At 32.5% G+C, this 193,195-nt stretch carries 183 protein-coding genes and 3 pseudogenes (1 of these 186 only partly in view); 74 read left to right on the forward strand and 112 right to left on the reverse strand.

Annotated features, from left to right (window positions below; translation table 11 throughout):
* From mnmA to C4S35_RS05515, 4 genes are all read left to right on the forward strand, one after another.
* Nucleotides 1–228 carry the final stretch of a tRNA 2-thiouridine(34) synthase MnmA gene (mnmA, locus tag C4S35_RS05500; RefSeq protein WP_103999218.1) on the forward strand. The gene continues 960 nt to the left of window position 1, outside the view, so only the last 228 of its 1,188 coding nucleotides appear in the window; its start codon lies beyond the left edge, outside the window; the stop codon is at nucleotides 226–228.
* A gap of 129 nt (nucleotides 229–357) precedes the next feature.
* The gene (locus C4S35_RS05505; protein WP_103999219.1) at nucleotides 358–1,968 is read left to right on the forward strand and encodes a S8 family serine peptidase; all 1,611 of its coding nucleotides are present in this window, start codon (nucleotides 358–360) and stop codon (nucleotides 1,966–1,968) included.
* Nucleotides 1,969–1,982: 14 nt separating this feature from the next.
* Complete coding sequence (locus tag C4S35_RS05510; protein ID WP_103999220.1) at nucleotides 1,983–2,927, forward strand: NAD(P)H-dependent flavin oxidoreductase; 945 nt, start codon at nucleotides 1,983–1,985, stop codon at nucleotides 2,925–2,927.
* A gap of 10 nt (nucleotides 2,928–2,937) precedes the next feature.
* The gene (locus C4S35_RS05515; protein ID WP_103999221.1) at nucleotides 2,938–3,348 is read left to right on the forward strand and encodes a hypothetical protein; all 411 of its coding nucleotides are present in this window, start codon (nucleotides 2,938–2,940) and stop codon (nucleotides 3,346–3,348) included.
* Nucleotides 3,349–3,425: 77 nt separating this feature from the next.
* On the opposite strand, the gene C4S35_RS05520 is transcribed toward C4S35_RS05515, so the two are convergent.
* Nucleotides 3,426–3,860, reverse strand: a complete 435-nt coding sequence (locus C4S35_RS05520) for a DUF4268 domain-containing protein (protein WP_103999222.1) — start codon at nucleotides 3,858–3,860, stop codon at nucleotides 3,426–3,428.
* 91 nt (nucleotides 3,861–3,951) lie between these two features.
* On the opposite strand from C4S35_RS05520, the gene C4S35_RS05525 reads away from it, so the two are divergent.
* Both C4S35_RS05525 and C4S35_RS05530 read left to right on the forward strand, forming a co-directional pair.
* Complete coding sequence (locus tag C4S35_RS05525) at nucleotides 3,952–4,596, forward strand: NUDIX hydrolase (protein WP_103999223.1); 645 nt, start codon at nucleotides 3,952–3,954, stop codon at nucleotides 4,594–4,596.
* Nucleotides 4,597–4,690: 94 nt separating this feature from the next.
* Nucleotides 4,691–5,500, forward strand: a complete 810-nt coding sequence (locus tag C4S35_RS05530) for a lysophospholipid acyltransferase family protein (RefSeq protein ID WP_103999224.1) — start codon at nucleotides 4,691–4,693, stop codon at nucleotides 5,498–5,500.
* A 29-nt stretch (nucleotides 5,501–5,529) separates the two neighbouring features.
* Here C4S35_RS05530 and C4S35_RS05535 read toward each other — a convergent pair whose 3' ends face one another.
* Nucleotides 5,530–6,141 carry a hypothetical protein gene (locus C4S35_RS05535; RefSeq protein WP_103999225.1) on the reverse strand — a complete coding sequence of 204 codons (612 nt, stop codon included), beginning with the start codon at nucleotides 6,139–6,141 and terminating at the stop codon, nucleotides 5,530–5,532.
* Nucleotides 6,138–6,641: an RNA polymerase sigma factor gene (locus C4S35_RS05540; RefSeq protein ID WP_103999226.1), complete on the reverse strand. Its 504-nt coding sequence runs from the start codon at nucleotides 6,639–6,641 to the stop codon at nucleotides 6,138–6,140. The genes C4S35_RS05535 and C4S35_RS05540 overlap by 4 nt, the downstream gene beginning before the upstream one ends.
* Before the next feature lie 285 nt (nucleotides 6,642–6,926).
* Here C4S35_RS05540 and C4S35_RS05545 point away from each other — a divergent pair, with 285 nt between their 5' ends.
* Complete coding sequence (locus C4S35_RS05545; protein ID WP_103999227.1) at nucleotides 6,927–8,231, forward strand: NAD(P)/FAD-dependent oxidoreductase; 1,305 nt, start codon at nucleotides 6,927–6,929, stop codon at nucleotides 8,229–8,231.
* A gap of 238 nt (nucleotides 8,232–8,469) precedes the next feature.
* Nucleotides 8,470–9,690 (forward strand): 3-oxoacyl-[acyl-carrier-protein] synthase III C-terminal domain-containing protein, encoded by a 1,221-nt coding sequence (locus C4S35_RS05550; protein WP_103999228.1) that lies wholly within the window; start codon nucleotides 8,470–8,472, stop codon nucleotides 9,688–9,690.
* Between the two features lie 82 nt (nucleotides 9,691–9,772).
* On the opposite strand, the gene C4S35_RS05555 is transcribed toward C4S35_RS05550, so the two are convergent.
* The 3 genes from C4S35_RS05555 to C4S35_RS05565 all read right to left on the reverse strand — a co-directional run bounded on the left by C4S35_RS05555 (nucleotide 9,773) and on the right by C4S35_RS05565 (nucleotide 12,761).
* Nucleotides 9,773–10,834 (reverse strand): DUF3810 domain-containing protein, encoded by a 1,062-nt coding sequence (locus tag C4S35_RS05555; protein ID WP_103999229.1) that lies wholly within the window; start codon nucleotides 10,832–10,834, stop codon nucleotides 9,773–9,775.
* Nucleotides 10,835–10,980: 146 nt separating this feature from the next.
* Nucleotides 10,981–12,174 carry a hypothetical protein gene (locus C4S35_RS05560; RefSeq protein WP_103999230.1) on the reverse strand — a complete coding sequence of 398 codons (1,194 nt, stop codon included), beginning with the start codon at nucleotides 12,172–12,174 and terminating at the stop codon, nucleotides 10,981–10,983.
* Nucleotides 12,174–12,761: a ferric reductase-like transmembrane domain-containing protein gene (locus C4S35_RS05565; protein ID WP_103999231.1), complete on the reverse strand. Its 588-nt coding sequence runs from the start codon at nucleotides 12,759–12,761 to the stop codon at nucleotides 12,174–12,176. The genes C4S35_RS05560 and C4S35_RS05565 overlap by 1 nt, the downstream gene beginning before the upstream one ends.
* Nucleotides 12,762–13,351: 590 nt before the next feature.
* Here C4S35_RS05565 and C4S35_RS05575 point away from each other — a divergent pair.
* Nucleotides 13,352–14,812, forward strand: coding sequence for an aminoacyl-histidine dipeptidase (locus tag C4S35_RS05575; RefSeq protein WP_103999233.1), 1,461 nt, complete (start codon nucleotides 13,352–13,354; stop codon nucleotides 14,810–14,812).
* A gap of 245 nt (nucleotides 14,813–15,057) precedes the next feature.
* Here the strand turns inward: C4S35_RS05575 and C4S35_RS15960 are convergent, their stop codons facing one another.
* From C4S35_RS15960 to C4S35_RS05600, 4 genes are all read right to left on the reverse strand, one after another.
* Entirely contained in the window at nucleotides 15,058–15,306 is a 249-nt protein-coding gene (locus C4S35_RS15960; protein WP_279627774.1) for a DHCW motif cupin fold protein, read from the reverse strand.
* A 216-nt stretch (nucleotides 15,307–15,522) separates the two neighbouring features.
* A complete protein-coding gene (locus tag C4S35_RS05590) occupies nucleotides 15,523–16,290 on the reverse strand; it encodes a carboxypeptidase-like regulatory domain-containing protein (protein WP_103999234.1) in 768 nt (255 codons plus the stop codon).
* Nucleotides 16,291–16,377: 87 nt separating this feature from the next.
* Nucleotides 16,378–18,357 (reverse strand): DEAD/DEAH box helicase, encoded by a 1,980-nt coding sequence (locus C4S35_RS05595; protein WP_103999235.1) that lies wholly within the window; start codon nucleotides 18,355–18,357, stop codon nucleotides 16,378–16,380.
* Between the two features lie 203 nt (nucleotides 18,358–18,560).
* The gene (locus C4S35_RS05600) at nucleotides 18,561–19,139 is read right to left on the reverse strand and encodes a non-canonical purine NTP diphosphatase (RefSeq protein WP_103999236.1); all 579 of its coding nucleotides are present in this window, start codon (nucleotides 19,137–19,139) and stop codon (nucleotides 18,561–18,563) included.
* Nucleotides 19,140–22,241: 3,102 nt separating this feature from the next.
* On the opposite strand from C4S35_RS05600, the gene C4S35_RS05610 reads away from it, so the two are divergent.
* Complete coding sequence (locus C4S35_RS05610) at nucleotides 22,242–24,620, forward strand: hybrid sensor histidine kinase/response regulator (RefSeq protein ID WP_244175200.1); 2,379 nt, start codon at nucleotides 22,242–22,244, stop codon at nucleotides 24,618–24,620.
* Nucleotides 24,621–24,666: 46 nt separating this feature from the next.
* Here C4S35_RS05610 and C4S35_RS15965 read toward each other — a convergent pair whose 3' ends face one another.
* From C4S35_RS15965 to C4S35_RS05630, 4 genes are all read right to left on the reverse strand, one after another.
* Nucleotides 24,667–25,122 carry a hypothetical protein gene (locus C4S35_RS15965; RefSeq protein WP_103999239.1) on the reverse strand — a complete coding sequence of 152 codons (456 nt, stop codon included), beginning with the start codon at nucleotides 25,120–25,122 and terminating at the stop codon, nucleotides 24,667–24,669.
* A gap of 110 nt (nucleotides 25,123–25,232) precedes the next feature.
* Nucleotides 25,233–26,018 (reverse strand): NYN domain-containing protein, encoded by a 786-nt coding sequence (locus C4S35_RS05620; protein ID WP_103999240.1) that lies wholly within the window; start codon nucleotides 26,016–26,018, stop codon nucleotides 25,233–25,235.
* 63 nt (nucleotides 26,019–26,081) lie between these two features.
* A complete protein-coding gene (locus tag C4S35_RS05625) occupies nucleotides 26,082–26,642 on the reverse strand; it encodes a GDYXXLXY domain-containing protein (RefSeq protein ID WP_103999241.1) in 561 nt (186 codons plus the stop codon).
* Nucleotides 26,632–27,915, reverse strand: coding sequence for a DUF2157 domain-containing protein (locus C4S35_RS05630; protein WP_103999242.1), 1,284 nt, complete (start codon nucleotides 27,913–27,915; stop codon nucleotides 26,632–26,634). Before C4S35_RS05630 ends, C4S35_RS05625 begins: the two co-directional genes overlap by 11 nt.
* Nucleotides 27,916–28,182: 267 nt before the next feature.
* Here C4S35_RS05630 and capB point away from each other — a divergent pair, with 267 nt between their 5' ends.
* Nucleotides 28,183–29,445: a cysteate-C-fatty acyltransferase gene (capB, locus tag C4S35_RS05635; protein ID WP_103999243.1), complete on the forward strand. Its 1,263-nt coding sequence runs from the start codon at nucleotides 28,183–28,185 to the stop codon at nucleotides 29,443–29,445.
* Nucleotides 29,446–29,560: 115 nt separating this feature from the next.
* Nucleotides 29,561–30,040, forward strand: coding sequence for a hypothetical protein (locus C4S35_RS05640; protein ID WP_103999244.1), 480 nt, complete (start codon nucleotides 29,561–29,563; stop codon nucleotides 30,038–30,040).
* A 121-nt stretch (nucleotides 30,041–30,161) separates the two neighbouring features.
* On the opposite strand, the gene C4S35_RS05645 is transcribed toward C4S35_RS05640, so the two are convergent.
* On the reverse strand, nucleotides 30,162–31,280 hold the full coding sequence (locus C4S35_RS05645) for a GTP cyclohydrolase (RefSeq protein ID WP_103999245.1): 1,119 nt from the start codon (nucleotides 31,278–31,280) through the stop codon (nucleotides 30,162–30,164).
* A 9-nt stretch (nucleotides 31,281–31,289) separates the two neighbouring features.
* Nucleotides 31,290–32,255: a transporter gene (locus tag C4S35_RS05650; RefSeq protein ID WP_103999246.1), complete on the reverse strand. Its 966-nt coding sequence runs from the start codon at nucleotides 32,253–32,255 to the stop codon at nucleotides 31,290–31,292.
* Nucleotides 32,256–32,390: 135 nt separating this feature from the next.
* Here C4S35_RS05650 and C4S35_RS05655 point away from each other — a divergent pair, with 135 nt between their 5' ends.
* The 8 genes from C4S35_RS05655 to C4S35_RS05685 all read left to right on the forward strand — a co-directional run bounded on the left by C4S35_RS05655 (nucleotide 32,391) and on the right by C4S35_RS05685 (nucleotide 39,570).
* The gene (locus C4S35_RS05655) at nucleotides 32,391–32,672 is read left to right on the forward strand and encodes a DUF4834 family protein (RefSeq protein WP_103999393.1); all 282 of its coding nucleotides are present in this window, start codon (nucleotides 32,391–32,393) and stop codon (nucleotides 32,670–32,672) included.
* A 93-nt stretch (nucleotides 32,673–32,765) separates the two neighbouring features.
* The gene (locus C4S35_RS05660; RefSeq protein WP_103999247.1) at nucleotides 32,766–35,180 is read left to right on the forward strand and encodes a YfhO family protein; all 2,415 of its coding nucleotides are present in this window, start codon (nucleotides 32,766–32,768) and stop codon (nucleotides 35,178–35,180) included.
* 54 nt (nucleotides 35,181–35,234) lie between these two features.
* Nucleotides 35,235–35,399 carry a hypothetical protein gene (locus C4S35_RS15725; RefSeq protein ID WP_167386512.1) on the forward strand — a complete coding sequence of 55 codons (165 nt, stop codon included), beginning with the start codon at nucleotides 35,235–35,237 and terminating at the stop codon, nucleotides 35,397–35,399.
* Between the two features lie 31 nt (nucleotides 35,400–35,430).
* Complete coding sequence (locus tag C4S35_RS16165) at nucleotides 35,431–35,565, forward strand: hypothetical protein (RefSeq protein ID WP_279627770.1); 135 nt, start codon at nucleotides 35,431–35,433, stop codon at nucleotides 35,563–35,565.
* Nucleotides 35,566–35,589: 24 nt separating this feature from the next.
* Entirely contained in the window at nucleotides 35,590–35,877 is a 288-nt protein-coding gene (locus C4S35_RS05665) for a hypothetical protein (RefSeq protein WP_103999248.1), read from the forward strand.
* Between the two features lie 240 nt (nucleotides 35,878–36,117).
* Entirely contained in the window at nucleotides 36,118–37,401 is a 1,284-nt protein-coding gene (locus C4S35_RS05675; RefSeq protein WP_103999250.1) for a glycosyltransferase family 4 protein, read from the forward strand.
* Nucleotides 37,402–37,451: 50 nt separating this feature from the next.
* Complete coding sequence (locus C4S35_RS05680) at nucleotides 37,452–38,921, forward strand: lipopolysaccharide biosynthesis protein (RefSeq protein WP_103999251.1); 1,470 nt, start codon at nucleotides 37,452–37,454, stop codon at nucleotides 38,919–38,921.
* A gap of 349 nt (nucleotides 38,922–39,270) precedes the next feature.
* On the forward strand, nucleotides 39,271–39,570 hold the full coding sequence (locus C4S35_RS05685; RefSeq protein ID WP_103999252.1) for a hypothetical protein: 300 nt from the start codon (nucleotides 39,271–39,273) through the stop codon (nucleotides 39,568–39,570).
* 5 nt (nucleotides 39,571–39,575) lie between these two features.
* Here C4S35_RS05685 and uvrA read toward each other — a convergent pair whose 3' ends face one another.
* Complete coding sequence (uvrA, locus tag C4S35_RS05690; protein WP_103999394.1) at nucleotides 39,576–42,371, reverse strand: excinuclease ABC subunit UvrA; 2,796 nt, start codon at nucleotides 42,369–42,371, stop codon at nucleotides 39,576–39,578.
* A gap of 266 nt (nucleotides 42,372–42,637) precedes the next feature.
* Here uvrA and C4S35_RS16170 point away from each other — a divergent pair, with 266 nt between their 5' ends.
* The 4 genes from C4S35_RS16170 to C4S35_RS15730 all read left to right on the forward strand — a co-directional run bounded on the left by C4S35_RS16170 (nucleotide 42,638) and on the right by C4S35_RS15730 (nucleotide 44,378).
* On the forward strand, nucleotides 42,638–42,766 hold the full coding sequence (locus C4S35_RS16170) for a hypothetical protein (protein ID WP_279627771.1): 129 nt from the start codon (nucleotides 42,638–42,640) through the stop codon (nucleotides 42,764–42,766).
* A gap of 273 nt (nucleotides 42,767–43,039) precedes the next feature.
* The gene (locus C4S35_RS05700; protein WP_103999253.1) at nucleotides 43,040–43,234 is read left to right on the forward strand and encodes a LamG domain-containing protein; all 195 of its coding nucleotides are present in this window, start codon (nucleotides 43,040–43,042) and stop codon (nucleotides 43,232–43,234) included.
* Between the two features lie 364 nt (nucleotides 43,235–43,598).
* Complete coding sequence (locus C4S35_RS05705) at nucleotides 43,599–44,183, forward strand: RNA polymerase sigma factor (protein WP_103999254.1); 585 nt, start codon at nucleotides 43,599–43,601, stop codon at nucleotides 44,181–44,183.
* A gap of 51 nt (nucleotides 44,184–44,234) precedes the next feature.
* The gene (locus C4S35_RS15730; RefSeq protein ID WP_167386513.1) at nucleotides 44,235–44,378 is read left to right on the forward strand and encodes a hypothetical protein; all 144 of its coding nucleotides are present in this window, start codon (nucleotides 44,235–44,237) and stop codon (nucleotides 44,376–44,378) included.
* A 114-nt stretch (nucleotides 44,379–44,492) separates the two neighbouring features.
* Here the strand turns inward: C4S35_RS15730 and C4S35_RS05710 are convergent, their stop codons facing one another.
* Nucleotides 44,493–45,158, reverse strand: coding sequence for an endonuclease III domain-containing protein (locus tag C4S35_RS05710; RefSeq protein WP_103999255.1), 666 nt, complete (start codon nucleotides 45,156–45,158; stop codon nucleotides 44,493–44,495).
* Nucleotides 45,159–45,389: 231 nt separating this feature from the next.
* Between C4S35_RS05710 and bcp the strand changes: the two genes are divergently transcribed.
* Complete coding sequence (gene bcp / locus C4S35_RS05715) at nucleotides 45,390–45,842, forward strand: thioredoxin-dependent thiol peroxidase (RefSeq protein ID WP_103999256.1); 453 nt, start codon at nucleotides 45,390–45,392, stop codon at nucleotides 45,840–45,842.
* A 104-nt stretch (nucleotides 45,843–45,946) separates the two neighbouring features.
* Here the strand turns inward: bcp and C4S35_RS05720 are convergent, their stop codons facing one another.
* On the reverse strand, nucleotides 45,947–47,407 hold the full coding sequence (locus C4S35_RS05720; RefSeq protein WP_103999257.1) for a TonB-dependent receptor: 1,461 nt from the start codon (nucleotides 47,405–47,407) through the stop codon (nucleotides 45,947–45,949).
* A gap of 95 nt (nucleotides 47,408–47,502) precedes the next feature.
* Between C4S35_RS05720 and C4S35_RS05725 the strand changes: the two genes are divergently transcribed.
* Complete coding sequence (locus C4S35_RS05725) at nucleotides 47,503–48,267, forward strand: MBL fold metallo-hydrolase (protein ID WP_103999395.1); 765 nt, start codon at nucleotides 47,503–47,505, stop codon at nucleotides 48,265–48,267.
* Between the two features lie 11 nt (nucleotides 48,268–48,278).
* Nucleotides 48,279–48,779 carry a hypothetical protein gene (locus C4S35_RS05730; protein WP_103999258.1) on the forward strand — a complete coding sequence of 167 codons (501 nt, stop codon included), beginning with the start codon at nucleotides 48,279–48,281 and terminating at the stop codon, nucleotides 48,777–48,779.
* A 66-nt stretch (nucleotides 48,780–48,845) separates the two neighbouring features.
* Here the strand turns inward: C4S35_RS05730 and C4S35_RS05735 are convergent, their stop codons facing one another.
* From C4S35_RS05735 to C4S35_RS05750, 4 genes are read right to left on the reverse strand one after another with little or no spacing between them, the layout of a single operon-like run.
* Nucleotides 48,846–49,493, reverse strand: a complete 648-nt coding sequence (locus C4S35_RS05735; RefSeq protein ID WP_103999259.1) for an alpha/beta hydrolase — start codon at nucleotides 49,491–49,493, stop codon at nucleotides 48,846–48,848.
* A gap of 4 nt (nucleotides 49,494–49,497) precedes the next feature.
* Nucleotides 49,498–49,824, reverse strand: a complete 327-nt coding sequence (locus tag C4S35_RS05740; RefSeq protein ID WP_103999260.1) for a hypothetical protein — start codon at nucleotides 49,822–49,824, stop codon at nucleotides 49,498–49,500.
* Nucleotides 49,825–49,828: 4 nt separating this feature from the next.
* Nucleotides 49,829–51,082 (reverse strand): dihydroorotase, encoded by a 1,254-nt coding sequence (locus C4S35_RS05745; protein ID WP_103999261.1) that lies wholly within the window; start codon nucleotides 51,080–51,082, stop codon nucleotides 49,829–49,831.
* Nucleotides 51,083–51,112: 30 nt separating this feature from the next.
* Nucleotides 51,113–53,041, reverse strand: coding sequence for a vWA domain-containing protein (locus C4S35_RS05750; protein ID WP_103999262.1), 1,929 nt, complete (start codon nucleotides 53,039–53,041; stop codon nucleotides 51,113–51,115).
* Nucleotides 53,042–53,225: 184 nt separating this feature from the next.
* Between C4S35_RS05750 and C4S35_RS05755 the strand changes: the two genes are divergently transcribed.
* Nucleotides 53,226–54,338, forward strand: coding sequence for a lactonase family protein (locus tag C4S35_RS05755; RefSeq protein WP_103999263.1), 1,113 nt, complete (start codon nucleotides 53,226–53,228; stop codon nucleotides 54,336–54,338).
* A gap of 58 nt (nucleotides 54,339–54,396) precedes the next feature.
* Here C4S35_RS05755 and C4S35_RS05760 read toward each other — a convergent pair whose 3' ends face one another.
* From C4S35_RS05760 to C4S35_RS05815, 12 genes and pseudogenes are all read right to left on the reverse strand, one after another.
* Nucleotides 54,397–55,749 carry a DEAD/DEAH box helicase gene (locus C4S35_RS05760; RefSeq protein ID WP_103999264.1) on the reverse strand — a complete coding sequence of 451 codons (1,353 nt, stop codon included), beginning with the start codon at nucleotides 55,747–55,749 and terminating at the stop codon, nucleotides 54,397–54,399.
* A gap of 130 nt (nucleotides 55,750–55,879) precedes the next feature.
* On the reverse strand, nucleotides 55,880–57,145 hold the full coding sequence (locus C4S35_RS05765; RefSeq protein ID WP_103999265.1) for a YaiO family outer membrane beta-barrel protein: 1,266 nt from the start codon (nucleotides 57,143–57,145) through the stop codon (nucleotides 55,880–55,882).
* A gap of 72 nt (nucleotides 57,146–57,217) precedes the next feature.
* Nucleotides 57,218–58,330: a protein-tyrosine phosphatase family protein gene (locus tag C4S35_RS05770; protein ID WP_146059520.1), complete on the reverse strand. Its 1,113-nt coding sequence runs from the start codon at nucleotides 58,328–58,330 to the stop codon at nucleotides 57,218–57,220.
* Between the two features lie 170 nt (nucleotides 58,331–58,500).
* A complete protein-coding gene (locus C4S35_RS05775; protein ID WP_103999267.1) occupies nucleotides 58,501–58,839 on the reverse strand; it encodes a hypothetical protein in 339 nt (112 codons plus the stop codon).
* 233 nt (nucleotides 58,840–59,072) lie between these two features.
* Nucleotides 59,073–61,460 (reverse strand): LTA synthase family protein, encoded by a 2,388-nt coding sequence (locus C4S35_RS05780; RefSeq protein ID WP_103999268.1) that lies wholly within the window; start codon nucleotides 61,458–61,460, stop codon nucleotides 59,073–59,075.
* Between the two features lie 21 nt (nucleotides 61,461–61,481).
* Nucleotides 61,482–62,846 (reverse strand): glycosyltransferase family 2 protein, encoded by a 1,365-nt coding sequence (locus tag C4S35_RS05785; RefSeq protein ID WP_341865120.1) that lies wholly within the window; start codon nucleotides 62,844–62,846, stop codon nucleotides 61,482–61,484.
* Between the two features lie 61 nt (nucleotides 62,847–62,907).
* Nucleotides 62,908–63,915, reverse strand: coding sequence for a hypothetical protein (locus tag C4S35_RS05790; protein WP_244175201.1), 1,008 nt, complete (start codon nucleotides 63,913–63,915; stop codon nucleotides 62,908–62,910).
* 127 nt (nucleotides 63,916–64,042) lie between these two features.
* Complete coding sequence (locus C4S35_RS05795; protein ID WP_103999271.1) at nucleotides 64,043–64,402, reverse strand: response regulator transcription factor; 360 nt, start codon at nucleotides 64,400–64,402, stop codon at nucleotides 64,043–64,045.
* Between the two features lie 220 nt (nucleotides 64,403–64,622).
* Complete coding sequence (locus C4S35_RS05800; protein WP_146059521.1) at nucleotides 64,623–65,042, reverse strand: hypothetical protein; 420 nt, start codon at nucleotides 65,040–65,042, stop codon at nucleotides 64,623–64,625.
* Nucleotides 65,043–65,180: 138 nt separating this feature from the next.
* Nucleotides 65,181–65,450: pseudogene (locus C4S35_RS05805) on the reverse strand (DUF2400 family protein); the annotation flags it as partial.
* A gap of 18 nt (nucleotides 65,451–65,468) precedes the next feature.
* Nucleotides 65,469–65,762 (reverse strand): hypothetical protein, encoded by a 294-nt coding sequence (locus C4S35_RS05810; protein ID WP_103999273.1) that lies wholly within the window; start codon nucleotides 65,760–65,762, stop codon nucleotides 65,469–65,471.
* A 149-nt stretch (nucleotides 65,763–65,911) separates the two neighbouring features.
* On the reverse strand, nucleotides 65,912–67,195 hold the full coding sequence (locus C4S35_RS05815; protein ID WP_103999274.1) for a recombinase family protein: 1,284 nt from the start codon (nucleotides 67,193–67,195) through the stop codon (nucleotides 65,912–65,914).
* Between the two features lie 228 nt (nucleotides 67,196–67,423).
* Here C4S35_RS05815 and C4S35_RS05820 point away from each other — a divergent pair, with 228 nt between their 5' ends.
* A complete protein-coding gene (locus C4S35_RS05820; RefSeq protein ID WP_103999275.1) occupies nucleotides 67,424–68,092 on the forward strand; it encodes a hypothetical protein in 669 nt (222 codons plus the stop codon).
* Between the two features lie 318 nt (nucleotides 68,093–68,410).
* Here the strand turns inward: C4S35_RS05820 and C4S35_RS05825 are convergent, their stop codons facing one another.
* Nucleotides 68,411–68,986, reverse strand: a complete 576-nt coding sequence (locus C4S35_RS05825; RefSeq protein ID WP_103999276.1) for a hypothetical protein — start codon at nucleotides 68,984–68,986, stop codon at nucleotides 68,411–68,413.
* Between the two features lie 459 nt (nucleotides 68,987–69,445).
* Here C4S35_RS05825 and C4S35_RS05830 point away from each other — a divergent pair, with 459 nt between their 5' ends.
* Nucleotides 69,446–69,676 carry a hypothetical protein gene (locus C4S35_RS05830; RefSeq protein WP_103999277.1) on the forward strand — a complete coding sequence of 77 codons (231 nt, stop codon included), beginning with the start codon at nucleotides 69,446–69,448 and terminating at the stop codon, nucleotides 69,674–69,676.
* A 42-nt stretch (nucleotides 69,677–69,718) separates the two neighbouring features.
* On the opposite strand, the gene C4S35_RS05835 is transcribed toward C4S35_RS05830, so the two are convergent.
* Both C4S35_RS05835 and C4S35_RS05840 read right to left on the reverse strand, forming a co-directional pair.
* The gene (locus C4S35_RS05835; RefSeq protein WP_103999278.1) at nucleotides 69,719–70,117 is read right to left on the reverse strand and encodes a hypothetical protein; all 399 of its coding nucleotides are present in this window, start codon (nucleotides 70,115–70,117) and stop codon (nucleotides 69,719–69,721) included.
* 7 nt (nucleotides 70,118–70,124) lie between these two features.
* A complete protein-coding gene (locus C4S35_RS05840; protein ID WP_103999279.1) occupies nucleotides 70,125–71,357 on the reverse strand; it encodes a hypothetical protein in 1,233 nt (410 codons plus the stop codon).
* Nucleotides 71,358–72,149: 792 nt separating this feature from the next.
* Between C4S35_RS05840 and C4S35_RS05845 the strand changes: the two genes are divergently transcribed.
* The 12 genes from C4S35_RS05845 to brxL all read left to right on the forward strand — a co-directional run bounded on the left by C4S35_RS05845 (nucleotide 72,150) and on the right by brxL (nucleotide 91,769).
* The gene (locus C4S35_RS05845; RefSeq protein ID WP_103999280.1) at nucleotides 72,150–72,353 is read left to right on the forward strand and encodes a helix-turn-helix transcriptional regulator; all 204 of its coding nucleotides are present in this window, start codon (nucleotides 72,150–72,152) and stop codon (nucleotides 72,351–72,353) included.
* Nucleotides 72,354–72,968 carry a BrxA family protein gene (locus tag C4S35_RS05850; protein WP_103999281.1) on the forward strand — a complete coding sequence of 205 codons (615 nt, stop codon included), beginning with the start codon at nucleotides 72,354–72,356 and terminating at the stop codon, nucleotides 72,966–72,968. It abuts the gene before it with no gap.
* Nucleotides 72,968–73,576, forward strand: coding sequence for a BREX protein BrxB domain-containing protein (locus C4S35_RS05855; RefSeq protein WP_103999282.1), 609 nt, complete (start codon nucleotides 72,968–72,970; stop codon nucleotides 73,574–73,576). Before C4S35_RS05850 ends, C4S35_RS05855 begins: the two co-directional genes overlap by 1 nt.
* 3 nt (nucleotides 73,577–73,579) lie before the next feature.
* Nucleotides 73,580–77,092 carry a BREX system P-loop protein BrxC gene (gene brxC, locus C4S35_RS05860; protein WP_103999283.1) on the forward strand — a complete coding sequence of 1,171 codons (3,513 nt, stop codon included), beginning with the start codon at nucleotides 73,580–73,582 and terminating at the stop codon, nucleotides 77,090–77,092.
* Nucleotides 77,092–80,895 (forward strand): BREX-1 system adenine-specific DNA-methyltransferase PglX, encoded by a 3,804-nt coding sequence (gene pglX / locus C4S35_RS05865; protein WP_103999284.1) that lies wholly within the window; start codon nucleotides 77,092–77,094, stop codon nucleotides 80,893–80,895. Before brxC ends, pglX begins: the two co-directional genes overlap by 1 nt.
* Before the next feature lie 94 nt (nucleotides 80,896–80,989).
* Nucleotides 80,990–82,684: a DUF262 domain-containing protein gene (locus tag C4S35_RS05870; RefSeq protein ID WP_103999285.1), complete on the forward strand. Its 1,695-nt coding sequence runs from the start codon at nucleotides 80,990–80,992 to the stop codon at nucleotides 82,682–82,684.
* Between the two features lie 10 nt (nucleotides 82,685–82,694).
* Nucleotides 82,695–83,159 carry a hypothetical protein gene (locus C4S35_RS05875; RefSeq protein ID WP_103999286.1) on the forward strand — a complete coding sequence of 155 codons (465 nt, stop codon included), beginning with the start codon at nucleotides 82,695–82,697 and terminating at the stop codon, nucleotides 83,157–83,159.
* A gap of 20 nt (nucleotides 83,160–83,179) precedes the next feature.
* Nucleotides 83,180–84,037, forward strand: a complete 858-nt coding sequence (locus tag C4S35_RS05880; protein WP_103999287.1) for an SPL family radical SAM protein — start codon at nucleotides 83,180–83,182, stop codon at nucleotides 84,035–84,037.
* Between the two features lie 6 nt (nucleotides 84,038–84,043).
* The gene (locus C4S35_RS05885) at nucleotides 84,044–86,545 is read left to right on the forward strand and encodes a UvrD-helicase domain-containing protein (protein WP_103999288.1); all 2,502 of its coding nucleotides are present in this window, start codon (nucleotides 84,044–84,046) and stop codon (nucleotides 86,543–86,545) included.
* A gap of 102 nt (nucleotides 86,546–86,647) precedes the next feature.
* The gene (locus tag C4S35_RS05890) at nucleotides 86,648–86,995 is read left to right on the forward strand and encodes a helix-turn-helix domain-containing protein (protein ID WP_103999289.1); all 348 of its coding nucleotides are present in this window, start codon (nucleotides 86,648–86,650) and stop codon (nucleotides 86,993–86,995) included.
* 192 nt (nucleotides 86,996–87,187) lie between these two features.
* Nucleotides 87,188–89,737, forward strand: a complete 2,550-nt coding sequence (gene pglZ, locus C4S35_RS05895) for a BREX-1 system phosphatase PglZ type A (protein WP_103999290.1) — start codon at nucleotides 87,188–87,190, stop codon at nucleotides 89,735–89,737.
* 10 nt (nucleotides 89,738–89,747) lie between these two features.
* The gene (gene brxL / locus C4S35_RS05900) at nucleotides 89,748–91,769 is read left to right on the forward strand and encodes a BREX system Lon protease-like protein BrxL (protein ID WP_103999291.1); all 2,022 of its coding nucleotides are present in this window, start codon (nucleotides 89,748–89,750) and stop codon (nucleotides 91,767–91,769) included.
* A gap of 495 nt (nucleotides 91,770–92,264) precedes the next feature.
* Here the strand turns inward: brxL and C4S35_RS05905 are convergent, their stop codons facing one another.
* Nucleotides 92,265–93,482, reverse strand: a complete 1,218-nt coding sequence (locus tag C4S35_RS05905) for a site-specific integrase (RefSeq protein WP_103999292.1) — start codon at nucleotides 93,480–93,482, stop codon at nucleotides 92,265–92,267.
* A 1,052-nt stretch (nucleotides 93,483–94,534) separates the two neighbouring features.
* Nucleotides 94,535–95,158 carry a recombinase family protein gene (locus tag C4S35_RS05915; protein WP_103999294.1) on the reverse strand — a complete coding sequence of 208 codons (624 nt, stop codon included), beginning with the start codon at nucleotides 95,156–95,158 and terminating at the stop codon, nucleotides 94,535–94,537.
* A gap of 346 nt (nucleotides 95,159–95,504) precedes the next feature.
* Here C4S35_RS05915 and C4S35_RS05920 point away from each other — a divergent pair, with 346 nt between their 5' ends.
* The 4 genes from C4S35_RS05920 (at nucleotide 95,505) to C4S35_RS05935 (ending at nucleotide 102,174) form a co-directional block, all read left to right on the forward strand.
* On the forward strand, nucleotides 95,505–97,214 hold the full coding sequence (locus C4S35_RS05920) for a hypothetical protein (RefSeq protein ID WP_103999295.1): 1,710 nt from the start codon (nucleotides 95,505–95,507) through the stop codon (nucleotides 97,212–97,214).
* A 267-nt stretch (nucleotides 97,215–97,481) separates the two neighbouring features.
* A complete protein-coding gene (locus C4S35_RS05925; RefSeq protein ID WP_103999296.1) occupies nucleotides 97,482–98,216 on the forward strand; it encodes a hypothetical protein in 735 nt (244 codons plus the stop codon).
* A gap of 175 nt (nucleotides 98,217–98,391) precedes the next feature.
* The gene (locus tag C4S35_RS05930) at nucleotides 98,392–101,169 is read left to right on the forward strand and encodes a COR domain-containing protein (RefSeq protein ID WP_103999297.1); all 2,778 of its coding nucleotides are present in this window, start codon (nucleotides 98,392–98,394) and stop codon (nucleotides 101,167–101,169) included.
* A gap of 264 nt (nucleotides 101,170–101,433) precedes the next feature.
* On the forward strand, nucleotides 101,434–102,174 hold the full coding sequence (locus C4S35_RS05935; RefSeq protein WP_103999298.1) for a hypothetical protein: 741 nt from the start codon (nucleotides 101,434–101,436) through the stop codon (nucleotides 102,172–102,174).
* 350 nt (nucleotides 102,175–102,524) lie between these two features.
* On the opposite strand, the gene C4S35_RS05940 is transcribed toward C4S35_RS05935, so the two are convergent.
* From C4S35_RS05940 to C4S35_RS05950, 3 genes and pseudogenes are all read right to left on the reverse strand, one after another.
* Entirely contained in the window at nucleotides 102,525–103,298 is a 774-nt protein-coding gene (locus C4S35_RS05940) for a TIGR02757 family protein (RefSeq protein WP_103999299.1), read from the reverse strand.
* Nucleotides 103,299–103,376: 78 nt separating this feature from the next.
* Nucleotides 103,377–103,898: pseudogene (locus tag C4S35_RS05945) on the reverse strand (DUF2400 domain-containing protein); the annotation flags it as partial.
* A 59-nt stretch (nucleotides 103,899–103,957) separates the two neighbouring features.
* Nucleotides 103,958–104,620, reverse strand: a complete 663-nt coding sequence (locus C4S35_RS05950) for an ABC transporter ATP-binding protein (protein WP_103999301.1) — start codon at nucleotides 104,618–104,620, stop codon at nucleotides 103,958–103,960.
* A 198-nt stretch (nucleotides 104,621–104,818) separates the two neighbouring features.
* Between C4S35_RS05950 and msrA the strand changes: the two genes are divergently transcribed.
* On the forward strand, nucleotides 104,819–105,367 hold the full coding sequence (msrA, locus tag C4S35_RS05955; protein WP_103999302.1) for a peptide-methionine (S)-S-oxide reductase MsrA: 549 nt from the start codon (nucleotides 104,819–104,821) through the stop codon (nucleotides 105,365–105,367).
* A 47-nt stretch (nucleotides 105,368–105,414) separates the two neighbouring features.
* Complete coding sequence (locus tag C4S35_RS05960; protein WP_103999303.1) at nucleotides 105,415–105,711, forward strand: hypothetical protein; 297 nt, start codon at nucleotides 105,415–105,417, stop codon at nucleotides 105,709–105,711.
* 15 nt (nucleotides 105,712–105,726) lie between these two features.
* Here C4S35_RS05960 and C4S35_RS05965 read toward each other — a convergent pair whose 3' ends face one another.
* The 5 genes from C4S35_RS05965 to C4S35_RS05985 all read right to left on the reverse strand — a co-directional run bounded on the left by C4S35_RS05965 (nucleotide 105,727) and on the right by C4S35_RS05985 (nucleotide 109,920).
* Entirely contained in the window at nucleotides 105,727–106,029 is a 303-nt protein-coding gene (locus C4S35_RS05965; RefSeq protein ID WP_103999304.1) for a DUF6787 family protein, read from the reverse strand.
* Nucleotides 106,030–106,061: 32 nt separating this feature from the next.
* On the reverse strand, nucleotides 106,062–106,496 hold the full coding sequence (locus C4S35_RS05970; RefSeq protein ID WP_103999305.1) for a DUF6146 family protein: 435 nt from the start codon (nucleotides 106,494–106,496) through the stop codon (nucleotides 106,062–106,064).
* Between the two features lie 114 nt (nucleotides 106,497–106,610).
* On the reverse strand, nucleotides 106,611–107,561 hold the full coding sequence (locus C4S35_RS05975) for a D-2-hydroxyacid dehydrogenase (protein WP_103999306.1): 951 nt from the start codon (nucleotides 107,559–107,561) through the stop codon (nucleotides 106,611–106,613).
* 136 nt (nucleotides 107,562–107,697) lie between these two features.
* Nucleotides 107,698–108,768, reverse strand: coding sequence for a 3-phosphoserine/phosphohydroxythreonine transaminase (gene serC, locus C4S35_RS05980; RefSeq protein WP_103999307.1), 1,071 nt, complete (start codon nucleotides 108,766–108,768; stop codon nucleotides 107,698–107,700).
* 93 nt (nucleotides 108,769–108,861) lie between these two features.
* Nucleotides 108,862–109,920 carry an acyl-CoA reductase gene (locus tag C4S35_RS05985; protein WP_103999308.1) on the reverse strand — a complete coding sequence of 353 codons (1,059 nt, stop codon included), beginning with the start codon at nucleotides 109,918–109,920 and terminating at the stop codon, nucleotides 108,862–108,864.
* Between the two features lie 137 nt (nucleotides 109,921–110,057).
* Here C4S35_RS05985 and C4S35_RS05990 point away from each other — a divergent pair, with 137 nt between their 5' ends.
* Nucleotides 110,058–110,408, forward strand: coding sequence for a 4Fe-4S dicluster domain-containing protein (locus C4S35_RS05990; RefSeq protein ID WP_103999309.1), 351 nt, complete (start codon nucleotides 110,058–110,060; stop codon nucleotides 110,406–110,408).
* A gap of 83 nt (nucleotides 110,409–110,491) precedes the next feature.
* Here C4S35_RS05990 and C4S35_RS05995 read toward each other — a convergent pair whose 3' ends face one another.
* The 3 genes from C4S35_RS05995 to C4S35_RS06005 form a co-directional block, all read right to left on the reverse strand.
* Nucleotides 110,492–111,025, reverse strand: coding sequence for a hypothetical protein (locus tag C4S35_RS05995; protein ID WP_103999310.1), 534 nt, complete (start codon nucleotides 111,023–111,025; stop codon nucleotides 110,492–110,494).
* Nucleotides 111,026–111,136: 111 nt separating this feature from the next.
* Nucleotides 111,137–111,892: a class I SAM-dependent DNA methyltransferase gene (locus C4S35_RS06000; RefSeq protein WP_103999311.1), complete on the reverse strand. Its 756-nt coding sequence runs from the start codon at nucleotides 111,890–111,892 to the stop codon at nucleotides 111,137–111,139.
* Between the two features lie 92 nt (nucleotides 111,893–111,984).
* Nucleotides 111,985–114,621, reverse strand: coding sequence for a TonB-dependent receptor (locus C4S35_RS06005; protein WP_103999312.1), 2,637 nt, complete (start codon nucleotides 114,619–114,621; stop codon nucleotides 111,985–111,987).
* Nucleotides 114,622–114,845: 224 nt separating this feature from the next.
* Between C4S35_RS06005 and ychF the strand changes: the two genes are divergently transcribed.
* The 6 genes from ychF (at nucleotide 114,846) to C4S35_RS06040 (ending at nucleotide 122,481) form a co-directional block, all read left to right on the forward strand.
* Nucleotides 114,846–115,940 (forward strand): redox-regulated ATPase YchF, encoded by a 1,095-nt coding sequence (gene ychF, locus C4S35_RS06010; protein ID WP_103999313.1) that lies wholly within the window; start codon nucleotides 114,846–114,848, stop codon nucleotides 115,938–115,940.
* Nucleotides 115,941–116,251: 311 nt separating this feature from the next.
* Complete coding sequence (locus tag C4S35_RS06020; protein ID WP_103999315.1) at nucleotides 116,252–116,782, forward strand: NADPH-dependent FMN reductase; 531 nt, start codon at nucleotides 116,252–116,254, stop codon at nucleotides 116,780–116,782.
* Nucleotides 116,783–116,904: 122 nt separating this feature from the next.
* Complete coding sequence (locus tag C4S35_RS06025; protein WP_103999316.1) at nucleotides 116,905–118,767, forward strand: DNA topoisomerase IV subunit B; 1,863 nt, start codon at nucleotides 116,905–116,907, stop codon at nucleotides 118,765–118,767.
* A gap of 11 nt (nucleotides 118,768–118,778) precedes the next feature.
* Nucleotides 118,779–118,964 carry a hypothetical protein gene (locus tag C4S35_RS06030; RefSeq protein ID WP_103999317.1) on the forward strand — a complete coding sequence of 62 codons (186 nt, stop codon included), beginning with the start codon at nucleotides 118,779–118,781 and terminating at the stop codon, nucleotides 118,962–118,964.
* Nucleotides 118,965–119,014: 50 nt separating this feature from the next.
* A complete protein-coding gene (locus C4S35_RS06035; protein WP_103999318.1) occupies nucleotides 119,015–119,788 on the forward strand; it encodes a PDDEXK nuclease domain-containing protein in 774 nt (257 codons plus the stop codon).
* A complete protein-coding gene (locus C4S35_RS06040; protein ID WP_103999319.1) occupies nucleotides 119,788–122,481 on the forward strand; it encodes a DNA gyrase/topoisomerase IV subunit A in 2,694 nt (897 codons plus the stop codon). Before C4S35_RS06035 ends, C4S35_RS06040 begins: the two co-directional genes overlap by 1 nt.
* 42 nt (nucleotides 122,482–122,523) lie before the next feature.
* Here C4S35_RS06040 and C4S35_RS06045 read toward each other — a convergent pair whose 3' ends face one another.
* From C4S35_RS06045 to C4S35_RS06085, 9 genes are all read right to left on the reverse strand, one after another.
* A complete protein-coding gene (locus C4S35_RS06045; RefSeq protein ID WP_103999320.1) occupies nucleotides 122,524–123,297 on the reverse strand; it encodes a TerC family protein in 774 nt (257 codons plus the stop codon).
* A 40-nt stretch (nucleotides 123,298–123,337) separates the two neighbouring features.
* The gene (locus C4S35_RS06050) at nucleotides 123,338–123,712 is read right to left on the reverse strand and encodes a DNA topoisomerase IV (protein ID WP_103999321.1); all 375 of its coding nucleotides are present in this window, start codon (nucleotides 123,710–123,712) and stop codon (nucleotides 123,338–123,340) included.
* 93 nt (nucleotides 123,713–123,805) lie between these two features.
* Nucleotides 123,806–124,381 carry a DUF1572 domain-containing protein gene (locus tag C4S35_RS06055; RefSeq protein ID WP_103999322.1) on the reverse strand — a complete coding sequence of 192 codons (576 nt, stop codon included), beginning with the start codon at nucleotides 124,379–124,381 and terminating at the stop codon, nucleotides 123,806–123,808.
* A gap of 2 nt (nucleotides 124,382–124,383) precedes the next feature.
* Entirely contained in the window at nucleotides 124,384–124,956 is a 573-nt protein-coding gene (locus tag C4S35_RS06060; protein WP_103999323.1) for a pentapeptide repeat-containing protein, read from the reverse strand.
* Nucleotides 124,956–125,177, reverse strand: a complete 222-nt coding sequence (locus tag C4S35_RS06065) for a DUF6095 family protein (RefSeq protein WP_103999324.1) — start codon at nucleotides 125,175–125,177, stop codon at nucleotides 124,956–124,958. Before C4S35_RS06065 ends, C4S35_RS06060 begins: the two co-directional genes overlap by 1 nt.
* A gap of 4 nt (nucleotides 125,178–125,181) precedes the next feature.
* On the reverse strand, nucleotides 125,182–125,652 hold the full coding sequence (locus C4S35_RS06070; protein ID WP_103999325.1) for a hypothetical protein: 471 nt from the start codon (nucleotides 125,650–125,652) through the stop codon (nucleotides 125,182–125,184).
* A gap of 48 nt (nucleotides 125,653–125,700) precedes the next feature.
* On the reverse strand, nucleotides 125,701–126,516 hold the full coding sequence (murQ, locus tag C4S35_RS06075; protein WP_103999326.1) for an N-acetylmuramic acid 6-phosphate etherase: 816 nt from the start codon (nucleotides 126,514–126,516) through the stop codon (nucleotides 125,701–125,703).
* Nucleotides 126,517–126,678: 162 nt separating this feature from the next.
* Nucleotides 126,679–127,347 (reverse strand): ZIP family metal transporter, encoded by a 669-nt coding sequence (locus tag C4S35_RS06080; RefSeq protein WP_103999327.1) that lies wholly within the window; start codon nucleotides 127,345–127,347, stop codon nucleotides 126,679–126,681.
* Between the two features lie 109 nt (nucleotides 127,348–127,456).
* Nucleotides 127,457–128,221 (reverse strand): class I SAM-dependent methyltransferase, encoded by a 765-nt coding sequence (locus tag C4S35_RS06085; protein ID WP_103999328.1) that lies wholly within the window; start codon nucleotides 128,219–128,221, stop codon nucleotides 127,457–127,459.
* Between the two features lie 69 nt (nucleotides 128,222–128,290).
* Here C4S35_RS06085 and C4S35_RS06090 point away from each other — a divergent pair, with 69 nt between their 5' ends.
* Both C4S35_RS06090 and C4S35_RS06095 read left to right on the forward strand, forming a co-directional pair.
* The gene (locus C4S35_RS06090; protein ID WP_103999329.1) at nucleotides 128,291–129,502 is read left to right on the forward strand and encodes a THUMP domain-containing class I SAM-dependent RNA methyltransferase; all 1,212 of its coding nucleotides are present in this window, start codon (nucleotides 128,291–128,293) and stop codon (nucleotides 129,500–129,502) included.
* A gap of 48 nt (nucleotides 129,503–129,550) precedes the next feature.
* The gene (locus C4S35_RS06095) at nucleotides 129,551–129,787 is read left to right on the forward strand and encodes a hypothetical protein (protein ID WP_103999330.1); all 237 of its coding nucleotides are present in this window, start codon (nucleotides 129,551–129,553) and stop codon (nucleotides 129,785–129,787) included.
* A 94-nt stretch (nucleotides 129,788–129,881) separates the two neighbouring features.
* Here C4S35_RS06095 and C4S35_RS06100 read toward each other — a convergent pair whose 3' ends face one another.
* The 3 genes from C4S35_RS06100 to rlmD form a co-directional block, all read right to left on the reverse strand.
* The gene (locus C4S35_RS06100; protein ID WP_103999331.1) at nucleotides 129,882–130,733 is read right to left on the reverse strand and encodes a DUF6048 family protein; all 852 of its coding nucleotides are present in this window, start codon (nucleotides 130,731–130,733) and stop codon (nucleotides 129,882–129,884) included.
* Nucleotides 130,705–131,235 carry a DUF6452 family protein gene (locus C4S35_RS06105; protein WP_103999332.1) on the reverse strand — a complete coding sequence of 177 codons (531 nt, stop codon included), beginning with the start codon at nucleotides 131,233–131,235 and terminating at the stop codon, nucleotides 130,705–130,707. The genes C4S35_RS06100 and C4S35_RS06105 overlap by 29 nt, the downstream gene beginning before the upstream one ends.
* A 95-nt stretch (nucleotides 131,236–131,330) precedes the next feature.
* Nucleotides 131,331–132,743 (reverse strand): 23S rRNA (uracil(1939)-C(5))-methyltransferase RlmD, encoded by a 1,413-nt coding sequence (gene rlmD, locus C4S35_RS06110; RefSeq protein WP_103999333.1) that lies wholly within the window; start codon nucleotides 132,741–132,743, stop codon nucleotides 131,331–131,333.
* A gap of 534 nt (nucleotides 132,744–133,277) precedes the next feature.
* Between rlmD and C4S35_RS06115 the strand changes: the two genes are divergently transcribed.
* Nucleotides 133,278–133,499, forward strand: coding sequence for a hypothetical protein (locus tag C4S35_RS06115; RefSeq protein ID WP_103999334.1), 222 nt, complete (start codon nucleotides 133,278–133,280; stop codon nucleotides 133,497–133,499).
* Nucleotides 133,500–133,618: 119 nt separating this feature from the next.
* Here C4S35_RS06115 and C4S35_RS06120 read toward each other — a convergent pair whose 3' ends face one another.
* Entirely contained in the window at nucleotides 133,619–134,074 is a 456-nt protein-coding gene (locus C4S35_RS06120; RefSeq protein ID WP_103999335.1) for a hypothetical protein, read from the reverse strand.
* A 350-nt stretch (nucleotides 134,075–134,424) separates the two neighbouring features.
* Nucleotides 134,425–135,117: an SGNH/GDSL hydrolase family protein gene (locus tag C4S35_RS06125; RefSeq protein ID WP_103999336.1), complete on the reverse strand. Its 693-nt coding sequence runs from the start codon at nucleotides 135,115–135,117 to the stop codon at nucleotides 134,425–134,427.
* 236 nt (nucleotides 135,118–135,353) lie between these two features.
* Between C4S35_RS06125 and C4S35_RS06130 the strand changes: the two genes are divergently transcribed.
* Nucleotides 135,354–135,764 (forward strand): OsmC family protein, encoded by a 411-nt coding sequence (locus tag C4S35_RS06130; RefSeq protein WP_103999396.1) that lies wholly within the window; start codon nucleotides 135,354–135,356, stop codon nucleotides 135,762–135,764.
* A 73-nt stretch (nucleotides 135,765–135,837) separates the two neighbouring features.
* Here C4S35_RS06130 and cysM read toward each other — a convergent pair whose 3' ends face one another.
* Together cysM and epsC are read right to left on the reverse strand one after the other, a co-directional pair.
* Nucleotides 135,838–136,725 carry a cysteine synthase CysM gene (cysM, locus tag C4S35_RS06135; RefSeq protein WP_103999337.1) on the reverse strand — a complete coding sequence of 296 codons (888 nt, stop codon included), beginning with the start codon at nucleotides 136,723–136,725 and terminating at the stop codon, nucleotides 135,838–135,840.
* Between the two features lies 1 nt (nucleotide 136,726).
* A complete protein-coding gene (epsC, locus tag C4S35_RS06140; RefSeq protein ID WP_103999338.1) occupies nucleotides 136,727–137,518 on the reverse strand; it encodes a serine O-acetyltransferase EpsC in 792 nt (263 codons plus the stop codon).
* Between the two features lie 212 nt (nucleotides 137,519–137,730).
* Here epsC and C4S35_RS06145 point away from each other — a divergent pair, with 212 nt between their 5' ends.
* Nucleotides 137,731–138,432 (forward strand): DUF1003 domain-containing protein, encoded by a 702-nt coding sequence (locus tag C4S35_RS06145; RefSeq protein WP_103999339.1) that lies wholly within the window; start codon nucleotides 137,731–137,733, stop codon nucleotides 138,430–138,432.
* Nucleotides 138,433–138,462: 30 nt separating this feature from the next.
* On the opposite strand, the gene C4S35_RS06150 is transcribed toward C4S35_RS06145, so the two are convergent.
* Nucleotides 138,463–138,741 (reverse strand): DUF2752 domain-containing protein, encoded by a 279-nt coding sequence (locus C4S35_RS06150; RefSeq protein ID WP_103999340.1) that lies wholly within the window; start codon nucleotides 138,739–138,741, stop codon nucleotides 138,463–138,465.
* Between the two features lie 101 nt (nucleotides 138,742–138,842).
* On the opposite strand from C4S35_RS06150, the gene C4S35_RS06155 reads away from it, so the two are divergent.
* Both C4S35_RS06155 and C4S35_RS06160 read left to right on the forward strand, forming a co-directional pair.
* A complete protein-coding gene (locus C4S35_RS06155; RefSeq protein ID WP_103999341.1) occupies nucleotides 138,843–139,025 on the forward strand; it encodes a hypothetical protein in 183 nt (60 codons plus the stop codon).
* Nucleotides 139,018–139,569, forward strand: a complete 552-nt coding sequence (locus C4S35_RS06160) for a Smr/MutS family protein (RefSeq protein ID WP_103999342.1) — start codon at nucleotides 139,018–139,020, stop codon at nucleotides 139,567–139,569. The genes C4S35_RS06155 and C4S35_RS06160 overlap by 8 nt, the downstream gene beginning before the upstream one ends.
* A 137-nt stretch (nucleotides 139,570–139,706) precedes the next feature.
* Here C4S35_RS06160 and C4S35_RS06165 read toward each other — a convergent pair whose 3' ends face one another.
* Complete coding sequence (locus C4S35_RS06165; protein WP_146059522.1) at nucleotides 139,707–140,663, reverse strand: hypothetical protein; 957 nt, start codon at nucleotides 140,661–140,663, stop codon at nucleotides 139,707–139,709.
* Between the two features lie 193 nt (nucleotides 140,664–140,856).
* Here C4S35_RS06165 and C4S35_RS06170 point away from each other — a divergent pair, with 193 nt between their 5' ends.
* Both C4S35_RS06170 and C4S35_RS06175 read left to right on the forward strand, forming a co-directional pair.
* A complete protein-coding gene (locus tag C4S35_RS06170) occupies nucleotides 140,857–141,777 on the forward strand; it encodes an EamA family transporter (RefSeq protein WP_103999344.1) in 921 nt (306 codons plus the stop codon).
* A gap of 18 nt (nucleotides 141,778–141,795) precedes the next feature.
* Nucleotides 141,796–142,920, forward strand: a complete 1,125-nt coding sequence (locus tag C4S35_RS06175; RefSeq protein ID WP_103999345.1) for a cysteine desulfurase family protein — start codon at nucleotides 141,796–141,798, stop codon at nucleotides 142,918–142,920.
* Nucleotides 142,921–143,295: 375 nt separating this feature from the next.
* On the opposite strand, the gene C4S35_RS15590 is transcribed toward C4S35_RS06175, so the two are convergent.
* The 22 genes from C4S35_RS15590 to C4S35_RS06260 all read right to left on the reverse strand — a co-directional run bounded on the left by C4S35_RS15590 (nucleotide 143,296) and on the right by C4S35_RS06260 (nucleotide 163,346).
* Nucleotides 143,296–143,463, reverse strand: coding sequence for a hypothetical protein (locus C4S35_RS15590; protein WP_159916659.1), 168 nt, complete (start codon nucleotides 143,461–143,463; stop codon nucleotides 143,296–143,298).
* Between the two features lie 13 nt (nucleotides 143,464–143,476).
* Nucleotides 143,477–144,514: a glycoside hydrolase family 130 protein gene (locus C4S35_RS06180; RefSeq protein WP_103999346.1), complete on the reverse strand. Its 1,038-nt coding sequence runs from the start codon at nucleotides 144,512–144,514 to the stop codon at nucleotides 143,477–143,479.
* Between the two features lie 45 nt (nucleotides 144,515–144,559).
* Complete coding sequence (locus C4S35_RS06185) at nucleotides 144,560–145,537, reverse strand: MlaD family protein (protein ID WP_103999347.1); 978 nt, start codon at nucleotides 145,535–145,537, stop codon at nucleotides 144,560–144,562.
* Between the two features lie 8 nt (nucleotides 145,538–145,545).
* Nucleotides 145,546–146,298 carry an ABC transporter ATP-binding protein gene (locus tag C4S35_RS06190; RefSeq protein ID WP_103999348.1) on the reverse strand — a complete coding sequence of 251 codons (753 nt, stop codon included), beginning with the start codon at nucleotides 146,296–146,298 and terminating at the stop codon, nucleotides 145,546–145,548.
* Between the two features lie 6 nt (nucleotides 146,299–146,304).
* The gene (locus C4S35_RS06195) at nucleotides 146,305–147,087 is read right to left on the reverse strand and encodes an MlaE family ABC transporter permease (protein WP_103999349.1); all 783 of its coding nucleotides are present in this window, start codon (nucleotides 147,085–147,087) and stop codon (nucleotides 146,305–146,307) included.
* Nucleotides 147,088–147,514: 427 nt separating this feature from the next.
* On the reverse strand, nucleotides 147,515–147,622 hold the full coding sequence (locus C4S35_RS15485) for a cation transporting ATPase C-terminal domain-containing protein (RefSeq protein WP_146059523.1): 108 nt from the start codon (nucleotides 147,620–147,622) through the stop codon (nucleotides 147,515–147,517).
* A gap of 1 nt (nucleotide 147,623) precedes the next feature.
* Nucleotides 147,624–147,773, reverse strand: coding sequence for a cation-transporting P-type ATPase (locus C4S35_RS16320; protein WP_103999350.1), 150 nt, complete (start codon nucleotides 147,771–147,773; stop codon nucleotides 147,624–147,626).
* Nucleotides 147,774–147,936: 163 nt separating this feature from the next.
* Nucleotides 147,937–148,230, reverse strand: a complete 294-nt coding sequence (locus tag C4S35_RS06205) for a chaperone modulator CbpM (protein WP_103999351.1) — start codon at nucleotides 148,228–148,230, stop codon at nucleotides 147,937–147,939.
* On the reverse strand, nucleotides 148,227–149,141 hold the full coding sequence (locus C4S35_RS06210) for a DnaJ C-terminal domain-containing protein (RefSeq protein WP_103999352.1): 915 nt from the start codon (nucleotides 149,139–149,141) through the stop codon (nucleotides 148,227–148,229). The genes C4S35_RS06205 and C4S35_RS06210 overlap by 4 nt, the downstream gene beginning before the upstream one ends.
* A gap of 70 nt (nucleotides 149,142–149,211) precedes the next feature.
* Nucleotides 149,212–149,637, reverse strand: coding sequence for a universal stress protein (locus C4S35_RS06215; protein WP_103999353.1), 426 nt, complete (start codon nucleotides 149,635–149,637; stop codon nucleotides 149,212–149,214).
* Nucleotides 149,638–150,160: 523 nt separating this feature from the next.
* A complete protein-coding gene (locus tag C4S35_RS16325; protein WP_425269141.1) occupies nucleotides 150,161–150,247 on the reverse strand; it encodes a YceI family protein in 87 nt (28 codons plus the stop codon).
* A gap of 1,083 nt (nucleotides 150,248–151,330) precedes the next feature.
* Nucleotides 151,331–152,485, reverse strand: coding sequence for a phospholipase D-like domain-containing protein (locus tag C4S35_RS06220; protein ID WP_103999354.1), 1,155 nt, complete (start codon nucleotides 152,483–152,485; stop codon nucleotides 151,331–151,333).
* Nucleotides 152,486–152,867: 382 nt separating this feature from the next.
* A complete protein-coding gene (locus C4S35_RS06225) occupies nucleotides 152,868–153,128 on the reverse strand; it encodes a zinc ribbon domain-containing protein (RefSeq protein ID WP_103999355.1) in 261 nt (86 codons plus the stop codon).
* A gap of 156 nt (nucleotides 153,129–153,284) precedes the next feature.
* A complete protein-coding gene (locus C4S35_RS06230) occupies nucleotides 153,285–153,734 on the reverse strand; it encodes an OsmC family protein (protein ID WP_103999356.1) in 450 nt (149 codons plus the stop codon).
* A 36-nt stretch (nucleotides 153,735–153,770) separates the two neighbouring features.
* A complete protein-coding gene (locus tag C4S35_RS15825; RefSeq protein ID WP_208618871.1) occupies nucleotides 153,771–154,034 on the reverse strand; it encodes an SDR family oxidoreductase in 264 nt (87 codons plus the stop codon).
* Nucleotides 154,013–154,090, reverse strand: a complete 78-nt coding sequence (locus tag C4S35_RS16330) for a hypothetical protein (RefSeq protein WP_425269142.1) — start codon at nucleotides 154,088–154,090, stop codon at nucleotides 154,013–154,015. Before C4S35_RS16330 ends, C4S35_RS15825 begins: the two co-directional genes overlap by 22 nt.
* Before the next feature lie 242 nt (nucleotides 154,091–154,332).
* The gene (locus C4S35_RS15835) at nucleotides 154,333–154,524 is read right to left on the reverse strand and encodes an SDR family NAD(P)-dependent oxidoreductase (RefSeq protein ID WP_208618865.1); all 192 of its coding nucleotides are present in this window, start codon (nucleotides 154,522–154,524) and stop codon (nucleotides 154,333–154,335) included.
* A complete protein-coding gene (gene ppsA / locus C4S35_RS06240) occupies nucleotides 154,508–156,961 on the reverse strand; it encodes a phosphoenolpyruvate synthase (RefSeq protein ID WP_103999357.1) in 2,454 nt (817 codons plus the stop codon). The genes C4S35_RS15835 and ppsA overlap by 17 nt, the downstream gene beginning before the upstream one ends.
* 957 nt (nucleotides 156,962–157,918) lie before the next feature.
* Nucleotides 157,919–158,668: a shikimate dehydrogenase family protein gene (locus C4S35_RS06245; RefSeq protein WP_103999358.1), complete on the reverse strand. Its 750-nt coding sequence runs from the start codon at nucleotides 158,666–158,668 to the stop codon at nucleotides 157,919–157,921.
* A complete protein-coding gene (locus C4S35_RS06250; RefSeq protein WP_103999359.1) occupies nucleotides 158,668–160,065 on the reverse strand; it encodes a tetratricopeptide repeat protein in 1,398 nt (465 codons plus the stop codon). The genes C4S35_RS06245 and C4S35_RS06250 overlap by 1 nt, the downstream gene beginning before the upstream one ends.
* Before the next feature lie 339 nt (nucleotides 160,066–160,404).
* Complete coding sequence (locus C4S35_RS06255) at nucleotides 160,405–161,592, reverse strand: aspartate aminotransferase family protein (protein WP_103999360.1); 1,188 nt, start codon at nucleotides 161,590–161,592, stop codon at nucleotides 160,405–160,407.
* 131 nt (nucleotides 161,593–161,723) lie between these two features.
* Nucleotides 161,724–163,346, reverse strand: a complete 1,623-nt coding sequence (locus C4S35_RS06260) for an OstA-like protein (protein ID WP_103999361.1) — start codon at nucleotides 163,344–163,346, stop codon at nucleotides 161,724–161,726.
* A 287-nt stretch (nucleotides 163,347–163,633) separates the two neighbouring features.
* Between C4S35_RS06260 and C4S35_RS06265 the strand changes: the two genes are divergently transcribed.
* On the forward strand, nucleotides 163,634–165,505 hold the full coding sequence (locus tag C4S35_RS06265) for an alpha-amylase family glycosyl hydrolase (RefSeq protein WP_103999362.1): 1,872 nt from the start codon (nucleotides 163,634–163,636) through the stop codon (nucleotides 165,503–165,505).
* A gap of 98 nt (nucleotides 165,506–165,603) precedes the next feature.
* Here C4S35_RS06265 and C4S35_RS06270 read toward each other — a convergent pair whose 3' ends face one another.
* The 7 genes from C4S35_RS06270 to rsfS form a co-directional block, all read right to left on the reverse strand.
* Entirely contained in the window at nucleotides 165,604–166,374 is a 771-nt protein-coding gene (locus tag C4S35_RS06270) for a superoxide dismutase (RefSeq protein WP_103999363.1), read from the reverse strand.
* A gap of 6 nt (nucleotides 166,375–166,380) precedes the next feature.
* Nucleotides 166,381–166,650 (reverse strand): acyl-CoA-binding protein, encoded by a 270-nt coding sequence (locus C4S35_RS06275; RefSeq protein WP_103999364.1) that lies wholly within the window; start codon nucleotides 166,648–166,650, stop codon nucleotides 166,381–166,383.
* Nucleotides 166,650–167,303, reverse strand: coding sequence for a phosphatidylserine decarboxylase family protein (locus tag C4S35_RS06280; RefSeq protein ID WP_103999365.1), 654 nt, complete (start codon nucleotides 167,301–167,303; stop codon nucleotides 166,650–166,652). The genes C4S35_RS06275 and C4S35_RS06280 overlap by 1 nt, the downstream gene beginning before the upstream one ends.
* Nucleotides 167,293–168,183, reverse strand: coding sequence for a phosphatidate cytidylyltransferase (locus C4S35_RS06285; protein WP_103999366.1), 891 nt, complete (start codon nucleotides 168,181–168,183; stop codon nucleotides 167,293–167,295). Before C4S35_RS06285 ends, C4S35_RS06280 begins: the two co-directional genes overlap by 11 nt.
* 1 nt (nucleotide 168,184) lies before the next feature.
* Nucleotides 168,185–168,787 (reverse strand): LUD domain-containing protein, encoded by a 603-nt coding sequence (locus tag C4S35_RS06290; RefSeq protein WP_103999367.1) that lies wholly within the window; start codon nucleotides 168,785–168,787, stop codon nucleotides 168,185–168,187.
* Nucleotides 168,788–168,902: 115 nt separating this feature from the next.
* Nucleotides 168,903–170,828, reverse strand: coding sequence for an ATP-dependent zinc metalloprotease FtsH (gene ftsH / locus C4S35_RS06295; RefSeq protein WP_073207169.1), 1,926 nt, complete (start codon nucleotides 170,826–170,828; stop codon nucleotides 168,903–168,905).
* A gap of 14 nt (nucleotides 170,829–170,842) precedes the next feature.
* Entirely contained in the window at nucleotides 170,843–171,214 is a 372-nt protein-coding gene (gene rsfS / locus C4S35_RS06300) for a ribosome silencing factor (protein ID WP_103999368.1), read from the reverse strand.
* A 95-nt stretch (nucleotides 171,215–171,309) separates the two neighbouring features.
* Here rsfS and C4S35_RS06305 point away from each other — a divergent pair, with 95 nt between their 5' ends.
* Entirely contained in the window at nucleotides 171,310–172,038 is a 729-nt protein-coding gene (locus C4S35_RS06305) for a biotin--[acetyl-CoA-carboxylase] ligase (RefSeq protein ID WP_103999369.1), read from the forward strand.
* Nucleotides 172,039–172,103: 65 nt separating this feature from the next.
* Here C4S35_RS06305 and C4S35_RS06310 read toward each other — a convergent pair whose 3' ends face one another.
* Both C4S35_RS06310 and pyrE read right to left on the reverse strand, forming a co-directional pair.
* A complete protein-coding gene (locus C4S35_RS06310; protein ID WP_103999370.1) occupies nucleotides 172,104–172,496 on the reverse strand; it encodes an SRPBCC family protein in 393 nt (130 codons plus the stop codon).
* Between the two features lie 24 nt (nucleotides 172,497–172,520).
* The gene (pyrE, locus tag C4S35_RS06315; protein ID WP_103999371.1) at nucleotides 172,521–173,162 is read right to left on the reverse strand and encodes an orotate phosphoribosyltransferase; all 642 of its coding nucleotides are present in this window, start codon (nucleotides 173,160–173,162) and stop codon (nucleotides 172,521–172,523) included.
* Between the two features lie 7 nt (nucleotides 173,163–173,169).
* Between pyrE and C4S35_RS06320 the strand changes: the two genes are divergently transcribed.
* Both C4S35_RS06320 and C4S35_RS06325 read left to right on the forward strand, forming a co-directional pair.
* Complete coding sequence (locus tag C4S35_RS06320) at nucleotides 173,170–173,772, forward strand: NUDIX hydrolase (RefSeq protein ID WP_103999372.1); 603 nt, start codon at nucleotides 173,170–173,172, stop codon at nucleotides 173,770–173,772.
* Between the two features lie 251 nt (nucleotides 173,773–174,023).
* A complete protein-coding gene (locus C4S35_RS06325) occupies nucleotides 174,024–174,530 on the forward strand; it encodes a C40 family peptidase (RefSeq protein WP_159916665.1) in 507 nt (168 codons plus the stop codon).
* A gap of 322 nt (nucleotides 174,531–174,852) precedes the next feature.
* On the opposite strand, the gene C4S35_RS06330 is transcribed toward C4S35_RS06325, so the two are convergent.
* From C4S35_RS06330 to C4S35_RS06345, 4 genes are all read right to left on the reverse strand, one after another.
* Entirely contained in the window at nucleotides 174,853–175,914 is a 1,062-nt protein-coding gene (locus tag C4S35_RS06330) for an alkaline phosphatase D family protein (RefSeq protein WP_103999374.1), read from the reverse strand.
* A 90-nt stretch (nucleotides 175,915–176,004) separates the two neighbouring features.
* On the reverse strand, nucleotides 176,005–176,295 hold the full coding sequence (locus C4S35_RS06335) for a glyoxalase superfamily protein (RefSeq protein ID WP_208618866.1): 291 nt from the start codon (nucleotides 176,293–176,295) through the stop codon (nucleotides 176,005–176,007).
* Between the two features lie 60 nt (nucleotides 176,296–176,355).
* Nucleotides 176,356–177,147, reverse strand: coding sequence for a transglutaminase domain-containing protein (locus C4S35_RS06340; RefSeq protein ID WP_103999375.1), 792 nt, complete (start codon nucleotides 177,145–177,147; stop codon nucleotides 176,356–176,358).
* Between the two features lie 255 nt (nucleotides 177,148–177,402).
* Nucleotides 177,403–178,821 carry an amidohydrolase family protein gene (locus tag C4S35_RS06345; RefSeq protein ID WP_103999376.1) on the reverse strand — a complete coding sequence of 473 codons (1,419 nt, stop codon included), beginning with the start codon at nucleotides 178,819–178,821 and terminating at the stop codon, nucleotides 177,403–177,405.
* 371 nt (nucleotides 178,822–179,192) lie between these two features.
* Between C4S35_RS06345 and C4S35_RS06350 the strand changes: the two are divergent.
* Nucleotides 179,193–180,723 (forward strand): annotated as a pseudogene (locus tag C4S35_RS06350) (SulP family inorganic anion transporter).
* Nucleotides 180,724–180,842: 119 nt separating this feature from the next.
* Here the strand turns inward: C4S35_RS06350 and C4S35_RS06355 are convergent.
* The 3 genes from C4S35_RS06355 to C4S35_RS06365 form a co-directional block, all read right to left on the reverse strand.
* A complete protein-coding gene (locus C4S35_RS06355) occupies nucleotides 180,843–182,129 on the reverse strand; it encodes an NAD(P)/FAD-dependent oxidoreductase (RefSeq protein WP_341865121.1) in 1,287 nt (428 codons plus the stop codon).
* A gap of 372 nt (nucleotides 182,130–182,501) precedes the next feature.
* The gene (locus C4S35_RS06360) at nucleotides 182,502–183,758 is read right to left on the reverse strand and encodes an MFS transporter (RefSeq protein ID WP_103999378.1); all 1,257 of its coding nucleotides are present in this window, start codon (nucleotides 183,756–183,758) and stop codon (nucleotides 182,502–182,504) included.
* Nucleotides 183,759–183,763: 5 nt separating this feature from the next.
* The gene (locus tag C4S35_RS06365; RefSeq protein WP_103999379.1) at nucleotides 183,764–184,288 is read right to left on the reverse strand and encodes a GNAT family N-acetyltransferase; all 525 of its coding nucleotides are present in this window, start codon (nucleotides 184,286–184,288) and stop codon (nucleotides 183,764–183,766) included.
* Nucleotides 184,289–184,459: 171 nt separating this feature from the next.
* Between C4S35_RS06365 and yaaA the strand changes: the two genes are divergently transcribed.
* On the forward strand, nucleotides 184,460–185,218 hold the full coding sequence (yaaA, locus tag C4S35_RS06370) for a peroxide stress protein YaaA (protein ID WP_103999380.1): 759 nt from the start codon (nucleotides 184,460–184,462) through the stop codon (nucleotides 185,216–185,218).
* Nucleotides 185,219–185,288: 70 nt separating this feature from the next.
* Here yaaA and C4S35_RS06375 read toward each other — a convergent pair whose 3' ends face one another.
* From C4S35_RS06375 to C4S35_RS06390, 4 genes are read right to left on the reverse strand one after another with little or no spacing between them, the layout of a single operon-like run.
* Entirely contained in the window at nucleotides 185,289–186,869 is a 1,581-nt protein-coding gene (locus C4S35_RS06375; protein ID WP_103999381.1) for an MDR family MFS transporter, read from the reverse strand.
* Nucleotide 186,870: 1 nt separating this feature from the next.
* On the reverse strand, nucleotides 186,871–187,950 hold the full coding sequence (locus C4S35_RS06380; RefSeq protein ID WP_103999382.1) for an HlyD family secretion protein: 1,080 nt from the start codon (nucleotides 187,948–187,950) through the stop codon (nucleotides 186,871–186,873).
* 9 nt (nucleotides 187,951–187,959) lie between these two features.
* Nucleotides 187,960–189,285 (reverse strand): TolC family protein, encoded by a 1,326-nt coding sequence (locus C4S35_RS06385; protein ID WP_103999383.1) that lies wholly within the window; start codon nucleotides 189,283–189,285, stop codon nucleotides 187,960–187,962.
* Nucleotides 189,275–189,901: a TetR/AcrR family transcriptional regulator gene (locus tag C4S35_RS06390; protein WP_103999384.1), complete on the reverse strand. Its 627-nt coding sequence runs from the start codon at nucleotides 189,899–189,901 to the stop codon at nucleotides 189,275–189,277. The genes C4S35_RS06385 and C4S35_RS06390 overlap by 11 nt, the downstream gene beginning before the upstream one ends.
* 364 nt (nucleotides 189,902–190,265) lie before the next feature.
* Here C4S35_RS06390 and C4S35_RS06395 point away from each other — a divergent pair, with 364 nt between their 5' ends.
* The 3 genes from C4S35_RS06395 (at nucleotide 190,266) to C4S35_RS06405 (ending at nucleotide 192,270) form a co-directional block, all read left to right on the forward strand.
* Complete coding sequence (locus C4S35_RS06395) at nucleotides 190,266–190,844, forward strand: TetR/AcrR family transcriptional regulator (RefSeq protein WP_103999385.1); 579 nt, start codon at nucleotides 190,266–190,268, stop codon at nucleotides 190,842–190,844.
* A 54-nt stretch (nucleotides 190,845–190,898) separates the two neighbouring features.
* Nucleotides 190,899–191,531: an NAD(P)H-dependent oxidoreductase gene (locus C4S35_RS06400; protein ID WP_103999386.1), complete on the forward strand. Its 633-nt coding sequence runs from the start codon at nucleotides 190,899–190,901 to the stop codon at nucleotides 191,529–191,531.
* 196 nt (nucleotides 191,532–191,727) lie between these two features.
* A complete protein-coding gene (locus tag C4S35_RS06405) occupies nucleotides 191,728–192,270 on the forward strand; it encodes a DUF4494 domain-containing protein (protein WP_103999387.1) in 543 nt (180 codons plus the stop codon).
* Between the two features lie 143 nt (nucleotides 192,271–192,413).
* On the opposite strand, the gene C4S35_RS06410 is transcribed toward C4S35_RS06405, so the two are convergent.
* Entirely contained in the window at nucleotides 192,414–192,860 is a 447-nt protein-coding gene (locus C4S35_RS06410) for an endo-arabinase (protein WP_103999388.1), read from the reverse strand.
* Nucleotides 192,861–193,014: 154 nt separating this feature from the next.
* On the opposite strand from C4S35_RS06410, the gene C4S35_RS06415 reads away from it, so the two are divergent.
* Nucleotides 193,015–193,195 (forward strand): helix-turn-helix domain-containing protein (locus tag C4S35_RS06415; RefSeq protein WP_143071109.1); only part of this gene is annotated, 181 nt, incomplete at its 3' end.

Here is a 193,195-nt window from a genome sequence, read left to right on the forward strand (position 1 = left end):
AAATCGGAAGTACATTGGATTCGAAAGGATTTGGCTTTAGCCAATGGAGAAACAATGGATGTAATGGCAAGAATTCGTTACAGACAACCTTTGCAAAAAGCCACTTTGCATCAGTTTGAAAACGGAATGTATGTTTCGTTTGAAGAACCACAATCTGCGATAACTGAAGGACAGTTTGTAGCTTGGTATTTAGGCGATGAATTAGTTGGTTCCGGAGTTATTTCTTAGTTTAGTACTTTAGTTGTAAAAAGCAATAAATCATAGCTTTCTTAAATTAAAATCATAACATCGATTCCAAAATAATAGAGTGCGTTTAAAAGAAACAAAGTTTTTTTTTGGCACAATAACAAACTAAATATGAAAAAACTCTGTATATTTCTTTTATTATTTACAAGTGCAACTGTTTTTTCTCAAGTACAAGATGCTTGGGTTTACTTTAATGCAAAGCCTAATGCTCAGTTTTATATTGATACCCCATCGGAAATGCTTTCACAAAGAGCTTTGGATCGAAGAACTACTCAAAAGATAGTTATAGATTCTAAAGATATCCCTTTAGAGAAATCCTACGTTAATCAAGTTAAAACTGTTTCGGGAATTTCTGTTATGGCTAAATCAAAATGGCTGAACAGTATTCATGTGCGTGGTACACAAGCAGTAATAAATTCATTAAAAACATTTTCATTTGTCGATAAAATAGATTTTGCAGACAAATCGCTGAATATAGCTGGAAAAATTGCAAAGGTAAAAAAGATTAGGACCTCCGATAAGAGTAACAAAACTAAAATTGATTATGCCTATGGAACCTCGGCTAATCAAATTCAGATGTTGAATGGACAACAATTGCACCAGCAGAATTATACGGGTTCAGGTAAAATAATAGCAGTTTTAGATGCCGGTTTTCCGGGAGTAAATACCGTACAACCTTTTCAAAGATTAAGAGATAACAAAAAAATTTTAGGAGGATATAATTTTGTATTGAGAAACCCCGATTTTTACACCGGAGTTTCACACGGAACATCCGTTCTTTCAACCATGGGTGGTTATAAAGAAGGTTCATTAGTAGGAACAGCACCAGACGCTGCTTATTATTTATTTGTTACAGAAGATGATACTTCTGAAAATCCGGTTGAAGAATCACTTTGGGTAGAGGCTGCAGAAAAAGCAGATAGTTTGGGAGTTGATATTATAAATACCTCTTTAGGTTATTTTGATTACGATAATGCGGCTTATAGTCACAAGTATAGTGAAATGAATGGTGTAACTGCTTACATGTCCCGAGGAGCTGAAATTGCGTTTAGCAGAGGGATGATTATTGTAACGTCAGCGGGCAATTCTGGGAATTCAGCAAATCCATATATTGCAGTACCTGCTGATGCGGTTTCTGTAATTGCTGTTGGAGCTGTAAATTCTGCAAAATCATTGGCTTCATTTAGTTCAATAGGACCTTCAAGTGACAATCGAATAAAACCGGATGTTATGGCACAAGGACAATCGGATGTTTTGTCTGATGCATTAGGTAATATTGTGACAGCAAACGGGACTTCATTTTCCAGTCCAATTATGGCAGGAATGATCGCTTGTTTATGGCAGGCTTTTCCTCTAAAAACAAATAAGGAGATTAGAGATTTAATTATAAAATCTAGCGATCGATACACAACGCCTAACAATCAATATGGTTTTGGTATTCCAAATTTTAGTTTGGCATTGACACTTTCGGTAGACGCTTTCTCAAAAAATGACTTCATACTTTACCCAAATCCAGTTAGCGATTACATGTCGGTTTCTCTTCCAGAGGGCCATGATAAAGGATCATTTTTAATTTATAATGTTTTGGGTCAAATAATATCAGATGATCTTCTTACTAGCCAGACATCGAATATTTCTTTGAAATCACTTGACAAAGGAATCTATGTTTATAAATTAGAATCGGGTGTTTTTTCTAAAAAGGGAAAAATAATAAAGCAATAAATTAAAGTAAAATAATGAATAGAATTACAGAGCTCTTCAAAATTAGATATCCTATTATCCAAGCGGGAATGATTTGGAATAGTGGTTATAAATTAGCGAGCGCAGTAAGTAATGCCGGTGGTTTGGGTATAATAGGTGCAGGTTCTATGTATCCAGAAGTTTTACGCGAACATATTCAGAAATGCAAAAAAGCGACTCAAAAACCTTTTGGTGTTAATGTCCCAATGTTATACCCCAATGTCGAAGAAATAATGAAAATTATAGTCGATGAAGGTGTGAAGATTGTTTTTACATCGGCTGGAAACCCAAAAACATGGACTTCTTTTTTGAAAGAAAATGGCATAACAGTTGTACATGTTGTTAGTAGTTCTGTTTTTGCATTAAAAGCAGAAGCAGCAGGTGTTGATGCCGTAGTTGCTGAAGGATTTGAAGCTGGAGGACACAACGGAAGAGATGAAACGACAACTTTTACATTGATTCCAATGGTAAAAGAATATATCAAAATTCCTTTGATTGCTGCCGGAGGTATTGCAACGGGTCGCGGAATGTTAGCAGCAATGGTTTTAGGTGCTGACGGCGTTCAGGTTGGCAGTAGATTTGTGGCTTCGGAAGAATCTTCAGCACATGAAAATTTTAAGAAGACGATTATAAATGTTAAAGAAGGTGATACGCAATTGACTTTAAAAGAATTGGCTCCAGTTCGATTGATTAAAAATAAATTTTATCAGGATCTTCAGGAATTGTATGCGAAATGTCCAACAAAGGAAGAGTTGTCTCAGTTTTTGGGAAGAGCGAGGGCAAAAAGAGGTATGTTTGAAGGGGATTTAATCGAAGGAGAATTAGAAATAGGTCAAGTTGCGGGATTAATTCACGAAATAAAACCAGCGGCAGAAATACTTTTGGAAATAATGAATGATTTTGAAGATGCTAGAAAAGAGGTAACTAAATTCGACTTTTAATTAATACACAATGACTAAAACAAAATTATATATTATACTGTTTTTTTTGGGGTTAGGATTGCAACAGTCTTATAGTCAAAATTATAAATTTAAAACATCAGGCTTTAGTGTTTTAGAAAAAAATGAAAAAGGCAAGTGGGGAAAATGGTCTGATTTGGATTTGGTCAATATTTTAATATCATTAGACACTAATAAAGATAGAATTGTAATATATTCTCAAATCATCCAATTGTTTGAAATTATCGATTATCAGGCAACAGAAGAAAATGATACCGATATAGTTTATTCGTTTACTTGTAAAGATAATAATGGAGAGGATTGCACAGTTTCAATTATTACAAGAAAGAAGCAGGATAATAGGAAGCAACTTTATGTCAATTATGAGAACAGGATTATAGTTTATAATATTTTCAACATGTAATAATAAAAGAAGTCGCTACTAGTGACTTTTTTTATTAAATTACAGCGCTAAAAAAAATTAGTTTTTGATAGCAATAGTTAGTCAATATCCTTAATAAACTCATCGTATTCTTTGTAAAAAAGCTCTAAAGAATTCATTTTCTCATTGTAAAAGTCAAAGATTTCATCCCAATATTTTCGATTACTAACGCTTACTTCTAATTTTTCAATCCAAATTCGACTAATCGTTTTGCCGTTCTCAAGAATAAATTCTTTTTCAAAAACTAAATCTTTGATAAATTCTTCTTCAAGTATATTTTTCAGTGCTTCTATTTTCTCAAAATAAGCAATTCGTTTTTCGTCGCTTCGATGCTCAATATCAATTAAGACAAGTGCCTTTTTATTGTCAACATAAAATTTAAAAGAAAAATCTTTAATTTTTGTATCATAAAGCATCCATTTTCGGGGATATTTATCTGCGAATGTCACCCAGAATTCTCGCTTTAATTTTTGAGTTTCTTCTTTACTATACATTTTAATGGCTTTTAATATAGAAAATTAGCATTGCGTTATTTTCTAAACTATATTTATATTATCTTTTATGGTGCAAAAATAGACTTTGATTATGGATTTTCAAGAATTTTTAGAATATGTTCCTAAATTAATGACAGCGGAGCTTCCTGCTGAAATCTCGCATATCAAAATGGCACCATTGGAGAGAATTGAAAGTTTAAAAAATTTTGAAATTGGAATAAAAAAACCAAAAATTGCTGCCGTTATGATGTTGTTTTATCCCAAAAATGGAATAACGCATTTGGTGCTTATTGTCCGAAATTCTTATAAGGGCGTGCATTCTGCTCAAATTGCATTTCCAGGTGGTAAATATGAAGCACATGATGAAATTTTTGAAAATACTGCGCTGCGGGAAACCCATGAAGAAGTTGGAATTCATCCCAATAGTATGGAAATTATCAAGACTTTTACGCCCATGTATATTCCACCGAGTGATTTTATGGTTCATCCTTTTTTAGCTATTTGCAAGGAAGAAATTGTTTTTATTCCCGATACTAAGGAGGTTGCAAACATAATTGAATTGCCTCTAACAGTTTTTTTGAGTGATACAATTATTACTGATGCAAAGCTGAATACATCTTACGCAAATGATATAACTGTTCCAGCTTTTAAAATTGAAGAGCACATCGTCTGGGGAGCTACAGCCATGATGTTGAGCGAGTTGAAAGATGTTTTAAAAGATGTTTTAAATTCCTGATTTTGATTTTTTTGTAGAATTGAAATTGATACGGAAGTACAAAAATAAATTTCGTATTATTGCAGACCTAATTCATAGAAAAATATACAAATTTATGGGATTGTTTAAGAGAAATCCTTTTGGTCATATACTATTTATAAAGAAATTCTTAATTCGTGTTTTTGGAGTTATTACTCACAGACGTTATAGGGGATTTAATGAATTACAGATTGAAGGATCCGAGATAATACGAAATTTACCTGATGCGAATGTTCTTTTTATATCCAATCACCAAACCTATTTTGCCGACGTCGTTGCCATGTTTCATGTTTTTAATGCAAGTTTGAGCGGACGTGACGATACCATCAAAAATGTTTGTTACATGTGGCAGCCCAAAATGAATATTTATTACGTTGCGGCCAAAGAAACAATGCAGGCAGGTTTGTTACCAAGAATTATGGCTTATGCAGGGGCAATTTCTGTAGAACGAACTTGGCGAGCAAAAGGAGTTGATGTGCAAGAGAAGAAAAATATTAATCCGGATGATACCGAAAATATTAGAATAGCGCTAAAAGACGGTTGGGTAATAACTTTCCCTCAAGGAACCACTAAATCTTTTAAACCAGTTCGAAAAGGCACGGCTCATATTATCAAACAGCACAGACCCATTGTTGTCCCCATAGTTATTGATGGTTTTCGACGCTCTTTTGACAAAAAAGGATTGCGCATGAAAAAGAAAGGAATTTTGCAGTCGTTCATTATCAAGGAACCTTTAGATATTGATTATGATAATGATACCATCGATGAAATAGTTGAAAAAGTAGAATATGCCATCGAGCAACATGCGTCTTTCCTGAAAGTAATTCCTTGCGAAATTATAAGAGAACAAGAAGAGCTAAATAAATTCCGAAAATGGGAATATTAAAAAATAAAGAGGCCTAAAAGCCTCTTTTTTTATAAATCGATTTTCTTTAGTTCCGTATAGTTTTCTGTAAGTTTACTCAAGAATCTACCATATAATAATTTGTAAAACAGCCAGATTAAACCCATTATTAATAATGCCACAAAAAACAAAGTAATATAATTTACTTCCATAAGCTCTTTTGCATTTTTGGAATTACCAGAGTTGTATCCTTCATTAAACCCTTCTATTCCGCTCAAAGCTCCCGTAAAACCTCCAATAAAAATATTCCAATAAATATAGTAAGTTACAATTTTTCTGGTTTTCAGAATGTGTTTTATGAGTGTTCTTGAAGATTGAAGTACTGAAATTGTTTTGTAGTTTCTATAAAAACAATAGATAAATACGATAATTACCAAATAATTAAATTTTTCTAAAAAGTTGATAAACGGATGCAAACGCAAAAACTCATCATAGGTTTTATCATTCAGAGCAAATGCAATTCCATTTAATACAATAAATTCTAAGATGCTTACAATCAAAATCCACTTCACAATCGAAGATGATTTTTTATGTATCATTTTGTAAATCTCATTTTCCGAAACCTGTTCAAAAGAATCCGTGTTCTTTTGCCAATCTTTTTTCAATAAATCCAGCTCTTTCATATTCCTAATGGATTTAATATTTTTTTTAATTTCCCTTTTATTCTGTTCATTTTCACCCGGGCATTCACTTCACTAATCCCTAATGTTACGGCTATTTCCTGATAATCTTTATCTTCAAGATACATAAAAATCAATGCCTTTTCGATATCATTCAATTGATAAACCGCCTTGTACATTAGCTTAATCTGTTCTTCTTCTTCATAATTATACTCCACATCATTCAAGAAATGCTGACGTCCTTCAAACTCAATAGTTGCTATTGAGCGCTTACTTTTTCTATATAAAGTGATTGCCGTGTTCAACGCCACACGATAGGCCCAAGTAGAAAACTTGCTGTCTCCTCTAAATTTAGGGAACGCTTTCCACAACTGAATCGTGATTTCCTGAAACAAATCCTTGTGTGCATCATCACCATTAGTATACAACCTACAAATCTTGTGGATTATATTCTGATTTTCCTGCAACTGCTTAACAAAAGACTGTTCTAGATTGTCACTCATACATACATTAGTAACCTAAAGGTAGGTTTTGTTACAATATTAATAATTTTTAGGAGCAGAAACACTTCAATCCATAATTATTAATCGTCCCGCTGTACATTTCAATCTTTATTTTCTGAAAAAATCAGAAAAATAAAGGATTTCCATTTCCATCAGGGCTAATTTACACGAATATTTTTCTTAAAACCCTTTCAAAAAAAACAAAAATTTCGATACTTTTTGATGAAATTCAACATTAAAAAACATTGTATCTTTGAGTTTTAACAAATCAGAATTTTTTTAAACATGAATATTCCAAAGTCAGTAAATCCCAGAATAGTCATTATAGGTGGAGGTTTTGCTGGTATTGCATTGGCCAGAAAATTAAAAAATAAAAACGTGCAAGTCGTACTTTTAGATAAACACAACTACCATAATTTTCAACCTTTACTGTATCAAGTCGCCACTGGCGGTTTAGAGGCAGGTTCTATTGCTTACCCAATTAGGAAAGTCATTCAGGAATATAATGACTTCTACTTCCGACTCACTTCAGTTGAAGAAATAGATACTAAAAACCAAAAAGTCATTGCTGAAATTGGCGAATTAAGTTATGATTATCTGATTATTGCCACAGGATCTAAAACGAATTATTTTGGCAACAAAGAAATAGAACGCAACAGTATGGGGATGAAAACCATACCGCAGTCATTAAACATTCGCAGTCTTATTCTCGAAAATTTTGAACAAGCGGTTCTTACCACTGATGTAGCAGAGCGCAACAGCCTTATTAATTTTGTGCTTGTAGGTGGTGGGCCAACAGGAGTAGAGCTTGCCGGTGCTTTGGCCGAAATGAAAAAAGCCATTCTGCAAAAAGATTATCCCGATTTGGATATTGATAAAATGGAGATCAATCTCATTCAAAGCGGGGATAGAATTTTAAATACGATGAGTGAAAAATCTTCCATCGCAGCTGAAAAATTTCTGGATAATTTGGGCGTCAAAATATGGAAAAATGTTCGGGTAACTAATTATGATGGACGAACTATAATCACCAATTCTGATTTGACATTTGAAACCGCAACCGTAATTTGGACTGCTGGCGTTCAAGGAGCCTTAGTCGCAGGATTAGACGCCAAATCTTTGGTAGCAAGAGTAGAGCGTATTCGTGTCAATCAATATTGTCAAGTAGTAGGGTATGACAATATTTTTGCAGTAGGTGACATATCTGCCATGGTAACGGAAAGCTTTCCCGAAGGACATCCTATGATGGCTCAGCCTGCCATGCAGCAAGGTAAATTACTGGGTGAAAACATCATAAAATTAATTAGAAAACAGCCTATGGAAGCCTTCAAATACAACGACAAAGGTTCAATGGCTACGATAGGAAGAAATAAAGCCGTAGTTGATTTGCCCAAATACCATTTTAGTGGCGTTTTTGCCTGGTTCGTGTGGATGTTTGTGCATTTATTCTCCTTGATAGGATTCAAAAATAGAGCGGTAGTTTTCTTGAATTGGGTATACAACTACATTCGTTTTGACCGGGAGGGACGATTGATTATCCGACCGTTCAAAAAGAAAAGTTTTACTACGTTTACCAGTGATGAAGTGTAAAAAATCGGACTTATTATCGCTGTAATTGCATTCTTACATCGTTGATAATCAGCGTTTAACGGTGTGTGATATCATTCTTACAATATGTTGATTTACAATATTTTAACAAAACTATGTGATTTGTAAGTATCTGAAAATGAATTGTTTAGGTTATTTTGAATTTAATTTTTATTTAACTTGTTTTTATAAATAATGTTATGCATTAATTTTGTGGAATTCACACAAATTTTTAACGTTAATGAAAAGCATTATTATTTCTAATTTCAAGCCTATTTTGGTAGGGAAATTAATCGATCAACAAAAACTTAACCAATACACAAAGTTTTTATACAATCATTTTCAAACCAAGCCAAGCCTAGTTGGTTCGGGCGAAGAAGAAATTATTGAAGAATCAAATAGTTTTGAGATTATCTCAGACCAGGTTGATAAATATTCCGTTCCTGCTGAAAATATTAATAAAAGACAAATTTTAATTTTTGAAGAAGTAGAACATTTTATTGAAAATGAAATGGAGGAGACTTTACCTTCTGAATATCAATTTCCGGCTAGTTTAACATCCGGCAGAGGAGATATATTTGGGCCGAAAATTGGAATCCGTATGCAGTGGTTTAAAGAAAAAATGGGATATGTTTTTGATGAATTTTATTCAAAAACAAATACTGCTCCGGAAAACTTGGTTCATGTCACCTGTTCGGGATATTCCTCTCCAAGTGTTGCACAAGAAGCTGTAATAAATAGAAAATGGGAAACAACGCAGGTTACTCATTCTTACCAGATGGGATGTTATGGGGCTTTTCCTGCTATACGAACTGCCAGTCATTTGATAAGTGGTAGTAGAAATCATGGAAGAGTAGATGTGGTTCATACAGAGTTATTATCGGCACATTTAAATTTAACCGAATTCTCTGTTGCAAACACGATGATTTGCTCTCTTTTCGCAGATGGTTTTATTGGATATTCTTTATATGAAGAAGATACTTTCATGAATGATGATTCAATTGAAGATAAAAAAGGGCTTAGAATTTTAGCTTCTCATGAGGTTATTATTCCGGATTCATTAGATGATATGTCTTGGGAAATAGGAGAGTATAATTTTTTAATGACGCTTTCTAAAAGGGTTCCCGTTTTTATTCGTAAAAACATAAAATCCTTTTTGACGACCCTTTGTAGTAAAGTTGATATAGATCTTGAATCTGAGAAATCTAAAATGCATTTTGCAATCCATCCCGGAGGACCAAAAATTATTGATTATGTAGTGGAAGCAGTTGGAATTTCAAAAGATCAGGCACGTTGGTCTTATGAAATATTACGTCAACAAGGAAATATGTCTTCAGCTACTGTTCCTCATATCTTTAATGAAATTATTAATGATGACAACATTTTATCAGGAACTAAAATTGTAGCAATGGCATTTGGTCCGGGTCTTACAGCTACTGGATTATTGCTTGAGAAAATATAATTTTATAAAAAGTCAATTCTCTAAGGAGACGAGCGGTTTAAATACGATGAGTTATGAGTTTGGAAATGGAAACATTTAGAACTTATAACTCATTTTTTTTATAATAATTCACCATCAAATTCACAAACTTACTGTAACTGTCCATGCCGTCTTTTTGCTTATTTAATTTCAGGAAACTGTCATAAAAAGCATGAAAACCCGTTTCAATTGGTGTTTCATATTGTTTCCAGAAATGGTCACTTTCTTTGTAGTTTTTCAAAATTCCCGGATGAACAGTTTTTAGTAATTGTTTGAATATTTTTTTATCGCGAACTTGCCAATTGGCCAAACAATAGCGCAAAGCCATGCTATAACCTGAATATTTAAAGTACAAATTATCATTTTTTACAGATGCTAAAAAGCCAATAAAGTTGCATTCACTTTCGCTAGCATAACCCATTTGGTGCGCCATTTCATGATTAGTTGTCATTGGGAAACTATACATTGGTCCAAGATCATTTACTTGTGCCTCATTAGTAAACGGATTTAAATAGCCGCCAAATCCCATAAAAGTTAACGGCAGACTGAAGAGCGATTTTTTTGTACTTAAATTGGTAAATCTAAAATAAGGATATTTCGTTGACAGGTTTTGGTAACCATTTAAATTCATATTGAAAACCTGTTCTTGAGAATAAGGAAAAACTACTTTCAAACTGTCATTTTTTGTAATCTGACCTTGAATAGCGTTAGTTTTAGCGATTAATTTTTTGGTAAAAACTAATAAATCATTATTTGAATACTCTTTTTTAATATCCATTTTTTCAAAAAGCGGTTCGCGGTAATAGTTCATCGCCCAAAGTAAATGAAAGGAAAAATAGAATACGGATATAAAGCCCACTATAACAAGGATGTTGTTTTTCCATTCTGTCATCCAAGATTTCCTTTTTTTCCAAAGCCAAACCAATACAGATAAAATGGTAATAAAGTAAATGAAATCCCCCAATGAAAAAGGAATTTTTCCAAATACAACTCTCGAAAATATTGAAATAATTAAATAGATACCGTTACTGTAAAATTGTTCTACATATTCAGGGAAATAAGGAATGATTTGCAAAAAAAGTATTTGTGCAAGAAGAAACAAGGAAAGAAAATATTTTGGTTTCACTAGTTAGATTTTAGAATGTAAAGATAATTACAATATCAGCTAGCAAGGAAAAGAATTTAAACTTTGAATTTCTTTATTTAGTAAGAATGCTAAATAAAGTAATTCAAAGTTGTAAACTCTAAATTTTTAAGTTGTTATTTTTTTTTTTAAAATCGAATATAACGTGTTGAATTTAAGCGAATTGAAAATCTTAATTCATCAAATTTATTTTGGTATGTTGTTAAAATAGTTGCAGAACCATAAAGTAAATGATGTGCATACTCTATGTGAAAGTTTATTAATTTGTTTGTTGTCGGTAAATTATAATTAATGCCCATTTTTATCGCCTGTTCTGTTGTTTTTTCAGTAGGATTTTTTAAAACAACTAAATCATAACGTATGAAAGGGACTAAATCTCCTTCCTTTTTTTTATCAAATACTTGAAATTGTATTTGACCGTAACCACCCGTAACGTTTAATTTTTGGTCTGAATAATTGGAATAAATTGCTTCATATTCGATAGTATAAAAATGTTTTCCAATAGTATTAGTGTAGTCTAAATTATTTTCAACAGTTAATTTATTCCCTGTTGCCAAAGTGCTTCCTAAAAAAACATTGTTTATACCAGAAATAAGAGTAAAACTTTTATCTTTTATGTTTTGAGTGTTGTCTATCGCAAAACCAATATTTAACTTTTGATTGCTTTTATCGGTGGTTTGAATAATAGATTGGGTAATTTTAAATGTTATTGCATTCCAAAATTGAAAACTTGGATGGTCTTGATTCAGCGAACCTCTATTATCTTGCATTGATGCTTGTAAGAATGTTCTTTTTGATATTTGTGATTGAATTTGTAAGCCCCATTGTGTACCAAAACTATTTGTGCTTCCGTGCTGTTCGAGAATTAAACTTCGGTTTATTGTTGGCAGATTACCGGAGGATAAATTATCTTCTTTTGACAAAATAGTCGTGTTTTCACCAAATAATATTCGAAATTTATTGGGATCATTTGCATTTTGAAAAGTTATAAACAGATTTTCCCAAATTTTAAATCTTTTACTATCTTGAAAAAAGTTATTATCTGTAAAATCAACTTCATAGAATACAGTTGTACGGAATTTATTTCCATTTATTTTGAATGGATAACTAGGCAATTGAAATTCCATTCCTTGCCTTGCTCTTCTCCAAGCAGGAGTAAGGTTTGGAGAAAATAATCTTTCGGCAAATGCCCAAGTTGTCCATTGAAAATCATTTTTTTTATACTGTAAACCTGCATCAGGGTTATAACTAAAATGTTTTATACTGTCATTTTGTGCAATCGAATTAATTGTACAAAATAGAAATAGATATAAATATTTCATTACACATTTTTTATTTTCGTATGAAATTTATATCGAATATAACTTGCCATTATTAAAACAATTAGACAAAGTTCTGAAACTACTTTTTCGGCATCAAAAATATCAACTGGACGGTTTTTTAATAGAGGGTCCATTACTATTCCATGAACTACAAAAAGCGTAGCTGTGGCGTAAGATATTAGGTGTATGTTTTTCCAAGTTCCAAAACTCATCTTTTCTCTTATTACTTTTTGTGTGGTAACAATAACTATTAGTAATGCAAACATAGAAAGTGTTCCTAATGCTACAAACACTTTTTGAGTTGGGGCATTTATTGGAAAAAAAATATCGATTAATTTGAACTTTGTCGTTTTGTCAAACAATAAAAATAATGGGTGCAATAAGACTAAAAGTAATGCCACGTAAGCTGTCCAATTATGCAAATTATAAACATTAATTTGTTTGATTTGTTGCGGTAATGATTTCCAATATTTATGTTTTTTGTAAGTGGTACTAATCATCATTCCTAATAGGAAATTAAAAGTTAGCACTACTGTTGCTACCAATCCCATTGAAGCGGATAGGTCTAGAAAAGTTATATTTAGCATTATTATTTGATTTTTAAATTATATAAATAGAGCGTTTTGCTGCATAACATTATGCAACAAAATAATACTTAAATAATTATGTCAAATTAATAATGAGGCGTAAAGAATATAACGCCGTTGCGGTGGTTGATTGAATTTATTTTCAAAATTGTTTGTAATTGCTTTGGAAATAATTACAGGATAAAAGACGATTTTAGGTTGAAAATCAGATTTAAAAACAGCTACTTTTTTTTCAGTTTTAGTTTCGGATATATTTAGATTTAAAGTATTTTGATAAATATAAGAATGCGTTTCTTTTTCAAAATTTAGCTTTTCTTCATTGTCTGAAAATTCAAATACTGTGTTGAGATAACAGCAAGAAATTAGCGTGAAGAATAATATTTTAAAGTTAAAAACCATATCGTAAAAGTATAATTTTATTTTTTATTGAGTATAAATTATTATAATTGTTTTCAAAGTTTCGTTTAGCAGAAGGTTTATGTAAAACTTAAATTTTTGCGTTAATTCATTAAATTCGAGTTGACTTTTTTTAGTGCTGAATAGTTCCGTAACTTTGTACTTCTTAATTGTTAAACATCAAACAAAAATAAATGAGCCAAGAAATAAGAAATTTAGAACCCAAAGCACTTTGGAATAAGTTTGCTGATTTGAATGCGGTACCTCGTCCTTCTAAAAAAGAAGAACGTGTGATTGAGTTTATGAAAAACTACGGAAAGAGTCTGGGATTGGAAACTTTTGAAGATGAAATCCGTAATGTGATTATACGCAAACCGGCTACTCCAGGAATGGAAAATCGTAAAGCGATTGTGTTACAAGGACATTTGGATATGGTACACCAAAAAAATTCGGATACCGTTTTTGATTTTGATACACAAGGAATAGACATGTATGTGGATGGAGATTGGGTTCGTGCTAGAGGAACAACTCTAGGTGCTGATAACGGCCTTGGCGTTGCCACAATTATGGCGATTTTAGAAAGCAAAGACATTCCGCATCCTGCTATGGAAGCTTTGTTTACCATTGATGAAGAAACAGGAATGACTGGAGCTTTGAACTTAAAAGGAGGGATTCTGCAAGGTCAAATTCTTTTGAATTTAGATACAGAGGAAGATGATGAAATTGACATTGGTTGCGCAGGAGGAATTGATGTAACAGCCACAAGAAGTTATCACGAAGAGGAAGTTCCAGAAGGTTCAGTTGGTCATATTATTACCGTAAAAGGATTAAACGGAGGACATTCAGGAATGGATATCCATAAAGGGTTGGGTAATGCCAATAAAATAATGAACCGATTGTTGTTTGACGCTTTTGAAAACTTCGGTTTACAAGTGGTGGAAATCAATGGAGGAAGTTTACGTAACGCTATTCCAAGAGAAAGTGTTGCTAAAGTAATTATTTCCGAAATGTTTGATGAAGCTTATGTTTTTGATATGCAAGAAATCATCAATGACATCAAAAACGAATTTAAAACTACGGAGCCAAACTTAACTATCGAAATCGTGAAATGCGATTTACCAAAAAAAGTAATGGATTTAGGTGTTCAGGAAGGAATTATCAGAGCAATTTATGCAGCACACAACGGCGTGTATCGAATGAGTGCCGATATGGAAGATTTAGTTGAAACTTCTAATAATATTGCCAGAGTAATCATTAAAGATGGCGAAATTTCAATCGGATGTTTGACCCGTTCTTCTGTAGAGACGTCTAAATATGATTTGGCTAATTCTTTACGTTCCGCTTTTGAATTAGTAGGTTGTGAAGTAGAGCTTTCCGGTTCTTATCCGGGTTGGACTCCAAATGTAAATTCGGAGATTCTAGATGTGCTTGTTGCAATTTACGAAAAACAAAATAACAAGAAACCGAAAGTGGTGGCTTGTCACGCAGGATTAGAATGTGGAATTCTGGGAACTAATTATCCTAATATGGATATGATTTCTTTTGGGCCAACTATTCATGGAGCGCATTCTCCGGATGAAAGAGCGAGTATTTCCTCTTCTCAGAAATTTTGGAAATTTGTTTTGGAAATTTTAGCTAATATTCCAGTCAAATAATAGTGAATTTCGATAAAATGAAAAACCCTCGTTTTGTAATAAACGAGGGTTTTGTATAAGAATTAATCTCTTTTAGGAGTGTTTTTCTTGTCTCTTTTTTCTTCTTTCTTTTCTTTAGCCGTTTTTAAAGGCTCTTTTTTTGCAGTTTTCTTTGCGTCTTGACTTTTTGCCATGATATTTGATTTAAATTTTGGTTTTAATTTTGATGTAAGTAAATGTATATAATATTTTGATTTCTTTCAATATTATTTCAAAAAATCACCGTCTATAATTAATAATTGAACTTTATTTGTAGCTAAAGAGCGATGAGAACTTAGATCAGCTGAAACAACGTAAGTCATTCCTTTAGAAAGTTGAACATGTTCTTCATTCTCCATTTCGCTTATGAGTTCGCCCTCAAGACAATGTACAATATGTTCTTTTTGACACCAATAATCTGCCAAATAACCTTCAGAATAAATAACTTTTCGAATTTTAAGTCCTCCTAATCCAATCGTTTGTCAATAAGCAGTTCTTGTTTCTCCTTTATATTCTGTTTTCTCTATGTTATCCCAATTTATGGCTTGGAAAGGTATTTTAGACATAAATCTTGTTTTTTGATTAATTAAAATTTTGGCGAAAACTCAAATTTATTTTTAAATAAAAATCCCCAACTACTTTCGCAATTGAGGATTGAAATTATTTTTAGATTAAAAATGTAAACTGTTATATTATTTTTTCTTTAGAATTTTATATTCTTCATAACAGCCACTTATGGCATCCATGATTTGTAAATCATTTGCAGTTTGTATGAATGCTTCTGAATAATTGCAACGTTGCAAAATTTCGGCTAATTCGTTTTTATCTACGCCAAGAAGTACAGATATAGTTTCCCTGTCAAATTTAGATTCCAGTAGATTTCGAACCGTATCATCCTTCTTCATTTCTTTGAGCTTTTTGAGCTCTTTTGGATTTTTTCCAAAAAAATTATAAAGCATATCCGTAGGATTAAAGATAGAACCCAATACTCTACCAAAGGCATTTGGAGAATATTCGCCCGCTTCATAACCTTGCGTTAAGCCGGAAATACTATAACGGTAATTTTCTTTCGTTGGAATTAATTTTGAATCGACTTCCAGATATCCCGTTAAATTAAAGGGTCTGATGATTACTTCCTCTAGCGCGATGGCTTTTTCGGTAAGTTGAATTTTGGTGCTTTTATTTTTTATCCAATCGTTTGTAACTCGAACTCGTAAAGATTGGTATCCCAAAATAGTAAAATGTAAAGTATCATTTGGTTGAACATCGATTTCGAAATATCCTCTCGAATCGGTAGTTGCACCTCTTACTTTATTAATGTTGATGATATTTACATTGGGCAAAGGTTGTCTCGTATTGTTGTTGATAATAATACCATTAACCTTTTGAGAGGGCTGTATGTCTTGTGCGATAGCAGCTGAGGAAAGTACTAAAAAAAAGAAAACTACAAAATATTTCATAAACTCATTTAAAACTTTAAAAGTAATAAAGGGGATTGAATATTTTGTAGTTTCCTATTATAATTATAAGAAAATTAACAATGAATGTTAGTCTTTTCTTGGTCTTCTTGGTCTTGGTGTATCACCAAAGCCTTCAGAACGTCTTGGTGCTCTATCAGAACTATCTTCGTTTCTTGGTGCTCTGTCAGAAAAACCGCCCTCTCTTGGAGCTGAACTTCTTCCGCCAAAACCACCTTCTCTTGGAGCTGAACTTCTTCCGCCAAATCCACCTTCTCTTGGAGCTGAATTTCTATCGCTTCTGAAACTACCACCGCCAGAACCTTCTCTTCTTGGTGCAAAACTACCTTCTCTTCTTGGAGCTGAACTTCTTTCGCCACCAGAGCGACCTCCGCCAAAACCACCACCCGAACTTCTTCCGTTATGGTCACGTCTTCCGCCACCATCGTTTTTCGAAATTTCAACATTGATTCTACGTCCTTCTAATTGTACGTTGTTCAAAACTTCCATTACTTTATCAGTATGTTCCGGATCAGTATTAAAGAAAGAGAAACCTTCTTTTACATCTACTTTGAAAACGTCATCACGACCTAAGTCTAATGTTTCTTTCAAGTAATCTTTTAATGACATCCAATCAAAGTTATCTCTAGAACCGATGTTCACGAAATATCTTGTTGCTCCGCCATTGTTATTTTCTCTTGGAGCACCATCTCTATCATCACGCTCACGTCTTTCAGATCCTGAAGCTTGATTAGAAAGATCTCTAGTTTTCTTGTAGTAATTGATAAAACGGTTAAATTCAACCGATACCATTTTCTTGATTAATTCTTCTTTCGTTAAATCTTCAAGAACGCTGTTAATTGCAGGAAGATAGTTGTCAATTTCGTGATCAACTTCTACATCTTTAATTTTATTAGCTAGGTGTAACAATTGGATTTCGCAGATTTCAATTCCAGAAGGAATCGTTTTTTCTTCGAATTTTTGTTTGATGATTCTTTCGATAGAAGAAATTTTACGCAATTCACTTTTAGTAACAATTACAATAGATGTACCTAATTTACCAGCACGACCAGTACGACCAGAACGGTGATTGTAAGTTTCGATTTCATCAGGTAATTGGTAGTTTACTACGTGAGTAATGTTATCAACGTCAATTCCACGTGCAGCAACGTCAGTAGCTACAAGCATTTGAATTTGTCTTCCTCTAAAAGATTTCATTACACCATCACGTTGCGCTTGAGATAAATCTCCGTGCAATGCAGCAGCGCTGTATCCATCTTCAACCAATTTTTCAGCAACAGCTTGCGTATCTCTTTTGGTACGACAAAAAACTACAGAGAAAATGTCTGGGTTAGCATCCGCTAAACGTTTCAAAGCTTCGTAACGATCACGTGCATTTACAAGGTAAAATTCGTGAGAAACGGTAGCAGAACCTGAGTTTTTAGCTCCAACTGTAATTTCAATTGGGTCAGTCATGAATTGTTTTCCAATACGAGCTACTTCAGCAGGCATTGTTGCAGAGAATAACCATGTGTTTTTTTCGTCTGGCGTAGTAGAAAGGATGTTTACGATATCTTCGTAGAAACCCATATTCAACATTTCGTCAGCTTCGTCAAGAATACAATAGTTGATTTGAGAGATATTTACCAAACCTCTATTAATCATGTCTTGCATTCTTCCTGGAGTTGCCACAATAATCTGCGCGCCTCTCTTTATGTCTCTCGCTTGTTCTGTTATGCTAGCTCCACCGTAAACTGCTACCACATTAATACCTTTTTCGTATTTAGAGTAGTTTTTAATTTCGTTGGTAATCTGCAAACACAATTCGCGGGTTGGAGATAAAATTAATGCTTGTGTGTTTCTGTTGTTGGCATCAATTTTCTGAATAACTGGAAAACCAAAAGCTGCCGTTTTCCCTGTCCCTGTCTGAGCCAACGCAACCATATCTGTGTCTTTTTCCAATAATAGGGGAATCGCTTTCTCCTGTACTTCGGTCGGATTTTCAAATCCTAGATCTAAAATCGCCTTCAGTAACGATTCACTCAATCCTAATTGTTCAAATTTATTCATATGTATTTTTAAAATAGGGTGCAAAATTACTGTTAATAATCGATATAAACTAATGCTATTTTAAGATTTAATGATTTATTACCATTTGATTGTCAGAAAGTTATAATTTTTTTTCTGAATTTGGAGTTTTTGTTTAGACAATTCAGTACTGAATTATGGCTCAGGTTGTTGTAATCTTATATAATAATAGATTTAGTCCCTCTTTATTTATTTTCTTTTAAGAACTCGATCAATTGTCTTGTAGCCTTACCTCTATGACTAATTTTATTTTTTATATCCAAAGGCAATTGGGCAAAAGTTTCAGGATAACCTTCTGGCTTAAAGATGGGGTCATAACCAAAACCCTGATTGCCTATTTTTTCTGAAGCGATTTCGCCTCGGGCAATTCCGGTAAAATGATGTTGTTTTCCTTTTAAATTCAGCGTAATTACCGTTTTAAATTGTGCCGCTCTATTGTTTTTATCTGATAAACTCTGCAATAGTTTGTTCATATTATCATCGGCATTGCGCTGTTCTCCAGCATATCGTGCGGAGTAAACGCCAGGTTCTCCATTTAAAGAATCTACTTCAAGTCCAGTGTCATCCGCAAAGCAGTCATAACCATAGTTGCGGGTAACATAATTGGCTTTTTGAATAGCATTGCCTTCAATAGTATCTTCAGTTTCAGGTATGTCTTCAAAACAGCCAATACTCTCTAAACTCATAATAGTAATGGTTTCAGGAAGCATACTTTGTAATTCCAAGATTTTATTTTTATTATTAGAAGCGAAAACAAGTTGCATTTTTTTTGGTTTTAATTTTCAAATATACATTTTCTACACATGAAGGATAGAAATAGAGACGTTTTTTATTAGTTTGTCTTTACAGCAGGATTATTATTTGTAAGTATAAATGGTTCAAAATGATAATAAAAAGTGTAAAAAATTAATTTATTATATTGTAATTAAAGCGTTGATTTATATTAATTTATTTTGTTTTAATGGTGTCTTTGATTGTCCTTTTGATTGAATATTTGAATCGTATCACCAGTATATGGCGATATTACAGAAATAGTTGATTTTGCTGAACGGTAGAATTGTTAATGATGAATCGGATGCAACAATTAGAGGTTTATTATAGGCCTTCTTTTTTTATGATATCACATCAATCATTTTTTGAAAAATCAATGATCACTGATGTTGCTTCATATTCAGTTAAGGAGTTAATGAAGCGATTGATATCTTTTAATAATAAGGTTACGATGTTAATCATTAGTTAAATACTTGTATATGAGTTTTTTAATCTTAATTAGTCGTATATTTGAGTATGGTTTTGGTTTATTGTTGAATATATCCATCTGCAAAGAGAAGAGTATTTACTAGTTAGTGGCATCGAAAGATAAAAACTGATAGCAAGAAACCAAAGTCCATATTTGGAGGCCCTTTAAAAAGGCCTCCTTTTTTTTGGGATATTATGCAAAAACATAACTTTGTTTTAAATTTTATTAAAGTATTTTATAAATTTTTCACGCAACTAACATCCTTAAATCCACTATATTTTTAAATAAATAATTGTTTTTAAGGGCAGCGAAATTTTACGCGTTAATTATTAGTTAATTAATTGTTTATTAGTTATTTAGTTTTAATTAATTGTATCTTTAGGTATGGTTTTGGTTTATTGTTGAATATGTCCATCTGCAAAGAGAAGAGTATTTACTAGTTAGTGGCATCGAAAGATAAAAACTGATAGCAAGAAACCAAAGTCCATATTTGGAGGCCTTTTAAAAAGGCCTTCTTTTTTTTGGGATATTTTGCAAAAACATAACTTTGTTTAAAATTTTATTAAAGTATTTTATTAATTTTTAACACAACTAAAATCCTTAAATCCAGTGTATTTTTATATAAATAATTGTTTTTGAGTGCACCGAAATTTTACGCGTTAATTATTAGTTAATTAATTGTTTATTAGTTATTTAGTTTTAATTAATTGTATCTTTGAGTATGGTTTTGGTTTATTGTTGAATATGTCCATCTGCAAAGAGAAGAGTATTTAGTAGTTAGTGGCATCGAAAGATATAAACTGATAGCAAGAAACCAAAATCCATATTTGGAGGCCCTTTAAAAAGGCCTCCTTTTTTTATGGCTTATGCTAAATGTGGTTTAGTAAATGTTGTGGTTTTAAGAATTTTATATTTTTATAATTGAATCTAGTTAACGCAAAAGAGTTAATTTATGATTATAATATGTTTTATTTTAAATAATTGAAAATCAACTGGTTAATTAATAGTTAAAGTATTGTTTTTCATAAATTTAACTAATTCAAATTGTATCTTTGAGTGTGGTTTTGATTAATCACTTGGGTAAAATCATCTGCAAAGAGAAGCTTATTCAAATAGTCTTTTCATGCTGAACGGCATGAGTTGATAAATGGTAAATCAAAATCAACAATCGGAGGCCCTTTAAAAAGGCCTCCTTTTTTTATGGTTTGACAGTATTTAGATTAGTGAATATTATGATTTATTTTTGAATATTGTTTTATTTTAAGGAATGTGATCATCATCAAACGATTGATGATTTACTATTATATTTTTGTATTTAAAATATTGAAAATCATATAGTTAATAATTAGTTAAAGTATGTTACTACTATTGCTTAAAATAAAAATAACGGTATCTTTGAGTACGATTTCGCTTTGTTGTTGAATATGGCCATCTGCAAAGAGTAGCGTATTTGATAATTAGTTTTATCGAAAGATTTAAACTGATAATGACAAATCAAAATCTAAACTGGAGGTCTGTAAAAAGACCTCCTTTTTTTATGGCTATATAGCAAGAACAGTATTTTTAGTTTATTTTTTTAATACAATTTGTATAAATGTTTGCAATTTAAATACAATAAATTAATTGCGTTAATTATTGGTTAAATGCTGATTAACAGTTGATTATTTTAGAAACAAATAATACCTTTATGTGTGATTCTGATTGAATACTTGGGAATGTCAATCTTATTATGAGATTGATAACTCACAATAGACTATACCAGTAACGGTAAGAGTTAATATCGTTAATTCAGAATCACATAAGAGGTCTTTAAAAAGACCTCCTTTTTTTGTCCTCACTAAAAATTAATAGTTGAATTTTAATTCTTTTTTTAAAGAATATACTGAAGAAAAAAAATGGTATTGATGGATAAGAATAATAGTCTTTAATATCTCATTTATAATAAGTTAATAATTAATTTAAACCTTGATTTATATCTTTTTTAGTAAAAATAAATTGTATCTGTAAGTGTGGTGTTGATTTATTACTTGACTTTTTATCGTCACCAGAATATAATGACAATTTAATAATCAGCTATACGATATACTGGATGAGTTGATAATTGAAAATCAGCCAACAGTGGGAGGGCTCAAAGATCCTGCTTTTTGTTATTATATTTTCAATTTCAATGTACGGTTACACTTTTTAAATTACCTAATAAAAATAAATAGATAAATAAATGAGCAAATTTATTACTGCGAATAAAAATATCGATGTCAATATTAGCAAACCAGCCACTGCCAAAAGTTAATTTGCTGTATGTAAGTTTTTTATAAAAAAATCATTCTTAGACTTATCAGTCACAACAAAACTTTCCCTACGTATTTTATACTGCATAGGCAGAACAAATAATACGATTGTTAACACTAGCCTTACTTTAAAACAGAAAAAAACAATCATAGAAATAATCAAAGCTATAATTTCCAAAACGAGAAATTCTTGTCTCATGTTAAATTTTTTGCAATAAATTAATGATAATAATAAAGATTTATCTTTTTTTAACAGAAAATAATGACTTAATTTGACTAAAGCAAAAATCCAAGATACTATTTTTATCGTAAATACATAATACTAAAATTATATGCGCATGTATCAAAAATTATCGAATACCTCCCATACTTTTTTACTATTATTATTTGTTTTATTGTTTTCAACCAATAGTTTTTCACAATATGTTTTTAATAAAAATTCTCTTCCTGAAAAGTTATCACTCCATAATTTCACTACTGTTGCCGATGTAGGCCAGCAAAATTTAAATATTCAGCAGGTAATAGCACATTATGAGTCCTTAAATCCTACCAAACTTAAAACCGAAAATGATGATTTGGGTTTTACTGAAGACAATTTCTGGGCTAAAGTCGAACTTAATAACCCAACTGCTAATTCCTTAGAATATTACCTTGAGACTGCAAGACCAATAACTGATTTGGTTGAACTATATATTGTAGATGATTCGGGGAAAATTATCAAAAAGGTAAGCGGTGATACTATGCGGTATTCTGAGCGTAGTTTTGATAATAGAAAATCAATTTTTGAGTTAAAAATTCAGCCCAAATCCAATCTTAAATTGTTTTTACATTTAAAGAGCGATGGTGAAGTAATAAAAATTCCTTTGATGCTTTATTCATCGCAAAGTTTCATTAAAATGATTTCAAATGAGCAATTATTTTTTGGGATATTTTATGGTATTTTGTTAATCGCGGCAATTATTTATTTATTCTTCTTTTTTGCTTTAAATGAAAGGATATTTTTATACTATAGTTTATACGTTTTATTTGTCGGTTTGTTGCAGTTTGCCTTAGATGGTTTTTTTTATAAGTATGTCACACCAAATGCAGGATGGTTTTCTAATCATGGTGTATTATTTATTGCGATAATTGCTGTTTTTTTATCGGGGAAATACAGTGAAGTCTTTTTGAAAATTAAAACGAATAGCAATAAAATTTACTTTTTGTTTAAAGTAGCGTATGCATTATTGTTTTTTTTATTGTTTTGTGTGATTTTTATTCCTTCGCTGTTGTTGTTTTCTTATATTTTAGTCAATGTGCTTACACTCGTATTTTTGATCTTACTTGTCTATTCAATAATTTATCTTTATTACAAAAAAAAGCCTGTAGACTCCTTATTTACTGTTGGTATTTTATTTTTAATCATTGGTTTTGGCATATTTATTTTATATAATTTCGGGTTATTTCCTATTAACTTTTTTACTCAAAATAGTTCGAAATTAGGAACAGGCTCAGAAGTTATTTTCCTATCGCTTTCAATGTCTAATTTGATAAGAAACTTGAAAAATGAAAAAACCGAACTCAATCGTCTTGCTTTAGTTCGTTCTCAAGAAATGAATGACTTAAAATCTTATTTCTTATCTAATATTAGTCATGAATTGAGAACGCCACTAAATGCTATTATGAATTTGATTGATTCAATTTCTAAAGAAGTAAAAGACGATGCAATCAAAAAAAACTGCGAAATCATAAAATATTCCTCCCATAGTTTATTGAGTTCTGTTAATGATATTTTGGATTTTTCTAAAATAGAAAAACGTGAACTTAAACTCGAAGAGTCCCAATTTGAGCCTGTCAAAGTTTTGGAACATTTAAAAAATAATGCAATCAACAGAGCTAACGATAAAGGATTGGAATTTCAATTTTCAAAATCGGAAAATATACCAGATTGTATGATTGGAGATGTGACCAGATTAGTGCAAGTGGTTAATAATGTTTTGAGTAATGCCATTAAATTTACGTCGGAAGGGGTTATAAAATTTCATATTGATTCTGAAATGAAGCCAAATAATAGAGCTAGTTTAATATTCACTGTATCTGATTCAGGAGTGGGAATTCCTAAAGAAAAAATGGAAAGCATTTTTGATTCTTTTTCTCAAAATAATATTGATAATAAACGAAAATTTGGCGGACTGGGATTAGGGCTTTATATTGTCAAAACTTTAGTAGATATGCAAAACGGAACTGTTGAAATGGATAGTAAAGTCAATAAAGGTACAACATGCAAGATTACAATTGATTTTGATGTGGTGCTCCAAGAAGAAAAGGAAGTAGTTGTAATTGAGCCAACAGTTTACGATTTAGAAGGAAAAACTATTCTAGTGGTTGAGGATAATCCCATTAATCAAATGGTCATTAAAATGATTGTCAAAAAATGGTTGAATACCACGGTAGTTTATGCAAACAATGGTCAGGAAGGTTTAAATGCATTTAAGACAAATCAATTTGATATTGTGTTAATGGATCTTCAAATGCCAATTATGGACGGTTACGAAGCTACGATTGCAATTAGAAATGGGGAAGCAGGAATATTGAATGCTAACATTCCAATTATTGCGGTGACTGCTGATGTTATGGAAACTACAAAACAGCGGGTTAAGGAAATTGGCATGAATCAGTATTTATCCAAACCAATTAACAAAGAAACCTTATTTCAAATGATAAAAGATTTAGTTTAAACGTTCCCAGATACTAAACTCGTATTTGTGAAATATTTTTTTTTACTTACTGTTTTAATTGTCCAATTTTACTTAAAGTTTCTGTGAACTTGTTGGGTTTGTTAGTCCCAATCAGTAATTTCTTGTTGTTATTAAATTCAAGCTGAAGTCCTTTGTTGCCCGAAATGTTATAAGCTTTCCTTTTACCCAATAAACCAAATTTTAAACCCCAACCACCATATTCAGAAATTGCAGCGTATTGTCTGACGAATGATTTTGTAAGATTGTTCCAATTGTAATGCTTGAAAGTTATGTGAAACGGAAAAAAACGAATATAGATTCTGTCCCTTTTAATGATTGTATCAAGTCGAAAGTTAATAAACAAAAAAGTCAATAATAAGGTAAGGCCTGTTATTACTATGAGTACTGTTTCGCTTATTGGCTTTACGCCAAATTGCTGTCCATCAATAACTTGTTGGAAAGCACCAAAAAGGAATAATTCGTTAATTCCGAGTAAAATCATCCAAAGCCACCATTGTTTAAATCTTTGGCTTTCCGTAAATAAAATTTCTTGATCTATTTATTTTGGTTTATGTTTCTAATTCATCCTTTATTGACCTGCTACTATTACCGCTAACTGTAACGTAATCGAACATAAACATGCTTAATTCCTTTTTTATCGGATTCTCTTTCGTCGATTTCCAGGATATCAGTTAGCGATTTTAACATTGGTGTTAGTTTTGAAAAGCCATAATTTCTTGGGTCAAATTCAGGTTTTCTCTTTACGATCAGGTTTCCCACGTCTCCAAGAAATGCCCAGCCATCATCATCACAAATGTCTTCTATTGTGGTTTCGATAAGTTCAATTGTATGTAAATCTATTTTGTTTAATGATTTCTCAACAGGTTTTTCAACAGGTTTCTCAACGGGCTTTTTAGTGTCGGCCGAACGTTTTTTTGCTTTTTTCTTGATTGCGCCATCCAAAACTTCGATGTAAATAAATCTATCGCAGGCAACAATAAATGAATTTGGTGTTTTTTGTTCTCCAATTCCAATGACTTTCATTCCTGATTCTCTCAAACGAATGGCCAGCCTTGTAAAATCGGAATCACTGGAAACAATACAGAACCCATCTACTTTATCAGAATATAATAAATCCATGGCGTCAATAATCATCGCTGAATCCGACGAGTTTTTACCAACCGTGTAGCTGTATTGTTGAATAGGCGTGATGGCATGTTCCAATAAAACACTTTTCCAACCTCCGGCATTTGGTTTGGTCCAATCGGCATAAATACGTTTGGTGGTTGGCGTCCCAAATTTAGCGATTTCTTCCATCATTCCTTTTACATTACTGTATGGAACGTTATCAGCATCAATGAGGACGGCGAGTTTTAATTCAATTGTATCTTGTGACATTTTTAATATTGTTGAATTTTTCTACTTTAAACGTAGAAATAATTCTTTTAAATTGATATTTCTTTATTTTTTGTTTGCCAAATCTTTAATAGAAACTTCGTTGATTCGAACATCTTTGATGACGGCTTCTCCGTTTTTTATAGCAACTAAAGCATAAGTTTCATTCTTCTTTTTAATTGAAGATTCGCGATAAATTTTTTCGGCTTTTGACGCTATGTTCTCATTCATATAAAACCGATTAAAAGGCAAATTTATGGCTATTTTATCATTATTAAGGGAAAATCCAACCTTTAATTTAAGGTAGGAATCAGTATTTTCTGGTTTGCATTTAGAAATGGAAATGACTTTTGCAAAGCCATTTTTAGTTGTACTAATTGTTGCAAAAATAGTTTCTCCGTTAGTATATTTTTCAGCATTTTTTACCGTAATTTCACTTTCTTTGAAGAATAGTGTAATGTATTTTCCTCTAAAAGCATCATAAGGATCTATTGGAGCTGTTTGAAATTTGAATTCAATTCCGGTATTTATGATGTTTTCCTGATTGAATATCATTTGTAAAGGAACATACAATTGTGCCAAAACAACTAATGCAAATAATAGAAGTTTGTTTTTCTTATTTTTCATTTCTATTTCTTTTTTTGAACATTAGATAGTTAGTTAAGAAAAACCCTAAACCGATTGTAATAAATAAAATCCCTCTGATTACAAAACTCAAATCAGTATCAAAAAAGCGACAAGTTATAAGAATGGTAATGAGTAATAAACCAAAATTTAGTATTCCTAAATGGTTTAATTTATTTCCACGTTTAATTTCCGAAATTCCTATTGCTAATACGATTCCGTTTGCCATAATAGAAAATTCATAGCCAGGAATGAAAAAGAGAATATTGGTAAGGAAAGCAAGTTCCAAAATGGAAATCTTTTTAAAATTTGTTTTGCTGTTTTTCTTGTAAAATAATAAACCAGCGAAAAATGTCAGGAGTAAAACAATTATAAATTCTAAAGAAAAAAATGTTTCCGATAAAGAAGCCGTATTGTAAATGAATTTATCCCAAAACCATCTAAAACTGTAAAGCAACAAAAGATATAATATTCCTAATTTTCCAAAAATGAGAAAGCTGTTGTTTTTTAATTTTTGCTTTTCGAAGAATGGCGTTTGACCAATAAAATAGCATATGGTAAACAAACTCATATAGCTCAATGTCATTAAATTCTCGTTTTTATGAGCAATCGTACCTAAGCAAATAACTATTGACAAGGCTATAAACCAGTTGTAAAATAGGGTAAAATTGCTGTTAGCTTTGGTTTTCAAAAGTTTATAATAATGTGGAGCAATTCCTAAAAGTAGCAACCAATAGTAGTAAGATTGTAGACTTGGATAGGTAAAATAATTTGCATTACAACCGTAATAAGTAATTCCTGTAAGGTATAACAGGGAAACTACTGACGATTTTAGTAGATAAACCAATGGCAAGCACAAAAGCATCCAGATCATTAAAAACGAATTTAAATCTCCGGGAATGTTATAGACTTGAGCGATTAATGCTATACTAGACCCGACAGCAAAAAATAAAGTAACGGCAGAACTTTCTCGCCAAGTAGGACTTTCTGGTTTTTTTAATATGGAATACCCACAAAATAATTGGCCAATGAGGAGCGGAAGGAACGATAGTAACGTTTTGGTTAAGCGGGAAAGAGTATCCCAATTGTGTGCAAAAACAAGAATTATTCCAAGTCCAACAAGGATTGCTCCTACTATTGCAAAAACGGAAGAGAGTTTGTTTTGGTCTCCTTCCTGTTTTTCGTCGAAGTACTGCTGGATTTTTTTGGCGGTTTCCTCTGTAACTACATTGGCTTTGAGTAGTTTTTGCAGTTCGTTTGTAATTTTGTCAGACATAAACTATCTTTTGTATGTTTCAAATATACAAAGTTTATCATCGCAATCGTTTTTTAGCCCTGATCGAAACGGCATCCTTTTGTGCTGTCATTGCGAGGAACGAAGCAATCTTTTTAGACAGCACAAAAGATACAGTGCAGAGCAGGAAATAGCTCTTGATACTCATGAGAATAAACCCTGAAAAATAAATTCGCTTTCAATACCTTTATAAAATTTAAATAATTATTTTTGCAACTGCTTAAAATTAAAATTATTACTTGATATATTATGGTAAAAGATTTATTCGAAAGGATTCAAAACAATAAAGGACCATTAGGAAAATGGGCTTCACAAGCGGAAGGTTATTTTGTTTTTCCTAAATTAGAAGGTGAATTGGGTCCAAGAATGCAGTTTGGTGGAAAAGATATTTTGAACTGGAGTTTGAATGACTATTTAGGTCTTGCAAATCACCCGGAAGTGCGTCAGGCAGATACCGATGCGGCAATTCAATACGGAGCGGCTTACCCAATGGGAGCCCGAATGATGAGTGGGCAAACTAAATATCATGAACAATTAGAGAATGAATTGGCTGCTTTTGTAATAAAAGAATCAGCTTATTTATTGAATTTTGGTTACCAAGGAATGGTGTCTATTATTGATGCTTTGGTTACCAAAAATGATGTAATTGTATACGATGTTGATGCACATGCTTGTATTATTGATGGTGTTCGTTTGCACGTGGGGAAACGTTTTACATACCGTCATAACGATATTGAAAGCATGGAGAAAAACCTACAACGTGCTACAAAATTAGCGGATGAAAATGGTGGAGGAATACTTTTTATTACTGAAGGAGTTTTTGGAATGCGCGGGCAACAAGGAAAATTGAAAGAGATTGTTGCGATGAAGCAAAAATATAATTTCCGTTTGCTGGTAGATGATGCACATGGTTTTGGAACACTTGGAGAAACAGGAGCCGGAGCAGGCGAGGAGCAAGGTGTTCAGGATGATATTGATGTTTATTTTTCGACTTTTGCGAAATCAATGGCTAATATTGGTGCTTTTGTAGCTGCTGATAAAGACATTATCGATTACCTAAAATATAATATGCGTTCGCAAATGTTTGCCAAATCGTTACCAATGATTCAGACAATTGGTTCTTTGAAACGATTGGAATTGTTGCGTAATCACCCAGAATTGAAAGATAAACTTTGGGAGAATGTAAATGCGTTGCAAAACGGCTTGAAATCGAGAAATTTCAATATTGGAGATACTAACACATGTGTTACACCAGTTTACCTTGAAGGAAGTGTGCCGGAAGCAATGGTTATGGTGAATGATTTAAGAGAAAATTACGGTATTTTCTTATCAATTGTAATTTATCCTGTGATTCCAAAAGGAATTATTTTGTTGAGAATGATACCTACAACTTCACATACTTTATCTGATATTGATGAAACATTGGTTGCTTTTGAAGCGATTCGTGAGAAATTAGAAAATGGTACTTATAAAGAGATTGCAGCACGAACTACTGTTGATTTAGACGCGTAGTTCTCTGTTTAATTTTACATAGAAAATCCATCAGCTTTTGTTGATGGATTTTTTTTTGGATTGAATTCAATATGAATGCCGTATATTTATTAAATCAATTGGTAAATAAAAAAATATGAAAAAAGTAATTGTAGCAGGTTTCGTGTTTATGAGCGTTCTGGTTTCGTGTAAAAAAGAGAAAGAAAAACAAGTAGAAACGATACCGGATGCATCGGAAAAAATAGTTATTGAAGAAACAGTTTCCGATGAATGTTATAGTGGTAATGTTAAAAATGATACTATTTTAATGAATTTGACTATTAAAGGAAACGAAGTAACAAAAGGGAAATTGAGTTATAAATTCTATGAAAAAGATAAAAACGAAGGAACACTTGTTGGGGAAGTAAGAGGTGATACGCTTATTGCGGATTATACTTTTATGTCTGAGGGCGTTTCATCCGTGCGACAAGTTGCTTTCTTGAAAAAGGGAAATGCGTATGTTGAAGGTTATGGCGATGTTGTTGATGATAATAAAGGAAAAATAATGTTTAAAGATCCGAAACAATTAAAATTTGACGGAAAAACTGTATTATCAAAAGTGGATTGCAAACTGTAATTTTAAATATTTATTTACAAAATTATAAATTGATAAGCATTAAAAACTAAAAATCCATCTACCGAAGATGGATTTTTTTAGTATTATATTGAAACCAATTTCTATAAATGGGATTTGATAATTATAATTCTTTACGATAGGTGCATCTTCTTTTATGTACAACGGTATTAAAATGTTTCCATAAGTTATGAATAGCTAAATTGTCAGCCAATTCAGGAGTTCTGAAGCAATTTATAATCCCTTTTTCTCTGAAAGTTTCGTAATATTCCTTAAAAATAATTGCTGTTACTGCTTTGTTTTGATATTCTGGTAAAACACCAATAAGATAGAAGAGCACATCTTTACTTTGTTTTTTTGCTTTCAGCAAATGCAGGAATCCAAAAGGGAATAATTTTCCTTTCGTTTTTTGTAAAGCTTCCGAAAAAGAAGGCATCACTATACTAAAAGCAACAATATTATGGTCTTTATCTTCCACAAATTTGATGAATTCTGGATTAATGAAACTGATGTACTTTTTCTTGAAATATTCTTTTTCTGTATCTGAAATAGCTACAAAGGAAGACAAGGAAGCATACGATTTGTTGAATAAATCGAACATTTTATCTACATGAGGCATTACTTCTTTGGTGGTTTTAAAATTTAGCGGACTCAAGTGGTATCTTCTTTTTACCAATTCATTCGCTTTTTCAAAAAATTCCGGTTTTACATTTGAAAAAGGAAATTTACTTTCAATGTATTCTTTCTCTTTAAAGTAACCCAACTGTTCAAAATGAGTGGCATAATACGGATGATTGTACCACGTAATCATCGTTCCCATTTCGTCAAAACCTTCGGTAAGAACTCCAACTTTATCCAAGTTAGAAAATCCCATTGGACCTTCAACGTATTCTAAATTATTTTTTCGTCCTAATTCGTTTGCTTTTTCAAGTAATGCTTTGGTGACTTCAATATCATCTATAACATCAAACCAACCGAAACGCACTTTCTTTTTTTGTTGGTCATTTACTTCCTTCCAATTGATGATAGCAGCAATCCTTCCTACAATTTTGTTGTCTTTATAGGCGATGTAAAAATAGGCTTCGGCATTTTCGAAAGCAGGGTTTTTTGTTTTGTCAAAACTTTCGAGTTCATCTGCAATTAATGGAGGAACCCAGTTTTTATTATTTTTATATAAAGAAAAAGGGAATTTGATGAAATCCGTTAATTCACTTTTTGTTTTAGCTTCTTTTATTGTAATCATTGTAGAATTTTATAATGTATTTTCTATTTCGTCTTTTCGTTTTTTATTTTTTTTCTCTGCTTTTTTTACTGACTTAGATTTTTTGTTTCCTCCTTTATCAAGGTCCATTCTTACTTCTTGATAATTAGTATCATAGCGCCAAGAAAAACCAACACCTCCATAAAGTATAGAAGGTGTTTCTTTCAGGCTTGTACTTATAGATGCATCAATTTGCATGTCTTTATTCAACAAATAAGCGGCACCACCTCTAACGATCGCATCGCTGTAAAAATCGCTTTTGAATCCTTGATTTTCTATGAACCCAGACCATTTATCATTGAATCCTTTTGTTAAAGTTACTACATAACCATAGCTTGGATAGTCAGTTGTTACATAATCGGCAATAATATTGGTTACAAAAACCCATGTTCCATTTCCTAAATGATTTTGGGTAATCAACATGATTTTTGGAGAAATATTAGCATCTGGAGAAAAAGAGTATGGATTGTCAGCCATTGTAAAATTGGCGCCTGCAAAAACAGAAACTGCAGGAATTAATTGATGCCAATTGAACGATTGATTCGCTTTCCAGCTGTATACATTTACTTTTTTCTCATAATTTTTGAATGGATCATAAATCAAATATTTTGCTCCCAAAACAGTTTGCTTTAAAGCTGATTTTTTGACACTGCTTAAAGGTGTTGTGAATGTTTCATTTTGGTATTGTAAATCGGCGATTAATTCTAATTTTTCAAGAAAAAAGCCATATCGTAAAGTTAAATCCAGTCCTAAACCATTGGCATCATAATTTAATAAACTATGTTTTTCTTTTATGCCATATATGCCTGTTTCAACTTGAATTACTTTTTTCCCTACCGCAAAAGCGGACATCGTTTCACCTGGTCTATTTGAATTAATTTGGTCAGTATGTTGGCCATATTGAACAAACGGAATCATAAAAATAGCAGCGACAAATAAGATTTTGATTTTCATCATATTATTTTTTTGAAGTTAAAAGTAAAAACGCATTTCAAATGTACTATATTTTATCATTTATTTAAGAATGATATTTCACTTTTGTCCCGAAGGTTCGGGATGAATTTATTAATTTTGGAAAAAAATATTTTGATTATGCAAACAGCCTCTTTTACAGGATTTATAGAAACCATCTTTTACATAATAGCTTTCTATTATATTTTTAAATTTTTGGCAAAATTATTTTTGCCTCTGTTGGTTAAAAAAGTAGTGCAGAAAGCAGGAGAGAACTTTCAGAAACAGCAACAATACTCGCAAGACAACTCTTGGAACAAAACGAAAAGTAAGGATGAAGTCATTTACGACAATGCAAGTTCTAAAAATCCTCGCGAGACCAAAAAAGTAGGAGATTATGTGGATTATGAAGAAATTGATTAAGTTTGCACCAGATGGTTTACTTGGTTGACCAAAATCTGATTTTATTCGAGTTTTCCAAATCAAATGATAAACTTTAAACTCTAAACTTTTTTAATGAAAATTCTTAATAAGTTCTATCCGCACGCTCTAGCCATACTTGGTTTTGTACTCATTTCTCTTATTTATTTTTATCCTGTTTTACAAGGAAAGCAAATTTTTCAATCGGATATTGTTCAATATACCGGAATGGCCAAAGAGCAAAACGATTTTAGAGCCTCAGATCATATAGAACCCTATTGGACAAACGCTGCTTTCGGAGGAATGCCAACCTATCAATTAGGGGCGAAGTACCCGCACGATTATATTGGAATGATTGACGACGTATTGCGTTTTTTACCGCGTCCTGCTGATTATTTATTCCTTTACTTTCTTGGTTTTTACGGATTATTATTAGTGTTGAAGATTGATCCTTTGAAAGCCTTTTTTGGTGCTTTGGCTTTTGGTTTTTCTACTTATTTAATTGTAATCTTGGGCGTTGGTCATAATGCCAAAGCGCATGCGATTGCTTATATGCCACTTGTTATTGCTGGTTTTATACTGGTTTTTAGAAAAAAGTATGTTTTAGGGGGCCTAATTACAATGTTTGCTGTGGCATTAGAAGTTAATGCCAATCATTTTCAAATGACATATTATCTGCTAATTTTCTTATTGATACTTTCTGGTTATTTTATTTATCAGGATTTCAAAGAAAAACAGTACAAGTCGATGTTTTATTCTTTTGGAGTTTTAGTAGTTGCAGGAATTTTTGCCATTGGAGCCAATGCTACTAATTTATTGGCGACAACTGAATATGCCAATTTTAGCATACGCGGAAAAAGCGAATTGACTTTCAACCCTGACGGATCAAAAATCATTGGCAATAGTGCCATGAGCAAAGAATATATCACGGAATACAGTTACGGAATAGCCGAAAGTTTTAATCTTATTGCGCCCAGAATTTTTGGAGGTTCAAATAATGAAGCACTGGGAAAAGACAGTAAGATGTACGATTTCATGATTGGTCAAGGCGTGCCAGAAGCACAGGCAAACGATTTTGTTTCTGGAATGCCAACTTATTGGGGAGATCAGCCTATTGTGGCTGCACCTGCTTACATTGGAGCAATAGTTTTTTTCTTGGGAATTTTAGCTTTGTTTATTGATAAACGAAAAATCAAATATGTATTTCTTTCGGGAGCAATACTGGCTTTAGTACTTTCTTGGGGTAAAAATTTCCCGGCGTTGACGGACTTTTTTATAGATTATATTCCGATGTACGATAAGTTTAGAGCAGTTTCATCTATTCAGGTAGTTTTAGAATTATGTTTTCCAGTTTTAGCGATAATGGGATTGCAATCTTTTATGAAATCTGAAAAAGAAGATCAATTACAAGCTTTATGGCAAACTGCTGCAATAGGTGTTGGAACACTTGTAATTTTGTTTTTATTCAAAGGGATGTTCAGTTTTTCTGGAGGTAGTGATAGCTATTTTCTTAAAAGTTACGGTCCCGATTTTGTAGATGCGCTTAAAGAAGACCGAAAAAGTTTGTTTAGTGCTGATTTGTTGCGTTCTGGTTTCTTTATCTTACTTTCTTCGGGTATTTTATGGATGTTTATAAAGAATAAATTAGCTCAGAATACAACTGTAATTCTAGTTGGTTTATTGATGATTTTCGACTTGTTTTTTGTCGATAAAAAATATGTTTCCGCTAAAGATTTTGTTTCTGGACGTGAGGTCGAAGTACCTTTTCAGGAAAGCCCTTCAGATACTCAAATTTTAAAAGACACTACAAATTATCGTGTTTTTGAAGTAAACGGTTTATTAAACGCCAGATCTTCCTATTTTCATAAATCTATTGGAGGATATAGTGCGGTGCGACCGCGAAGAATGCAACAATTATTCGATTACCAAATTGCTAAAAACAATATGGAAATCCTTAATATGTTGGATGTGAAGTACGTTATTCAAACGGATAAAGAAGGAAAGGAATTTCCAACTTCGAATCCTAATGTCAATGGAAACGCATGGTTTGTGAGCCAAGTAAAATTAGTGAATTCCGCTGATGAAGAAATGAAAGCTTTGGATAGTTTGGATTCTAAAAATGTAGCGATCGTAAATAGCAAAGACTTTAAAGTTAAAAATAAGGCTTTCGCCAAAGATAGTCTGGCAACCATAACTTTAAATTCATATAAACCGAATCATTTGAAATATACTTCCAATAATGCCAATGAAGGTTTTGCTGTTTTCTCCGAAATGTATTATGGAAAAGGTTGGAACGCTTCTATCGATGGAAAAAAGATAGATCACATTCGTGTGAATTATGTTTTAAGAGGATTGCGAATTCCAGCAGGAAAACATGCGGTAGAATTCAAATTCGAGCCTGAAGTTATCAAAACAGGAAGTGCGATTACTTTAATTAGTTCGGCCGGAATGTTGTTGCTTTTGTTTGGCGGGATTTATTTTGAAAGGAAGAAAAAGACGTTAACTGTCTAATATTTATTTGTAATTTTGATGTAATTTCAAACGGATTCTAAATTTTTAAATGTAATGGGCAAAGTCAAATTAAATCACGCACCTCCAATACTAATGGAAGCAAGATATATTGAAGAAATAAGACATTTGACCTATCAACAACGTTTTGAAAAATTGATTGCAATAATAGAACTTTCATGCATACTAAAATCGGCAAAAAAATATTCAAAATCAAAATAATTTGAAATGGATATACACAAACAAATAATAGATGTTTGGAAGTACTTGTCATAAAATAAATGTAAACTATCTTAACATCTGTGGATTTGCAGTCAATATTTATGGCTACGGAATAAATACAGGAGATATTGATATTTTCATAGAAGATACAATTGCTAATCGTTAAAATTTAAGAAAAGCCTTTACAAAAATGGGATTAGGCGATTTTGAAAGTATAAAAACGATGCAATTTATTCCGGGTTGGACAGATTTCACTCTAAATATTAATTTTAGATTGGATATTATGACTTCTGTTAAAGGTGTAGAAAATCAGCCTTTTGCAACACTTTTAGAAAAAGCAAATATCATAGATATAGATGGAATTCCAGTCTTTCTTATTGATTATGATAATTTGATTATTGCAAAAAAAGCAGCCAACAGACTAAAGGACCAACTTGATATTGAAGAGTTGGAGAAACTAAACAATAAAAACATTTAATAGAATTATGAAGGAGCTCTCTCGTTTTAAATCATTTCAAAATATACTGCCTTGGCTTTTTCTTTTAGGGATTATTCTTGGAGCTATGATTGCTTCACATGAAGCTACTATCATTAAATTTAAGATAACTAATTTTATGCTTGTTTTTATGGTGCCTTTATTTTTTACTTTAAGAGGGGTATATAAAAATAGTAGATTGTTTTTAAATAATTTAAAATCAATTAAATTAAATCCTTAAACTTGGAACAAAAAAAAATACTAATCATTACCTATTATTGGCCACCGGCTGGAGGACCTGGCGTACAACGTTGGTTAAAATTCGTAAAGTATTTACCTGATTTTGGAATTCAGCCGATTGTGTATATTCCGGAAAATCCGACCTATCCAATTGTTGATAAAAATTTGTTTAAAGAAGTTTCAGATAAAGCGATTATTCTAAAACAGAAGATATTTGAACCCTATCAACTGGCTTCTTTTTTTTCGAAGAATAAAACTAAGAAAATTAGTTCCGGGATTATCCCAAATCAAAAAAAGCAATCTTTTCTGGATAAAACATTCCTTTGGATAAGAGGAAATTTGTTTATCCCTGATGCGCGTGTTTTCTGGGTGAAACCATCGGTTTCTTATTTAGAAAAATATATTCAAGAAAATAATATTGATACGGTTATCACTTCGGGGCCGCCACACAGTCTGCATCTCATTGGATTAGAATTAAAACAAAAATTAAATATAAAATGGTTTGCTGATTTCCGTGATCCTTGGACAACTATTGGGTATCATAAATCATTACGATTGTCTAATTATGCGGCCAAAAAGCACAAAACGTTAGAGCATCAGGTTTTGAATACTGCCGATACAATTATCGTGACAAGTAAAACTACGAAAAAGGAGTTTGAAGCGATCACAGGCAAGCCCATTGCGGTAATTACCAATGGTTATGATGATGAGAATGTAGAGAAGCAAATTTTGGATACGAAATTTAGTTTGGCACACATTGGTTCTTTTCTTTCAGAAAGAAATCCTAGTATCTTATGGCAAAGTTTAGTCGAATTAATTAATGAAATTCCTGATTTCAAATCGCATTTGGAAATCAAATTGATTGGAGCAGTAAGCCAAGAAGTTTTAGAAACCATTTCGCAATTTAAACTAAATTCCTGTTTGAATAATTTGGGTTATGTTTCGCATGAGGAAGCGATTGCACACCAAAGAAAATCGCAAGTTTTGTTGCTTATTGAAATCGATTCTAAAGACACCAAAAGCATAATTCCAGGAAAATTATTCGAATATATGGTTTCTAACAGACCCATTATTGCCATTGGTCCAAAGGATTCTGATTTTGCCGACATCATAACGACTACCAATACCGGTGTGTTCTTTAAGTATTCTGAAAAAATGAGATTAAAAAGTGTAATTTTGGATTTCTATAATCAGTTTTTGCAAGGCAAACTTCAATCAAATGGAGTTGGTTTGCAACGTTATTCCAGAAGAAACCTTACCAAAGAGTTATCACAATTGATAAATTAAAAAAGTCCGAGTTATTACAACTTTAAACATAAAAACATTAAACTCCTAAAATGGGAATAGTATTAAATCAGTCCTTAAAGAACACCGTAATAACTTATATTGGATTTGGAATTGGCGGGATAAACACTATTTATTTGTATCCTGTTTTTCTTGGAGCAACTTTTTATGGTTTAACAAATTACATAACTTCTTGTGCGAATGTCATTATGCCATTATTTGCAATTGGAATGCAAAATACGCTAGTGAAATTTTATTCTCAACATCAAACCGAAGAGGAAAAATCACGTTTTTTATCCTTTACTGTTTTATTCCCTTTGTTGTTAATAATTCCGATGTTGTTAATTGGAGTTTTCTTTTATGATGAGATTTTATTCTTTTTATCCAAAAAGAATCCAATTGTCAAAAATTATATTTGGTTGATACCATTTATAGGATTATGTATGGCGTATTTCGAAATTTTTTATGCTTGGTTACGAGTACACATGCACTCCGTTTTTGGTAATTTCATTAAAGAAGTTGGTTTGCGACTGTTTTCGTTATTCTTATTAATTGGAGTTTATTACAATTGGATTACTGTGGAAGGGTTTGTTTATGCAACAGCTGCCTTGTATTTCTTGGCATTTTTGGTAACTATGCTATATGCATTTAGTATCCAGAAACCCAATTTTCAGTTCACGATACCGGAAAAAACAAAAGATATATTGGTATATACTTTTTATATTATTTTGTCGGGAAGTGTCGCCAATTTACTTTTGGATGGAGATAAAATCATGCTTAACCAATATATGATTATTGATAATATTGCCTTTTATTCAATAGCAACTTTCATTGCATTAGTAATATCGGTTCCAAGTCGTGCCATGCATCAAATAGTTTACCCTATTACTGCACGATTGATGCATGAAAATAAACAAGAAGAGCTCAATGACCTTTACAAAAAAACCTCTATTAATCTGCAAGTAGTAGGTGGCTTGGTAATGTTGGGTATTTTTGTAAATATCAATAAATTATATGAAATGCCTCAATTGCATGATTATGTAGAAGGAGTTGTGGTTGTTTTTATGATTGGTTTATCAAAATATTTTGAATTGATATTGGGTAATAATAATGCAATTATTTTCAATACAAAATATTACCGGACGGTTTTGTTTTTAGGTGTTTTATTAGTAATTATTGCAATAGGATTAAATATGATTTTTATCCCAATATATGGTATTATAGGTTCCGCTTTTGCTACTTTACTGTCAATTACATTATACAGTTTGGCTAAATTACTTTTTGTAGTCAAGCGTTTGCATTTGTATCCTTTTACCAGTCAAACGTTCTATTCTCTTGTGATAACATTGCTATTATTTCTTTTGTTTTATTTCTGGGAGTTCCCTTTTCATCCGATTATCTCTATTGCTATCAAATCTGTTTTAGTGACTATTTTGTATGTTTATATCAATTATAAATTTGCTATCTCGATCGAAATAAACCAAGTCTTAGATACTATTTTAAAAAAACTAAAAATAAAGTAACCTGATTGATTCAAATTAAGCCGACACAATCAAAATATTTTTTAGTAATCATTTCAGTACCAATAATTGCGAAATTCATAAGTCCAATTAGGAAATTTTTAGATAATTTATTTTTTAAAAGTGTGAATTTTATAAAACTATCCAATTATTATGTAATATTTGAGAACAATTTTAAAAATATATTTGCAATCTAACTTACTTTTAGAAATATTAATTTGTTTGAAAATAATTGAAAAATCACTAAAAGTGGGTATTGTACGAATTATATGAAACCCTTAAATTTGTGATTAATTATTAGTCTAGACTTATTTAAAAATAAAATTAATTAGCCACAATAAAAATAATAATTATGGTCATTTCTCAAATTTCAAACGAAGATAATTTACAAAAATATTCAAATATTATTGCGAATAAAATTAGCAATGGATTTGTAATTGAAGAAAGAAATGATAAATTGCCATTTGCCGTTTTGTCAAAAGATGCTATAGCAGTAGACCATGGTTTTAATTTTCTAATATGTTGCATTACATTAGGATTGTGGACAATACCGTGGATTTATCAGACTTGCGTATCATCCAAAGGAAAAAAGATATTAATTGCGATCGATGAAGATGGAAACACCTTTGAAGAAAACTGTTATATCGGATAGGGCTTTTATATTTTTTCTTTAAGATATTTTCCGGTTACAGATTCCCTTATTTTTACAATTTGTTCAGGAGTTCCCACAGCCAATAATTTCCCGCCATTTTCGCCGCCTTCTGGCCCTAAATCAATAATCCAATCGGCACATTTTATCAGATCAAGGTTGTGTTCAATAACAATTATTGAATGTCCTTTTTCTATCAAAGCATCAAATGAAGCTAATAGTTTCTTAATGTCATGAAAATGCAATCCTGTTGTAGGTTCGTCAAAAACAAAAAGTGCTTTGTCTTTTGTTGCTCCTTTTACCAAGAATGAAGCGAGTTTTATACGTTGTGCTTCTCCACCGGAAAGAGTAGAAGAGGATTGTCCTAATTGCACATATCCCAGTCCAACATCTTGAAGCGGCTGCAATTTTTGAATGATTTTATTTTGCTTATGAGCTGTGAAAAAAGCAATAGAATCATCAACAGTCATGGTTAGAATATCGTTTATGTTTTTGCCTTCAAAAGCAACTTCCAAAACTTCTTTTTTAAATCGTTTTCCATTACAGGTTTCACAAGGCAACTGGACATCTGCCATGAAAACCATTTCTACGTTTATAGAACCTTCTCCCTTACAGGTTTCACACCTTCCGCCATCTACATTAAAAGAAAAATGTTTGGCTTGATAACCCCTTATTTTTGATAATTTTTCTTTGGCATACAATTCCCTGATGTCGTCATAGGCCTTGATATAAGTCACCGGATTAGAACGGGAACTTCTTCCTATAGGATTTTGATCTACATATTCAATATGCTTAATTTGCGCGAATGAGCCTGACATTTCAGTAAATTGACCAGCCTTTTCTCCTACATTATCGAGTTTTTTTTGCATTGCCGGGAACAAAATTTTCTTGACAAGCGTACTTTTTCCGCTTCCCGAAACTCCAGTGATTACAGTTAATACATCCAATGGAAAAGTAACATCTAAATTTTGCAGATTGTTTTCTCGAGCACCTTTTATTTCGATAAAGTTTTTGAAAGGTCTTCGTTTTTTTGGAACCGTAATTTCTAAATCACCATTTAAATATTTTGCTGTGAGCGAAGTCGATTTTAATATTTCATCATACGTACCTTGAGCGACTAAATTACCACCTAATGTTCCAGCTTCCGGGCCAATATCAATAATCATATCTGCAGCTTTCATAATGTCTTCATCGTGCTCAACCACAATAACTGTATTGCCTAAATCACGTAGCGATAATAAGACTTTTATCAAACGTTCTGTATCTTTTGGGTGTAAACCAATACTTGGTTCGTCAAGAATATACATTGATCCTACTAAACTACTTCCCAGTGAAGTGGCTAAATTGATGCGTTGAGATTCTCCTCCTGAAAGTGTTGCTGAATTTCTATTTAAAGTAAGATAATCCAAACCAACTTCCGTTAAAAACGATAAACGATTATTTATTTCTACCAATAAACGTTTGGCAATTTGCTTCTCGTAAACATCTAAATTGATGTTTTCAAAGAAGCGAACGAGATGCTTAATAGGTAGATCAACTAAATCAGAAACAGTTTTAGAATTAATTTTCACATAAGAAGCCTCCATCCGAAGGCGTTTTCCCTTGCAGGAATAGCATTTAGTTTTTCCACGGTAGCGAGAAAGCATTACTCGGTTTTGTATTTTATAATTTTTTTCTTCTAATTCTTTAAAGAAACTATTTAATCCTTGGAAATACTCATTCCCATTCCAAATCAATTCTTTTTGATCCTCTGATAATTGATAGAAAGGTTTATGAATAGGAAAATCAAACTTGTAAGCGTTGTTTACTAATTCATCTCGAAACCAACTCATGCTCTCACCACGCCAAGGAAAAATAGCGTTTTCATAAATCGATAAAGTAGTGTTTGGGACTACCAACTCGGCATCAATTCCTATAATATTTCCGTAACCTTCACAAACTGGGCAGGCTCCATAAGGATTATTGAAACTAAATAAATGAACGTTTGGTTCCAAGAAAGTAATGCCATCAAGTTCAAAATTATTGGAATAAGAATATCTTTTATCCGAATTTAATTCTTGCAAATAACAAATTCCCTTTCCTTCAAAAAAAGCAGTTTGTACCGCATCGGCTAGACGATTGTAGAATTCTTCTTCTCCAGAAGTTTCGGGATTGACAACAATTCGATCAATAATTAAAAATATTTCTTTTTTATGTAATGAATCCGGTAAATCGTCTAAGCGAACCATTTCATTATTAACTAAGATTCGGGCAAATCCTTGTTGTAAAAGTACTTTTAGTTTGTCTTCCAGTTTTCTTCCTTCTTCTAAGTGAATAGGTGCGAGGAGTAGCCACTTGCTTTCTATTTCAAAGCTTTTTACTTCAGAGACAACATCAGTCACCGTATTTTTTTTTACTTCCCGCCCAGAAATTGGAGAATAAGTTCTTCCGATTCTAGCAAATAGCAATTTTATATAATCGTAAATTTCTGTCGAAGTTCCTACTGTAGAACGAGCATTTGTGGTGTTTACTTTTTGTTCGATCGCAATTGCCGGTGCAATTCCTTTAATGTATTCTACTTTTGGTTTGTCTAATCTGCCAAGGAATTGTCTTGCATAGGATGATAAACTTTCTACATAACGGCGTTGCCCTTCGGCATACAGAGTATCAAAAGCCAAACTTGATTTTCCAGAACCCGAAAGCCCGGTAATAACCACTAATTTATTTCGGGGAATCGCAACATCTACATTCTTTAAGTTATGTACTTGTGCCCCTTTTATGATGATATTTTTCTTTGGATCTAACGTAGATAGGTCAACTTGCATAACAACAATAATTTTCACAAAAGTAATCAATTTCCAACGGAGTAATGGCATTGAACCAATCACAAATTTTAGCTAATAAAAAGATTTTTAAGAATGTAAACAGCACTAAAATTTTAAATATTCTCTGTAATTATAAAAACAGTATTTTTAAGATTATTTTTTGAAATAAATTAATATCTCTATTCAATTGAAAACGAAATTATACGTTTTATTTTTTGTACTATGCAGTTCTCTTTTTTCTCAAGAGTTGCCTGCAATTGTAAAATATGTTCCAACAACATTATGTTTTCTTTGCTAAAAACGAGGGACTATCAGAGTTTAATGGTGCTAATAGGGAATTGTATCCATCGCCAAACGAAACTATTGTTCGTTCTGTTAAAGTGATTGGAAACTAGGTTTACACTGGATGTTGCATGGTATTTGGTTTTTGGAAAAGACAAACCAATGGGAAATTGAAATATACTTCCTTGAGTAATACCATAAAAAATAAAATTCTTGATGATGAGCAGTTTTGGAACATATTAAATTACGATCAATGGGTTATTTTCCAATCATTAAACAGAATTTATATTTATGATTCAAAAACAGCATAGTAATACCAAGAAAACAAAATTTTAGATATTGAAAAAGGTTTTCATGTATATGCGTTGGATTAGTCAAAAGGCAAAATGGACTTTTTTGTAGATGACATATCAGTTTACACTTTTAATCCGATGGATAAAAAAGAAAATACTTGGCCTTTCAATCAACCATTTTATTTTATTATTAATATGGTTATTGGAGCCAATTTTGGAGGCCCTAAAGTTGATGATGACATTTTCCCAAAAGATTTCATTGTAGATTATGTAAGTGTTTATAAATAAGGTTTTTAAGAGTGTTTTTTGGCAGATTTTAAGATAATTTCACTTCGATTTTATATTATTGTGACATTTCTTGTTAAATAGATTTTCCGAAGTGTTTCTTTACAACTTTTAAATATTAGTTTTGAAAAAATACATTTTTCAGTTTATAATAGCGCTTGTAACAGCTGTTTAACTTAAAGTAATACTTTAAATTTTAACAGATTTTGGCGTTAAATGTTAATTTTTCTTAATTTTGTTTGCTTCTTAAAAAAAATATTTGCTAAATTTGATGCATACAAAAACACTAATAAATATTAGCCTATACTATAACACTACTTTTTAGAGAAATTTCTCCAATTTTAATTAACAACTAAAAGGTATAACTATGGCTAATACACAACTTCCCGATGCTTTATTGGTTCAGGATTATGTTTCTGGTAATGAAAATGCCTTGGCTGCATTAATCAAAAGACACGAATCAAAAATTTATGGTTTTATATATTCTAAAATCTCTGATAGAGATATTTCGAATGATATTTTTCAAGATACTTTTATTAAAGTAATTAGAACTTTAAAATCAAATTCTTATAATGAAGAAGGGAAATTCCTACCTTGGGTAATGCGTATTTCACATAATCTTATAGTTGATCATTATCGAAAAAATAAAAAAATGCCAATGTTTCGAGAAACAGAAGAATTTTCTATTTTTTCAATAATGTCTGATGATTCGCTTTCGATAGAAAATAAAATAATTTCAGAACAAGTCGAGATGGATATAAAACGACTAATTGAAGAATTGCCTGTAGATCAAAAAGAAGTTTTAGTGATGAGGATGTATCAGGACATGAGTTTTAAAGAAATTTCAGAGGTAACCGGCGTAAGTATAAATACTGCTTTGGGTAGAATGCGTTATGCATTAATGAATATGAGAAAAGTTATCGATAAACATCAAATTGTTTTGACTAATTAACAATAATTCGAAATTTGCTCCGTTGTAATATAAAAACAAACTTATTACAATATGGCAAAAATTTACTCTAAAAAATCTTTAGTTACAAAAACAATGAAACCTAGTAAAGAAATCGTTTCTTTTTTATTGAGTTATTCAAAAGCGTTAAGCATTATAAAAATTGAAGATAAAAGTTTCGAAATAATAGCTAATTAAAAACAAACCCACAATTACTGTGGCTGCTATTGCATAGAAAAAATTCAAAATTCCCTTTTTTAGGATTTGAATAACCAGATTCCACTAGTTTTATTTTGAAATTAGTGGAATCTCCTATTTCGATGAGGTGTATTTTTTGGCATAATCTTCCAAAACGGTCTTCCTCCCTATTGTTTTAGTTATAATATCCTTTTCTAAATCCCAACCACGAGCTGGTGAATATTCCCTTCCATACCATATGATTTGTAAATGTAAGTCATTCCATATTTCCTTCGGAAAAATACGTTTTGCATCTTTTTCTGTTCGAACCACATTTTTTCCATTCGTCAAATTCCATCGATACATCAATCGATGAATGTGAGTATCGACAGGAAAAGCAGGAACTCCAAAAGCCTGAGACATCAACACACTTGCGGTTTTATGGCCCACAGCCGGTAATTCTTCTAAAAATTCAAAACTCTGAGGTACTTTTCCGCCGTGTTTATCAATTAAAATATGAGACAAACCATGGATTCCCTTTGATTTCATTGGCGATAAGCCACAAGGTCGTATGATTTCCTTAATCTCTTCCACGGAAAGTTTAATCATATCATAGGGATTATCCGCTTTGGCAAAAAGCAAAGGTGTAATTTGGTTGACCCGAACATCCGTGCATTGTGCCGAAAGTAAGACCGCAATGAGTAATGTGTAAGGATCTTTATGATTCAGCGGAATAGGAATCGTTGGGTATAATTCTTTTAACGTATTTATAACAAATGTTACACGTTCCTGTTTATTCATTTTTGTATTTTTATAAAGAGTAAAAATAGTATAAATTCTATTATGTGCCTAATCTAGTTTTACGGTACCATCTCGGAAAATTGGACTCATTTTTATAGTTTTTTTTCTAAGCAATTCCTCCAGCTTTCTCCGGTCGCTGAGCACTCGCAAGAAAAAATAACTATAAAAATTTCGGGGTTTTCACTTCACCCTGAGGCATCAAACAAAACCTAAAAACTAAAACCCCAAAATATGACAACATTAAAAAAAGGAGACAAAGCACCCGATTTTTCAGGTCTAGATCAAGATGGAAAACCGCATCAATTAGCCGATTATAACGAAAAAAAATTAGTGGTTTTCTTTTATCCAAAAGCGAACACACCGGGATGCACCGCTGAGGCCTGTGATCTAAGAGACAATTTTGAGCGTTTCAAAGCCAATAATTATGAACTTCTGGGCGTAAGCGCTGATGCACAAAAAGCTCAGGCTAAGTTCAAAGAAAAATATGACTTTCCTTTTCCATTATTGGCTGATGAAGATAAATCGGTAATTCAGGCTTTTGGAGTTTGGGGACCCAAAAAATTTATGGGAAAAGAATACGATGGTATTCATAGAACTACTTTTGTAATCGATGAAAACGGAATTATTGATGACGTAATATCTGATGTGAAAACTAAAGCGCATGCTGCTCAGATACTGAAGTAAATCTTGTGCCAGATTTAAGAAATTAAAAATTCCCAAATAATAAAAGCCAAAAAAGAGATAATCTACTCTTTCTTGGCTTTTATTACATCTTCTAAATCTGAAAATTAATTGCTTATTTTTAATATTTTATTTGGATCATAGCCAAAAAGTTGGTGTTCCTTAATGATTTCCGCAATTCCGGAAGGAAGCATAGTTTCCCAACCTGGTTTTCCATGGTTTATCATGTTTAATACTTCACGGGAGAATACTTCTAAAATATTAGGATCGTAATCAACAATATCAACAACTTTTCCATTGAACTTGAAAAATTTGTATAATTCTTTCATTCTAGGATGTACTTTCAAATTGTCGGAAGTAATAATTTCACCGTTTTCACCTATCATTGGATATAAGAAAACTTTCATATCACGGTAAAATAATTTTCCAAAAGCTTCCAGAATTCCACCACTTAAATGTCGATAATATTTTTCGTCAAAAATATCAACCAAGTTATTTACACCCATGGCTAATCCCATTCTGGCTTTGGTATAATTGGCAAAATATTCCACCACTTTATAGTATTCCTGGAAATTAGAAATCATTACCGTTTGTCCAAGAGAACAAAGTAATTCGGCTCTATCCATAAAATCTCTTTCGTCAATTTCACCATCAGAACGTAAGTTTGATAATGTGATTTCAAAGACTACGAGAGTATTTTCTTTTTCAACTTTATTTTCCTCCAGAAACATTTTTAATGATTTCTCGTACATGTCCATATTTACTTTTGTAACAGGACGAAAACTTCCTCTAAAGGCAAGAATATTTTTTTTGTACAATATGGCTGCAGGAAGTATATTTTTCCCATCTGGATTAAACATAACCGCATCCGTCATCCCATTTTTGACTAGTTGTAAACTCATCAATCGATTATCAACATCCGCAAAACGAGGTCCTGAGAAATTGATGGTGTCTATTTCAAGTTGATCTTTGTCTAAATGGTCGTATAAATAACGCAACAAACGTTTCGGGTCATTGTATTTATAGTACGCACCATAAATTAGATTTACACCAAGAATACCAAGGGTTTCCTGTTGCAATCGCACATCGGTTTCCTTAAAACGAATATGAATTATAATTTCATTATAATCTTCATCTGGTTCAATTTGGTATCGGATACCAACCCATCCGTGTCCTTTAAATTGTTTTGCAAAATCGATAGTAGCTACGGTATTAGCATAACTGAAAAACAGTTTATTGGGGTGTTTTTCTCTACTCAATCGCTCTTCAATTAATTGACTTTCGAAGGTTAGCATTTTTTTAAGTCGGCTTTCCGTAACGTAACGGCCGTCTTTTTCTATACCGTAAACGGCATCACTAAAATCTTTGTCGTAGGCTGACATTGCTTTTGCGATAGTACCTGATGAACCTCCGGCCCTAAAAAAATGTCTGACAGTTTCTTGTCCGGCACCAATTTCGGCAAAAGTTCCGTAGATATTTTCATTCAGGTTAATACGAAGTGCCTTGTCTTTTGTAGAAGGAATTTGTTCGATGACTTTGTCACCTTTTAATTTTATTTCAGTACCCATTTTGTTTTAAATATGGCTAATATGTTACAAAGTTAGTTAAAATGGTTTCTAATGAAGGAGAATTAATCCTATTTTTGTAAAAAATTATGATACCGTTGAAGATATATTTTTTAGGCACAGGGACTTCACAAGGAATACCTGTTATTGGGAGCAATCACTCGGTATGTAAAAGTACTGATTTTAAGGACAAAAGACTAAGAGTCTCCGTTTGGATCTCCTGGGACGATTATTCTTTCGTAATCGATTGCGGTCCTGATTTTAGACAACAAATGCTTTCGTCAAACTGCCAGAAAGTAGACGGAATTCTATTTACTCATGAACATGCAGACCATACTGCAGGTTTAGATGATATTCGGCCGTTTAATTTTAAGCAAGGCGAGATACCTATTTATGCACATCAAAGAGTAATTGAAAACTTAAAAAGGCGTTTCGATTATATTTTTAAAATCAAAAACAGGTATCCAGGAGCACCTTCAGTGAAAACGATTGAAGTGATTAATAACCACCCTTTTTCTATTGGTGATAAAAAAGCAATTCCTGTTAATGTGATGCATGGAGACCTTCAGGTTTTTGGATATAGAATTGATGATTTTGCTTATTTGACAGATGTAAAAACAGTTGAAGAAAGTGAAATTCAAAAATTAAAAGGTCTAAAAGTTTTGGTCGTAAATGCTTTACGGGAAGAGCCACATAATACGCATTTCAATTTGCAGGAAGCTTTAGATTTTATTGCTTTGGTTCAACCGCAAAAAACTTATCTTACTCATATTAGCCATATTCTTGGTTTTCATGAAGAAGTACAAAAAAAACTGCCTGATAATGTTTTCTTGGCATACGATAATTTACAAATTACAATTTAATAGTACTCAAAATGAAAAGATCATTAATGCTTTACCTTATTATTCTTATTGTCCTTATGAATATTTATACCTACATGTTTCTGAGCAAGGAAGTAGCTTTCGAACAAGATAGATATACAAAAGTGACTACAAAGTTGAAAGATAGTTTGAAATCTGTTACCAATAAACTAGCCGATGCCAACTATTTCTCTTTGGAAAAAAATGAAAATGCTCAAAATTATTTTGATTCTGGAAGCGCTGAAAAAACGATTCAATATGAAAAATTAATTCCCGTTGTAACGGAAAAATTACTGGACTACAATTCAAATCCAAAAGGGAATCCTTACACTGGTCAAGATCAAATTGGGGCCAATAAATTTATTATCAATAAAGTTAGAATTCTAAATCACCGATGGGTTATTGCTGATTTTAGTGATGGAGAAATATGGGGAGAAGTTTTACTGAAATACTTCGTCAATGCTGATGAAAGTATTGCTTTTGAAGTGAATCAATCGTTGCTGTATCAAAAGTAAAATCTAGTATTCAGTTGCAGTTTTCCGTGTTAAAAAATGCTGAAAACTGCAAATGAATACTGCATGCTAATTTTCAAGCAGCCAATTTTTCAAGTCATAAAAATTTTGTGGTGCTACACCATGACCTACAGGATATTCTTTATAGGTAGAATTTATACCTAATTTCTCCAAAAAAGGTTTTGTTTTTCGAGCCCATTCTATTGGAATTACCTGATCAACAGTTCCATGTGAATGAAATATTTTTAGTTTTGAAAGATCATTTCGCAAGTAATTTTCTTCTAAAATAGGTTCGCTTACGTAACCGCTCAATGCAACGACTCTTTGTACTTTATCTGGATGCGATAAGGCTATTGCATAACTTAAAATAGAACCTTGGCTGAAGCCAACCAAAGTAACATTTTTAGAATCTATGGGATAGGTTTGAATTAATTCATCAATAAATTGAGCGATTAAATCCCTTGAAATTTTTGCCTGTTCATGGTCTGAAAATTTATTTTCATCAGCATCAAAATTGATGGCGTACCAAGCATAAGCGCCATATTGCATGTTATACGGAGCTCTCGCTGAAATAATATAGTATTCATCAGGAAGTTCTGTAGCAAATGAAAATAAATCTTCCTCATTGCTGCCATAACCGTGTAATAAAAGTAAAAGTGGATTTTTGTCTAATTTTATTTTAGGTTCTCGTATTTTATATTCTAAAGATAATTTCATTTTATTATGATATGTTTGAAAACCATTTTTGAAAATAACCACCTAATAATGGCATCGGTTTTGTTTCTCCTTTTATAGCACTAAAAATTCCGTACGACCATAAAACGGAAACGAAAATCCACATCGGTGCAGAAATTAGTAAACTGTCAAAATTACTGATAATCAATCCTAATGATATAAATGTTAGTGTGATACCTAATCCTTGACGAATATGAAAAGACGCAAAAGTATTTTTATCTTCTGAGTTCATTGACATTGCTATGAAAACACCAATGCCCAAAATATAACTTGTGATGGCTGCGGTTTTTCCTGTTTCGATAGTGTTATTCATTTTTTTATGCTAAAATTATTTTTCTTTGATTGACGATTCCGTAGACTTTTCCTTTGATTTCCATTCCAAGAAAAGCAGAGTTTTTTGATTTTGATAAGATGTTCGATTTGGTAAAAATACTTTTCGGTTTTGGATTGAATAAGGTTAGATTGGCTTTTAAGGCTTCCTCGATGGAGTGACTTTCGATACTAAAAACAGCTTTTCCTGCAGTCAATTTTTCGATTATAGTTTCTAATGGAAGAACCGTCATCAAAGCACCAAAAGCACTTTCTAACCCAATTGTTCCATTTTTGGCGGTGTCAAATTCCATTTTTTTATGTTCAATGTCTATCGGGTTATGGTCTGATGTGATCATATCAATCGTTCCGTCTTTTATTCCTTTTAATAATGCCTTTCTATCCGTTTCTGTTCGTAATGGTGGTGAAACTTTATATCGGGTATCGAATCCTTCTAATGTTGAATCGGTTAAAACCAAATGATGCACTGCGACGCTGCAAGTTATATTCAATCCTTTGGCTTTCGCTTCTTTGATTAATTGCACCGATCTAGCAGTTGAAATGGTTGGAATATGTAATTTTCCTCCAGTATATTCTAGTAAGAACAGATTTCGTGCGATTTGTAATTCTTCGGCAAGATTTGGAATTCCTTTTAGTCCCAATTGGGTAGAAACAAGACCTTCATTAGCGACACCGCTTCCTTTTAATTTGTCGTCTTGAGCAAATGCAATTACGAGCCCATCAAAATCCTGCACATATTGCAATGCTATTTTAAGCAAATTGGCATTATCCAAACTTTTAGTATAATCTCCAAAAGCTACAGCACCAGATTTCTGCATATCATACAGTTCCGCCATGTCTTTTCCTTCGCTTTCTTTGGTCAAAGCCCCAATTGGGAAAAGTTGCGTGGCAAATCCATGCGCTTTGTTCAATACAAAATTAACTTGTGATTGATTGTCAATAATAGGGGAGGAGTTTGGTTGTAGTGCAATTGCGGTAAAACCACTTTTTGAAGCAGTATTAAGTCCGTTTCCAATAGTTTCTCTGTCTTCATAACCAGGTTCTCCAAAGGAAACGCTACTGTCAAACCAACCTTGTGAGACATGTAAATTATCGAGTTTTACCTCTTCAGCATTTTCGGAATTTGGAAGATCAACTCCAATTTTTTTTATAAAACCATCAACAATTAAAATATCTAAAGTCTGGTTATGAAAGGGACTTTTTGAATCAATAATTTTTGCTTCTCTGATGATTATTTTCATAGGTATTTTTTAATTATTTGAACTTCGTTACTATTTCACGAATCTTATAATAGCCATTTCAGCTAGTAGAAATAACAGCGCAAAGATAACAAACCATTTCCAAATTTGATTATCGGTTTTGTTAGTTTGTAGTGTATCAAAAAATGTTGAAGTAGAATCGATTATTTTGTAATTGGAAAGTAGGTTTTCATTGGCTTGAGCCAAATCACTTTCGGTTCGATTAAAATTGAAACTGATGTTTTCCAACCAGTCTTTTTTATTATATATTCCAAAGTTTCCAGCTTGTTCCGGATAGTCATTGAAATTCATTTTGATCTTATTGTTAAGAATTTGTTGAACAGGAATGAATTGTTCTTCGGCACCTTTTACAATTAAAATATCGTCTTTGTTTAATGAAGCGGCAGTTAAATGTGGATTGTTATTCCCTATTATCAAAGCATTTATGTTGTTGTTTTGATTGTTTAGTGCCATCTTATAAAAAGTAGGCACAATTAATGGCGATTGTTGGAAATTTGAATTTTTGGTGTTAATTGGTGCCGAGAAAACATAAACTGCTGACAGAGGATTTTGTATTGAAGTCAAGAAAACGCTTTGATCTTCATAAGAAAATATGGCAGGACTTGAACTGGATAGTGCAAATGAATTTTTTGTTTTTGGATATTGAAAATTGTTGACCTTATTCTCAAAAACGGTGTTAAATAATGGATGACTGAAATTAATTTTAGTGATTAATTTTTCTTTATTTTCTAAAAAAATGAATTTTACGGTACCAAAATTCATTAAAAACGCATTCATATTTGCACTTGTGGACGAAGCCGACGGAATCACAATCAGATTACCTCCTTTTTCTACAAATGATTTTAATGTGGTTTGTAATGCTTGCGGAATTTCATCGAGTTCATTTAAAACAATGGCATCTTGATCTTGCAGTTTATTGTAATCCAGTGAGCCAACAGTGAAATTGTTATAAACGAATTCATTATCGGTATATATTCTGGATAAAAAATTACTTTTTTCTGCTTCGCCAATACTGATGACGTTAATTTTTTTGGTTTTAGAAATGCTAAAATAATATGTGTTGTCATACACTAAACCATTGTCAACTATAGAAACATAACCGTGAAAAGTTTGTTTGGGTATTGTAAAAAGGATACTTTTTTTCTTCGTTTCAAAGTTTACTGTGGTCTTAGCGATGAGTTTATTTTGATTGTATACAGAAATTGGAATAGCATTAAAATCTTCGCCATAAGCCTTTAATTCAATGCTGATTTCGTAAAAATCATCAGATGCTCCCTTGATGAAAACACTGTCAATAGAAACATTATTTTTTTGCTCCGCTTTTGGAATTATAAATTTCAAAGAATTGATTGCATTACTACTTTTAAGTTGTTTTTGGTTTAAACCAATGGCATCTGTAATTATTACAACATCTTTTTTGAAAGCTGATTTACGAGCTTTTAATTGTGCCATTATGTTGTCTAATTGGAATGGTATAGCACTATATTTAAGTTTTTGTAAGTTATTCCGAATCGATTTTATATCAGTGTTCCAATAATTTTCGGAATTGGTAAGTAAAGAAAAATGTAAGTTATCAGGAGTTTCTTCCAGTAGTTCCTGAACGGCACGTTTTAACAATTCTCCCTTTCTTCCTTTGGCTTGCATGCTAAAGGAATTGTCTAGGATAATATATATTTCATTGGTAGAATTTTCTTTTTCAATTGCTTTAAAAGTTGGTTGTGCAAAAGCAATGATGACACAAGTGAGCAGTAATAAACGAGTACTGAGAAGCAACAATTTTTTTATTTTGGAACTTTTTCTGGTTTGTATGGAGAGTTCTTTTAAGAAACGAACGTTCGTGAAATATTCTTTTTTGAAACGGCGTAATTGAAATAAATGAACCAAAATTGGTACAATCAATAATAATAGAAAGTATAAAATTTCAGGATTTTTAAAATACATTCTGATGTTGAGTTTACGTCACTTTATTCTGTTTTCAATGGAGTTCATTAAATCAGATTATTCAAAAATACGAATTTGTTAACAGTTTTTGATGAAGTTGTTGAATTTTTTCAAAGGAACAAATAAATGAGATTCTTTATAAATAATATTGTGTATTTTTAGCTTTCAAATATACTATGTAAACATGAAAAAATATTTTTCCTTTTTCCTTTCTATTTTCGCTTTAGCAATAGTTCAAGCGCAAAAAAGTAAACAAAATTTGATTATTGGAACCTATACAAATAGTTGCGAAAGTAAAGGAATCTATGTTTATGATTTTGACTCAAATACGGCTGATTTTAAGTTGAAAAACACAACTGAAAAGGTCATAAATCCGAGTTATTTGACGGTTTCAAAGGATAATAATTATGTTTATTCGGTAAATGAAAATGGTACCGAAAGTACGGTGAGTTCTTTTGGTTACAATCCTTCCAGCGGGAAATTGAACTTCATCAATAAGCAAAGTTCAAAAGGAGCTGACCCTTGTTATATTATCAATGATGACAAAAATGTAATTGTTGCTAATTATTCTGGTGGAAATATTTCTGTTTTTGGAAAAAATAACGATGGAAGCATTTCTGAAGCCAAACAAGTAATACAACATTATGGAAAAGGAACAAACGAGAAAAGGCAGAAGGGACCTCATGTACACATGGTTCATTTCTCTCCTGATAAAAAGTTTATTTTATCCAATGATTTAGGGAATGATAAAGTTTATTTGTACCAATATAATCCGAATTCTGCCAATGAAACATTGAAAATTAAAGACAGTATTTCTGTCAAATCAGGCAGCGGTCCTAGACATTTGACTTTTAGCAAAGACGGAAAATTTGTTTACTTATTGCAGGAATTAGATGGAGCTTTAACTGTTTTTAGCTACTCTAACGGGGTATTGAAAAAAATTGATGAAACGACCATTTTAGCGAAAGATTTCAAAGGGAATTTCAGTTCAGCGGATATCCATATTTCGCCTGATGGGAAATTTTTATATGCAACAAATAGAGGCGAAGCAAATAGTATTTCAATTTTTAAAATTCTAAAAAATGGAAAATTAGTATTGAAAGGGCAAACAAGTACTTTGGGAAAAGGACCAAGAAATTTCACGATTGATCCTTCTGGTAAATTTCTTTTGGTGGCACATCAATATTCGAATGATGTGGTGATTTTTGCAAGGAATAGAATTACGGGATCGCTAACGGATACTGGAAAAAGAATTAATTTATGTTCACCGGTTTGTTTGGTTTTTACAAAAAATTAAATCTGTAAGACTCAAAAAAAAAGGCTAAAATGATTGTCATTTTTAGCCTTTTCTACTATTATTTATTTTTATCTTTTCTCTTTTTGTCTCTGGTTTTTAGCATGTTTCTATTCACCGAGCCGTGTGTTTTCTTCTTGGTTACACCAGGTCCACCTAAATTGACTTTCTTATTCTTTTTACTTTTCTCTTGAAAAGCACCATCTCCGTCAAGCTTCTGTTTTTTCATCATAAATTTAATCGGTTGTCTGTCTTTTTCAGGTTCGATTAATTTAGATGAAACTTCAACTGTTTCTGGGAAAGTTTCGATTGCTAATTCCATGTTCATCAATACTTCAATCTCGACTTTAAATTCTTCCTCGCGAGGTGCGATAAGACTGACTGCAGTTCCTTTAGCATCGGCACGACCAGTTCTACCAATTCTATGCATATACAATTCGGGCATTTCAGGCATTTCAAAATTGACAACATGGGTGATGTTTGAAATATCCAAACCTCTCGCCATAATATCTGTGGTAATCAAACCACGTAAATTTCCTTCTTGAAATGAAGCCATCGTACTCAAACGATAATTTTGAGATTTGTTGGAGTGAATTACTCCAAATTCTCCTGCAAAATCTTCCTCGATTCGCTCATGAACCATGTCGGAAATTTTCTTATTATTCACAAATACCAAAACACGACTCATGTCTTCATTATTTTGCAATAAATGTTTTAGAAGGTTTATTTTAGTATTAAAGTTGGGAACTTGATAGCTGATTTGTTTGATATTTTCCAATGGAGTTCCTGATGCAGATAAGGTAACTTCTTCCGGATAATCGAAATAGTCATTCAAAATAGCATCTACTTCATCTGTCATGGTTGCCGAAAACAGAATGTTTTGACGTTTTTTTGGCATCATGGCCAAAATAGATGTTAATTGGGTACGGAAACCTAAATTAAGCATCTCATCAAACTCATCGATTACCAATTTTTGCATTTCTTCAAAACGAATCACATTATCCAGCGTTAAATCCATGATTCTTCCCGGGGTTCCCACTAATATGTCACAACCTTGATAAACGGTTGTTTTTTGAGTATTAATGTTGACACCTCCAAAAATACCAACGGTACGAACCGACATGTATTTTGTCAATTTTTCTACCTCTTCCACTACCTGTACTACAAGTTCGCGCGTAGGAACCAGAATTACTATTTTAGGAGTATGTCCCGGAGTAAATTTATATAATTTCAATAAAGGCAATAGATATGCAAATGTTTTACCCGTACCTGTTTGAGCAATACCCATCATGTCTCTTCCTGACATTATCACAGAAAAAGTTTTTTCCTGAATAGGAGTAGGTGTTGTAAATCCTAAATCGTCTATTGCTTTTTGTACAGATTTAGGAAGATTGAATTGCTCAAAAGTAGTCATTTGCTTAAATTTTTTGCAAAGATAGTCTTTTTGAATGTAACGATAGAATAAGATTTTAAACCTATGGTTTATAGTAGTTTACGATGTGAGTTCTGTGATTTAAGAATGCTATCTAATTGCTCAGTATTTTTTACTTAAACTTTAATTCCCAAGATAAATTAAGTGAATAAATCCAAAAATAATTCCCTGGGTCAAATATTATTTCTTGGTGGGTAACCGCAAATTGTGTACCCCAAGCATTTTGCTTGTTTGACGTAGTGAAATAATATCCGACATTAAATTTTTGGGACTTTAAATTTAAGATTGAAGCTTCGTTGCCGCTAAAATTGAACTGATTTGTTTCTGGTGAAAATCCAATTCCTAACGAAAGACCTAAATAATTGTCCGCATCGCTGCGGTACTTGCGGTAGGAGAGCGTTCCAGAGCTACTAGTACCTGCACCGCCAGGGGTGATATAAGGACGAAATGACCAATAACTATTACCCGTGTACCAGCCAACTGAACCAGTATATATAGTAGTTGTTGTGGTATACTTTAAAGTTCGGAATCCTAAGGAAACTTCAAAACTTTTAGGTAAGGATTTGTACAATTCAGCACCATATCTGACATCTGGAAATAGAAATGAATTTGATAATCCAATATTAAGATAAGCGTAGAATCCTTTTGAAATTTTTGGATATAAATCTACTTCATATTGTAAACCATTTTCCTGGAATCTTCTATTGAAATTTACTTTACCAATGATACTTCCGTATTTTGTTTGACGACCATATTTAAGAGTATGATATTGCATTGGATCAAATACTGATGAATATAAATCAATAGCTGAATTAATTCCAATGGTATTATGACGTGCTTTTACATTTAAATTTACTTTAAAATCTTTAGCTTTTTGATCTTCTGGATTTTTATCCAATATTAATTCAACAGTGTTTAAAGCGTCAATTGGATTGTTTGTACTTTCTTGTGCGGTAGCTTTTAAATACAAAATTTCAGAATCGTCTGGAAAAATTTTCAATGCTATTGCAGTCATTTCTAAAGCTGCAAAAGGCATATCTGCCCATAATTCGTTTTTTATTGCTGCTGTCCAAGTGCTTTTGTTTTTAGCATCTTTTTCTAAAATATAAGCAAATTCTTTTCTTGCTTTTTTATACTCAGAATCCCAAGAATAGGTGGTCGCTAAAAAAGAACGAATTTCGTTATAGTCTGGATATTTAGTAAGAATATACAACAAGGTATCCTGCGCTTGTTTGCGATGCTGATTGAAAGCTAAATTTCGAGCATTTTCAAAAGAGGTGTCCGGATTTCCGCTAAATTTAATTTCTTGACCGGACACTTGAAAAACTCCAAAAAATGCAATTATATATGTAATTTTAATAATTAATTTTGAAATCATTTTTTTAAGGATTTTTTAAAATTTGAGTATTCGCTGTTTTCAGGATGTATCGTACTATGACGCAAACTCTTTTTAATAATTTTTGATAATAAATTTTGACATCTCATCATTTGTCAGGAATCCATGTAAAAGAATTGGTTTTTCCTTGGAATTAATCAATTTTTTTAACGCCTCCAAATCCTTTTGATTAATAGTTTGAGTAAATGGATAATGCACGTAATTCGTTGCGTGATCTGAAAGAAGCTTTTCTTCTTTGGTAATCCATGGTTGGTTGGTTGGTACATTATTGTCAAGCAGCGAAATCACAGTTTTGAAATAGTCGTTTAGAACAAACATGGTGTATTCATCATCAGTCGGGTATGGCGTTAAATAAACTCCTTCTTCCAATTTAAAATAATTCCCCCTGGTCCAAGTAGGCAGGTCTTCTATTTTGCGAATTGTCGTTCTTCCTTTTGAACTGGTTTTAACACCGAATTTTTTTGCGGCTGATTTAAAAATATTTACCCTGTCGCGCCCCAGATAGCAATGTACATAATAAAGTCCCTTCTCCTTTTCAATAAACTTCTTTGCATCTTGCAGAGTTTTTCCATTTTCCGAAATCCAAGGCATCATCGGCATATTAATTAACTTGATACCGTATTTTTTAGCAAGTTCATTTTCGTCTTTAAGCAAAGCAGGTTCTGCTGGAATTACCATTTCATGCAGCAATGTTATTATTCCGTCGTATCCTTTTTCCTTGAGGGATTTTATCATTTCTTCATTTGGATAGGAACCATAAACAAATTCCAGCTGTTTATATTGATCTTCTCGGATTTTTACATTTTTTGTTGCAGTTTCTCCAGAATAGCGTATTAGCCATTGAGGGTTAAAACTAAAAATGTAGACTGAAGTTATAAGAATCAACGTTAATATTCCCGGGATAAACAATTTAACAGCTTTGTTTTCTGATTTTTTTATTATTCTTTTAAAGAAAAGTGCCAGTAAAAAAGCAACAATTACATAGACGATGATAATCAGTTTTCCTAAAATATTTTCTTTGGAGACTTCCATATCTGTTGAACGCGCATATTCGGCCATCCATTTTGACGGTCCTGCTAATATTACCCACAAACCCAAAGGGAATCCAATGCATAACCAAAGATATAAGAATAAGAGTGTTGACTTAATTTTGTTATTATTTCCCATATTTATTTTAAAAATAAGATTGTGTTTTTTGATATATTTTAAACTTGTTTGCCAATATAGTTTCTTTAATTTTATTCCTATTTCCTTTTCTTATAAAAATGTTAATTACATTCTTTTTTGCAATAAAAAATATATTCTGTGGGAGTGTTTTTTATGGACTTTATGGAACACTAATTAAAGATTTGTTCAAATTTTTTAAAATTAAACTTTATGTATAAAACCTGACTAAAATACGCGTTATCCACTAATTTATCGGACGAATCCTGAATTATTCCCATTCCCTTTTCTTTTGAAAAAAAGGAAAAAGGTATTGATCCAATCACAGAATTAATATTTTCATTGGTGTGCTTTTTTATGTTTTCGGCGCCATCATTAATTATTACTAATCTGCTATCCGATATTTCACTTTCCACTTGTTTACAAAAATCTTTATTAACTTCAAAACCAAATACTTTTGAAGGGCAAGAGATATTATTTAGAATTTCTCTAGTAATATTTCCATGTCCCATGCCAAATTCAACAATAATTTTGTTTTGCTCTTAAGGGATATATTTACAAATTTCAATCTCTGTATTTCTGCTGGTTTCTGTAATTGCGCCAACAACAAATAAATTTTTTGTAAATGTTATCGACGTTTTTAATTTTTATATCATTTCTTGTTATTATTTTTTATTTAGTTGCAGATAATTACATAAAGTTAATTTCTGATATTTAACGTATTAATATATCGCATAATTTAAATTTATTTTAAAGATTTTTTAAAATTTAGGTAGTCATTGTTTTTGGGATATTTTTTAATGATACTATCAATAATCTTATTAGATTTTACAAGGTTGTTCGTTTTTTGGTATGCTTGAGCCAATTTATAACCCAATTCGGCATCATTTATTTGATTGCCTAATGCTTGTTCGCCGATAGCCACTGCTTTTTTATTTTGGTTTGACCACCAATACACATCAATCAGTGCTAAATAGGAATCACCAAAAAAAGGGGTTCTGTTGATTACTTCCAATAATTCTTTTTCAGCATTTTTATAATCGCCATCCCAAGCTAATATTCGCCCTTTCAGAGTTCTAACGTCGCCATAATTAGGAAGGTCATTCAGAATATAATTGCATAATAATAGTGCTTTTTCGCGCTCTTTTTTGAATGCTAAATCTCTTGCTAAAAAGAATGTGTGGTCGTGATCCAATCCTTTTGTTAATTTCTTAATGGTCGAAAATTCTTCAGCAGTAAACGTATATGTAGGTTTCTTAAAGCTTGATGCAGCGTTGGTAATTTTATTTTTTGTAGTCAAATAAGCATTTAATTTTTTAAAATCAGTAAAAGAACTGCTTACCGTTTCCGTCATGTCGTTGTCCGTCTCACTCAGATTAAAATTTTCATCAATTTTAAACATATTCTCATCAGAATAGAAATAGTCTTTATAAATATAGTCATTGATGCTTCCTTTGTATCTCATCAACGGAATACTATGAATGTTTCTAAATTGTCTCACGGTGTCCAGTCCCTGGCCAAGCCATGTCGTTTTTTCTATTTTATTGAATGCATAATTATTCGTTAAAAAAGAAACTAAACTTGGCGTCACATCAGTGTGCGAAGAAATAGATTTGAATTTTGCCGTTTTCTTCAACAGGGGACTAAAAATGTATAGCGGTACATGAAAGCGCGATAAATTGTCTTTTGGAGGAATAGGGATTAATCGGTGATCTCCTGTAATTACAAAAATGGTGTTTGCATAATCCGGTCTTTTAGAATACGCTTCCATAAAACTTTGAAGAGAATTATCAGTGTACAAAAGGCAAGAAAAAATGTCTTTGTATTCGCTCATTCTATTTTGGTCTGAATCCGATTTTGTTTTCAAAATACGATCCACTTTTTCTAAGTACGCCTTTTTGGATGGGAAATCAAAAGGTTCGTGATTGGTAAGAGTCATTATGATATCCAATCGCGGTTCTTTTTTTACTTTTAACTCCTCTAATGTTTTTCGGTATATTTCAGCATCTGGGAAACCCCATGAGAAACCTCCGGAATTTTCTTTTGTTTTTACATATCCAGGTCCAAATTTATTAATATCGATGATTTTGTCGATACCGTTATATTCCAGAAAATTACTTTTTCTGTCAAATGTAGATTCATCGCCAGAATAATATGTGGTCGTATAACCGTTTGATTTTAAAATGCTAATTAGTGAGTTGTGTTTTGGTAACGGATTCAATTCCATAAATCCATTTTCTCCAAAAGGTAATGAACCCATTAACGAGGGCAGTGCACCAAATGTTCTTCCGGCATTACTTACGAAGTTCTCCCAATATAATGATTTTGAGGCCAATGAATCTAAGTAAGGAGTAAATCCTTTATATTCACCATCGTCAGTAAAATCACTTCCCAAACCTTCTATGATGATAAAAACCACATTTGGTTTTTCTTTTTGAATAGTAAAAAAGGGGCCCAGAACGTCTTTAGTATCTTCAGCTGCTTTTTCTAACGGAAATTCTTTCTTAAAACTAAGATTGCCTTCAGAAGCGGAAGCTATATCGTTTTGAGTTCTTATAATATCACTCAACAAGAAATTTATTTTATTTTGGGAAACAGGTTTGATACCGCTGGCAAGTAATAAATTGATAACTCCAAAAATAAAAATGACAGAAAGTAAAATTTTGGTATTAATATTATGTCCAAAGGATTGGAAAAGCCAAATTAATCCAAGATAAACAATAGGTAAAATTATAAAAGGTAAAAATAATAAGAACGATAGTGATAAAGAGGCCGTGACAGTTGTATGCATATCGCTCAACGAATAACCCAAGAGATCTGCTCCAAGATTGATGTGAGTGGTTAGACTGTATCCTATTAAAGCAAGTTGAATGATAACAATAATAGAGAATACTATCTTGATAACGATTATTCCTAAAGATTTCTTAATGTATTTTAAGATTAAGTAAAGTGGGAAGAATAATAATCCAATTAGTGTTCCAGTAAAAAAGTCGTTCACTAATTTATAGGCAAATAATTGTATTTCAAAATTTTTTAATATTTCAATTAAACTTAATAAGCAAAAAACAATGATCAAGGAAACAGTTGCATAAATATATTCTAAACTGTTTTTGTAAGTAAATTTAATCTTCATTTAAAAGTATTTTTTAATATTTTAAGCTTTAGTCATTCCTTTTCTAGTCATTGCGCCCCATTTCTTCTTTTTGTTGAAATAGTAGTCTTTATTTCCCACTATAGCGGCATACAATATAAAGGGATGTACAACAAAAGGTTCCAAGAAAGCAATCATTATCATTTTGAAACCAGTACCTTTCTTCTTATATTGATGATAGGTAAGCTCTTCTGAAATGATAGCTGCAATTGAAAATAATACTGTAAATAAATACGCTAAAAGAATAAATGCGATGGTATAATCCCATCTTACTTGCTGATAAAAAATAAGATATGCAAAATATATTACGCCTAAAACTTCTACTATAGGGGCCATCCTTTCAAATAAAAACCAATAAGGATAGCTTAGAGTACCCATAGAACTGTATTTCCGATTGAATCCAATTTTTCTATGTTTTCTGAGTGTTTCAATAGTTCCTCGCGTCCATCTGTTTCTTTGAGAAATAAATGTTTTGTAATTATCAGGCGCTTCCGTCCAGCAAAGCGGATCTGGAATGTAAGCGACTTTGTATTTGAGTTTTTTTTCCTCCATAAAGCGTCTCATACGAACAATAATTTCCATATCTTCTCCCACCGTATTCGTATCGTATCCGCCTACCTCAATGGCTATCTTTTTGTCAAATAAACCAAAAGCACCTGAGATTACTAATAATCCATTTAACCTGCTCCATGCCATTCTTCCTAATAAAAAAGCTCTTAGGTATTCGAGAATTTGACCTTTTTCGAGCATTTTTTCAGGAAGGTTAACATCAAGTAGTTTGCCTTCCTTAATGACACAAGAATTTGCGATTCGTATCACCCCTCCAGCCGCTATAACTACTTTGTCAGTAGTTTCGAGAAATGGTTTTACTAATTTTAACAGCGCATCTTCTATTAACAAACAATCTACATCAATACAAGCAACATATTTGTTTGCACTAATATTAAGGCCCATATTTAAGGCATCTGCTTTTCCTCCGTTTTCTTTATCAACTACAATTAATTTTTCAAATGCTGGATTAGTTGATTTGTAAATTCCTTTTCTTAACGGTTGGGTTGGAATTTGCTCATTAATAAGGAAATCGACGCAAATTAGGTTGTAAGCATCGATAAGTTTCTCAAGGCTGTCGTCTTTACTTCCGTCATTTATAATAATTACATCATAATTTGCATAATGTGAAGAAAGTAATGATCTCACGTTTTCAATAATGTTTAAGCTTTCATTATAAGCAGGTGCAATAATTGAAATGGAAGGAGATATATTAGAAGATAATATTTTATTGTAGTTAACAAATTTATTTTTTTGTGTGTATGCAACTGTTTCAAATACAGATATTATACCTAAAGTGATATAGGAACCTATTATCATAAAGCTGTATAAAAAAAATAAAAAATGAATAATAGAAATCATATTTTGTATTTAAAAGAAATTAATTGGCTTCTATATATTTTACCATTCGGACAAATTCAGGCTCTAATGTCAAATTCTTAAAGCAATTAAACTCTTCAATATTCAAATTCTTTAAAATTTTAAGCGCTGAGAATTTGATTTCAAAATTTGGATTAAGAATATGTTCCAATATAAAAGGTTTATCTTTTATTTCATATAGATTTTCCATCATCTCAAAAAAAGCAATTTGTTCTTCTAAAGTAAGTTCATTAAATTTATTTTTTAAAATTATTTTAGCGTCAATAATATTCAAATAGCTTAGAAGATGAATTACATCAATCCGTATTTTTATATTTTGGTGGTCCAAAAGGGCTATTAACTCGTCTCTAACTCCATACTGATTGTATATTTTAGCAAGTTTTAAAGCAAAAAATACCACAGAATTATTAGTTGATTTTAACCATAAATTTATGCTTGTAACACGTTGATTGCTATTTAATTGAAGTGCTTCTAATAATTGAATCTGATCCCATTCAGATATTGGTGTAGTAATATTATTTAAAAAATCAAGTCCATCAAAATGAAATAAATTAATCAAGTACAATTGCATAGCAATGCGTACTTCTGTTTTGGGATGGTTAATATGGATTTTAACTTGATCCTGAACTTCTTTTACATGGAAAAGTGTAAGTTCTCTAATTCCGTCTGCTATACTATTCCACTTTCTGCTTTTTAATTTAGATAATGAATAATCCAAAAGTCCAGTTTGAATGTATAGTTTATGAATAGATTCAGCCATTTCTCCAGAGATTTCATAATTTAATTTTAATAATGTCGAGATTAAAATGTCTCTTTTAAAAGGTTCAGACGTATTAGATTTAAATTGATCAATGATTGATTTTTGCTCAAAACTTACTTCATCTATTTCATTTCCGGCATATAGATAATTTATTACCGCAGTTTCAAACTCTTTTTCTATTTTATTTTTTAAATTTTCATTTTTTCTTAAAAAACTCCTTAAATATTTCAGGTAAGCAATTGTTGTCATAATAAAGAAAATTATCATCACAATAAATACCCAAACCAATTGCATAATAATAGGTGAATTCTCAAAAAAATCAATAAAATAATTATTTTTAAACATATTATTTAACCTTGACTGTTGATTTAAAAAATTAGCGCAGTATCTTTTTTACTCGATTTACTAATTCATTCGGACTGAAAGGTTTACTCATGAAATCTGTAGCTCCTAATTTGAAAGCTTTAAGTACTATTTCTTCCTGTCCAGATGCTGAAAACACGATAATAGGTGTTTGATTTTTTAATTTGTTTCGAACATGACTTATTACTTCCAATCCACTAACAAAAGGCATCATTATGTCAGTTAAGATTAACTCTGGGTTGTGTTCTTCAATTAATTCAATTGTTTCTTTTCCATTCTCTGCTATAAGAAGTAAATATCCCTCTTTTTCCAATCTGAATTTCAGTAACATTGAAAGCATTGAATTATCTTCTGCTAGTACAATTTTTTTCATAGTACATACTTGTGTAATGACTTTTATTCTTCTAATACTGTAAACATAAAATTTGATTAAAATCAGTCATTAATTTTAGTCAGTAAATTTGGCACTTTTAATATATTCGTTATTGGTGAATGTATGTTCTTTTTTAATTTTAAAATTTCAAAATAAAATTTTTTTAGTTAAGTTTCCTGAGTTGAATTTAGATTTAAACTTTTTTATTCACTCTATTCTCTTAAATACGTAATAATGTCAATGTTAGTTTCGTATTAAATATTTTTTTTTGAAAATTAATTTGATCTTCAAAACTTTGACGATTCTTCTTTTTCAAATCATATTCGATAAATTTAATTTGATATAAAAAGGTTTTTTCAATCCATCTTATTCCGGATGCATCAGCTTCTTTTTGCAACTTAATTATTGGCACTTTAAGAGTTTGTGTTGCAGTGCCGTCATTGCTGATAAAGAAAGGGAGCTGAAAAAGCAGAATTAACAAAAAAAGAAAGGGTGTATTGAAATAACAAACGAAAGGTGCAATAAAGACAAAAAAAGACATATAAATAATAACCGAAAAATTATTACTATTTAATTTTGGAAACATAACATTTATGAAACAATTAATGGCTCTATTTAAAACACATATGTAGGTTGTCATTCTATTGGGGGCATTTATTTTAATAGAAAGAAAAATATTCAAGATTGATAAAATCAATGAATTCAGAGCCTAACTATTATGTTTTCAAAGATATGTATAAAATGAGTCATTAACAATAAATTAACCAAATAATAATTGTTAAAACCCCTCAAAAACCCCTAATCCAAATAAAGCAAAATCATATTTTACAGGGTCATTTGCATCAAATTCTCGGAGTTGTAAGTCCAATTCCGCTAGTGCTTTACCATCATTTTGTTTTCTGGCGAGCAGACCTAATTTTCGGGCAACATTTCCGGAATGAACATCCAGAGGACAAGATAATGAAGCAGGAGAGATGCTTTTCCAAATTCCTAAATCAACGCCTTTATTATCTTGTCTAATCATCCATCTCAAGTACATATTTAAACGGGTGATTAAGGTTGTATGTTAATCAAAATATATTAAGTCTTCCGATTTCAATTGTAATGATCCAAGTCCAAGCTCTAAACGCTCAGAAGCTTCATAATCTTTAAACTCATCATCAGAAAATTCAATTCCATTTTTTTTTAACCGCCACTTTAAAGCATCTATTTCGTCCTGCACTTCTTCGTCTGTAAATCCAGTACTTCGGTAGCGACTAATCCAATGCCATTTCATAGCCTGCCAATGCGTCATAAAGACAGAGGATTCCGGAAATCCTCTATATTTAATTTCCAATTTAAAATAACCGCCGCGCTCCATTTTATTATGTTTTATCGTGATTTCTTCAATTAGTGAGTGAACTAGTTGCTTTGTATCTTCAAAACTTGCTGTTATCTCGTAGCTACCAATTGCATTTTTTAATCTAGATTTCGCAATATCATTTTCTGATTCAAATATTTCCTTTTCGATTACTTCAATATTTTCTGTATATTTTCTTTATTTTTTTTTGCGGTTACATATTCATTTTTTAAATCTTCATCGTGTTCCAGATCTTCGTCGATTAGTAACTTTCGAAGCTTTATAATCTTATTTTCTACTTTTTTTAAATTGGCCAGATGCTTAATAATATTTTCTTTTAAAATATTATTACTTCCGCTATTTGAAGGCAAACTAGTCAGATGTTTTTCTAATTCTTTAGTAATAAAAAGATGATGGATAATAAATGTCTCAATTTTAGCAATGTTAATTCCTCTATTTGTGCATTCTGCATTAGTGGATTTGCCTTTACACTTGTATGCACTATCTTTGCCTTTTAACCTTTTCTTTCCTCTCAATTCACTTCCGCAATCAGAACAAAATATCAAACTATTTAGGAGATAATGATATTCCTCTTTTTTTCCAACCTTTTTCTTATTGGTCTGTAGATTCTTATTTACTTTTTCCCATAAATCCTCATCTATAATAGGTGGCACTTTTACATCCATATCTTTCCATCTTCGAAGTCCTTTATAAATAGGATTAACAATCATATCGTAAACAACATTTCCTCGCCATTTTACATTTTCTTTTTTGAAAAAAGTAATATTTCCGGAAAAATTATCTTTCCTTTTTATTTCACCTTTAAAGCCATTAAATTTGGTAGGAACTGCATCGCTATTTAATATTTTAGCAATAGTATAACTTCCATTCCCCATTAACGATAATTTGTAAATTTTTTTGACTATTTCGGCTTGTTCTTCATTTATCTTGAAAAAACCATTGTCATCTTTTTCATAGCCAAATGCGGTCATTCCGTGTGTTTTTCCAACTTTAGCATTATTGTTGATAGCTAATTTTACTTTATACCCTGTCAATGCTGCAAAAAATTCATTATTTGCACTTATAATAGTACTTATCAATTTGTTTTCAGGATTGTTTAAATCAAAAAACTTCCCGTTAGGATAATACTTACAGTTATTTTCAGTCATTATATAAACAAAAATATTCCAAATTCGAGTATTGCGTTCGATTCTTGACTGGTCAATAGAATAAACAGATGTTACTTCATTTCTTTTAATCGCTTCAAAAAGCTCTGCAAATGCCGGTCTGTCAAGAACTTCATCTAAAGTACCGCTTAATCCCTCGTCGACAAAAAACTTGAATTTTAAGCCTAAAGACTTAGCGAACCTCATTCCTTCTTCTTTTTGCGTCAGAATTGAAACATCCTTACCTTCTTCTTTCTTTTTACTTATACGGCAATATATCGCTAACATAATTTTTTTTATCTCAAATGTAATAATATATTCTATAAGGAATCAAAATGTAAATTAATTATAGAATAGTGGATATCTAACTCATAAGAGGACGAGTTAAGACCAATACTATGTTTGCCTACATAAAAATACGACTGCAATAACTGAATAATATATTCTTTGGCAAATATATCAATTGAATTTGGCGTTAGTTATAATTAACAAGTGGATTACAAAGAAAAATAAGCTATGAAAACGGATATGGAAATTACAGAAATTTGCAAAAAATACCAAATTGAGAATTATTCAATTAATCCCGATTTTTCAGTTGATGTGGACGGTGATGTTGATCTTTTTTCAACAAATCTGGCCATTCTACCAATTAAATTTGGACGTGTTATGGGGGACTTTAACGTTCAAAATAATCTACTGTCGACCCTATACGGTGCGCCCGTTGCGGTTGGTGGTAATTTTAATTGCTATCACAATCGATTAACAAACCTTATTGGTTCACCTAAGTGGGTCGGTGCAGATTTCTTTTGTTACAAAAACCAGTTAGTATCATTAGAGGGTTCTCCGAAAGTCGTGCGTGGAAGCTATTATATAAGTGAAAATGATAAATTATCCAACTTGGCCGGTTGTACGCTGCAAATTGGTGCTAATTTTTCTTTCGATGATATATTATCTACATATTCTGGGGACGAAGATATACTTTTTGAAGGTAATTTTTTTTTGAATGAAACTAATGTCGGTGCATCAAATGCCAAGAAATTACCTAATGTAATAGTGGAAAATATCCGGCATATTAAACTAATCCTGAAATACCAGCGGTACTTTATGATCTGGAATGATGATTTAACATTTAATGCTGAAAATTTCAATGATTTGATTGCAGAAATCAATGAAGGATTAAAATAAAAATGATGTAAATGTTAAAATATATAGGTTATGCCGAACTATTATAATTTCAAAATTATCAATCGATGGTAACCGCAAATATATTCATGAAATTTTCATTGAAATTTTATGCATGAATTTCAATTTTTTATTTTCAAGCGACAATAAATTTTGCATAGCTTATGAGATGAAATTGACTAATTATAATTGCATCTGATTATTTCGCGATCCGGAAGCGGTTTTTTCTTTAATGATGTAGTTAGCCGGTATGGAATTTTGGGGACGCAACTCTCGCTTCGAATATTTTTAACAAAAAACCACCCTGGGGGGTGGCTTATTTTAATATTCTAATATTGATTGTATTGTATTGGTTCGCTTATATATTCTAATACAGTGCATTATCTGTTTAGTGTTTACAAATTGTAATAACCCTTGCAAATACTCTTTAAAGCATTCTAAAGAATCAAAGTGTGCCAATATTGCAATAACATACTCGTGGACTATTTTATCTTCATAATTTTCGTACCAGTAGGTGTAATCTGCGGGTGATTTTAGATTATAATATTGCGGATCTAGGTGTATTAAAATTTTAGTTAGATAAAATATCTCTTCTTCGCATTCCTGTTTATCTGTCCAACATTCATTTTGCTTAATCATGATATGATTAGTTTGTATTTCTTTTTTTATCTGCTCAATATATTGCGATTTCACAAAATATTTGTTGTGCTGGCCCAAATTCTTTTTTATTAAATAATTTACAATTTCCATAAAATCTTGATTGTTCCAGTAGATCATTTTCACTTTAATTATGTCATCGACGTATTCTTTTAGTTCTTTGTGATTTTTCCCATTTTTGAAATAATTTTCTGAGTGCATAGAATCGATTCTTCTTTTCAGCATGTTTTGCTTTTTCATATCATTTTATTTTTAATTATCAGTTATACATGAAAAAATCAATAAAGTTTTAAGATGTTTCAAAATTTAATAGAAATAATCCGCTCTAGCATACATAGAAATTACAACTGGTCTGTATTCTTTTGGTTGAATATAAATATATAATAAAAAAAATAGCAAAGCACGAACAAATTTCAGAACAAACATGCCTAACATCATTAACTGCTGAAGAGCCTTTAAACTGGGCATATAACACCGGGTAGGAATATGGTTATTTGCAGACTGAGAATCCTTCAGATGAACTCACACTAGCCGAAAGTTATGTTTATTCAGATGCGTAAATTTTAGAATATTTTGAAGGGTGGTGCGACGGTGATTCTGGATATGAAGTAGATTCAATACTGGCGGATGAGTTCCCTTGTTAGCGGACCTACCACTAAAGTTTGTAATTATCTTTGCTAATCTAATTTATTAACTTCATTGGTTGGATCTCCAGAAACTATTGGTGATGGTTTTTATTGCTCTGGCAATGTTTTTACTTCACTTCATGGTGGACCAAAATATATTGGTGGTGATTTTAATTGTAAATACTCCAATGTTTTAACTTCATTGATTGGATATCCAGAAATAATTGGCGGTAAAATGAAAGCGGATCCTGGTATAAAAAAAATATACAAACGTACCCAAAGAATTAAGGCAATACTAGAATAGTAACAAGATTTTTAATAGTCACAATATTTATGCAATCGCTTATTAGTTTTTGCAAATCTTATTACGATATTTTAGCCCTCTTATTTTAAAAATTTCCTTATTTTTTTGATAATAATCTTTCATATACTCTCTTCTTTTTTCTACTATTGCATATTTATTGTTTTCATAGTTTTTATTCCTTAGTTCAATTCGCTCTTCTTCAGCCAACACCCCGAGTCTTTTATTTAGTAATTCACACCCCATAGCCATGTATAGCATAATCCATATAGTTTCGCGAGTGATATCAGTGGTGATTTCAATCAATTCTATCTCGCACTCTTTATAAAAAGGTATGTGCTTATATCCATTTGCTTTCCTCCGTGCTAGTGTTTTAGTTGTTTGACCAACATAAATGATATCACCGTTATGTATCAGTTGGTAAATCTTATATTCCTTATCCATATCATTTTTATTTTTTTTTTGTTTCTACACTCACACCAAGATCAGAAAATAATCCTTTAATCACCGCCTCAATTAGCTCAGAATCAAGGTCACTATCAAAATAAATTGCATCGAACAGAGTGAAATAATATTTAGATTTTACCGGTATAATGAAATTAAATATTGAAGCTTCCATATTCTGCAATTGAGCAGCGAGTGATATTTTATTTTTTTTAATTTTGGATAATTCATCCCATACTAAAGGGTATAACTCTTTAAATTTTATATTAAAATTGCTCTTTTTGTCGAATCCAAAAAATATTTTTCGATATACCATCACCTTTATGTCATCACGCTGTTTATTGTCGAGATAGAGACCATCTATTCCGTCAAATTTTTCATAGAAAATACCATCTTCACAGTCTTTTTGATAATTTACATCGCACTTAAGGTTGTTTTTTTTCAAAAAAGCTACCAATATTAGTGGTTGGCAGTTGGTTACGTCGATGTTGTACAATTTTATGTTCAAGTGCTTGCGTGATACGCGTGATACATTAGAAAATGAGTGATAAATACGGTCTACTTTTGTTCCGGTTTTAATAAATCTTTTTCTTTTTGTATAAAATATTCTGGATATTCGGCATTTTAATTTATTGAATGTTGACTTACCAGCTTGGTAATAATCAACTTCAGCCTGTATAGCTGCCAATACATCAATTTCTAATTTGTTAATTGTGTTTACATATCGCTTATCTATTTTTTTAACCTCATTTTTAACCGCATGTGAGGTTCGAAGTGGTTCTAGAATTAAAATACCTAGCTCTTTATTAGTTAAATAGCTGTTATGTACGCGATAAAGTTTTGCTATGGCCGGTTTATCTTTTGTTGCTAAATGTGGTGCAGTGTAAAATGACCCATCTGCATGGGGTACATTGCTAATTATGTCTAGATCCTTTAATATTTGCATGTATTTAACGACGTGGTCACTGAAGAAAGACAGCAGGTTTTTTTGTGAAATTATCATTGTGGTTTTTCCGTGGTTGTCTTGGATTTCACCATCAATATAATGTAGAAAATTTAAAATATTTATGGTTGCTAATTTTCGATTGATTGGTAATTCTATATTAGCAAGTTGTTTGATTATATAGATATTGACGATGAAGCAATATTTGGAAAATTTAATTTCTTTTAAAGTTTTTTTGTCTACGTGGTCAAATATTGATTTCGTTGCGTTCGGTTGAAATGGGATTACATTGTACATTATTCTGGATTATTTTTTTTGTTTCTGTTTTTTTTTTAGAGGTCCAGAAGCCAAGGGTAATTAATTCTTGGCAACCTCTGTATCAGTTATATCCAAATTCTTTGAAAAAGTTTAAATAATAATTCTATAGTCTATATATTAACTTTTATAATCGCTTTTTATCGAGGTGGATGTTTTAATGTTTTGTACAAAATCCCTCGGCCTATGGGTGGCCGCGGCTTACTAAATTTATAGGAAGTTTACCAGTATCGGTGAAAAAAGTGACCTCTGGGAAGTATTGATATCAAAGGGCTGCCTAGGATTTGTGTAAAAAACCGCGACTAATAGTATCATTTCCTTAATTATACTTGTTCTATGCTAATCTATTCCTGTCTATTCCTAAATATAAATAACCTTTGAATCATTAATTATATAAATAATTTAAATATTATATAGACAAATATTTATTTTATAATTACCTATTTAGCTTCATAGACTACTTCCACTAATTCACTCACCATTAAAATCGAAGCACCCCCGCCAACCGGGGGGCGTTACCTACGGTAGTCCACTTAAATCCACCTTACATACTAATTCAACCCTAAATTAAGTAGTTCATTTGCACGCCAAGTTATTACTTACATCTAATACCCTGAAGATTTACACATTGAAATTATTATTTTTATTCGAAATGTGGAAACCCGTAAAGTAATGTGAATGGGAAAGATGAGATTTGGTTTTTTGAATAAATATTATCTCATATTTTGTTATATGCAATAGAATATCCTACTTTTAAAGCTTAAACCTTTTCAAATGAACAGAATCAAATTGGAATTAGAGAAAAAAGGATTGACGCAGACTTGGTTAGCCGAAAAATTGGGTAAAAGTTATAACATGGTGAATTCTTATGCTCAAAATAGAAGACAGCCAAGCATTGAACAACTATTCAAGATTGCATTTTTATTAAATGTGGAAGCAAAAGATCTTTTAGAGGACAATAATAGAATTCTAAATTAGATGGTAGACGATAAAATAAAATACAGCACGGCATTTACTGCCGGGGCATTATTACTTAGAGAGACGGAAGCTTTTGTTGCTGAAATAAAAGACTATGATGCTTTTCTAGATGGTAGTGAAAACATTGATTTTTCGGTAATTCCGGTAAATGCGGAAAGTTCAAAAAAACGATTAAAACATGAAATTGAAAAACGACTTTTCGCCATTAATAATGGAAATCTGTTGAATCAGTTTTTGACATCGGATAAAAGCGGTAAGAACACGATTCTTTTTTATGGGATCTGCAAATGTTATCCAATAATTAGACATTTTATGCTGGAAGGGGTTTTGAACAAATGGAAAAATTTGGATTTTGAATTAGAAATAAATGATTTTTCAAATTTTATATACAGAAAAATGGACTTCCACCCTGAACTGGCGAAAATAACAGATAAAACGGTTTACAAATGTGGTCAGGTAGTCTTAAAAATGTTGAAAGATTTAGGTATGCTGAACAAAAATAAACTTCAAAAAATAGCAATTAACAATGCTGTTCTTGGAAACATTATCTCTACCGGGGATAGCTGGTTTCTTGATGTGATATTATTAAGCGAATCTGAAAAACAAGGAATATAATGATGTTAAATAGCAATAAATTATACGATTTAATGGCCGATAAAGGATTTCAGGAACCAAGAACTGGAAACCTATTTTTCCCCGCTTACATCTATACGTACGAGCCCGCTCAAGAATATGAAATGCGTAAGGAAATAGACTTGTTGATTGAAAAATTAAAAAGACCAAATCACTATCTGGATTCATTGGTAGTGAACATGTATGATGAGTTGATCGACTTTTTGAAAAACGAACAATTTGCCGGCCAAAACTTATTTAATCTTATCATCGAAAAAGAAAAAGAAGACCCAGAAGAAGCTTTGGCATGGGTCAGAGATGAAATTAACGAAGGGGATTTCTATAAAAATTTCACAAAAAAAGTAAAAGACCACTTCGGCGTAAATAACGAAAAGAAAGTATACCTGATTCTACACGGATTTGGAAGTGCTTATCCTTATTTAAGATCATCCGACTTTTTGAAGAAAACCGAAAAATTAATTAAAGAATTCAAAGTAATTGTTTTTTATCCCGGTGATTATAAAAATAACAATTACAACCTTTTTGGCTTACTGAATGACGACAATTTATACCGAGCCAACCATTTAAACAATCTTATAGCAACAGAATAACATATGATAACAATTGAAACCCTTTACGATAAAAAAATCGATAGACGAATAAATCCAGCCGTTGTAGTGAGTGAAATGGAAGACTATTTTATCACTCAAGAGATTGAGGAATATGTTTTTACCCAAGGAATTACAAAAAACGTCTATAAATTTTTGGATGCTATTGCTAACAAAAAAGAAGGCAAAACTGGCGTTTGGATAAGCGGATATTACGGTAGTGGTAAATCACATTTTATCAAATATCTTTTCTATTGTTTGAATAAAAAATACAGAGAAAAAGCATTTGTCAATTTCAAGGAAGCCGTAAAAAATGTTGGGGCATTAGAAGAACCTAATCCCAATCTTTTGGCTTTACTGCAAAAGAAAATGGAAGCGTTGGAAATAGACGAAATCATGTTTAATATAGATGCGGTGTCTGGTAATGAAGATGAAAAGGATCGCATCACCAGAGTTCTTCTCAATCAACTTAACAATTTCAGAGGTTACAACAATACCAATATTGCACTGGCACTGTATCTGGAAAAGCCCCTGCAAGAGCTAGGCCAGCTAGATCTTTTTAAGCAAAAAATAAAAATGACCTTTAATGAAGAGTGGTCTGGAAATCAGCTGCGATTTACCAGAATGTCACTAAACAAAGTATTAGATATTGCTAAAGACTGTAATCCTGAATTTGATACCGACTCACTAAGAAGTACTATTCTGGATAAAAATCAAGATTATACAATTGAATTTCTGGTTAATGAATTTAAGGATTTCCTTAAGAGCAAATCGGAGAATTACCGATTAGTATTCTTATTGGATGAAGTGTCCCAATATATCGGTTCTAATACCGCATTGTTGTTAAACCTGCAAACCATAGTAGAAGAAATTGGAAGTAAGATTGGGAATAAAATTTGGATTGTCTGTACGGCACAGCAAGAACTTTCTAATTTAATCAACAATACGGACGATAAAACGGAAGACTTTGGAAAAATTCTAGGTCGTTTCGAAACCATTATTTCGTTAGAAAGCCAGGATGCAACTTTCATTACTAAGAAAAGAATTTTAGCCAAAAAGGCCGATGGTATTGGTGTATTATCCGACTATTATAAAATCAACAAAGGTGCGATTGAAAATCAATTTGTTTTCAACCATGATCTTTATGAAAATTATATCGGCAAGGATGATTTTACGCTAACCTATCCTTTCATTCCGTACCAATTCCGATTGATCTCAGATGTTTTCGAAAGTTTTAGTAACGTAGGCTATGTAGGACAAGGTGTTAAAAATACCGAAAGAGCGATTTTAGGAATTACACACTATACGGCTAATTTATGTAAAGAAAATGCAGTGGGCTATTTTGTACCATTTGACTTATTTTTCAACGATCAATTTGATAAAAACTTGACTTTTGTTGCACGAAGTATTCTGGATCGTGCTTATAACATCAACGAGGTAAAAGAAGCGGAATTCGCTAAAAGAGTCGTCAATACTTTGTTCATGGTTTCTAATCTTGGCGAGAGCCATCGTGTGAATTTCCCAGCTACGGTAGAGAATATGGCCTTGCTGTTAATGAAGGCTGTAGACACCCCTAAGCTTGAAATTCAGAAACAAGTTGCCCAAATATTAGATCTGTTAGTCGATAAAAATATCATTCAAGTAAGCGAAGGAAAATACCGTTTCCTCAAAGACGATGAAATTGATGTTGCCCAGCAAATCAAGCATACAGCAATTAACAGTGATGACAAACTCAAATATTTTTATGATGATGTAATACAAAAAGTAATCAATCCTAAACCGGATATTAATTTCTTTGGAAATCATAATTTCAAGTCAGCTATTACAATTGATGATAAAGAAATGATACGTAATGGCGATTTTAAAATACGCTTTACTGTTTTTGACATTACAGATATCCAACAATTAGCACACACCAGCCCATCCAATGATTTAGTCATTGCTATCAGCGAATGGCTTAGTACTGATACCGATTTAAAAAATAAAATATTGGACTATGTTCGCGTGCAAAAATTCATCGCTTTAAATTCATCCGCTGCCAAAGGACCACGAGTGGAAACGCTCAATAATTTTAGAAACAATAATGTGATATTGTTGAACGAAATCAGATTGCGTTTTGAAAATAAATTCCTGTCAACTAGTATAATATCAAATCAGCAAATTATTACTAGTGACCAGTTAAATGGCAATACTACAGCAGCTCGATATGAGGACATGATCAAAAAGCATTTGGAAGAGACCTATAGAAAACATGGGTTAAGTAATGCTTACGCAAGTACAAATGCCGAATTAATCGTGAATGCAAAATCAAAGCAAATCAAAGCCAATACAGGCTTAGACCCAGCAGAAGAAGAATTAGCAAATAAATTGAACTTAATGGGTGAAAACCCAAATGTAGGCGATGTGGTTAAGTCTTTTGAAAAGGCACCATACGGATGGAAAGATATTGTGACTTTAGATATTTTACTAAAAATTGCACAAAAAGGCGTAAAACGCTTTGAATGGAAAAATGACAGTATCGATTTGGTTCAATTCGTCGATAAAGGTTTGAATAACCGAGAACGCGATTCCATCCTAATTTTAAACCAAAAAGCCCATTCCCAGGAAGAAATCAATGGATTTATTCATGCGGTGAACCATGAAATCTTTGCCGAAAATGTAATTTCATCAACTACTTCCGATTTTAAAGAGGCCGTCGATCAATTGAAAGCAAAGTTGACAAAAAAATTAGTTGACGTAAATAAAATTAAGGAAGAGCATGAGCTGTATCCTTTTGGTAATCATATCAAAAAGTTTCATAAGGGATTGACAGAACTATTCATGGCGCGGGATCAGGAACAGTTGTTAGAGCTAGTGAAACAAAACAAAAACATCCTGAAAGCGGACCGTGATCAATATATGTATGTTGTTGAATTTATCGAACATAATCTAAAAACCTATGAGCAGATAAAAGAATTCATACAGGGAAACAAAAACAATTTTAATGCATTGGATGAGGCAGAACAAGTTACTGCAAATACACTCGTTGATTATATTCAGAATGATAAAGAACCTTGGGATAGATTGCCTCAAATGAAAAAAGCGTTCAAAGAAATCCATGACGCGTTACAAAACATAATCAAAGATTTACGTTCCGAAACCATCAAAATGTACGAAATTGTATTTGGTGAAATCGAGCAACATAAAATTAAATTAGGTATAACAGAAGCGAATCTAACTGCCGATTCAAGTTTTATTAATAGAATTGAAAAAGAAAAAAGCTATAGCCGATTAGAAGTATATAATGTAAAAATAAATGATTTTAGAGCTGAAAACTTCAAGGTTTTGGAAGATTTCAAAGCTAAGGCAGAAGCAAAAAAGTCAGGGAAGGAATATCAGCAAAGTGTTATTATTAACGTGGCTAATGAAATGCCGCCAACAACCATCGAAACACCCGAGCAACTGGAAGTTTACATCAGTAAATTAAGAGAAAGACTTATGGTAAAACTAGCTAAAAATCAAAAAATATTCTTGAATTAATGAATACGAATAACATAAAATCATTTGCAAAACAAGCACGTCTTTTGCTAATGGAAGGTGTAAAACAGCGTTTACTATATTGGGGGTTTGATTCAAATGGAAACAGTAATGAAAATCTGGAAACTACAACCGGTGGATATATTTTTAGAGGTCAAATTTTCAATGATGAAAGCGTACCACCAAAATGGATAAAATTAAAGAATAGACTAACTGACAAGCAAGCCGTTCAGGACACTATTGAGGAAGCTGCATACACTTGGTTCAATCGACTAATGGCTATTAAAATTCTGGAAAAAAGAGGTTATATGCAACCTGCTTTAGAATATGTTCCGGATCTGAAAACACCAGTATTAGTACAAAATGCTAAGAGAGGTCAACACCAGCTGAAACAACAAAAGTATATTGACTTATTACAACAATATTTGTTAGACGATCAGGAAGAGCAAGCTTTAGGATTGCTGCTTACTCGTTTGTGTAATAACAATATATTATTGCGTGATGTCTTTGGTCATATCGATGATTATACTGAGATTCTGTTACCCAACAATCTTTTGCAACGCAATGGAATCATTGACTTGTTAAACAGCGATGCAATTCTGGATGAAGATTACAAAGAAGTAGAACTCATCGGCTGGTTATATCAATTCTATATTTCTGATAAAAAAGACGAAGTATTTAAGGGATTCAAAGCCAATAAAAAAGCAAGACCCGAGGATATTCCTGCTGCTACCCAGATTTTTACACCCAAGTGGATTGTGAAATACATGGTAGAAAACACTGTGGGTAAAATATACCTGGATTTTGACACTACTTCTTCCCTCAAATCAGAAATGAAGTATTTGGTTGTAAACGAAACTGATAGTAAGAATGAAGTTGACAACACTGTTCAATTGCAGTCGCTGGAAGAACTTACATTAATTGATCCGGCGGTGGGTAGCGGACATATTCTGGTTACTGGATTTGAATTGTTATTCAAAATGTATCGTGAGCAAGGATATACTGCTAAAAATGCCGTGACAAGCATATTAAAGGACAATCTATTTGGTTTGGACATTGACGACCGAGCGATGCAATTAGCACGTTTTGCAGTACTGTTAAAAGCAGCTGAATTCTATCCCGAAATTCTAAATGCTAATGATAGCAATCCTTTATTATTGCCACATATTTATAGTTTCCCGGAGAACACCATTGATTATTTTTTTGCTTCCGAGGCCATTAGTGTTTCTCGATTAAAAGAATATTTGGGTTACAAAATTGCGGAAGATGTAATAGAAAAATATAAAATAGATTATGAAGATGATGATATCGGTGAAATTGTAACAATTGATAAAAAAGATACTATTGTTGAAAAACAAACTACTATTACCACAAAAACAATTGAAACATTAGAACAGAACGAAATCACATCTGTTTTAGTAAATACCTATAAACCCATTAGTGAGTTTCTTGGAACAACGGACAGTGAAATAGTAGTTGAAGTTGCCCGAAACCTATCATTGCTTCGTCAAGGGAAAAATATTGGAGCCACATTAAAATTAAAGCTTAAAAGCGAAACTTTTGTATTAGTCGAGAAACGATTCCAAAACTGGAGTACTAAAAGCCAACAAGGAACGCTCGATTTCCTACAATCAGATTTATGGAACAATCTAAAACCATTTATAGATATTCTTTTAGTTCTGTCTAAAAAATATACCTCTGTTGTGGCAAACCCGCCTTATATGGGTAAAAGAAGTATGAATGATAATTTAAAAGATTATTTGAATGATAACTATCCAGATTCAAAAATAGATTTAATGACTGTTTTTATGGAAGTGTGCCCCAATTTGGCAAATGAAAATGGTTTAGTTGGTATGATTAATTTACCTTCTTGGATGTATATATCGTCTTTTGAATCATTAAGGAATAATTTGCTTGCGAGTTGTAATTTTGAAAGTCTATTAGAAAATGGCAGAGGTGTTTTTGGCTCTGATTTTGGTTCCGTTGCATTCATTTTATCAAAAAACAAAAATAATATAGGTATTTATAAAAGACTCTTTGACCCTTATGACAAAGGTAAAGTTGAAAATGTAGAAATAAAGGAAAAAAGATTTTTTGAAACTACGGAAAATTTCAAATTTGATAAAACTAATTTTTATAAAATACCAGGTTCGCCAATTGCATATTGGGTATCTGAGACAATTATAGACATTTTTAAAGAAAAAAAACTAGATGATTATGCTACTTTATTCCAAGGAATAATCACTGGTGACAATAAAAAATTTCTGAGAAGTTGGTACGAAATGTCAATAAAAAAGTTAGGTTTAAAATATTTAGATTTTAAAGAAACAGATTTAAAAAAACAATACTGGGTTCCTTACAATAAAGGAGGAGACAGCAGAAAATGGTATGGTAACCAAGAATTTGTTGTGAATTTTCATAAATCTGGTAGAGATTTTACTAGAGGTAAACATCAATTCTCTGAATTCTTTTTTAAACCCTGCTTTTCATGGACATATTTAAGTATATCATCTTTAGATACAAGGTATTTTCCAGAAGGGTTTATTTGGGATGTTAGTGGTTCAAGTGCATTCCCTCATGACAATGAGGATATTTTTTACTTTGTACCTTTAATAGCCTCTAAAGTAGGTTATCTTTTACTCAACATTATTAATCCAACAATAAATTTTCAAGTAGAAAATTTATGTCTATTACCTATAATTTACCCAGAAAAATTAATTAAAGATAGAATTATATTTATTACCTCTGAAAATATAAGTATTTCCAAAAAAGATTGGGATTTGAGAGAAACCTCTTGGGATTTTGAGCAATCCCCGTTGTTAAATGGAAGTCTGTCACTAAAAGAAGCTTACGAAAAATGGCAGGGTAATGTTACTCAAGATTTCTTTCATTTACACGAAAATGAGGAAGAACTCAACCGTATTTTTATAGCTACTTATAGTTTGCAAAAGGAGTTAACCCCTGAGGTAGCTTTAAAAGACATTACCATATTGCAAGAAGAGCTCGATCGAAAAGCACTAGAGCAATTGGAGCAAATGTTTAGGGAACAAGGCAAAGGAACTGTTACATTGCCTATCAAGAAAGACGTAGTGATCAGCCAATTTATTAGTTATGGCATTGGTGTTTTTATGGGGCGTTACCGTCTGGACAAACCTGGTTTACACATCGCCCATCCTAATCCTACGGAGGAAGAGTTAGTGCCTCACGAAGCGTTATTGTTAGGTATTAATCATTCTGTTGCTATTGATGAAGATGCCATCATACCGCTTATGGGAAATGAATGTGCTTTTCCGGATGATGCCTTGGTTCGCATTAAAAATCTGGTGCACGACATTTGGGGAGAAGAAACCTTAACCGAAAATTTGAACTTCATCAACGAATGTTTGACGATAGATTTAGATAAATATATCACAGAGGAATTCTGGAAAGATCATACCAGCCGCTACAAAAAGAAGCCCATTTATTGGTTGTTTAGTTCCAATCCTAAGAAACCACAAACAGCAGCGTTTAACGTACTGGTGTATATGCACCGTATGGACAAATATACCGTGCAGAATATCCAAAGAAAGTACCTACATCCGCATCAGGAATGGATAAAAAGTGAAAGAGACAAGCTAATTGAAAATGAAAGTAACTTATCCAAAAACGAACTCAAACGCCTGGAAAAACTACGCAACTGGGAACTGGAATGCCAGGATTACAATGAAATTTTAAAAACACTGACATTACAAGAAATAGCTTTTGATCTTGATGATGGTGTTACCGTTAATTATGAAAAGTTTGATGGAGCAGTTGCAAATATTTAATCCGATTAACGTCAGATCGAGTTTATTTGTGAAGTAAAATGGAACAAAAAAGTATAGAGGACACTTTTAAAATTAAAAATATATAAAAATATACATGGAAGCAAAAACAACAATTGCAGAAATATTAAACGGAACAAATAAAATAATCGTTCCTAGTTACCAAAGAGCCTATGCGTGGGAAATACCTAAAGAGAAAAGAAATCGTGCAACACAAATTGATGTTTTTATTCAGGATTTAGAAAATTATTTAAATAGTAATCCAACATCACCCTATTACTTTGGACACTTCCTATTTGAGAAGAAAGGGGGGCTTTTATTTAATATCATTGATGGTCAGCAAAGGCTAACATCTATTGTTATTTTCCTTTCCGCTATATTCAAATCCCTTAGAGAGAAAAGAGAGTTAACTGAAAAAGAAGAAGTCCTATTTGAAAATACTATAAAAAGAAGAAGTACCGTTCATTTTGAAACGGTTGATTATGATAACTTACTTTTCAAAGATTATGTAATTACCCAAGACAAAAAAGACAAGAACGGTATCGATACTGAATCTGGTAAACGAATCGTGGCCGCTTTTGACTATTTTGTCAATTTATTAAAAGATAAAAACGAAGAATACTGCACCCGAATGTTGGCAGCAGTTACTACTGCAGTTTGTACCACGCATGAAGTAGCAGATGAATCAGAAGCCATTCAAATGTTTATTTTTCAAAACAACAGAGGTAAAAAACCAACGAATCTGGAAATCATAAAAGCACAATTTATGTATCAGGTTCATCTCTTTGGTGACGATGAAAAAGATGCCATTATCAAGGATATTAAAGAGCGTTTTGAAAAAATATATAAATCCATTTCTTCTATTGAATACAAAATTAGTGAAGATGATGTTTTGACTTATACTTTAAAAGTACATTTCAATTCATTATGGGAAACCAATGCTGTAGCGAAAATAAATGAAGAGTTGACCAAAAACAATGGTATTGAATTTGTCAAAGAATTTACCAAAAGTTTGGCAATAAGTTTTGAACATCTAACACGCTTTTTTGGAAAAGATGAAAGAGAAAATTTTTCTATTCATTCGTTAATTACTTTGGGGGGAATAGGTGTAGCAGTTCCTTTTATTTTAAAAGCCTATAGATTTGGATTACCTAAAACTACAATTGCAGAATTGTGTCAAAATTTTGAAACCGTTGTTTTAAGAAATAGATTAATTGGTACAAGAGCTGATATTACTTCACGTCTTACTGAAGTTTACATTAATTTCACGCAAAACAACACCGATATTCACCCAATAATTGTTAGAATTAACTTTCTTAAAACGACAGATTTTAATTGGTGGAATTATTGGAATAATGTAGAATTAGAAAAAGCAATTCAAGGTGGATTAAATCACACCACAGCAAAATTCATTTTGTGGAAATACGAAAACACTTTGGAATCAGAAGGGAAATCGGGTTATTCAGCTTCACGTTATGATACCATAGAAAGTCCAGAACTTGAACACATGGCACCTTCTACAGAACCTACATTAAAACCTCATGGATTTGGAATATATGATGAAGAATTCAGAAATCAACATTTGAATTGTTTAGGGAATTACCTATTGCTTTCAAAGTCACATAATTGTAGTGTAAGTAACAATCCTTTGAAAGATAAATTAGAATCTTACAATCATTCCTACCAACAAAGAGAAATCAAAGATTTTATAACAGAATCGGAACTTTGGGACAAAGAAGCCATTTCAAAAAGGAAAACGAAAATTATAGAATTTGTAATGGATAATTTTTAGATTGAATTCTATGAACATAAATGACATAATGCAGATTGCCAATGGGTACCTCGAAAACAACACAGTTTTCGAGATACCATATAATCTGTTTTTGCAACCACAAGGAAGGAACCTATATAATCATTTAGTACGTGAAAATGTATTGCCTGGAAGATTTGGTGTTTATATTTGGGAAAATTCTATTACAAATGAAGTTGTTTATATCGGAATGGCGGGTAGAGTAAAAACAAATGGGCAAATGGGATCTCATTCTTTAATAAATAGGCTAGTCGCTTCAAGAGGCAGGGTTAACGGACTTGATATACTTACGAATGATTTTGTATTTAATTATATGCAAAATAACAATGTGAATACATTGACATTTCATATTTTATATACCACTAATCAAACACCCCCGTCCTATTTGGAATCTGTTTTATTGTATAATTTTTACACTCAAAATGGAGTTTTGCCAAAATTAAATAACGCGTTTTAAAACTAGAGTTACAAATAAGTATGGATTTATTCAGTAGTTTAGAAGAAGAAAACAACAATCCTCGTAAAACCAAATTAGGTAATACGAGTATTGAATATGTACAAGCATCTGGTATTTTAACTGAAGCTAAAGGCTTCATGGGGGCCTATGACTATACTTTAAACCCATATTCTGGCTGTTCTTTTGGTTGTAACTACTGTTATGCTGCATTTTTCGCAAGATCGTCAGATGATAAAGACAATTGGGGGAATTGGTTAAGAGTGAAAGAAAATGCCTTACAGCTATTAATCAAAAAAAGAAAAAAGCCTCTTGTGGACAAGACCATTTACATGAGCAGCGTGACGGATCCTTATCAACCAATAGAAAAGGATTTAGAATTGACCAGAAGCATCTTAAAAGAGCTTTTAGATTATCATAAAGTGCGGCTGGTGATTCAGACAAGAAGTCAGTTAGTAGCCCGGGATATTGATTTGTTTAAGCAGTTTGATGTAATACAAGTGAATATGACAGTAACTACTGATAGTGATGAAGTGAGAAAAGCATTTGAACCCCATTGCCCATCGAATAAAGTACGCTTAAAAGCGATAAAAGAAATTACTGATGCTGGTATCCATACATGCATCACTATGACACCACTCTTGCCGGTTGAAAATGCATTGGATTTCACAAAGGAACTATTGGCTACCGGAGTTAAGAAATTTATTGTTCAGCCATTCCATCCCGATAAAGGAAAATTTATTGCCAGTACTCGTGAGGTAGCATTTGAACAAATGAAGAAAATGAATTGGAATGATGAAAAATATAAGGATGTGGTAGAAGTTTTTAGAAAAGAATTACCATGGTTAGGAGAAGGAAAAAATGGCTTTGCCCCAATATAATTTTTTATGAAAGAAGAATTAAAAACATGGTTATTATCTCAACAAGACAACTTAGATGTAGTAATTGCTAAAGCTTCTGTCAAATATTATAATGAGAATAAAGGACAGGCTAATTTTCGATATGATTTAAAACAATGTCATATTGAAAGTTACAATTTAATAAGAGGAAAAGATTTATGCTATGATCGTCCTAATACTGCATTTGCATATACCTTATGGTATCACCCCCGTCGAATTAATACTTTTCTGTCTTTCTTTTTAGATAAAGTAATCCAATATCAAGGGCAAGAGCTTGTCGTCTTCGATTTGGGTGCTGGTGCTGGTGCCATTCAATGGAGTTTAGGATTGATTTACGCAGGACTTAAAAGGTTAGGTAAAACAGCACTAAAAATCACAATTGTTAATATCGATTCCAGTCCCTTCATGCTGCACTACAATCGCGATTATTTATGGAAAGAATTTATATTAACTTATCCTGAAATTGATAGTGATTTTAAAATAGAATATGAGGTAAATTCCTGGAATAACAATCATGGTGTTTCAACGGCAAATAGCATTTTAGCAGCGAGTTATTTATTTGATGATTCTGACAATCAAGCAGAAATAAGTAAAGATTTTTTAAACTTGATAGATAATTACAAACCATCAGCCGTACTATTATTAACGTCCGAAAAAAAGGCGGTAAAATACTTTCCGATACTAAAGCAGGATTTTTTAAAGTTAAAATATACTAGTCAATTGATTCAATCTGCTCAATTACTATTTAATAAGCCGCTCACTAATATAAATTCCATTCGCTCTAAACTAGGGGATTATCTTTCGATAGAAGAATTAAAACGTAATACCTCTTGGTATGATGCCTCTAATGCTGCAATTGTATTTGAACGTCCTCAGTTAGCTATGTTTGAACAAGTTAATCCTATTAAAAACCTTGATGTTTTTAATCCACCCATTACTGTTAGAAGGGACGTAGTTTTAAATGATTATCAAAAGAAAGCAGCAGAAAATGTAGAAAGACCTACTACAATAATTGGTCCAGCAGGATGTGGTAAGAGTATTGTAATTACCGAAAAAGTTAAAAATATAGTTGAAGAACATAATTATGATCCCAAAATTCAAATATTAGTAACTACTTTCAATAAATCCTTAATAAAAAAGCTATCTGAATGGTTAGTCGATGTATTAGATCAAAACAGATTTACGATAACTTATGATACTGGATTTAACGGAGCTACTTTACCATCATGTATTATAAGATTCACCGGTTCAAAAATAGCAAACATAAGATTAGTTCATTTTGATATGCTACCCAAATATATTGGTAGTGTTACCTATAGAGGAATGGTAAGTATGCCCCAACACCATACCATAATCAATGAAATTATCCAAGAAGTAAAAAAAGAGGATCATGTTACTTCTAATATTTATGATAACATTTTAAACGCTGATTTTATTTTTGAAGAGTACCATCGAGTAATATATGGCTTACAAGTTGGTATTACTGGTAGTGAAGATACTTATTTAAATGTGTCCAGAATCGGCAGGGGAAATAATCCATCTTTACAAAAAAATAGTGAACGCAGGAAATTAGTATTCAAATGTCTAAAAAGATATGCAACTAGAATGCATACACAAGGGATAGAGAGCTTTACAATTAGAAGGCAATACCTACTTTCAAAATTAAACAACAATCAAATTGGCTTTAAATACGATTATATTTTAGTGGATGAATTCCAAGATTGTACTGACGCTGATTTTAAAATCTTTTATTCATTAATAAAAGATCCAAATAAATTAACAATTGGAGGGGATTTGGCTCAGGCAATTCATCTTGGTTTGGCAGCACGAATTCCACGGGATCAAAATATGCTTACACGAAAAAACCATAAATTAGAGGGTTCGTATCGGTTACCTGTAAGAATTAGCGAATGTATAAGTGGATTGGCGCAAGCGATTAACAAACATTTTAGTAACTCTGAGGGAACATCTAACATTATTCCATACAAAGGGGCACCACCTGGAGCAAGACCTATTGTTGTTTACGGAGAAAAACAAGAAGATTTAATTCCAAAATTAGAAAATATAATAGGACATTATAAAATATTTGATTTAAAAAACACCTGTATTTTAGAACGAGATTATACTTTAAAAAATCTTTTATTGAGAAGTAATATAGATGTAGAATCGGATTCTATTTTAAGTCTAAAAGGATTAGAAAAAGAGTGTGTAATTTGGTCAACATACATTCCTTTGGAATTTGAAAAAGAAGCTTTTGAATTTGCCTACACCATTATGACACGTACCTCGGGGTTACTAATCATAGTTTTAACAACTGAAACCCAAGCAGTTTATAAAAAAGTTCTAGGACTTTTAAATCAAGAGCGATTAATTTTTTGGGATGAAGACTCTGAAGTTAAATTTAAGTCTTTTCGTGAGGCCTATATTCCGGTAGAAATTCCTGATGAAGAAGATGATATCGGTGTTTTGGAAGACGATTTGATTTTATAAGAATTACGTGTTATTGTATTATTACGGTACTTTAGTTTTTATATTGGAAATAAAATTACATTTGTATGACATATCAGTCACTAACAACAAAAAAGTTACTTTATGAATGATAAACAATACACAAAGTGGATAGCTATGAGCGATATCGCTCTACTGCAAACCATCGGTGCTTTTGTAAAACATCATCGATTGTCGCAAAACAAAACGCAGGAAGAAGTTGCCGGTGCAGCAAATTTAAGCCGTTCCACACTAAGCTTACTGGAAAAAGGGGAAGCAGTTACAATTCCTACCTTGCTTCAGGTTTTACGCGTTTTAGATTTGCTTTGTATCATGGAAGTATTCAAAATACAAGAGCAAATAAGTCCAATACAATTGGCAAAACTGGACCAACAAAAAAGACAAAGGGCTAGAAATAGCAAGAATGATACAGATAAGCAAACAGACTGGTAATGATTTCAAATGCGTTTGTTAAAATACGGAATGAAACGGTTGTATCCCAAGACGAGTAAAAAGCCAATACCATCATCTAACAAATTGATGAAACTGTGAAAAAATGGTACAAATTCGCTGAAGCCGCCAATGTGGATGATAAAATGAAAGACGGTATTGGTATATCAGATCTAATTATATAAGTAAAAAAGAATGTTTACAGAAAAGGTAATTCAGACACTTACAGAAAGTGATAAAAAGATACTCTTCTATTTTGATACTGATGGATCAAAAAAAGAAGAATTAACAGCTATTGAACAATCCGGAATAAAAGTTATAGAAGTAACTGAAAATTATTTTGAATTAAAATACAAGCTGGAAAGGGAATGGAATACAGAAAAAGTATTGCTGTATCATCCTTTTGTTAAGCCTGGGGGTAAAAAATTAAATAAATATCCTTTACTAGATTTACTCTTAGGAAACTTAGAACTTAAACTAGATGAGGTATCTGAATTCATCGCAGAATACAAACTGCATGGAAATTATACCAGCTTAGTAGCTAAATATTTTAAGCTATTAAAAACAAAAAGCAATCAAAAAAAATTGGCTCGAATACTGGATCCTGAAAATTTTAGTGATGAAAACTTAAAAAAAGGATTAATATCCATTACTCTGGATTTTAATGCAGTGGAAGACAAGTTTAATTGCATGAATAAATGGGTAAGCTTATCCTTGGACGAAAGTAAGTTCAATAAAACAAACACTACACTTGAAGAATTGGAACTAGATTCAGTGATTACAATGTGGTTTAATAATTTATTGGACTCAAAAGAAGAAGATTTATCAATTGAATCCGCCACCAACTGGATTACTAAATTAAAATACAATATAATTGTCGCTAACGTTACTAAAATTAAAGCTAACGACACCTACACATCATTAAAAATAAAACGAGCTGCCGACATACACAAACTGCTAAATTTCTTTGAAGAATGGCAAAAAAATCAGGCAACCAATAAATACATTGACCAAATATTCTCAAATTTGGGAAGTAAGGTAAATACGTCGGCGATACTAAATTGGTATGGGTCAGCAACAGAATACGGATATTATTCTGAGGAGATGTTAGATGCTATTCTGAAAATGCTTTATAACGAAGTAAGTTCGAATTCATTAAAAACAAAAGAAGAGTGTATACGTTGGAGGAAGGAAGAATCCATCTCAGCATTTATAAAAGACCAAATTAATTTTCTATACCATTCATCGTCAATGTATGCCATATTAGAAAGTTATAAATCATTTCGTTTCAATACAGCGGAAGCTTATATCAATGAATATACCACCGAACTGCACAAGGTAGATTACAACTATAGAAAGGCCGTAATCGCATTTGATAATGTAAGAGATCATTTAGAAGAATTTGAGAGTACCTCGCTTCTAGTTTTCGAAGCATTAAACAATAAGTACGATCGTTTTTTAATTGAATTCAATAGTGAATGGCAAAAGTTGTTGGCAGAAAACAATTTTGATTTCCACAATATTAATTGCAACAAACAATTCAACTTTTACGAAGACAATTTAAAAGACGTTGATTACAAAATGGCAGTAATTATATCGGATGCTTTCCGATACGAATTAGGTTTTGAACTTTATAATGACCTTCTTGCGGACAGTAAGAATAATTTAACCATACAGCCTTGTCTGGCATCAATTCCTTCTTATACGAATTTAGGAATGACCAATTTATTGCCCAATAATGGTATTAAAGTTGAACAAGGTGAGCAAGATTTGGTATATAAAATTAATGGTAAACCGACAAACAGTCAATACCGACAAGCCATTTTGCAAGAGACTGTTCCGGAAAGTGTTACTATTGATTATGCAGAAATTATAAAGTTTGATAGAGACACCGGAAGAAAGTTTTTCATCAAAAATAAATTAGTGTACATCTACCATGATTGGATTGATTCCATAGGAGATAAAAAACGTACCGAACACGAAACTTTAGAAGAAACATCAAAAGCGGCGGACCAAATAAAACGCCTTATTCAAAAAATATATGGATGGAATATTTCCCATGTAGTAGTAACTTCCGATCATGGCTTTTTATTTAATTACAATGAGTTAAAAGAAAGTGATAGAGAAGTAATGCCCAAAGGCAAAGGATACATTAAAGACAATACTCGTTTTGTCATCAGCGATGGATTTGAGGGAAAACAAGAGGGGTATGTATTCGACATGAAAAATACAACCAATATTGATACTGATTTAAAAATAGCGATACCAAGAGCGATTAATAGATACCGAAAACAAGGAAATATTGGAGTTCAATTTGTTCATGGTGGTGCAAGTATTCAGGAAATAATAACGCCGGTTATTAAATATTACAAGCAAAAAAAGGAAACAACAGAAACGGTAACATTCAGAAGAATTGATAGCGTCAATAAAATTGCTACAGGATCTCTTAAAGTGACCTTGTTTCAAAATGACCCCGTTTCTAATGATTTGAAAAGTTTAGATATCAGTATCGGCTTATATAATGAAAACGGTGTCCTCTTTTCAAATGAAGTGGAAATTAGCTGTAATTCAACATCGAATAACCCCAAAGAAAGAGTGTTTGAAATCATTCTGACGTTAAATACAACGGGATCTAAGGCAACATTTTGTCACTTAAAGGCATTCGATACTAAAGATAAAAATAAGCTCAATCCAGCCGTAAACGACTTAATTACAATAAGTACTTTGATGGAAATGGATTTCTAAAAAACAAATTATGCTATTAAAAGAAAAAATATTAAAATATTTTGAAGGGAAAGTAGTTCGTAAAGACCTGACTTCGAAAATCAAAGGAAATGCAGTAGTTCCGACTTATGTATTAGAATATCTTTTAGGTCAATATTGTGCGGTAGACGACAAAGCAATTATTGAGGAAGGTATAGAAAAGGTCAAAGACATTATTAAGAACAACTACGTTCACCGGAGCGAAGCTGAAATGGTGAAATCTAATATTCGCGATAAAAAAAACTATAAAATCATCGATAAGGTAAATGTTTCTCTTAATGACAGAGCCAATATTTATGAAGCTGAATTGGCAAATCTTGGTATTAGAAATATTCCAATTTCTGATAATGTTGTAATGCAGAACCAAAAATTATTGAGTGGCGGCGGAGTTTGGTGTATCATCAATATGGGGTATTCGCATGAAGAGGATATAAAAGTACGTTGGATAATTGAAGATTTAAAACCAATTCAAGTTGCCAATATAAGTTTCGATGAATACATTGAATCACGAAAAAACTTCACTTCAGAAGAATGGGTAGACTTACTAATGCACAGCATAGGATTGGATCCGGAATTCTTTAACAAAAGAGGGAAATTAATTCAGTTATCCCGCTTAATTACGCATGTAGAGAACAATTACAACTTCATAGAATTGGGGCCGAAGGGAACCGGTAAATCACATATATTCTCGGAGTTATCACCGCATGGAGTATTAGTTTCAGGTGGTGATGTTTCAAAAGCCAGATTATTTGTAAATAATACAGGAAACAAAATTGGATTGGTAGGCTATTGGGATGTGATTGCATTAGACGAATTTGAGCAGGATAAAGGTTCCAAAAGAGTCGATGGTGATTTGGTAAAAATCCTTCAGAATTATATGGCCAATCAATCATTCAATCGTGGAAAAGAAACCTATCAAGCAACAGCTTCATTAGCGTATGTGGGTAATACTAAACATACTGTGCCGTATATGCTTAAAAACAGTCATCTTTTCGAATCAATTCCAGAAGGATATATCAAAGGAGCATTTCTGGATCGCATGCACATTTACATTCCGGGATGGGAAGTAAGAATTTTAAAAAATAATGTTTTCTCAAAAGACTTTGGTTTTATAGTGGACTATATGGCGGAAATTTTTAAAGAAATGCGCAAGTCCGATTATAGTGGCATTTTAGATCAGTACATTGATCTGGATGGATCTTTATCACAAAGGGATAAAATGGCAATCAGGAAAACTTTTTCTGGATTAATGAAAATAATATATCCCCATAAAGTGGCCAGTGAAACCGAAATATTGGAATTACTGGATTTTGCTGTTGAAGGGAGAAAAAGGGTAAAAGACCAGCTGTCCATTATTGACGAAACATTCAGAAGTGAACCAGTTACATTTGAATATACTATAAAATCGTCTGGAATAAAAGTACGTCCGGAAACACTGGAAAAATTGAATTATCAGGCTGAGGTAGTTGCCAAACAAGTAGAAATAACGACTGAAGCAAAAGAAGAAAACAGTAATGTGGAAAATCAATCGGAGAAAAACTTTTTAACACCACATCAAACGATTATTAAAGACAATCAAACGGGCATTTCTTACAAAGGGCTATTTGCAAGTTATCTGAAAGGAGCCACTAAAATAACAATTCAGGATCCAGACATTAGATTACCATATCAATTCAAAAACCTATTGGAATTCTGTGTGATGTTAAGCAACAACAAAGAGCCGGAGGAAGAAATTGATTTGGAAATAGTGACTTGGAATACGGAAGAATATTTATTGGACAGCACAACCTACCTTGAAGAAATTCAGGAAAGCGTTCAAGAAATCGGCATCCACCTATCGCACCGTTTTGAAAACTTGCATGACAGAAATATAATGGCAGACAATAGATGGAAGATTGGATTAGGAAGAGGGCTGGATATTTTTGAAAAATCAGAAAACCGCTTTAGTGTAGCTGATATAGATCAAACAAGACGAAAATGCAAAGCATGTGAAATAACGTATTTGAAATTTTAATGTTTCAATTACTTTAAAAGAGTTTAAATTAATGCATCTAACTTTTATATCAGAACTTTAAATCTTAAAATTTTATGTGGAAATAATTTATTAATTATAAAAAAAGATTTCAATTTATCCAAGATTATAATGTGATACGTATTATATGAGTACTAAGGTTGAAAATTTTTTATTGAAATAACATATTTATTTCTTAATTTTTAATGCATGAAAATGAATTGTATACCAATAATCCGGCATTAACCAATGCGTTTTTTTCTGTTGTACTTCACCTTCGGTAATTTAAGAGATTAATCGTACGGTTAAGCTTTTTAATAATCTTCCGTAACTTCATTAGCGAAAATCAAAGGGGGCATTGTATAATTTACAAGAGTCCCCGGAGTGGGGCTTTGTATTAATGTATAATTATTTTTGTCGACAATATTGTTTTTTTTAAACCCCACTTTTTTATTACCTACAGTGAATTTCGAGCAGACATTAAAATAAGTAATGATGTTAAATTTGGATTTTATCCATTCTTAATTTTAATTTTTGCATTTCTTCACTTACTTTCTTTTGGACTACTTTTCCATAACTTTCCTGAGTGATAATCATGTTGGAATGGCCTAGTAATTCTGAAACTATTTCCATGGGAACATCATTGTAAAGTAAAACGGTCGAGGCAAATGTCTTTCTAGCGGTGTGATGTGTAATCCTTTTATCTATTTCTGTTATTATTGCTATTTCTTTAAGATAGGCATTAAATTTCTGATTGCTTAAAGCAGGGAATACGAAATTACCCTCTATTAAATATTTGTCGATGATTTCTTGTGCTTTTGGAAGTAACGGAATGGAGATTTGACGTTGTATTTTTTCTCTCTTCATCTGGATCCAATTCATATTTTCGAAACCTAATTGGATATTTTTTATTTTCAGATGTGCCATTTCATTATAGGCCAATCCTGTGTAACAGCAGAAAATGAATAAGTCTTGGATTATGCTTAATCTTTTTAGTTGTAAAGTGGATTCTTCGAAGATTTTGAGTTCTTCCGTTGTAAGGAATATAATTTCTTTGTGTACCTTTTTTGATTTATATAATATAAATGGATCTCTATCCAGATAGCCTTCCGAAATAGCTTGTTTAATAGGTGTTCGAAGTCTTTGGATGATTTTATTAATTGTGATTTGCTTTATGCTCTTTTCTGTCTTCAGATAATAGTCAAAATCATCCAGAAACCGCAAGCTTAATTCCTTTAAAGGAAAATCTGATTTTTTAAAGTTCCATTTTATGAATGCTTCTAGATGATTTCCAACATACACGAATTTTTCATAGGTGTTTTCTTTTATTTCGATACCTACCAATTTTTGGATTCTTGAAACATATTTCCTGTAAAAAGACAATATATATTCTTCTTTTTTGAGTGGTATTCCTTTGTATTCATTAAAGATATTATCTAATTTACATGCAATTCCCTGAAGTTGAAATACTAAAGCAATATTGTAAATCTTGACTTGGATTCGCTCTAATTGAGCGTTTATATATTTGTGGTTGGCCTCTTGAGAAGTTACTTTTTGAAGTTTGTTTTCCCAATGGGGTGGATTTACAAAAAGTCCGGTAACAAATTGTTTTCGTTCTTTGTTTAGTGTGATTCTGCAACTGATCGGACAAAAACCTTTTTGGTTTGTTTTAGTTGCATTTATTACAAATAGAATTGTGATTTTTTCAGGGTTCATTTTACCATTATTTTGAGTTAGACAATACTTGTATCTAATCAAATTTAAAAGTAAAAGAATTGATTTATATGGTTGTAAAATTAATTATTCAAAAAAAAAGCTGTTGAGTAATTCAATTTAAATAATAATAACTTTTTACAGATGCCATAATTGCGGGGCGAGTTTTGCGTAAAAACTTCATTCCAGAGTTTGTAATTATTTTTTTTGTCTTTTTTTTACGTGTGTACGCATGAGATAAGTTTTTTCGATCAAATAGTTCATTACAATTTTTTAATTGAATTAAGTCAAAATACCGAATGCGGATGAAAAATTTTTTAAAAAAAATTAATGCCTTATAGACAAACTCATTAGTTTCATCTGCGTTTGATAGATTCAATTTCCAATTCAAAGCAACATAGGTGTCTGTTTTAAAAACACTAGGTGGTGCGTTAAATAAATTTTCAGTTTCTTCAAAAATTTTCAATAATAATTCACGATTTGTTTTCGAATAAAACGCGAAAGTAATATTTGAATTTACTTCATGTGGCGGTTGAAAAACATCGAATCGAATTGACTCAAGACTATATTTGTTGAGTATTATGACAAATCGCCATAAGTTTTGATGTTTCAAAAAGAACGGATTATGCAGTTTATTTTCCATACCGGGTTTAATTTTTCGACTTAAATCTGATAAGAAAATTTTCGCTAAATTTTTCATATTTTTAATTTTATATATTATGATTTGATTTAAACAAAAGCATTGATTTAGACAATTTTTTTATTAAAAGCGTTTGTTCATTTAACGCAGATAATTTTGTTAAAATTGTACATTTTTATTTAAAATTATACAAGCGGAAGACTACGCCTGATTTAAAAATTACAAAATATTTAAGGGAGTAAACATAAAATTATTAGATACAGCATTATAAAATAATCTGTAGTTTTTGGTTATTTTTATAGAAATATTTTCAAAGAAATATGTTTCAAAATGTCAAGAGGTTTACAATTGTATATGAGGAACACATTATTGAAAATCAACACCAGTTTTTGTTATAGGTCACTTATTTTACTAGCTAGGCGTGACAAGCCTTTTTAACTTTCAAAACTGTACGGGTACTTTTTCCAACTATTAAGGCGGTTTCCCTTATACTTCGTCCTTTTTTCAAATATTTCACTATCTCTTTATGCTTTTCTAGCAGTTGAGAATTCCCCATTTTTAAACCCAAGATTCTTCCTACCTTTTTTCCAGAATCGATATGTTTCCTGTAGCCGCTTGCTAATCTTTGTTGAATTGCACACCTTTCCGCCCTACTAAATTCCGCTAATAGAGTTACCATCATCTGTGCCATCGGGTTGATTGAACCATCCTCGTTCAAAGTTTCAATGTTGTAATTATGGACATATAGAGAAATTCCCTTTTCATGAAAAATTTCAAGAGACTTCAATACTTCCAAAGTGCTTCTGCCAAGGCGAGAAAGTTCCCATATCAATATCTTATTAACTTGTTGAGTTTCTAAAAACTCGTTGAGGTCATTCAACGCCAACCGATCTTCATTTTTTGCAGCACCGGAAATCTTCTCGTTAAATTCCCCGATGATGCTGTAATTTTTATTAAAAGCGTAAACTCTTAAATCATCTATTTGTCGTTCGTAGGATTGAGATTCTTTTGAAACCCTCGTTAGAATAACTACATTCATGACTATTTATTTTGATTAGTAAATAAATATACGAAATGCAGCACTATTTTCCAAAGGAAAAATGTAATACAATTTTGACCCGTTAATTTAATTTGAGAATAGGAAAAAGTACTACATATTTGAAGTACTACAAGAAATTACGTTAAGTAGCAAAAGTAAATTTAGAGAAATCTGTTTTCAATAAATCCAAAAAGTATTCAACAAATAAAAAGCTCTTTTGATTACCTATAAGAAAATTATTATATATTTGAAATTAAATAAACCCTGACGTTTGTCAGACAAAGCAACACAATTTAGGGTGATAAGTCGGCCATTATTATAAGTTACTTGCAATTTTAAAAAAATCATGAGCTTAAAAGAAAAATCAGAACAGTTAAAAGAACTTATTTCCACTTATGACGCCCAATGGCTATTGGGAGATTTATCGTTTTTGATGCATTGTGGTCCTGAACGCGCCCATGATCAACTTGGCCAGCTTTCTTCCCCAATGAGACAACTTTATTATTTGGCTGGATTAAATGTTTCAACGAATAAAAATAATGGTCATGATTATGTATACTGTCCTGCAAAATGGGCTGAAATAGTTAGACTACTAAACGAAATAGAAATAAATTATCTTGAACAACTTTTAGAATTCGATGAAAATGATGATGCTATAGAATGGAAAAAAATAAGAGATGTAGTAGTACCATCTTTCTTATCATACTTCAACGTTGGACCATTAAATTTCGAAGAACAAATAATCAATTGGGTTGATGATTTATTCACACACTTTGACGATCATTTGGAAAAAGAATTTGGCATAAAAACAAATGATTTTATTTTATTTTATGAAAGTTTAGATAGAGTTGTACAAAATAATTTTCAAGGTCATACAAGCAATGCCGAAATACTTAGAGAAAATTGGGCTGATTATACTAATATTGAGTCAGGCATAGATCACAGTTTACCCGCCTTTTTAAAAGAAAGTATACCAAAAGATTTTGAAATCATGTCAAAGTTTATGATTGATTACGGGATGAAAGATCGCTTCTACCCTAAAGAACTTGTCACGGAAAATCTTTCACTAGATACAATTAATAAGATAATTGGATTTATATCCATTAAAAGAGAAGAAAGAGCATTTACATATTATACAGAAACTAACCCCGGAAACCCGCTTTATGATTTTCCAATATTAAATCTTGAAAATGGGATTTACCAAGTTTTTGAAGTAAAACAAGTTATACATTCAATTAATAATTGGTTAGAAAAAGAAGTGACAAAGACCAATGATAGATTGGACAAGTATTTGAAATTGAAAGGAAATTTATTGGAGAATAATATCATTGATTTATTCAAGAAGTTTTTTGGGAATGACATAATTGTATTTGAAAGTTATTACAGTAATGGTTGCGAGCAGGATGTATTGGTTATTTGGCAAGAGTATGCTTTTATCATTGAAGCTAAGGGTTATAATCTAAGAGAGCCTTTTAGAAATCCTGAAAAAGCATTTGTAAGAATTAAAGATGACTTTAAAAAAAGTATTGGCTATGGTTACGAACAAACATCTCGTATTGAAAGCATAATTTTTCAAAACGAACCTCTAATAATACAAGACCATCAGGGTAAAATTATTAAAACAATTGATACTAATACTATTAAAGACTGCTTTTCAATCATTGTTAACATTAATTCTTTTGGATTAGTGCAAAATGATTTGTCGTATTTATTAAATATAAAAGAAGAAGATTTATATCCTTGGGCGGTTAAATATTATGATCTTGAAATTTTTATTTTAACAATGATAGCACAAGGAAAGAAACCACATTTTTTTATTGATTTTCTTTTATTTAGAGAAAATTTACATGGCAAAATATCTTGCTCAGATGAATTGGAAATTTGCGGTGGCTATTTGTCAAAAAAAATTAATCCAAAAGGAGTAAAATATGTTGATACTTTTAAAACGGAGCCAGAATATGGAGACATATTTGATGACCAATATAGAAAAACAATGGGTTTCAAAAATGAAAAAAATCTATATATAAAACAGAGTGGAAAGTATATGTTTTGGTAATGCGAGGAATAAAAGCTACTACAACAGATCTGGCCAATTGGCTTGGTTTCTTTCGATCTAAGATGAAGCATAACGCTCTGCACTTATCCGCCGTTTGAAAATATGAAGCGTTTACGCTTTATTTAAAGTCGTTTTATACCTGCCAAATTGTTCATTAGCCGAAAAATTAGGTACTCATAATCCGCCACATCGACCAGAGATCAGCCTTTTATGCGAAATGTTATCCAAGGATTACGATAATTAAAAATTACTAATATAAATAAAAAGATGGAAAAAGTCGAAGGTAGTACAAAAATTTGGTTTGGAGTTCTTAATGCCGTACTTAAAATTCCGGGAGCAAAAATAAATAGAACGCAGTTTCTAACAAATAATTTATCTAAATATTGTACTGCTGATCAACTACAATTAGTAATAGAAATAGGGACTGGCAAAGCTGGAATAGATATAGAAATACTTGATAAAATTGCAAATAGTTCAATAAAGCTTCATACAATTGCAGCAACTGGAACATCGGCTGCAGCCGGATTTCCTGGTGGCTTTGCAATGCTTGGAACCGTTCCAGGAGATTTAATTCAGTATTATTACCACGTAATTATTGTTTCCCAAAAACTAGCTTATGTATATGGATATCCAGAATTGGAGGGAGATGCAGACGACGATTTTCTGGCAATGCTGACACTATTTATGGGCGTAATGTCTGGGGCAAAAGCTGCTAATTTAGCACTAGCAAAATTATCCAATGAATTAGCTAAAGAAGTAGTTAAACGATTGCCTAGAAAGGCATTAACAAAATATGGAATTTTTCAAATATCTAAACAAGTTGCAAAGTGGTTTGGGGTTAAAATGACTAAAGAGTCATTTTCAAGAGGCATTTCAAAATTGATTCCAGGAATTAGCGCTATTATCTCAGGAGCTGTTACTTTAGGAACGTTTTTACCTATGTCTAATCGGTTGAAAAAGAATTTAAGGTCTAGTATGCTTCCTAAAAAGGACTTCGCCTAATAACATTGGCACCACGGTTTTGGTTTTCAATTGATTTGGGCCTACCTCATTTAGAAAATCAGAAAAGAATGAGAGTTGAAATTTGAAATCCTTTTTTACCATAATTATAAATAATAAATTTTGAACTAACTATCTTCATAAAGTTGAAAGTTAGAATAAAAAACAATCAAAGAACATGAAGCCACACATCAAGGATAAACTGAAAGATTTAAGATCTAACACTAATAAAGTACAACTAACAACCGGCAGACTAAAGGAGGTTCCAAACGAGCTCAAAATTTGTACTAGGATTAAGTATCTTGATTTATTCGGAAATTCCATTCACGAAATTCCCGACTGGTTCTTCCAATTTAAAAAACTCGAACACCTAAGTTTGAAAAATAATTCACTTAAAACTTTACCAACTATTATATTCACAATTGAAAATCTTAGATACCTTAACTTGGCGGATAATCAAATAAATGAAATAAATAGTCATTACTTTAGGAATTTGATGAGTATTGAAAAAGTTGATATAAGCTATAATCAAATAACATCAATTTCAGCAGAAAAAATTACATACTCAAAATGTGAAAGTTTAAGTATGAAGGGTAATAAATTGCAGGAATTTCCAACTGCTGTAAGTGATTGTGAGACTCTTGAGAAATTAGATTTATCTGAGAACAAGATAAGTTTAATAGAAGACGATGCTTTTGATAGGTTAGAGAACTTAATAGAACTTGATTTAAGCTTCAATGAGCTTACTTATTTACCAACTAGTATTGGCAAACTAAAGAAGCTAAGGAGGTTGAATTTAAGCGGAAATAAGATTAGTTCTTTGCCGAAGGAATTTGAAAATCTTACTTCACTCGAGTTCTTAGATTTTGATAATAATCCCATCGGAAGAGTACCAGTAGAAATTTCCTCTCAAGGAGTTTCAGGAATTATAAACTATTATTTATCGCTTGGTGATAATGTACAGTTATTTGAAGCAAAATTGCTAGTTGTTGGACAAGGCAATGTTGGAAAAACTTACTTAATAAATCGTTTGATACATAATTCAATTCCCGAAACGTATTCTACAGAAGGAATTGACATAAAAACGTGGAGAATTGAAACACCTTCCTCACCTGACTTTAGAGTTAATATTTGGGACTTTGGCGGTCAAGAAATTTACCATTCAACTCACCAATTTTTTTTAACAAATAGATCACTTTATTTATTAGTTTGGGAGGCACGAACAGATCAACATCTTATTAGTTTTGATTATTGGCTTAATGTCATCCGTCTTCTGAGCAATAATTCGCCAATAATAGTTGTGCTCAATAAAATTGATGAAAGAATCATCAACATTGATGAAAAATCTCTTAAAACAAAATTCAAAAATATCGTTTCATTCCATCAGGTTAGTGCATGTACTGGTCAAAATATTGATTTACTTACCACTCAAATTGGAAGTGAAATTAATTCATTGCCTCTTATTGGGGACAAGCTTCCTAAAGTGTGGTTAGATATAAGAACAATACTAGAAACTCTGGAAGCAAATTATATTTCAGCGGACGAATATTTAAGCATCTGTAATCAGCATGGTTTGTCAAATAAAAGGGCACTTTTTTTAAGTCAATACTTTCATGATCTTGGTGTTTTTCTTCATTTTCAGGAAGATAATTTGTTAAGAAACATATTGTTTTTAAAGCCCGAATGGGCAACAAATGCAGTATATAAAATTCTTGATTCAAAAGATGTCATTAACCGTAATGGTGAATTCGACCCTAATATGTTAGACAGTATTCTTGACGATTTTGAGCGTGACAAGCGTCCATACATAGTTACACTGATGAAGAAATTTGAGTTATGTTTTGAGGTTGAACAAAATGTTTTTCTTATTCCAGAATTACTAAAACCTGAAAAACTTGAATTTGATTGGGATTATAAAGATAATTTGCGCTTTGAATATCATTATGACTTTATGCCAGCGGGTATTATGGCTCGCTTTATTGTAAGAACAAGAAATTTAATATATGATAAAACCTTTTGGAAAAATGGAGTAATTATTCAAAGGGAAAATACACGTGCTTTGATTACTACTGATCAATATTCTAGAAAACTTTTCATTTGGATTAATGGTAACAATGCTTCCTTTTTACTTGAAATTATAAGAAAAGAATTGAATGATATTCATCAATCTTTGAACTATCCGGATGTTCCTGAAAAAATTCCTTGTAATTGCCCAGAATGCATTAATTCAAAGAGTCCGCATCTTTTTAATTATACTTTTGTAAAAAGAATAGGCACTGACAATACTTTCAAAACAATACCTTGTGAAATAAGTGCTACAGGAGTAAATGTTCATAAACTTCTTGGACTTTATAAAATTGATAGTCAAGAACCTGAAAATAATCCTATCTATTCACTTGATAAAATCCTAAATGATCTTATTGAAGTAGGATCAAGAATTCTTGAGCGAAAGTTTCAAAAGAAAATTGAGGACCTTGTTAATGATGATATTGTTGATTTGTTAAGAACCAAAGGGCATAATATCTCAGATCAAACACGGTCTGGGCTTTCAGGTAGTGGTAAAGGAGCCGGCGAATTAGATATCATGATTAGGATGACCAATGGAATTCCGGTTACCATCATTGAATGTTTTAGACTTGAAAGTTGTGGTCCAAAGAACACTGTAGTTGCAGAGCATATGACAAAACTACTTTCAAAATATGATACACATGAGCTTAAACGCAAATTTATAGTTGTATTTGGTGAGGCAGAAAGGTTTGATAACTTATGGACCAATTATATGCAATATATAAAAGATCTGAATTCTAATAGTGATTATGGTGAAAAGTATCCTATCTCGGGTTTTAGCGTAAGAGATGATCTTCATAGCTTTGCAAATATGAAAGTCGGTATTTCTAGACATGACAACAATGGGGATTCAGTTGAAGTTGTGCACGTAATGTTAAATATGAAGTAATGGAACTTTTTAACTAAAAGCTGACGATTAGTTTGGCTCAATAATATTTTACTTGCGTGTTTGAATTTACATGTTAGAAGATGCTAAAGCTGCTTTAAGAAATTGGGGCATTATAGTTTAATGGAATGAGCATTTTTATATATTTGGCTTCAATCCTAATGGAAAGGTTTGGGAATAAAAATCCCAAACTTCTTGAAGCCGGTGTTACATTATAGCCAATATTGCCGCAGAATCGAAGAATTCGTAACATAATACTAGTAGAAAATGTATTTAGAAAAAATAGATGTAGTTAAATTATCAAAAATAGTTCTAGCCCATCTTTCTATAATGGATTATGAACAACATCGCGGCTATTCGTCTGTACAACTTATTTTTCCTATGAAAATACAAGCGAATGGAACGAAACATAAGGATAGAATTTCAGAACAAGAGCTTCGTCTTTTATTTATAGAAGAATTTAAAGAAATCTATAAAGAATTTTTCTATTCTATTGAAACACCGACGATTTTCAAACATTCTTTTGGAAAACTATATGAAGATATAAAATCAGATGGAAGTGGTCAATCCGCATCAATTGATATGTGTATTTTTAAGCGGGTTTCGGACAGATATCACCGAATTTTAAACATAGAATTTAAAAGTAAAAATCCTCAAATCAAAGGTATTGGGAAAGACGTTCTTAAGTTAATTGCCGAAGAACATAATGGTGCGTTTATACACTTATTAGATAACAGTAATAAAGGAACCCTATGTAATGTAAATGAAACTGGTGTTTTTAACAAATTTCACCATTCCTTTTCACGTTTTCAAGGAAATTGGATTAATGAACATAAGTCTATCCAATTAATAATTATTTCCTTAAAGCAAAAAATTATAATCCATCGCAAAATAAAAAAAAGTGATTTAAAAAATCTTAAAAGCATTTTTTTTATAGAAAGTGGTTGTGGAAATATAGAAGATGTAAAAGGAAATGGCTGGATGACTGAAACAATAATAAAAGAATAAATTACTGGCTATATCAGCAATTTGCGTTAATGACTTTAATCGATTTACCATAGAAAAAAAACTCATTGTATTCCAATTTTAATCCTATGTTTATAAATGTCCGTGAAAGTCTCAACCCGGATTCCAAATTAATAATATAACATTCTACTTATTTTTAAAAGCAATTAATTAAATTAAAAACGCAAGTCAAAAGGAGTGACGAAAAGGAGTGACGAAAACTTCCTAAAACAACGTAAATCTGTATTAGAAAATACAAACACCCATAAACACTAGAATTATCATCATCAGAAGGTTAGATTAAAGGATTCATAACCCTGAGGTCTTGATGTGACTTTAAATAAAATCTAAAATTAGAATCCTTCAAAAATCCCCAATCCAAATAAGGCAAAATCATATTTTACCGGGTCAATCGGATCAAGTAGCCTTAAGCTGCAATCTAATTCATTTAGAGCTTTAGAATCGTTTTGATTTCGAGTCAGTAAGCCAAGCTTGCGTGCAACATTACCGGAATGCACATCCAATGGGCATGCTAATTTAGAAGGTGATATAGTTTTCCAAATACCAAAATCAACACCTTTATTATCATTTCTGATCATCCACCTCAAATACATATTGATTCTCTTCGAAACTGAGCCTTTGGATGGATTTGCCACATGTTTTCGAGTTCTTTCCAAATGGGGAATTTCAAAAAAAATTTTATGAAGTTCATAAATAGCTGGCTGTAAAGAATCTTCCGATTGATAAGAATCAAAGATAACTTCTAGTCCACCTTTAAAAGTGTAGATGTATTTTAGTGCTTTAATAAAATGGATAAAGTCAACTGAATTAAACGTTCGATGCACAAATCCTTCCAATCGTTCCAATTGATAATCATTATAATTCATTACAAAATCATACGGTGAATCACCTAACAGGTCCATCATTCGATGACCATTTTTAGTTATCATCTTTCGATTGCCCCATGCTATTGTTGAAGCTAAAAATCCAGCAATTTCAATATCCTCTTTTAAAGAATAACGATGAGGAACACTTATTGGGTCTGGTTCAATGAAGTCAATGGTGTTGTATTGAAGGACTTTTGCATCCAAAAAATCTTTTAACTCTAGTTTACTTAATTCTACCATTTCGTTGTGAGTCCTTTATATACGGGCAAATGTAAACAAATTTGCGCAATAATTATATACTACCTTAATTACCTGCTTAAACATGTTAATTCGTTTAGCGGCTGAATTATTTAGCGGGTCTGAAATGTGTTTTTGTGTTCTGTGTTGATGTGGAATTTGAAAAAATATTTTTTTGAATTCATGAATACTGCTTTGGGTTGATGCTTTCTCCATTTCTTGAGATTGATGTTGGGAGAAAACAGCTTCTAAACCACCATGGTTTTCATAAATGTGTTTTAAACTTCTTATAAAACTGGCAAAATCCTGTCCGTTAAAAGTGCGGTGTACAAAAAATTCAAATTGCTCTAAGTCTTTTTCGCTGTGAGACATAATAAAATCGTAGGGTGCACTTCCCATCAGATCCATCATTCTATAGGAATTTTTGATAATCATTTTACGATTTCCCCAAGCAATAGTTGCGCTGAGAAAACCAGCGATTTCAATATCTTCCTTAATTGAAAATAAATGCGGGATTTGCACGGGATCACTTTCTATGAAATTGGGATTGTTGTACAATTCGACTTTCTCGTCTAGAAAGGATTTTAGTTCGGAATGATTCATTTATTGTTTAAAGTTTAATGCTTAAAGTGGTTTTCGTTTCAAATGAACTTTAAACCTTTTTAATTACTAATCAATCCATCCACCATTACAAGTTTCCTGTCCGCCATATTTGCTAATTCTTCGTTATGGGTCACAATGACGAAAGTTTGTCCAAATTCATCTCTTAATTTGAAAAATAGCTGATGCAAATTTTCAGCTGATGCAGTATCTAAATTTCCCGAAGGTTCATCGGCGAAAATGATTGCTGGTTTGTTGATCAATGCTCTTGCAACAGCAACACGTTGTTGTTCTCCTCCCGAAAGCTCGTTAGGCTTGTGATTCATTCGATGGGAAAGGCCAAGATAAGTTAACAGCTTTTCAGCTTCAATCTCAGTTTCTTGTTTGGATTTATTGGCAATGAAAGCAGGAATACAAACATTTTCCAAGGCTGTAAATTCAGGAAGTAATTGATGAAATTGGAATATAAACCCTAAATTTAAATTTCTGAATTTAGACAAAGTCTTGTCATTCATCTTCAGAATATCTTCGTCATTGATTCGTAATTCGATTTCATTTTCAATCGTAGGTTTGTCTAAAGTTCCAAGAATTTGCAACAGCGTTGTTTTTCCCGCCCCCGAAGCACCAACAATAGAAACAATTTCTCCTTTTTTGATATGTAAATCAACCCCTTTCAAGACATGAAGTTGATCGTAATATTTATGTAAATTTTTGGCATGTATCATATTAAAACTATTTTCACAAAGAAACAAAGATTTTAATGATTATTAAATAGATACAATTTATATTTCCTTTCCACAAATTATAAACTTTAGTTAATAGGCAATAAACAGTCTCAATTATTAGATTAAATTTGATTTAAAATTTATTTTTATCCAAAGTCAGACAACTAAGTTTTTTTGGAAAACTAAAAAATTATAAAAATGGAATTACAAAACGAATTTGAAGTAGCTACGTTTGCAGGAGGTTGTTTTTGGTGTACCGAAGCCGTTTTTTTAGAATTAAATGGAGTGAATAAAGTAGTTTCTGGATATATTGGCGGGAAAACGATTAATCCAACATATAAGGAAATATGTAATGGAGATACCGGTCATGCAGAAGCAATTCAGATTACTTTTGATCCTACTACAATATCCTTCGGAGAATTATTGGAAATATTTTTTGCAACTCATGATCCAACAACATTAAATCGTCAAGGAAATGATATTGGTATACAATACCGCAGTGAAATTTTTTATAATAATGAGGCGCAGAAGCAATTATCAGAAGAGTATATCGCTTTGATGACCAAAGAAAATACTTTTGGGAAACCAATTGTAACAACCGTTTCACCATCCTCAAAATTCTATGAGGCGGAAGATTACCATCAAAATTATTACAACCAAAATAAAATGCAAGGTTATTGCAGTTATATAATTACGCCAAAAATTGAAAAATTGCAAAAAGTGTATAACGATAAACTCAAAAAATAATTGGCATTAGATTTGTATGTTTTTATGAAAAGCAATTTTAAAGAAATATGGAAGCAATTCAAATCGATACAACCGATAATAAAAAGCGAAATCTTATTCTGGGAATACTATTCGACGCGATAGGAATGTTATCGTTTACAGTTCCTTTCGTTGGAGAATTTTCTGATGTAATTTGGGCACCAATTGCAGGTTATTTAATGACAACAATGTATAAAGGAAGTGTTGGTAAAGTAGGTGGAGTAATTACTTTCTTAGAGGAAATTTTACCTTTTTCAGATTTTATTCCCACATTTACCTTGACATGGATTTATAATTATTTGATAAAAAGCAAAAACGTACAGTAAATTGAGATGTTTTTATTATTCTTTAAATAGAAAATCAAAACCCATTTTTTTTAGCATTTTTTTCTCAAAAGCCCAAAAGAATTTAAATTGTCCAAAAATAAACCCTATTAAGACTAAAAGTAATTGATATAACGGGAAAATTAGTAGTAGTCGAACAGGAGTAAACCAAAAACCTAAGTCAGTTTTGGTTATTCCCAACCAAAAACAAAATGGTTTTGACAACCAAGCTGAAGCGGAACCTGTAATTGCAAAAACAACAAAAATAATTGTCAATTGAAAATTAGTTTCAATTCCCCATCGTTTTTTTAAATTCTCCATCTTTATTTATAATGATTACAAATATATGAAGATTATCTCAAGGGAACATGACCAAAAAGTTTTTGTTTATTCCTGTTTTGAAAATAAACCATGTAATTATAAATTAAATAATTTACCTCATATCCATAATCAATATTGGGATCATAATTTATGGTCATTTCATATAAATTTGGACTGTAACGCATGGGTTGTAAAACACGACTGTTCCATTCGCTAACCCACATTTGGTTTTTACTTTGTAAATAACTTTGCGAATAATAATTCCTTGGAAGTGCTGTAGTGGTTACCCAAGTGCTAAAGCCTGGGTCAATTATCAAAACTTCATATTCTAGTTTATCATTGGCTATTCTTACGGTGTCACCCTGGGTAGCAACTGTTTTAACGGTGTTAGGGAAAGTTGCTTTTGAAGCATTACAACCCAAAAGAAGACAAAAAAAAACCATTATTATGTAAACGCTATTTTTCATGATCTGTATAATTATATCATAAAGTTACAAAAAAATAAACAATTGATTATTATATATTTAACAAAAAAGAGGATGCCTTTTGGACATCCTCTTTTTATTTAATTACAGAAAAAATTATTTCATCAAACTAATAATTTGTGAAGCTAATTCAGTACCAATTCTATCTTGTGCTTCTCCTGTTGCAGCTCCAATATGAGGAGTCATTGAGATTTTATGGTTCATCAAAATAGCCATTTCCGGAGTTGGTTCGTTTTCAAAAACATCCAATCCAGCGAATAATACTTTTCCACTGTCCAATGCTTTCACTAATGCAACTTCATCAATAACACCGCCGCGAGCACAGTTTACAATACCTACACCGTCTTTCATTATAGCCAATTCTTTCTCTCCAATGATGTAACCATCTTGAGCAGGAACGTGTAATGTTATAAAATCAGCTTCTTTAAATAAAGATTCCAATGATTGAGAAACAATAGTTGTTGTGATTGATTGACCGTCAAAAAACTCGACTTTAACGTCAATTTGAGGGATAAACATATCAGCAGCAATCACTTTCATTCCTAAACCTAATGCCATTTTAGCAGTAGCTTGACCAATACGTCCAATTCCTACAACACCAAGAGTTTTTCCTCTTAATTCTATTCCGTTAGCATATGCTTTTTTCAAACCTTCAAAGTTTGTATCTCCTTCAAGAGGCATATTTCTGTTAGAGTCATGCAAAAAACGAACACCAGAAAATAAGTGTGCAAAAACCAATTCTGCCACTGATTCTGATGAAGAAGCAGGGGTATTAATTACGTGAATTCCTTTGCTTTTAGCATAGTCTACATCAATATTATCCATTCCTACACCACCACGACCAATGATTTTTAGTCCCGGGCAAGCGTCAATAATATCTTTACGAACTTTGGTAGCACTACGCACCAAAACAACGCTTACATTGTTTTCATTTACAAAGTTAGCCACTTGTTCTTGCGCTACTTTTGTAGTTATAACTTCAAATCCACCTTTTTCTAAAGCTAGAATTCCACTTTTAGAAATTCCGTCATTGGCTAATACTTTCATTTATGTTTTAATTTAAAGATTGAAAAATTAAATGATTTAAAGATTCAATCAGGATTTTATAATTTTAAAGTGTAATTTTAATTGAAAGATTTACTAATTGATTTTTGTAATTATTAAATCTTCAATTCTTAAATCATTAAATATTTTTTTCCAATTCTTTCATTACATCAACTAATACTTGAACACTTTCTAATGGAAGCGCATTGTACATAGAAGCTCTGTAACCACCCACTGAACGGTGTCCGGGTAATCCTGAAATTCCAGCTGCTTTCCACATGGCATCAAATGTTTCTGCATGAGCAGTATCATTCAATAAGAAAGTAGCATTCATGGTAGAGCGATCTTCAACAGCTGCAGCTCCTTTAAATAATGGATTTCTGTCAATTTCACCATAAAGTAATGCAGCTTTAGCATTATTTATTTTTTCAATTGCAGCAACTCCTCCAAGGTTTTTTAACCATTGTAAAGTCAATAACGATGCATAAACTGGGAAAACAGGTGGAGTATTGTACATACTTTCTGCTTTGATATGTTTAGTGTAATCCAACATGCTTGGGATTATTCTGCCATTTTTACCTAAAATTTCCTCTTTCACAACAACCAAAGTAGTTCCTGCCGGACCCATATTTTTTTGAGCTCCTGCATAGATCAAATCAAATTTCGAAAAATCTAATTCTCTTGAAAATATATCAGAACTCATATCACATACAATTGGCATATCAAGTGAAGGGAATTCCTTCATTTGTGTACCAAAAATTGTATTGTTACTGGTACAATGGAAATAATCAGCATCTGAAGGTACAGTGTATCCTTTTGGAATATGATTGTAATTTTCTTCTTTTGATGAAGCGACAACAACAGTATCACCAAATAATTTTGCTTCTTTTATGGCTGCTGATGCCCAAGTTCCTGAATCAAGATAAGCAGATTTTCCACCTTCTTTCATCAAATTATAAGGAGCCATAATAAATTCTAAACTAGCTCCGCCAGCAAGAAATAAAGCTTGGTATCCTTTGCCTTCAAGGCCTAAAAGTTCAATAACAAGAGTTCTTGCCTCATCCATAACGGCAACGAAGTCTTTGCTTCTGTGCGAAATTTCTAAAATGGATAAACCAGAATTGTTGAAATTTAAAATAGCTTGTGCTGATTTCTCAAAAACTTCTTGTGGTAAGATACAAGGTCCTGCGCTGTAGTTGTGTTTTTTCATGGTGTAGTTTAAGTCCAAAAAATTAAAATGCAAATTTCGGTAATAGGAGTTTATAAATCGTTAAATAATTCGCAATAATTAAACAATTTTCGTCTATATTGTTAATAAAAACGATATGGTGTCCACGTTATCCGCATAATCCCATAATGCAGGTTTTTGTGTTTGTCCAAAATCAATGCTGTTTTCTATAACAGAATCGCTTACAACACATTGAATTTGCTCACTTTCTGATTGTAATCGTATTTGTAAATCATTACTAGTAGTATAGTATTCATAGAAAACACTAGAAATAGGGGAGGCGTGACTTTTATCCTCTTTTAAAGTCAAAAATCCATTATCTAATAATTTAAAATTGCTCATCAGGAAAACTGCTTTGTTGTAATCGTAATTATTGGCATATTTTTCATAATGAACAACATCTTGATATTCGAAAATCGCTTCAAAAAAAGCAACGAAAGAATAGTCTTTCGGGACAAAAAGTTTAGATACATTACGGCATCCTAAACCAAAATATCTAAAAATATCTTCACCAAGCGCTGTAAGTTGTTCTTTGGTTTCCTTGCCAGTCAAGACGGCAACTGAGTTTCTGCTTTTTCGGATTATGGAAGGTTTGTCTTTAAAATAATATTCAAAATAACGTGCAGTGTTATTGCTTCCGGTTGCTATAACAGCATCAAAATTTTCTAGTTTTCCATCTACAAAATGTATGCTATTGGCTAATTCAGGTTCAATAGCTATAATATATTTAGCCAAAAAAGGCAATAAATGTTGATCATTCGAGGATGTTTTTATCAATACTTTATGACCAGTAATTAACACCGACAAAAAATCATGAAAACCAACTAACGGAATATTTCCAGCGAGAATTAAAGCAATATTTTTAGATTCAGCTATTTGAAAATCATAAGCCGATAACCATTGGTTCAAATTTTCTTCAGTAAGCGCTTCTGACCAGGAACGAATAGAAAAATAGACTTGTTCCGGAGTATACCAACCATTATGAGATTGCGATAGTTTTATTAAATCAATAAAATCATTAAAGAATAAATCGTTACCTAAAACAGTATTTTTTTTAATAGTATTATTTTCAGAAAATTGATTTAAGAATTTTCCTAATTCAATAAAAACATTTTTTTTTGTTTCTAATGTCATAATGTTTGCTTATGAATAGTTTTGATTGTAATTTTGCACAAAAATAAGCTATAAAAAGTATAGTTAAAAGATTAAAAGAGGAAAGATATAAGAATCTTAAATCCTAAATCTTATTTCTTAATTCCTAAATTAAAAAGATGGCAATTATAATAACTGATGAATGTATTAATTGTGGCGCATGTGAGCCAGAATGCCCAAATACAGCAATATACGAAGGAGCGGACGATTGGAGATATAAAGATGGAACCAAACTTAAAGGAAAAGTAATTTTGCTTGATGGTACTGAAGTAGATTCTGATGAAGCTCAGACCCCAATTTCTGATGAAGTGTACTATATCGTTCCTGGAAAATGTACCGAGTGTAAAGGATTTCATGATGAACCACAATGTGCTGCTGTTTGTCCGGTAGACTGTTGTATTCCAGATGATAATCATGTAGAAAGTGAAGAGACTTTGCTTAACAGGCAGGCATTTTTACACAATGAATAAATATAAGTTATGTTTAAATCAAAAAAAAATCCTGAGTTTGTTTAAACTCAGGATTTTTTTTTGATTGTTGGCTTTACTTATTTTTATTTGACAATAATATAAGTGGTAACCGTTACTTTATCCGTTTTATCATCATATGTTTCTAATACTAGATTGCCATTGGCGTCAAAATAACCATAAGAAGTGGCGTTTTTTGTTCTGTAAATATAATTATTATTTGATGTTTTTCTTAAAACCGCAGCTTTTTTACCATCTGGCAAGAACATGGTATAACCACTTTTATCGGTAGCTACTTGATATTTTTTCCCGTCCAAATTGTAATAAGCAGATCTGTCAACTTCAATAATTTTAGTGACACCATTTGCAGTGACTGCTGTAGTTGAAGTTACTTGTATAGGACTTTCCTTTATATCTTTATTCAGAACATTTGAATCAGCATCTTTCAATTCAACATTTTGTACTTCTTTGATTTCCTGACTTTGGATTATTTTTTTTGCGCCTTCAGAATCTTTAGTTGTTGTAATATTTGTTTTAACTTCTGATTTTACATTTGTATTTTGAGCTTGAGTATTTAAGGTAAATAAAAAAGCTGCAACACCTAACATTATAGTTTTCATAATATCTAATTTTAATTATTTATAAGGTATAAAGATATATTAAGCTGACTTTAAGATTGTTGTATAATTTAGGTAAAAATTTATAATATTCACACTAAAAAATATTGAATATTAAATTGTTTGTAATTGTTTTTTTCTGGCGACAATTACATACGTATCATAAGCATACGTTTTTCGATCTATAGTTTTGATTATTTCGAAACCATTCAAATATAGAAATAATTGAATTTCATTCAAAGTAAATACGCGAACAGTAGAAAAATCATCAGCTATTATTTCTTTTTGACCTTCTTTAATGGTATAATATTGGGCAGCCCATTCCAATATGAAATTTTCTGCTGAAGTTGTTTTCCAATTACTGTTTCTATAATAATTGACTCCTTCGTACTTTGCCTCATGAATAATAATAGGATTCTCTTTGGCATAAGGAATATACCGATTGGCATCTATAAAATCAAAAACAACAATTCCGTTACTTGTTAAATTTTCGTTAATGGATCCAAAAGTAGTGTTGACATCTTCATTTGTAATCATATAACTAGTAGATCGTCCTGTAATTAGTATTGAATCCACGGGGTTTTTAAGTTGGAAATCGCGCATGTCTCCATAAATAAAATTGCAGTTTTCATTCCTTTCTTTCGCAATAGCAATCATACTTTCGCTGTAATCTAATCCTATATATTCTTGCTGATTTTCTTGAAATCTTTTTGCTAGATTACCTGTTCCGCTGCCTATTTCCAAAATAGTTTTGCAATTATTATCTTGGATTAAATTATTATAGAAACGATATTCCTCATCATAATCGATGAAGGTTTGGTACATAGCGTCAAATATTGCCGCCATTTTTCCGCTATATAGATTTGTCATGATTTTTAGATATACTATAAAATTAAGCAAAAAGAGGATATAAAAAAAGGGCTGTCATATGACAGCCCTTTTCAAATTATTCAATAAATGAATTAGAAATTAAATCCAAGTCTGGCATAATAATAGGCTCCGTTGAATCCCATTTGAACGGCATCCCAATAACCACCAGCTTCAGTGTTGCCTGTTTCATCTTGTTTGTCTGGATACATATTGAAAAGGTTGTTACTACCTACAGTCAATTTTAAATTTTTAGTTAATTTATAGCCTAAAGTTAAATCCGTAACGGTTTTTGCGGAATAAACATCATCTTCTCCACTATAATCAATTAAAACTACTTTGCTAAAATGAGTAAAAGCCAATCCTGCATCAAAATTTTTATTTGAATAGTTAAGATTTAAACCAAATTTATTTTTTGGGGCTGAAGCCAATAAAAAGGCTTGTTCCCTTACCCCGAAAAAGATGTCTTTGTCTAAAGCACCATTGTTGACTTTTGAAATTTTCATGTTATTGATATTTCCTACAAGAGTGGCACTAACGCTTGAAGTATCAAATTTTTTCTTCCAAGCAAGAACAATATCTAGACCTAGAGTCTTTGTATTAGCTGCATTAGCAAAAAATTGTACTTGATCTACGCCCAATCCTTTACTTGATGCATCGAAATAGCTAGTTAATACAATTCTATCTTTTACATTAATCAAATATCCGTCAACAGTCGCTGTAAAATTACCAAATGTTGAGGTTAATCCTAACGATGCATTTACAGCTGTCTCCTCATTGAGTTTTTGAATTCCAAAAGATTTAGTTACCGGACTGTTGTTAGGAGAAAGCAAAATTTCGGTAGCACCGCTTCCATCAATATTAGTGAAATGCAAACCGTAATATGACTGAGCTAATGATGGGGCACGAAATCCTGTACTAACCGAACCTCTTAAATTAATATTATCTGTAAGTTTAAGTCTTGAAGCTAATTTCCCGTTGATGGTACTACCAAAATCACTATATTTTTCATATCGGACAGCAGCACTTACCATGAGACTTTTTGTAATGTCAAATTCGGTATCAGTGTACAATGAAAGGTTATTACGGGCTTTATCAACTGCATTAGCCGGACTGTATCCAGGGAAACCTTGAGAACTTCCAGGTCTTGGGTCGCCAGAAACTGGATCAATCGGAGGCGATTGAGTTGCGGGATTAGTAATGGGTTGTCCGTTAGTGTCATATGTAGTGTAAGAACCTTCTTGACCTGTAAAAATAATGAATTGTTCGGTGCGGTATTCGGCTCCAAAAGCAAGATTCATCCCCTCTAATACTGTATCATAATTTTTTGAAAAATCAAAATTAGTTGTATTTTGAGCCAAACTATGGCCACCAGCATCAAATTCCGTAGGTGAAGATTGAAGTAGCGATGGGTTCATTGTTCCTTTTATGGCGTAATGAAACTTATTTATTCCGTAAGTAGTACTAATATCAATTTTCCAACCGCTTTCGGTTTCTGTTCTAACTCCGGCGGTAACAGAATTGTCAAGAATTATAGAGGTAATTCTTGGTGTATATCCTCCAGGATAAACCGATTCTACAACATTGGCATTACCACTATTTCTTGTAAAAGCATATGCGTCTGTATCTCTATAATTTCTACCGGCAAAAGTATAAAAGCTAGTTTTTTCAGAAATTGGAATAGCAATATTTGCAGTAAAATTGTAACTATCCATTGAAGCTTCACCAAAACCTTTTCGGAAATCGTAACCTGGACGAAATACTTTTTGTTTACTAAAATATTCTGTAGTGAAATTAGCAAAACCACCTTTTTTACCAATTGCAACTCCATAATTGGCTCCAATTTTCACAGCATTTCCATCTAAGGTTCTATTTTTTCCATAAGAATTTCCATTCCCATTTTCATCCAGTCTGAAATTTTTAGTATTAGCTGTTCCAGGAAGAAAATCTCCTTTAGCATTGGTGTTAAATGCTCCGTAAGTTACCGAGCCGGTTAATTCATCCACATTATCATTCAAAACAATGTTAATTACCCCCGCAATGGCATCCGATCCATATTGTGCGGCAGCACCATCCCTCAAAATTTCGATTCTTTTGATGGCACTCGCTGGAATTGCATTCAAATCGGTTCCTGTGTTTCCTCTACCACGAGTTCCGTAAAGAGTAACTAGAGAAGATTGATGTCTTCTTTTTCCGTTAATTAAAACTAAAGTCTGATCTGGTCCCATTCCTCTCAAAGAAGCAGGATCCACGTGATCGGCGCCATCAGAACCAGATTGTTTGTTGGCGTTAAAAGATGGGGCAACGTATTGTAATAATTGGTTGATTTCAATTTTTCCGCTTTGTGTCGTAAGTTCTTTCATGCTAATGATATCAATTGGCACTGCCGAATTTACAACGGTTCTTTTCGTATTTCTTGATCCTACAATTTGAACTTCTTTTAGTTGTTGTCCGCCTTCTTCGGATAAAATTACATCAATTCTTGAGCTTGTAGCCGTTTTTTCCATATTAGAAAAGCCAACATAGCTGAAAACTAAAGTGGCTCCATCTTTAACTTTTATTTTATATGTCCCATCAATATCTGTTGAGACACCGTTTGAAGTACCTTTTTCGACAATGTTTACACCTGGTAGCGCTATGCCAGAATTATCCTTGACGACACCAGAGATATCTTTTTGTGCAAAAAGAAACGTGACGTTTAAGAGAAATAATAATAGTGCAATTTTTTTCATAATTAAGTATTTTTTGGTTTTTATTTGGCTTCAAATCGGATGCAATATAATTTTTTTTTAACAAAACCTTAGCAAACACAGTATTTTTTTATACAAAAGTTATTAAAAACGGATTAATCTGTTGATTTTGGTTTTACGGTATTTATTAAATCTTATATTTGCAAACTTTTGAAGTAAATAGTAAAAACGTTTAACAGGCGACTGTTATCTGAAACAAAAATATCATGAAAGCAGGAATTGTAGGATTACCGAATGTTGGAAAATCAACATTATTCAATTGTTTATCAAATGCAAAAGCGCAAAGCGCTAACTTTCCTTTTTGTACAATCGAACCTAATATAGGTGTAGTTAATGTGCCAGATTCCAGAATGGAAAAATTAGAAGAATTGGTTAAACCGGAACGTGTGCAAATGGCAACGGTAGATATTGTAGATATTGCAGGTTTAGTAAAAGGTGCCAGTAAAGGAGAAGGTTTAGGAAATCAGTTTTTAGGAAACATAAGAGAATGCAATGCAATCATTCATGTTTTACGTTGTTTTGACAATGATAATATTGTTCACGTTGATGGAAATGTAAACCCAATTCGTGACAAAGAAACCATCGATATTGAGTTGCAGTTGAAAGATTTGGAAAATGTTGAAAAACGTTTAGAAAAAGTAAATCGTGCCGCTAAAACAGGAAATAAAGAAGCACAAACAGAGAAAGCTCTTTTAGATAGAATAAGAGAAACGTTACTTCAGGCAAAATCCGCCAGAATAGTAGTTCCTCAAAATAACGACGAAGAGGTTTTGATGGAGGCTTTTCAATTAATTACGGCAAAACCAGTTTTGTATGTTTGTAATGTTGATGAAAATTCAGCAGTGAGTGGAAATAAATATGTGGATCAGGTTCGCGAATTAGTTAAAGACGAAGATGCCGAAGTAATTATTCTTTCGGTTGGCGCTGAAGCTGATATCACGGAATTAGAAAGCTACGAAGAACGTCAGGTTTTTCTTGAAGATATGGGATTGACTGAGCCAGGAGCTTCTGTATTGATTCGTGCAGCTTACAAATTATTGAAACAACAAACGTATTTTACAGCAGGTGTAAAAGAAGTTCGTGCTTGGACTATAAATATTGGAGCAACTGCGCCGCAAGCTGCGGGAGTGATTCATACTGATTTCGAAAAAGGATTCATCCGCGCCGAAGTTATTGCTTACGAAGATTTCGTTCATTATGGTTCAGAGGCTAAATGTAAGGAAGCTGGAAAATTCAAGGTAGAAGGAAAAGAATATATTGTAAAAGATGGTGATGTAATGCATTTTAGATTCAACGTCTAGTCATTGCGAGGAACGCAATCTCATTAAATAAATTTGGAAACCTGCATGAGTAATTTTGCAGGTTTTTTTTGTACCTATTCCAGCTTTCCACTTCAAGATTTTCCCCATCAATCTCTTTTTTCTAAGACAAAAAAGGAGCTTCCTTTGGTCGCTCTTTTTCATCAAGAAAAAATAAGATTGATGGGAAAAATGCTTTCCGCTACAATCTGGGGTATGGATTTAGCAGTAAAAAATTGTATCTAACTAATCAATGGTAAATTCTTGTATGTTGTATTTGGAATTTTTATTACTTTTAAAAAAAACTAATCATCATGAAAATTATCGCTTTTGGCGCAAGCCCCAGTAAAAACTCCATCAATAAAAAATTAGCAACGTATGCCGCAAATCTTTTCGAAAATGCCGAAGTGGAGGTTTTGGACTTGAATGATTTTCAAATGCCGATTTTTACTGTTGATATCGAAGAAGAAATTGGTCAGCATGAATTAGCCAAAGCATTTTTGGCTAAAATTGCCGCCACTGATATTTTAGTAATTTCAATGGCAGAAAATAACGGAAATTTTTCTTCAGCTTTCAAGAATATTTTTGATTGGTGCACCAGAATAAATGCTAAGGTTTTTCAAGAAAAACCAATGTTATTGATGGCAACTTCTCCCGGAGCCAGAGGTGGTGGTAACGTTTTGGCAATTGCAAAAAATGCTTTCCCTTTTTATGGAGGAAATATAAAAGCAACGTTATCATTGCCTAGTTTTGATGCTAATTTTGATATTGTAAACGGTAAAATTTCCAGTCCGGAAATAGATAATCAGTTGAAAGAGATTATCAAGAATTTTTCAATCGTTTAATTTTTCAACCTTTAAATTTTTCAATTTACAAATGTCAATATTATTCTTAATAACTTTGGCATCTCCCTATTTTAAATTTTGTCGAATTACACTACATTAGCACAAAATCCACAAATTTTATAATGTCCGAACAAAATCAATATACCGAAGATAATATACGGTCACTCGACTGGAAAGAACATATTCGCATGCGTCCCGGAATGTACATCGGGAAATTGGGAGATGGTTCTTCGTCAGATGATGGTATTTATATTCTTTTAAAAGAAGTTCTCGACAACTGTATCGATGAATTTGTCATGGGTGCTGGAAAAACTATCGAGGTAACTATTAAGGATAAAACCGTTACAGTTAGAGATTACGGTCGTGGAATTCCATTGGGAAAGGTTATTGATGTCGTTTCTAAAATGAATACCGGAGGAAAATACGATTCCTTGGCATTTAAGAAATCCGTTGGTTTAAATGGAGTAGGGACAAAAGCGGTAAATGCTTTGTCTAATTATTTTCGCGTAGAATCTGTTCGAGACGAAAAACAAAAAGCAGCTGAATTTTCTGCAGGAAACTTAGTTCTCGAAGAGGATATTATTGAAACGACGAAGAGAAAAGGTACTAAAGTTACTTTTATACCCGACGAAGCGATTTTTAAAAATTACAAATTCAGATATGAATATGTAATAAAAATGCTTAAAAATTATTGTTACTTAAACAATGGTTTAACTATTTTATTTAATGGCGAAAAATATTTTTCTGAAAATGGTCTGAAAGATTTATTGGAAGAAACCATTCATGCTGATGATTTGGAATATCCAATCATTCATTTGAAAGGAGAGGATATCGAAATTGCGTTAACTCACAGCAAGACACAGTACAGCGAAGAATATCATTCCTTCGTAAACGGACAAAACACAACGCAAGGAGGAACGCATTTAGCGGCGTATCGTGAAGCAATTGTAAAAACCATTAGAGAGTTTTATAATAAAAGTTTCGAAGCTTCAGATGTTCGAAAATCGATTGTTACGGCGATAAGTATCAAAGTAATGGAGCCAGTTTTTGAATCACAAACCAAAACTAAATTAGGTTCAACAGATATGGGTTCTGAACCCGGGATGCCATCTGTGCGTACTTTTATAAATGATTTTGTAAAAACGAAATTAGATAATTATTTACATAAGAATCCTCCAACTGCAGAAGCATTATTGCGAAAAATTCTTCAAGCCGAAAGAGAGCGTAAAGAATTATCAGGTATTCGAAAATTAGCAACAGATCGTGCCAAAAAAGCGAATCTACACAACAAGAAATTAAGAGATTGCCGCGCCCATCTTCCAGATACAAAAAATCCAAAAAATCTGGAAAGCACCCTTTTTATCACCGAGGGAGATTCGGCTTCTGGATCCATTACTAAATCACGGGATGTAAATACGCAGGCCGTTTTCAGTTTACGTGGGAAGCCTTTGAATTCCTACGGAATGAGTAAGAAAATTGTTTATGAAAATGAAGAATTCAATTTATTGCAAGCGGCACTGGATATTGAGGATGGTTTAGAAAAATTGCGGTACAACAACATCGTAATTGCAACCGATGCCGATGTCGATGGAATGCACATTCGATTGTTATTAATTACGTTCTTTCTTCAGTTTTTTCCTGAATTAATAAAAGAAGGACATTTATACATTTTGCAAACGCCACTCTTTAGGGTTCGTAATAAGAAAGAAACAATATACTGCTATTCTGATGAGGAAAGAAAAGCGGCAATCGAAAAATTAAAACCAAAACCGGAAATCACTCGATTTAAAGGATTGGGAGAAATTTCTCCAGATGAATTCAAAAATTTCATTGGAGAAACTATTCGTTTAGATCCGATTATGATGGATAAAAACACTTCGATTGAGCAATTGTTGTCTTTTTATATGGGTAAAAACACTCCGGACCGACAAGAGTTTATCATTAAGAATTTGAAGGTAGATTTGGATGTAATGGAGAAAGTTTAAATCGTTATAAAATGCCTACAAAAAACACACTGATTTTTATCGCTGTATTATTCGTGATTAGTTTTTTAGCTACCTTTTTTATTGTAAGTAGTAATGATCACAAAGAATGTGACAAAGTCGTAAAAAAAGAGTTGGATAAAAATGGGTTTGAGGCTGCAAAAAAAGAGCATGTTTGTAATGAGAAATATTCTTTCTAGAATTTTTAAAACAAAATTAGAATTGATTACTGTTCAATAGAATATATTTAATGAAAGACGAAGAAAATATAGTTTCAGATAATCTTCAAAATAAAGCATTATTCGCTCAAGTAGTCGCGCTATTGCAAAATGCCCGTCAACAGGTTTTACGCACCGTAAATTCAACAATGGTTTATACTTATTTTGAAATAGGAAGAATGATTGTTGAAGAAGAACAAAGCGGAAAAGAACGAGCTGAATACGGAAAACAACTATTAAAAGGACTTTCTGAAAAGTTGACTATTGAGTTTGGAAAAGGGTTTTCTGTAGAAAATCTTGATCGAATGAGAAAATTTTATAAAACATATTCAATTTCGTCATCACTGATGACGAAATTGAATCTTGAGAAATCCGATACACTGTTGCGGATTTCTAAAAATTCAATTTCACAGTCACTGACTAGAGTTTCTGAAAATCAAAAAGAGGAGTCGCTGATTTCATTTTTTAAATTGACTTGGACACATTATGTTTTCTTAATGCGAATTGACGATGAGAGAGAAAGACGTTTTTATGAAATAGAGTCCGAAAAATACAATTGGAGTGTTCGGGAATTAAAACGACAATATAATTCAGTTCTTTATACTCGATTGGCTTTAAGTCGAGAAAGAGAAATGCGTTTGGAAGACGAAAATAAAACAATAGGAATTGTTCTTTGCCAAAACAAAAGTGATTTGGTTGTAAAATATACTTTACCAGAAAATAATGAGCAAATTTTTGCTAGCAAATACGAAACAATTCTGCCAAGCAGAGAAGATTTAATACAATTAATTTCGGAATCAAGATAATGAAAGACGAAGAAGAAGATAACATATTACCAGAAGGTCAAGAAGAAGAAAATACAGTTGGAGATGATGCTTTTGAAGATATAATTTCTACGGGAGGCCAGCATTTTTACGATAATCAAGAAGACGGAAACGATACCATCACCAAAGTCACGGGAATGTATAAAGATTGGTTTCTGGATTATGCTTCCTATGTAATTCTGGAGCGTGCAGTTCCTGCGATTGAAGATGGTTTTAAACCGGTTCAACGTCGTATCATGCACTCTTTAAAGGAATTGGATGACGGTCGTTATAATAAAGTAGCCAATGTTGTAGGACACACCATGCAGTATCATCCTCACGGAGATCAAAGTATTGGTGATGCGATGGTACAAATTGGTCAGAAAGAATTACTGATTGACTGTCAGGGAAACTGGGGAAATATCCTAACGGGAGATGGAGCTGCGGCTTCTCGTTATATCGAAGCACGCTTGTCAAAATTTGCCTTGGAGGTTTTATATTCTCCAAAAATTACGGATTGGGGCGTTTCTTATGATGGTCGTCGTGCAGAACCCAATAACCTGCCTGTAAAATTCCCATTATTGTTAGCTTCTGGTGCAGAAGGGATTGCCGTTGGTCTTTCGACGAAAGTGTTACCTCATAATTTCAATGAGTTAATTGATTCGTCAATAAAAATTCTGAAAGGAAAACCATTTACCTTATATCCTGATTTCTTGACACAAGGTATTGCTGATGTGTCTAATTATAATGATGGATTGCGTGGCGGGCGTGTGCGTGTGCGTGCCAAAATTGCACAACTGGACAAAAATACTTTAGTGATTACCCAAATTCCATTTTCAACCAATACTACGACTTTGATTGACAGTATTTTGAAAGCCAATGATAAAGGGAAAATCAAAATCAAGAAAATTGAGGACAATACTGCCGCTGAAGTTGAGATTTTAATCCATCTTTTTCCGGGTGTTTCACCAGATAAAACCATAGATGCATTATTTGCTTTTACTGCCTGTGAAACTTCGGTAGCGCCATTAGGCTGTGTAATTGAAGACAATAAACCGTTATTTATCGGGGTTTCTGATATGTTGAAAATTTCAACAAACAGAACTGTCCAACTTTTGAAAAGCGAACTGGAGATACAGTTAACTGAATTAGAGGAACAATGGCATTTTCTTTCTTTGGAACGTATTTTTATCGAAAACAAAATCTATCGTGATATTGAAGAAATGACGACCAGAGAAACGGTAATTAAAGCTGTTGATGATGGTTTGAAACCACATACAAAACACTTAAAAAGAGCGGTTACTGAAGAGGATATTCTGCGTTTGTTGGATATTCGAATCATGCGTATTTCTAAGTTTGACAGTAATAAAGCGCAAGATAAAATTGAAGCGCTTGAGGGTGATATCGAACAGGTAAAACACAATTTAGAACATCTTATAGATTTTGCAATTGCTTATTTTACCAAGTTAAAGGAGAAGTACGGTAAAGGAAGAGAACGCCAAACAGAGCTTCGAATTTTTGATGATATCGAAGCGACTAAAGTTGTTTTAAGAAATACTAAACTATACGTAAATAAGGAAGAAGGTTTCGTTGGTACAAGTTTGAAAAAAGACGAATATGTTACGGATTGTTCTGATATTGATGATGTGATCGTGTTTCTTCGTGACGGAAAAATGATGATTACAAAAGTGGATGCCAAAACTTTTGTGGGTAAAGATATTATTCACATTGCTATTTTTGACAAAAGTGATAAAAGAACGATTTATAATATGATTTATCGTGATGGAAAATCAGGACCTTCGTACATAAAAAGGTTCAATGTTTCTGGTGTAACTAGAGATAAAGCGTATGATTTAACCAATGAAACAGCAGGTTCACAAGTATTGTATTTTTCTTGTAATGCAAATGGGGAAGCAGAGGTTATCACGATTATGTTACGTCAGGTAGGAAGTGTCAAAAAACTGAAATTTGATATTGATTTTGCTAGTTTAGCTATTAAAGGTCGTGCTTCCAAAGGAAATTTGGTAACCAAATATCCTATCAAAAAAATCGAATTGAAAGAAAAAGGTATTTCAACTTTATTACCTAGAAAAGTTTGGTTTGATGATACTGTTAAACGATTAAACGTAGACGGACGAGGAGAGTTATTAGGCGAGTTCAGACCGAATGATAAAATACTAATTATTTCACAAACTGGAAAGCTGAAAGTGATTACACCAGAATTAGCTACACATTTTGATGAAGACATGGTCGTTTTGGAAAAATGGGTTCCTAAAAAACCAATATCAGCGATTTATTATGATGGAGAAAAAGAGCGCTATTACGTAAAACGCTTCTTAGTAGAAACCGAAAATAAAGAGGAAAGTTTTGTCACCGAACATCCCAACTCGCAACTGGAAATTGTATCAACAGATTACCGTCCGGTTGCTGAATTAATTTTTACAAAAGTTAAAGGAGTTCAAAAAGAGAATATGACTATCGATATAGAATCCTATATTGCTATAAAAGGATTTAAGGCTCTAGGAAATCAATTGACAACTGATAAATTGAAACAAGTAAATCTTTTAGAACCTTTGCCTTATGAAATTCCAGAAGAGATTATTCCGGAAGAATTAGAAGTTAAAGGGGATATAGATCCTGATGATTCTGATGTTCAACTGGAAGATGATGGTCAAATAACATTAACTTTAGAATAAAAAAAAACTTCCGCTATACTATAGCGGAAGTTTTTTTTATGTTTATTTTTTCTTATTTGTCATTTTCATATTCAACACTTCAACTAAAAGAGAGAAGGAGATGGCAAAATATAAATAGCCTTTTGGTACGGGTGTAACGTGGTTTCCAAAGATTAAAGCATTCGATAAATGAGCACTCTCCGTAAGCAACATAAACCCAATTAAGATCAAAAAGGATAAGCCCAATATTTGAATAGATGGATGTTTATTTACAAAATTACCAACAGGTACAGCAAATTGCATCATTATTAACACAGAAATGACAACTGCAGTTATCATTATATAAATAGCACCTTCTACTCCGTTCGTCATCCCCACCGCAGTAAGAATACTGTCAAAAGAGAAAACTAAATCAATCATAATAATTTGTAGCAACACGTTTTGAAATGATTTTGTTGCCGCATTTCCTAATTCTTTTTCTTCATGCCCTTTTTCGTCGACTTTCTCCCTAATCTCATTCGTACTCTTGTAAATCAAGAATAACCCACCACCAAGTAAAATAAGGCTTTGACCTGTAACTCCAGCTGAAAACCAACTGAAATCAATATGAAACCAAGGTTCTTTCATTTGAATTAAAAGATTAATACCAAATAAAAGTCCAATTCTCATAAACATGGCAAGAAACATTCCCACTTTCGTTGCTTTTTTTCGTTGTTCAACGGGTAATTTTCCTGTGGCTATGGATATAAAAATGATGTTGTCGATTCCCAATACAATTTCTAGGAAAGTCAATGTTAACAAGGCGACCCATGCATCGGGATTTAAAAATACTTCCATTTTATTTATTTAAGAATTATGAATCTGAAATCTGAAAAGATTAATCTGAAATCTTCGTAACCGTTCCTTTTTGTTTAGTATCTAAACCGACCATTCCAAATTCAAAGGTATAAGAATTTTTTGATGTTGTCAAAATTTTCATGTCGATTGCTTTTTCTTCTGCTTTATTTTTAGGATGTATTTTGCGCAAAATATATTCGCAATCATTTACCCATCGTATCGAAGCAGTATCTGTTTTACCTTCAAAAGTTTCGATTTCAATGCTTTCATTGCGTTCAAAAAAAGTTGTTTTTTTGATACCATTTACTTTGTATTCAAATTTGAATTTCCCAGTTTTAAATGCTGCGCAGTTGCGCTCCACATTATAACATGATAGTAGTAGAAATAGTGGGAGGAGAAGTATTATTTTTTTCATTTTTTTTTGGAGCTATTTCCTGCTATGCGTTTCAATCTTTTTTTCGTTCCTCAAAAAAGGATTTTCACTTCTATCAGGGCTAGTTTATAATAGTTATTTTAATCGTTTTAATTCTTCATCAGTAAAATTTTTGATACTTTTTTCTTGAGAAAATTTATCAGCATTATAACTGTTGGATCTATTTTTTGGAATCGACAAACTTTCCCAATCGCTTTTTTTTAATTGCTTCGCATAAAAAACAATTTGTCCAACATGATACGAATAATGGGCCAATTGTCTGTTGATGGCTTCTATAACAGAATGTCCTTCATTTCTAATATATATAATCTGAGAAAGTTGCTCGGGTTGCAATCCGTTTAAAGCAGTAAACAAACATTCCCAGGCCTTATTCCAAAGTGCCAAAACTTCTTCTTTTGACTGCAAATCATTTTCGAATTCTGCATCTCGGTTGCGCCATTCTTTTTCGCCATCTGTAGTCAAAAAATCAGTCCATCGCGACAACATATTGCCGGAAAGATGTTTTACAATCGTAGCAATGCTGTTGGTATCCTCATTTAAAGCAGTAAAAAGTTGTTGCGGTTTTAATTGCTCCATTGCTTTTTCTCCCAAAGTTTTATAATAGAGAAATTGCTTTTTTACACTTTCGAGATATTGATTATTGATTTCCACGATTAGATGATTTTAATGTCATATTTGTCCAGAAGTCCAATAATTCCTTGTGCAGAAAACTTCGCTTTTTTCATGGGATTGAATTCAGGATCAATTTTAAAATTGTATGCGGTTGTAAAATCAACTTCCTTGAGTTGGGTTTCATTAAAAATAGCATTGTCTAAATTGCAATTTTCAAAAACCGAATTCGAAAGCGTAACGCCTGTAAAATTGACTTCTTTCATAGAACAGGAATTGAATTTTGTCTTTGACATTTTTTTATTCTTAAACGACGAATAATCCAAAACGCATTCCCGAAAATTTACATTAAACAAGAAATCATCGCATTTTTCAAATTGAATACCCAGCAATTTACAATTTTTAAAATTAACCGTTTTTAGGCTTGTTCCTGTTAAACTAGTCATGGCCAAATTACAATCGATGAACTCGCAATCCATAAAAGTGTTATTGGAAAAATCACTATTGGAAAAATCACAATTCTTGAAAATACAATCCTCAAATTCTCTATAACTTATTTTCTTGCCGATATAAATAATTTTTTCAAATGTTTTTTGAATGTGAATGAGATCTTCCATTAGTCGTTAAATAAGCTTTTCATAATTGTTTTTAATCCTAAATACATCAGAAACATTGCAGCAAGACAAGCAATGATTCCGATTGCTAAAACCAAATAATGCCACGCATTTTGTTCATTCATGAACGCATTATAAATCAATGATGGACCAATAAATAGTAGGGGCAAAGCTCCCGCTAAATATTTGATTCCTTTGGATAATAGTTCTTTGTTGGTTGCCATTTATTTAAAAAGAGATTCGCATACCAATTCCGTTTTGATTGGTGATAACATTAATTTTTTCGAAATTATAACCGGATTTATTAATTAACATTGCTTCATTATATCCATCAATTGCCTTCTTTATTTTTTTTGAATGACCAATTATTACTGGAATAGATATAAGTGTAGACGCCAAACCAATGTACGTTAATGTTGTAGGATAGGTTTTATCCTGTGTTAATCCTGTAACCAAATCAGAACCTAGCATTCCTATTCCAAATCCCAAAAGAAATCCGCCTACTGCTGCTTTTGTTCTTCCTTGTTGGTATTGTTCAAGCAGTTTGGGTTGCGAAGCAAGCAATTCTTTTACAGCTGAGTTTGAAAGTTTTTGGTTGTTGGAATCATATATTTTTCCCCCTGATTTCAAAGTAAGTTGTTGAGAAAATGATACTGCTGAAAAGAGTAAAAATGCAAGAAGCAGGATTTTTGATTTCATATAATTGTTTAAGGTTAAGTTTTTTTTGTAAAATTAAATAAAAGTGATTTACTTAGCAGCGTAATGATCAACTGCTTTTCTAACGCTTCCGTGATTTTTTAATAATTCGGCAGCTTGTTCGTAGGAAACAGGAATTTCTCCCATAATCATTTTCACTCCTCGATCGACCAGTTTGCTGTTACTCAATTGCATGTCGACCATTTTATTTCCTTTCACTTTTCCGAGTTGAATCATGGTGGCTGTTGAAATCATATTCAGAACTAATTTTTGGGCTGTTCCTGCTTTCATTCGGGAGCTTCCTGTTACAAATTCAGGTCCTACAACTACTTCGATTGGAAATTTTGCGGTTTGGGAAAGCGGGCTTCCTGCATTGCAAGAAATACTTCCTGTAGTTATATTATTTTCGTTGCAAGTTTGTAATCCTCCAATCACATATGGTGTTGTTCCCGAAGCAGCAATTCCTATAACAACATCATTTTCATTGATACTGAAAGCTTTCAAATCAATCCAGGCCTGAGTAGCATTGTCTTCGGCATTTTCTACGGCTCTGCGAATGGCGGCATCGCCACCGGCAACAATCCCAATTACTAAATCGAAAGGAACGCCAAAGGTTGGCGGACATTCCGATGCATCAAGAATTCCTAAACGGCCCGAAGTTCCTGCGCCAATGTAGAATAATCGACCACCTAATTTCATTTTAGCAACGAGTTCAGTCACTAAAAGTACTATTTGCGACAACGCTTTTTCTACGGCAAGCGGAACGGTCTTGTCTTCCGCATTGATATTAGATAACAATTCTTGAACCGACATTTTTTCTAAATGTTGGTATTTTGAAGATTGTTCAGTGGTTTTTGTAAAGGTCATTTTTTTATTTTTTTTGAAGGGACAGCTCGCGAGTTGTCCGTACAATATTTTTTTTCGCGTGAGGGATAGCAGCGGAAATCCTTTTTATCATGAAGCGGTAGCGGAATGAAAAAAGATTGCAGCGAATAGCCCGACCCTTGCGGTCACGCCCAAATTGTTTAATTATATAAAATACGCCAAGGCAATTCCTATTACGATCATAGAAACTTTAGCGATATTGAATTTGTGTCCTTCACTACTTTCGAAAATGATGGTGGATGATATATGGAATAATATTCCAATTACAACAGCCGTTATTTCGTCATAATATTCATTTAAAACCGGTAAAGAACCCGATAAAAAGGTCCCAAATGGTGTCATAATTGCAAAGGTAACCATAAAGATAAAAATCGCCTTATTGCTTAGACTTGCATTACTGAAAAATGTTGTAAGAATAATGGCAATTGGTAAATGATGGATAGCAATTCCTAAGGCTAAATCATGATGATGGCTTACGGGAAATCCTTCTAAAAAGGCATGAACGCAAAGGCTGATAAATAAAAGCCATGGAATATGATTCATGTTCGCGTGTCCGTGAACATGCCCGTGTTCTGCACCTTTGGAGAAAAATTCCAGTATGATTTGGAATAAAATTCCCAACATAATAAAAAGGCCGGTGTTGCCATTTTTACTTTCATAAACTTCCGGTAACAGGTGCATCACCGTCAATGAAAGCAAAAACGAACCGCTGAAGGCTAATAATAATTTCAGATTGGTTTTGTCGTTTGGCTTCAAAACCAAAGCAATACCGTACCCTAGTAATACCGAAAGTAAAGGTAAAAGATAATTCATGTTTTTTGCTTAACCGTTTATTTGTTTATTCGTTTAACCGTTAATCTGTTTCAAGGTTTATTTATATTTTCGATTAACCCTATAAACAGTTAACCGACTAACCTAATAACTATTTAAAAATCATGATTAGGCGTTCACTATCTGTTTTATGGAATTTTTTTAATTTGTAATCTCCAAAAATATCCAATAAATAAATTCCCGCTTCTTCCATTAACTGTTCAAAATCAGGAAGTGTCAAGGCTTTTACTTTTTCGGTAAAATGAAATTTTTGCCCTTTGTCTTCAAAGTTAATTTCTTTATAAATATGACCGTCTTTTAGATAACGTTTGATGTGAAATTCGATTTCATCAACTGTTTTTGTTTCTTCGGGAACTAAGGTTTCGAGTACATGAGCAACATTCATAAAATCAATCACGGCAAAACCATATTCCGAAAGGCTTTCTTTGATGGCTTGTAATGTGGTAAGATTGTCCTCGTCATTCTCAAAATAGCCAAAGCTGGTAAATAAATTGAAAATGGCATCGTATTTTTCTTCAAAAGGTTCACGCATGTCATGAACTTTGAAATGTAGCGTTTCATTGGTGTTTTTAGAAGCTTCTTCAATGCTGTTTTCAGAGAGGTCAGCACCTAAAACATCAAATCCTAATTGGTTCAAATAAATAGAATGGCGGCCTTTACCACAAGCTAAATCCAGTACTTTTGCTTTTTCAGGAAGATTGAGGTAATGGGTAATATTATCCATAAAAACCTGAGCTTCTCTATAATTCCTTTCTTTATAAAGAATGTGATAATACGGGGTGTCAAACCATGACGTGTACCAGTTTTTACTTGATTTCACTTGATTTTCAGTTGGTGGATTTTGTGCTGCAGACATTTATTCTTTTTCAATTAATTCGATTCAGGCAAATTTAGTGTATTTTTGCAACGAATACTTGATTTTACAATGGAAAATAATTTTAAAATGGTTGCCAAAACCTTTTTTGGTTTTGAAGAAATATTAGCGAAAGAATTGCAGATGTTGGGCGCGCAAAACGTTGAACAAGGTGTGAGAATGGTAAGTTTTAAAGGGGATAAAGGGTTTATGTATAAAGCGAATTTAGCTTTGCGCACGGCTTTGAAAATCTTAAAACCTATTTATTTTTTCAAGGCTAATAACGAACAGGCTTTATACAAAGGCATTTCGGGAGTGAACTGGTCTAAATTGCTAAACGCCAATCAGACTTTTGTGATTGACGCAACGGTACACTCGGAATATTTTAATCACTCAGAATTTGTTTCTCAAAAGTGTAAAGATGCGATTGTAGATCAATTTCGAGAAAGAACCGGGCAACGTCCCAGTATTGATAAAGTTTTCCCTGATTTGAGAATTAATATCCATATTGATAAAGATCAGGTTTCGGTTGCATTAGATACTTCTGGAAACTCATTGCATCAACGTGGTTATAGAACGGCGACGAATATTGCTCCTATAAATGAAGTTTTGGCAGCAGGAATCTTGTTGCTTTCGGGTTGGGACGGTCAAGGTGATTTCTTGGATCCAATGTGTGGTTCTGGAACTTTTCTGGCTGAAGCAGCTATGATCGCATGTAATATTCCAGCAAACATTAACCGTAAAGAATTTGCTTTCGAAAAATGGAACGATTGGGACAATGATTTATTTGATAGTATTTCGGACAGCTTATTGAAAAGAGTTAGAGAGTTTCATTACACTATAAAAGGCTACGATAAAGCACCAAGTGCGGTTCAAAAAGCCAAAGACAATATCAAAAATGCTAATCTTGATGAGTACATCACCATCGATGAAAAGAACTTTTTTGATACCGAAAAAACATCTCAAGGAAAGTTGCATATGGTTTTTAATCCGCCTTATGATGAGCGTTTGGATATCCATATGGAAGAATTTTACAAAAGCATTGGCGATACTTTAAAGAAAAATTATCCTGGTACAAATGCTTGGTTCATCACAGCAAATCTTGAAGCTCTGAAATACGTTGGATTAAAACCTTCCAGAAAAATTAAACTTTTTAACGCGAGTTTAGAAGCTAGATTAGTGAAATACGAAATGTATGAAGGAAGTAAGAGAACGAAGTTTCAAGTTACGGATGACAGTTCTGAAAATTCAGAAAGTGTTACTAAGGATGAGATAGCAGAATAAGTTAGCAGCTTCAGATTAAAAGAAATAATTCGTAACTCAGCATTTAGTATGACCAAATTACAAGTACGTGCCTTTTTATATCAATTAGGCTCTTTTGCAATATTTTTTATATCCTTTCGATATGTAATGGACCGATATACAATGTTAACCGGTTTTTGGATTCCATTTACTGCTTTTGTAATTGGAACAATTTTAGCACCGAAATTCCAAGCCGTAAAAACCAAAGACGGAGAGAAATTATTTATGAAATGGATTTTTATAAAGGGAATTAAGGAAATAGGGTAGGTCTTTAGTCTTAAGTAAGTATAAAAAAATATCGCAAGGAAAACAGTTTTCCTTGCGATATTTTTATTCAGTGAAATTTGTATTTCTTTTTATCTTACTTTTTCTTATCCGATTTTTTAGAAACTTCTACAGGTTTTACTTTCTTCTTGTAAATAGGAACAAAATACGTAACCGTATAATTGAAACCAACTCCAAAATCACCATTGTAAGTTCTGTTAAATCCTGGAATATATAAGTTTTCGAAATTATTAGGCTGTTTGTTACTCACTAATCGTTTCAATTGAAGACTAAAGCCGACAAATACATTATCAAAGACTTTCGCTTTTACTCCAGCTACCACTTCAATCCAGCTGGCTGTTAATCCATTGAATTTTTGCCCTGAAGGAATTGGGGGCACTTCACCAAAATAAGGATTGGCATTGTAAATTTTGTAGGAATTTAATTGTTGGCTAAAAGTGCTAAAACCATATCGCATTCCAACGGAAATTATATTTTCCATATTCAGCCAGTTTTGATAGGCATTGTAGTCAAAACCCGCTTTTAAATAGGAGCCCTTTGTCGTTGAATTCAATCGGGTATCATCGGTAGTTTTATTTTCATTTCCGAGTTCGGCAGCTAAAAAGTATTTTTTTGTCAAGCGGTAATCTCCAACAAATTCAATTCCTTTATAATCCTTGTCATATAAAGCTCTTGTCAATTTATATAAATCAACGCCAACGCGCACACCATAACGATCCGTTTTAACAGGAACAATAATAATGGAATCCTTCTCTTTTACTGTTAAATCAACTTTTTTAAAAGATTCAGGGTTTTTAGGAATTACGCCATCCGTTTTAGGAGTAGATTGCTTCATCAGTTCGCCTTTTGGGCTCGTATCTTGTGCTTTTGCCAAAGAAATGGACAAAACGAGGCAAAAACTAAAAAAATATTTTAATGTGTGTTTCATTTTCGTTTTCTATATTACTTTTTTCAACCGAGATATATTTTATCCATTTATCGGCGGCAATGGTATGTTTATAAGGATTTGTTGGGTTTAAGGTAAAAATCGTCTTAAAACCGCAAGCTCTGGATACAAAAATATCTTTTTTGGTGTAATCAAACTGTATGTTGTCTACATTGATTAATGCCGGATTCGAATTTCCAGAATTCAATGTAAAGGTGTAACTAGCGGTAATATCGTTCGTTTTTAAAGGAATTGAAACGGTATTTCCGTTAGTCAGGTATTTTGAATCACCGGTTGCAGTTGGATTAAAAATAATTCCATCTGTCATTCCTGCGCCAACGACTTTAAGATTAGTTACATTTTTTAAAACGGAAGGATTTGCAAAATCATAAAACTGAATGACCAGTCTTGGTGTTGTAGCGGTATTGGCATCACAAATATCGTCTTTCTCACAACTGGAGAAAAATAACGCTAAAGCTAATATCAATAAATATATTTTTCTCATAAATTATGTTTTGAATAAGATGTCAATTAAAAAATGCTGATTTTAGAATTATAAAATCAAAAATCAGCATTCATTAATCTGAAATTAAAAATCAATTATCTTCTTTCCAAAAGTACAACATTTTCCACGTGATGTGTTTGCGGGAACATATCCACAGGACGCACACGAGTTACTTTATATTTCTCATCCATCAAAGCCAAATCACGCGCTTGAGTAGCAGAATTACAGCTTACATAAACCACTTTTTCAGGAGCAATTTTCATAATTTGTTCAATTACGTCTTTGTGCATTCCGTCTCTTGGTGGATCAGTAATAATCACGTCAGGATGACCGTGTTGAGCGATGAAACTATCGTTAAAAACGACTTTCATATCTCCTACAAAGAACTCGCAATTGGTGATTTCATTGCGTTCTGCATTCAATTTGGCGTCTTTAATTGCTTCAGGAACACTTTCAACACCAATTACTTTTTTGGCATTTTTAGAAACAAACTGCGCAATAGTTCCTGTTCCGGTATACAAGTCATAAACAACTTCGTTTCCAGTTAAACCAGCAAAATCTCTCGTTATTTTATATAATTCGTATGCTTGATCAGAGTTGGTTTGGTAAAAAGATTTCGCATTAATGCTAAATTTCAAACCTTCCATCTCTTCCAGAATGTAATCTCTTCCTTTGTATAATTTAATATCGGTATCGTATAAAGTATCGTTGGCTTTACTATTGATAACATATTGTAGCGAAGTAATATGAGGGAATTTTTCGTAAATATGATCTAAAAGTAATTCTCTGTTGGCTTTATCGTTTTCAAAAAACTGAATCAAAACCATGATTTCACCAGTCGAAGCCGTACGCAACATCAATGTTCTAAGTAAACCTTCGTGCGCTCTCGGATTAAAGAAAGTTAAACCATGCTCATTAGCAAAAGCACGAACTTCGTTTCTAATCGCATTTGAAGGATCTTCCTGTAAATGACATTTGTTGATGTCTAATATTTTGTCCCACATTTTTGGAATGTGAAAACCAAGTGCGTTTCTGTTTCCTAAATCTTCTGTGCTGTCAATTTCTTTTTCGGTCAACCAACGGCTGTTCGAAAACGAAAATTCCATTTTATTTCTGTAGAAAAACTGTTTTTCCGAACCTAAAATCGGTTCAAATTCTGGAAGTTCCACTTTTCCTATGCGTTGCAAATGGTTTTTTACCTCATTTTGCTTGTAATACAACTGTTGGCTGTATTTCATATTCTGCCATTTACAACCTCCACAAACACCAAAATGTTCGCAAATAGGTTCTACACGATGCTCAGAATATTCGTGAAAATGAATTGCTTTTCCTTCATAATATGCCTTGCGTTTCTTGAACGTTTGCACATCAACCACATCGCCGGGAACGACATTCGGGATGAAAACCACTTTACCATCGGGCGCCTTTGCTACCGAAACACCTTTTGCACCAGCATCAAGGACTTTTATTTGATGAAAGACAACTTTGTCTGTATTTTTCTTTGCCATAGCGCAAAAATAAGCGTTTGAATGGTTTTATAAATTCAAATTGTGAAATATTTTCAAAAAGCATTGATTTTTATTTGGGCCCAATCCCGCTTTCCGCTGCAAACCCGCAGTTCCATAAGCAGGAACACTAAGCCCGTAAAGGAGCTTCTGTTAGTCGCTCTTTACCGGCAAGAGTTCCAAACCTTTCGAAACTACGGGTTTTTCGCTATAATCGGGGGCAGTTGATTCGTAATAATAATTTGATCTTTCTAGAGAGAACAATTTTTAGTTTGGAGGCTTCCAGCGATATATTGCATTGGGGTTGCTCTCTCAAATCCTTATTTTCATTTTAAATAAAGCGATACTTTAGAGAAGAAATAAATGAATACTTTATTTTAAAATAACCTCAGAGATAGTTGGTGTTATTCGTACCTTAAGAGGTTAAATAATGGGAATTATGTAATATTTTTGTTTAATTTAGTAATATTTAATTGAATTAGGGTTGATATATTTGCAATATCAGAACTTATATTATAAATCTAAAAACGATTCAACATGAAACAATCATTCAATATCAGCGTAACTTTTAAAAAGTCTTTAGCATTAGTAATACTTTTATTTTCTCAAAGTCTTATCTGGGCACAAGATAAAACAGTGGATGTAAATTTGAATGTGAATAAAGGAGAAAATGATTGGTATGCACAACCATGGATGTTGGTACTAGGTGGTGCGGTTTTTATAATAATAATAGTCGCTCTGCTACGAGGTAAAAAGTAAGCAGTACTGTAACTCGTTTTAATGAGTAACGGATAGATAAAAAGGTGTAAATTGATCATACAAAGCTTAATTTACACCCTTTTTTTAACAAAATATTAGTTGATTTATTGAGGCAACAATTACGAAAAGGGATTGTCTTTTTTCTTTATTAATTCATAGTTAATTATCGTAGGCAAGTAAAAACACAAATCGGCAGTGATTTTACCAAGAATAATTCCTAAAAAATAATTTCCGGTTAGGATGGGTATCCAATACATACAAAACGGGCGAATAAAAAAGAAATCTAAAATAGCAGGATAACCAAATTCTAACAGCAAATTTTTTACCAATAAAAGCGTTTCCTTTAGAGTGGTTTTTTGCCCGAGTTCTTTGTTCTTTTTAGCGAGCTTTTTATAAGACTGCGCAATGATGATTCCATAAAATGCCAAATACTCTGCAAACGTAATCAAGTAAGCAGTAGTCAAACCGCTAAGAATTCTGCTGAATTGGGAACTTAGCAACGCCGAAGTGGTAGCCGCTAATTCCGCATATTTGTATCGGTCAAACCACTCTTTAAAATTGGATTTATTAAACATTGGGTCAATAATTTTATTCTAAAAAAAAATATTAAAAAAGAGTTTGTAATAGTTATGGTTTTTTTGAATATGGATTGGAAATTAGCGCAATCCTTTGGATTTGTATAACAGTTTTTAATACTGTAAACTATTCCCCAAAATAGGGTAAGAGATATTAGTTTGAATATAAAATTTATAATAAATCTTTTATTGATATGAGTTTTATAAATTTCACTTACTATAAATATTGAAATTAAATTTACTATTATAAAAATCTATTTAGTTTTCATAATTGAAATGATTTAAAAATAATAATTGGTTTGGTGATAAAAATCCTTCCATCCTCTCTTACATATAATGAAACACTAATTTTATTTGATATGTAAAGCAAAAGCAATTGCTTTATCCGCAAGTGGAGCCATTACTTGATAACCTGTTTTGTTGGGATGTACGCCATCATTCGAATAATCAGATTTTAAGCCTTTTCGTTCGTCAACCATTGCCGAATAATAATCGAGATATAGGATATTATTTGCGACAGCATAATTCTGAAGTATTTCGTTCAGTGCTCTAATTTTAGCGGTTGGTTCTTGGTTCGGTTTCCAAGGAAAGTCGTAAGCTGGCAAAACGGAACAAAGAATTACTTCGATGTGGTTTGCCCTAGCTAATTCAATCATTGAGAAAATATTATCCCGAATCATTTCTATAGTCATAGGTCCTGTGTTTCCTGCTATGTCATTTATTCCCGCAAGAATTACAACGGCAGTAGGTTGTAAGGCAATGACATCGGCTCTGAATCGGAGGAGCATTTGTGGTGTAGTTTGTCCGCTAATCCCCCGATTAACATACGGTTTTCCTGAAAAATATTCCGGATTAACGGTACTCCAAAATTCGGTTATGGAATCCCCCATAAAAACAGTCCTTTTCTGTCCCGCTTTTACAGGTTTTAAAGTATCGTTTTCATTTTGGTACCGATTTAAATTGGGCCAGTCCTGAGCCATTACTTTTCCTCCCATAAAGATTAATAAAAATAGTAAACAGTTAATTAATTTTGTTTTTCTCATTTGTATGTGGTTCCGATATTTATAAATTAATACCCGTTAGGTCTAACAAACATAATGATTTCACATTTAGAAACCTAAAAAAACAGAACGGATTGCATTTCAGTTTATAATTCGATTTCACTAATTCAGATGCAATGATTTTAAAAACAATTTTTAAATTTAAGTTAAAAAATCTGTTATCTGAAAGTGTTTTTTTGACAAATGAACTAAATTTGAGTAAATTAAAAAATAGAATTATGAAAAGAAATGCAACCGCAGTTTGGAATGGTTCACTAAAAGAAGGAGCCGGGAAATTATCGACACAAAGTAAAACCTTAGAAAACACCCAATATTCTTTCAAATCCCGATTTGAAGAAGGGATAGGAACAAATCCTGAAGAATTAATAGCAGCAGCGCATTCAGGCTGTTTTACGATGCAACTTTCTGCTTATATTACTGAAGCCGGTTTTGAAATTGAAAGTATTGAGACCAAATGTGATATTGATTTAGTAGATGGAACGATTGTAAGTTCTCATCTAACAGTTAATGCCAAGGTAAAAGGGATTTCTGATGATGCTTTTCAACAAGAAGTTACAAAAGCAGAGAAAAACTGTCCAGTTTCTAAAGTATTGAACGCTGCTATTTCTACCATTGCGACTTTAGTATAAAAATAAAGATTTATATAAAAAAGGCTCGATTTAATTTAAATCGAGCTTTTTTCTATTTTATTTCAATGATTGATTAGTCAAATAAATCCGAAGATAAATAACGATCTCCGCGATCACAGATAATAGCAACAATTACCCCCGATTCTAACGTATTGGCAATTTTTATCGCTGCAGCTACAGAACCACCGCTACTCATTCCGGCAAAAACACCTTCTTCGAGAGCCAAACGTTTGGTCATCTCACGAGCTTCTCGTTCTGTCACTTCAATAATCGTATCCACTTTTGAGGCATCAAAAATTTTCGGCAAGTATTCTTGAGGCCATTTCCTGATTCCAGGAATTTGGGAGCCGTCACTTGGTTGTGCTCCTATGATTTGAATGGTTGGATTTTTCTCTTTCAAATAAGTCGAAGTTCCAATTACGGTTCCTGTTGTCCCCATTGCAGCAACAAAATGAGTCACTGTTCCCTCAGTGTCATTCCATATTTCTGGTCCTGTCGTTTTATAATGCGCTTTCCAGTTGTCTTCATTTGCAAATTGATTGAGCATAATATAACCTCCTTCGGCCACTTTTTTATCCGCATAATCTCTAGAACCTATAATTCCTGTACTTGCTGGAGTTTGTATCACGGTAGCTCCGTAAGCACGCATGGTTTGGGTACGTTCTTTGGTTGAATCATCAGGAAGCACCAATTCAATTTCTAAATCGAATAATTGGGCTATCATCGCCAAGGCAATTCCGGTATTTCCGCTTGTCGCTTCTATAAGTTTGTCACCTTTTTTGATTTCTCCTCTTTCCAGAGCAGATTTAATCATGTTGTAAGCGGCTCTGTCTTTTACGCTGCCACCCGGATTGTTTCCTTCTAACTTCAATAAAAGTTTTACATTTTTATTTTGTACTAAATTGACCGTTTCTACTAAAGGTGTATTACCAATGAGGTCTAATAGTTTTTTTGGTTTCATATTATTTTATCTCTTTTATTTTTACTTCGGTGGTAGTAGTATTTAGCACGATTGATTTTGCAGGAATTGATTTTGTTAACCATGCATTTCCACCGATAATACTGTTTTTACCAATCACCGTTTCTCCGCCCAAAATAGTTGCATTGGCGTAAATGCAAACATTTTTCTCCACGGTGGGATGTCTTTTCGTGTTTTTCATGTCTTTACTTACACTTAAGGCACCTAGAGTTACACCCTGATATATTTTCACGTTTTTTTCTATGACGGTGGTTTCTCCAATTACAATTCCCGTGGCATGATCAATAAAGATTGGGGATGCAATAGTTGCGCCAGCATGAATATCGGTTCCTGTAATTCGATGCGCGTATTCACTCATCAATCTTGAAAACAATAAAAGATCCAAAAGATACAATTCATGACTCAATCTGTATATGGCTATCGCATAAAAACCAGGGTAGGTCAAATAGACTTCTTCGATACTATTTGAAGCAGGGTCATTTTCTAAAAAATAATTAGCATCTTGATTCAGTTTTTCAAGAACTAAAGGTAAGGATTCAAAAAATTTGTGCCACATAGAATCACATTGAGAATGCGGTTTTTTGCAGGCAATCGATGATATTTCTTTAAATTGTTTTTCAAGTTCCTCAATGCTTTTATTTATTGGGGCATTGGTATCAAATAAAGTAAAAAATAAGAGCTCAGTAAAAGCCTCCGTTTTTGTTTTGATGCTATAATTGATAGTGAAACCATTTTTTAAAGCACTAATATTTTTGATAATCAGATCTTTTGTCATGATTACAGGATTGAATAGGTTAAATGGAAGCCGTAAAAGTAAGACGTTTTTTAGAAAAAGAAGCAAAAATAAGTTAAAGAAATTTTGAAGATCAAGAGGAAATCCAAGGAATTGAAATTCTTTTTGATTTTTTAATTTCGCAAATGATTTGAATTTTTGTTTAATGGAAAATAAAAGGTTTTAATATGTAAATTAGCAGGAAAAATAATTTGATGAATACGAAAACTACTTTTTTTAGCGATGTCTCTAAAAAAGAATTCCTTATTGCGGAGAAAGTTTCCGGAAAAACAATCAGGAATCCCATATTGGCATTAATCCAAAAAGATTATCCTGATTTTAGTAGTGATAACTTTATTTCAATTAGTGAGTTGAATCTATATCGAGAAAAGTACATTTCAAATTATTTATTGGTTGAAATAGGAGAACTTTCTAATCTGGAAGCTAAGGTTATTGGTTCTTTAGAAGAAGATAAATCATTAGTAAGTACTGTAGAAGATGAGGTTGGAGTTCGCACTTTTGGTCAAATAGTGGCAGATAAAGTGGCTGCTTTTGGCGGAAGCTGGAAATTTATAATCTTTTTTGGAGTATTTATTGTTTTATGGATTTTGGCCAATATTTATATTCTAATGAATAAAGGATTCGACCCTTATCCTTTTATTTTGTTGAATTTAATTTTATCCTGTTTAGCCGCTCTTCAAGCTCCGGTGATTATGATGAGTCAAAATCGTCAGGAAGAAAAAGATAGACAAAGGGCCAAAAAAGATTATATGATCAATCTGAAATCAGAACTCGAAATCAGAATGCTTCATGAAAAACTGGATCATTTGATTATGCACCAACAAGAAGAATTAATAGAAATTCAAAAAGTTCAAATCGAAATGATGAATGATATTTTGACTCGAATAAGTAAATAGGATTTATTAAAATAAGAAAAAAGTTGTCGCTCAATAGTGTTTGTACAGGTAGCCGACAATCATAAAAAGACCATTGATAATTGCCATACCAATTAGTAGATTTTTGTAATTTCTCTTTTTGTCGAAAAAGTTTAAACTCACAATTCCTAAAAATAATAGCGTAGTATAAATAGCAGGATACATCTGAAAAGCAGCCACAAAATTTCCTTTCAAAAGCAAGAATAATCCTCTCTGAAATCCGCATCCCAAACACTCCACTCCAAAGAATGTTTTGCTTAAACAAGGAAACATATATTTTTCTAAATCCAATGGTTTTTATTTTTACAATTTTACGAAAAAATAAGAAACGGTTGAGATAATAAATTGATGCAATTTAAATTCATTACTTTTGGAAACTGATAGATAAAGAGATGAAAAAAATTATAATTCCAATAATGGTTTTGGCAATAATTATTGCTTTGTATGAGCAGGTGAGTCCAGAAAAAAATGTGTATATAATGGTAATTGCAATCGTAATTTTTATGATGGGAATGATGCAATTGAGTGCCAAGATACCAAGTAAAAATCAAGATAAAGAAGACGAAAATGTTTAATAAAGGAGATAAAGTTTCAGTGCTTGACGAAGCCATAAATGGAGTAGTGTTATCAGTCAAAGATAAACAGGTTTTGGTAGAAACAGAGGATGGATTTACGATGACATTTTTGGTCAACGAGTTAATTAAGATAAACGATTCCAGTAACTTAATGGATTCTATTAGAAGAATTAATGTAGATGAAATTGCAAAGGAAAAAGAGATTCCAAAACCAAGAAGTTTCGTTAAAGAACGCAAAGACAAGCACGAAATTTCAGCTCCGGAGTTTGATCTGCACATCGAAAAATTGGTTCCTAGTAAGCGTGACATGTCTAATTATGACATTCTGACTTTGCAAACGGATACTGCAAAACGACACATAGAATTTGCTATTCGCAATCGCATTCCGAAGATCGTTTTTATTCATGGTGTTGGTGAAGGAGTCTTAAAAGCGGAATTGGATTTCTTATTAGGACGTTATGATAATATCGCTTTTCAGGAAGGAAATTATCAAAAATACGGACAAGGCGCAACAGAAGTTTTTATCAAACAAAGCACTAAATAATATTGTTTTAGATTATTTTTAACAATAAAAAAACGTCAGCTCGAGTAATTTTCGAACGAAAATAGTCTCTTTAACTGACGTTTTTTTATTCCTAAAAATGGAAATTATTAGGGTGTTATTCTACCTGATAATTGTATTTAATTGGTGGTGTAAAGATCACCATAAATGTAGCTGTCTCCTAGTTTAAAATCATTGCTTCCTTTCTTCATGGTGACATTTTTAAGCACTATTGTATGTTTAAATCCGGTTCCAAATGCAGTGGTAGTTACTTCTACAATTCCGCTTAAATTCGAAACTCCTGCTACGGCATTCCACTCTTCACTTACGACAGGAGTTGAAGGAGTAGTTGTGTTACAAAAATAACTTCCCGTAAGTAAACCGGAAAATAATCGATAGGTGAGCTTGTTGTTAGTATCGCCAATAAGTCCGGTTCTTGGAGTATTTAATGGCGTTGCTGCACTTGCAATCAAGGTACGGTCTATGTCTAAAGTAAGTGATTCGCTGCTGTTGTAATTATAAATTTGGTTAGATGAACTGCATTTTTCCACTGTTTGGTCAAATCCAAAAGGCAATGCGGTTGCTGTAGTAACGTAATCACCAAAAGGGAATGTTTCGTAAACCTGAGTGCCACTGTTTTTGGCAAAAGTGACATTCTTGAAAACGATGTTGTGATTGTAACCAGTTATTCTAGTGCTGTTATCTTTTGCGTTTGTAGTTTTTACAGCAGTGGTGAATATTTGGATTTTACCAGCGGTAGCGGTCCATTGATCCGTCACAGTTGGAGTTATCGGAGGTATAGTTTCACAAATATTTGCAGTAGATATAGTTCCGTTATAAAATCGATACACTAATCTATTGGCGCTGTTAATATCTATTATTGCTGGTAAGCCAACCAAACTCGGCTCGTTATTAAATGTGCTTCTAGGGATTTCAAGAATTAATGATTCTTTATCTTTTAACTTGTAAATGATATTATTGGTACTGCAACTTTGTGTGGCAACAGCTTCAAAACTAATATCTTCTTGAATTAAATTACCGTCATCACAACTATTTAGGAACAAGGCAACAAACAACAGGCTTACAACTCTTTTCATTTTTATAATATTTGAAACAAAAATAGAATTTTTAATTTGTTCCAATTACATTCCTATTCAAAAACATGGAATTTAACAACATATTAGTTTTTTAAATTTAAAAAAAAGACTGTTAAAGCTTTATCGAAATGGATGGATTACGGTAATTTAAAGCGAAAACAATTCATTATCTTTGCCACAATTTATAGCATATATGAGACTTAACAAATACTATTTAGCCGCTTTTTCTGCCTTTTTTATTTGGGGATTTTTTAGTTTAGCATTAAAACCGTTACATAATTACCCTTCTTTGGATATTTTGTTTTACCGCGTTTTTTTTAGTGTAACGACAATGCTATTGATTAATCTTTGTTTTAGAAAAAAAGTGCTAAAAAAAGATTGGAATCAGTTCAAAAAGATGACTGCAAAACAAAAGCGAAGTGTGATAGTATTGACACTTGGTGGTGGTGTGTTTTTGTCTTCAAACTGGTTTGTTTTTATATATGTAATGAATCATATAAGTGTAAAAGCCGCTTCGTTAGCGTATTTAATATGTCCCATTTTAACTACGATATTGGCTTTTTTTATATTAAAAGAAAAACTGAGTAAATGGCAGTGGTTTGCTGTTATGATAAGTGTTTTTAGTTGTGTTCTATTATCATTGAATCATTTTGAAGATATTTTTTATAGCTTGATTACAGCTGCAACTTATGCAATGTACATTATCAGTCAACGAAAAAACAGTGAAATCGATAAATTTTTGGTACTGACTATTCAGTTGGTTTTTACAGCACTGATTTTGATCCCTTTTTATCCAAATTACAGTGGAGCGTTACCCACAGAATCTCTGTTTTATGGCTGTTTGTCAGTAATAGTAGTTTGTTTTACAATTATTCCCTTATTTTTAAATTTGTACGCTTTGCAAGGAATTAATTCTTCAGCGGTTGGGATTATGATTTATATAAATCCAATAATTGGTTTTTTGATCGCTATTTTTTATTACAAAGAGCAAGTTACTGCCCTTCAATTGTTTTCTTATTTTCTGATTTTGGTTTCTATAGTGGTGTTTAATGAGGAACTTATTTTTGCAAGAAAATTGAAAATGGCACCATCTGAAATAGAAGGTTTAAAATAATTTTATAATTTTCAAATAATGAAAAAAGTATACCTCGATAATGCCTCTACAACAGCAATTCGCACTGAAGTGATTCAGGAAATGACCAAAGTAATGACGGAAGATTTCGGAAATCCATCATCAACGCATAGTTTTGGTCGGAATGCCAAAAGCATTTTAGAACTTTCCAGAAAATCTATCGCAAAGCATTTTAAAATTACTGCACAGGAAATTATTTTCACCTCTTGCGGAACCGAAGCCAATAATTGGATTCTTCGTTCGGTAGTTAAAGATTTAAAAGTAAAACGTATAATAACCAGTAAAATAGAGCATCATGCCGTTTTGTATACCCTATTGTCGTTGCAAAGTGAGTATGGTATTCAAATTGATTATGTTGCGGTTAAACCTAATGGTGAAATTGACATCACTGATTTAGTGCAATTACTTTCACAGGAAACAAAAACTTTGGTTAGCCTGATGCATGTCAACAATGAAACAGGAACTATTTTGGATTTAGAAAGAGTAGGACGTATTTGTAAGCAATATAACGTATTGTTTCATTCAGATACCGTGCAATCAATAGGGAAAACTGAAATAGATTTACAAGCTATTCCCATTGATTTTATTGTGGCAAGCGCACATAAATTTCATGGGCCTAAAGGTGTTGGATTTGCTTTTGTTCGCAAAAATTCGGGTTTGCAACCTATTTTTTATGGTGGCGAACAAGAAAAAGGATTGAGAGCAGGAACCGAAGCGGTACACCAAATCGCTGGAATGGCAAAAGCTTTAGAACATTCCTATATTAATTTAGAAACGGAAAGAACTTATATTTTTGAATTAAAAAACTATCTGATTACGCAACTTGAAATTGAATTTCCAGCAGTAGTAATAAATGGAACTGTCGATGGATTTTACAATATCTTGAATGTTTTATTGCCTTTTTCAGAAGATAAAACAGCAATGATTTTATTCCATTTAGATATGAAAGGGATTGCAGTTTCCCGCGGAAGTGCCTGCCAGTCTGGTACTATAAAACCATCCCATGTGTTAGCAGAAATGCTTTCAAATGAAGATTTAAAAAAACCTAGTTTACGTATTTCTTTTAGTCATTATAATACAAAAGAGGATATCGATTTGCTAATAGAAGCATTGAAAAGCATATAAGAAAATGGACTGAGAAGAAGGTTTTTTTGTTGAAACCTATCGGTGTACTACTTGATTCATTATTTTTATGAAACAGCCATTACGATTTTGCTTCAGCATATTTTTCCATTATTATTCGGGCTTTAAAATGGCGTGAACCACTTTTTTTCTTTTTTCATCTGGATTTGGAAGTACGGTATGAAAAACCGTTACAGTAGGTTTGTTTAAAGCCAGTATAAAAGCCAGTATGTAATCACCATATTCCCCACCAAAAGCACCAAACTCATTTTGTATACAGACTAATTCAATATCACTTCTTTCGTTTATTTTTTCAGCAACTAGCCTGTAATCATCTAAAAAAGATGATGGTAAGGTATATTTAACGTCATCACCATATTAAAAATGATTCTCATTATTTTGTAAAGCGAATACTTCAATTGGTAATGTATTGCCAAAAACAATTTTTACTGCATTTACAATGTCATTCGAAAAAGTTGCTATTCCGCACTCTATAGGCTGATAAGAACTTACCATTAGTATTTTTATTCCTTTTTCAAATTTCATGATAATTCTTTTTTTAAGGTTGTTTTCTCAATTCGAGAAGTAATTCATTAATATTCATTTTTGCAACGGCAATATGTTTGTCGGCCGCACCATAGTATATATAGAGATCTTCTGCAAATAATGAATAACCCGTTGGGAATACAATATCGCTGACTTCACCTTCGATCTCCCATTGTTTCGTTGGAGAAAAAAGCGGGTAGGGCAATCTGGATATCTCTATTTCAGGTTTTTCTAAATGCAATAAAGCAGCCTTAGCATCGTAGACTCTCCCCGTTGTCGTTTCGTGTACCCCATGATAAATTAACAACCATCCGTCAGCAGTTTCTATTGGAGGCACTCCGGCTCCAATGTAACTCATTTCGTAAGCATCTTTTGGATCTAAAATAATATGATCTGTTAAGTTCCTCAAATAATTTTCCCAAAAGGATGGGGTTAAATCTTTCCAGTCGTCAAATTTTACTATTTGAATACCCGGCCAAATTCGATGTAGAAAGACAAATTGGCCGTTTATTTTTCGGGGGAACAATACTACATCTTTATCGCGGAGTAATCTCATTTCATCGCTTTCTAACCCTATTTGTGTAAAAAGATTATAATATTCATGGTATTTGGGGTTTAGTTTTTTCGCATTGCAAAAATTCACGTGACTTTCATACTGCTTATAGCTAACCTGAGGGGTAATTATTCCATGTTTTTCAAAATGAATTAAATCTTTTGAAGTAGCAAGTGCCCCCATAGCGTTAATACCGTCATAAGCAGTATAGGTTATATAGTAAGTATCTTCAATTTTTACAATTCGGGCGTCTTCAACTCCTTGTTTTTCATAATCAAATTCTTGGGTAATAATAGGTTTTTCCATTCTTTCCACTATTTTCGTAGGGCCTTCTGTCCTTGCATATCCAATAGTAGAGTAATTTCCCTTCTGAACAGCTCTGTATAAAATATGGACAGTATTTCCCTCTTGATAAATACCAGGATTTAAAACCCCTGTATTTTCAAATTCTTTTTCAGTAGGGCTGAGGATAATGCCTAGTTTTTCGATTGTAATCATGGTTTGATATCATTTTGTATATACCTACATAAGAATCCTTTACCGCTATTTTTTTTGCTCTTTCAGTTTTGCTTTTTCCTGTTTTTTAAAATAACCCCGGAATAAAAAATTGTGTTTTAAAGCTTCCATATTTTCATTTAATCGGAAACTGGCTTCTTTAATATTTGTCATGGTGGAATCTATTTTCAAAACTAATTTTGGGTCGTTTGAAAGATAATTTAAAGCGCCTTTTCCTTCTTTAACATTTTTGATAGTTGAGTTGAGATTGCTTACCACCTTATTTATTTCGGTACTGGATTTGTCTAAATTGTGTACGATTGTTTTAATATTATTGGCTACAGCCGTATCTTTCAGCACACCAATCACATTATTTTTGTTGTCTAATGAACCAATAAGATGATTTAATTTTAGTACAGACTCCGTGGTTAATTTCCCTGTTATTTTTAAATACCGTATGGTTTCTTTTAAGTCTTTTGGTATAAGAGAATCTCGGATCAATAAACCGACCGTTCCTTTTCCTTTGATTATTTCTGCTGTGATTTCAAGTAAATCGGCTGTAAGTTGCGCTGCATTCTTATTAGTTATTCCAAGAGTATTTAACATTTCATCAGTGCGAACACGGTTTAAGGATTTAATTTCATCTCCGGGTTCAACCGGAAGTGCTGCTCCTTTACCCGGAATAATATTTATAATCATACTTCCCACCAAACCATCAGAACCTATGATGGCTACCGCGTCTTTTTTTATATGACTAAAAAGGGTTTTATCTATAATCATATCCACTTCTATAACGGAATCGTTTACCATATTGATTCCTCGAATTGTTCCTGAATTTACTCCTGAATATCGTACGTTATTGCCTATCTGTAATCCGTTGACGTTACTGAAGACTGCTTTTAAATGATTTGTTTTTCCAAACATTTTTTGTTTGTCACCAATAAAATAAACGGCGACAATAAAAATTAGTAACCCAATAATTACAAAGATTCCAAGGCGTATTTTTTGTGATGTTGTTTGTTTCATTTTTATACTTATTTAAAAAAAGCTTGTACTTCAGGATCCGTTGAGGTTGATAATTCCTCAAAAGTTCCTTCGATATAATTCTTGCCATCAATCAATAAAATCATCCTATTCGATATTACTCTGGCACAGTCCAAATCGTGAGTAATTATGATGGACGATGTATTGTATTTTTCCTGAATAGACTTCATTAAAAGCAGAATTTCTTTTGCCGTAATAGGATCTAATCCAGTTGTAGGTTCATCATAAAGAATTATTTTCGGTTGAAGAATTAGCGTTCTTGCTAAAGCTATTCTGCGTTTCATTCCACCCGAAAGCTCCTCAGGCATTAAATTTATAGTATGTGCTAAACCCACATTTTCCAAGGCTTGCATAACTATGGGAGTTGTGTCTTCAAGGACGCCAAATTTTTTGGTGTGACGCCGTAATGGAAATTCTAAATTTTCTCTAACGGTCATGGAATCATATAATGCGCTACCTTGAAAAAGGAATCCAACTTCTGTTCGTAAGTCATCTAATTCATCCCGGTCAAGTTCACTAATCTCTTTTCCCATCACTTCAATAGTGCCGCTGTCATGCTCTTCCAATCCAATAAGGCATTTTATCATTACTGACTTTCCAGAACCAGATTTTCCCATGATAACCACGTTTTCACCGTCATACAATACCATGTTAAAACCATTTAATACATGATTTTCACCATAGCTCTTCTTCAGCTCTTTGATTTCTATAATGGGTTTTAAATTTGGAACCGTTGTATCCATATTAATTTATAAATCGTAAAAAATATCAGTAATAAAAACAGCTATGAAATCAATAATAAAAAGAAGCATCGAAGTGAAAACTACCGCAGAATTTGCTGCTAAACCTACACCTGCTGTTCCTTTTTTACAATAATATCCTTTAAAACAACCGACTAGACCTATCGCGAAGCCAAAAAAGAAAGTTTTAATTATTGAGGGTATCAAATCGCTAAATTCCAAAGCATTGAAAACCTGATTGAAATACAATAAAAAAGAAACATTTCCCTTTAAGTTCTCTACTAAGTACGAGCCGAAAATAGCAATGAGATCTCCAAAAAAAACTAATATAGGAAGCATAAAAGTGGTAGCCAAAATGCGGGTGACCACTAAATATTTAAAGGGATTTGTTCCCGAAACTTCCATTGCATCAATTTGTTCCGTAACTCTCATCGATCCTAGTTCAGCACCAATTCCAGAACCAATTCTTCCCGCGCAAATCAAAGCAGTTATGATGGGACCAATTTCTCTAATAATTGAAATACTCACCATGGACGGGATCCAAGAAACTGCCCCAAATTCCTGAAGAGTAGGTCGTGATTGTAAAGTGAAAACTAAACCTATGATAAATCCAGTTACTGAAACAAGAAGTAAGGAACGATTTCCCATATAGAAACATTGACGAAGAAATTCTTTAAATTCATAAGGACGCCTAAATGCTTCCTTGAAAAAACGACCGGTAAAATAGGATAACTCACCTACTTCAATGAGAAAATTTTTAAATAATTCTTTTATTTTAAAAATACTATTCATGCGTATATGAATTAATTTTTAACAGAAAACAGCTACTCAAATATACAATTATTTAGCTGATTATTAGTGTTTTTGGGCATTGTTAATCTGTTTTTTAGATAGTTTTGTCGAAAAAATTTCACTAGAGAATATATTGCTAAAAATAGGGATTATAAAAAGGTGTTTTTTATGTCGATTTTTTTTGCCAAAATAGAAGGCGGTATAAAACGCATTATTAGTAGGAAAGAATATAGCCAATTGTACAAAGAAGTATTCTAGAAGGCATCTATTTTATAACAGAAAAAAACGTATTAGTTTAAAACTGCATTTTAAATGGAAAGAGTTGTACTTATTTAATAGAGGTTTTAATCCATTTCTTCATTTCCACAGCCCAAAATACAATACTTGACACAGCCCAAGTTATTGCTAATTCTAAATAGGTAAGCGGTTACGTCTTAAACACTAAATTAAGAAAAGGCTGATAAATAATCATTAATTGTAACAAAACGGTTATTGAGATTGCTTCCAGCATAGGTTTGTTAGAAAATATACCCACTTTAAATAGCAATTATAATAATCGTATCTGTTAGATCAACTAATATTCCAGTGATAATTGCTGCTATTATAAGGATGAGTATCAGGAAATCCAACAACTGACGCAATAACATTTGTAAAATGGTTTTCTTTTTTTTATCTACAATTTCGATTTTTAATGTTCGGTCAACAGGAGTGAAGCCACATTGTAATCAATGCCTAATAGATTTGTCTTTAGCAACTTAACTATTTCTGAATGAGGGAGTACATGCCAGTTCATCACTTTATTTTTTACTTTTTAGAAGACCGTGAAAATAGTATTGGGATTATTAAATCTTAACTTTCGTACAATCGCAATCTATTTTTCACAGAAATCAACTCATTTTGTAAATCATCTATTTTTTGTAACAGATTAAATACGACATCAATTCCTTCAATATTAACGGCTAATTCCTGATGCATCCGAATCATTTTCTCTATTTCATAGATAGCATCGGGATGAATATATTTAGTTTCATCGACGGTGATAATATCAATTAATCCCATTTCATTTAAATTGAAAAAGAATGACATTTCTACATTATAGTGATTGTATAATGAGGATAAAGGGATAAAATTTTCTATATTCATGACGTTCTTAGCTTAGCAAGTTCCGCAAATAATTCTTTTTCTTTTTCGGAAAGATCAGTAGGAATTTTTACTTGATAAGTAATATATAAATCACCAAATTCACCTTCTTTTTTATAAATAGGAAATCCTTTTCCCTTCAGTTTTACTTTAGTTCCGTTTTGTGTTCCTGATTTTACGGTCAGTTTTACCTTTCCATCAAATGTATCTGCAGTGATCTCGCCACCTAATAGGGCGTTGTATAAATCTAAATCTACTGTGGAGTATAGATTGTGTTTGTCTAGTTTAAAATTAGTGTGATTTTCAACAGTGAAAGTAATGTATAAATCTCCTTTTGGTCCACCGCCAGAAGCTTCACCTCCCAAACCGCTGATTTTTATCTGTTGACCATTCTCTACCCCGGCAGGAATAGTGATTCGGATGTTTTTGCCGTTGATGTTTAAGGTTCGCTTATGGGTTGTATATACCTCTTTTAGATCAAGATTCAACTCAGTAGTGAAATCTTGTCCTTTGAATTGGGCGCTGTGTCCTCTTTGTCTCCCGGAGGTACGACCACCAAACATTGATTCAAAAAAGTCTGAATAATCTCCGGCACCGCCAAATCCCTCGCCTTCAAAACCTCCAAAACCACTTTGTTGACCGCCTCCCGAGTATTGTCCTTGCTGTTTCGCTTTTTCATACTGCTCAGCATGTTGCCAGTTTTCTCCATATTCATCGTATTTTTTACGATTTTCGGCATGGCTTAGTACCTCATTGGCTTCATTAATTTCTTTGAATTTTCTTTCGGCTTCCTTATCGTTTGGGTTTAAGTCGGGATGGTGTTTTCGGGCCATTTTACGGTACGCCTTTTTTATCTCGGCTTCCGTTGCTTTTTTATCCACTTCAAGAATTTTGTAATAGTCTATAAATGCCATCGTAGATTATTTTAATAATTATAATTGTTGCAATAATGAGATTTTATTGGTCTAGGAAAAAGTTTTTTTATCATGATTTGATAGGTATAATGAATACTGGTTTTTCCGAATACCGGATTACTTTTTCAGCGACACTGCCCATAATTAAATGCGAAATTCCGGTTCTGCCATGCGTGCCCAAAACAATTATATCCGCATTCCATTTTTTGGCCACATTCAAAATTACTTCATAAGGTATACCTTCTTCTACAAATGTCTTAACCTGATGTCCCTTAAATACGGTATCAACAAGCATTTGCTGATTTTTTTTGTAATCATTTATGGCGATATCTGCAAATTCTTTTAGAGTAACCGCACCTTCTGTTATAAGCATTGTCAAGTCAACGACACTTAGTAATGCAATTTCGGCGTTTAGTTCAAGACCAAGTTGAAAACCATTTAAGGCAATTTTTTCTGAAGTGGTGTCATTCTCAACTGCTATTATTATTTTTTTCATGTTGTCAATGTTCTTTTATTTTTACAATTACTGTTACATGATTACTTTTAATGTTTAGAAGCAAAATAAAATATCCCGTAAGTAAATTATTGCTACTATCAAATTTAATCAATTTTATGTTGTTAAAAAGGGATTAAGTGTTTTATTACAAATAAAGTAGTCCTAAAAAAGGTAATTTTTTTTAGGACTACTTAAGATAGATTTTTTGATTTTCTACACAATTATTTTGACATATTCATTCGAGATAATTATTGTTTTATAAATTCACTATCTGCTTTAATTTTGATTTCATCATTAATCATTAGTGCTGGGAATTTTGAACCAATGTCAAAATCGGAACGTTTTAGAATTCCGCTAAACTGAAAACCCGAGGTAATTGCTTTAGATTGCGGATTTGCTATAGTTCCTTTATACTACATATTGATGATTACTGGTTTTGTTATTCAGTGTGGCGTCAGATTACCCATTAGTTTGTATTTGCCCTTTTCTTTTCCGAATTTCTTTATGGATGTACTTTTACAAGTCATTTCTTATATTTTTCAAAATCGAAGAATTTAGCACTTCGTAAATGATTATCCCGCATCTCCACTTCGATATTGGTAGAGGCCATTTCTCTTGAAAGTTAAAAGGATGCATCACTGAAATCAACTTTTTTGGCTGTGGTAGTTATCTCAAATATTTTTTAATAATCCAGCAATATCAGAAATGCGATGATGCACAGTGCTAAAAGTTAATTTTGAATGCATTGGGTCTGCTTTCAATGTGGTTTGTGCTAATAAAACGTAGAGAAATATAATGCTGCGATAATGGGTGTTATTTTTTCTTGGGTTTTTATTTTAAGTATTCATTACAGATTTTTAGAAGTTTCGGATACAACCAAATCAAAGTATGCATGATTTTAATAAGGATCATTTTGCTTTTTATTAGTTCTATTTTTAAATTTATAATGAAAACCATTTGACCTTTAAAAAAGTAAAAAAAAAGCCCCAAATTAGAGCTTTTTATGATATCATTTTTCCATATTGGAAATGCTATTTATTACTTGAGCAATGGTTCGATATTTTTTGTTTTTAATTCCTGTTTCTTTTTTAAATTACTCAGTATTGCTTTATAGCCAATGAATTTTAGATTTATAGATTTTATTTGCAACACAAAATTTACTTTTTCTAGCAGATGTTCCAGATAATTCTTTTAGTCAATCGCTTTGAATTTGCGATGTTCGTCTATGCCAAATTTTATGATGTAATGCATAGCCTGGCTTTATTCGAGAATAGCCTAATTTAATAAATACTTTTTCAATTGATTTAATCGAAATAGAGGGGAAGAAATTTTCTAAATCTAATGTAAATACTTTAGGTTGTTTTTTATGAAATTTTAAGTTTCCTATAAGACCTGAATTTGGTTTATATGCTTTTGCAAAAGGGTTTACGAGTATTTTATAAAGTATATTTCTTAGAATTTAGATTTGTATTTTTTTCAAGCTGGGAACCGGTTCGGATATGGGTCTTTTTGATCCGTTTTTTTTTGATATTTCAAAATTCCTATAAAAATATTTGGGATAACGAGATGCTTTTTTAAGATATTTTTTTTCATAGCCTACAAGAATGGAGAGGTGGGATGTGTTATGGATTACCGGAAAATCATTTGAAATTATATGGAAGCATATAACAATAGTAATCACAAATTTCTATTCTTAATTATAGAACCGTTTGTAGGGCGTAAAAGTGACAACTATTTCTATTATTCTAGTAATGTAATAAGATATCCAATTGATGAATTTTGTAAAAGTTGTATTTTTAATTTCAAGAGTCTCAGGAGTTATTTTTTGACAATGAGCAATTATTTCGTTGAGCTCCTCCTGATACATCTTAGAAAATACCGTAGAATTTATTTCTACATTCATTTCGATGCTTCCGTACGAACTTAAATTATTTAGGTTAAAAGATCCAACAGTGGTCCAATAATTATCTATTACCGCTGCTTTTCCATGTAAAATAGAATTATTCCATTCGTACAATTCTATATTGTAGCTAAGAAGTTTGGAATAAAGATAACAAGTCGCTCTTCTTGTCATTGGTAAATCTGATATGCCGGATAGAATTAATTTAATTTTCACCTTATTTTTAGCTGCTTTTTTCAAGGCTTGAATTATTCTTCTTCCAGGAAGAAAATAACTACCCATTATCGTTATTTCTTCTTTGGCATTGCAAATGGATTTTATGTAGGCATTACTTATTTCGTTTTTTCTTTTTAACCAATCATTTTGAAGAATATAAACGGAGATATCCTCTTGAAGATGAAAAACAGATTTTATTTTTTGACTATGTAATCGTGTTTTCTTTAAAAAAATAGCATTGCAAAGTTCCTGAATGGGTTTTGCAATCTCTCCATTTAATTGAATTGCATAATCAAGCCAAGATGGTTCGGTTGCAGTTCCATGATATTTATCGGCAATATTAATTCCGCCTATCAAAGCTACTTTACGATCCGCAACTACTACTTTTTGATGTAATCTTCTACCCAAATAAAAGGTATAGGAAGAAAATAATGGAGCAAAAAAACGAAAGTTAATACCACTTATTTCGAGATCATATCTTATTTCTGAGGGGAATGAAAGAGAGCCCAATCCATCTAGTAAAAGATATATTTTAACTTGGCGGGAAGCGGCTTCTTTTAATGCAGATATAATCCGCTTTCCGGTTGCATCATTTTCAAAAAGATAAATTTGCATGTGAATTTCAAATTGTGAATTCCGGATAATACTTTCCAGACGGGAAAAATAATCTTCGCCGCTATGCACAAGCGCTATGTTTTCAGATACAACATTGATATTTTTATTATGAGGCATGGACTTTTTTCAAATGTAACTCTTTTATCAAAATAAATTCTAAAAGATTCTCCGTGTCCATCCTCTATGTTCATTATTTTCCGTGATATGCATTAGAGTTGATTTGTTTTTGTACAAATCTTCAAAAACATTTTCTATCAATCAATCGGCTTCAAGAAAAATGAAATTTGGGTCCATTAAATTAAAAATAATTTCATTTTCTCCCCTTTTAACCAATGCCTTTGTTATTTGATATCCATCTGTAGCTTTTTCAATAAATGGTTTGTCAAAACTAGATATACTGTAAATTTATGTTTTCATTGCCTTTTTTTGAAGTTCTAAAATTAAATATCTGTATTATCAATTGATTAGAATTTAAACTTATTTAGACTTGTACAAAATTCTATTTGTTTTTCCAACGACTTAATGTGGGCAAAATATTGATGGCTTTTTGAATGGTGTATATTGGAAGTTTTAATTTTTTCATTTCTGTAGATACGAGATCTTTCATTTTTTCCAAATTAATATTTGGTTTTTTGAAAGAGCCATTTTCATAGCAATACTTGCAATATTGTTCATTTTTTAAACCATTTTGCTCTGTTCCTTTTGCTTGTTCATTGCCAAGTGGCATTCCACAACTTTGACATAATACTATATTTTCCATAGACTTTTATTTTTAATGCGTTCAATTGATTATCATTATGATTTTTACTTGTTTAATTTTTTAAATGTTATGAGCGCTAAAAACTAAAAATTAGTTTCTTAATTATTTACATAATTTAGTACCCTATTTTATTTTTGACGAAAAGCATCCTTCAATTTATAAAATACGAATAGGAGTTTCAGAAACGATAATTTCAGGATCCAGCCGTATTGGAGTTTTTATGGCATTAGAAATCAAACACACATTTTTACTTATCTCTAGAATATGTTTGGCCCTTTCTGGTTTTTGAGAAAAAGGGATAACCACTTTTGGTTTTAATACAATTTCAGTTAGGGTGTATTTTTCTTTTATAAGTTCAACGGTGCATATAGATTTACTTTCATAGCTTAAAAAATCAAGTTGAAAATTTTCAGCAACTGTCAAAAAAGTACTCATTAGACAACTATTTACTGATGCAATGAGTAAGTGCTCAGGTGACCAAATGCCTTCCATTCCGTTCTGATATTCTCGTGGTTTGTCTACTTCAATTTCCTTTGGTAAAACGGTGGCACTTAGAATTCCTTTTGTTTTGCCTGTCCATTTTAGATTTCCTTCGTAAGTATGCATGATGCGATCGTTTAAATGAAAATTAAATAAATAAAATTATTGAGCTACAAAACTACCATCTACTGATATGGCTAATCTGGTTGCAAAGGAGGCATCGTCACAGAACATGCACGCCCCAGCATTTGCTATTTCTTCATGCTGACCAATTCGGCCAACTGGCTCTGGTCCTGTAAACTGATCTTCAGCTTTTTTCTTGTTTCCCATAATCCGATCAATCATAGGAGTTTTGATGACTTGTGGACAAACTGCATTTACTATAATTCCTAATTCTGCATATTTTATACAGCCGTTTTTGTTAATCCTATTACGGCATGTTTAGACGCTGCATAAGTGGATAAATCGGCAAACCCAACCAATCCGGCGACAGGAGAACAGTTTACGATAACTCGTGTAACTAATTTCTACCTTTCGGGGATTTCTCATTTCATGTAAAGCCATATTCCTTTCAGGTTTACACCAATGGATTTATCAAAATTTTCCTCTTTACAATCTGGAGTCTTGGCTATTGTTCCTTCGATACCAGCATTATTGAAAGCATAATCTAGGCGACCAAATACTCAATGATTTCTCCCAAGATCACTTTTACATCAGTTGCTTTTTAAACATCACATTTGACAAAAAATGCTTCACCGCCAGAATCTTTGATAAGATTTAGTGTTTCTTCATTTTCTACCCAACCCGCAATGATAATGCTAGCTCCTTTATTTGCGAAAGCTAAAGCAGTGACTCCGCCAATACCGAAAGTTCCGCCGGAAACAAGAGCCACTTCATTTTTAAATGTTGTTTCCAAGACTTAAAATATTTAAGATTTCATTGCGTTTTTCTTCGTGTTTGGTTTCGGCTTTCAAAATATTTTCTATGCCTTTTATCAAAGCATCGGGATTAAATGAGATACTGCTGATACCTTTTTCCACTAAAAACTGAGCATATTCAGGAATATCGCTCGGAGCCTGACCGCATAATCCCACTTTAATTTTATTTCGTTTAGCTGATCGAATGGTTTCCGTTATCAAATGTTTAACTGCAGGGTTTTGTTCACTGAATAAATAGCTTACTAAGGAGGAATCTCGGTCGAGTCCCAGTGTTAGTTGAGTTAAGTCATTAGAACCAATAGAGAATCCATCAAATAGTTTAGCGAATTCATTTGCCAATATCACATTGCTAGGAATTTCGATCATAACATATACTTCTAATCCGTTTTCTCCTTGTACTAAACCATTTGCTTCCATTTCTGCTAACACTTTTTTTCCTTCTTCAATTGTTCTGCAAAAAGGAATCATCAGTTTTACATTATGAAGTCCCATTTGGTTTCTTACTTTTTTCATGGCTTCACATTCTAATGCAAAACCTTTTCGATAAAAATCGCTGTAATAGCGGGAGGCACCCCGAAAACCAATCATTGGATTTTCCTCAACGGGTTCAAAGTATTTTCCTCCTACTAGATTAGCATATTCATTACTTTTAAAATCGCTCATTCGCACAATAACATCTTTGGGATAAAAAGCCGCGGCGACAATAGAAACTGCTTCTGCCAGTTTATTGATAAAATAATTTTTGCCATCATCATAATCCTTGGTTAATGCTGCTATTTCAGATTGAACGTTCAGATCAGTTATTTTTTCGGGTTCACAAAGTGCCAGCGGATGAATTTTGATAGTATTCGAAATAGCAAATTCCACACGCATTAAACCAATGCCTTTATTGGGATAATGGCTTAATTCAAAGGCTCTTTCGGGGTCGGCAAGAATTAGCATTGGTTCCGTAATGGGCATCGATAGGTGACTAAAATCGTGCTCTTTTATTTCCCATTTTAATTCTCCATCGTACACGTTTCCTTCCTTTCCTTCGGCACAGGATACTGTTATTTGCTGCCCATTTTTTAGGATTGAAGTTGCATTTCCGCATCCCACAACTGCAACTGTTCCCAGTTCACGGGCTACAATTGCAGCATGACTGGTACGGCCGCCTTTGTTGGTAATTATTGCCGAAGCTCTTTTCATTATTGGATCCCAGTCAGGATTGGTAAAATCGGTAACTAAAATTTCTCCATCAAGTAACTGATTCCCTTCTTCGGTATTTTGTAGAATTCGGGCTTTCCCAGTAGCAATCTTATCGCCAAGAGCAATGCCTTTGGTCAACAAAGTTCCTTTTTCTTGTAGTTGATAGCTTTCTCTTACCAGCTTATTCTCTTTGGCATGAACGGTTTCCGGACGAGCCTGGACAATATAAAGTTGGTTGTTGAAAGCGTCTTTTGCCCATTCAATATCCATTGCTTTTTTATAGTGTTTTTCAATTTGATAACACCATTGTGAAAGTTGAATGACTTCTTGATCGGATAGTGAAAACTCATTTTGTTTTTCGAGGGAAGTTGCCGTGTTTACAATTGTATTTTCTGCAGATTCAGCATTCGATTTTTCAGAATAAATCATCGAAAATTCTTTTCTTCCACATTGTTTTTTTAAGATGGGATTCAAAGTTTTATTTTCTAAAGTAGGTTTAAAGACCATCCATTCGTCGGGTGTGACGGTTCCCTGAACAATATTTTCACCAAGACCCCAAATACTGTTTATTATAATTGCATTTTGAAATCCGGTGTCAGGATCGATGGTAAAGGCCACACCAGAAGCCGCTTTGTCACTTCGTACCATTTGTTGTACACCTACAGAAATGGCAACATCCAAATTTGCAAATCCCATATCATGGCGGTATTTTATAGCTCGGTCTGTAAACAGCGAAGCAAAACAACGATGTATGGCATCTATGACTTGGTTTTCGCCGCTAATATTCAGGAACGATTGCATTTGTCCCGCAAAACTCGCTGATGGTAAATCTTCTGAAGTGGCGCTGCTTCTTACAGCTACTCCAAGATTTTGAATTCCACATTGCTGACTAAGAGACTGATAAGCCGTGTGAATTTCCGTATAAATTTCCTCAGGAATAGGTGCCGATAAAATTAGTGCTCTTGCTTTCGCTCCAGTTGCTGAAAGATTAGAATACTCTTTTATATCCAATGCAAATAATAAATCATTCAATGGTTTTTCTAAATTATTTCGTTTTCGAAATAGACGGTAGGCTTTAGCGGTCAATGCAAATCCGTTAGGGATATTTATACCTATTGGATTCAGCTGATTGTACATTTCACCCAAAGAGGCATTTTTGCCGCCAACTTTATTAATTGCACCAATGCTAATTTTGTTAAAAAACAAGATGTATTTATACTTTTCCATTCGGATGTTTTTAATTAATTGCAAACCATTATTTTTTCAAAATAAGACAACAGAAAATTTTTTGGGAAAGGCTTTTTTTAGTTGTCCAAAAGCACTTTTAAACTTAAAAGTCGATTTTGGAGCGAAGATGCGAGAGTAGTAGGAATTCTCTTTTGGATGCATCTTATTATAGTAAATTTAATCAAATAATGCTTTTATAGGGTACAAAATACAATGTTTTTTCGAATTTAAGTGTTTGTTAAACAATGAATTATGGTTTTTGTGAAATTTTTGACAGTCGTCGATTTTTTAGGTACAGTTGTCGATTTTTTTTGGATCAAAACCAAATTCGAATTCTTCCTGTACAAAACACGAAAGATTGAAATAAATGAATTAATCCCTGCGCCTCCAGCGATAAAACCACCTCGACCTTTAAATTGAATAGCTCCAAAAACATCTTAAATTAATTCGGCAACGGCATTTGTTCGACCCAACATATTGGTTAAGCCGTAATGTTCTCTCTAAATCTTGATCATAAATTCGAGATAGTCACGTTCTCTCACACAGGCAAAAGTAAAAGAATAAGATTGATTCTTCCATAACGGCAGGTTTACAGAAACTTCAGTTGCCTGACTTAGTACAAAATCATATCCCGAAGGTTTTTCAACTCAAAAGCATTTCATATCATGGAGAATGTCAACCTCTTTTATCGCTTTAACAATATTTTTACTCATTTGCATTAGTTTAAAATGTTGTTAATCAACCGTTTATATGAGGTGTAAAACCTTGTTGGGATTAAAGATTTATTTCGATTTATAGGGACATTAAATTTGATTAAAAAAACAGAAACTATTAATTTTTGTGTTTTAGTATTACTTTTAACCCGTTGAGTGTACTTATTTGAGGGAAAATAAATTAATTATATATTGGTCAATATACGGAAATACAGTGCATTGAATTCGAAAAAAACCCAATATACTACTTATTCCAAATTGCCCAAGCTTTTTCTGCTTGAAGAATAAGCATGTCCAGTCCGTTTTTTATTTGGGCTCCTTGTTGTTTGGCGTTTTTAAGAAATTGAGTTTCTTCTGGATTGTAAATCAAATCAAAAGCAATATGTTTCTCCGTAAAGTATTCGTATGGAATTAATGGCGATGCATCAATATTGGGACTTGTGCCAACGGGAGTAGAATTAATTATTATTTGATAATTGTCAAATGTAGTGGCATTGATTCTATTATAATCAATAGCATTTTCTTTGGCTTCGCGGGAAACAAAAGTGTATAATATACCCAATTCATCTAAGGCATATGCCACTCCTTTCGAAGCGCCTCCTGTTCCTAAAATCAGGGCTTTTTTATGATGTGGTTGCAATAAAGGTTCCAATGATTTCTTAAAACCATAATAATCGGTATTGTAGCCTTTCAGTTTTCCTTTTTTGGTAATTTTTATCGTATTTACAGCACCAATCGATTCGGCTTTTTTTGAAAGTTTATCTAAAAAAGGAATTACTGTTTCTTTATATGGAATAGTTACGTTTAAACCCTTTAAGTTGGACGTGTTTTTTATGATTTCAGCAAAAGCATTTATATCGGGAATATCAAAATTCTCGTAAGTACAACCTTCAAAGTTTTCGCTATTGAATTTATCTGTAAAATACCCTTTCGAAAAGGAATAATGAATATTTCTTCCCAGTAAACCAAAACGTTTTCTTACTACTTCAATCATTACAATTTTTTATGTTTTGTGATATAATTTTGCACCATTTTTTTGGTCCAGACCACTGGAAATAAGTCCTCAATAATAATATAATTATCAAAGTTTAATCTCATTGCGTTGCTTAAATGAAATTTCGCTTTGGTATTGTCCTGAATCATAAAATATAGTCCAGCCAAACGATATTCTATTTCATTTTCTTCTGGAAAATATTCGGAAGCTTGTAATAAGGTTTGTATAGCACTTTCAAATTCACCTAAAAACTGAAGAATATCAACCCAGAACAACCAAGTGTCTAATTGATAATCACCAAATTCTACTGCTTTTCTATAACCAAATTCGGCTTCCTCAAAGAAGTTCAATTGTTTGTTTATGGAAGCAAATCGTTTCCAGTATAATCGATTTTGATTGTCAATAGCTAATGCTTTATTGACATAAAAGAGTGCTTTCTGATAGTTTTTTTGACGAACATAAAAATCAGTAATGGCAATCCAACCTTTATCTAAAAGCGGATCTTCATGCACTGTTTTATTAAAATATTTCAATGCTAAAGCTTTGTTGCCTAATTTCTCGTGGCATTTTCCTATTCGAAGTAACGCATACGAAGTAGCATCGTCTAATTCGATAGTTCTTTCATAACTTTCGATGGCTTCAGCGTATTTTTTTAATCGTTCGTAAGCTTTTGCTTTTTCCATGAATGCACCAAGGAATTCATCATCAATTAAAGTAGCATAATCAAAGGCACGTATTGCATTTTGATATTCTTTTACGCCATAGTGTAAACGACCCAATTGATGCCAGGCAATTTCGCTGTATGGATTTTTATCGATGTATTTTGTCAAATAGGTTATAGCTTCTTGATTTTGATCTAAAAATTCAAAACAATACACTACATTATATAGGGCAGACTGATCATCAAAATCTTCCTCAAGGCATTTTATAAAGCTTTCTTTGGCCAATTCAAGATTGTCCATAAAAAGGTATTCCATGCCTATTAAGTTGTAGACATCGGCGTAGTCATCCGTAAATTGTAAAGCTATTATTAATTGTTCAACTGCTTTTTCGTGTTGGTCTCTTTTAGAGCAAATATTTGCTTTTTGAATATAAATTTCTTCATTGGTCGGTTCGATGGCATACAACTCATTCAATAGCTTTTCGGCTATTTCAAGTTTGTCATCATAGACTAACATTTCCACTTGAACTAATTTTAGTCCTGTAGATTTCGGGTGCTGATCCAATGCTAGTTTTAGTGCTTTTTTTGCCAAAGCGGCCTTGCCCATATCGATGTAATGAAGAATAATTTCTTCAAATTCTTCGGAATCAAAAAAGAGAACTTTGTTGGTTTTCAACATGGACTCAAATTTGGATAGGGATAAGTTATAATCTTCTTCTTCGTTGCTTAATTGCATACTGTATGTTTTTGGTTTGGCCTAAATAAATTTAGGTAATTGTACTTGTAATGTGAGGGAAAGTTAGAATTGTTGTGAACAATTTAATTAACAAAAAAAGGTTTGGTTTAAACTAATACTTTAGCCCTAATTACGTCACTGCACTTTTATTTTATTTGGAGTTCGGTGCACTTCGTTCAAAGTGCAAATCCCATGCTTTTACCTTTGATTGCTGCGTATAGCAGGACAGGAGCGGAGCGTATTTACGAAATAAATAGCTCCCAAATTTTTTAATTGTTTTGAATATTTATATGATAGGTAATCAATGTTGCTACTTCTGTAATCACAAATCGTTAATCATCACTCTTTAATCATCATTTCATTCATTACTTCAAGGATAATATCGCAACCTTCTCGTATTTCTTCTTCAGAAATGGTAAGAGGAGGTGTTATTCTTATGGCACATTCTTCAAATAATAACCAAAATAAAATGAGTCCTTTGTCTTGACATTTTAGAATCACTTCATTTGTTATATCGGCACTTTTTGTCATCGCGGCCAACATTAATCCTTTTCCTCTTATATCAACTATCAAAGGATGTACCAAAAGTGATCGGAATAGGTTTTCTTTCTCCATCGCTTCGGCCATGAGGGTGGTCTCAGTAATTTCCTGCAAAGTCGCCAAACAGGCTGACGCAATGACAGGGTGGCCACCAAAAGTGGTAATATGTCCCAGTTTTGGGTCATGACTCAATAAATCCATCATAGCTGATGAGGCGGTAAAAGCACCTACAGGCATGCCGCCGCCCATTCCTTTTCCCATTACCACAATATCTGGTACGACATCATAGTTTTGAAATCCAAAAAGTTTTCCGGTTCTCCCGAAACCTGGTTGTATTTCATCCAAAATCATCATCGCGCCCACTTCAGTGCAGCGTTGGCGCACTTTTTTAAGGAAATCATTATGTGGCTGAATAAATCCAGCACCGCCTTGAATGGTTTCCAGAATAATTCCTGCAGTTTTAGTCGTTATTTTTTGTAAATCTGCTTCATTATTAAAGGTAATAAAATCCACATCAGGAATCAACGGACGAAAAATTCTTTTGCGTTCCTCAAATCCCATTACGCTCAAAGAACCCATGGTGTTCCCGTGATATGCATTGTGACAAGAAATCAACTGGCTTCTTCCAGTGGTTCTTCTGGCAAGTTTTAAGGCGCCTTCAATGGCTTCAGTCCCTGAATTAACCAAATAGGTTTTGTCTAAAGGTGCGGGCAGGAGTGAGGCCAATAATTTGCAATATTGGACTGCCGGACTTTGGGAATATTCTCCGTAGACCATGACGTGCGAGTATTTGTCCAGCTGATCTTTAATCGCTTGATTGACTCGTGGGTGTTGATGTCCAAGCGGGCAAGCGGAAACTCCAGCCACAAAATCCAAGTATTTTTTATTATTGGTGTCGTAAATATAGGAACCTACAGCATGTGAAACTTCCATACCCAATGGGTAAGGGGATGTTTGAGCTTGGTATTTTAAGAAATCGGTATTCACGTTTTATGTTTTTAACCGTAAAGTTCGCAAAAGTTTTTTCGCAAAATTTACGAAGTTTTTTAAAGGTATTTTTTAATCTACAATGTGTTATCTGTAACTTGATACTGAAAACTGTGACTGAACAATGAACACTATTTCTTGCCTTTCTTTTTGTCGTAATTCAATGTTTCTTTTCGAATTTTCATAGGAACATCTTTCTTAGCTTCATCAGCTTTAGTTGCTTTAGCTATTTTATCATTATCTTCATTTTCCTCAGGTGGAAATATATCATCTTTTGATTTAACCCTTTCATCACCACGCCAGACTAATCCTCTTAACTTTCGGGCATTTTCAGGTAGGTCTTTTTCGGGATAAATGTCACCATCCACTTGTTTGAAAAAAGTAATGCTCTCAATGGCATTTTTTTCTAAAATAAGATTGATTTTGCTACTCACATTTTTATTGATACCTATGAGTTCTTTGGCATCATTGCGCATATAATAAATGACCTCTGTATTTTTTACAATATCAACATCATGGAGTTTTCCTTCTTCAAATTTTCCATAAAGATTTTGCCCTTTTACTTGATTGTAACCCGTTCCTAATGTGTCTTTGGAGACCAAAAATGTATTATTAAGTACTTTGAGGGAATCAAGTTTTTGGGTCGTATTATTTCCAATAAGATGCATAACATCCCCTGTAATTTGGCTTTCTCCATTCCAAAGTATTGGGTTTCCTATCATTTTTGTCAGGGCAGTTTTTGAACTCGAATGTATCGAATCACACTTGCCGCTCATATCCTTTTTAAAAAATCTAACATTGTTAAAAGCTCGAATAATACGATTCCCTTCTTTACCGGTTACCATCAATTTTTTTCCGTGAATATAAACGGAGTCATTTTCAACAAAGTTTACAGCCACGGCCCTTTTGGTTACAAAAACAGAATCCTTTTTTTTATATAATTCGGCATAATGCCCTTTAATAATTCCCCGATTAATGGAGTCGGTTATTTTTACATTCCGCGTTGCCGATGCAAATTCCCTGTTTCGGTCATAATACAAACTATCTCCTTTAATCACCCTATCGTCATATTTGATGTAGGATTTCTTTACAAAATGGGCCAGATTTTTTTTAGTGTCATAAAATCCTTTTTCAGTGTAAATATAATTGGCTTTACTAGTAATAGTGGAAGGTCCAAAAAGATAAGAGTGACCAGAATTGCTGTAGTAATCCAAATGATTGGATTTTATCACATACGTTGGATTGGTAATCGTAACGGCAGTAAGGAATTGAAACTTTTTTTGAGCAACATAATATCTGCCTGATTTACTGTTTAATGTGTTCTCCTTATTGGTAATTGTACCTTGCGTATTATAATATACTTCTTGAGTATTTCTGTTGAAGTTGATAGTATCAGTAGCCAACGTCGCATCGGGAGAACTCATAACCGCGTTTCCTGTTGCAAATGCCTGTTTTACATTACCATTATATTCCGCATATCTGCTGTTTAAAAATAGGGTATCACCTTGTACGATTTGTACATTTCCAAATGCTTTTATGTAATTTTCTTTTTGAAAGTAATATGCTTTATTACAAGTCAGCACCACACCATCATGATTAACACGAACATTTCCGGTCAGCAAAAAAGCATCTGGAATTTCTACTTGATTTACATCTGCAAAATCTGAATGTTCAACAATAATTTTTTTTGAGGCTTGAGCCAAAATCAAATTTGTACTAAGCAGTATTAAACAACAAAATAGGAATTTCTTCAATGGATTTATTTTTTGTCAAATTTATGAAAAAGGTTACAAACCTAATCGATATTAGGATTTTTTTATAATACTCGAAAAACGCACCAAAAACAATACAACTCTGCTTTTAAAGTTATCAACAAATAGCGCTACTCTTTCGTTGTAGTTGTTGTTTTAAAACGAGTATTTATTTTAATTGATACCGATTTTAAGTTCTTTCTATAAATTACATTAAATTTAAAAATTCAATAACCCATTAGGTTCATTAATCTAAAAAAACGAATTGAAACCAGCATAAATAATTTTATATGATAAAAAAGACAATTATAGTTGCAGGGATTAGCGTGGTGCTATTGGCAACTGCTTGCAAAACAAAAGATTTAAAAATGAATGCAGAAAAGAAAGACATAGTCGATAATAAGAAAATTGTAGTATATCAAGTTTTCACCCGATTATTCGGAAATAAAAATACGACCAATAAACCTTGGGGAACTGCTGAAGAAAATGGAGTTGGAAAGTTTAATGATTTCACCGATAAAGCGCTACATGAAATAAAGGATTTAGGCGTATCTTATATTTGGTATACAGGAGTTCCACATCATGCCTTGATTCGGGATTATACAGCAATAGGAATTTCGAATGATGATCCAGAAGTAGTAAAAGGAAGAGCTGGTTCTCCTTATGCAGTAAAAGATTACTATAATGTAAACCCTGATTTAGCGGTGAATCCGGAAAATCGGTTACAGGAATTTGAAGGATTAATTGCGAGAACCCATAAAGCGGGATTAAAAGTGATTATTGATATTGTTCCCAATCATATTGCACGCAAATACGAAGGGAAGAATAATCCAGTTGGGGTTAACGACTTTGGTGCTGATGATGATGTTTCTGTTGAATATAAAAGAGACAATAATTTCTATTATATTCCAAATACTCGGTTTGAAATTCCAAATACTGCAAAACCATTAAATGGCGAAAAGAACTTGTTAGTGGACGGAAAATTTCAGGAATACCCAGCCAAATGGACAGGAAATGGTTCTCGAATGGCAAAACCAGATAAGAATGATTGGTACGAAACCGTAAAAGTAAATTATGGAATTCGCCCGGATGGTTCTAAAGATTTCCCAACGCTTCCTGCTGGTTTTGATACCAAATCTTATCAAGAACATTACAATTTTTGGAAAGATAAAGACGTTCCGGATTCTTGGAAAAAATTCCGTTCAATTGCTCTATATTGGAAAGCAAAAGGAGTAGACGGTTTTCGATATGATATGGCCGAAATGGTTCCATATGAATTTTGGAGTTATATGAATTCTGCTGTAAAAATGGCTAACCCAGATGCTTTTTTATTGGCTGAAGTTTATAATCCTAAAGAATATAGAAATTACATTCATCTGGGGAAAATGGATTATCTGTATGATAAAGTCGAAACGTATGATAAATTAAAAGATATCATTCAAGGAAGATCATTGCCTGATGGATTATCAGACATACAAAAGGGAATGGCAGATATTGAACATCATATGTTACATTTTCTCGATAATCATGATGAGCAGCGTTTAGCTAGCGCTGAATTTGCAGGAACACCTCAAAAAGGCAAGCCATTGATGGTCGTTTCGACTGCGATAAGTACTTCGCCAACTATGGTTTATTTTGGACAAGAAGTAGGAGAAGCAGGAAACGAAAATGCAGGTTTCGGTACCCATTCCAGAACTTCAATATTTGATTATATAGGAGTTCCAAATCATCAACGTTGGATGAATGGGGGAAAATTTGACGGAGGCCAACTCACACGAGACGAAAAAGAATTGCGTGATTTTTATAAACGATTGCTTAATTTTTCAATTAATAGTTCAGCATTAATGTCTGAATTTGAAGAAATTCAAGCTCTAAATCGTAATAATACAAAAGGTTATGATCCTGGAATTTATTCATTCGCACGTTGGTCTGATACTCAAAAATTGATTGTGGTCGCAAATTTTTCTTGGCTTTCTACTAGCAATTTTGAACTAAACATTCCTTCCGACCTTATTCAAAAGTGGAATTTGAAAGATGGTAATTATACATTAACGGATCAATTGTATCATAAAAGTTCGATTCAATTGCAAGTTATTAACGGTGAAGGAAAAGCGCGAATTACAATCGCTCCATCAGAATCATTTATTTATCAATTGAAATAACTCAATTATAATAAGATTTTTAATACTAAATTTCTATAAAAAATAAATGCTGCTACATATTTCGTAGCAGCATTTATTTTATCTTAAAAGTGAAACGGCTATTTCTTTACAGCAGATTCGTAATTCTCTGCTACTTTTTTCCAATTGATTACATTGAAAAATGCATCGATGTAATTTTTTCTTTTGTATTGGTAGTCAATATAATAAGCGTGCTCCCAAATGTCTAAAGCCAAAATAGGTTTTCCTGGTATTAATGCATTCAACATTAAAGGATTGTCTTGATTTTGAGTACTCGTAATTTGTAATTCACCTGATTTATCAACTACTAGCCATACCCAACCAGAACCAAATAATTTTTCGGATTCATTTTTAAATAATGAAGTGAAATCTTCAAATGATCCAAATTTTTTAGTAATTGCGTCTGCTAAAAGATCAGTAGGCTGCCCGCCAGCTTTAGAAGCCATGCATCCCCAATATAGCGTGTGATTGTAAAAACCACCTGCATTATTTCTGAGATTAGCATCATTCAAATCTAATTTAGCTAATACTTCCTCTATCGTTAGGTTTTCCAATGGTGTTCCTGCTAACGCCCTGTTCAAATTATTGGTGTATGTAAGATAATGTTTAGAGTAATGCATTTCTAATGTAGCCGCAGAGATGTTTGGAGCTAATGCGTCGTAGGAATAAGGTAGTTTTTCCATCTGAAAAGAACCTTCATTTGCTTTCACATCTTCAGGAAGTCCCATAGCTACTTTTTCTTGAGCTGTAGGGAGAGGAACATCAACAACTTCAGTCAGTTTTTTATTATTACAGGACAGCAACAATGAGACTAAAAGCAAATTAGCTATTAAAAAAATATTATTTTTCATTTGAATTTATTTTTTTAAAATAGAATTAATGATTTCGATGTACTGTTCTTTGGCTTCATCAGCAGTAAGATGGCTGACTTGCATCCAAGCATTGGTTTTGAAAGCATCTCTCAGATGATAGTTTGATGCTTGTTTTAAATCTAAAATTCCCAAAGTAGCCTGTTTATAAAAAGCATAAAGTCTCAGCTGGACATCTTGAGGTAAAGATGCCTGGGTCATTTTAGAAGCAATTTCAACGGCCTCTTGAAATCGGTTATCTAAATCTTTTTCAATCATTATCCTTTTGTAGCAATAATTGTTTTCCCTCCAATGGCTTTTTGATTAAGCACCACATTGATAGGTGTTCCTAAAGGTAAAAATATATCTACTCTTGAACCAAATTTTATGAAACCTGCATCAGTTCCCTGAATAACTTGCATTCCTTCTTCGGCATAATTTACAATTCTTCGAGCTAAAGCTCCTGCAATTTGTCTATATAGAATTTTACCGAATGTCTCATTTTCAATGATAACTGTAGTTCTTTCGTTTTCTTCACTAGCTTTTGGATGCCATGCCACTAAAAATTTTCCAGGATGGTATTTACTGAATTTTACAATTCCGCTTAGGGCATAACGAGTCACATGTACATTTATTGGTGACATGAAAATAGATATTTGAAGACGTTTGTCTTTGAAATATTCTCCCTCAAAAACTTCTTCAATAACAACTACTTTACCATCAACAGGAGCAAGAATTTGATTTTCATTAAGGATAACAGTCCTTTTTGGATTTCTAAAAAATTGCAATATGATAATTAACACCAGGAATGCACTTATTTGAATCAACATTTTAATCCAGTTGGTGTCAATAAATTTATCAGACAATAAAAGCACTCCTGTACTGAAAATGATGCCTAATAATATAGACGGGGTTCCTTCTTTATGAAACATAGTTTAAGATTTGGTAAAATAAAAATATAATTGGTGCTACAAATATAACACTATCTAGTCGATCTAGAATGCCTCCATGACCAGGCATTATACTGCCGCTATCTTTTACGCCAGCAATACGTTTGAATTTGGATTCAATTAAGTCTCCTATTGTACCTAAGATCCCAACAATAACAGCAATTGAGGTCCAAATTAATATTGATTTTTCGCTAAACTGCGGATTGGCTCTTATATAATATTTTGAGATAAGATAACCTGCTAAAACTGCAAAAATAATTCCGCCAAGAAATCCTTCAACTGTTTTTTTAGGGGATATTTTTTCAAGTAATTTGGTTCGGCCTATAGATTTCCCAACAATATAAGCGAAGGTGTCGTTAGTCCATATTAAAATGAATAATCCAATTATAATTTTAGGATTATAATCATTTATTCCAAAAGAAATTTTAGTAATGAATACAAATGGTAGGATAATATACCCTAATAAGTATAAGTATTTTGATGAAGTGCTTATTTTTTGAATGTTATCATAAAATAAGAAAAGGATACATTTGATGGATACTACCAATGCGATAACCAATAAAACAATATCTAATTGTTGTATGTCTATTGCAATTTCTAAATCAGTATTAAATAATTGATTGATACTATCGGTAGTGATTTTATTGTAATGACTCACTAAAGTTACAGAAATGTATAAAACTGTTCCGAAAAAAATTGGAAATACTTTGTTTATTTGTACTAAATTACAAAATTCATAAATAGCAATAATCAGGAAAGCTCCAAATAATATAAAAAAGCTTTCAGTTGAATATAATATTGCGGCTAATAATAAAATTATGTAAACAGCACCAGACATTGCCCTCTTAAGTGTTTCATTCATCTTATTGGTCTTCTAAAAGCAACAAATAAAGATTTTTAGCAGAACTTCCGTATTGTGTAAAATCTTCCTCTTTAGCTTTTTCGAAATATTTTATAGTGGTAATGTTGGTAGGGTAGTCTCTTTCGTATTTCTTTTTTATAGCGCTAAGACCATCGCTTTTGGTAGCAAGAATTTGGCTGGTAGTGGCTAAAATTATAATGTTTGCAGGAAGTTCGTTTGGTTTGTGCTGTTTTATTTGCTTCGAAGAAAATAATATAGAACCCTCTTCCGCAATTAAATTTTCACAAGTTGCAAAAAGAAATTTAGGATTTGCTGCTTTATCGTAGGTAAGATTATTTTCATCAAGAATCTCAAAAAGGGAAGGGTCATAACACATTACAGCACTTTCAAACCAATCATTTTCTTCTAGTATGTTTTCAAAATGTTCACTTACTTCTTCTGAGTTTTCACAATATAAAAATTTACCACCATTTTTTTTAAAATTATATATAAATTTTTCATCTATAGAGGTAGCATTATCAGTAAAGGATTTACTAAATTCACTTTCTTTATCTTCATCAGAGGCTGGGTTACTAGAACCAAAAAATTTTCTAAAAAGACTCATATACTTTTAAACTACTTGATTTATTATTTGAAAACGTTCAAAGATAAAAAAATCTTAATTCAAAAGAGGTTTTTGAATTAAGATTTTAAAAATATTTAAATTGTATGTTTTTTTTTTAAGAGACTACTTCTTCAAGATTTTTATCAAAAGTTCTTTTTCCAAAAATAGCTTCTAAATCATCTTTGAAAATAACTTCCTTTTCAATGAGTATATTTGCAAGCTGATTTAGCTTGTCTTTATTTTCTTCTAATATTTCAATAGCTCTTTGGTATTGACTTTCAATAAGTAATGAAATTTCTTCGTCAATGATTCTTGCGGTTTCTTCAGAATATGGTTTTGAAAAACTATATTCACTTTGGCCGGTTGAATCATAATAAGTAACGTTACCAATTTTTTCATTCAAACCATATATTGTAACCATTGCTCGAGCTTGCTTAGTCACTTTTTCTAAATCGCTTAATGCTCCAGTAGAAATTCTGTTGAAAGTCACTTTTTCAGCAGCTCTACCACCCATTGTAGCGCACATTTCGTCTAGCATTTGATCAGGACGAACAATTAATCGTTCTTCCGGTAAATACCATGCTGCTCCAAGGCTTTGTCCTCTTGGAACAATTGTCACTTTAATTAACGGTGCAGCGTGTTCTAGCATCCAGCTTACAGTTGCGTGACCAGCTTCGTGAATAGCAATTGCTTTCTTTTCTTCTGGAGTTACAATTTTATTTTTCTTTTCAAGACCACCAACAATTCTGTCAACAGCATCAAGGAAATCTTGTTTATCAACAGCTGTTTTGTTGTTTCTCGCAGCAATCAAAGCAGCTTCATTACATACATTAGCAATATCAGCACCTGAAAAACCAGGAGTTTGTTTTGCTAAAAAGTCTGTATCAAGTCCTTCGATTTTTTTCAAAGGAGCTAAGTGAACTTTAAAGATTTCAGCACGTTCACGAATATCGGGTAAATCAACAAAAATTTGTCTGTCAAATCGTCCCGCACGCATCAAGGCTTTGTCAAGAACATCGGCTCTATTTGTAGCAGCCAAAACAATTACGTTAGAATTGGTACCAAAACCATCCATCTCTGTTAACAATTGGTTCAAAGTATTCTCACGTTCATCGTTCCCACCTGACATATTGCTTTTTCCTCTAGCTCTACCTACCGCATCAATTTCATCAATAAAAATGATCGCTGGAGATTTTTCTTTTGCTTGTTTAAATAGGTCACGCACACGTGATGCTCCTACACCTACAAACATTTCAACAAAATCAGAACCAGATAAAGAGAAAAACGGTACTTGTGCTTCACCTGCAACGGCTTTCGCTAATAAGGTTTTTCCTGTTCCGGGAGGTCCAACCAATAAGGCTCCTTTTGGAATTTTTCCTCCAAGGTTGGTGTATTTTTCAGGATTTTTTAAAAATTCTACAATTTCTTGTATTTCTTCTTTTGCTCCTTCAAGTCCGGCTACATCTTTAAATGTAGTCTTAATATCTGTTTTTTCGTCAAAAAGCTTAGCTTTCGATTTGCCGATATTAAAAATCTGTCCGCCGCCACCTCCGCCGCCGCCTGACATTTTTCTCATAATAAAAATCCAGACACCAATGATGATAATTATTGGTAATAAACTGATGAGTATATCAGTCCAGTTGTTTTTTGGCAAGAAATTAAAATCTTTTAATTTTCCTTCGGCAACTGCTTTTTCCAGTTTAGTTTGAAATATTTGATCATTTCCAATATCAAAAGAGTAATGAGGACCTTTATTAGGTCTGTCAAAAACATCTTTTGCTACTTTTTTATGAACAGCATCTTTTAATGCTGCTGCGTTAAGATACACCTCGGCTTCTGTTTTGTTGTAAACGATAACTTTTTCAATTTGTCCTTTTTCTAAATAGGTATTAAATTTAGATGAAGTTAATTGTGCGGGTTCTTGTAAGCTGGATCCCCCAGTTATAAAACTTATAAACAAAAAAATTAATAATATTGCAGTGTAAATTAACCAAGGACTTACTTTGAATTTATTCGAATTTGGATTATTATCTTTAGCCATTATAAGTTATTTCTTTAGTATTTGTTTTGGATCGTAGTGATTTTTGCATCACCCCAAAGGCTCTCTATATTGTAATATTCACGGATGTGTTTTTGGAAAACATGCACTACTATATTGACATAATCCATAAGAACCCATTCCGCATTGTCAGTTCCTTCAACATGCCAAGGTTTGTCTTTCAATTCTTTTGAAACTGTTTTTTGAATAGAGCTAACAATCGCGTTAACTTGTGTATTTGAATTACCATTGCAGATGATAAAATAGTCACAAACGGCGGTGTCTATTTCTCTTAAATCAAGAATATCGATATCATTTCCTTTTACCTCTTCTATGCCTTTAATGATGTTTGCCAATAGGTCATCATTATTTATAGTCTTTTTCGCCATGAATTATTTTTAAATAAGTTTGTAAAGTTACCATTTTTTGTGATTATTTTTGAACCTTAACATAATATTAAATTCTGTTTCACAAAATACGTTATATGAAACTAATCAAACTCGATGCCATAGATTCAACAAATGAGTTTCTCAAAGGATTATCAAACAAACAAGTACTGGAAAACTTTACGGTAGTTACTGCTGAAAATCAAACAAAAGGAAAAGGACAAATGGGAGCCATTTGGGCTTCTGAGGCGGGTAAAAACTTAATATTGAGTGTTTTGGTAAAGGATTTTTTATCAGATATTTGTCAGATATATAATCTCAATATAATAGTCTCGCTCGCCGTAATTGATGCCCTTAAATTATATAAGATTCCAAATCTTAGTATCAAATGGCCAAACGACATTATGTCATATAATAAAAAAATAGGTGGTATTTTGATTGAAAACAGCATCAAAAGTGACGGAAGTATCGTTTCTATTGTCGGTTTAGGTTTAAATGTAAATCAAACTAATTTTGAAAATTTGCCTAAAGCGTCTTCACTGGCAGTTATTTCGCATGCAAAATTTGACAAAGAAGATTTACTATTTACAATTATTGATAATTTGGAACAAAAGATTAAACTATGGAAGCATCAATCGGATTTATTATGGTTGGATTACTCCAATAAGTTATTTAAAAAAGGAATTCCAATGCCTTTTTCAAATCTAAACAATCAAAATTTTATGGGAATTATTCAAGGCATATCATCAATAGGGAAACTCGAAATTCTCTTGGAAGATGATAGTATTTCTGAATTTGATATTAAAGAAATTCAAATGCTGTATTAAAAAAAGATGTTTAAGATCGAATTCGATTCTAATCTTAAACATCTTCAATATCAGCTTTGTGGTGTCTACAATTTAACCATATTAGTGGCTAAAGATTGAATAAATTTTCCAATAGGACCTTTTATCATCATTGCCATCATAGGATTAAAATCTCCTTCAAAATCAAGTTTAACATCACTTGAATTATCCGTAATTGCATTAATATTAGCAATTAATGTGAATGGAAGTTTGTCGCTCGCCGCACCCAAAACAATTTTGTTTGGCGCTACTTTTTCTTTCATTTTTAATTTTATTTCCGGCATACCTTTTAATCCAAAAATAAAAGCATCGTCACCAATAACTTCAAATTTTGCAATATTTTCAGGCATTAATTTTTCGAAATTTTGCACATTGCTCAATAAATCAAATAATTCTTGTGCTGATTTTCCGACAGTAACTTTTGGACTTTCTAAGTTCATATATTTTAGATTATTTTATTTTATTTAAACGTTCCAAGTTGATGGACTCACATTCCATTCTCTTAAAGTTTGTTCTTCTTTTTCCGTAATATATTTTTTGGCAACAGCCAAATTCAACAAATTTTGATAATTGCTTAACGTCAATAAATCGATATTGGCATTTTTAAAATTTTGGTCTGCAACATCAAATCCATAAGTGAATATTGCTGCCATACCTTTTATGTTTGCTCCTGCTGCACGCAAAGCTTCTACAGCAAGTAAACTGCTGTTTCCCGTGCTTATTAAGTCCTCTACAACGACAACATTTTGCCCTTTTTGTAAAAAACCTTCCACTTGATTTAACCTTCCATGTTTTTTTGCTTCTGGACGAACATACACAAATGGTAACCCTAAACTCTCTGCGACTAGCATACCAATTCCTATCGCTCCAGTAGCTACACCAGCAATAACATCGGGTTTACCAAATTGTTTTTCAATATTTTTGGCAAACTCATCGCGAACATAATTTCTTATGGCTGGAAATGAGAGGATTAAACGATTATCGCAATATATTGGCGATTTCCATCCGGAGGCCCATGTAAAAGGATTTCCTGGATTCAATTTAATTGCATTTATTTGCAAAAGCAATTCGGCTGTTTTTTCGGCTGTATCTTTATTAAAAATCATAATACAAATGTATAAAGTTTTTGTTAACGACAAACCACTTTTTTTGACAAATCACATCTCTAAAGAGACAGATTTTCAATTATTCTTGTTAGAGAGTATTGACATAGAGCAACTTATAGTGAAAATATTTCAAAATAAAATTCAAAAAGCTTATTTGTATCATCCTGATGAAAGGGAGATTATGAAGACTTTGAAAGCTAAAATTCCTGTTACTAAAGCTGGAGGAGGCTTAGTTTACAATAAAAAAGGCGAAGTTTTATTTATTTTTAGAAATGGAAAATGGGATTTACCCAAAGGCGGAATTGAAAAAGGAGAAGAAATTGAAGAGACTGCCATGCGTGAAGTAGAGGAGGAGACAGGCGTTAATTTGTTATCTATAAAACATAAACTGCAAAAAACGTATCACGTTTTTAGGCGCAATGGAAAATACAAACTAAAAATTACCCATTGGTTCGAAATGCATTCTGATTTTGAAGGAACTCCTCAAGGACAATTGGAAGAAGGAATTGAAAAAGTGGCTTGGTTAAATCCAGATCAAATTCCGGAAGCTCTAAAGAACTCGTACGAAAATATAAAATTATTATTTGAAGAAGAAAAACTCCTGAGATAGATTATAACGAAAATTTTAGGTAAATTTCTAATCAATTTTGATACTAATGAGCTCGATATATCGGACTTATTCCTTTTAAATCATATTTTGTTTTAAGATATATAAAATGTAAGATATGTTGTACCTTGCTTATTCAATTATGCAGTACCTGATAGCTACAGCCATTTTAGTACCTCAATGTGCAATAATTTAATTCTATTATAATGACTTCTAAAAAGATAAATATCCTAAAATTCACTAAATTTATTGGTTTGTGTCTACTTATTTTATGCAGTGTTGCGTACAGTCTACCGAGAGCTGAGACGTCTTCACTACAAAAAAATGAGACTATTGTCAAAGAAATAGTTATACGTCCAATTGAAAATAATGATTCCTTAGGAGACAAGATTGTGAGCTTTGGAATGAGACTATTAGGAACACCTTATATTGTTGCCGGATCTGGCAAAAATGGGTTTGACTGTTCAGGTTTTGTTTACTTTGTTTTTAATCATTTTAAAATTCAGGTACCACGCAGTTCTTCACAGTTTGAGAATTATGGGAAAGAAATCCCGATTGGCAGTGTAAAAAAAGGAGATATTTTGTTGTTTTTTAGTCCTACCAGAAACGTGATTGGCCATATAGGTATCGTATCAAATCCAAAAGGTATGGAAAGTGATTTTATCCACGCCACGTCAGGTCGTGAAATGAAAGTGGTTGTTACAAGTCTAAAAAAGCCAGGTTATACAAGTAGGTTCGTTAAAGCAATACGAGTTTTGTAATGTAGAAAATATTTATAAAGTTTTGACTTTTAATTGTTTACGATTGTGGGCGCAAATTCAGAGGTATTTGTGCAGCGTAAAGAATAAATATTTTGCGACGCTGTGGGATATTTTGTTTCACCAATAAGGCATAACTCACATAAATAATAAGAATTATTTATTGTCGTATTTTACTACTTAAATACTCCTTTCATAATGAGTGATTTGAATATTAGGAATATGACATTATTTCGTTTTAAATACTTAGTTATAATCATTTAAAATTATTTAAAATCCAATTAATTTTTTCAAATATAATCTAATTATTCGTACTAAAATATTACTACTTCTTAAAACTAATCTCATTTAATCCAATCGTGTATTCCGCCCGCTGGTTGTCATTGACATCCCAAATTTCCATTTTTATCTGTGGGATTTTCTTTTTCCAGTCTATCGTTATTATACCAAAATGGTTTTCCATAATAGGTCCTTCGATCCTGTTTTTATTGGGTGTTGCAAAATGCCAAGTCGAGGAAAGTCCGCTGGAGGTAAAGTCATAAATAGGATATAATCCAGGCTCGGTAAGTTTAGAGATTTCAGAATAATGTACGTCTCCGCTTAAAAACAAAACGCCGTTAGCTTTAGTCTTTTTGATTAAGTTTAAGAATCTTTTTTGCTCCTGCGGAAAATTAGCCCAACCTTCATAACCGTTGTATTCAATCCCAAATTGAGAGCCGGAACCAATCAGCCGTATATCAGCAGGTTTTTGTAGTTCGTCTTCTAGCCATTTCCATTGCGCCGCTCCTAAGTACGTGGAGTCTGGATTTTGTTGTGGAGCATAATCCAAACTGTAAAAATACCTTTTGTCATGACCAACTTCGCCGTTGTATTTCTTGTAATTGTCTCTGAAAGTACGGTTGTCCAACAAAATAATCTGTACTTTTTTTCCTTTCTTTCCATACATGTAGGAGGTATAAATACCTTCGTGTTTTCGTCTTTCTGAATTTTTAGGTTCATTAAAAAACTTCAGGAATAGTTCTTTAGATGCTTCTTTTTTAGGATAATGCCTACCAACATCATTTTGTCCGTAATCGTGATCGTCCCAAGTGGCAATTATGGGAACATTGTTTTTCAAATTTTGAAATGTCGGCTTAGCACCCATTCTATCGTATTTGGATTGCAGCACAGTCATATTATCCGTATCTCCATATATGTTGTCTCCAAGAAATACGAATAAATCCGTTTTGTGTTGTACTACAATATCAAAAATCGGTAAACGATCACTTTGGTTTGCACAAGACCCAAAGGCTATTTTTGAAATATTTTCTTGGGTATAACCATTCCATGAAAGTACCGACAAAAGCAATAAAAAAAATTGTGTTTTAAAAGAACTTTTCTGAATCATTTTGTATTTTTTTTATTTTTATATTTTCTCCGTAAAAGTCAATCGGTTTCCAAAAGGATCAATTGCTTCCATACTAATAGCATTTGTACTCTAGGAAGCTTTGTCTAAACTGGGTCGGTTGAATTTGTAATTTTTGTCAAGCAACTTTTCGTGATAGGCTTTAAGATTGTTGAAGTTTTCAATATGTATCCTTGCGGCGGGACTACAATCTCCGTGATGTTCTGTTAAATGTATAACGATGCCATCAAGGGATATTTGCAAATAAATAGGGAAGTTTTCTGGTTTATTTTCCCAATCGATTGTAAAACCAAGCCAATCGAAGTAAAATGCTTTGGCTTTTTCGTATTCAAAAATTCTAAAAATAGGTCTCGCAATGGCCATAAATAATTGTAAATAAATTCGTATTCCAAATATAATCAAATTAATTAGGTGCAGATTTATTTAATTGTATTTTGGAAACTCATAAGCATAACTATTTCCTGAAAGATATACTAAACCATGAATAATTGACTCGGGAAGAAATCCCAGTTTATCTAAATAGTAGTCATAGGTTTTGTTGCGATAGTTCGTTACTATAAAAGGGGAGGATTTAGAAATAAGATAAAGATTATTTATGTTTTCCTCGTCAATAGTAAAATTTTTATTGAATTTGGAGTAATATATTTTTTTATTTTCTTTTTTTAAATGAATTAATTCACAAACCGATAATGGTAATTTTGAACTGATATGATAAAAAAATATAGATTTGGATACATCGATAATAATCCACTTTTGAAATTCTTTACAATACACTTCATTGAAGGAATGCCCACCTATCAGGCTTGGTTTTCCCGTACTAATTTTGAGTCCCCATTCTTTTACTTTTAAATCATTAATGACACAAAAATTATTGAAAACTTGTGCAAAATCGCTGCAAACTCCACCTTCACCTTTAATCATTTTGCGTAGCGCATTTTCAGAAGATTTACCCAATCCGGGTCCGCCTTTGATGTTATTTCTAAGCCATTTTGCTATTTTTTTTACTTTTTCAATATCGCTTAATTGAGGTTTCTTTTTAGCTAAAATTATATTGTTTAGTTGGAAATAAATAGCAGGAATATCCTTTTTTTTATTTAGGCCATTGTAACAAAAGCTGTCCGCACGATCACTAGAAACATTCTTAGATATCAATCTAAATCGGATTTTAAACAACAAAGGATGTCTTCTTAAATACCAAAGTAAAGCTCTACTCATCTTCACTAATTTATCTTGTTATTAAACAACTAAATTTCGAAATTTTAAATAATTGGGATTTATTTTAAAATTTAACTATCAAGTAGTTAAGTAGGTAATATCAAATATAAGAAAATAAAAAATTCAAAAAGTGAAAACTTATTTTTTATTTACAAGCATTAAACGAAATAAAAAAAGCCCCGAGTTGGGACTTATTTTTGCATTTTTAAATTTAATTTTTATTGCAATATGAAATAATTTGTTCTTATAAATTATTTATTTTTTTGGAAAATGAGATTCAAAAGTTGTAAATCTGGAATCTAAATTTTTGAGTAATTGTTTCTTGACGGAACTCTCTTTTATAAAACTATAATTGATACTATTGTATACAAATTGTTTGATATCTTCATAAGTGATGTTTTTATATCTTTTCGCCAACAGAACATATTGCTCGGTCATATTGGTTCTTAAAATCCCAGCATCATCGGTACTGATGATTATTGGAACTCCAAATTCTTTATACAATGTCAACGGATGACGGTTTTCTTTTACCTTCAAAATAAATTCATTGCTCACTAAATTTATTTCAATTGGAATGTCTTTCTTAGCCATATATTGCAATAAATCGTACGAATTTTGTTCGTAAGCCATATCAACACCATGACCGATACGATTGGCTCCGGCAATATGTACAGCCGCATTAATATGCCAAGTCAAGTCTTCCGGTTGTACTAATCCCAAAGTAAGTTCACCGGCATGTAGCGTGTATTTCACATTTGGAAAACGAGAATGGCAATATTTAAACATGACCATGTGCAGCCAATAATCTTTCATGGAAGTTTCACCATCTTCAGGAGAAACAATGTTTACACCAGCCATAAGCGAACTGCTGTCAGCCGAGATAAAAGCGATTACAAGATTTTTAAATAAATCAACGGGTTCCATAAAACGCAAGACAAAATTTTGGTAACGCATTGTGAAGCGTTCGTCATCAATCCTAAGGTCGTTATGTAGTTTGGCTACAAAATTAGTATTGAAATCAGTCGCATATGATGAAGCATTATTTTTCTGTAATACATTATACACAGAATCCAAAGACTGCATAATCCCTTTTTCATCTTTTATCTTTGCTAATTGTCGCAGCCGATTATTGAATTTTTTTAAATTATCTGTGTTCATCGAACAAGGAATTGTGGATAATTGGGTTTCAATGTAACTCACATTTTCTATAATAGCTCTATTTTTTAGTTCCAATAATCCTTGCCCAAAATTTCCCTTTATGGCTGGTTCAAACTTCATAAAAGATTCAAAAAACAACTTATCCGATGGATAATCAACATGATTATAGTCTTTAACAGACCATTTCTGCATGATTTTTTGTTTGTATATATCTAATTCTCCACGACTTTTTAAGGTTGAAAATTGTTCCCAGTTTCCAGTTGGTGGTTTTTCCTTTAAAACATCCATCGTTTCGGTATTGAGATAAAAATTGTCAGCAATGGCATGTTCTAATAACGGTTCAGCGTAGATTGATCCGGAATAGTGGTGGTGTAAATCACCTCCTTTTGGCATTTGAGAAAAAAAAGCAGTCAAAGCCGCTTCATTATCTCTAATCTTTTCAAAATAGGTTTTGGCTGTTTGTGAGTAACCAACATTTAATAAGATGGAAAGAAAAAAGGTGAGAAATAATTTCATAGCATATTTTTTATCTAAGCGATTGTTCTTGATGGCCAAAATTGGTTTGTATTTTATTAATTAAAAAAAATTAAAATTGCACAAAGATGAATATTTTTGATTGATTTTAAAAATGTAGCCTATAAACTCTTATTTTTTTTAAACATCAACATTAATTTTTGCCAAATTAAGCAATTCTATTTTCTATTTTAGGTATCGATTAAAAAGTTTTACTTTTGTGGCTCATAAGAAAACAAGTCATATTACATTTTCTCGATTATTTCTCCTTGATTTAGCGCTTGAAGGACATTAGTCTTTCTTGTTTTACTAATATTTTTCAGCTTATCCCGATTTTTTTCGAAATCTTATCATTAATTGTTTAAACAAAAATAATGAAACAGCATTTTAATCTTTTCGATTTTAATAAAACTATAAATTATAAAATTGAAATTTTAGCAGGTCTAACCGTTGCGATGATCATGATTCCGGAGTCGCTTTCCTTTGCCATATTGGCTGGATTTCCGCCATTGGCGGGTTTATATGCTGCTTTTATTACGTGATTAATTACTGCAATATTTGGCGGTAGACCAGGTACGGTATCCGGTGGGGCGTGTGCAACAGTCATTGTATTAATTGCCCTAATGAAATCAAATGGTTTAGAATATGTTTTTGCAGCAGTTGCTTTGGCAGGGATTTTACAAATTTTAGTGGGTATTTTTAAACTCGGAAAATTTATACGGCTGGTGCCTCAACATGTAATGTTTGGATTTGTCAATGGACTAGCTGTAATTATTTTTATGTCGCAATTGGAACAATTCAAAAAGATAGTCAATGGTCAAAGTGAATGGCTTTCTGGCAGCCCTCTAATCATTATGGCTAGTTTAGTCGCACTGACAATTGGAATTGTTGTTTTTTTGCCAAAATTCACAAACGCTATTCCCGCTTCATTAGTTGCCATTTTAGTGGTCTTTGCGTTGGTTTTTTTCTTCGGAATAGATACTAAAACCGTGAAAAATATTGCGTCTGTGAGCGGTGGTTTTCCGCCGTTTCATATTCCCAATATTCCAATAAGCTTGAAAACGCTGCAAATAATTTTTCCTTATGCTTTAATCATGGGATCAGTTGGCTTGACGGAAGGTTTATTGACGCTGAATTTAGTAGATGAAATCACCGAAACTAAAGGCAATGGAAACCGCGAATGCATAGCGCAGGGAAGTGCTAATATTTGAATGGGTTTTTCTTCGGGATGGGTGGTTGCCCTATGATTGCGCAAACATTAGTCAATCTTTCGGCAGGTTCCAGAGCGCGTTTATCCGGGATTGTTGCGGCACTCACTATACTTTTTATTATTTTATTTGGTGCTCCAATAATAGAGCAATTACCCATGGCGGCTTTGGTTGGTGTTATGATTATGGTGGCTGTAGGTACATTTGAATGGGCGAGTTTTAAAATCATCAATAAAATGCCGAGACACGATTTTTCGTTGGAATCTTAGTGGCGGTAGTTACTATTTTATTACATAATTTGGCTTTAGCCGTTTTAATTGGTGTGATTATTTCGGCTTTGGATTTTGCTTGGGAAAGTGCCAAAAGAATTCGCGCCAAGAAATACATCGATGATAAAGGGGTAAAGCATTACGAAATATACGGACCATTATTCTTCGAATCAACTGCGGCATTCGCTGAAAAATTTGATGTATTTGGCGATCCGATTGAAATAATTATAGATTTTAAAGAAAGTAAAATTACCGATATGAGTGCTATTGATGCCGTAAATAAAATCGCGGAACGGTACGCCAAACTTAATAAAACCGTTCATCTCCGTCATTTAAGTGCGGATTGTAAAGAACTCTTAAAAAATGCTGATGAAGTTATTGAAGTTAATATTATGGAAGACCCAACCTATAAAGTGGCAATTGATTAACGTTACAATTAGAGGTACAAAAAAATACCCATACATTCACCTATTTTAATTCTTTCGGTAAAAATTAATATAAGTGAGGTTGGAGCAATAATTGGATTATTTATTTTTAATATAATACGCTATATTTTCATTGCTTCGGCTGCCAATCGCCCGGTTTTTAAAGCGGCATTTATAGAACCATTCAACAAGTGGTCACCGCAAATAAATAGCGTGTCAGAAATTTTTATTTCAGAAGTAGCGACTTCATTGCGTACACTTTCCTGAGTCGGTAAAGCATATTCAATACGATAGGCCTTGAGCATTTTCCATGACGTTACTTTTTGACCGTACCACTGTCTCAGTTCTTCTTTCATGTTTTCGGCTAAAGTTACATCGTCAACAGTTGGGATTCCATTACACGAAACGGAGATTAATATTTTTCCTTGTGGCGCATAAGCTTTAGAAACATTCGACATTACTGTTAAATTGTTTACCCATTTCTTTTGAGTTGACGCATTCAAGATCACAACTGCTTTTTTAGTAGGAGCCTCGTTTGCTTCAAAATAAATGTTGGTTACTTGATGTGAAGTCATTTTTTGTTCTGGAAAGAACTTTACGGTAAGACTATTTGCGGTCGTAGCCAATAGAATTTGGTTGGCTTCTAAAACGGTTCCGTCTGCAGTAATTATTTTATTTCCGTCAATTTCCGCCACTTTTGTATGATATTGGATACTGCCTTGAGGGAGCATGGCGACTAATTGTTTTGGTATTTCTTCCATTCCCAAAGCAGGAACAGCCACATCCCCATCAGAAAACATTTTCATCACAAAATCGAACATTCTTCGGGAAGTATTCAAGTCATTTTCCAGAAAAATACCGGAGAGGAAAGGAGCGTAAAAGCGCTGAATCATTTTTAGACTAAACCCATAATCGGCTAGCTGCTTGCGGGTACTTTGTTCCGGTTGTTCGAAAATTTCTTCGATTGTTATTTTTTGCAATTTATTTTTTAACCAAAGCGTGTTCAGTTTATCCTTTAATGTGCCTACGGGAGCAAAAAGAGTTGCAAATGTAGCCGAAGGTCTTCTAAACGGGTCGGCAATTTCAAAACTGCCACCATCATAAAGTACGGTTGCTCCAGGCAACATTTTCTTTAGGTTTAAGGCGTTGTAATTAAGTAATGCTTTTGTCTCGGGATATGCAGTCAAAAGGACCTGAAATCCTCTGTCTAAAAGGTAGCCCTCATGTGAATCGGTTTTTATTCTTCCGCCTGCACGTTCACTCGCTTCTAACAATAGTACTTTCCGGCCTTGACGATGCAAATAAACCGCAGCTGATAAACCTGCTAGTCCCGCTCCAACGATAATTACATCTTGTTTCATGTTTTTTGAAAATGTTTGGTACAAAAATAAGCCAAATAGGGTTTTCAAATGACTTATATAAGTGACAATTTAAGTTTTATTTCGTTCTAATGTTGAATAACCCTTAATTCCGAACGGTGATTTTTTAATATTAAATTATAGGGCTGTCCGTTATTAAAACCAAATTTTTTAAAAATATTTTTATTAAATTTAAAATAAAAAAAATGTAAAGCCCTGCAAATATTGAATTTAATCAAGAAAACATTATAATTTTTAAACCGTGGGGTCAATACGTTAAGAGATTCGAGCTCTGTTTGGTTTTAACAATACTATTTAGCGTTTTTTTTTTTTAAAAGAAACAAAGATATTAAGTGGCATTCATGACATTCAGCGACAGTCGCTTTAAATTTAATTAGTAGTCTAAAGAAAAGCGTGCGATTCTTATTCTGAATAATTCAAATCAGTATCAAAGGTTTCTTGTAGTCTCCAAAGTGCCAAAATTGAAATTACAGATAATATTGATCCAACAATCATAGCCGATTGCAAAATATCTCCATCAAAAATAGTATCTCTGAAAAAACCATAAATGAGAATAATCAACGGCAATGAACCTCGAACAAAATTAGGAACTGTAGTTGTCACCGTTGCGCGAATATTGGTCCCAAATTGTTCTGCAGCAATTGTTACAAATAATACCCAATAGCCTACTGAGAATCCCATAATAAAACAGAGCGTATAGAAAGAAGAAGCTGTAATTCCAAAAGCATTTAGGTATACAAAAATCATTACCAAATTAAAAATAAGAAATAAATACATCACTTTTTTTCTGCTTTTTAGCCACTGACTTAACAATCCACTGGCAATATCTCCAAAAATTAATCCGCCGTAACACCAAGCGATAGCTTTTCCTGCGGCAATAGTTGCAAAACCTTGTACGCCCAAAGCTTTAGCAAATTCAGGTGAAAAAGTGATCAAGACACCAACCAAAAACCATAATGGAATCCCGATAAGAATGCATTGAAGGTATTTTGAAAAACGTTTTTTATTAGTAAATAAAGACAAGAAATCACCTTTTTTCTCTTCACTTTCGTGTACTTTTTTGAATATACCAGATTCGGAAATACTGATTCTTAGAAAGAGTAATAGGATTCCCAAAACTCCTCCGGCATAATAACACAAACGCCAATCCTGAAAAATCTGATAGACTAGATAAGCGACTACCGCTCCTGAAACGCCTACCGAAGCTACAATCATTGTCCCATATCCTCGTTTTTCTTTGGGTAAACTCTCCGTAACCAAAGTAATTCCGGCACCTAATTCACCCGCAAGTCCAATTCCTGCTATTAACCTCCAAAAAGCATAACCATCAACTGTAGTTACCATTCCATTAGCGATATTAGCGACAGAATAAACTAAAATGGAACCGAATAAAACAGAAATCCGTCCTTTTTTATCGCCTAAAATTCCCCAAAGAATCCCGCCAAAAAGCATCCCAAACATTTGCATACTGATCAAATATTCTCCTTGATTCCGGATGGCATCTCCCGTAATTCCCAAGTCTTTTAAACTATCCGTACGAACGATTCCAAAAAGTAACAAATCATAAATATCAACAAAATAGCCAAGTGCCGCTACAATTACGGCTGCATTAAGAATTGAAACTGGCTTCTTTATATCTGGAAAATTAGTGTTTTTCATTATGATTATTTATTTACATCCAATTTCATTAATAGGTCAGTTTGTTCTTCATCACCAAGAATAAAAACATGGGTGTCAAATGTTACAAAGCCATTTTTGATATAAAATTGCAATGCTCTGTCATTTTTCTCCCAGACTCCAAGCCAAATGTAATCGGCATGCATCTGTTGTGCAATATCTATTGCTTTATCTAGCAATAATTGGCCAACTTTTTTTCCGTGAAAAGCGTGCAAAACATATATTCTATGAATCTCTAAGGCTTGATCATTTAGGATTTCGGTTTGTGCATTACCAAAATTTATTTTTAAATAGCCAATTGGTTTTGAATTAGAATACGCTATGAAAAACTCGGAGCTTGGATTGGTTAATTCTGAAGTTAATTGTTCTAAATTAAAGCTTTCTCGATTATAATTTTCAATGTTTTGGGGTGTGTTTACTTCAGCAAAAGTTTCAGAAAAGGTTTGTATGCTTATAATTTGGATGGTTTCAAGGTCTGATAGGGAAGCTTTTTTAATTTCAATTTTAAACATAATAAGTTACAGTGGTTTGGTTTGATTGAATCAAAAATAGTAAAAATTTAATCGCAATGATTTATATTATCTATCCTATTATTAGACAAATCAATTCATACGTACTCATTTGTTATTTTCAATTTGTACTTTTGAATCTGATACCAAAATGAACTGAAACAGAATCTGAATATGAAAATTGTTATATCGCCAGCAAAATCTTTAAACTTTGAAAAAGAACTACCGACGGCACAGCATACCGAACCTTTGTTTCTAAAAGAAGCGAAACAGGTTCATAAAGTTTTAAAAGGGAAAAAGCCTGCTGAACTATCTGATTTGATGCGCATTTCAGATAAATTAGCTGATTTGAACTGGAAGCGAAATCAAGAATGGAAAACACCTTTCACAGTAGAAAATTCGCGACCCGCAATTTTTACTTTTGATGGCGATGTTTATACCGGATTGGATGCATATTCGATCCCAATTGAGAAATTAGAAACGTTGCAAGATAGTTTGAGAATAATATCAGGTTTGTATGGGTTGTTGAAACCGTTGGATTTGATTCAAGCGTATAGATTAGAAATGGGTACTAAACTGCCTATTGACGAGAGTAAAAATTTATATGAATTTTGGAAATCGACCGTTACAAAAGCATTGAATAGGGAACTTACTAAAGGAGAATTATTCATCAATCTCGCTAGTAATGAATATTTTTCGGTAATCGATGTCAAAGCTTTAAAAGTTCCTGTTATTACCCCGGAATTTAAAGATTATAAAAATGGAAAACTTAAAATAATCAGTTTCTTTGCCAAGAAGGCAAGGGGGATGATGGTGCGTTATATTATTAATACCGATGTTAAAACAATTGATGATTTGAAAGGTTTCAATTATGAAGACTACCAATTTGACGCTAATTTATCAAAGGGAAATCATTTGGTATTTACCCGATAAAATCTAGTGATTAAAATAATAAAAAATGCCGAATTCTTTAAGAATTCGGCATTTTTTATTTAAACATAAATTAATGCATAGCATCAGCAGGATTGATTTTGTTTTTTCCTTTTTTGATTAAAAATATAATAGGAATACAACATAGGAACATAATCCCCAGATATAGAAAAATATCCATATATGATAAAACAGTGCTTTGTTTCATTATCGAATAATCAATGGCCTGATACGCTTTTTTTAGCGCAACATTACTGCTGAATCCTTTAGACATAAAACCTTTTTGCAGCATCGCGATACGTTGTTGTACTTCAAATTTGCTGCCATCTAAATGAGAAACTAAGTCTACCCGATGTTTCTGACTGAATCTTGTGATAAAAGTGGTGATAATAGCAATTCCAAAAGAACCGCCTAATTGTCTCATCATTCCTGTAAATGCAGCGCCTTCGCCAATGTGTTTTCCTTTCAGGGTAGAAAGTGATAAAGTTGTTATGGGTACAAAAAGTAATCCTAAACCAATTCCTCTTAAAATCAAAGGCCAATATAGATGTTCGGTACCAGTATTTGGCGTCATTCTATTGTGCATCATAAAAGTGAAGAAAAAGAAAACTAAAAATCCAACACCCACCATATATCCTTGGGGAACTCCGCGTTGAATTAATTTTCCAATAATTGGCATCATAAAAGCGGTAGTGATCGAACCCGGAATAAGTAATAATCCGGCATCAGTTGCTGTCCACCCTAAAATAGATTGTGTATAAATTGGAATAATTAACGTCGAACCATAAAGTCCAAATCCTAAGATAAAACACATTAAAACTCCAATTCTAAGATTCCCGTCTTTCAAAACACTTAAGTTTACTATCGGATGCTTATAGGTTAGCTCTCGCCATACAAATAAGATTAATCCAAATAAAGATACAGTGCTTAAAATTACAATTGTTGAGTTGTTGAACCAATCATCTTGCTGGCCGTGTTCCAAAACAAATTGTAATGAACCGATAAAAGCCGTTAAAAGAAAAATCCCCCACCAATCGACTTGGTTGACTTTTAATTTTTCACCGTATTGTGGACTTCTCACAAAAGTGAATGCTAATATAGTGGCAATAATACCAAGAGGAATGTTGATATAGAAAATATAAGGCCATGAAAAATGATCAACCAAATAACCTCCTAATGGCGGACCTAAAGTAGGACCCACAATCACACCCATTCCGTAAATTGCCTGAGCCATACCCCGTTTTGCAATAGGATAACTCTCGGTTATAATAGTTTGTGCGGTAACTAATAAAGCACCACCACCAAGTCCTTGTATAAATCGGAAAACAATGAGTTCCCATATGTTATCAGAGTTCCCACACATAAAGGAAGCAACAGTAAAAATGATAATGGAAACCACGAAGTAATTCCTTCGGCCAAATTGTTGTGACAGCCAACTCGTCATGGGAATGACAATTACGTTTGCAATAGCATAAGCTGTAATTACCCACGCCACATCATTCAAGGTAGCACCCAGGCTTCCTCTCATGTTAGTTAAAGCTACATTCACAATCGTTGTATCGACGATTTCCAGCAATGCACAGAGTACAGCTGTTATCGTAATAATAACCCGTCTATAGCCGTATTCTACTAAATCGTCTTCTACTACTGCCATTTTATTTTAAATGTACGTCAACATCAACATTCATCCCCGGACGCAATAATTTAATTTTCTCAACATCGTTAGATTTGTTCAAGCTTATTTTTACAGGTAATCTTTGAATCGTTTTTACAAAATTCCCTGTTGCATTATCTGGGGGCAAAATAGAGAAACGGGATCCTGTTGCAGGAGAAAATGACGTGATCGACCCTTCAAAATTATAGTCAGGATAAGCGTCTACATTTACAGTTACTTTTTGTCCAATAACCATTTTGTTCAATTGCGTTTCCTTAAAATTAGCAATTACCCATGCATTAGAATTATTAATAATATAAAAAAGAGATTGTCCCGGTTGTACCAATTGTCCGGGCTGAATATCAATTTTTGAAACCTGACCATCAATAGCCGCCGTGACTGCGGTGTAGGTTAAATTTAATTCGGCAGCATCAAGAATCGCTTTTGCTCTTTTGATATTCGCGGCAGCAACATCAGTCTGTTTATTCGAAACTTTAGATTTAGCTACAATTACAGATTTTTGAAAAGCACTGGCTCTTTCTTGCTGTTGCAAAATGCGGACTTGATTTTCGGCCTCTAATTTTGATGCCAAGGCTTGCTCGTATTGTTGTTTTGTAATAGAGTGATTTTTGTACAAATTATTATATCGAATGTAATCACTGTCGATTCGGTTCAATCTAATTTTTGCAGATTGAATATTTCCTCCGGCAGATAATACATTGGCATCAGATACAGAAATGTTAGCCAAAGCACTACTAATATCCGCTTTAGAAACTTCAAAATTACCTTCGGCAGCAAGAAATGAAGCATTTGCCTCGTCTATTTTCAATTGATAATCTCTCTTGTCTATGGTAAATAACGTATCACCTTTCTTCACAAAATCATTATCTTTTATATATACTTTATCCACATACCCGGAAACTTTAGGGATAATAGGATTCATATTTTTTTCTATTTGTGCATCATCTGTTTCTTCATGAGCTAAAGAGTGCATGTATTTATAAATTCCGTAAGTTCCGCCTAATACTACCAAAACCGCTAGGATAATAATAAATTTTGTATTTGTTTTTTTCTTTTCCATGTGTTTTGATTATATTTTTGAAAGATTGAAAGATTGAGATAATTGTCCGGTAACAGAAAGCAATTCGTAATATTTTTGAATAATATTTGCTTTTGCTAATGCTTTATTGATTTTTGAACCTAACTGTTCTACATCAGCTTCCAGTAAATCATTGGTGTCTGAAAGACCGTTATCATACTTGTCTTTTATAATTCTGTAGTTTTCTGATGATTGTTCAACCGCTTGGATATAAACATCATTTTGTTTTAATGCCAGATCATAATCTTCTATTGCATTTTGAACTTCCAGTTTGATATAATCAGTCAGCATAGCTTCAGAATTTTGTACTTCAAGCGCTTTACTTTCAGCTATTTTTACCGTAGTTCCATTTTTGATAATAGTACTCAAATCATAAGAAACCCCCACGCCAATATTCATTGCATTTTGAACAGTTATAACATTTTTCAAGTCTATTGCAGTATAACCACCAATAATTGCTATGGAAGGATAATAAGCACTTTTTGCTATTTTAATATTTGCCTGACTTGCTTTTCCTTGAAAACGGACTGCTTCTAAATCTTTACGATTTTGTAGCGCTGGTTCGTCATTGGTTGGAATATTATCCATTTGAAAGTTAGCAAAATCACTTTCTTTAATTTCTAGTTTTGTTCCCGCAGGTAACTTTAATAATGTAACTATGTAAAAATTTACAATATTTAAATTTTTAGCAGCTTCATCTATGGACAACTGAATTTTAGAAACTTGTAACTGCGATTTTAATAAATCGTTTCTGGGGATAATGCCGTTTTTTTCTAAATCACTAAAATCAGTTGCTCGCTGTTGCGCTCTTTTCTGATTTTCTTTTAAAAGTTCCAATGTTTTTTGTGCCTTATACAGATCAGCATAATGGTTAACCACTTTCATCGCCACTTCTTCCTTTGTTTGAGAAGCTGTAGCTGTTTGTGCCTGATATAAGTTTTCGTAAGCCTTGATGCTATTTTGGATTTTAAATCCTGCAAAAACGGGAACGCTGGCGTTAACTTGTCCAATCATTAATTGATCCACAACGGGAAGCGCTTGTGAAGTAGCACTTTTATTAATTTTTAGATCAATAGACGCTTTTGCCAATCTTTGATATTGTCCTGAAACTTTCAAATCAGGATATTGATTGTTTTTTGTAGATTGTAATTCGTATTTTTTAGTCGCCACTTTAGTATTGGCCAAGCTAACCTCATTACTGTTTTTCCAAGCCAAATGGATGGCTACATCGAGTGTTAAACTCGTTTTTTCTTGTGCTTCTACAGCAGAAGTTCCTATAAAGAAAATCCCGAAGAGCATTAATTGACTAACTTTCATATATCAGAAGGGCTTTTATAGTTTGTTGAATGTGTAATGTCAAATTGGTTTTTATATAATTATTGTACAAATCTTCTGTTTTCAAATTTAGTAAATTTTGAAAGAAAGTTTTATTCATATGGAAATGAAAGAAAGTACCTAAAATTGTTGGCGTTATTAAAGGAATGATAACATCTTTTCTAAAAATGCCTTTTGTTTGACCTTCTATAATAATGGATTCTAAGGATTTAAGGTTTCCTTTTTTTAATTCCGAGAAAGCCTGAAGATTTGAATCTCCTTTTTTAGAGGTAAATTCGAAGTGTAAAATTCTGTAAATACCTTTATTGCAATTGATGCGATTGATGTAAAGCTCAATCAATTTATTTATTTTCTCGATAGGTTCGAGGTCTTCGATTATTAAATTATCCAACTGTATTTTTAAGTCGGAAGTTCTATAGAGTATAAGGGATTCCAATAATTTTTCTTTGGAACCAAAATAATAAGAAACCATCGCAATGTTTATTTTGGCCTCTTTAGCGATATTTCGTATCGACGTACCATCAAATCCTTTTTCTGCAAATAGCGTTTCGGCTACTTCCAGAATTATAATTTGTTTATCGTTAAAATTGCTTTTCAATTCTCCTATTTTTAATTCGGCACAAAATTAAACAACTGTTTAAATTTAAACAGTTGTTTAATTTATTTTAACAAAATTTTAACAAAAATTAGTACTGTTTTTATGTTAAAATGAACCTTTAATGTAAAGCCATTTGTATTAACTTATCTACTATTAGTTGCTATTTTTTTGAATTAATTCTTTTTTTAAATTCTAATTTCTTCTTCTATTTTAATATCCAGAAATTCAAAGTTATAGTAAACAAATCCTAATTATTTTAAAATAAATGAACGATCATTCTTTTTTATGTATCTTTGCATTAGTAAATGATGGAAGATAAAAAGAATAATTTGGAAATGAAATAACCTTTAAATAAATACTAATTATGGCGCAACTTCAAAAAAGTATAGATAAACGTACCGCATTGCTAAAAGCGACCTTAAGTTTAGTAAACAATGGCGGAATACAAAGCGCTTCTATGGCTAAAGTGGCCAAAATAGCCAATGTTTCGCCGGCTACCATTTATCTGTTTTTTGAAAACAAGCAAGAGCTGGTCAATCAATTGTATTTGGATGTAAAAGGTTCATTTGCGGAAGCGGCTTTTAGAGAACAGAAGTCAGATGATGAAGTAAAAAAGAGTTTTGAAAAAATCTGGATTGCAATGGCTGCATTTAAATTGGAACACAAAGAAGAAGCTTCTTTTTTATCGCAGTGTGATAACACGCCTATGATTGATGAGGAAACCCGCCAAGAAGGATTGAAATATTTGGCACCTCTTTTTGTTTTATGGTCTATAGGGATAAAAGAAGGAATTATTAAAGATATTTCGCCTTATTTGCTGTACGCTTTCAGCATATATCCGATGGCTTTTTTAATGAATATGGATAACAGAGCGCTTTGTCCATTGGGCGAGAACGTACTAAAGGAAGCTTTCCAAGTGGCATGGGACAGTATAAAGGTTTAAGCTTTTTTTTAAAAAATAAAATGTAAATAAGAATTATAAATAAACACAAATAAGATGGAATTATTAGATAAGTTGAAGTGGCGTTACGCTGCAAAAGCAATGAACGGTCAAAAAGTTTCTGCAGATAAAATTGACAACATTCTTGAAGCTGCTTCATTGGCACCCACGTCAAGTGGTTTGCAACCTTTTGAAATATTGGTGGTAACGAATCAAGAAATTAAAGAAAAAATTAGAGCTATTGGTTGGAATCAATCTGTGATTACAGACTGTTCGCACTTATTGGTTTTTGCCGCTTGGGACACGTACACTGCAGAACGTATCAATACGATGTTTGACCTTACCAATGAAGTTCGTGGTTTTAAAAATGAAGGTTGGGAAAATTACCGTCAAATGTTGTTGAACAGCTATCCGCAAAAAGATGCCGAAGTGAATTTTCAGCATGCAGCAAGACAAGCGTATATTTCCTTTTCGCAAGCCATTGCAGCTGCCGCTTTTGAAGGTGTTGACAGCACACCAATTGAAGGTTTCGATCCAGATGCATTGGACGAAATTTTAAATCTGAGAGAAAAAGGATTAAGAAGTTGTGTAATGCTTCCTCTGGGATACAGGGATGTTGAAAATGACTGGTTAGTGAATTTAACAAAAGTCAGAAAAAGTAGAGAAGATTTGATTACTCTTGTTGACTAAAACCCAATTCTGAAACAATACATTTTAAAAACAGCCTCTTCATTTTTTTGGAAAGGCTGTTTTTTTATCAATTCACAGGAAAAAAAATGCAACAAAAATCTATGTCGACTTCCATCCAAAATTGTGGATATCTATTTTATTAATTGTGATTTTTTTTTCCTTTAAAATCTATCTTTGACATTCTTAAAAAAAAAATATGAGCACAATTTGGTACGAATGCAAAGTAAAATATAGAAAAACAGACGAAACCGGCGGACAAAAGATTGCGAATGAACCTTACTTGGTAGACGCATTATCCTATACGGAAGCAGAAAGCAGAATTAATGAAGAGATGTCGGCCTATATCAGTGAAGAATTTAAAATCACAAATATAAAAGTGGCTAATTATGCAGAGATTCATCCTTTCGAAAATGCGGATCGTTGGTTTAGATCTAAAGTTTCCTTGTTGGCATATGACGAAGAAAGCGGTAAAGAACGCAAAACCAATATGTATTTATTAGTGCAAGCCAATGATGTAAAAGAAGCGTATGATAACACTGTCGGTGTAATGAAAGGCACCATGGGCGACTATACCATACCTGCTATTTCGGAATCTCCTATTATGGATGTTTTTCCTTATTTCAGTGGGGAGGAAGGAGAAACAGAACAGTTAGAAAAGTTCAATGCGCTCAAAGCTTCTAAACCGGAATCAGCAGAAATAGTGGATCATATGGAATTTGAAACGGAGATGGCAGAGTAAATTGCTGATTAAAATAGTGGTAAAATATAAAAGAAGATTTTTTACTCCTCTTTTTCTGTGATAAAAATAAAAAGCTCCATAATTCTATTATTTTAGAATTATGGAGCTTTTTTAACAGTACTGCAAATGCATTGCAGATCTGTTTATTCTGATTTATAAATGTGAATCGATTGCCCGACTAATTTCCATTTGTTTTTTATTTTCTCTAAAAGCCGAATTTCATAGGAAAATGTTTTCTTGCCATCTTTTGCCGTCGATTCTTCATTATGACTTACCCAAGCAGTCTTTCCATTAATGCTTATTTTGTAATTAGTGTTTACTGCGAAACCACCATTTCCCATTGCTTCTGGTTTTGTATTTATCATTGCTGCGGGAGGAACATCAAATGTTTCGCCTTTTGGTGTAGAAACTAAAATTCGGCTGTACGGCTGAATGTACCAGCAGTCGCTATGACCTTTACTGTCCCTTGCTCTCCATGTAGCCGATTCTTTTTCTAATAGTTTTTTAATCAATTTTGATTCCTCTGTCTCTTGACTGTGCCCTGTAAAACTAATGACAATAAGAATGTAAAAGGGTAATGTCCATTTCATTATAAGATCTTTTTATTAAAACTAGATTCAACTAATTAATGCAACTTTTAGGGGGGAGATAAAGACATTTTTTCAAAAGAAAGGACTTTTAAAAAGCCCTCTCTCTCGAATGGAATAAATGTTCTTTATTTGCTCCTGACCAAAGTTGTAAATAATGAGCCACTTAACCAGCGAACAAAGATACACAATCGGTGTATTATTAGATCAAAACTACAATAAAAGTGAAATAGCAATTCTTATAAATAAGGACAAATCTGTTATAACACGTGAATTAAAACGCAATTGCGATTTACGCAGTGGTAAATACAGTTCTGAATTAGCTCAGCGAAAATACG

This window comes from Flavobacterium urumqiense (assembly GCF_900108015.1).
GTDB lineage: Bacteria > Bacteroidota > Bacteroidia > Flavobacteriales > Flavobacteriaceae > Flavobacterium > Flavobacterium urumqiense.

Bases quoted from the DNA above. Each gene is read 5' to 3' on its own strand.
- C4S35_RS06025 (WP_103999316.1), top strand. From the start codon at position 116,905: ATGTCCGAACAAAATCAATATACCGAAGATAATATACGGTCACTCGAC.
- yaaA (WP_103999380.1), top strand. From the start codon at position 184,460: ATGAAAATTGTTATATCGCCAGCAAAATCTTTAAACTTTGAAAAAGAA.
- C4S35_RS05735 (WP_103999259.1), bottom strand. From the start codon at position 49,493: ATGAAATTATCTTTAGAATATAAAATACGAGAACCTAAAATAAAATTA.
- C4S35_RS05930 (WP_103999297.1), top strand. From the start codon at position 98,392: ATGAAGCCACACATCAAGGATAAACTGAAAGATTTAAGATCTAACACT.
- C4S35_RS06380 (WP_103999382.1), bottom strand. From the start codon at position 187,950: ATGGAAAAGAAAAAAACAAATACAAAATTTATTATTATCCTAGCGGTT.
- C4S35_RS06060 (WP_103999323.1), bottom strand. From the start codon at position 124,956: ATGGAAGATCTCATTCACATTCAAAAAACATTTGAAAAAATTATTTAT.
- C4S35_RS06085 (WP_103999328.1), bottom strand. From the start codon at position 128,221: ATGTCTGCAGCACAAAATCCACCAACTGAAAATCAAGTGAAATCAAGT.
- C4S35_RS05785 (WP_341865120.1), bottom strand. From the start codon at position 62,846: ATGATAATAGGTTCCTATATCACTTTAGGTATAATATCTGTATTTGAA.
- brxC (WP_103999283.1), top strand. From the start codon at position 73,580: ATGATAACAATTGAAACCCTTTACGATAAAAAAATCGATAGACGAATA.
- C4S35_RS05915 (WP_103999294.1), bottom strand. From the start codon at position 95,158: ATGAATGTAGTTATTCTAACGAGGGTTTCAAAAGAATCTCAATCCTAC.
- C4S35_RS06030 (WP_103999317.1), top strand. From the start codon at position 118,779: ATGCCTACAAAAAACACACTGATTTTTATCGCTGTATTATTCGTGATT.
- C4S35_RS06155 (WP_103999341.1), top strand. From the start codon at position 138,843: ATGAAAAAAATTATAATTCCAATAATGGTTTTGGCAATAATTATTGCT.
- C4S35_RS06335 (WP_208618866.1), bottom strand. From the start codon at position 176,295: ATGGCCATTGCGAGACCTATTTTTAGAATTTTTGAATACGAAAAAGCC.
- C4S35_RS05995 (WP_103999310.1), bottom strand. From the start codon at position 111,025: ATGAAAACTATAATGTTAGGTGTTGCAGCTTTTTTATTTACCTTAAAT.
- C4S35_RS05905 (WP_103999292.1), bottom strand. From the start codon at position 93,482: ATGAACCCTGAAAAAATCACAATTCTATTTGTAATAAATGCAACTAAA.
- C4S35_RS05665 (WP_103999248.1), top strand. From the start codon at position 35,590: ATGGGATTAGGCGATTTTGAAAGTATAAAAACGATGCAATTTATTCCG.
- C4S35_RS05965 (WP_103999304.1), bottom strand. From the start codon at position 106,029: ATGGAGAATTTAAAAAAACGATGGGGAATTGAAACTAATTTTCAATTG.
- C4S35_RS15725 (WP_167386512.1), top strand. From the start codon at position 35,235: ATGGGCAAAGTCAAATTAAATCACGCACCTCCAATACTAATGGAAGCA.
- C4S35_RS05790 (WP_244175201.1), bottom strand. From the start codon at position 63,915: ATGACAACAATTGCTTACCTGAAATATTTAAGGAGTTTTTTAAGAAAA.
- C4S35_RS06330 (WP_103999374.1), bottom strand. From the start codon at position 175,914: ATGATTCAGAAAAGTTCTTTTAAAACACAATTTTTTTTATTGCTTTTG.
- C4S35_RS05750 (WP_103999262.1), bottom strand. From the start codon at position 53,041: ATGTATTTTAAAAATCCTGAAATTTTATACTTTCTATTATTATTGATT.
- C4S35_RS06050 (WP_103999321.1), bottom strand. From the start codon at position 123,712: ATGAAAAAAATAATACTTCTCCTCCCACTATTTCTACTACTATCATGT.
- C4S35_RS06385 (WP_103999383.1), bottom strand. From the start codon at position 189,285: ATGAAAGTTAGTCAATTAATGCTCTTCGGGATTTTCTTTATAGGAACT.
- C4S35_RS06360 (WP_103999378.1), bottom strand. From the start codon at position 183,758: ATGAAAAACACTAATTTTCCAGATATAAAGAAGCCAGTTTCAATTCTT.
- C4S35_RS05990 (WP_103999309.1), top strand. From the start codon at position 110,058: ATGGCAATTATAATAACTGATGAATGTATTAATTGTGGCGCATGTGAG.
- pglX (WP_103999284.1), top strand. From the start codon at position 77,092: ATGAATACGAATAACATAAAATCATTTGCAAAACAAGCACGTCTTTTG.
- C4S35_RS06160 (WP_103999342.1), top strand. From the start codon at position 139,018: ATGTTTAATAAAGGAGATAAAGTTTCAGTGCTTGACGAAGCCATAAAT.
- C4S35_RS05835 (WP_103999278.1), bottom strand. From the start codon at position 70,117: ATGGATAAGGAATATAAGATTTACCAACTGATACATAACGGTGATATC.
- C4S35_RS06340 (WP_103999375.1), bottom strand. From the start codon at position 177,147: ATGAGTAGAGCTTTACTTTGGTATTTAAGAAGACATCCTTTGTTGTTT.
- C4S35_RS06310 (WP_103999370.1), bottom strand. From the start codon at position 172,496: ATGAACTTAGAAAGTCCAAAAGTTACTGTCGGAAAATCAGCACAAGAA.
- C4S35_RS06065 (WP_103999324.1), bottom strand. From the start codon at position 125,177: ATGGCAACCAACAAAGAACTATTATCCAAAGGAATCAAATATTTAGCG.
- C4S35_RS06000 (WP_103999311.1), bottom strand. From the start codon at position 111,892: ATGACAAATCTATATAGCGGAAAAATGGCGGCAATATTTGACGCTATG.
- C4S35_RS05680 (WP_103999251.1), top strand. From the start codon at position 37,452: ATGGGAATAGTATTAAATCAGTCCTTAAAGAACACCGTAATAACTTAT.
- C4S35_RS06130 (WP_103999396.1), top strand. From the start codon at position 135,354: ATGAAAAGAAATGCAACCGCAGTTTGGAATGGTTCACTAAAAGAAGGA.
- C4S35_RS05870 (WP_103999285.1), top strand. From the start codon at position 80,990: ATGGAAGCAAAAACAACAATTGCAGAAATATTAAACGGAACAAATAAA.
- C4S35_RS05650 (WP_103999246.1), bottom strand. From the start codon at position 32,255: ATGATGAAAATCAAAATCTTATTTGTCGCTGCTATTTTTATGATTCCG.
- C4S35_RS05760 (WP_103999264.1), bottom strand. From the start codon at position 55,749: ATGACTACTTTTGAGCAATTCAATCTTCCTAAATCTGTACAAAAAGCA.
- C4S35_RS05630 (WP_103999242.1), bottom strand. From the start codon at position 27,915: ATGTCTGACAAAATTACAAACGAACTGCAAAAACTACTCAAAGCCAAT.
- capB (WP_103999243.1), top strand. From the start codon at position 28,183: ATGGTAAAAGATTTATTCGAAAGGATTCAAAACAATAAAGGACCATTA.
- C4S35_RS05755 (WP_103999263.1), top strand. From the start codon at position 53,226: ATGAAAAAATATTTTTCCTTTTTCCTTTCTATTTTCGCTTTAGCAATA.
- C4S35_RS06210 (WP_103999352.1), bottom strand. From the start codon at position 149,141: ATGGCATTTATAGACTATTACAAAATTCTTGAAGTGGATAAAAAAGCA.
- serC (WP_103999307.1), bottom strand. From the start codon at position 108,768: ATGAAAAAACACAACTACAGCGCAGGACCTTGTATCTTACCACAAGAA.
- C4S35_RS05920 (WP_103999295.1), top strand. From the start codon at position 95,505: ATGAGCTTAAAAGAAAAATCAGAACAGTTAAAAGAACTTATTTCCACT.
- C4S35_RS05655 (WP_103999393.1), top strand. From the start codon at position 32,391: ATGCAAACAGCCTCTTTTACAGGATTTATAGAAACCATCTTTTACATA.
- C4S35_RS05685 (WP_103999252.1), top strand. From the start codon at position 39,271: ATGGTCATTTCTCAAATTTCAAACGAAGATAATTTACAAAAATATTCA.
- C4S35_RS05950 (WP_103999301.1), bottom strand. From the start codon at position 104,620: ATGATACATGCCAAAAATTTACATAAATATTACGATCAACTTCATGTC.
- C4S35_RS06035 (WP_103999318.1), top strand. From the start codon at position 119,015: ATGAAAGACGAAGAAAATATAGTTTCAGATAATCTTCAAAATAAAGCA.
- C4S35_RS06225 (WP_103999355.1), bottom strand. From the start codon at position 153,128: ATGGAAAATATAGTATTATGTCAAAGTTGTGGAATGCCACTTGGCAAT.
- C4S35_RS06250 (WP_103999359.1), bottom strand. From the start codon at position 160,065: ATGCAATTAAGCAACGAAGAAGAAGATTATAACTTATCCCTATCCAAA.
- C4S35_RS06180 (WP_103999346.1), bottom strand. From the start codon at position 144,514: ATGATTACAATCGAAAAACTAGGCATTATCCTCAGCCCTACTGAAAAA.
- C4S35_RS05595 (WP_103999235.1), bottom strand. From the start codon at position 18,357: ATGAATAAATTTGAACAATTAGGATTGAGTGAATCGTTACTGAAGGCG.
- C4S35_RS05845 (WP_103999280.1), top strand. From the start codon at position 72,150: ATGAACAGAATCAAATTGGAATTAGAGAAAAAAGGATTGACGCAGACT.
- C4S35_RS06095 (WP_103999330.1), top strand. From the start codon at position 129,551: ATGACCAAATTACAAGTACGTGCCTTTTTATATCAATTAGGCTCTTTT.
- C4S35_RS05590 (WP_103999234.1), bottom strand. From the start codon at position 16,290: ATGAAATATTTTGTAGTTTTCTTTTTTTTAGTACTTTCCTCAGCTGCT.
- C4S35_RS16165 (WP_279627770.1), top strand. From the start codon at position 35,431: ATGTTTGGAAGTACTTGTCATAAAATAAATGTAAACTATCTTAACATC.
- ftsH (WP_073207169.1), bottom strand. From the start codon at position 170,828: ATGGCTAAAGATAATAATCCAAATTCGAATAAATTCAAAGTAAGTCCT.
- C4S35_RS06145 (WP_103999339.1), top strand. From the start codon at position 137,731: ATGAATACGAAAACTACTTTTTTTAGCGATGTCTCTAAAAAAGAATTC.
- C4S35_RS16325 (WP_425269141.1), bottom strand. From the start codon at position 150,247: ATGGCCTCTACCAATATCGAAGTGGAGATGCGGGATAATCATTTACGA.
- C4S35_RS05625 (WP_103999241.1), bottom strand. From the start codon at position 26,642: ATGAAAAATAAGAAAAACAAACTTCTATTATTTGCATTAGTTGTTTTG.
- C4S35_RS05985 (WP_103999308.1), bottom strand. From the start codon at position 109,920: ATGACATTAGAAACAAAAAAAAATGTTTTTATTGAATTAGGAAAATTC.
- C4S35_RS06190 (WP_103999348.1), bottom strand. From the start codon at position 146,298: ATGGATACAACGGTTCCAAATTTAAAACCCATTATAGAAATCAAAGAG.
- C4S35_RS05610 (WP_244175200.1), top strand. From the start codon at position 22,242: ATGTATCAAAAATTATCGAATACCTCCCATACTTTTTTACTATTATTA.
- C4S35_RS06345 (WP_103999376.1), bottom strand. From the start codon at position 178,821: ATGAAATTATTTCTCACCTTTTTTCTTTCCATCTTATTAAATGTTGGT.
- C4S35_RS06175 (WP_103999345.1), top strand. From the start codon at position 141,796: ATGAAAAAAGTATACCTCGATAATGCCTCTACAACAGCAATTCGCACT.
- C4S35_RS05940 (WP_103999299.1), bottom strand. From the start codon at position 103,298: ATGGTAGAATTAAGTAAACTAGAGTTAAAAGATTTTTTGGATGCAAAA.
- C4S35_RS06305 (WP_103999369.1), top strand. From the start codon at position 171,310: ATGAAACTAATCAAACTCGATGCCATAGATTCAACAAATGAGTTTCTC.
- C4S35_RS06270 (WP_103999363.1), bottom strand. From the start codon at position 166,374: ATGAAAAATAATATTTTTTTAATAGCTAATTTGCTTTTAGTCTCATTG.
- C4S35_RS05925 (WP_103999296.1), top strand. From the start codon at position 97,482: ATGGAAAAAGTCGAAGGTAGTACAAAAATTTGGTTTGGAGTTCTTAAT.
- rlmD (WP_103999333.1), bottom strand. From the start codon at position 132,743: ATGGCAAAGAAAAATACAGACAAAGTTGTCTTTCATCAAATAAAAGTC.
- C4S35_RS05550 (WP_103999228.1), top strand. From the start codon at position 8,470: ATGAAAAGCATTATTATTTCTAATTTCAAGCCTATTTTGGTAGGGAAA.
- C4S35_RS05545 (WP_103999227.1), top strand. From the start codon at position 6,927: ATGAATATTCCAAAGTCAGTAAATCCCAGAATAGTCATTATAGGTGGA.
- pyrE (WP_103999371.1), bottom strand. From the start codon at position 173,162: ATGATTTTTAATAAAGATACAGCCGAAAAAACAGCCGAATTGCTTTTG.
- C4S35_RS06395 (WP_103999385.1), top strand. From the start codon at position 190,266: ATGGCGCAACTTCAAAAAAGTATAGATAAACGTACCGCATTGCTAAAA.
- C4S35_RS05780 (WP_103999268.1), bottom strand. From the start codon at position 61,460: ATGAAGATTAAATTTACTTACAAAAACAGTTTAGAATATATTTATGCA.
- ychF (WP_103999313.1), top strand. From the start codon at position 114,846: ATGAAAGCAGGAATTGTAGGATTACCGAATGTTGGAAAATCAACATTA.
- C4S35_RS05565 (WP_103999231.1), bottom strand. From the start codon at position 12,761: ATGCTAAATATAACTTTTCTAGACCTATCCGCTTCAATGGGATTGGTA.
- C4S35_RS05960 (WP_103999303.1), top strand. From the start codon at position 105,415: ATGGAAGCAATTCAAATCGATACAACCGATAATAAAAAGCGAAATCTT.
- C4S35_RS06275 (WP_103999364.1), bottom strand. From the start codon at position 166,650: ATGATTGAAAAAGATTTAGATAACCGATTTCAAGAGGCCGTTGAAATT.
- C4S35_RS05505 (WP_103999219.1), top strand. From the start codon at position 358: ATGAAAAAACTCTGTATATTTCTTTTATTATTTACAAGTGCAACTGTT.
- uvrA (WP_103999394.1), bottom strand. From the start codon at position 42,371: ATGCAAGTTGACCTATCTACGTTAGATCCAAAGAAAAATATCATCATA.
- C4S35_RS06245 (WP_103999358.1), bottom strand. From the start codon at position 158,668: ATGATTGAAGTAGTAAGAAAACGTTTTGGTTTACTGGGAAGAAATATT.
- C4S35_RS05705 (WP_103999254.1), top strand. From the start codon at position 43,599: ATGGCTAATACACAACTTCCCGATGCTTTATTGGTTCAGGATTATGTT.
- C4S35_RS05575 (WP_103999233.1), top strand. From the start codon at position 13,352: ATGAGCCAAGAAATAAGAAATTTAGAACCCAAAGCACTTTGGAATAAG.
- C4S35_RS06070 (WP_103999325.1), bottom strand. From the start codon at position 125,652: ATGAAATCAAAAATCCTGCTTCTTGCATTTTTACTCTTTTCAGCAGTA.
- C4S35_RS05660 (WP_103999247.1), top strand. From the start codon at position 32,766: ATGAAAATTCTTAATAAGTTCTATCCGCACGCTCTAGCCATACTTGGT.
- C4S35_RS05620 (WP_103999240.1), bottom strand. From the start codon at position 26,018: ATGTCACAAGATACAATTGAATTAAAACTCGCCGTCCTCATTGATGCT.
- C4S35_RS05560 (WP_103999230.1), bottom strand. From the start codon at position 12,174: ATGAAATATTTATATCTATTTCTATTTTGTACAATTAATTCGATTGCA.
- C4S35_RS05765 (WP_103999265.1), bottom strand. From the start codon at position 57,145: ATGATTTCAAAATTAATTATTAAAATTACATATATAATTGCATTTTTT.
- C4S35_RS06080 (WP_103999327.1), bottom strand. From the start codon at position 127,347: ATGAATTATCTTTTACCTTTACTTTCGGTATTACTAGGGTACGGTATT.
- C4S35_RS06220 (WP_103999354.1), bottom strand. From the start codon at position 152,485: ATGCCTCATAATAAAAATATCAATGTTGTATCTGAAAACATAGCGCTT.
- C4S35_RS05810 (WP_103999273.1), bottom strand. From the start codon at position 65,762: ATGGAGCGCGGCGGTTATTTTAAATTGGAAATTAAATATAGAGGATTT.
- C4S35_RS15965 (WP_103999239.1), bottom strand. From the start codon at position 25,122: ATGATTTTACTCGGAATTAACGAATTATTCCTTTTTGGTGCTTTCCAA.
- C4S35_RS06400 (WP_103999386.1), top strand. From the start codon at position 190,899: ATGGAATTATTAGATAAGTTGAAGTGGCGTTACGCTGCAAAAGCAATG.
- C4S35_RS06165 (WP_146059522.1), bottom strand. From the start codon at position 140,663: ATGAAAAGAGTTGTAAGCCTGTTGTTTGTTGCCTTGTTCCTAAATAGT.
- C4S35_RS05850 (WP_103999281.1), top strand. From the start codon at position 72,354: ATGGTAGACGATAAAATAAAATACAGCACGGCATTTACTGCCGGGGCA.
- ppsA (WP_103999357.1), bottom strand. From the start codon at position 156,961: ATGGAAAAGTATAAATACATCTTGTTTTTTAACAAAATTAGCATTGGT.
- C4S35_RS06005 (WP_103999312.1), bottom strand. From the start codon at position 114,621: ATGAAAAAAATTGCACTATTATTATTTCTCTTAAACGTCACGTTTCTT.
- C4S35_RS05875 (WP_103999286.1), top strand. From the start codon at position 82,695: ATGAACATAAATGACATAATGCAGATTGCCAATGGGTACCTCGAAAAC.
- C4S35_RS05815 (WP_103999274.1), bottom strand. From the start codon at position 67,195: ATGTTAGCGATATATTGCCGTATAAGTAAAAAGAAAGAAGAAGGTAAG.
- C4S35_RS06405 (WP_103999387.1), top strand. From the start codon at position 191,728: ATGAGCACAATTTGGTACGAATGCAAAGTAAAATATAGAAAAACAGAC.
- C4S35_RS06125 (WP_103999336.1), bottom strand. From the start codon at position 135,117: ATGAGAAAAACAAAATTAATTAACTGTTTACTATTTTTATTAATCTTT.
- C4S35_RS06320 (WP_103999372.1), top strand. From the start codon at position 173,170: ATGTATAAAGTTTTTGTTAACGACAAACCACTTTTTTTGACAAATCAC.
- C4S35_RS06280 (WP_103999365.1), bottom strand. From the start codon at position 167,303: ATGTTTCATAAAGAAGGAACCCCGTCTATATTATTAGGCATCATTTTC.
- C4S35_RS06410 (WP_103999388.1), bottom strand. From the start codon at position 192,860: ATGAAATGGACATTACCCTTTTACATTCTTATTGTCATTAGTTTTACA.
- C4S35_RS05720 (WP_103999257.1), bottom strand. From the start codon at position 47,407: ATGGGTACTGAAATAAAATTAAAAGGTGACAAAGTCATCGAACAAATT.
- C4S35_RS05775 (WP_103999267.1), bottom strand. From the start codon at position 58,839: ATGGGACATGGAAATATTACTAGAGAAATTCTAAATAATATCTCTTGC.
- C4S35_RS05825 (WP_103999276.1), bottom strand. From the start codon at position 68,986: ATGAAAAAGCAAAACATGCTGAAAAGAAGAATCGATTCTATGCACTCA.
- C4S35_RS15590 (WP_159916659.1), bottom strand. From the start codon at position 143,463: ATGAAATTTGAAAAAGGAATAAAAATACTAATGGTAAGTTCTTATCAG.
- C4S35_RS05795 (WP_103999271.1), bottom strand. From the start codon at position 64,402: ATGAAAAAAATTGTACTAGCAGAAGATAATTCAATGCTTTCAATGTTA.
- epsC (WP_103999338.1), bottom strand. From the start codon at position 137,518: ATGACAAAAGATCTGATTATCAAAAATATTAGTGCTTTAAAAAATGGT.
- C4S35_RS16170 (WP_279627771.1), top strand. From the start codon at position 42,638: ATGTTCCAACAACATTATGTTTTCTTTGCTAAAAACGAGGGACTATCA.
- brxL (WP_103999291.1), top strand. From the start codon at position 89,748: ATGCTATTAAAAGAAAAAATATTAAAATATTTTGAAGGGAAAGTAGTT.
- C4S35_RS06020 (WP_103999315.1), top strand. From the start codon at position 116,252: ATGAAAATTATCGCTTTTGGCGCAAGCCCCAGTAAAAACTCCATCAAT.
- C4S35_RS06170 (WP_103999344.1), top strand. From the start codon at position 140,857: ATGAGACTTAACAAATACTATTTAGCCGCTTTTTCTGCCTTTTTTATT.
- C4S35_RS05645 (WP_103999245.1), bottom strand. From the start codon at position 31,280: ATGATTACAATAAAAGAAGCTAAAACAAAAAGTGAATTAACGGATTTC.
- C4S35_RS05710 (WP_103999255.1), bottom strand. From the start codon at position 45,158: ATGAATAAACAGGAACGTGTAACATTTGTTATAAATACGTTAAAAGAA.
- C4S35_RS05935 (WP_103999298.1), top strand. From the start codon at position 101,434: ATGTATTTAGAAAAAATAGATGTAGTTAAATTATCAAAAATAGTTCTA.
- C4S35_RS05640 (WP_103999244.1), top strand. From the start codon at position 29,561: ATGAAAAAAGTAATTGTAGCAGGTTTCGTGTTTATGAGCGTTCTGGTT.
- C4S35_RS06105 (WP_103999332.1), bottom strand. From the start codon at position 131,235: ATGAGAAAAATATATTTATTGATATTAGCTTTAGCGTTATTTTTCTCC.
- C4S35_RS06365 (WP_103999379.1), bottom strand. From the start codon at position 184,288: ATGTTTAAAATTGAAATTAAAAAAGCTTCCCTATCAGACCTTGAAACC.
- C4S35_RS05520 (WP_103999222.1), bottom strand. From the start codon at position 3,860: ATGTATAGTAAAGAAGAAACTCAAAAATTAAAGCGAGAATTCTGGGTG.
- pglZ (WP_103999290.1), top strand. From the start codon at position 87,188: ATGTTTACAGAAAAGGTAATTCAGACACTTACAGAAAGTGATAAAAAG.
- C4S35_RS05515 (WP_103999221.1), top strand. From the start codon at position 2,938: ATGACTAAAACAAAATTATATATTATACTGTTTTTTTTGGGGTTAGGA.
- C4S35_RS06100 (WP_103999331.1), bottom strand. From the start codon at position 130,733: ATGAAACACACATTAAAATATTTTTTTAGTTTTTGCCTCGTTTTGTCC.
- C4S35_RS05970 (WP_103999305.1), bottom strand. From the start codon at position 106,496: ATGAAAAATAGCGTTTACATAATAATGGTTTTTTTTTGTCTTCTTTTG.
- C4S35_RS06205 (WP_103999351.1), bottom strand. From the start codon at position 148,230: ATGAATATAGAAAATTTTATCCCTTTATCCTCATTATACAATCACTAT.
- C4S35_RS05510 (WP_103999220.1), top strand. From the start codon at position 1,983: ATGAATAGAATTACAGAGCTCTTCAAAATTAGATATCCTATTATCCAA.
- msrA (WP_103999302.1), top strand. From the start codon at position 104,819: ATGGAATTACAAAACGAATTTGAAGTAGCTACGTTTGCAGGAGGTTGT.
- bcp (WP_103999256.1), top strand. From the start codon at position 45,390: ATGACAACATTAAAAAAAGGAGACAAAGCACCCGATTTTTCAGGTCTA.
- C4S35_RS05700 (WP_103999253.1), top strand. From the start codon at position 43,040: ATGGACTTTTTTGTAGATGACATATCAGTTTACACTTTTAATCCGATG.
- C4S35_RS06040 (WP_103999319.1), top strand. From the start codon at position 119,788: ATGAAAGACGAAGAAGAAGATAACATATTACCAGAAGGTCAAGAAGAA.
- C4S35_RS05880 (WP_103999287.1), top strand. From the start codon at position 83,180: ATGGATTTATTCAGTAGTTTAGAAGAAGAAAACAACAATCCTCGTAAA.
- C4S35_RS05730 (WP_103999258.1), top strand. From the start codon at position 48,279: ATGAAAAGATCATTAATGCTTTACCTTATTATTCTTATTGTCCTTATG.
- C4S35_RS05840 (WP_103999279.1), bottom strand. From the start codon at position 71,357: ATGTACAATGTAATCCCATTTCAACCGAACGCAACGAAATCAATATTT.
- C4S35_RS05530 (WP_103999224.1), top strand. From the start codon at position 4,691: ATGGGATTGTTTAAGAGAAATCCTTTTGGTCATATACTATTTATAAAG.
- C4S35_RS05770 (WP_146059520.1), bottom strand. From the start codon at position 58,330: ATGGGAAATAATAACAAAATTAAGTCAACACTCTTATTCTTATATCTT.
- murQ (WP_103999326.1), bottom strand. From the start codon at position 126,516: ATGACCTTTACAAAAACCACTGAACAATCTTCAAAATACCAACATTTA.
- C4S35_RS05740 (WP_103999260.1), bottom strand. From the start codon at position 49,824: ATGAATAACACTATCGAAACAGGAAAAACCGCAGCCATCACAAGTTAT.
- C4S35_RS05855 (WP_103999282.1), top strand. From the start codon at position 72,968: ATGATGTTAAATAGCAATAAATTATACGATTTAATGGCCGATAAAGGA.
- C4S35_RS05745 (WP_103999261.1), bottom strand. From the start codon at position 51,082: ATGAAAATAATCATCAGAGAAGCAAAAATTATTGATTCAAAAAGTCCC.
- C4S35_RS05800 (WP_146059521.1), bottom strand. From the start codon at position 65,042: ATGACAACCTACATATGTGTTTTAAATAGAGCCATTAATTGTTTCATA.
- rsfS (WP_103999368.1), bottom strand. From the start codon at position 171,214: ATGGCGAAAAAGACTATAAATAATGATGACCTATTGGCAAACATCATT.
- C4S35_RS06195 (WP_103999349.1), bottom strand. From the start codon at position 147,087: ATGAATAGTATTTTTAAAATAAAAGAATTATTTAAAAATTTTCTCATT.
- C4S35_RS05820 (WP_103999275.1), top strand. From the start codon at position 67,424: ATGAAAACGGATATGGAAATTACAGAAATTTGCAAAAAATACCAAATT.
- C4S35_RS05525 (WP_103999223.1), top strand. From the start codon at position 3,952: ATGGATTTTCAAGAATTTTTAGAATATGTTCCTAAATTAATGACAGCG.
- C4S35_RS06045 (WP_103999320.1), bottom strand. From the start codon at position 123,297: ATGGAAGTATTTTTAAATCCCGATGCATGGGTCGCCTTGTTAACATTG.
- C4S35_RS06185 (WP_103999347.1), bottom strand. From the start codon at position 145,537: ATGAAACAAACAACATCACAAAAAATACGCCTTGGAATCTTTGTAATT.
- C4S35_RS06290 (WP_103999367.1), bottom strand. From the start codon at position 168,787: ATGAGTCTTTTTAGAAAATTTTTTGGTTCTAGTAACCCAGCCTCTGAT.
- C4S35_RS05975 (WP_103999306.1), bottom strand. From the start codon at position 107,561: ATGAAAGTATTAGCCAATGACGGAATTTCTAAAAGTGGAATTCTAGCT.
- cysM (WP_103999337.1), bottom strand. From the start codon at position 136,725: ATGAAACCAAAAAAACTATTAGACCTCATTGGTAATACACCTTTAGTA.
- C4S35_RS06215 (WP_103999353.1), bottom strand. From the start codon at position 149,637: ATGAAAAAAATAATAATAGCAGTTGAGAATGACACCACTTCAGAAAAA.
- C4S35_RS06120 (WP_103999335.1), bottom strand. From the start codon at position 134,074: ATGTTTAATAAATCCAATTTTAAAGAGTGGTTTGACCGATACAAATAT.
- C4S35_RS15730 (WP_167386513.1), top strand. From the start codon at position 44,235: ATGGCAAAAATTTACTCTAAAAAATCTTTAGTTACAAAAACAATGAAA.
- C4S35_RS05535 (WP_103999225.1), bottom strand. From the start codon at position 6,141: ATGAAAGAGCTGGATTTATTGAAAAAAGATTGGCAAAAGAACACGGAT.
- C4S35_RS06090 (WP_103999329.1), top strand. From the start codon at position 128,291: ATGGAAAATAATTTTAAAATGGTTGCCAAAACCTTTTTTGGTTTTGAA.
- C4S35_RS05600 (WP_103999236.1), bottom strand. From the start codon at position 19,139: ATGCAACTTGTTTTCGCTTCTAATAATAAAAATAAAATCTTGGAATTA.
- C4S35_RS06115 (WP_103999334.1), top strand. From the start codon at position 133,278: ATGAAACAATCATTCAATATCAGCGTAACTTTTAAAAAGTCTTTAGCA.
- C4S35_RS05885 (WP_103999288.1), top strand. From the start codon at position 84,044: ATGAAAGAAGAATTAAAAACATGGTTATTATCTCAACAAGACAACTTA.
- C4S35_RS06230 (WP_103999356.1), bottom strand. From the start codon at position 153,734: ATGCATACTTACGAAGGAAATCTAAAATGGACAGGCAAAACAAAAGGA.
- C4S35_RS06285 (WP_103999366.1), bottom strand. From the start codon at position 168,183: ATGAATGAAACACTTAAGAGGGCAATGTCTGGTGCTGTTTACATAATT.
- C4S35_RS05540 (WP_103999226.1), bottom strand. From the start codon at position 6,641: ATGAGTGACAATCTAGAACAGTCTTTTGTTAAGCAGTTGCAGGAAAAT.
- C4S35_RS05890 (WP_103999289.1), top strand. From the start codon at position 86,648: ATGAATGATAAACAATACACAAAGTGGATAGCTATGAGCGATATCGCT.
- C4S35_RS06375 (WP_103999381.1), bottom strand. From the start codon at position 186,869: ATGGCAGTAGTAGAAGACGATTTAGTAGAATACGGCTATAGACGGGTT.
- C4S35_RS06265 (WP_103999362.1), top strand. From the start codon at position 163,634: ATGATAAAAAAGACAATTATAGTTGCAGGGATTAGCGTGGTGCTATTG.